This window comes from Pseudomonas syringae group sp. J254-4, from assembly GCF_032586855.1.
Classification (GTDB): domain Bacteria; phylum Pseudomonadota; class Gammaproteobacteria; order Pseudomonadales; family Pseudomonadaceae; genus Aquipseudomonas; species Aquipseudomonas amygdali.
The window spans coordinates 171,464-334,879 of sequence record NZ_JAWHOO010000004.1 but is presented as its reverse complement, the minus strand read 5'-3'; the positions used below and the strand labels follow the sequence as shown (position 1 = coordinate 334,879).

Annotated in this window: 130 protein-coding genes, 1 tRNA gene, 4 pseudogenes and 1 riboswitch (1 of these 136 running past the window's edge); of the genes and pseudogenes, 72 read left to right on the top strand and 63 right to left on the bottom strand. The window is 57.9% G+C overall.

The window, feature by feature from the left end; all coding sequences use genetic code 11:
• Positions 1-94 precede the first annotated feature (94 nt).
• The 8 genes from RYB09_RS08105 to RYB09_RS08070 form a co-directional block, all read right to left on the bottom strand.
• Positions 95-1,291, bottom strand: coding sequence for a PotD/PotF family extracellular solute-binding protein (locus RYB09_RS08105; RefSeq protein WP_122258632.1), 1,197 nt, complete (start codon positions 1,289-1,291; stop codon positions 95-97).
• Positions 1,288-2,295 carry a CobW family GTP-binding protein gene (locus tag RYB09_RS08100; RefSeq protein ID WP_058400829.1) on the bottom strand — a complete coding sequence of 336 codons (1,008 nt, stop codon included), beginning with the start codon at positions 2,293-2,295 and terminating at the stop codon, positions 1,288-1,290. The genes RYB09_RS08105 and RYB09_RS08100 overlap by 4 nt, the downstream gene beginning before the upstream one ends.
• A complete protein-coding gene (locus RYB09_RS08095; RefSeq protein WP_003431302.1) occupies positions 2,292-2,591 on the bottom strand; it encodes a hypothetical protein in 300 nt (99 codons plus the stop codon). Before RYB09_RS08095 ends, RYB09_RS08100 begins: the two co-directional genes overlap by 4 nt.
• Before the next feature lie 22 nt (positions 2,592-2,613).
• Positions 2,614-3,363, bottom strand: coding sequence for an SDR family NAD(P)-dependent oxidoreductase (locus RYB09_RS08090; RefSeq protein ID WP_316887847.1), 750 nt, complete (start codon positions 3,361-3,363; stop codon positions 2,614-2,616).
• 31 nt (positions 3,364-3,394) lie between these two features.
• Positions 3,395-4,156, bottom strand: a complete 762-nt coding sequence (locus RYB09_RS08085; RefSeq protein ID WP_058409583.1) for an SDR family NAD(P)-dependent oxidoreductase — start codon at positions 4,154-4,156, stop codon at positions 3,395-3,397.
• A 10-nt stretch (positions 4,157-4,166) separates the two neighbouring features.
• Complete coding sequence (locus tag RYB09_RS08080; RefSeq protein WP_058409584.1) at positions 4,167-5,507, bottom strand: MFS transporter; 1,341 nt, start codon at positions 5,505-5,507, stop codon at positions 4,167-4,169.
• 27 nt (positions 5,508-5,534) lie between these two features.
• Complete coding sequence (locus RYB09_RS08075) at positions 5,535-6,416, bottom strand: polysaccharide deacetylase family protein (RefSeq protein WP_004658231.1); 882 nt, start codon at positions 6,414-6,416, stop codon at positions 5,535-5,537.
• Between the two features lie 77 nt (positions 6,417-6,493).
• The gene (locus tag RYB09_RS08070; protein WP_316887844.1) at positions 6,494-7,867 is read right to left on the bottom strand and encodes an amidase; all 1,374 of its coding nucleotides are present in this window, start codon (positions 7,865-7,867) and stop codon (positions 6,494-6,496) included.
• A gap of 347 nt (positions 7,868-8,214) precedes the next feature.
• Here RYB09_RS08070 and RYB09_RS08065 point away from each other — a divergent pair, with 347 nt between their 5' ends.
• Positions 8,215-9,207 carry a GntR family transcriptional regulator gene (locus RYB09_RS08065; RefSeq protein WP_371217845.1) on the top strand — a complete coding sequence of 331 codons (993 nt, stop codon included), beginning with the start codon at positions 8,215-8,217 and terminating at the stop codon, positions 9,205-9,207.
• A 446-nt stretch (positions 9,208-9,653) separates the two neighbouring features.
• On the opposite strand, the gene RYB09_RS08060 is transcribed toward RYB09_RS08065, so the two are convergent.
• The 4 genes from RYB09_RS08060 to RYB09_RS08045 are packed head-to-tail and all read right to left on the bottom strand — an operon-like array spanning position 9,654 to position 13,986.
• Entirely contained in the window at positions 9,654-10,082 is a 429-nt protein-coding gene (locus RYB09_RS08060; protein WP_058400825.1) for a group I truncated hemoglobin, read from the bottom strand.
• A complete protein-coding gene (locus tag RYB09_RS08055; protein ID WP_058408047.1) occupies positions 10,082-10,957 on the bottom strand; it encodes a DUF3034 family protein in 876 nt (291 codons plus the stop codon). The genes RYB09_RS08060 and RYB09_RS08055 overlap by 1 nt, the downstream gene beginning before the upstream one ends.
• Positions 10,958-10,960: 3 nt before the next feature.
• Positions 10,961-13,315: an EAL domain-containing protein gene (locus RYB09_RS08050; protein WP_219170019.1), complete on the bottom strand. Its 2,355-nt coding sequence runs from the start codon at positions 13,313-13,315 to the stop codon at positions 10,961-10,963.
• Positions 13,312-13,986 carry a methylamine utilization protein gene (locus tag RYB09_RS08045; protein ID WP_219170021.1) on the bottom strand — a complete coding sequence of 225 codons (675 nt, stop codon included), beginning with the start codon at positions 13,984-13,986 and terminating at the stop codon, positions 13,312-13,314. Before RYB09_RS08045 ends, RYB09_RS08050 begins: the two co-directional genes overlap by 4 nt.
• A gap of 182 nt (positions 13,987-14,168) precedes the next feature.
• On the opposite strand from RYB09_RS08045, the gene lon reads away from it, so the two are divergent.
• The 4 genes from lon to cmoB all read left to right on the top strand — a co-directional run bounded on the left by lon (position 14,169) and on the right by cmoB (position 18,976).
• Positions 14,169-16,586, top strand: a complete 2,418-nt coding sequence (lon, locus tag RYB09_RS08040; protein ID WP_122258637.1) for an endopeptidase La — start codon at positions 14,169-14,171, stop codon at positions 16,584-16,586.
• A gap of 197 nt (positions 16,587-16,783) precedes the next feature.
• Positions 16,784-17,176, top strand: coding sequence for a protease inhibitor I42 family protein (locus RYB09_RS08035; RefSeq protein ID WP_002554900.1), 393 nt, complete (start codon positions 16,784-16,786; stop codon positions 17,174-17,176).
• Between the two features lie 100 nt (positions 17,177-17,276).
• A complete protein-coding gene (cmoA, locus tag RYB09_RS08030) occupies positions 17,277-18,020 on the top strand; it encodes a carboxy-S-adenosyl-L-methionine synthase CmoA (protein WP_122258638.1) in 744 nt (247 codons plus the stop codon).
• Positions 18,017-18,976, top strand: coding sequence for a tRNA 5-methoxyuridine(34)/uridine 5-oxyacetic acid(34) synthase CmoB (gene cmoB, locus RYB09_RS08025; RefSeq protein WP_122258639.1), 960 nt, complete (start codon positions 18,017-18,019; stop codon positions 18,974-18,976). Before cmoA ends, cmoB begins: the two co-directional genes overlap by 4 nt.
• Positions 18,977-18,984: 8 nt before the next feature.
• Here the strand turns inward: cmoB and pdxJ are convergent, their stop codons facing one another.
• From pdxJ to rpoE, 11 genes are all read right to left on the bottom strand, one after another.
• Entirely contained in the window at positions 18,985-19,725 is a 741-nt protein-coding gene (pdxJ, locus tag RYB09_RS08020) for a pyridoxine 5'-phosphate synthase (protein ID WP_005746594.1), read from the bottom strand.
• A 59-nt stretch (positions 19,726-19,784) separates the two neighbouring features.
• On the bottom strand, positions 19,785-20,468 hold the full coding sequence (recO, locus tag RYB09_RS08015; RefSeq protein ID WP_316887838.1) for a DNA repair protein RecO: 684 nt from the start codon (positions 20,466-20,468) through the stop codon (positions 19,785-19,787).
• A gap of 60 nt (positions 20,469-20,528) precedes the next feature.
• On the bottom strand, positions 20,529-21,431 hold the full coding sequence (gene era, locus RYB09_RS08010; protein ID WP_003363707.1) for a GTPase Era: 903 nt from the start codon (positions 21,429-21,431) through the stop codon (positions 20,529-20,531).
• The gene (gene rnc, locus RYB09_RS08005) at positions 21,424-22,113 is read right to left on the bottom strand and encodes a ribonuclease III (RefSeq protein WP_002554906.1); all 690 of its coding nucleotides are present in this window, start codon (positions 22,111-22,113) and stop codon (positions 21,424-21,426) included. Before rnc ends, era begins: the two co-directional genes overlap by 8 nt.
• The gene (locus RYB09_RS08000) at positions 22,110-22,487 is read right to left on the bottom strand and encodes a DUF4845 domain-containing protein (RefSeq protein ID WP_002554907.1); all 378 of its coding nucleotides are present in this window, start codon (positions 22,485-22,487) and stop codon (positions 22,110-22,112) included. Before RYB09_RS08000 ends, rnc begins: the two co-directional genes overlap by 4 nt.
• A gap of 116 nt (positions 22,488-22,603) precedes the next feature.
• A complete protein-coding gene (gene lepB, locus RYB09_RS07995) occupies positions 22,604-23,458 on the bottom strand; it encodes a signal peptidase I (RefSeq protein ID WP_002554908.1) in 855 nt (284 codons plus the stop codon).
• A 9-nt stretch (positions 23,459-23,467) separates the two neighbouring features.
• Positions 23,468-25,264 carry a translation elongation factor 4 gene (gene lepA / locus RYB09_RS07990; protein WP_058400820.1) on the bottom strand — a complete coding sequence of 599 codons (1,797 nt, stop codon included), beginning with the start codon at positions 25,262-25,264 and terminating at the stop codon, positions 23,468-23,470.
• 171 nt (positions 25,265-25,435) lie between these two features.
• Positions 25,436-26,860, bottom strand: coding sequence for a DegQ family serine endoprotease (locus tag RYB09_RS07985; protein WP_233424582.1), 1,425 nt, complete (start codon positions 26,858-26,860; stop codon positions 25,436-25,438).
• Between the two features lie 298 nt (positions 26,861-27,158).
• On the bottom strand, positions 27,159-28,118 hold the full coding sequence (locus RYB09_RS07980) for a MucB/RseB C-terminal domain-containing protein (RefSeq protein WP_058400818.1): 960 nt from the start codon (positions 28,116-28,118) through the stop codon (positions 27,159-27,161).
• Between the two features lie 8 nt (positions 28,119-28,126).
• Positions 28,127-28,717, bottom strand: a complete 591-nt coding sequence (locus RYB09_RS07975) for an anti sigma-E factor RseA C-terminal domain-containing protein (RefSeq protein WP_058400817.1) — start codon at positions 28,715-28,717, stop codon at positions 28,127-28,129.
• Positions 28,718-28,750: 33 nt separating this feature from the next.
• Complete coding sequence (gene rpoE / locus RYB09_RS07970) at positions 28,751-29,332, bottom strand: RNA polymerase sigma factor RpoE (protein ID WP_002554912.1); 582 nt, start codon at positions 29,330-29,332, stop codon at positions 28,751-28,753.
• Positions 29,333-29,829: 497 nt separating this feature from the next.
• On the opposite strand from rpoE, the gene nadB reads away from it, so the two are divergent.
• Positions 29,830-31,446, top strand: coding sequence for an L-aspartate oxidase (gene nadB / locus RYB09_RS07965; RefSeq protein ID WP_058408052.1), 1,617 nt, complete (start codon positions 29,830-29,832; stop codon positions 31,444-31,446).
• Here the strand turns inward: nadB and RYB09_RS07960 are convergent.
• Positions 31,415-31,879 (bottom strand): protein YgfX, encoded by a 465-nt coding sequence (locus tag RYB09_RS07960; protein ID WP_058408053.1) that lies wholly within the window; start codon positions 31,877-31,879, stop codon positions 31,415-31,417. The two genes, nadB and RYB09_RS07960, sit on opposite strands and share 32 nt — an antisense overlap.
• Positions 31,863-32,117 (bottom strand): succinate dehydrogenase assembly factor 2, encoded by a 255-nt coding sequence (locus RYB09_RS07955; protein ID WP_003378499.1) that lies wholly within the window; start codon positions 32,115-32,117, stop codon positions 31,863-31,865. The genes RYB09_RS07960 and RYB09_RS07955 overlap by 17 nt, the downstream gene beginning before the upstream one ends.
• A 153-nt stretch (positions 32,118-32,270) precedes the next feature.
• On the opposite strand from RYB09_RS07955, the gene RYB09_RS07950 reads away from it, so the two are divergent.
• Both RYB09_RS07950 and RYB09_RS07945 read left to right on the top strand, forming a co-directional pair.
• Positions 32,271-33,212: a YgfZ/GcvT domain-containing protein gene (locus RYB09_RS07950; protein ID WP_058408088.1), complete on the top strand. Its 942-nt coding sequence runs from the start codon at positions 32,271-32,273 to the stop codon at positions 33,210-33,212.
• Positions 33,213-33,326: 114 nt separating this feature from the next.
• The gene (locus RYB09_RS07945; protein WP_004658258.1) at positions 33,327-34,148 is read left to right on the top strand and encodes an HDOD domain-containing protein; all 822 of its coding nucleotides are present in this window, start codon (positions 33,327-33,329) and stop codon (positions 34,146-34,148) included.
• 2 nt (positions 34,149-34,150) lie between these two features.
• On the opposite strand, the gene RYB09_RS07940 is transcribed toward RYB09_RS07945, so the two are convergent.
• Both RYB09_RS07940 and RYB09_RS07935 read right to left on the bottom strand, forming a co-directional pair.
• Entirely contained in the window at positions 34,151-35,533 is a 1,383-nt protein-coding gene (locus RYB09_RS07940; RefSeq protein WP_058408054.1) for a sensor histidine kinase, read from the bottom strand.
• Entirely contained in the window at positions 35,526-36,197 is a 672-nt protein-coding gene (locus RYB09_RS07935; protein WP_002554918.1) for a response regulator, read from the bottom strand. The genes RYB09_RS07940 and RYB09_RS07935 overlap by 8 nt, the downstream gene beginning before the upstream one ends.
• A 480-nt stretch (positions 36,198-36,677) precedes the next feature.
• Between RYB09_RS07935 and RYB09_RS07930 the strand changes: the two genes are divergently transcribed.
• From RYB09_RS07930 to RYB09_RS07915, 4 genes are all read left to right on the top strand, one after another.
• A complete protein-coding gene (locus RYB09_RS07930) occupies positions 36,678-37,658 on the top strand; it encodes a Bug family tripartite tricarboxylate transporter substrate binding protein (RefSeq protein WP_058400814.1) in 981 nt (326 codons plus the stop codon).
• A 62-nt stretch (positions 37,659-37,720) separates the two neighbouring features.
• Entirely contained in the window at positions 37,721-38,179 is a 459-nt protein-coding gene (locus RYB09_RS07925; protein WP_058400813.1) for a tripartite tricarboxylate transporter TctB family protein, read from the top strand.
• Position 38,180: 1 nt separating this feature from the next.
• A complete protein-coding gene (locus tag RYB09_RS07920; RefSeq protein ID WP_058400812.1) occupies positions 38,181-39,695 on the top strand; it encodes a tripartite tricarboxylate transporter permease in 1,515 nt (504 codons plus the stop codon).
• Complete coding sequence (locus tag RYB09_RS07915) at positions 39,688-40,722, top strand: AbrB family transcriptional regulator (RefSeq protein ID WP_058400811.1); 1,035 nt, start codon at positions 39,688-39,690, stop codon at positions 40,720-40,722. The genes RYB09_RS07920 and RYB09_RS07915 overlap by 8 nt, the downstream gene beginning before the upstream one ends.
• Before the next feature lie 21 nt (positions 40,723-40,743).
• Here the strand turns inward: RYB09_RS07915 and ung are convergent, their stop codons facing one another.
• Complete coding sequence (ung, locus tag RYB09_RS07910; protein ID WP_058400810.1) at positions 40,744-41,436, bottom strand: uracil-DNA glycosylase; 693 nt, start codon at positions 41,434-41,436, stop codon at positions 40,744-40,746.
• A 195-nt stretch (positions 41,437-41,631) separates the two neighbouring features.
• Positions 41,632-42,123: a hypothetical protein gene (locus RYB09_RS07905; protein ID WP_002554925.1), complete on the bottom strand. Its 492-nt coding sequence runs from the start codon at positions 42,121-42,123 to the stop codon at positions 41,632-41,634.
• A gap of 395 nt (positions 42,124-42,518) precedes the next feature.
• A riboswitch (guanidine-I (ykkC/yxkD leader) is annotated at positions 42,519-42,621 on the top strand.
• 63 nt (positions 42,622-42,684) lie between these two features.
• On the opposite strand from RYB09_RS07905, the gene RYB09_RS07900 reads away from it, so the two are divergent.
• The 13 genes and pseudogenes from RYB09_RS07900 to RYB09_RS07840 all read left to right on the top strand — a co-directional run.
• Positions 42,685-43,752 carry a putative urea ABC transporter substrate-binding protein gene (locus tag RYB09_RS07900; RefSeq protein WP_058408055.1) on the top strand — a complete coding sequence of 356 codons (1,068 nt, stop codon included), beginning with the start codon at positions 42,685-42,687 and terminating at the stop codon, positions 43,750-43,752.
• Between the two features lie 27 nt (positions 43,753-43,779).
• Entirely contained in the window at positions 43,780-44,595 is an 816-nt protein-coding gene (locus RYB09_RS07895; protein ID WP_058408056.1) for an ABC transporter permease, read from the top strand.
• Complete coding sequence (locus RYB09_RS07890) at positions 44,592-45,374, top strand: ABC transporter ATP-binding protein (protein WP_058408057.1); 783 nt, start codon at positions 44,592-44,594, stop codon at positions 45,372-45,374. The genes RYB09_RS07895 and RYB09_RS07890 overlap by 4 nt, the downstream gene beginning before the upstream one ends.
• A complete protein-coding gene (locus RYB09_RS07885; protein WP_057401535.1) occupies positions 45,371-46,096 on the top strand; it encodes an urea amidolyase associated protein UAAP1 in 726 nt (241 codons plus the stop codon). The genes RYB09_RS07890 and RYB09_RS07885 overlap by 4 nt, the downstream gene beginning before the upstream one ends.
• A gap of 11 nt (positions 46,097-46,107) precedes the next feature.
• Positions 46,108-46,725: an urea amidolyase associated protein UAAP2 gene (locus RYB09_RS07880; protein ID WP_058408058.1), complete on the top strand. Its 618-nt coding sequence runs from the start codon at positions 46,108-46,110 to the stop codon at positions 46,723-46,725.
• Between the two features lie 109 nt (positions 46,726-46,834).
• Entirely contained in the window at positions 46,835-50,527 is a 3,693-nt protein-coding gene (gene uca / locus RYB09_RS07875) for an urea carboxylase (protein ID WP_316887828.1), read from the top strand.
• A 35-nt stretch (positions 50,528-50,562) separates the two neighbouring features.
• Positions 50,563-52,377 carry an allophanate hydrolase gene (gene atzF / locus RYB09_RS07870; protein WP_316887826.1) on the top strand — a complete coding sequence of 605 codons (1,815 nt, stop codon included), beginning with the start codon at positions 50,563-50,565 and terminating at the stop codon, positions 52,375-52,377.
• Between the two features lie 142 nt (positions 52,378-52,519).
• Entirely contained in the window at positions 52,520-55,834 is a 3,315-nt protein-coding gene (locus RYB09_RS07865) for a dermonecrotic toxin domain-containing protein (protein WP_316887824.1), read from the top strand.
• Between the two features lie 56 nt (positions 55,835-55,890).
• Positions 55,891-56,115 carry a cysteine-rich CWC family protein gene (locus tag RYB09_RS07860; protein WP_057402902.1) on the top strand — a complete coding sequence of 75 codons (225 nt, stop codon included), beginning with the start codon at positions 55,891-55,893 and terminating at the stop codon, positions 56,113-56,115.
• 35 nt (positions 56,116-56,150) lie between these two features.
• On the top strand, positions 56,151-56,843 hold the full coding sequence (locus RYB09_RS07855; protein WP_058400800.1) for a pseudouridine synthase: 693 nt from the start codon (positions 56,151-56,153) through the stop codon (positions 56,841-56,843).
• Positions 56,844-57,140: 297 nt separating this feature from the next.
• Positions 57,141-58,022 (top strand): alpha/beta hydrolase, encoded by an 882-nt coding sequence (locus tag RYB09_RS07850; protein ID WP_316887821.1) that lies wholly within the window; start codon positions 57,141-57,143, stop codon positions 58,020-58,022.
• Positions 58,023-58,179: 157 nt separating this feature from the next.
• Positions 58,180-58,253: transfer RNA gene (locus RYB09_RS07845), tRNA-Gly, on the top strand.
• A 241-nt stretch (positions 58,254-58,494) separates the two neighbouring features.
• Positions 58,495-58,737, top strand: a pseudogene (locus tag RYB09_RS07840) (Arm DNA-binding domain-containing protein); the annotation flags it as partial.
• Positions 58,738-59,111: 374 nt separating this feature from the next.
• Here RYB09_RS07840 and RYB09_RS07835 read toward each other — a convergent pair.
• Positions 59,112-59,774, bottom strand: coding sequence for a TetR/AcrR family transcriptional regulator (locus RYB09_RS07835; RefSeq protein WP_316887819.1), 663 nt, complete (start codon positions 59,772-59,774; stop codon positions 59,112-59,114).
• 124 nt (positions 59,775-59,898) lie between these two features.
• On the opposite strand from RYB09_RS07835, the gene RYB09_RS07830 reads away from it, so the two are divergent.
• On the top strand, positions 59,899-60,684 hold the full coding sequence (locus RYB09_RS07830; protein WP_058400797.1) for an SDR family NAD(P)-dependent oxidoreductase: 786 nt from the start codon (positions 59,899-59,901) through the stop codon (positions 60,682-60,684).
• A 56-nt stretch (positions 60,685-60,740) separates the two neighbouring features.
• Here RYB09_RS07830 and RYB09_RS07825 read toward each other — a convergent pair.
• Together RYB09_RS07825 and RYB09_RS07820 are read right to left on the bottom strand one after the other, a co-directional pair.
• Positions 60,741-61,006: pseudogene (locus RYB09_RS07825) on the bottom strand (IS3 family transposase); the annotation flags it as partial.
• 458 nt (positions 61,007-61,464) lie between these two features.
• Positions 61,465-65,184, bottom strand: a complete 3,720-nt coding sequence (locus tag RYB09_RS07820; protein ID WP_316887818.1) for a calcium-binding protein — start codon at positions 65,182-65,184, stop codon at positions 61,465-61,467.
• A 536-nt stretch (positions 65,185-65,720) separates the two neighbouring features.
• Between RYB09_RS07820 and RYB09_RS07815 the strand changes: the two genes are divergently transcribed.
• The 4 genes from RYB09_RS07815 (at position 65,721) to RYB09_RS07800 (ending at position 68,854) form a co-directional block, all read left to right on the top strand.
• Positions 65,721-66,014 (top strand): metal-sensing transcriptional repressor, encoded by a 294-nt coding sequence (locus RYB09_RS07815; protein WP_005735142.1) that lies wholly within the window; start codon positions 65,721-65,723, stop codon positions 66,012-66,014.
• A gap of 8 nt (positions 66,015-66,022) precedes the next feature.
• Complete coding sequence (locus RYB09_RS07810) at positions 66,023-66,901, top strand: nickel/cobalt efflux protein RcnA (RefSeq protein ID WP_316887815.1); 879 nt, start codon at positions 66,023-66,025, stop codon at positions 66,899-66,901.
• A 9-nt stretch (positions 66,902-66,910) separates the two neighbouring features.
• Positions 66,911-67,351 carry a YqaA family protein gene (locus RYB09_RS07805; RefSeq protein WP_058400795.1) on the top strand — a complete coding sequence of 147 codons (441 nt, stop codon included), beginning with the start codon at positions 66,911-66,913 and terminating at the stop codon, positions 67,349-67,351.
• Between the two features lie 150 nt (positions 67,352-67,501).
• Positions 67,502-68,854 (top strand): Fic family protein, encoded by a 1,353-nt coding sequence (locus RYB09_RS07800; protein WP_316887813.1) that lies wholly within the window; start codon positions 67,502-67,504, stop codon positions 68,852-68,854.
• On the opposite strand, the gene RYB09_RS07795 is transcribed toward RYB09_RS07800, so the two are convergent.
• From RYB09_RS07795 to RYB09_RS07780, 4 genes are all read right to left on the bottom strand, one after another.
• Positions 68,846-70,093: a polysaccharide lyase family 1 protein gene (locus RYB09_RS07795; protein ID WP_316887811.1), complete on the bottom strand. Its 1,248-nt coding sequence runs from the start codon at positions 70,091-70,093 to the stop codon at positions 68,846-68,848. The genes RYB09_RS07800 and RYB09_RS07795 overlap by 9 nt on opposite strands.
• Positions 70,094-70,216: 123 nt before the next feature.
• Entirely contained in the window at positions 70,217-70,663 is a 447-nt protein-coding gene (locus RYB09_RS07790; RefSeq protein ID WP_058400792.1) for a GNAT family N-acetyltransferase, read from the bottom strand.
• Positions 70,664-70,687: 24 nt separating this feature from the next.
• Complete coding sequence (yiaY, locus tag RYB09_RS07785) at positions 70,688-71,836, bottom strand: L-threonine dehydrogenase (RefSeq protein WP_058400791.1); 1,149 nt, start codon at positions 71,834-71,836, stop codon at positions 70,688-70,690.
• Between the two features lie 150 nt (positions 71,837-71,986).
• The gene (locus RYB09_RS07780) at positions 71,987-73,207 is read right to left on the bottom strand and encodes a class I SAM-dependent methyltransferase (protein WP_122258466.1); all 1,221 of its coding nucleotides are present in this window, start codon (positions 73,205-73,207) and stop codon (positions 71,987-71,989) included.
• 296 nt (positions 73,208-73,503) lie between these two features.
• On the opposite strand from RYB09_RS07780, the gene RYB09_RS07775 reads away from it, so the two are divergent.
• Together RYB09_RS07775 and RYB09_RS07770 are read left to right on the top strand one after the other, a co-directional pair.
• The gene (locus RYB09_RS07775; RefSeq protein ID WP_316887808.1) at positions 73,504-74,724 is read left to right on the top strand and encodes an alpha-xenorhabdolysin family binary toxin subunit A; all 1,221 of its coding nucleotides are present in this window, start codon (positions 73,504-73,506) and stop codon (positions 74,722-74,724) included.
• Complete coding sequence (locus tag RYB09_RS07770) at positions 74,721-75,737, top strand: alpha-xenorhabdolysin family binary toxin subunit B (protein WP_058400788.1); 1,017 nt, start codon at positions 74,721-74,723, stop codon at positions 75,735-75,737. The genes RYB09_RS07775 and RYB09_RS07770 overlap by 4 nt, the downstream gene beginning before the upstream one ends.
• Before the next feature lie 57 nt (positions 75,738-75,794).
• On the opposite strand, the gene RYB09_RS07765 is transcribed toward RYB09_RS07770, so the two are convergent.
• Positions 75,795-76,412 carry a TPM domain-containing protein gene (locus tag RYB09_RS07765; protein WP_058400787.1) on the bottom strand — a complete coding sequence of 206 codons (618 nt, stop codon included), beginning with the start codon at positions 76,410-76,412 and terminating at the stop codon, positions 75,795-75,797.
• 26 nt (positions 76,413-76,438) lie between these two features.
• A complete protein-coding gene (locus RYB09_RS07760; protein WP_058400786.1) occupies positions 76,439-77,131 on the bottom strand; it encodes a TPM domain-containing protein in 693 nt (230 codons plus the stop codon).
• Positions 77,132-77,451: 320 nt separating this feature from the next.
• Here RYB09_RS07760 and bglX point away from each other — a divergent pair, with 320 nt between their 5' ends.
• The 9 genes from bglX to RYB09_RS07715 all read left to right on the top strand — a co-directional run bounded on the left by bglX (position 77,452) and on the right by RYB09_RS07715 (position 92,035).
• A complete protein-coding gene (gene bglX, locus RYB09_RS07755) occupies positions 77,452-79,749 on the top strand; it encodes a beta-glucosidase BglX (protein WP_058400785.1) in 2,298 nt (765 codons plus the stop codon).
• A 69-nt stretch (positions 79,750-79,818) separates the two neighbouring features.
• Positions 79,819-81,576 carry an ATP-binding protein gene (locus tag RYB09_RS07750; protein WP_058400841.1) on the top strand — a complete coding sequence of 586 codons (1,758 nt, stop codon included), beginning with the start codon at positions 79,819-79,821 and terminating at the stop codon, positions 81,574-81,576.
• A 6-nt stretch (positions 81,577-81,582) separates the two neighbouring features.
• Positions 81,583-82,917 (top strand): sigma-54 dependent transcriptional regulator, encoded by a 1,335-nt coding sequence (locus RYB09_RS07745; RefSeq protein WP_316887805.1) that lies wholly within the window; start codon positions 81,583-81,585, stop codon positions 82,915-82,917.
• Between the two features lie 224 nt (positions 82,918-83,141).
• Positions 83,142-85,514 (top strand): PAS domain-containing protein, encoded by a 2,373-nt coding sequence (locus tag RYB09_RS07740; protein ID WP_316887803.1) that lies wholly within the window; start codon positions 83,142-83,144, stop codon positions 85,512-85,514.
• A 134-nt stretch (positions 85,515-85,648) separates the two neighbouring features.
• Entirely contained in the window at positions 85,649-87,343 is a 1,695-nt protein-coding gene (locus RYB09_RS07735) for a molecular chaperone HscC (RefSeq protein WP_316887800.1), read from the top strand.
• A 5-nt stretch (positions 87,344-87,348) separates the two neighbouring features.
• Complete coding sequence (locus RYB09_RS07730; RefSeq protein ID WP_058400840.1) at positions 87,349-88,992, top strand: J domain-containing protein; 1,644 nt, start codon at positions 87,349-87,351, stop codon at positions 88,990-88,992.
• Between the two features lie 173 nt (positions 88,993-89,165).
• Positions 89,166-90,491: an MFS transporter gene (locus RYB09_RS07725; protein WP_058400781.1), complete on the top strand. Its 1,326-nt coding sequence runs from the start codon at positions 89,166-89,168 to the stop codon at positions 90,489-90,491.
• A 424-nt stretch (positions 90,492-90,915) separates the two neighbouring features.
• The gene (locus RYB09_RS07720) at positions 90,916-91,272 is read left to right on the top strand and encodes a hypothetical protein (RefSeq protein WP_058400780.1); all 357 of its coding nucleotides are present in this window, start codon (positions 90,916-90,918) and stop codon (positions 91,270-91,272) included.
• A 139-nt stretch (positions 91,273-91,411) separates the two neighbouring features.
• Entirely contained in the window at positions 91,412-92,035 is a 624-nt protein-coding gene (locus tag RYB09_RS07715; RefSeq protein ID WP_004658879.1) for a flavin reductase family protein, read from the top strand.
• Here the strand turns inward: RYB09_RS07715 and RYB09_RS07710 are convergent, their stop codons facing one another.
• A complete protein-coding gene (locus RYB09_RS07710) occupies positions 92,036-92,275 on the bottom strand; it encodes a hypothetical protein (RefSeq protein WP_058400779.1) in 240 nt (79 codons plus the stop codon).
• Positions 92,276-92,440: 165 nt separating this feature from the next.
• Here RYB09_RS07710 and RYB09_RS07705 point away from each other — a divergent pair, with 165 nt between their 5' ends.
• A complete protein-coding gene (locus RYB09_RS07705) occupies positions 92,441-92,611 on the top strand; it encodes a hypothetical protein (RefSeq protein ID WP_004416346.1) in 171 nt (56 codons plus the stop codon).
• A gap of 127 nt (positions 92,612-92,738) precedes the next feature.
• Positions 92,739-94,235 (top strand): MDR family MFS transporter, encoded by a 1,497-nt coding sequence (locus tag RYB09_RS07700; protein ID WP_122258124.1) that lies wholly within the window; start codon positions 92,739-92,741, stop codon positions 94,233-94,235.
• A 14-nt stretch (positions 94,236-94,249) separates the two neighbouring features.
• Here the strand turns inward: RYB09_RS07700 and RYB09_RS07695 are convergent, their stop codons facing one another.
• Together RYB09_RS07695 and RYB09_RS07690 are read right to left on the bottom strand one after the other, a co-directional pair.
• The gene (locus RYB09_RS07695) at positions 94,250-95,380 is read right to left on the bottom strand and encodes a DUF3396 domain-containing protein (protein ID WP_058400777.1); all 1,131 of its coding nucleotides are present in this window, start codon (positions 95,378-95,380) and stop codon (positions 94,250-94,252) included.
• Between the two features lie 481 nt (positions 95,381-95,861).
• The gene (locus tag RYB09_RS07690; RefSeq protein ID WP_002554958.1) at positions 95,862-96,506 is read right to left on the bottom strand and encodes a TetR family transcriptional regulator; all 645 of its coding nucleotides are present in this window, start codon (positions 96,504-96,506) and stop codon (positions 95,862-95,864) included.
• Positions 96,507-96,761: 255 nt separating this feature from the next.
• Between RYB09_RS07690 and RYB09_RS07685 the strand changes: the two genes are divergently transcribed.
• The 3 genes from RYB09_RS07685 to RYB09_RS07675 are packed head-to-tail and all read left to right on the top strand — an operon-like array spanning position 96,762 to position 102,517.
• Entirely contained in the window at positions 96,762-97,922 is a 1,161-nt protein-coding gene (locus RYB09_RS07685) for an efflux RND transporter periplasmic adaptor subunit (RefSeq protein WP_058400775.1), read from the top strand.
• A 3-nt stretch (positions 97,923-97,925) separates the two neighbouring features.
• The gene (locus tag RYB09_RS07680; RefSeq protein ID WP_058400774.1) at positions 97,926-101,060 is read left to right on the top strand and encodes an efflux RND transporter permease subunit; all 3,135 of its coding nucleotides are present in this window, start codon (positions 97,926-97,928) and stop codon (positions 101,058-101,060) included.
• Positions 101,057-102,517: an AdeC/AdeK/OprM family multidrug efflux complex outer membrane factor gene (locus tag RYB09_RS07675; RefSeq protein WP_058400773.1), complete on the top strand. Its 1,461-nt coding sequence runs from the start codon at positions 101,057-101,059 to the stop codon at positions 102,515-102,517. The genes RYB09_RS07680 and RYB09_RS07675 overlap by 4 nt, the downstream gene beginning before the upstream one ends.
• A gap of 66 nt (positions 102,518-102,583) precedes the next feature.
• Here RYB09_RS07675 and RYB09_RS07670 read toward each other — a convergent pair whose 3' ends face one another.
• The 5 genes from RYB09_RS07670 to pcaR all read right to left on the bottom strand — a co-directional run bounded on the left by RYB09_RS07670 (position 102,584) and on the right by pcaR (position 107,910).
• The gene (locus tag RYB09_RS07670) at positions 102,584-103,885 is read right to left on the bottom strand and encodes an MFS family transporter (protein ID WP_058408078.1); all 1,302 of its coding nucleotides are present in this window, start codon (positions 103,883-103,885) and stop codon (positions 102,584-102,586) included.
• A gap of 142 nt (positions 103,886-104,027) precedes the next feature.
• A complete protein-coding gene (gene pcaF, locus RYB09_RS07665) occupies positions 104,028-105,233 on the bottom strand; it encodes a 3-oxoadipyl-CoA thiolase (RefSeq protein WP_316887794.1) in 1,206 nt (401 codons plus the stop codon).
• Complete coding sequence (locus RYB09_RS07660; RefSeq protein WP_170947368.1) at positions 105,230-106,012, bottom strand: CoA-transferase subunit beta; 783 nt, start codon at positions 106,010-106,012, stop codon at positions 105,230-105,232. Before RYB09_RS07660 ends, pcaF begins: the two co-directional genes overlap by 4 nt.
• Positions 106,009-106,866: a CoA transferase subunit A gene (locus RYB09_RS07655; protein WP_058400839.1), complete on the bottom strand. Its 858-nt coding sequence runs from the start codon at positions 106,864-106,866 to the stop codon at positions 106,009-106,011. Before RYB09_RS07655 ends, RYB09_RS07660 begins: the two co-directional genes overlap by 4 nt.
• A gap of 201 nt (positions 106,867-107,067) precedes the next feature.
• Positions 107,068-107,910: a pca regulon transcriptional regulator PcaR gene (gene pcaR, locus RYB09_RS07650; RefSeq protein ID WP_003363842.1), complete on the bottom strand. Its 843-nt coding sequence runs from the start codon at positions 107,908-107,910 to the stop codon at positions 107,068-107,070.
• A gap of 836 nt (positions 107,911-108,746) precedes the next feature.
• Here pcaR and RYB09_RS07645 point away from each other — a divergent pair.
• Complete coding sequence (locus tag RYB09_RS07645; protein ID WP_058400770.1) at positions 108,747-108,944, top strand: hypothetical protein; 198 nt, start codon at positions 108,747-108,749, stop codon at positions 108,942-108,944.
• A gap of 205 nt (positions 108,945-109,149) precedes the next feature.
• On the top strand, positions 109,150-110,622 hold the full coding sequence (locus tag RYB09_RS07640; protein ID WP_058400769.1) for an inorganic phosphate transporter: 1,473 nt from the start codon (positions 109,150-109,152) through the stop codon (positions 110,620-110,622).
• A 49-nt stretch (positions 110,623-110,671) separates the two neighbouring features.
• Here RYB09_RS07640 and RYB09_RS07635 read toward each other — a convergent pair whose 3' ends face one another.
• Together RYB09_RS07635 and purU are read right to left on the bottom strand one after the other, a co-directional pair.
• Complete coding sequence (locus tag RYB09_RS07635; RefSeq protein ID WP_122258126.1) at positions 110,672-110,872, bottom strand: hypothetical protein; 201 nt, start codon at positions 110,870-110,872, stop codon at positions 110,672-110,674.
• A 78-nt stretch (positions 110,873-110,950) separates the two neighbouring features.
• The gene (purU, locus tag RYB09_RS07630) at positions 110,951-111,802 is read right to left on the bottom strand and encodes a formyltetrahydrofolate deformylase (protein WP_003363851.1); all 852 of its coding nucleotides are present in this window, start codon (positions 111,800-111,802) and stop codon (positions 110,951-110,953) included.
• A 357-nt stretch (positions 111,803-112,159) separates the two neighbouring features.
• Between purU and mvaT the strand changes: the two genes are divergently transcribed.
• Positions 112,160-112,540 carry a histone-like nucleoid-structuring protein MvaT gene (gene mvaT / locus RYB09_RS07625; RefSeq protein ID WP_002554971.1) on the top strand — a complete coding sequence of 127 codons (381 nt, stop codon included), beginning with the start codon at positions 112,160-112,162 and terminating at the stop codon, positions 112,538-112,540.
• A gap of 70 nt (positions 112,541-112,610) precedes the next feature.
• Here the strand turns inward: mvaT and sbcB are convergent, their stop codons facing one another.
• Positions 112,611-114,041, bottom strand: a complete 1,431-nt coding sequence (sbcB, locus tag RYB09_RS07620) for an exodeoxyribonuclease I (protein WP_058400767.1) — start codon at positions 114,039-114,041, stop codon at positions 112,611-112,613.
• Positions 114,042-114,221: 180 nt separating this feature from the next.
• On the opposite strand from sbcB, the gene RYB09_RS07615 reads away from it, so the two are divergent.
• From RYB09_RS07615 to RYB09_RS07600, 4 genes are read left to right on the top strand one after another with little or no spacing between them, the layout of a single operon-like run.
• Positions 114,222-114,947, top strand: coding sequence for an RDD family protein (locus RYB09_RS07615; RefSeq protein ID WP_316887790.1), 726 nt, complete (start codon positions 114,222-114,224; stop codon positions 114,945-114,947).
• On the top strand, positions 114,944-115,924 hold the full coding sequence (locus RYB09_RS07610; RefSeq protein ID WP_316887788.1) for a stage II sporulation protein M: 981 nt from the start codon (positions 114,944-114,946) through the stop codon (positions 115,922-115,924). Before RYB09_RS07615 ends, RYB09_RS07610 begins: the two co-directional genes overlap by 4 nt.
• The gene (locus RYB09_RS07605; protein ID WP_316887786.1) at positions 115,911-117,500 is read left to right on the top strand and encodes a DUF4129 domain-containing protein; all 1,590 of its coding nucleotides are present in this window, start codon (positions 115,911-115,913) and stop codon (positions 117,498-117,500) included. The genes RYB09_RS07610 and RYB09_RS07605 overlap by 14 nt, the downstream gene beginning before the upstream one ends.
• Complete coding sequence (locus RYB09_RS07600) at positions 117,497-118,714, top strand: DUF4350 domain-containing protein (protein WP_219170119.1); 1,218 nt, start codon at positions 117,497-117,499, stop codon at positions 118,712-118,714. The genes RYB09_RS07605 and RYB09_RS07600 overlap by 4 nt, the downstream gene beginning before the upstream one ends.
• Positions 118,715-118,834: 120 nt before the next feature.
• On the opposite strand, the gene RYB09_RS07595 is transcribed toward RYB09_RS07600, so the two are convergent.
• From RYB09_RS07595 to RYB09_RS07585, 3 genes and pseudogenes are all read right to left on the bottom strand, one after another.
• A complete protein-coding gene (locus tag RYB09_RS07595) occupies positions 118,835-120,220 on the bottom strand; it encodes a GntP family permease (RefSeq protein ID WP_219170121.1) in 1,386 nt (461 codons plus the stop codon).
• 531 nt (positions 120,221-120,751) lie between these two features.
• Positions 120,752-120,886 (bottom strand): annotated as a pseudogene (locus tag RYB09_RS07590) (D-amino-acid oxidase); the annotation flags it as partial.
• Positions 120,874-121,518 (bottom strand): annotated as a pseudogene (locus RYB09_RS07585) (haloacid dehalogenase type II). The pseudogenes RYB09_RS07590 and RYB09_RS07585, both read right to left, overlap by 13 nt.
• A 424-nt stretch (positions 121,519-121,942) precedes the next feature.
• Between RYB09_RS07585 and RYB09_RS07580 the strand changes: the two are divergent.
• Both RYB09_RS07580 and RYB09_RS07575 read left to right on the top strand, forming a co-directional pair.
• Positions 121,943-123,001, top strand: coding sequence for an AAA family ATPase (locus RYB09_RS07580; RefSeq protein WP_122258131.1), 1,059 nt, complete (start codon positions 121,943-121,945; stop codon positions 122,999-123,001).
• A complete protein-coding gene (locus RYB09_RS07575) occupies positions 122,998-124,341 on the top strand; it encodes a DUF58 domain-containing protein (protein WP_316887783.1) in 1,344 nt (447 codons plus the stop codon). Before RYB09_RS07580 ends, RYB09_RS07575 begins: the two co-directional genes overlap by 4 nt.
• 28 nt (positions 124,342-124,369) lie before the next feature.
• Here the strand turns inward: RYB09_RS07575 and RYB09_RS07570 are convergent, their stop codons facing one another.
• Both RYB09_RS07570 and RYB09_RS07565 read right to left on the bottom strand, forming a co-directional pair.
• Positions 124,370-124,729: a PilZ domain-containing protein gene (locus RYB09_RS07570; protein ID WP_122258132.1), complete on the bottom strand. Its 360-nt coding sequence runs from the start codon at positions 124,727-124,729 to the stop codon at positions 124,370-124,372.
• Between the two features lie 193 nt (positions 124,730-124,922).
• Positions 124,923-125,318, bottom strand: a complete 396-nt coding sequence (locus RYB09_RS07565; protein ID WP_002554984.1) for a tetratricopeptide repeat protein — start codon at positions 125,316-125,318, stop codon at positions 124,923-124,925.
• Between the two features lie 176 nt (positions 125,319-125,494).
• On the opposite strand from RYB09_RS07565, the gene pyk reads away from it, so the two are divergent.
• Positions 125,495-126,946 (top strand): pyruvate kinase, encoded by a 1,452-nt coding sequence (pyk, locus tag RYB09_RS07560; protein ID WP_002554985.1) that lies wholly within the window; start codon positions 125,495-125,497, stop codon positions 126,944-126,946.
• A 121-nt stretch (positions 126,947-127,067) separates the two neighbouring features.
• On the opposite strand, the gene RYB09_RS07555 is transcribed toward pyk, so the two are convergent.
• On the bottom strand, positions 127,068-128,006 hold the full coding sequence (locus tag RYB09_RS07555) for an iron-sulfur-binding ferredoxin reductase (RefSeq protein WP_122258133.1): 939 nt from the start codon (positions 128,004-128,006) through the stop codon (positions 127,068-127,070).
• Positions 128,007-128,185: 179 nt separating this feature from the next.
• Here RYB09_RS07555 and RYB09_RS07550 point away from each other — a divergent pair, with 179 nt between their 5' ends.
• On the top strand, positions 128,186-129,709 hold the full coding sequence (locus RYB09_RS07550; RefSeq protein ID WP_058408086.1) for a fumarate hydratase: 1,524 nt from the start codon (positions 128,186-128,188) through the stop codon (positions 129,707-129,709).
• A gap of 88 nt (positions 129,710-129,797) precedes the next feature.
• On the opposite strand, the gene RYB09_RS07545 is transcribed toward RYB09_RS07550, so the two are convergent.
• Both RYB09_RS07545 and RYB09_RS07540 read right to left on the bottom strand, forming a co-directional pair.
• Entirely contained in the window at positions 129,798-130,082 is a 285-nt protein-coding gene (locus RYB09_RS07545; RefSeq protein ID WP_004666155.1) for a hypothetical protein, read from the bottom strand.
• Positions 130,083-130,237: 155 nt separating this feature from the next.
• The gene (locus RYB09_RS07540; protein ID WP_316887780.1) at positions 130,238-133,054 is read right to left on the bottom strand and encodes an RHS repeat-associated core domain-containing protein; all 2,817 of its coding nucleotides are present in this window, start codon (positions 133,052-133,054) and stop codon (positions 130,238-130,240) included.
• 262 nt (positions 133,055-133,316) lie between these two features.
• Between RYB09_RS07540 and RYB09_RS07535 the strand changes: the two genes are divergently transcribed.
• The 10 genes from RYB09_RS07535 (at position 133,317) to RYB09_RS07490 (ending at position 154,221) form a co-directional block, all read left to right on the top strand.
• Positions 133,317-136,259: a Tc toxin subunit A gene (locus RYB09_RS07535; protein ID WP_316887778.1), complete on the top strand. Its 2,943-nt coding sequence runs from the start codon at positions 133,317-133,319 to the stop codon at positions 136,257-136,259.
• 38 nt (positions 136,260-136,297) lie between these two features.
• The gene (locus tag RYB09_RS07530) at positions 136,298-141,136 is read left to right on the top strand and encodes a neuraminidase-like domain-containing protein (protein WP_316887776.1); all 4,839 of its coding nucleotides are present in this window, start codon (positions 136,298-136,300) and stop codon (positions 141,134-141,136) included.
• Between the two features lie 19 nt (positions 141,137-141,155).
• The gene (locus RYB09_RS07525) at positions 141,156-145,499 is read left to right on the top strand and encodes a SpvB/TcaC N-terminal domain-containing protein (RefSeq protein ID WP_316887774.1); all 4,344 of its coding nucleotides are present in this window, start codon (positions 141,156-141,158) and stop codon (positions 145,497-145,499) included.
• Positions 145,489-148,302, top strand: a complete 2,814-nt coding sequence (locus tag RYB09_RS07520; RefSeq protein WP_316887772.1) for an RHS repeat-associated core domain-containing protein — start codon at positions 145,489-145,491, stop codon at positions 148,300-148,302. The genes RYB09_RS07525 and RYB09_RS07520 overlap by 11 nt, the downstream gene beginning before the upstream one ends.
• Positions 148,303-148,436: 134 nt before the next feature.
• The gene (locus tag RYB09_RS07515) at positions 148,437-151,262 is read left to right on the top strand and encodes an RHS repeat-associated core domain-containing protein (RefSeq protein WP_316887770.1); all 2,826 of its coding nucleotides are present in this window, start codon (positions 148,437-148,439) and stop codon (positions 151,260-151,262) included.
• 213 nt (positions 151,263-151,475) lie between these two features.
• Positions 151,476-151,964: an Hcp family type VI secretion system effector gene (locus tag RYB09_RS07510; protein ID WP_230016764.1), complete on the top strand. Its 489-nt coding sequence runs from the start codon at positions 151,476-151,478 to the stop codon at positions 151,962-151,964.
• Between the two features lie 51 nt (positions 151,965-152,015).
• Positions 152,016-152,516, top strand: a complete 501-nt coding sequence (locus RYB09_RS07505; RefSeq protein WP_230016765.1) for a type VI secretion system amidase effector protein Tae4 — start codon at positions 152,016-152,018, stop codon at positions 152,514-152,516.
• The gene (locus tag RYB09_RS07500) at positions 152,516-152,950 is read left to right on the top strand and encodes a type VI secretion system amidase immunity protein Tai4 (RefSeq protein ID WP_005734679.1); all 435 of its coding nucleotides are present in this window, start codon (positions 152,516-152,518) and stop codon (positions 152,948-152,950) included. Before RYB09_RS07505 ends, RYB09_RS07500 begins: the two co-directional genes overlap by 1 nt.
• Before the next feature lie 28 nt (positions 152,951-152,978).
• Complete coding sequence (locus RYB09_RS07495) at positions 152,979-153,419, top strand: type VI secretion system amidase immunity protein Tai4 (RefSeq protein ID WP_230016766.1); 441 nt, start codon at positions 152,979-152,981, stop codon at positions 153,417-153,419.
• Between the two features lie 568 nt (positions 153,420-153,987).
• Entirely contained in the window at positions 153,988-154,221 is a 234-nt protein-coding gene (locus RYB09_RS07490) for a DUF6124 family protein (protein ID WP_316887766.1), read from the top strand.
• Between the two features lie 41 nt (positions 154,222-154,262).
• Here RYB09_RS07490 and RYB09_RS07485 read toward each other — a convergent pair whose 3' ends face one another.
• The 4 genes from RYB09_RS07485 to RYB09_RS07470 all read right to left on the bottom strand — a co-directional run bounded on the left by RYB09_RS07485 (position 154,263) and on the right by RYB09_RS07470 (position 157,526).
• Positions 154,263-155,420 (bottom strand): phospholipase D-like domain-containing protein, encoded by a 1,158-nt coding sequence (locus tag RYB09_RS07485; RefSeq protein ID WP_005734681.1) that lies wholly within the window; start codon positions 155,418-155,420, stop codon positions 154,263-154,265.
• 1 nt (position 155,421) lies between these two features.
• Positions 155,422-156,003 (bottom strand): YceI family protein, encoded by a 582-nt coding sequence (locus RYB09_RS07480; protein ID WP_011169403.1) that lies wholly within the window; start codon positions 156,001-156,003, stop codon positions 155,422-155,424.
• Between the two features lie 81 nt (positions 156,004-156,084).
• The gene (locus RYB09_RS07475; protein WP_002554994.1) at positions 156,085-156,423 is read right to left on the bottom strand and encodes a hypothetical protein; all 339 of its coding nucleotides are present in this window, start codon (positions 156,421-156,423) and stop codon (positions 156,085-156,087) included.
• Positions 156,420-157,526: a serine hydrolase gene (locus RYB09_RS07470; RefSeq protein ID WP_316887764.1), complete on the bottom strand. Its 1,107-nt coding sequence runs from the start codon at positions 157,524-157,526 to the stop codon at positions 156,420-156,422. Before RYB09_RS07470 ends, RYB09_RS07475 begins: the two co-directional genes overlap by 4 nt.
• Before the next feature lie 313 nt (positions 157,527-157,839).
• On the opposite strand from RYB09_RS07470, the gene olsB reads away from it, so the two are divergent.
• Together olsB and RYB09_RS07460 are read left to right on the top strand one after the other, a co-directional pair.
• Positions 157,840-158,595, top strand: a complete 756-nt coding sequence (gene olsB, locus RYB09_RS07465; RefSeq protein WP_005734685.1) for an L-ornithine N(alpha)-acyltransferase — start codon at positions 157,840-157,842, stop codon at positions 158,593-158,595.
• Positions 158,595-159,431, top strand: a complete 837-nt coding sequence (locus RYB09_RS07460) for a lysophospholipid acyltransferase family protein (RefSeq protein ID WP_316887760.1) — start codon at positions 158,595-158,597, stop codon at positions 159,429-159,431. The genes olsB and RYB09_RS07460 overlap by 1 nt, the downstream gene beginning before the upstream one ends.
• Here the strand turns inward: RYB09_RS07460 and RYB09_RS07455 are convergent.
• Positions 159,389-159,988 carry an ACP phosphodiesterase gene (locus RYB09_RS07455; protein WP_316887758.1) on the bottom strand — a complete coding sequence of 200 codons (600 nt, stop codon included), beginning with the start codon at positions 159,986-159,988 and terminating at the stop codon, positions 159,389-159,391. The two genes, RYB09_RS07460 and RYB09_RS07455, sit on opposite strands and share 43 nt — an antisense overlap.
• Before the next feature lie 164 nt (positions 159,989-160,152).
• Between RYB09_RS07455 and RYB09_RS07450 the strand changes: the two genes are divergently transcribed.
• From RYB09_RS07450 to RYB09_RS07440, 3 genes are read left to right on the top strand one after another with little or no spacing between them, the layout of a single operon-like run.
• Positions 160,153-160,467 carry an ArsR/SmtB family transcription factor gene (locus RYB09_RS07450; protein ID WP_002554999.1) on the top strand — a complete coding sequence of 105 codons (315 nt, stop codon included), beginning with the start codon at positions 160,153-160,155 and terminating at the stop codon, positions 160,465-160,467.
• Positions 160,468-160,495: 28 nt separating this feature from the next.
• Positions 160,496-161,662, top strand: a complete 1,167-nt coding sequence (locus RYB09_RS07445) for an MFS transporter (protein WP_316887755.1) — start codon at positions 160,496-160,498, stop codon at positions 161,660-161,662.
• A gap of 21 nt (positions 161,663-161,683) precedes the next feature.
• Complete coding sequence (locus RYB09_RS07440) at positions 161,684-162,733, top strand: alkene reductase (protein WP_002555001.1); 1,050 nt, start codon at positions 161,684-161,686, stop codon at positions 162,731-162,733.
• Positions 162,734-162,804: 71 nt separating this feature from the next.
• On the opposite strand, the gene RYB09_RS07435 is transcribed toward RYB09_RS07440, so the two are convergent.
• Positions 162,805-163,416 carry the 3' portion of a hypothetical protein gene (locus RYB09_RS07435; RefSeq protein WP_316887859.1) on the bottom strand. The gene runs 108 nt beyond the window's last position, so only the last 612 of its 720 coding nucleotides appear in the window; its start codon lies off the right edge, out of view — the gene reads right to left on this strand; its stop codon occupies positions 162,805-162,807.

Here is a 163,416-nt window from a genome sequence, read left to right as displayed (position 1 = left end):
CATTGGCACGATGGTGTTCTGACGATTATCGTTCCGCACGCTCCAGCGTGGGAATGCCGTTCTGGACGCTCTGCGTCAGCTCTTGAATGCGTGCCTAACGCGCTTTGGCGCTGCTTTTGCCACTGGCGCGCAGGATGTCGTTCCAGCGGCGGACCAGGTAGTTGTGTTCGTTCATGACCGAGTTCCACACCGCGATGTGGCCCATGCGTTCCTCGTAGGAACCGCCGTCGCGGATCTCTCCGGCGTCGATCAGTGGCAGGCCGTCGCTGCCGAGCAGTTGCTCGCGGGCAGGCAGACCGGCGTACCAGTAATCCCATTCGGCGGCGCTCAGATGATCACGACTGCGCGCCGGATTGCCGATGTAATACCCCTGCCGTGCCATTACTGCGCCCGGCCAACCGGACAGCCACCAGTTCAGGTAGGCGTAGGCTGCATCCAGCACCGGGCCTTTGGCGTGGCGTGATAACGACAGCCCGCCGAACCAGCCGCGATAACCCTCTTTGGGCACTGCAACACGGTACTTCACACCTGCGCGGTGCAACCTGACCAGGGTCGGTGACCAGAGGCTCTGAATGTCGATGGTCGGGCTGAGCATCAGTTCGGCGGCTTCTTCGTCGTCTGACCAGAACGCGCCAAAATGCCCTTGCTGCTGTTTACGCACCAGCACGTCGGCCAGCACGTCGATTTCTTCGATGCTCATGTTGCCGATGTCCTTGAACGCCGCCAGCCCCGCGCCCTGCACGGCCAATGCGGCATCCAGAGCGCCGATGGCAGCATCGCTCTGCAAGGCGATGCGCCCACCCCACACAGGGTCGAGCAGCCAGCCCCAGCTTTCGTCAGCAGGGCTCAGCCCATCCGGCAAACGCTCGGGGCGATAGGCAAAACTGTCGGCGTTGTGGGTCAGCGGCAACATGCTGATGCGCTCAGTCACCGTACTGCCCAGGCTGCCATCATGCTGCACGAACAAACGTTCACTGGGCACACTGCCGCTGCCCGGTTGGTCGGTGGGTCTCAGTCGCCCCTGTTTGGGCAGGTCATTGATTTCATGCCAAAGCGCGATGCGCCGCGTGTCGATGGGTTGAATGGCCCGCGCAGGCCAGACGAAATCAACGTTATGAAACCACTGATCGTAAAGGTCGTAGCTGTCGGGCTGCATGACCGCGATGCGTTGCGCGGTCTGCACGTCATGGATCTGATAGATCAGCTTGATGCCCAGCTCCTGCTCGGCCCGCTCACGCAAGGACTCCAGCAAGGTCACGGACGTACCCAGCACACGCAAGGTAATGGTCATGCCGCAGACTCGCTGAGTGACGGCGCGAAGCTGCTGGAAAACACCTCAAATGAACGGCGCAGCAACTCGGGATCAAGACCGCGCAGGATGAACACCAGCCGGGAAGTACGATCCTCTCCTGGCCAGGCTGCAAGATGCACCGGCGCATGCAGGCAATGCTGCACACCATGAATCACGATGGGAGCCTGGTTGTCGTTCACGTTAAGCAGTCCTTTGACACGGAGGATTCGTTCACCGTGGCATCTTAACAGCATCGACAGCCACACCCCGAAACCGACCCAGTCCAGAGGCCGCTCGAACGTCAGGCAACAGACTTGTGCATCCCCATGCCGCGCGGAGGTCGACGACACCCTGTGCAGTTGCCAGCGCGTCACTTCAGCGGCCGGTTCTTCGCTGCGTATGCCCTCACCCAGCAACAGTTGATCGCCACTGTGGATCTGCGCCGTATCCCGCAGCGGCGCAGAGAAATTCAGCGCTTGCAGATGCTGACGAAGCGCGTCCAGTGCGGGCTGATCGACCAGATCGGTCTTGCTCAACAACAGCCGGTCCGCCGCCGCGATCTGAGCCAGCCACTCCGGATGCAGACGCTCTTGCAGTGTCGCGTGGCAGGCGTCCACCAGCGTGACGATCAGGCCGATATGAAAACGCCCGCGCAGTTGCGGATCATTGCTCAGCGTGGTGAGAATCGGGGCCGGATCCGCCAGGCCGGTGGTCTCCAGAATCACCCGGCGAAACGCTGGAATCTCGCCACGATTACGCCGCTCCAGCAGGCCGAGCAACGCATCTTTCAGTTCCCCCCTGACGGTGCAGCAGACACAACCGCTGGGCAGCAGAACGGTATCCGGGGCAACCTCTTCAACCAGCAGATGATCGATACCGACATCGCCGAATTCGTTGATCAACAGCGCAGTTTCGCCCATGTCTTCATCGGCCAGCAGGCGTTTGAGCAACGTGGTCTTGCCGCTGCCGAGAAAGCCGGTAATCACATTGAGAGCAATGCTCATGAGGACCTCTGCAGGTGGTCGAGCAAACGGGAATCCAGCGGGTCGAGCGGGCGACCAATCAGTAACTCGGCTTTCTGCCAGAGCTGCTCCAGGCCGGTCGCCAGTTCCTGCTTGCCGGTAGCCCCCAGCAGAAGGTAGGAAACGCCCTGAAAGTCCTCGACCTTGAGACGAAACGGCGCCACGACCTTGTTGATCGCAGCAATACGCCGCAAACGCTCACGCCGCCGGGGCAGCTCGGCAGCCAGCGGGTCGCTCCAGTGCACGTCTTCGCCCAACAGCCCGCACAATCCACACATCAGGTGTTCTCCAGCAGTTTGCTCATGGCATGACGTCGCCTGAATTGGGGCCAAGCGTCTGGCCGACGAACAGGTTGCCACCCGGCTCGCTGGCCAGCAGCACAGCCACCGGCGCAACTTCCTCGGCCAGACCGAAACGTCCCAGCGGCAACTCGGCAGCCTTGGCGGTTTTCCACGCGCTGCTGATCCCGGCAACCAGCGGTGTTTCGATAGGACCGGGAGCGATGGCGTTGACCAGCACGTTGTCCTTGGCGACTTCCAGCGCCAGGGATTTGCTGAAACCGATCACCCCGGCCTTGGCGGCGGCGTAATGGGTCAGTTCGGCACCGCCCTTGATGCCCAGTTGCGAAGCAACATTGATAATGCGCCCCCAACGCTGGGCAATCATGTGCGGCAAGGCGCGCTGGCTGGCCACGAATACGCTGGTCAGGTCGACGCGCAGCATGTCGTTCCACATCTCGATGCTCAGGTCGACGCAACGTGCCTGGGTCAGCATGCCAGCGTTATTGACCAGAATGTCGATGCCGCCGAAATACTCGACGCAGGCATCGACACTGGCCTGCGCACCCTCGACGCTGCCGACGTCGGCCACGCACTCCTGCACCTGCGCGCCGAGCTGACGGCAGTGTTCGGCAACCTTGGCCAGATTGACCGGATCACGATCGCCCAGCACCAGGTGCGCACCTTCACTCGCGTAGGCAAGCGCGATGGCAGCACCAATGCCGCTGCCTGCACCGGTGATCACCGCACGTTTTTGTTTGAGCTGTTGCATGGGTCGGGTTCCTTGGTTGAGTTTGCGCGATCTATCCCGGCCAGCGCACGGTCAGGCCGCCATCGATCACGATGCTTTGCCCGGTCAGGTAACTGGCTTCGTCGCTGCACAGAAAACGTACCAGCGCAGCGACTTCGTCCGCTCGGCCGACTCTGCCCAGCGGGATTGCTTTGGCCGCCTGCGCCAGACCCTCAGGGCCCAGCGAGTTCTTGCTGTCCAGCGACTGTGGCGTTTCGATCAAACCGGGAATCACCGCATTGCAGCGGATGCCCTTGGGCGCCAGTTCCACCGCCAGCGAGCGACACAACCCTGGCACACCCGCCTTGGCGGCGGCGTAATGGGAATGGTCCTGCCAGCCGTAGACACCACCGGCAATCGAGGAGATCGCCACCAGCGAACCGCCCTCGTCCATATGCCGGGCGGCGGCGCGAAAAGTACGCATCACGCCGGTCAGGTCAACGTCGAGCATCTCGTCCCAGCGTTCGTCGGTCATTTCCAGCAAGGGCGCACGACGCAACAATCCGGCATTGGCCACTGCATAATCGATTCGGCCATAGGCCTTGATCGCAGCCGCAGCCAGATCGTCGACCGACTCGGTGCTGGTCACGTCCAGCGGCAGCATCAGGCATTCGCCACCCGCCGCCTCCACCAGCCTGCGGGTTTCATTCGGGTCATGCGGGTCAGCCGGATAGAAACCGCCTGCCACCGCAACACCGTGCCGGGCAAAAGCCACTGCCAGCGCCTGGCCGATGCCGCTGGCGGCACCGGTTACTACTGCAACTTTACGAATCATGTGTTGCTCCTCATTTCACGGTTTCAGGTCGCACATGCCTGGCCGCAAACATCAGTGCACCCGACAGGAAGCAAGGCAGCGCGCCGAAATACAGCGCCGAGGTCTGCCAGTCTCCGCCTGCACTCAATACCGACGTGGCACCGAAGCCTGCGACCACGGCACCGAGCGGGCCCATGGCGTGAATGATTGCGCCGCCCGTTGCACGAATGCTGGTCGGGAAGCTTTCGCTGATGAAGAACAAGGCCGCCGAGTAAGGGCCGATCAGAAAGAACAGGCCAAGGCTGTACAAGCCAACGACCGTCACCATGTTGCTCGGCCCGTAGAGCATGCCGGCGAACGCCAGACCACCCAGCATCCAGCCAAGACCGATCACGTTACGACGACCGATGCGGTCCCCCATCCAGCCGTGACACAGGTAACCGCAATAACCCACCAGGTTGGACAGCACCAGAATGATCAGCGAGTTCTCGAACGAGATGTGGTGAACGCTGACGATCACCGTTGTGCCCAGCACGCTGAACACCTGAATCGCCGCCCAGTTGAGCAGGATCGCAGCACCGATCACCAGCGTGGCGCGGCATGAAGAACCACGGAAGGCAGCACCGATCCCCGCTTTGCTGTGCTCGTCGTAATCGACCCCGTAGGTTTGCGCCACAGCCTGTGCCTGGCTCACGTCGCCCTTCTTGCGCAGTTGGGTGATGCGTTGATGGATCTGGAACTGCGGGCTCTCTTTGAGCTTGCGCGCCATGATCGCGATGACGATGGCCGGGATGGCCGCGAACACGAAGCAACCCTGCCAGCCAATGATCGGCAGCAGCACAGCGGTCAGCCCTGCTGCGATCAAAGCGCCGACCGGCCAGCCGCCCTGCACCAGGCTGTAGATGAAGCCACGGCGCTTGGCCAGACGCGGGTCGTCGGATGCCGCGTAGATTTCGCTCAGGTAGGTCGCGTTGACGGTTTCTTCGGCATAACCCAGACCGCCCAGCGAACGAATCAGGATCAGCGGCGATTTGCCCCATGATCCGCCGATGGCCGTGAGCGCCGAGCAGATCGCCGAACCGCTCACGGTGAAAATGATACCCACGCGCCGTCCCAGGCGATCTACCAGCGGACCGATGGCCAGTGCCACCACCGCGGTGCCGACCGCGACCCAGGTCGCGATTTCGGCCTGTTCGACCTCACTCCAGCTGAAATGCCGACCGATTTCCGGTAACAGCGTGCCAAACAGAATGAAGTCATATACCGCAAACACCCACGCGAAAAACGCAATCCATGTGGCGAACCGTACTTGCTCCGGAGTCAGTTGCTCAGGTTTCCAGCCGGTCAGGTCGAGCTTATTGTAAATGGACATGAGTGACGCCTCGGACAGGGCAATGAATCAGCGGGTACGGGGGTTACGACGCACGAAGTCGTCGGCAATCTCGTCGAAAGTGACGAACTTGACGCCTGCATGGCTTTGAATGTGCTCGATCAAGCGCTCCAGCATCAGCAGCACTTGCGGGCGACCAGACACGTCCGGGTGAATGGTCATGGTGAATACAGCGTGTTCGTGTTCGCGATAGACCCAGTCGAACTGGTCGCGCCACATTTCTTCCAGGTGCCGAGGGTTGACGAAACCGTGGCTGTTCGGTGCCTTCTTGATGAACATCATTGGCGGCAGATCGTCCAGGTACCAGTTGGCCGGAATTTCCACCAGATCGGTTTCTTCGCCACGTACCAGCGGCTTCATCCAGGTATCCGGATGCTGGCTGTAATCGATTTTGGTCCACTTGTCGCCCACCCGAACGTAGTAAGGGTGGAAGTCGTTGTGCATCAGGCTGTGGTCGTACTTGATGCCTTTTTTGAGCAGCAGCTCGTTGGTGACGTTGCTGAACTCCCACCATGGCGCGACATAGCCGGTCGGGCGTTTGCCGGTCATTTGCGTGATCAGTTCGATGGACTTGTCGAGGACGATCTCTTCCTGCTCCGGGGTCATCGCAATCGGGTTTTCATGGCTGTAACCATGCACACCGATTTCATGCCCGGCATCCGCCACGGCTTTCATCTGCTCGGGGAAGGTCTCCATGGAGTGCCCCGGAATGAACCAGGTGGTGCGCAGACCGTAACGCTCGAACAGCTTGAGCAGACGCGGAGCGCCGACTTCACCGGCGAACAGGCCGCGGGAAATGTCGTCCGGCGAATCCTCGCCGCCATAGGAGCCCAGCCAGCCCGCTACCGCATCCACATCCACACCAAACGCACACAGAATTTCTTTGGCCATCTTTGTTCTCCCACGGGTTAATCAGAACGGCTTCGCGATTTACCGCACGCGGGCCGGTTTCAAAATTCACAGGTTGTTCAAGGGGCTGCGATCAGTGCTTCCACGGCCAGCGCTGCGCGTAGCAACCGTGCGTCTTCCCCCGCCGGAGCGCTAAGCAACACTGCGGTGGGCAGGCCGGAGGCATCACTGCCGCTGGGCAGCGACACGCCGGGCATGTTCAGCAGGCTGCCCGGCATGGTCAGGCGCAGCGTGGCGAGGTTGGTTTGAACGAACAGGTCGTCGTCCTTCAGCAGCGGTGCGAGCGGCGGCGCCACATGAGCAACAGTTGGAGTAATCAGCAGCGCGCCATCGAGTTCGAGGGTCAATTGCTCCTGCAAACGTTCGCGCGCGGCGTACAGATTGACCAGCAGGCTGGCGGGCATATGCCGTGCGGCCTCCAGGCGCTTGCGCACTCTGGGGTCGAGCTGGCTGGCGGCGTCGCTGTCGAGCAACGCCTGATGCAGCGCGAACGCCTCGGCTGCACCAAGCCAGCCCTGTTGCTGGGTTAACAGCAACGTGGCCTGAAATGCCTGGCAAGGCTTGACCTCGATCAGCGCACCGCTTGCACGCAAGGCTTCAACAGCACGCAACAGGTTGTCGCGAACGGCCGGCGTGACGCGTTCGTCTTCCAGCACCGCCTGATCGAGCAGGAAACGTTGACCGGCCAGGCTGCGTGGTATCAACGATGAAGGTTTGCTGCGCGCACAGAGCAGATCGTCGATCACTAGAGCGTCGCGCACACTGCGGGTCAGTGGCCCGACGCTGTCCAACGTCAGCGCCAGCGGGAAAACGCCGTCGCGGCTATAGCGGCGGCTGGTGCTGCGAAACCCCACCAGACCGTTGAGCGCTGCCGGCACACGAATAGAACCGGCGGTATCGGTGCCCATGGCGATCGGTACGGTTCTGTTGGCGACGGCGACTGCCGAACCCGAAGACGAACCGCCAGGAATACGTGGCGAGCCGTCGCTGTTGGGGTTGATCGGCGTACCGAAATGCGGGTTCAGGCCCAGCCCTGAATAAGCGAATTCACTGAGATTGGTCTTGCCCAGGCTGACCATCCCGGACCGTGCCAGCAGCCCGACACTCGGCGCATCCAGCAGCGCGGGGGACAGGTTGTTGCGCACCGCGGCGCCGGCGGTTGTGACGCTGCCTGCCACGTCGAAAAGATCCTTCCAGGCGATGGGCACGCCGTCGAAGGGGCTCAATGGCTGCCCTTGCTGCCAGCGGGCCGCAGACGCTTCGGCTTCCCTGCGTGCCCGTTCGATACTCATGGAAATGAACACATGATCGGCGCGTGCCGCCTGTTGCAGCGCCTTGTCCAGAGCCTGCACAGGGTCACTGCGCCCTTGAGCAAAATCCTCGGCCAGTGCGCAGGCATCACCGGTAACGCTGTGACTCCCGGTATCGGTCATGGACATCACACCCTCAAAAATGTACTTATTAATAAAATGTACATTTAACAAAGGCAGGTTCCATGCCAATCTGCATGTCGCGACGCCCTGACCCGATCAAGCTGACGGCCCTTTCGCGCTGGAAACGCCGTACTAGAAACCTTTTTGCAAAGGCATCAATCAGTTGCGATAAGGCGTCGTGGGCGAACAGGATCGTCATAAAGAAATAATGTATCTTTTACAAAAGATACATTTTAGTGCAAAAAAGTAACGGTGGCCCCATGAGCGAGCATCAGGACGTGGCCCAGGGTGACAACGGCGCATCTGTGCGAGAATTGCCCGTCAACCGCCAGAAGTGTATGAAACCGATGTCAGAAGAGGACACGCGCACCGCGTCGCGTTACGCCACGATCCGTGAGGTGTTGCGTAACGCAATCGTCTCGGGTGCGGCTGCCAATGGACTGGTGCTGCTTGAAGCACCGTTGGCAGAACTGTTCGGCACCAGCCGGGTGCCGGTGCGCAAGGCGCTCAATCTGCTGCATGAAGAAGGCTTGATCAGCCGTTTCGATGGCCGGGGTTATCTGGTCAATCCTGACGCCGGGGAAGTCGAGCCGTTGCGGTTGAGCCTGAGCCACAAGCAGTTCGGGCTGGACAGCAGCGAAGAGCTGGTCGACACCCGCCCACTCGGCGAACGTATTCATGACGAGATCGGCGCGGCGCTGTCGGCCTGTATCGCCTTTGGTCATTATCGGCTGGATGAACAAAGCGCCGCGCAGCACTACGGCGTCAGCCGCGCGGTGGTTCGCGAGGCGCTGATGCGTTTGCGTGATCGCGGCCTGGTGGAAAAAGAGCCTTATTCACAGTGGCTGGCAGGGCCGCTGACGGCCCGGGAGATCACCGAAGACTACGAACTGCGCGCCTGCCTTGAGCCCGAAGCCCTGCGCCAGACCGCGCCGCAGCTGAGTCGCGAAACTCTGGAGGCCATGCTGGCCAGAGTCATTCAGGCGCAAAATGCCGAACAGTGCAGCCTGGAGGAAATAGAGCGCCTTGAGGACGACCTGCATCAGCAGTGTCTGGGCGGCCTGCAAAACCGCAAGATCGCTACTCTGATCAGTCAGGCGCAGAGCCCGATGATCATCAACCGGATTTTCTACCGGTTGCTGGAAATTGGCGCGGATGAAGCGATGCTGGCCGAGCACCGGCTGATCATTGAGTTATTGCTGCACGGTGCTTTCGACGCCGCGGCCTTGAACCTCAAGGAACACCTGCAACGCGCCCGGCAGCGCATGCTCCAGCGCCTGAAAGTGCTGTCGGTGCTGCCGGAGCAGGAAGTGCCGGGGTACCTGACGCGACTGAGCTGAGGCGGGGCTGGAAGATTCATTGCACACGCTCCAGTGGGAACGCTGTTCTGGATGCTCTGCGTCCAATCCTGAGCGCGCGGTGCGGCGACGATTTGTGACGCGGAGCGTCACCAACGGCATGCCAACGCGGAGCATTGGCACGATAGTGTTCTCGCGTAAGTGCTCTCCCTGAAGATTATCGTTCCGCACGCTCAGCGTGGGAACGCTGTTCTGGACGCTCTGCGTCCAATCCTGAGCGCGCGGCGCGGCGGCGATTTGTGACGCGGAGCGTCACCAACGGCATGCTAACGCGGAGCATTGGCACGATAGTGTTCTCGCGTAAGTGCTCTCCCTGAAGATTATCGTTCCGCACGCTCCAGCGTGGGAATGCCGTTCTGGACGCTCTGCGTCCGATCCTGGACGCGGAGCATTGGCACGATAGTCAGAGTGCATTTAAAGGCTACGAATTACTTGCCAACCACGTCGCCACGCATTGGCGCCAACCGGGCTATCAAACGGTTCTGGACCGGAACCGGAACGTTTTCGGTGTCCATCGCTGCGATCAGGTTTTCAACCAGCGCGTTGAAGTCGCTGGGGGTAAGGTTCTGGCCCTTGTGCGACTCGGCCATGCTGTCACCGGTGTAGCGGCACGGGCCGCCCGCTTCGACGCAGAACTGCTCGACCAGTTTGTCGCGCAGACGCACGATGTCGACTTTCTTGAAGTGCTCGACAATCCGGTCATCCTTGGCCACGTTCATGAGCATGCCTTCGACGATGCGCTGGATGCCGGCACGCTGGCCAAGGTCTCGATACAGACTGTCATCCTTGGGGGGCTGTTGCTGTTGGGCGCAACCGGCCAGTACCGTCAGCATCAGACAGATCAGCAAGCGTCTCATCAGAAACTCCCCTGCACAGACAGATAAGTGCCGTTCTGGTTATCCAGCGTGGCGATTTCGCCCAGACGGGCGTAGGCCAATACAACGGACAAGTGCTTGTTGGGGAAATAACCGAGAAACACATCTGCCCAGTCGCTTTCTCCAGCAAACGAAAGGTTATCCGGCTTTTCGCGATATTCGACGCCCAGCGCCCAGCGCGGATTGAACAGCACCGCTACCGAGCCCTCCTTGAGCAGACTGCGGCTGTCACGCCGGTCCCCGCCAAACCCGAGCAGGCCGGTTTCGTTGGCGCGGCTGTAACGCATGCCACCGTTGACCACGACGTTGTAGCCAAACGCCGCGCCCATGAACAGCCGACTGGCCGTCAGATACCCTTCGACATCCGAATCACGCTTGGCACCCACCAGACTCGGGATCAGGAAATCGTTCTGATGCTTGTACTGCACGCCCAGCGAAACCTGCGGCAGGCTTTCATAGATCAGGTCGCCGAACAGGCGCACTTTGACGCCGAACACGTCCTGACTGAGGTTGTCGTCCGGCAGACTGAGCCTGTGCTGCAGGTTGCTGATATCGAAACGTTGGTGAGCATAGGAAAACTCGACGCGGTTGCCATAGGCGACGGCGAGGCCTGCCACATCAAGGTTGTAGTCGGGCAGATTGACGTGCGTGGCGAAGGCTGTCGCGCCCCACTCGCCCTGCTCGCTGTAACCGGTGATCACTGCCCATGGAGTGATACCGCCACCGGCGCTGCCTTCAATGCTGGTCGCGCCGCCCGTGGCAATCAGCCGGCCGTTGTCGCCCAGCGCGAGCGTCGGGACAACCCCTGCCACGCCCGCCAACAGATAACCCAACAGTAATGATGTCTTGTAGGACATGGATTAATTCACCATAAGACTGGGTGATGCCTGATACGTAGCAATCCATGCCTCGAATGCTGACGCTGTCAGCGGCCGACTGATCAGGTAACCCTGGGCCGTATCGCAATGCCACCGCCGGAGCAGGTCCAGACTGTGTTGGTACTCGACACCCTCTGCCACCACCTTGAGTCCGAGGTTGTGGCTCATTTCAATGGTCGACCGCACGATCACCGCGTCTTCGCTGGTTTCATCCAGGTTGCGCACGAACGACTGGTCGATTTTCAACTCCTGCACCGGCAAACGCTTCAAGTGGGCCAGTGACGAGTAACCGGTGCCGAAGTCATCGACCGACAGGCTGATGCCGCAGTCGCGTAGACGGTGCAGGACCACCAGGGCTTTCTCCGGCTCGCTCATGACCGCGCTCTCGGTTATCTCGAATACCAGTTGTTCGGCAGGCACCGCGTATTGCTTGAGCAGTTTCATGACGTAGCCGGCCAGATCGTCGCCCAGCAGGTCGTCGGCGGAAATGTTGACCGATACCTGCAGCACCAGACCGCGCTGGCGCCATTCGGCCAGCTGACGCATTGCTTCTTCGATAACCCAGTTGGTCAGCAGGTTAATACTACCGGTGCGCTCGGCCAGGACGATGAATTCGGCTGGCGAAACATTGCCAAAGCGCGGGTGAGTCCAGCGCAGCAGGGCTTCCGCCTGACGAACATAGCCCTGACGGATATCCAGTTTGGGTTGGTAATGGAGCATCAGCTCGCCATTCTGCGGAGCCTTGCGCAGGTCGCGGATCAGACATATCTGACGCTGGTGAGCGAGGTCACGTCCGTCCTGGTAGATCTGCAGGCGACCGGGAATGAACGCTGCATCCTTGCGTGCAATCGCCGCACGGTTGACCAGTTCCTGAGCCGAATCACCGTGTTCCGGATAAACCGTGATGCCTATACAGCACTCAAGCATCAGATCATGGTTGTCGATACGTTGCGGCTCGCTGAGCAAACGCTGCACGGCATCGGCCATGCCCACCGCGCCGTCACTGGCAGTGTTGTCCAGCAACAGCAAGAACTCGTTGGCACTCAGCCGTGCCACCGTGTCGCCAGACCGCAAATTGCCCTGCAAACGCTGCCCCAACTGGCGTAACAGTTGCTCAACGCCTTCGGCACCCGCACTTTCGTTGATCGTGGCCAGGTTCTCGATGCCCAGGTACAGCAAGGCGACCGTGCGATTTGCCGCAATCAAACTGCCAAGACGTTCCATCACCAACGCTCGATTGGGCAGGCCGGTCAGGTTGTCGTGCAGAGCGTTGTGAGCCAACTGCCCTTCGCGCACGGCGATGCCCTGTTGCATGGTGTTGATCGCGTCGGCGAGCATGCCCAATTCGTCACTGCGCACCAGGGTTACCGGCGTTTTATAGTCGCCATCGCCAATACGTTTGGCCGCAATAGCCAGCTCCTGCACAGGCAGCGACACGCTGCGGGCCAGCGCCAGCGTACCAAGCAGCGACGCCAGCAATGCGATCATGGAAATCCAGAAAATCTTTTCATCCAGCGGCGCAAACGCTTGATAGGCCTTGTCCAGCGGGCTTTGCAGGAGCGCGATCACTTGTCCGCCGTCGCCATTGCTGCTTTTGGCAAGCATCAGCGTCTGGCTGAGGAAGTTAAGGTTCGCTTGCTCGGTCAGCAGCATCTGCCCTTCTGAAGAACTGCGCATCAGCTCGACCAGCCCCGCGTGCATGGCTGGCGGCTGGGTACTGATCAAATCACCGGACTGACCGTTTTCCACCGTGAGAAACGACACTTCCAGCCCACTGAGAGAACGCAGCTCTTCGGCAATGCCACTGTCGATGGTGAAGCCCATCACCACGCGGCCTATCGGCAGCGGCGCAAGCACGGTACTTTCCACCAGCAAATGAGGTATTCCGCCCCCCGGAATAATAAGCACTGACTGACCAGCACGCTTGGCGTTGCGCAGCGCCTGGTCATAGACAAACCTGGACCCCTCCGGCACTTCTTTCTCGGTACTGGCAACCACCACGCCATCCATGCCCAGCAGGAACATATCGCTGGCATTGATGCGTTTGCCATGATTGAGCAGTACCGATCGAATGGTCGATGAGTCGGCACTCGCTACAGCATCACGAAACCCGAAGTCGGCCGCCAGCAGTTGCACGGCATCACGCAGGCGCTTGCCACGCAGATCAATCAACCGCTCGAACACGCGGCTACCCACTTCCAGTTGCGCCTGAGCCTGGGTGCGCACCGCGTCGCCGGTCGCAACCTTGACCGCGAGAAAAACTGCGGCCACGACAATCAGCAACAGGGCAATCAGAACCCCGGCGATGCGCGCCTGAAAGCTGGCTTTAAATTTCATTCATGTGCGGCCTTGTGAAAAGCGTCGCCGAAACCACCGGGGGCCGGCTTGCCGGGTTTGTCCTCGGCTTTCACTTCGACCGCGAGGTTGAAACGCTGGGTGAGGCCCGATGCGGGCACATCGAATTCACCGCCCGATACAGGCTGCATGTCTTCAATTTGCGGATGCCAGAGCGTGGCAGCGTAGTGTCCGGCTGGCACCTGATCGAGTTTGAGCAGGCCATTGCTGTCCGTCACGCCGAACCAGGGTTCGTCCGTGACATAGATGTAGCCGACCATCCAGTCATGGATGTTGCAGCCCAGCACCACCACACCAGGCTTGTCGAACAACAGCGGTTCCGAGGGGGTGCCTTCGTAAAGTCGCAACTCGAAACGCTTGGCCGGGGAAAAGGAATAAACCTGATGGCGGATGTTGTCGCTGTTGGGAAACTTGACCTGCGTGCCGGTATGTATCGCCAGCACATGGGGTGCAAACTCCTGGTCGCGCTGGTCCATGGCAGCCTTGAGCACAGCGGGCGACGGATCAGCCGGGCCTTTGAGCGTCACTACTGCATCTGCGAGGGGCTTGCCCTGCTTGTCGAGTACCTGCGCGGTAAAGGTAGAAGCCGATGCATTCGCAGCCGATGCCATCCATAGTCCAGCCAGTAATGCCGAAATAAATACGTTGGTCATACCTGATTCAACCCATAACGGCAGCGCCGTAAATGAAATAAGCCAGCGCTGGCCAGCACGGACTGGACCAACAACTAATAAATGACGGTTTTGCACCCGCTTTACAGACTATCGACCAAGACTATTGAAACCTGAGGGCTGCTGCCCCATCTAAGAAGCATGTTCAACTTCTCAGGTGCCCCATGAGCGACCAGCAGACAGACTCGCCAGATTTGCCCGATGACGCAGACGAGCACAACGTGTCTCTGAGTTCCGACAGCACCTCGCTTGCCTTGCCCGGCCAGAACCTGCCCGACAAGGTTTACATCATCCCGATCCACAACCGTCCGTTCTTTCCGGCGCAGGTCTTGCCGGTTATCGTCAACGAAGAACCGTGGGCTGAGACGCTGGAACTGGTCAGCAAGTCCGAGCACCATTCGCTGGCGTTGTTCTTCATGGACACCCCTCAGGAAGACCCGCGCCACTTCAAGACCGATGCGCTTCCCGAATACGGCACTCTGGTCAAGGTTCACCACGCCAGCCGCGAAAATGGCCGGTTGCAGTTCGTGGCGCAGGGCTTGAGCCGTGTGCGCATTCGTACCTGGCTCAAGCATCACCGTCCGCCTTATCTGGTGGAAGTTGAATACCCGCAACAACCCAACGATCCGACCGACGAGGTAAAGGCTTACGGCATGGCCTTGATCAACGCGATCAAGGAGCTGCTGCCGCTCAACCCGCTGTACAGCGAAGAACTGAAGAATTACCTCAACCGTTTCAGCCCCAATGATCCTTCACCGCTCACCGACTTCGCCGCGGCCCTTACGTCAGCCACCGGCGTCGAGCTGCAAGAGGTACTCGACTGCGTGCCGATGCTCAGGCGCATGGAGAAAGTCCTGCCGATGCTGCGCAAGGAAGTCGAGGTCGCCCGCCTGCAGAAGGAAATTTCTGCCGAGGTCAATCGCAAGATCGGCGAGCATCAGCGTCAGTTCTTCCTCAAGGAGCAGCTCAAGGTTATTCAGCAGGAGCTGGGGCTGAGCAAGGACGACCGTAGTGCCGACATCGAACAGTTCGAACAGCGACTGGAAGGCAAGACCCTGCCACCGCAGGCGCGCAAGAAGTTCGACGAAGAAATAGGCAAGCTCAAGGTGCTGGAAACCGGCTCGCCGGAATACGCCGTGACGCGCAATTATCTGGACTGGACCAGTTCGTTGCCGTGGGGTGTCTACGGCGAAGACAAGCTGGACCTCAAGCACGCGCGTAAAGTGCTCGATCAACACCATGCCGGCCTGGATGACATCAAGGCGCGCATTCTCGAGTTTCTTGCGGTGGGTGCCTATAAAGGCGAGATCAGCGGCTCGATTGTCCTGCTGGTGGGTCCACCGGGGGTCGGCAAGACCAGCGTCGGGCGCTCGATTGCCGAGTCGCTGGGGCGACCGTTCTATCGCCTGAGCGTGGGCGGCATGCGCGACGAGGCCGAAATCAAGGGCCACCGCCGCACCTATATCGGCGCACAGCCAGGCAAGCTGGTGCAGGCGCTGAAGGATGTAGAAGTCATGAACCCGGTCATCATGCTCGATGAAATCGACAAGATGGGCCAGAGCTACCAGGGCGACCCGGCGTCTGCGCTGCTGGAAACCCTGGACCCGGAACAGAACGTCGAATTCCTCGATCACTACCTGGACCTGCGTCTGGACCTCTCCAAGGTTCTGTTCGTATGCACCGCCAACACTCTGGACTCAATTCCCGGCCCGCTCCTTGACCGCATGGAAGTGATCCGCCTGTCCGGCTATATCACTGAAGAGAAGCTTGCGATTGCAAAACGCCACCTGTGGCCCAAGCAACTGGAGAAAGCCGGTGTTGCCAAAAACAAGCTGAGCATCAGCGACAGCGCCCTGCGCGCCGTCATCGAAGGCTACGCTCGCGAAGCCGGTGTGCGGCATCTGGAAAAACAATTGGGCAAGCTGGTGCGTAAAGCGGTGGTCAAACTGCTGGATACGCCCGACTCGGTGATCAAGATCGGCCCGAAAGACCTTGAAGCGTCATTGGGCATGCCGGTGTTCCGCAGCGAACAGGTGCTGTCAGGCACCGGTGTGATCACAGGTCTGGCCTGGACCAGTATGGGCGGCGCTACGCTACCGATTGAAGCAACGCGCATTCACACCCTGAATCGCGGCTTCAAACTGACCGGGCAACTGGGCGATGTCATGAAAGAGTCGGCTGAAATTGCCTACAGCTATGTCAGCGCCAACCTGTCGAAGTTTGGCGGCGATGCGAAGTTCTTCGATGAAGCGTTCGTGCACGTACACGTCCCCGAAGGTGCAACCCCGAAAGATGGCCCTAGCGCGGGCGTTACCATGGCCAGCGCCTTGCTGTCCCTGGCGCGTAACCAGCCGCCGAAAAAAGGCGTGGCCATGACCGGCGAGCTGACCCTGACCGGGCACGTATTGCCTATCGGCGGGGTACGCGAGAAAGTCATTGCCGCACGGCGTCAGAAGATCCACGAACTGATCCTTCCGGAGCCTAACCGTGGCAACTTCGAAGAACTGCCGGACTATCTCAAGGAAGGCATCACCGTTCACTTCGCCAAGCGCTTTGCAGACGTGGTGAAGGTGTTGTTCTAAAGATTGATACTGCGCAGGTCCCACGCTGAACTGGCATGAGAGGTGTTCTATCGAGCGCCTCTCGTTCCGCACCCTCCGGCGTGGGAATGCAGTTCTGGACGCTCTGCGTCCTATCCAGGGCGCGACACCTGTTGTACTCCCCCACAAAACTCCGATCAGTTATCCTTGCGCCTCGTCTCGCAAAACCGGAACTTGCCATGACCCCTGCCCGTTTCCTTGCACCGTTGAGCCTTGCGCTGCTGACGGCCTGTGCGCAAACACCGAAAAACATCGTGTCCATCGAGGCTGAAAACGACTGCCCACTGACGCTCCAGAGCGGACAGACGCTGATCCTCACCCTGCCCAGCAACCCGACCACCGGCTTTCGCTGGCTGACCCAAAACCCGGCGCAGAACATCCTGCGCAGCCTTGGACCGGAGGTGTATGCCAACGCCGAGAGCAAAGAGATGGTCGGTAGCGGCGGGCAGTCAGTCTGGCGCTACAAGGCAACCGATGCAGGCACCGGGCGACTGGTGATGACCTATCAGCAGCCGTGGGCTCCAGAAGTGGCGCCGGAGCAGACCTTCGAATGCGCAATCACGGTGAACTGACCGTTTGCCCGCGGCTTGTCCGAAGGCACGCGCTGCACCATGCATCACGGCGACAACTTGGCTAGAATGCCCGCTTTTCAAAGCCTTCGCCGGAACCGCCGTGAGCAAAGAAACCGACCGCATTTTCGCCCAGCCACTGACCCAGGTGCCTGACTTCGCCTTCAACGAAGACGTCGTGCGGGTTTTCCCGGACATGATCAAACGCTCGGTACCCGGCTATCCGACGATTGTCGAAAACCTCGGAGTGCTTGCCGCGCAGTTCGCCCAGCCGGAAACCGTGCTCTACGACCTTGGCAGTTCGCTGGGTGCCGTGACTCAAGCCTTGCGCCGCCATGTACGCAGCGAAGGCTGTGAAGTCATTGCGATAGACAATTCCAGTGCGATGGTCGAACGCTGCCGTGAATACCTCAATGCGCAGAATTCCATGTTTCAGGAGCTGTTGCCGGTGCAGGTCATCGAGGGTGACATTCTGGCGCTGGAGTTCAAACCTGCCTCGGTGGTGGCGCTTAACTTCACCCTGCAATTCATCGCCCCAGAGCAGCGTCTGACATTGCTTGGTCGCATTCGTGACGCACTGGTGCCGGGTGGCGCGTTGATCCTTTCGGAGAAACTGCGTTTTGATGACGAACAGGAGCATGCGCTGCTGACGGATCTGCACATCGCTTTCAAGCGCGCCAACGGCTACAGCGATCTGGAAATTGCCCAGAAGCGCAGTGCCATCGAAAACGTGATGAAGCCCGACAGCCTGGAAGAACATCGCCAACGTCTGCTCGCCGCCGGTTTTTCCAAGGTGGTGCCCTGGTTTCAATGCCTTAACTTCACCTCGTTGATTGCCCTGCCATGATTGATCTCGCTCCTCTTGTCCGCCGTCTGGCGGGAACCCCTCTGGCTGATTGGGCAAACGGCTTGCAAGCCCAGCTCGATACGAAAATGGCCAAGGGGCATGGTGACTTGCAGCGCTGGCAAAGTGCGCTGGATGCGCTTCCGGACCTACAGCCCGAGCGAATCGATCTGCACGATAGCTTTACCCTGCAAGCCGAGTGCAACGGCGAAACCCGCACTGTGCTGCGCAAGGCATTATTAGGCCTGTCGCCGTGGCGCAAGGGGCCGTTCAATGTGTTCGGCGTACATATCGACACCGAATGGCGTTCTGACTGGAAGTGGTCACGGGTATCGCCGCATCTGGACCTGAAGGGCAAGCGCGTTCTGGATGTTGGTTGCGGCAACGGCTATTACCAGTGGCGCATGCTTGGTGCCGGGGCTGACAGCGTGATTGGTGTTGACCCCAACTGGCTGTTCTTCTGCCAGTTTCAGGCCATGCAGCGCTACCTGCCTGACCTGCCCGCCTGGCATCTACCCTTCGCACTTGAGGACTTGCCAGCCAACCTGGAAGGCTTCGATACGGTGTTTTCAATGGGCGTGCTGTATCACCGCAAATCGCCCATCGACCATTTGCTGGCGTTGAAAGACTGCCTGGTAAAAGGCGGCGAGCTGGTGATGGAAACGCTGGTAGTGCCGGGCGATGTTCATCAGGTGCTGGTGCCGGAAGACCGTTACGCACAGATGCGCAACGTCTGGTTCCTGCCGTCGGTCCCCGCGCTGGAGCTGTGGATGCGCCGCGCAGGCTTCACCGATGTGCGCTGCGTCGACGTCAGCCATACGACGATCGAGGAACAGCGCAGCACCGAATGGATGCGCTTTCAGTCACTGAGCGACTATCTGGACCCTGCCGATCACAGCAAGACCGTCGAAGGCTTGCCAGCGCCGATGCGCGCTGTGATTGTGGGGCGCAAGCCCTGAGGGATTAGTTATCTGGCCGCCGCCACGATCAACGCTTTCATCTCGGCCACTGCCGCCTTGAAGCCGACGAACAGAGCATGAGCCACCAGCGCGTGGCCGATGTTCAGTTCGTTGATGCCCTTGATCGCTGCGACCGCTTCGACGTTGTGATAATGCAGGCCGTGACCGGCATTGACGATCAGACCCTGGGCGAGACCAAACGCTACGCCGTCGGCGACCCGCTGCAGTTCTTCGGCGACTTCAGTCGGGGTCTGAGCATCGGCATAGCGCCCGGTGTGCAGTTCGATGGCTGGCGCTCCGACGCGCTTTGAAGCAGCGATCTGGCGCTCATCGGCGTCGATGAACAACGAGACCTCGCAGCCGATTTTCGCCAGCCGCTCGACCGCTGCCTTGATCCGCGCTTCTTGGCCCGCGACGTCCAGCCCGCCTTCGGTAGTCAGCTCCTGGCGTGTCTCCGGCACCAGGCAGATATGCGCAGGACGAATGCGCTCGGCAAATGCGAGCATTTCCTCGGTCACGCCCATCTCGAAATTCATGCGGGTCTGCAAGACATCCTTGAGCAGCAGGACGTCGCGCTCCTGAATATGCCGACGGTCTTCACGCAGGTGAACGGTGATGCCGTCGGCGCCTGCCTCTTCGGCGTCCAGTGCTGCCTTGACCGGGTCCGGGTAGCGCGTGCCACGGGCCTGACGCAAGGTGGCTACATGGTCGATGTTCACGCCGAGAAGGATGCGAGTGCTTTGGGTCACGGTTGTCTCCAGAAAAATGGGCGAGCTGGTCGAAGCAGGCTGTAGAGAATAAAGCCTGATCAAGGCTTGCGAAACAGTTCACGACTGACAAGTGGGCGGCCGCCCAGATGCACAGCCAGCGCCTGACGCATCAGACGCTTGGCAGCAGACAACGCACCGGGGACGCTCCAGTCCGCTTCGGACATGGCCAGCAATTCTGTGCCTTGAAACAGGCCGGGCTGAAGCAGATAAACACGCTCAAGCCCGGCATCCACTTGCAGGCGGTACATGCCATCAATGGCCAGCGGTTCGCCGTTGATGTCGGCGTCCATCGCGAAGCCATAGCCCAGGTCATCCAGCAACCGCCATTCGAACGAACGCAGCAACGGTTCCAGCGGACGGCCCAGTGCGAGGGCCAGCAATGTGGCGGCGTAATGTTCGAATACGGCTGGATGCGGATCTTCGGCAGGCAGCAGGCGAATCAGCAGTTCGTTGAGGTACATGCCGCTGAACAGCGCCTCGCCGGTCATCCAGGTAGCAACGCCTGCGCTTTCCATGCGCCCGACATTCTTGAGTTCGCCACGCCCTCGAAACTCGACTTCAAGGGGCACGAACGGACGCGCCAGCGAGCCTGCCTTGCCTTTGGCACTGCGCAGCACGGCACGTAGCCGCCCTTGGGGCGTGAGGAAATCGACCAGCGCGCTGTTTTCGCGATACGCACGGCTGTGGAGCACATAAGCAGGTTGGCCGGTGGGCGCGCTCATCAGGCTGGCTCGAAAGAGAAGTGTTCGCCCAACCGCAGAAGGGTCAGGCGAAAGGGCAGCTTAGAGGTCGCCGTAGCCGAGCGAGCGAAGGGCGCGCTCGTCATCGGACCAGCCACCTTTGACCTTGACCCACAGGTTAAGCATGACTTTGGAGTCGAACAGCAGCTCCATGTCGCGACGCGCATCACTGCCGATGCGCTTGATACGGTCGCCCTTGTCGCCAATGATGATTTTTTTCTGGCCGTCACGCTCGACAAGAATCAGCGCATGGATATGCAGGGTGCGGCCCTGCTGCTTGAACTCTTCGATCTCGACGGTGATCTGGTACGGAAGCTCGGCACCCAACTGACGCATGATCTTCTCGCGAACCAGCTCGGCAGCCAGAAAGCGGCTGCTGCGATCAGTGATCTGATCTTCCGGGAAGAAGTGGTCATTCTCGGGCAGGTGCGAGGCAATCAGGCTTTCCAGCGCTTCCAGGTTGTGCCCGTGCTGCGCGGAGATCGGCACGATGGACGCATTCGGCAGCTGGCCTTGCAGCCACTCCAGATGCGGCATCAGATCGCTCTTGTCTTCAATGCGATCGGTTTTGTTGATCGCCAGAATGACCGGGCCTTGCACGTACTGAACACGCTCCAGAACCATCTGGTCTTCGTCGGTCCAGCGGGTGCGATCCACGACGAAGATCACCACGTCGACGTCTTTCAACGCAGCCGAAGCAGTCTTGTTCATGTAGCGGTTGAGCGCTTTCTCGCCATTCTTGTGCATGCCGGGGGTGTCGACATAAATCGCCTGCACGGCACCCTCGGTCTTGATCCCGAGCATGTTGTGACGCGTGGTCTGCGGCTTGCGCGAGGTGATCGCCAGCTTTTGACCGAGAATATGGTTGAGCAGCGTGGACTTGCCTACGTTGGGACGGCCGACAATGGCAACATAGCCACAGCGTGTTGCGGTTGTATCATTCATGACCGTTCTCCACGCCCAGGGCAATAAGTGCAGCTGCTGCGGCTACCTGTTCGGCAATCCGGCGGCTGACACCCTGTCCTCGGCTTTTTTCATTCAATAGGTTGATCTCGCATTCGACGAAAAACGTCCGGCAATGCGGTTCACCCTGGATATCCACCACCTCGTAACGCGGCAGTTCACAGGCCCGCGACTGGAGAAATTCCTGCAGGCGGGTCTTGGGGTCCTTGTTGGTGTCTACCAGCGTCAGGCTGTCGAACTCGGTTGTCAGCCAGGCCAGAACGCGCTCGCGCGCAGCCTCCATGCCAGCGTCCAGGTAGATCGCCCCGATCAGCGCTTCAAGGGCGTCGGCGAGAATCGACTCGCGACGGAAACCACCGCTTTTCAGCTCGCCGGACCCCAGGCGAAGGTACTCGCCCAGATCGAAACCACGGGCCAGCAATGCAAGGGTTTCACCCTTCACCAGGCGCGCACGCAAGCGCGACAACTGGCCTTCGCGGGCCTGAGGGAAGCGTTCGAACAACGCCTCACCCGCCACGAAGTTGAGAATGGCATCACCGAGAAATTCCAGACGCTCGTTGTTGCGACCGGCAAAACTGCGATGGGTCAGGGCCAGGACCATCAGTTCCTGATCCTTGAAGGTATAGCCGAGCTGACGCTCAAGGCGGCTCAAGGATACGCTCACGGTTTACCCACACTGAATTGCTTGTCGAACTTCATCACCAGATCGATGTTCTGGAACCACGGTTCACGCTGCTCATAGTTCAAATGAGCTTTGAACGCATTGTTCTCCACCGTCACTTTCAACGCCTTGTTCAAATCTATATCCCGAATGCTGTTGACCTGCATGTTCTTACCGACATAACCGTAGAAATCGTCGACCGTGGTAATGTCCAGGGCCTGATTGGTGTCGACCGTTTCGATGATTTTCTTCATCGTCATGTAGTCGAGGTAATGCGGGACCAGCTTGAAGGCCGTGCTCGTCGCAAACGCGACAAGCGCCAGCACCAACAGCCATCCCACTAGCGAAAAACCTTTTTGAGAAGTAGAGAACGTCATGTTCGACTTCAACCTCGAGAGTTCACTGCCTGCCCGACCGGGTCGACTCAGGGTTCAGAGGCGTTTCCAGTCAGCCCAAATGACATACGGCGCTGCTCCAGGCAGCGCCGCATCGATTACTTGATCAACCCTACGCGTGCAAAATTAGGGAAGTGGCTCAGTTTCGGTTCCGGCCAGCTCATCCAGACGGCGAACGCCTTGCCTACGATGTTCTTGTCCGGGACCATGCCCAGTTCGTCTTTGGGAATATTGGGATCGTCCCAGTAACGGCTGTCGTTCGAGTTGTCGCGGTTGTCGCCCATCATGAAGTAGTGCGCAGCAGGCACTGTCCACTCACTGTCAGGCGGCGCGCGGTATCGGCTCATTTCCTGGCGGATCTGATGTTCGACTGCGCCCAGTTGTTCTTCGTACAGTTCTGCGCTGCCCAGTGTACCGGGCTCGGTGCCGATCAGTTTCTTGGCAACCAGCTCACCGTTGATGAACAACCGCTTGTCGCTGGTGTAGCGGATGCGATCACCCGGCAGACCGACGACACGCTTGATGTAGTTGACGCTTGGGTCGCTTGGGTAGCGGAACACCATCACATCACCACGCTGCGGATCACCGAGCTGGATGACCTTCTGATCCAGTACCGGCAGGCGGATGCCGTACGCGAACTTGTTGACCAGAATGAAATCACCCACATCCAGCGTCGGCTTCATGGAGCCCGAAGGAATCTGGAACGGCTCTACCAGAAACGAACGAAGCACCAGCACGATAAACAACACCGGAAAGAACGATTTGCCGTACTCGACCAGCAAAGGCTCTTTGTTCAAGCGCTCTACGACAGCAATGTCAGGCTCGCCGACGCTTCCCTGATAGTTCGAAATGGCAGCCCGGCGACGAGGCGCCAGGATGACCAGATCAATCAGTGCAAGCACGCCACAGACGAACACAGCGATGACCAACAACAGCGGAAAATTTAGTGACATAGGACCTGACTATTCCAACCTGAGCACTGCGAGGAAGGCTTCCTGTGGAATTTCCACGTTGCCGACCTGCTTCATGCGTTTTTTACCGGCCTTTTGCTTCTCCAGCAATTTACGCTTGCGGCTGACGTCGCCGCCGTAGCATTTGGCCAGTACGTTCTTTCTAAGCGCCTTGACGGTTGTCCGGGCCACGATCTGACCGCCAATGGCGGCCTGAATTGCCACGTCGAACATTTGTCGAGGGATCAGCTCTTTCATCTTCTCGGTCAACGCACGCCCTTTGTAATGAGCGTTGTCGCGGTGAACGATCAATGCCAGGGCATCGACCTTCTCGGCGTTGATCAGAACGTCGAGCTTGACCAGGTTGGCCGACTGGTAACGATCAAAATGATAATCCAGCGAAGCATAACCGCGGCTGACAGACTTGAGACGATCGAAGAAGTCCAGAACCACTTCGTTCATCGGCAAATCGTAGCTCACCTGAACCTGGGTGCCGAGGAACAGCATGTCGTGCTGCACGCCACGTTTTTCGATGCACAACGTAATGACGTTGCCCAGGTGCTCCTGCGGCACAAGAATATTTGCGCGAACGATAGGCTCGCGCATGTCTTCGATGGCCGACAGGTCAGGCAGTTTGGACGGGTTATCGACATAAATCGTTTCGCCGCTCTTCAGCAACAGCTCGAAGATTACGGTTGGCGCAGTGGTGATCAGGTCGAGATTGTATTCACGCTCAAGACGCTCCTGGATGATCTCCATGTGGAGCATGCCAAGGAAGCCACAACGGAAGCCAAAGCCCAGTGCATCGGAGCTTTCCGGCAGGTATTGCAGCGAAGAGTCATTCAGCGTCAGCTTTTGCAGGGCTTCACGGAAGTCTTCGAAATCGTCCGAGCTGACCGGGAACAGGCCGGCGTATACCTGAGGCTGGATACGCTTGAAGCCGGGCAGCACGTCTACATCGGGCGTGGTGCTCAGGGTCAGGGTGTCACCGACCGGCGCGCCATGAATGTCCTTGATACCGGCAATGATAAAGCCCACTTCGCCGGCTTTCAGATCAACGGTTGCCGTGTGCTTGGGGTTGAACACCCCAACGCTGTCGACCAGATGCAGCTTGCCGGTGGACTTGACGAGGATCTTGTCGCCTTTCTTGACGCGACCGTGGCGCACGCGCACCAGAGACACGACGCCCAGGTAGTTGTCGAACCAGGAGTCGATGATCAACGCTTGCAGCGGATCTTCAATGTTGCCGGTCGGTGCGGGAATGGTTGCTACCAGACGCTCGAGGACCTCGTCCACACCCATACCGCTCTTGGCGCTGCACGCCACGGCATCGGTGGCGTCGATACCGATGATCTTCTCGATCTCTTCCTTGACGCGGTCCGGATCGGCCTGCGGCAAGTCCATCTTGTTCAATACCGGCATGACCTCAAGGCCCTGCTCGATGGCGGTGTAGCAGTTGGCGACCGATTGAGCCTCGACGCCCTGCCCTGCATCGACCACCAGCAACGCACCTTCGCACGCAGCCAGAGAACGGCTGACTTCATAGGTGAAGTCGACGTGCCCCGGGGTGTCAATGAAGTTCAACTGGTAGGTGATACCGTCTTTGGCCTTGTAATACAGGGTAACGCTATGGGCCTTGATGGTGATCCCGCGCTCGCGCTCAAGATCCATGGAGTCGAGCACCTGGGCTTCCATTTCGCGCTCGGACAGGCCACCGCACATTTGAATGAAGCGGTCGGCCAGCGTCGACTTGCCATGGTCAATGTGGGCGATGATGGAGAAATTGCGGATATGACTCAAATCACTCACGGATCAACACTCAAAAAGGTTGCAGGCAGATTGCCCGCCGAAAAATAGCCGGGAATTGTACCTGAACTAAGCAAGAGGCGTCACGCTTACAGGCACCTGGATAGACGCAAGGGAAACAAACATGCACAAAAAAGGGTGGCCGTAGCCACCCTTCCCGGTCAAACCGCCCTGTTACTCGGACAGCTTGAAGGTGATGAAGGTCGCACGGCCCTGACGCAGAACGCGCATCGAAACAGAGCGATCCTTGGGCAGGCTTTTCGCCACCTCAGTGAACTGCTTACTGGACGTAATCGCCTGATTGTTCAGGTGAGTGATCACATCACCCGGCTGCAGGCCAATCAACGAAGCCGGACCACCTGTAACTTCCTTGATGGCCACACCGCCCTTGAGGTCCAGGGATTTCTTCTGCTCGGCAGTCAGTTCGATCACTGACACGCCCAGACGGTTACTGCTGCGTTCGGCACCTGTGCCAGCAACATCGCCCATTTCCTGGCCTTCGTCAGGCAGCGCGCCAACAGTGACCGTCAGTTTCTGACGTTTGCCGTCGCGAATCACTTCAAGTTCGGCCTTGCTGCCGTCCTTGAGGTTGCCTATCAAGTGCGGCAGGTCAGCCGACATGATGATTGGCTGGCCGTTGGCACTCAGAATTACGTCACCGACCTGCAGACCACCCTTGGCAGCCGGGCCATCTTCAAGCACCTGGGCAACCAGCGCACCGGCAGGCTTGTCCAGACCAAACGATTCGGCAAGGTCCTTGTTCACTTCCTGGATAACCACACCCAGCCAGCCACGGCTGACTTTACCGCTGGCCTTGAGCTGATTGGCCACGTCCATGGCGACGTCAATCGGAATCGCGAACGACAGCCCCATGAAACCACCGGAGCGGGTAAATATCTGCGAGTTGATCCCGACTACCTCACCGGCCATGTTGAACAGCGGGCCACCCGAATTACCCGGATTGATGGCAACGTCGGTCTGAATGAACGGCACATAGGTGTCGTTTGGCAGACTGCGGCCCTTGGCACTGACGATGCCTTTGGTCACGGAATGATCGAAGCCGAACGGCGAACCGATCGCCAGCACCCACTCACCCACCTTGAGCGTATTTGAGTTGCCCAGTTTAGCTGTAGGAAGGTCCTTGCCGTCGATTTTCAGGACCGCAACGTCGGTACGCGAGTCGGTGCCGACCAGCTTGGCTTTCAGCTCGCTGCGATCAGACAGGCGCACAAGAATCTCGTCGGCACCGTCGATCACATGATTGTTGGTCAGAATGTAGCCATCGGGAGAAATGATAAAGCCCGAGCCCAGTGACTGGGCCTCGCGCTGACGATCACCCTTGCCTGCTCCCGGCGGACGCGAACCTGGCGGCATGCTGCGCTCAAGAAACTCGCGGAGCATGGGCGGCAAGCCTTCCAGATCAGGCATCTGCTGATTGGCTATGGCGCGGTCCGGCAGCTTCTGGCGCGTACTGATATTCACCACTGCAGGCGAGGCCTGCTCGACCAGCCCGGTGAAGTCCGGCAGGTTCTCGGCTTGAACCGTAGCAACCTGGCCGAGCATCAGCACAGCGGCAATCAGTGAAAAGTAGGATTTCATGCGTGGTATCGACATATGGCTCCCGTTGGTAACGAGCAAAAAATTAAGCAGTACAAGCAACTGACTCAAAGACCTCAAGCAGCGATGCTCATCCCTGGATCAGCGACATGGCCTCTGGAAACGACAAAAGGCCAAAGCTGCGAGGCTGTGACCTATAGAAAAAAACCAGAGTTTTTGCAACGTGCAAACCTCACCAAACATTTCAGTACCTGCGCCCAGGCCAGGTTAAATGCGCCCTGGCGACTCTTGAAACCCAGGATGAAAATTTTTACATCCTGGAATTCGTGACTTCAAATGTTTATTTTTTGGCTGGAGATTCGTCGTTACGCATCGACAAGGCTATACGCTCGGCGGTACCCATCGGTATTTCTCCGACGACCGTCACCATCATGTCACCCTGCGGAGTTGTGAGGCGACGCGAAACAGCCACCGTCGGGCCTAACTGGGTGCGAATATCCGAGGAAGATCCGCCTTTCACCGCCTCGATGAACACCGAAAAACGCGCCAGACCGTCGCCATACATCAGATGGGTTACGGAGGATTGCGTGGAGGCGTCCTTGCGCACACCACTGCTGCTGACTTCGAAACCAGGCGGCAGCCAATCAGAATGCCAGGCCACAGAACTTATGGACGGCTCGGGCTTGGTTTTCACCACAGACACAGGTTTGCAGTCGGCGCTGGCCTTGAGCAACTGCTCGGACAGAACGCCGGCGGTATCGAGATCGGTAAACTGGAAACGTTCGAGCAACTGCCCCTTCTCGCTCAACAGAAGCGACTTGAGCACAAGACCGGTTTCGTTATCCAGGTGAAGTTCGAGGCCGTATCGATGCTGGTCCTTGGGGGACAGCGCAACGATAGTTGCCTGACGACCGGCCACTCTGGATTTTCCGACAATTTTTATGTCGTACCAGGCGGAAAGTCTTTTTACATCGAATGCGCGGGCAGATGAGTCGGCCGGATTGGCCACACCCGCTTCGAGCGTGCCGCTGACGCACTGTGTGAGTCCGTCAACACGCAGCACTTCCTGAGCAGAGCCATCAAGCTGCAACAAACGCTCCTGAACATGACCGTCCGCTATGCGGTGCCAGATTCGATGGGTAGAAAAACTACCATTGCGTTCGTATACAAAGGTGCCTTGATAGCTCTGCTGCTGATCAACCTTGGCAAGACGATTGATTGCGTCTTGCGCATCATCAGCCTGTACCGGGAGGGCAAGCCATCCACCAAGCAGTAATGGCAGTAGAGGGACGGCTCGCATGATCCTCCTTAACGGTTTTCCAGACTCGCAGCACGTGCGTAAGGCAGCGCGCTTTCAGTACCTTTCAACGCTGCTTCCTGGGCGTGCTGACGCAGATAGCCAGGCAAACGTTGATCACCTTGACCAGCACCCTGCAACACACCGTTGGCCATAGGACCAGGTGCCTGCTCGTTGCTTTCAGTGTAGCCAGCCAGTACGGCAGGGCCTTTCACTTGTGGAACGGTCAGGTTGGCAGGCTGTTGGGTCTGCTGTGCCAGTTGCGCGCCGGCAATCTCGTCATTGTTGTACATGCGGACACCGGCCAGAACGGCTACGGTAACCGATGCTGCAACAGCCAGACGACCCAGCGTGCGCCAAGGTCCGCGTGCTGCTTTGAGCGGGCTGACTTCATCGGCGATTGCGGCAGATACAGCAGCCGAAATATCCAGATGCGGGATCAGCAACTCTTTATGCATAGCTGCACGAGCGACTTGGTAACGCGACCAGGTAGCACGAGTATCGGCATCGTCAATGGCATTCAATACCCGACGTAATTCCAGTTCGTCCGCTTCGTTATCCAGTACCGCGGACAGCGATTCCTGCAGGGCTTCACGACTCATGGCGGGTTCCTCTCTTGGGCTATCGCCGCTGTCTCAGGATTCCTGCAACAACGGCTGCAGGGCTTTATCGATGGCTTCCCGAGCGCGGAAGATCCGAGAGCGCACGGTACCAACAGGACACTGCATGACGCTCGCAATGTCTTCATAACTCAGACCATCGAATTCACGTAAAGTTAGTGCCGTACGTAAATCTTCCGGGAGAAGCTGGATGGTCCGATGGACGGTGCCCTCGATCTCATCTCTCAACAATGCACGTTCCGGCGACTCGATGTCCTTGAGGCCATGATCGCCGTCGTAGAACTCCGCGTCTTCAGACCTTACATCGCTATCCGGTGGACGCCGACCTCGCGACACCAAATAGTTTTTCGCCGTGTTAATGGCGATGCGATACAGCCAGGTATAGAAAGCACTGTCACCGCGAAAGTTTCCGAGAGCACGGTAAGCCTTGATAAAGGCTTCCTGTGCAACGTCCTGAGCCTCATGGGTGTCGTGCACGAATCGCACGATCAACCCTAGAATTTTGTGCTGATACTTCAGCACCAACAGATCAAATGCTCGCGTATCGCCACGCTGTACGCGCTCGACAAGCTGCTGATCCTCTTCCTGGGTTAGCATGAACACTCCTCGTTAAGCATGAAGGAGTGTTGCAACTGACATTGTTCAGGCTCGCAAACATAGACTCGGGCTTTTCGCAAAAGTTCTCCCCCTTCAAGCAAGTTTCCTGCGGGCCATCGTAAAGCCTGCACGAAAAACGCAGCTCGACACGGTCGGCTGCGTGAATAGTCTTGTCGCCATTCTCGCAGTTGATGATCACTTATCTAACCCTGCGAAAACGACGCTGTTCCTGTGTAGGCAACCTGCTATTGAGCATGGATCCTGGCAAAAAGTTCCATTGACACAATCACAGGTGTGAGCCGCACACTGCACAAAGTTCTTTGAAATCAGTGCACTGGAGCATTTCCAGTAACAGATAACAGGGAAAACAATATGCATGACATCCGGGACTGGAGCACAATCCATACCCGCCGTGGTCTCACATTGCCATGTAGGCGTGGCTATTGTGCCGTTACCCCAATACTTATACTAGTGGTCGCCAAGGGCAGAATTCGCAGATGAGTCAACATTTTCAGCATGACGTACTGGTAATTGGCAGTGGCGCTGCCGGGCTGAGCCTGGCATTGACCCTCCCCGGCCACCTGAGCATCGCAGTGCTGAGCAAAGGCGATCTGGCCAATGGCTCGACATTCTGGGCCCAGGGCGGTGTGGCAGCGGTACTGGATGACACCGATACCGTGCAGTCTCATGTTGAAGACACGCTGAATGCCGGCGGCGGCCTTTGCAACGAAGAAGCGGTGCGTTTCACCGTCGAGCACAGCCGCGAGGCCATTCAGTGGCTGATTGATCAGGGCGTGCCTTTCACTCGGGGCGATGACGCAGATAGCGATGAAAGCGGCTTTGAATTCCACCTGACACGCGAAGGCGGCCACAGCCACAGGCGGATCATCCACGCCGCCGATGCGACAGGCGCAGCTATCTTTCGCACCCTGCTTGAACAGGCCCGTAAACGGCCGAATATCGAACTGCTCGAGCAGCGCGCCGCCATCGACCTGATCACCGAACGCCGTCTCGGGCTGGAGGGCCAGCGCTGCCTGGGCGCTTATGTACTCAATCGCACCAGCGGTGAAGTGGACACCTACGGCGCGCGCTTTACCATCCTCGCGTCAGGTGGCGCTGCCAAGGTCTACCTGTACACCAGCAACCCAGACGGTGCCTGCGGCGATGGCATCGCCATGGCCTGGCGTTCCGGTTGCCGAGTGGCAAACCTGGAATTCAACCAGTTTCACCCCACCTGCCTGTATCACCCCCAGGCCAAGAGCTTTCTGATCACCGAAGCACTTCGCGGTGAAGGCGCCTACCTCAAGCTGCCCAACGGCGAGCGCTTCATGCAACGGTTCGACGAACGGGCAGAACTGGCCCCTCGCGATATCGTGGCCCGCGCGATAGACCACGAAATGAAGCGACTGGGTATCGACTGTGTGTATCTGGACATCAGCCACAAACCGGAAGCCTTCATCAAAACGCACTTTCCAACCGTCTACGAGCGCTGCCTGGAGTTCTCCATCGACATCACTCGCCAGCCGATTCCGGTGGTCCCGGCGGCGCATTACACCTGTGGTGGTGTGATGGTAGACAGCAAGGGCCACACCGACGTGCCTGGCCTGTACGCCATCGGCGAGACCAGCTTCACCGGCCTGCACGGTGCCAACCGCATGGCCAGCAATTCACTGCTGGAGTGCTTCGTGTATGCCCGCTCGGCAGCGACAGACATCGAGCAGCAACTGGCCGACGTACAGATGCCCACCGACCTTCCGGCCTGGGACGCCAGCCAGGTCACTGATTCGGACGAAGACGTGATCATCGCGCACAACTGGGATGAACTGAGACGATTCATGTGGGACTACGTCGGCATTGTGCGTACCAACAAGCGCCTGCAACGCGCTCAGCACCGTGTACGTTTGTTGCTGGATGAGATCGACGAGTTCTACAGCAACTACAAGGTCAGCCGTGACCTGATCGAGTTGCGCAATCTGGCGCAGGTCGCGGAACTGATGATCTGCTCGGCCATGCAGCGCAAGGAAAGCCGTGGCCTGCATTACACACTGGACTATCCCGACATGTTGCCGGAGGCGCTGGACACTATTCTGGTACCGCCCAGTTACGTCGGCTGAACTTCAGGCGCACGCGCAGATGCCGGTGAATGTCCGGTGTCAGCGCATCAAGCGGGATACAGCAGCTTTTTATCGGGCGGCCCGGCCGGCCTGCGATAACCGTGCGAAAACGCAGAATCACGACCAACGGTAACGCAAGGCTGTCCGGACATAACTGCACGGGCTGCCAGCCGTCGCGTTGATTCCACAATTGCCAGCCTTGATGATCGCGCTTAAGCGCGGTGAAGGCTGCCGGATGACTGAGCAGAATCGAGCGCGGCAACGTCCAGGCAGCATGCATCAAGCAAAACAGCACACCCAGTGCCAACGCCCACGAAGCGATGTTCAGCCAGGACAGCGCGACCAGCGCCAGCAACTGAACGGCGAGATACGCCGTCAGCAGCAGGCGCGAGGCCTGCCAGTGACATTCAAATCGATCACTTGGGCTGGACACGATCCAGAATCATGCGAACCATACGTTGCAATTCAGCATCCTCTGACTCGGCGCGCTGCATGAACCAGCCGAACATGTCCTGATCTTCACAAGTGAGCAGACGGCGATACAGATCGCGGTCCACGTCATTCAAATGCGGATAGACCTCACGGACAAACGGCACCAGCAGCACGTCCAGTTCAAGCATGCCACGGCGGCTGTGCCAGTAAAGGCGGTTGAGTTCGACGTCTTCGACCATGGAGCGCTCCTCAAAGTAGGCGGCAAGTATACAGCCGTGAGCCGGGCACGCGAATCTTGCAATGGTCGCAGCAGTTTTCACGTACCCCGTATGCATAACCTCGACTCGGCACTATGATGTGCCCCCGGACTTTTTTCCCAATCTGCGATGACCATGACCCAAAAAGCTTTTTTCTGCACGCTATCCCATGAGGGCGTTCTCGCCGTTCGCGGCGTGGATGCCAGCAAGTTTCTTCAGGGTCAGCTGACGTGCAACCTCAATTATCTGAATGAAGACAAGTCCAGCCTCGGTGCCCGCTGCACGCAGAAGGGCCGGATGCAGTCGAGTTTTCGCATCGTTTTCGAAGGCGACGGTTGCCTGCTGGCGATGGCCAGCGAGCTGATCGAGCCGCAATTGCTGGACCTGCGTAAATACGCAGTGTTCTCCAAATCGAAACTGACTGACGAAAGCGCAGAATGGGTGCGCTTCGGCCTGCAGGATGGCGACAGCGCGCTGGTCGGCCTGGGCCTGAACCTGGCGCAGGAAACCGATGCGGTGGTGCGAGCCAATGAGCTCCTCGCAATCCGCGTCTCCCCGGGCCGGGCCGAGCTCTGGGTACGCGCCGGGCAGGCAGACAGCATCAAATCGCAGCTGGCTTCGCAGTTGAGCAAAGGCCCGCTCAATGACTGGTTGCTGGGTCAGATACGCGCCGGCATCGGCCAGGTATTTGGCCGCACCCGCGAGGAGTTCATCCCGCAGATGATCAACCTGCAGGCGGTCGGCGGTGTCAGCTTCAAGAAGGGCTGCTACACCGGCCAGGAAATCGTTGCGCGCATGCAATACCTGGGCAAACTCAAACGCAGGCTTTACCGCCTCACCCTGAGCAGCGAAGAAATCCCCGAGCCGGGTACGGCACTGTTTTCGCCGGTACACGCCAGCGCCGTGGGCAACGTGGTCATCGCCGCACAGTCCGGCCAGAATGTTGAACTGCTCGCCGTATTGCAGGGCGATGCGGCAGAAAATGGCCATATAAATCTTGGCTCGCCAGAAGGCGCAGCGCTGCAAATGAGTGATCTGCCCTACATACTGGACAGCAAACTCGAAACTCAGCGCTGAGCCAGACGAACACATTCAGGTTCCTAGTGTCTTTAGAGCGTTCCAGTGCACATGCTGGCGCTCTGCGGAGCGCGCGGAAAACTCTGGACACCCCCAACGGCTGCGAGATGCAACATGAGCAAGATGGCTGACGAGGTGCAGAGAAACTTGATCAAGGCCATCGACAGAGATGCCTTGTTTCTGCCTACCCTGCCGGAAGTAGCACTGAGAATTCGCCTTGCCGCCGAAGACACCGAAATCAGTATTTCGGCCCTGAGCAAGGTCATCGGTAGCGATACAGCCCTTTCCGCACGCCTGATAAAGGTCGCGAACAGCCCCCTGCTGCGCCCGAATTTCGAAGTCAGCGACGTCACCACCGCGGTTCGGCGCCTGGGCGTCAATTACACCTGCAACCTGGCCATCGGTCTGGTGGTCGAGCAGATGTTCCACGCCAAGTCTCCAGTCATCGAGCAGAAGATGCGCGATATCTGGAAGCAAAGCCTGCAGGTTGCCGGCATCAGCTACACCCTTTGTCAGAACTACACGAATCTCAAACCCGACCAGGCCACGCTTGCCGGGCTGATCCACTTGATCGGGATTCTGCCGATCCTGACGTATGCCGAAGACCACTACGAGCTGCTGGCTGATCCGATCAGCCTCAACCACGTGATCGACAGCATTCACCCGGTCATTGGCGAACGCCTGCTGCGCTCATGGGACTTTCCCGAGCCGCTGGCCTGCGTGCCGATTCAGTTCCAGAACTTCGCGCGCGTATCGAAAAGCCCGGACTACACAGATCTGGTGCAGATCGCCACAGTGCATATCCACAGGAACACCGACCACCCCTTCAGCCTCATCGAGATGGTCGACCTGCCTGCGTTCAGCCAACTGAGGCTTTCCAGAGCTGAAGGCATGCTGAGCGCCCAGATGGACGAAGCGAAGAGCATGCTTTACTAGGATCAGGGCGCACTGAAACTGACCCGAACCTTCAAACCCCGCTCGGCACCATCGTGCAAGGTGATTCTGGCCAGATGCGCACGGCAGATCTCCCCCACAATAGCCAGACCGAGCCCGGCACCGCTGCCCTGCTGACTGCGACGGTAGAAACGCTCGAAAACCCGCTCACGCTCATCTGCCGGAATACCGGGGCCATCATCCTCGACCTCCAGCACGCCCGGCGCATACACCCGTAAAACCACGTTGCCGCCCGGTGAAGTGTGAGCCAGCGCATTGTCGATCAGGTTGCTCAGCAGTTCGTTCAGCAACGTCGGCTCGCCACGCAGCCAGACCGGATCGTCAGCCTCCAGCGCCAGCGCAACGCCGCGTGAATGAGCCAACGGCGCCATGGCCATGCCCAGTTCTCTTGCCAACTGGCTGAGGTCCAGTTGTTGCGCACCACCTTCGGCAATGGCCCGCGCACCGTTTTCGATCCGCGCCAGCGACAGCAACTGATTGGCCAGATGCGTCAGCCGATCCGTGCCAAGCGCGGCTGATTCCAGCGTACTGCGCCAGTGTTGCGGGTCGCGCTCGCGCAGGCCCAGCTCGACCCGCGCCTTGAGCGCGGCCAGCGGTGTGCGCAGCTCATGGGCGGCATCGGCGATGAACTGCGCCTGGCGCTCGAACTGCAAGCGCAGCCGCTCGGTAAAGTGGTTCAGTGCCCCTACCAGCGGACGCAGTTCATGCTGCACCTCAACCATTGGCAATGAGCGCAGATCATCCGGCTGACGCTCTTCTACTGCGGTGCGCAAGCGTTCCAGCGGTCGCAGTGCCGCACTGACCGTGAACCAGACCAGCAGCAGTGCGCCCCCACCGAGCATGCCCAGACGCAGCAACGTGTCGGCCATCAGGCTGCGCGCCATGCCCTTGCGCGCCTCCTGGGTTTCGGCCACACGAATTTCAGCCGTGCCGTTCATGCCTGGATCAGTCACAGGCTTGAGCAGGCTGACCACACGTACATCCTGCCCTTGATAAATCCCGTTATAAAACTTCGCCAGCGCAGGGTAATCGTCGGTACGCAAAGTGCCCGGTGGCGGCGAAGGCAGATTTTCATAACCGGAAATCAGCTTCTGATGGATGTCATTGACCTGATAATAGATTCGTCCTTCGCTGTCGTAGGCAAAGGTATCCAGCGCCACATAGGGAATATCGGCGCTCAGCGTGCCATCACGCTGCGTCAGACCGGCAGCGATGGTCCGTGCTGAAGCCAGCAACGTGCGGTCGTAGGCGGTATCGGCCACTTCGCGGCCATTCCAGTAAGCGCTCATGCCGCTGGCCAGCATCAACACCACCAGCAGCAACGCCAGGTTCCACAACAGCCGCCAGCGCAGGCTGTCGTTAATCATCGCGGCTTTCAAGCAGATACCCCAGACCCCGAAAGGTCACGATGGCCACAGAATGCCCGTCGAGCTTCTTGCGCAGGCGATGGACGTAGATTTCGATGGCGTCAGGGCTGGCCTCCTCGTCGAGGCCGAAAACCTGCGCGGCCAGTTGCTCCTTGCTCATCACCCGACCTGGCCGGGCAATGAGCGCTTCCAGCACCGCCTGTTCGCGAGACGTCAGGGCCAGCAGTTCCTCGCCGAGCGTGAAACGCCGCGTGTCCAGGTCATAGGCCAGTACGCCGCAGCGCTGTTGCCGCTCGCCACCCAGCACACTGCGACGCAGCAATGCCTTGACCCTGGCCTCCAGTTCGGAGAGCTCGAAAGGCTTGGCCAGGTAATCGTCGGCCCCCAGGTTCAGGCCATGAACGCGATCCTTGACGTCGCTGCGCGCGGTCAGCATCAATACCGGAAGGTTTTTGCTGCGCGCCCGCAGACGCGCCAGCACTTCAAAGCCGTCCATACGCGGCAAGCCGACGTCGAGAATGGCGACGGCGTATTCCTCGCTGCTCAACGCCAGGTCGGCGGCAACGCCATCATGCAGTACATCAACGGTCAAACCCGCGCTTTTGAGCGCCTGCGCGACACTTTCAGCCAATTGCAGATGATCTTCCACAAGAAGAACACGCATCGCCGTCTCCTGATTGTCACTGTTGTTATCGATCCGAGCATCGAGGCTTGTGGCGGTGGAGTTTACAGGCAGGCCGCCGCCTGTGAAGGACAGAAACGATTCGCGGCCCTTCAATTGCGACATGAAAGGTAGCTGAAAGGTTTACGAAAGGTTCGTCATCTAGCATCGCCACACGACCCGTTAAAAGGGTACGTACAAAACAGGCGCCCGGATGCGTCTGGACAATAAAAACAATAAATCGCTAAACGGAGTCACGTCATGTCTACGCCAGCCCAGGCTTGCCCGTCCATTGAGCACAGCCCGTCGCGGATTTACCCGCACCCGTCGCGCCCCAGCTCCACCCTCCTGCAAAACATCAGCGTCCACCGCAGTACCGATGGCACTTGCGTGTCAGCGAACAGGCTTCGTGGTGCGCGAGACAAAAGCATCTGCTGAACAGCTTCTCTCTTCCAAAAACAAAAATATCTCTGGAGACTGCACATGAAATTCCCTCTGCGTCAGATAGCCGCCACCGCCGCCTGCATGCTGGTTGCCAGCCAATTGTTTGCTGCCGAGCCAAAACGTCCGGAATGCATTGCACCCGCCTCACCGGGTGGCGGATTCGACTTGACCTGCAAGCTGGTGCAAAGCGCGCTGATCAACGAAAAGATTCTGACCTCGCCCATGCGCGTGACCTACATGCCTGGGGGCGTCGGCGCAGTGGCCTACAACGCAGTTGTAGCTCAGCGCCCCGCAGATGCTGGCACGCTGGTCGCGTGGTCCAGCGGTTCGCTGCTCAATCTGGCGCAGGGCAAATTCGGCCGCTTCGATGAAAACGCAGTGCGCTGGCTCGCCGCCGTGGGCACAAGCTATGGCGCCATTGCAGTGAAGAGCGACTCGCCTTACAAGAACCTCGACGATCTGGTCAAAGCGCTCAAGGCCGACCCGAGCAAGGTAGTCATCGGCTCAGGCGGCACCGTAGGCAGCCAGGACTGGATGCAGACCGCGCTGATCGCCAAGGCTGCTGGCATCAACCCGCGCGCCTTGCGTTATGTCGCGCTGGAGGGCGGTGGGGAAATCGCTACTGCCCTGCTTGGCGGCCACATTCAGGTGGGCAGTACCGACATCTCCGACTCCATGCCACACATTCTGAGTGGCGACATGCGCCTGCTCGCCGTGTTCGCCGAGAAGCGCATCGACGAACCCGAAATGAAAGACATCCCCACCGCCAAGGAGCAGGGCTACGACATCGTCTGGCCAGTGGTGCGTGGCTTCTACCTCGGGCCGAAGGTCAGCGACGAAGACTACAACTGGTGGAAAGCCTCGTTCGACAAGATCCTGGCCTCTGAAGACTTCGCCAAACTGCGTGATCAGCGCGAGCTGTTCCCCTTCGCCATGACCGGCGCGGAGCTGGACACCTACGTCAAGAAGCAGGTTGCCGACTACAAACTGATGGCCAAGGAATTCGGCCTGATTCAGTAATTGAACTCAATTGACTGACGTTAAGTTGCGCCTGCATAGCGGGCGCGACTCAGGAGCTTCTCATGGTCATACAACGCATTTTTGCTGCCGTACTGCTACTGGCATGCGCAGGCCTGGCTCTAATGGCCTGGCCTTATCAAGCGCCTTTCTCCTATGAACCGGTCGGCCCACGCGCTTTTCCGCTGCTGATGCTCGGGCTGATGGGTGCCGCCCTGCTGTACCTGCTGATTCGGCCTACCCCCATTGTCCACACCGAGGAAGAACCGGCGCTGGACCGCGAAACCCTGGTCAAGATTGGCGCGTGCATCGTTCTACTGCTGATATTCGCCGGGCTGTTCGAACCGCTGGGCTTCATCCTCAGCAGCATCCTGATCGGCATTCCCATGGCCCGCCTGTATGGCGGACGCTGGCTCCCGAGCGTGGTGGTGGTGATTCTGATGAGCGTCGGCCTTTACCTGTTGTTCGACAAGGCCATGGACGTTCCCTTGCCTTTAGGCCTGCTCAGCGTTCTGGAGAACTGACATGGATACTTTCAGCTACCTGGGCCAAGGCTTCGGCGTCGCCCTAACCCCTTACAACCTGATCACCGCACTGTCCGGCACACTGATTGGTACCGTTGTCGGCCTGCTGCCAGGGCTTGGGCCTATCAACGGAGTGGCGCTGCTGATCCCCATTGCCTTTGCGTTGGGCCTGCCGCCCGAATCAGCACTGATTCTGCTGGCAGCCGTGTACCTGGGCTGTGAATACGGTGGGCGTATCAGTTCGATCCTGCTGAACATTCCGGGCGAAGCGTCCACCGTCATGACCACGCTGGACGGTTATCCAATGGCACGCCAGGGGCTGGCCGGCGTCGCGCTATCGCTGTCAGCATGGAGCTCGTTCATCGGTGCATTCATCGCCACCTGCGGCATGGTGCTGTTCGCGCCGTTGCTCGCCAAGTGGGCGATTGCCTTCGGTCCGGCGGAATATTTCGTACTGATGGTGTTCGCTATTGTCTGCTTGGGCGGGATGGCCGGTGACAGGCCGTTGAAGACGTTCATTGCCGCGCTGATCGGGCTGTTCCTGTCTGCGGTAGGTATCGATGCCAACAGCGGGGTATACCGTTTTACCGGCGACAACATTCATCTGACCGACGGCATTCAGTTCGTGGTGCTGGTCCTGGGTCTGTTTTCAATCAGTGAAATCCTGTTGCTGCTGGAGAAGACCCATCGCGGTCAGGAGGCGGTCAAGGCTACCGGGCGCATGATGTTCAACGTCAAGGAAGCCGCCGCTGTGTTTGTGGTGAATATTCGCTGCGGGCTGCTGGGATTCATCCTCGGCGTACTGCCGGGTGCCGGTGCGACGCTGGCCAGTGCGGTGGCTTATATGACGGAGAAACGCATCGCCGGCCCTGGCGGCAAGTTCGGCCAGGGCGACATGCGCGGCCTGGCCGCTCCCGAGACCGCCATCGGGGCAACCGCCTGCGGCGCGTTGGTGCCAATGCTGACGCTGGGTGTTCCGGGCTCGGGCACCACTGCGGTGATGATCGGCGCGTTGTCGCTGTACAACATCACCCCCGGTCCGATGCTGTTCCAACAACAACCGGACATCGTATGGGGCCTGATCGCTTCGTTGTTCATCGCCAACATCATGCTGGTGATCCTCAACATCCCGATGATCCGCATCTTCACGCGCATCCTCGCCGTGCCGAACTGGGCGCTGGTGCCGGTGATTGCAATCATTACCGGCATCGGTGTGTATGCAGTGCACGCCACCACGTTCGACCTGTTCCTGATGGTCGGTATCGGTATCTTCGGTTACATCCTGCGCAAGCTGGATTTCCCGCTGTCGCCGATTCTGCTCGGTTTCATCCTCGGTGGTCTGATGGAGCAGAACCTGCGTCGCGCCCTGTCGATCTCCAACGGCGAACTGGGGATTCTCTGGGCCAGCCCGATCACCCTCGGGGTCTGGGTGGTGACCGTGTTCATGCTGCTGTTCCCGCTGATCCGTATCTGGCGCAAGCGCGCAAAACTGCAGGCTGCCGTAACGCATGGCTGATTCGTCACTGCGTCAATGGTGGGCAACGCCGCTGGTTGGCCTGCTCGGCGGCTACCTCGCCAGTCAGGTTGGCTGGCCGCTGCCGTGGATGGTTGGCTCATTGCTGGCAATCATCCTGGTGCGCTGCCTGACACCCTGGCAACTGACGCAGATTCCGGGCGGTCGCAAATGCGGCCAACTGATCATCGGCATCGGCATCGGTCTGCATTTCACGCCAGTGGTCATCGAGCAGGTGCTGGCGCATTTCGGGCTGATTTTCATCGGTGCACTGGTCACCAGCCTGTCGTGTCTGGTTGGCGTCTGGCTGATGCTGCGTACCGGAGAAGATCGCCCTACCGCTTTCTTCTCCAGCATGCCGGGCGGCTCGGGCGAGATGGTCAACCTTGGCGCACGTAACGGTGCGACGCTCAGCAGCGTCGCTGCCGCGCAAAGTCTTCGGGTGCTGGCCGTGGTGTTATGCGTGCCGGCGATCTTCAAATACCTGCTGGGCGACGGCACGCCTTCACTGCATGCCACGGCGGTCGATTGGCGCTGGCTGGCATTCCTGCTGCCGGTCGGCGCAGCACTGGCCTGGCTGTGGCAGCGTCTCAAGCAACCCAACCCGTGGCTGTTCGGCCCTCTGTTGCTAAGTGCCGTAGTGAGCGTGGTCTGGGACCTGAAAATCGGCTTGCCCAACGGTGCCAGCCAGCTGGGTCAGCTACTGATCGGCAGCGGGCTGGGTTGTCATTTCAATCGGGCATTCTTTCGGCGTGCGCCATCGTTTCTGGCGCGTACGCTGTTGGGCACTGCGCTGACCATGTTGATTGCCGCACTGGCTGCGCTGGGGCTGAGCGCCCTCACCCACCTGGACCTGCGCTCGCTGACGCTGGGCATGATGCCCGGTGGCATTGCCGAAATGAGCCTGACCGCAGAAGTGCTGCAACTGTCGGTCCCCTTGGTGACGGCCATGCAGGTCATGCGCCTGCTGTTCGTGCTGTTTCTTGCCGAGCCGCTGTACAGGCGCTGGAACAAGCGGCTCGCTGACTGAGCTCAATCAGAAGCACTTTTATCAGAGAGCGGGCAGTCGCCAGTCGATTGGCTCGATGCCGTTTTGCTCAAGGTACTTGTTGGCCCGCCCGAAATGCCCGTTACCCAGGAAGCCTTTGTAGGCTGACAACGGCGAAGGATGGACGGAGGTCAGCACCAGATGCTTGGTCGCATCGACCAGCTTCTGCTTGCTTTGCGCATGAGCGCCCCACAGCAGGAACACCAGGTGCGGCTGATGCTCGCTGACCACTTGAATGATCCGGTCAGTGAAGTGCTGCCAGCCTTTTCCCGCATGCGAAGCTGCGTTAGCGCGCTCGACGGTAAGAGTCGTGTTAAGCAACAGCACGCCCTGATCAGCCCATGATTGCAGGCAGCCGTGATTGGGAATGTCGATATTCAGGTCGCGTTTGAGTTCTTTATAGATATTGACCAGTGACGGCGGCGTCGGCACGCCTGGCTGCACCGAGAAACACAGGCCGTGAGCCTGATTCGGACCGTGATACGGGTCCTGACCGAGGATCACCACTTTCACATTGTTGAGCGGCGTCGAATTCAGCGCATTGAAAATCAGCGGCCCAGGCGGATAGATCTCTTTACCCGCGGCATGCTCCTGGCGCAGAAACTCGCGCAACTGCGCCATATAGGGCTGCTCGAATTCATCGCGCAGCGCTTCCTTCCAGCTGGGCTCAAGCTTGATGCGGTCGTCGCTAGTCATGGTTACATCCGGTAAAAACAATGCGCGGACACTAGAAAAGCCCGGCAGCAAAGTCAATGCCGGTTGCGCTATGCGCCTGCAAGATCGGACACAGAGCGTGCAGAAAAAAGAAGTGCCGACGCGGAGCGTCGGTACGATAGTCAGTTCGCAGCAGCCAGTTCACAGCGCTGGCATGGTAGTGAGCGCAGGTTTCAGCTACCGATGCCCGCCCCGACCATCACCGCGCCCGCCTCGTCCATGATCACGGCCATCGCGTCCGCCTCGACCGCCATGGTCCTCCCAGCCGCGGTTGCCTCGGTCGCCGCGGAAGCCGTCATTGCGTCCGAAACCACCATTGCCTCGAAAGCCGTCATTACGCCCAAAACCGCCATTGCCGCGAAAGCCGTCGTTTCTCCAGCCATAACCCGGCGGGCGTCCCGGCTGGTAGTAGCGTGGCACTGGCGGCGGCGCGTAATAGCGCGGTGCCGGGGCGTAGTAGCGCGGTTGGGTGTAATAGCGTGGCTGAGGCGCTACATAGATGCGCTGCTCCTGATAGTAGGTGGAGCGGTAGCCATTGTCGTACGCGTAAGCGCCACCGACGACAGTCGTCGGCTGCGTGTACACATCGGATTCGTAGTAACCAGGGCCTGCGTAGCAACCGGCAAGGAAAAGGGTCAGCAACGTGATAAGCAAGGGTCTTCGATACATGGCGGCCTCCTGGACCGCGATTGGGCACGAATCAGCGACGCTGATCGGCGTCCGCCAAAGCGGTTGACGGACAGAAGTTCAGACACCGAAAAGGGAATCTAGTGCGTTGGCGCAGCGTGTAAACCCTACTAAAGATGATGGCCATCCTTGACTCAAGGGCTCTAAAGCCGGGGCGTGCAGACATGTTTCGACTTCCTGCAAAGATGCTACAAAACATTTCAAAGCACCATGCATCAACACAGTGCGGTTACGCACCAGCACAAGGCAGTTTCACTCGGGGCTGACCTGCGATGGTCCGGGCAGGCCTTGAAAAACAAAGGCCTTGGCGAGTTGGCACAAGTCTCGCTTGATGAATGGCGTGCAGGAGTCAACACAGGTTCGCGGCACCACAATTTGCAATAGCCGACTAGGGTTCCGGCTTGCCGACAGGCAAGTGGCTGGTCCGAGAGTTGGCGACCTCCAGTAGAGGTTACACGGCGGGACAAAAGCCCGGGAGACAGGGACACCAGTGGTGTCACGTTGCTCCTGGCCGCCTTTTTTCACTACTGGAGATTTCTCAACATGCAAAAGTCTCGTCTCTTCGGTCTGCTCACGGCAGGCCTGCTTGCTGCGTTGAGCCTCTCGGCGAATGCCGCCCAAAAAGATCACTTCAATGTCTGCTGGACCATCTACGCAGGCTGGATGCCGTGGGAATACGCTGGTAGCCAGGGCATCGTCGACAAGTGGGCGAAAAAATACGGCATCAAGATCGATGTCACCCAGCTCAATGACTACGTCGAATCCATCAACCAGTACACCGCTGGCCAGTTCGATGGCTGCACCATGACCAACATGGACGCACTGACCATTCCGGCTGCGGGCGGTGTGGAAAGCACGGCACTGATCGTCAGCGATTTCTCCAATGGCAACGACGGCATCGTGCTCAAGGGCGAGGGCAAAAAAGTCGCCGACCTGAAAGGCATGGACGTCAACCTGGTCGAGCTGTCGGTGTCTCACTACCTGCTGGCACGGGCGCTGGACAGCGTCAAGCTCAGCGAAAAAGACCTCAAGGTGGTCAACACCTCGGATGCCGATATCTCGGCAGCCTTCAATACCGATGATGTGCAGGCAGTTACCACCTGGAACCCGATGCTGTCGGACATCAAAGCCAAACCCGGCGTGACCGAAGTGTTCAACTCCAGTCAGATTCCTGGCGAGATCATGGACATGATGGTCGTCAACACTCAGACCCTTAAGGACAACCCGGCGCTGGGCAAAGCCCTGACCGGTGCCTGGTTTGAAGTGGTCACGCTGATGAACGCCAAAAACGCCCAGAGCAAGGCGGCGCTGGAGCATATGGCCAAGGCATCGGGCACCGATCTGGCCGGCTTCCAGGCACAACTGGACACCACCAAGCTGTTTGCCACGCCCAAGGAAGCCCTTGAGTTCGCGACCAGCAAACAGCTGCCGGACACCCAGCGCAAGGTGGCTGACTTCTCGTTCGCCCATGGTTTGCTCGGCGAAGGCGCACGCAATGCCGATGCCGTCGGCATGTCGTTCGCCAATGGCGTGAACCTCGGCGACAAGGCCAACGTCAAGCTGCACTTTGACCCCAGCTACGTGCAGATGGCCGTCGACGGCAAGCTGTAAATCACGCTCAGTAAAAAGGTCATTGCCATGCGTTTGATAAACCGCCATCCGGATCGTGCCGGTCGCCTGATTCTGGTGATCCTGCCGTTCGCCCTGTTGCTGTTCGCCTACTTCATGGGCTCGGCCACCCGGCTTGCGGAAAACCCCACTGATAAGCTGCTGCCCAGCGCGGTGCAGATGGCCGATGCGGTCAAACGCATGGCGTTTGTTGCCGATACCCGCAGCGGCGACTACCTGCTGTGGCAGGACACGGCATCGAGCCTGCAGCGTCTGGCCATCGGCCTGGGGATCAGCGCGCTGTTGGGCCTGTGTCTGGGCATCGCAGCGGGCATCCTGCCGTTGTGCGGCGCAACGCTGTCGCCCTTGCTGACGGTACTGTCGATGGTGCCGCCGCTGGCCATTCTGCCGATTCTGTTCATCGTGTTCGGCCTTGGCGAGTTGTCGAAGGTGATGCTGATCGTGATCGGTATCACACCGATTCTGGCCCGTGATCTGGAACAGCGTGCCCGGGAAATTCCGGTCGAGCTGCTGATCAAGGCGCAGACCCTCGGCGCCTCGACCTGGACACTGATCCTGCGGGTGGTCCTGCCGCAGTTGCTGCCGCGTCTGCTGATTGCCCTGCGGCTGGTGCTGGGTTCGGCGTGGCTGTTCCTGATCGCCGCCGAGGCCATCGCCTCTACTGACGGTCTGGGTTACCGGATCTTTCTGGTCCGCCGCTACCTGGCGATGGACGTGATTCTGCCGTATGTGGTGTGGATCACCCTGCTTGCCTGGCTGATGGACTGGGGCCTCAAAGCCCTGACCCGACGCGCCTTTCCCTGGTACGAAGGAGCGCGGACATGAGCTTTATCTGTGTGCGCAATGTCTGGCAACAATACGACGATCAGGTGGTGCTTGAAGGCCTGAATCTGGACGTGGCAGAAGGCGAGTTCTGCACGCTGGTCGGCGCATCGGGCTGTGGCAAATCGACTTTTCTGCGCCTGCTGCTGGGTCAGGAAACGCCGAGCCGTGGTCTGATCACGCTGGACGGCCAGGCCCTGCGCAATGAGCCGGACGCCAGCCGTGGCGTGGTGTTTCAGCGCTATTCAGTGTTCCCGCATCTGTCGGTGCTCGACAACGTGGCGCTGGGTCTGGAGCTGCCCCGCTCGGCGTGGCTGGGCCGACTGTTCGGCCAGGCAAAAAGCGAGGCGCGCGAGCACGCTGCGCAACTGCTCGGCAAGGTTGGCCTGGGGCATGCGCTGGATAAGCACCCCACGCAATTGTCCGGCGGCATGCAACAGCGTCTGGCCATTGCTCAGGCACTGATCATGAAACCCCGCGTGCTGCTGCTGGACGAGCCCTTCGGCGCGCTCGACCCCGGCATTCGCAAAGACATGCACCACTTGCTGCTGGACCTGTGGCGCGAAACGAAGCTGACCGTGTTCATGGTCACTCACGACCTGTCCGAAGGTTTCAACCTCGGCACCCGCCTGCTGGTGTTCGACAAGGTCCGCCACGACCCGCACGAACCCGGCGCGTATGGCGCGCGCATCACTTACGACATCCCCCTCAACAGCGAACGCCGCGCCGAACGCGCCGCCATCGATTCGCTGCTCAACGTTTCAGAGGAGCCCGTTCAATGACTGACTCAACCACGCTGTACCCGGTTTTCGCCGAAGAGATGCTGCCCGGTGGCGGCCATCGTTCGTTCATCCTCAAGCGCGGCGAACTGCTGCGCCTGACCGACCTGCACGGCAACGCCAACGTCAGCCTGACGCTGCTCAACGCTCACGAAAAAACCGAGCGGCTGAACCTGCCCGACAGCCTCAAATGCCAACACACCGCCAGGTTGAGCAACGGCCATTGCCTGTATTCGGACATGGGCCGTGTGCTGGCGGCCATCGTCACTGACACTTGCGGCTGGAGCGACAGCATTGGCGGTGTGCTCAACGCTCAGGAAGTCGCTGAAAAATACGGCCAGGGCCGCTATCAGGAATTGCGCAACGGCTTCTTTCGCAATGGCGTCGATAACCTGCTGGTCGAGCTGGGCAAATGGGGGCTGGGGCTGTCCGACCTGCTGATGACCCTCAACCTGTTCAGCCGTGTTGATGTCGATGAAGCAGGAGCGCTGCATTTCGCGCCGAACAACTCGAAAGCCGGGGACTACATCGAACTCTACGCACCAATGGACACGCTGGTGGTGCTGACCGCGCTGCAACACCCTATGGACCCAAACCCGGAATATGCCCCGCAACCGCTGAAGCTCAGCTGGATGAAAGCCGACGCCAGCGTTGCCGAGCACTGCCGCACCTCGCGCCCGGAAAACGAGCGCGGCTTCATCAACACCGACCGCCTGTTCGCCTGAGGAGCCCTGTCATGAATTCACACACTCACATTTGCTGCGACGCAACCATACCGGCAGGCGAGCCGTTCCTGGCCGAAGTCAAGGCCGGGCAGACCGTGCGCATACTCGATCTGCAAGGCAACCAGGCGGTCGATACGCTGTTTTTCAGCCTGAGCAACCCGCGTGAACGCTACGACGTACAACGCACCTTGCGCCGCCAGAACAGCGTGTACCTGACCACCGGCAGTGTGCTGTTTTCCAATCTCGGCCAACCGATGCTGACCATTGTCGATGACACCTGCGGACGCCACGACACGCTCGGTGGCGCATGCGCACAAGAGAGCAACACCGTGCGCTACGCCCTGGAAAAACGCTACATGCACAGCTGCCGCGACAACTACCTGCGCGCCTGCCTGCACGACGGGCGTCTGACCAAGGCCGACATCGGTCCGAACATCAATTTCTTCATGAACGTACCGGTGACAGCCGAAGGCGGCCTGACCTTCGAAGACGGTATTTCCGCACCCGGCAAGTACGTTGAACTGCGCGCTGAAATGGACGTGATCGTGCTGATTTCCAACTGTCCGCAGCTCAACAACCCCTGCAATGGCTACAACCCGACGCCTGCGCAGCTGTTGATTCGCGACTGACCCGGCACCTGCCCTCAGCAACGGACGACCGTTGCGTAGATTGATCAATAGCGGGACGGCCCGCTTCCCATCACGAAACCGAGCGCGACTGGGTTTCCGGGGTTATGCCATGTTCGACAAACTGCTGATCGCCAACCGTGGCGCCATTGCCTGCCGCATCCTGCGGACCCTGCGTACCTTGCAGGTCAAGGGCGTGGCGGTGTATTCCGAAGCCGACGCTGCCAGCCTGCACCTGATGCAGGCCGACGAAGCCCACAGCCTGGGCGAAGGTGGCGCAGCCGGAACCTATCTGGCGGTGGACAAGATCCTCGCTATTGCCAAAGCCAGCGGCGCCAAAGCCATTCATCCCGGCTACGGGTTCCTCTCCGAAAACGCCGCGTTCGCTCAAGCCTGCGAAGACGCCGGTATCGCCTTCGTCGGGCCAACGCCCGAGCAACTGCGCGTATTCGGCCTCAAGCACACTGCTCGCGCACTGGCCAGACAGCATGGCGTGCCCATGCTCGAAGGCACCGAACTGCTCGACAGCCTTGAATCAGCCATCGCGGCGGCCCGCACCATCGGCTATCCGGTCATGCTCAAGAGCACGGCAGGCGGTGGCGGGATCGGCATGCGAGTGTGCCGCAGCGCTGAAGAACTGGCCGACTCGTTCGAGGCGGTGAAGCGCCTTGGCCAGAACAATTTCAGCGACGCGGGTGTGTTCATCGAGAAATACATCCAGCGTGCCCGCCATCTGGAAGTGCAGGTGTTTGGTGACGGTCAGGGCGAGGTGCTGGCCCTGGGCGTGCGTGACTGCTCGGTGCAACGCCGCAACCAGAAAGTGCTGGAAGAAACCCCGGCCCCCAACCTGCCCGACGGCATGGCCGAGGAACTTTGCGCGGCAGCCATCAAACTCGCCAGAGCGGTCAATTACCGCAGCGCAGGCACCGTCGAATTCGTCTTCGACAGCGAGGATCAGCGCTTCTACTTTCTGGAAGTGAATACACGTCTGCAGGTCGAACACGGCGTCACCGAGCAGGTGTGGGGTGTCGATCTGGTCAGCTGGATGGTGCAACTGGCTGCCGGAGACCTGCCGCCGCTGGAGCAATTGCAAGCCGGCCTGAAACGGTCCGGCCATGCCATTCAGGCACGGCTGTATGCTGAAGATCCGGGCCGTGACTTCCAGCCCTGCCCCGGCCTGCTGACGGCGGTGAATTTTCCGCCTGCCGATGGCCATGCACTGCGCATCGACACCTGGGTTGAAGCGGGCTGCGAGATACCGCCGTACTTTGACCCGATGATCGCCAAGCTGATCAGTTGGGCGCCGACCCGCGAGCAGGCCAGCGCCGGGCTGATCGATGCGCTGAACGAGACGCGCCTTTACGGGGTCGAGACCAATCGCGACTACCTGCGCCAGATTATTGCCGACACGCCGTTCGCCAGCGGCCAGCCATGGACCCGCTGCCTGGAAGGTCTGGTGTATCACGCTGACACGTTCGAGGTGTTGAGCGGCGGCACGCAAACCAGCGTTCAGGATTATCCGGGACGACTGGGCTACTGGGCGGTCGGTGTACCGCCATCCGGTCCGATGGACAGCCGCGCGTTGCGCCAGGGCAATGGCCTGCTGGGCAATGCCGAAGGATGCGCTGCACTGGAAATCACCATGAGCGGGCCGTTGCTGCGCTTCAATACCGACGCAGTGATCGCTGTAACCGGTGCACATATCCCGATCACGCTCGATGGCGAACCCTGCGCAATGAACACCGCGCTGCTGGTGTGCACAGGCTCGACCCTTGCGCTGGGCACCATTGCCGGTGCTGGCGTACGCAGCTACCTGTGCGTGCGTGGCGGGCTGGACGTGCCGGATTATCTGGGCAGCAAAAGCACCTTTACCCTCGGTCAGTTCGGCGGGCATGGCGGGCGGGCGTTGCGTGCCGGTGATGTGCTGCACATTGCGCCGTTGCTGGATCGTAGCGCGGGCCAGCGGGTTGCCGATGACGCACTTGAAGCGCTGCCTGACATTCGCCGGATAAGGGTCATTTACGGCCCCCATGCTGCGCCGGAGTACTTCACTGAAGCATACATCGAGACGTTTTTTGCAACCGACTGGGAAGTGCATTTCAACTCCAGCCGTACCGGCGTGCGCCTGATCGGCCCGAAACCCGAATGGGTGCGCGCTGACGGTGGCGAGGCAGGTCTGCACCCGTCCAATATTCACGACAACCCCTATGCGATCGGAGCGGTGGATTTCACCGGCGATATGCCCGTGATCCTCGGCCCGGACGGACCGAGTCTGGGTGGGTTCGTGTGCCCGGTGACCATTATCGAAGCGGACTTGTGGCAGCTGGGGCAGTTGAAGGCCGGAGACAAGGTCCGTTTTTATCCGGTGAGTGTCGAGGCATGTCATGCAGCGATGAATTCAACGATGGACCCACGTGGGAGCGAGCTTGCTCGCGAAAGCTATATTCCACACACAGAAAACCCATCGACTGTACCGACCTCTTCGCGAGCAAGCTCGCTCCCACAAGGCACCGCAAACTCCTGTGGGTGCGAAGCTGTGCGCATAGAGGATTTGCCCTCCCCGGTCATTCTCGACATAGGTCAGGACGATAAACGCTTGGTCGCACGCCTGTCCGGCGATACCCACCTGCTGCTGGAAATCGGTGCGCCAGAGCTGGATCTGGTGCTGCGCCTGCGCGGCCATGCCTTGATGCTGGCGCTGGAGGCCAAGCAACTGGAGGGCGTGATTGACCTGACGCCAGGTATTCGTTCGCTGCAAGTCCATTACCGCCCCGAACAACTGCCGCTCCGGCAATTGCTCGACATCGTCGCCGGAGAGTGGGACGCAGTGTGCGCAGCGAAAGACCTGCAAGTGGCGTCGCGCATCGTCCATCTGCCGTTGTCCTGGGATGACCCGGCCTGTCAGCTGGCCATCGAGAAGTACATGACCACCGTGCGCAAGGACGCACCGTGGTGCCCGAGCAACCTGGAGTTCATCCGGCGCATCAACGACCTGCCCAATCTTGACGAGGTGCAGCGTACGGTGTTTGACGCCAGTTATCTGGTCATGGGGCTGGGCGATGTGTACCTCGGCGCACCGGTCGCCACGCCTCTGGACCCGCGTCATCGGTTAGTGACCACCAAGTACAACCCGGCGCGCACCTGGACCGCCGAGAATTCGGTCGGCATCGGTGGCGCCTACATGTGCGTGTACGGCATGGAAGGCCCCGGCGGCTATCAATTCGTCGGCCGCACGCTGCAGATGTGGAATCGCTACCGCGACGTTGCCGCCTTCGAGGGCAAACCGTGGCTGCTGCGCTTTTTCGACCAGATCCGCTTCTACCCGGTCAGCGCCGACGAATTGCTACGCATCCGTCGCGATTTCCCGCTGGGCCGCTTCGACCTGAACATCGAACACAGCACCTTGAACATGGCCGACTACCAGGCCTTTCTGAGCCGCGAAGCCGACGGCATTAAAGCATTCCGTGCTCAGCAACAGTCCGCGTTCAACGCCGAACGCGAACGCTGGATCGCCAACGGCCAGGCCGACTTCCAGAGCGATGAAGGCGTCGCCCCAAACACCCAAGAACTGCCTCTGCAAACAGGCCAGCAAGGCGTCGACAGCCATATCGCAGGCAATCTCTGGCAGGTCCAGGTGCAACCCGGCGAGCGTGTCGAAGCGGGCGATGTGCTGGTGATTCTGGAGTCCATGAAAATGGAAATCCCCCTGCTCGCGCCGGTCGCAGGAGTGGTGCAGGAAGTCCGGGTGCAACCCGGCTCTGCAGTACGCGCAGGGCAACGGGTGGTGGTGCTGGCAGCAGACTGAACCCATCAATTTTTCACTTTCAATGGAATCGCGTCATGAACGACACAGCACTGCCCAATGACCTGCGCCTGGATACCGTACGCACCGCTTACCTGTCCGGCCAGACTTCCCCACGCCAACTGATTCTGGCGCTACGGGAAAAAGCCGCAACGCTCAACGCGGATTATCACCTGTTCATTCACCTGCTCAGCCCGGCTGAACTGGAGCCTTATCTGGCCGCGCTGGAAAATCGCGATATTCATCGCCTGCCACTGTATGGCGTGCCCTTCGCGATCAAGGACAACATTGATCTGGCCGCCATTGCGACCACCGCTGCCTGCCCGGCGTACGCCTACACCCCAGAGCGCTCGGCGACCATCGTCGAGCAATTGATCGCGCTGGGGGCGGTGCCCATGGGCAAGACCAATCTGGACCAGTTCGCCACCGGCCTGAATGGCAGCCGCTCGCCCTATGGCGCCTGCCCTAACAGTGTCTTGAAAGAGTACCCGTCCGGCGGCTCAAGTTCCGGCTCGTCACTGGCCGTCGCGCTGGGGGTCAGTAGCTTTTCGCTGGGCACCGACACGGCGGGTTCGGGCCGTGTGCCCGCAGCGTTGAACAATCTGGTGGGGCTGAAAGCCAGCAAGGGGCTGATTTCCACCGCCGGTGTCGTACCTGCTTGCCGTACGCAGGATTGCGTGTCGATCTTTACTGCCACAGCAAGGGAAGCCAGCCAGTTGCTGGGGCTGGTTGCCACGCTTGATCCGCGCGATGAATACAGCCGACACAACCCGCAGTGGAATGACGTTTCGGCTTTCGGCGCACCTCGGCCGTTTCGCTTCGGCGTACCGCGTGCTGAAGATCTGGAATTCTTTGGTTGTACCGAAGGACCGAGGCTGTTCAGCGCGGCCATCGCCCATCTCACTGCGCTGGGCGGCAAAGCTGTCACGGTAGACCTGTCGCCGTTTCTCGAAGCTGCGCGGCTGCTGTATGAGGGCCCGTGGGTGGCAGAGCGCTACAGCGTAGCCGGACAATTAATGGAAGAGCATCCCGACGCGGTATTACCAGTGATTCGCGACGTGCTGGCCAAGGCACCCCAGGTCAGCGGGGTCGATACGTTTCGCGCGCAATACCGTTTGCAGGCGCTCAAGGCGATTTGCGATCGGGCGCTTGAAGGGCTGAACTGTGTGGTAACGCCGAGCATCGGCCGCCCGGTAACGTCAGCAGAGCTGGCTGCCGAGCCGGTGCTGCGCAATTCTGAGCTGGGCTATTACACGAACTTCGTCAACCTGCTCGACTACGCCGCCATCGCCGTGCCCAGCGCCTTCATGAGCAACGGCCTGCCGTGGGGCATTACGTTGTTCGGACGGGCATTCACCGATCAATACCTGCTTAGCCTGGCCGATGCTTTCCAGCGGCACACCGACCTGCCTTTGATCGGCGGTGAAGCGCCTCGATTGCCCGCGCCGAAGACCGCAGCAGGTAACGATATGGCCCGGTTGGTGGTCTGCGGCGCGCATCTGGACGGACTGGCGTTGAACTGGCAGCTCAAGCGACGCGGTGCCCGCTTGCTGGAGTCCACACACAGCTCAGCCGACTATAAGTTGTTCGCGCTGGCCGGTGGCCCGCCATTTCGTCCAGGCATGGTACGGGTGGCCGAAGACGGTGTGGCCATTGAGGTGGAAGTCTGGGAGTTGCCCAGTGTCGAGCTGGGTTCGTTTCTGACCGGCATTCCGGCACCGTTGGGCCTGGGTAAGGTGCAACTGGCCGATGGTCGCTGGGAGACCGGGTTTATCTGTGAAGCCTACGGCCTGACAGGTGCTCGCGACATCAGCCATCTCGGCGGCTGGCGTGCCCACTTGCAACAGATGTAAGCGAAAAGGCGGCATGCTCTGACATGCCGCCCTGTCTGAAACGGCTCTGTTGCCTAGAAGGCTCTGCCGCTACTACATAGTTATGTCATGTTCGGACGGCCTTGCCGACATAGTGCGCATCCACTCACTTCGACCAGCCGTCATGAACCACATCTGGAGTCCGCTTCGCCAGGACCCCCTCCTTCACGCCTCATCGTTTCTACTGGAACAGCCAAGCGTTCTGCTGCCAGAGTACAGCAACAGCCGACACGATACGCTCAATGCCTCGGCGCCCTTTGCCCTGCCTGCGCTCCAGCGTCCACCCCGTGAACAGCCACTGCCGCCGCTGGCCGAGAAGCACGATACGCAAGCGACGCGAAATACGACCACACGCATCGAGCGCACGCTCGACGCACTGCGCAAAAGCCCGGGCTTCGAGCTGATCGCCAACTCGGCCTTGCTCCTTGAAGCCTGCCAGCTGGATATGGACTTCCCGCCGACTCGAAAACACTATGTCCGCCAACAACTCATCATGCTGCTCGAACAAAAGACCGGCAAGACGCTGGACCCGGACACGCTGCGGATCACGTTCAGCACGCAGACCCTGCCCGCACTGAACGACGAGGGGCATGAGCGTTACAGCATTGACATGTCGCTGACCAACGTAGCACTGGCGGTCTTCGATCCGGAACAGTTCGTGGCGCTGTATCGCAGTGAAATCACCGACACGCCCTTGTCCGAGGAAGCCCCGTCACTGAGCGCAAGGCAGGTGCTCAAGTGGCTCAGCGAGACACCGCTGGATCGCGACTACAGCATGGCTCTGGAGGCTTTCAGGACACGGCACACAGTCACCTGCCGCACCTTGTCGCGGTTGGGTTTTCTGGATGCGCTGGCTCACCGGTTCTTCCACGGGCACATCAGCCGCGACGGCTATTTCCTGACGCTGGACGCCCTGGGGCTCAGCGATTTCCCTGCTGACGTAGCGACACTGGAACAGAGCGGTCGCGGTGAGAAATCCGAGGTTCGAATCTTGTCACTCAACGGCGAAACGGTACCGGGCATTTTTCAGGTCAGGTCGAAAACCACCTCCCACTGTTTCATTCACATACTGAGTGCCAAGGGCAACGTCATCGAATACATCAGCGATGATCCGGACCAGATGACCAACAGGCTGCTGGCGGCCCTGAATGCCTCAAAGCTCTATGGCTACGCCTTGCATGCGCTTGATCAGGACGCAGGCATCGTTGCCAGCGCGCCGCTGCTCGCAGAAGACGTTTTTACCGAACTGACCCAGGCATCATTCGCCGAGACACAGCTCAACAGCCAGAACATCGACCTGCTCAAGACGGTATCGCGCAGCCTCAAGCTGGCCGGGGCGGTAGACCTCTGGCAGACCAACCCTGCTCTTCTGGAACACATCCCCTCGGCCTCCAGAATGGCTGCGCAGGTCATGGAGACTTATCTGCTGGAACATCACGGTCTGACGCTCAACCCTGACCACGTGTTCATCGCCTATCAATCCGGTAACTCTATCAGCCCGCTGGGCGGAGCCCGCAATCCACCCACGCATGTTTACACGCCCGATGAAAAACCGATCAGCCTGAGCGAAGCGCTGGTGATCAACTACCGGGTCGATAATCCCCAGGGCTATATTGATCACGACGGTATTACAGAGGTCTTTCTCGACACCACCGGCCAAGGCGTACGCGTTCAGGGCCAGAGTTTGGCAATCACGCCGCAAGCACTCGAGGACTATATCAAGGCATTCGATTTTCTGACCTGGATGACCACACGTATTCAAGCGTTCTGGGGACAACAAAAAGAAGCCATCGAACAGGCACTCAGATCAGCCTTTATCCATCAGGCGCTGATCAGCCTGAAGCGCGGTAGCCTCAAACGCAGCGGTTTCGATCAAGTCGTTGAAGCGCTCGCCCCTTCTGCGCCAAATCACTGGCTGGTACTTGGCTTCTTCGTTCAGGGCTCGCTGCTCGACGGCATGGAATATCAATACACCGGGCTGTTGATACTTGAGCAACCCGGTAAACCGAAGGTGCTCTATCAGCCTGGGTATCCCGAAGCCTTTATCGAGTTTTCGGACGACGATGCACTTGAACGCTATCTGAACCTGAAGACCGCCCAACCGGACTGGCGTGAAGCCGTGATGCGCTACGTTCCCGTGCGCCATCACCAACGTCTGCACTACCTGTTCAAGCTATGGGCCGGCGTTCAGGCACCAGGCCCGCCCGTCTCCATACTGCGCCCGTGGACGGATGCGCTGTACAACCCTGACACTCGAAAAGCCCTGCACCACTCATTGTGTGAAAAAAAACTGGAGGGCTCGCCGTTCGATTATCTGCATCAACTCATGAAACAGAATTCGCTGGCTGATGCACAGGAGCAGATCGTGACCTGCGAACAGGTTTCGCTGGCGTACTGGACAGACCGTCTACACCATTTACAGCGTTTGCTGGTGCCCATGTCTCTGTTGCTGACACCGGCGTTTTTAGCGTCGCTGGCAGCGGATGTCGGCCTTACTGCACTGAGCGTTGCCTCCGCGAATTTGCCGGGCAGTCGTTACGCAGAAAAGAATCAGGCGCTGCTGGCAACATTATCGCTGGGCTTGTTACAGCTTGGGCCGCAGACACCGAGACTACTGCGCACACTGACCAAAATCGTCAAACCTGCCGCTCATACAGCGGGGGCGTCTTTAGCGTTGTCCGGTGGCTCACGAGGCTCCAGCCGTTTAGGCGCGCGGCCATTAAAACCGCGCCAGACACGACTGGAAAAATTCTTTCATACCGACGCCCTTCTAAAACGCTGGACCATCACCAGCATAGTGTCGCCCGGTTTGTTGCCGGTGCATGCCTGGAAGCTGGGCCGTCGTTTCCTGCTCTGGACGTCGGACAGAGGTCAGGCGCGGACACTGGTGGTCAGCACCCACGGGTACTACACGCCTTGGGCTACGACAGTGAAGATCCCCAACGGCACGGAGATCCGCACCTATGCGCCGCATGGTTATGAATTGGTCGACCCCAAATTGCACCGTATCGTCAACAAGAATGCCCGGCCGTTTGCCATCTCCAATACAAAGGAAAATATCCTGATGTATTCAGTAGCCGCGCATGAGCCATTGTTGATGACTGACAAGATACTCGCGGGCACGTCGCTGCCTGGCAGGCTTAAGAACTACAGCCTGTCCAAGTTCCAGACAACCAGTTACGAAACCTATGACGATATTGCACGGGTGGTAGGCAACTCGAACGCATCGCCCCTCAAGGGCTGGTTACCGCCAACGCCAATGGATGTACTGACGGTACGCAACCGCTTCGGCAAGGCGCCCCCTTCGTTGAGCGACCTGTTCAACAGTCTGTCGACACAGGGCATTCATTACGACAGGGTGTTGCTGGTGCACTGCCGATGCGCAGCAATATCTGCACTGTTGCGCCGCGCACCGGTTTATCATCCCCCTGCAACATAGCCAATTGGCAGAAGCGCCTGAATCAACTGCCACGATCATCGAGCAAGACAATCGCCATGAACGACACCCGCCTTTGCCCTCTGTGCGGTTTCAGCAACCAGTGCAGCCTGGCTGACCCGCGTACGGCAGACCAGGCCTGCTGGTGCTTTTCGGAAAGCATCGACCCTGCTTTGCTTGAAGCCTTGCCTGCGGACATTCGCGACAAGGCGTGTCTGTGTCCGCGTTGCGCCGGAATCCAGGAGGCCGCATCCGGCCAGCCTGCCGACCGGATCAACGAGTAAGATGCGCCCCCCATCCCCTGTCAGCCACTATCGCCATGCGTCTTGACCGCTTCCTCAGTAACCTGCCAAGCCTCAATCGCAAAAGCGTGCGCCTGGCGCTGGCCAGCGGGCGGGTGCAGGTAGACGGGCAAACAACCAGCGACCCGCACCACGAAGTCCGTGAGTTCAGTTGCGTAGCGCTCGACGGGGAAATACTGCAAGCCGGCAAAACTGCCCGCTATTTCATGCTGCACAAACCTGAAGGCTGCGTCAGCGCGACAGTTGATACACAGCACCCGACAGTCCTCGACTTGCTGGACGAGCCTGACAGACACGAGCTGCATATCGCCGGGCGGCTGGACTTCAACACCACTGGCCTGATGCTGATTACCAACGATGGTCAATGGTCACGACGCCTCACCCAGCCGCAGACAAAAATGCCCAAAGTGTATTACGTCGAGACCGAACAACCGATCGACGAACGCTACGCGGCCACATTCGCTGCTGGAATGTATTTTTCATTTGAGAACATCACCACGCAACCGGCGCAATTAACCCTGCTGGGGCCACGTAGCGCACGCCTGACTATTGTCGAAGGTCGCTATCACCAGGTGAAACGGATGTTCGGTCACTTCGATAACAAAGTGCTGCGCCTGCACCGGGAGAATATTGGCGAGCTGGCGCTGGACTCAGCCTTGGCACCCGGCAGCTACCGCGCGTTGCACGCTACGGAAATCAGCCTGTTCTGAAAAGTCACAACCGTTTGGCGGATTACGCAAACAAGGTACGAATGACACTTGCGGGTTAACGGATCGACTGCTTGACTGGGATTGTCAGTCCTTATGCGACTGATGAGTCAATCCATTATTCCAAGAAACACTTTGTCGTATCGAGCCGCTGGCTCGCGACACATTGCCCGCCAATAACAATACCTGTCGAACAGCTTATCGGATCGACATGGGCCTTTAATCGGCTATCGCCTGCCTGTCACGAAACTCGTGCAACGTCATGTGCACGCTTACCTGTTTACGCCAGGAGTTACACCTATGTCGCCAGAAAAAGCAGTGCTGGACATACAAGGACAGTTTCGGGTTTATACCGAGTTCTATCACACCGATGCCGCCGCAAAGACCATCATTCTGGTCAACGGCTCACTGGCCACCACCGCGTCATTTGCTCAGACCGTCCGCAACCTTTACCCCACATTCAACGTGGTGCTGTATGACCAGCCTTACTCGGGCAGGTCCAAGCCACACAACGTGCACGGCGCACCGCTGACCCGGGAAGAGGAAGGCCAGCTGTTGCTGGAACTGATCGACCATTTCAACGCCGAGCACGTTCTGTCCTTCTCCTGGGGCGGCGCAGCTACGCTGGTTGCGCTGGCGCATCAACCAAGACGCATCGAAAGCGCGGTCATCAGCTCGTTCTCACCGGTTATCAACGGTGCCATGCGCGAGTACCTGGACAAAGGCCTCGACTACCTCGGCGCACATAGCCGTTACGACATGGGGCATCTGATCAACAACACTATCGGCAAACACCTGCCGTCGCTGTTCAAGCGCGTCAACTATCGCCACGTCAGCAGCCTGGACGGTCATGAATATGACCAGATGCACTATCACTTCAGTCAGGTACTCGAGCTTGACTCGGACAATTACCTGACAGCAGGAAAGCGCATCAAGGCCCCGGTACTGTTCATCAATGGCGCCTGGGACGAGTACACCTCCGCGAACGACGCCGCGCAGTTCTCCCGATACCTGCAGAACTGCAGCTTCAGCACCATTGAAGCCACAGGCCACTTTCTGGACATGGAACACAAGGCCGCCTGCCGCGACTCGAAACAGGCGCTCATGAACTTCCTGCAACCGGCAAAAGCGTCATCCAGCGTCTACAACCGGGTTCAGGGCCACCATGCTTTCGCCTTCTGAAACACGTGAACGCCTCTCCGTCAGCCCACACGCATGTGCAGCTGGCGGGGGGTGTGCGAGGGTGTGATCAGGAGGGAAATCGCTGCGCGGTGAAATTAGCGCTTCAAATCAAGGCAGGGTTCTGGTACAAAGTCAGCCGCTCAGAGCAGGTACCAGAGCGGGTATAGTTTAGTGGTAAAACGAAAGCTTCCCAAGCTTTAGTTGAGGGTTCGATTCCCTCTACCCGCTCCATTTCAACTTTCCACTGACGTCCACCCAGCGCCAAGGAACGTTGTAAGTGATTGATCTGGTTCTGAATTACCCCTCTTCTTCAGTCCAATGACGTCCAGCGAAATCCACTGACTACCGGTACAAATCGGTACGTTTTGCGGTACAAAATGCGGTGAACACCCGTTCCGCATTGTTGCTGGAAGACCAGGCCACCTGAGAACAAAACATCGCATCCAACTCGCAACACCAGGAGTTGGCACGCATGCTCACAGATATGGTCGTCCGGCAAGCCAAGGCTTCCGACAAGCCCTACACCCTCGCAGACTTCGATGGTTTGTTCCTCTACGTTTCCCCTGTTGGCGGCAAAGCCTGGCACTTCCGCTACACTTGGGTTGGACAACGTGCCCGGATTTCGCTTGGCAGCTATCCCGAACTCTCTCTGCGCGAGGCTCGCGAATTTCGTGACCAGGCCCGTGCCCTCGTCGCCTACGACGTTAGCCTGCGCGACTATCAGGCGGAAGCCGAGCTTGACGCTTACCTCTGCAAGCACGACAAGTTGCAAACCGCAGTCGAGCAAGCTCGATTAAGCGGTGATAACTCATGCTTCGCCCCATCCGCGATATTCACCGAAGAGATAGACGTACAGCCGGCGCCTAGCACGGCAGCGTGGCCTCCAGTTCTCGGTCCCCCTGTGCCCCGTCGACCCATGAGTGGACGGAAGCATCGACACGAAGACCCTTGGCAAAAATTATGTGACACCCAAGCTGCTGGGGAGCGAGCAACACCGGCATATCTTCGCACCGGCTTGATTGAGCTTCTGTGCTGCCTCTGCAACTACCAATCGCCACAGGACCATCGCTGGAGTTTGAGAAAAGCCATTCAGCAGCGGGCACCACGCATCAAGGTCAGCACGGCGCGCTCGACATCATGCTGAAAGCCGTAGCGCAGCCCCTCTAACTCCGGAAGCGCAATCACCTGTGCCGCGACATCGATCGGATTGCTGAGCGGCCACAACCCGATGATCAGCGGTAGCGCGTATTTGATCACCTCCTCGAACGCATCTACCGATATCTCTGGCAAGCGCGCATGGAAGGCCTGCGCAGCCTGATGCCGCAACGCCAACAAGTTGCGCTTGAATTCGACCATGCGCTCGAACGACAACTTGCGCTCCAAAATGGACGGCATGATGCTTGTCAGCCGGCACAGCAAAGGACGCGCGCCCAACGTCTGCGCAAATACCGCTGCAATGTCCTCGACAGTTGCCTCGGCTTTGCCGTCCCGTGCCAGTGCTACTCCAAGTTCGGCCTGCCAGCCGGAGTATTCCTCTACGAGCACGTCTATCAGTACGGCTTCGCTGCTTTCGAAGTAGCGATAGACGTTGGACTTTGTCATTTGCGCCTGGCGCGCCAGCTCATTGATTCCCAGATCAAGCGCGCCCGGACTGTCATCCAGCATCGCGCGAGCAGTGGCCAGAAGATGGCGGCGGCGCTCCTCTTTTTGCTCAACCGAACGTGCGCGGACATATGGCGTGAACGAATTCATACGAAAAACTCTACCTCGCTTGATAAAAGACCGATGGTCTTTTAAATTAAAGACCATCGGTCTGCAATTTTGCCTGAAAGCCAGGATCCAGGCCACATCGTCCACCACGCACAGAGCTATCACCATGCCAAGCAACAACACAGACTGGGTCCTGATCACCGGCGCTTCCAGCGGTTTCGGCGAAGAATTTGCTAAGCAGTACGCAGCTAAGGGTCATCCGTTGATTCTCGTCGCGCGTCGGTTGGAGCGCCTGCAGGCTCTGGCAACTACGCTGCGCCACAAGCACGGAGTGGAAATCATCACCGAACAAGTTGACCTGTCAGAAGTAGCCGCCATCGCGGCCTTGCATTCCAGCCTCCGTGACCGGGGCATTGAGGTGGAAATCCTCATCAACAACGCCGGCCACGGGCTACAAGGCACCTTCCTGGACACTTCGGTGCAGAGCACCCTGGATATGGTGCAGCTGGATATCGCCAGCCTCACCGTCATGACCCGACTGTTCGGCGCCGACATGCGCCAGCGCGGTCACGGCAGGATCCTGCTGGTTGCCAGTCTACTGGCGCTCTGGGGTGTGGAGGACATGGCTGTTTATGGTGCATCCAAGGCATACGTTCTGCGCTTGGGAGATGCGCTGCACCGTGAATTCAAGCGCTATGGCGTCACCGTCACCTCGCTGTGCCCAGGTATGTCCAACACAGGATTCGCTCAGGCTGCGCAGCAAAAGATCACCCTCGGATTGAAGCTAGCGATGATGCAGCCAGCTCCGGTAGTACGTGCGGGCATCCGCGCACTCCACAAGGGTCGTATAAGCATTGTTCCCGGGTTGGGTAACAAGATCAGCGCGGCAATTATCTGGGCCACCCCGCGCTGGCTGCACCAACGCTTCTTTGCGCGCGTCATGAACGGTTGAAAGGGTGGTTGATCACTGACGATGCCACTTAGGTTTGCGACGACGAATCTGCAGTGCTGTTCGCGGTACAACCGCTCCATCCGTTTGTAGTTCACGAGGCGTCCTTCCTGTCGCAATTTAAGAGAAAGCATCGCTTCGCTACAGCGACGATGGCGATGCGCTAACGCAAGGATGCGTCCGCGCATTTCGACGTTGCGGTCTTCGCGCGGGCAATAACACAGCGCGTGTCGCTCATACCGATCGCAGCCAAAGCATGACGCTCGCTAGCACCACGCCCGATCCACTCGCGCATCAGCGTACGACACGCCGGTGCGCTCACCAATTTTTCGCAGCGCATCCCTGGTTCGTCCGCGCAGGTGATTCAATGCATTGTTAGCCGTCGATGGATGTCGTCAGCGTTCAGTGGACCTAGTTGGCTTGTCTAGACCGGAGCCTAGGTACATAATGCGGTCTAATATCGCCGCCCATACGAGATAAATTCCTTTAATTACAATGGATTGGAAGCGGCGCACTGTTCCCTCTACCCGCTCCATTTCCCTCCTAACACGTTAATTCTCCTCAAGTCTCAGAATGGCACGCAGCGTGATAATTCGCTGACCGGCAACTTTCTGCAGCATCAGCCGAACTCGCCTGAAGCCACGTTGAAGACGCTGTTGCCCGGCTAAAGCAAATACCGGGCACCAGGGACACATTCGATATTGATTATGAACGCGTAATTGCCATCGAATGGCCCTCCTGTTGTGATCAAAATAAGGCAGCGACGAGCGCTGCCTCATTTGTTCATGAAAACAAATCCTGACTGCCCGACAGACCGATGAGCTGCATATCAGCTGTCTGGATCTGTTCGATGGTGTTGTAACCTGCAAACCAACTCTCGAGGCGCACACCTTCTTGAGGTGCCTGCCCTGCAGTGAAGCTTGAACGGTGCAGATAGAGGTCATCACCGATGCGATCAGCCAACAATTCATTGCTGTTTATGTATGACAAAATCAATTTGTCACTGCCGCTAACGCCACTGTCCTGGATCGTCACCAGGGTTGAAGTATTGATGGTGTAGGTATCGCCCCCCTCACCACCATCGGCAAAACCGCTGGCGCGCAATACGAGTCGGTCATCACCCTGACCTCCTGACAAAAGAAAGCCCACACCTGTACCGGTCAACAAGTCGTTGCCTTCACCACCATCAGCCATGCCTTGTGCCACTGTGATAGTGTCAACTCCGGCCTCACCGTAGGCTTGACTGCCCTCGTCACTGGCTGCCGTGACGAGGGTGTCGTTACCACTGCCTCCGTACAAAATGTCTGCCTGCGGCCCATTGGTCGAGCTATCCAGCGTGAAGGGGCCGATCGATGAAATCAGCCCGCCATAGAGGAAATCGTTGCCGTCTCCGCCATCGACGACGTCGTTGCCCAATCCGCCCTCCAGGTAATTGGCGCCAGTGTCGCCTATCAGAACATCGTCATAGTGACTGCCCAACACGCGTTCGATGTTGAGCAATACATCACCCTCGGCATCTCCACCTTGATTCACTTGAGTCTGCAAGTTGATCGAGACGCCTGCTGCGCTTGTGATGTACCAGACGCTGTCTTGACCTTCGCGGCCATCAATTGCATCTGCCCCGGCACCGCCAATGAAAGTGTCCGTGAGACGAGAGCCTGAGAGCGTGTCGTTAAAGTTGCTGCCTCGAAAAAGCTCAATGTTGGCGTAGGTATGACCAGCAGCTTCCCCTATGTTGGTCCCATTGATCAGGTCGATAGTCACCGCGCTGCTGGACTGTTCATAAGTAACCAAATCCTGGCCACCCGCGCCATCCTGCATCATGGAGGAACTACCACCATAGAAAATATCGTTGAAATTCGATCCCCTGATCGCTTCGATACCGGTGTAGGTATCACCAGCCGCGATACCGGAATACACGCCGGTCTTGAGGTTAAAGGTCACCGCTTCTTTGCTGTCGAGATAGCCCGCTGTGTCGTATCCGGCACCGCCGATGAACTGGTCCGCACCCGCGCCACCGTACAGGGTGTCGTTACCTGAGCCACCGGTGATGATGTTGTTGATGTCATTGCCATATCCGGTGAAGGCACCGGTGCCGACGTAGGTCAGGCGCTCGACGTTGGCCGCCAGCACAGTGCCGCCGGAGTAGACAACCGACACGCGGACTTCATCGTCCCCGCCACCGTCCTGTTCGATGATGGTGGGGGTGTACCCCATGTTGATATTGTAGATATCGTCGCCAGCACCACCTTCCAGCCGTACTCCTGTGGCGATGGTGTACGGGCCCGCGGTGAGGACATCGTTGAAGGCGGAACCTATGACGGTTTCGATGCCCGTCAACGTGCTGCCTTCCGCCTCTCCACCTGTTCCGGCTGTGCCCGTTCCGAGGCGAACATTGATGTTCACCCCAACAGTCGAACCCGAGTAGTCGACAGTGTCGACCCCGGCACCACCATCGAAATCCATGCCGCTACCATCGCCAATGAAGGTGTCGTTGAAATTCGAGCCTCTGATCACCTCGATATCGCTGTAGGTATCACCTGCCGCGATACCCGAGTTCACGCCGGTCTTGAGGTTGATGGTCACGGCTTCCTTGCTGTCGAGATAACCCGCACCGTCATAACCGGCACCGCCGACGAATCGATCCGCACCCGCGCCACCGTACAGGGTGTCGTTACCCGAGCCGCCGGTAATGACGTTATCGCTATCATTGCCATATCCGCTGAAGGCACCGGTGCCGACGTAGGTCAGGCGCTCGACGTTGGCCGCCAGCACAGTGCCGCCGGAGTAGACAACCGACACGCGGACTTCATCGTCCCCGCCACCGTCCTGTTCGATGATGGTGGGGGTGTACCCCATGTTGATATTGTAGATATCGTCGCCAGCACCACCTTCCAGCCGTACTCCTGTGGCGATGGTGTACGGGCCCGCGGTGAGGACATCGTTGAAGGCGGAACCTATGACGTTTTCGATACCCGTCAACGTGCTGCCTTCGGCCTCTCCACCTGTTCCGGCTGTGCCCGTTCCGAGGCGAACATTGATGTTCACCCCAACAGTCGAACCCGAGTAGTCGACAGTGTCGACCCCGGCACCACCATCGAAATCCATGCCGCTACCATCGCCAATGAAGGTGTCGTTGAAATTTGAGCCTCTGATCACCTCGATATCGCTGTATGTATCACCTGCCGCGATACCCGAGTTCACTCCGGTCTTGAGGTTGATGGTCACGGCTTCCTTGCTGTCGAGATAACCCGCACCGTCATAACCGGCACCGCCGACGAATCGATCCGCACCCGCGCCACCGTACAGGGTGTCGTTACCCGAGCCGCCGGTAATGACGTTGTCGCTATCGTTGCCGTATCCGGTGAAGGCGCCAGTGCCGACGTAGGTCAGACGCTCGACATTGGCGGCCAGGAAGGTGCTGTTAGGGTTGATTACCGATACGCGGACTTCATCGTTGCCACCACCAGCCTGCTCAATGATGGTGGGGGTGAATCCCATGTTGATATTGTAGATATCGTCGCCGGCACCACCTTCCAGCCGTACCCCTGTGGCGATGGTGTACGGGCCGGCGGTGAAGACGTCGTTGAAGGCGGAACCTATGACGGTTTCGATGCCAGTCAACGTGCTGCCTTCCGCCTCTCCACCTGTTCCGGCAGTGCCCGTTCCGGTACGAACATTGATGTTCACCCCAACAGTCGAACCCGAGTAGTCGACAGTGTCGACCCCGGCACCACCGTCGAAATCCATGCCGCTACCGTCGCCAATGAAGGTGTCGTTGAAATTCGAGCCTCTGATCACCTCGATATCGCTGTAGGTATCACCTGCCGCGATACCCGAGTTAACGCCGGTCTTGAGGTTAATGCTTACGGCTTCTTTACTGTCGAGATAACCCGCACCGTCATAACCGGCACCGCCGATGAACCGGTCCGCGCCCGCCCCACCGTACAGGGTGTCGTTACCCGAGCCGCCGGTAATGACGTTGTCGCTATCGTTGCCGTATCCGGTGAAGGCGCCAGTGCCGACGTAGGTCAGACGCTCGACATTTGCGGCCAGGAAGGTGCTGTTAGGGTTGATTACCGATACGCGGACTTCATCGTTGCCGCCACCGGCCTGCTCGATGATGGTGGGGGTGTACCCCATGTTGATGTTGTAGATATCGTCGCCAGCACCACCTTCAAGCCGTACCGCAGTGGCTATGGTGTACGGGCCGGCGTTGAAGACGTCGTTGTAGGCGGAACCTATGACGGTTTCGATACCATTGAGCGTGTCCCCTTCTGCGTCACCACCGCGTCCAACAAGTCCAGCTCCCAGGCGCAAATCTATGCTGATACCTTCATTGGATGCCGAGTAATCAACCGTATCTGATCCCGCACCGCCATCAATTTTGTCCGCGCCAGCAGAGCCCTTGATCACATCGTTGCCGCCCAGGGCGTTGATCTCATCATCCCCAGAGGTGCCGGTTAATGTATCTGCGCCAGCTGTGCCATTAATAACTGCCATTTTCTTCTTCCTTGAATTGAGGATGTGTTGGGACCGGGACTCATGAAAGTCAGTGTTGGCTTACAACAATGAGGCAAGAATCTCTTGCAACCGCTTTCGGCTGCTGCCAGTGAAGCTTTAGCGAAAATCTTGTCCAGTAATACGAAGAGTACAAGCAGGTGTCAATTTCATTCGTGAGGTTGTCCACTCAAAAGTCGGTAAAAATCCGCCTACACTGCTTGATGATCGGGTCGATACTGACATTGCAAAAAACAACCCGCCAAAGCGCACAGGATTGCCAGCAGCCTTTCCTCGCAGGCTGATCCTTCATGAGCCATGACAACATGCACAGGCAAAATATAGTCAACGCCGATGAAACACCGGTGCAGATGCCGGTGAAAAGAGATTAGCGAACTGGTTTTGACGTACTTTTCGCCTACCCAGAAAGCATTGAAAACCGACATGCCGTAAATCACACCATCGGCAACACCTTTGACCTTATCCTCCCTGGGGGGATAAGGTACCAGCCTGGATCATTCACCCAACAGGCTCGAGCAATGAGTGAGCACGACCACCCACACGACCATACGCACCAGTCACACGAGGCGATCATCAAACGTCTCAAGCGTGCAGACGGCCACTTGCGAAGCATCATCACCATGATCGAAGACGGCCGCGAATGCGTGGACATTGCTCAACAGCTTCATGCCGTCGAGAAAGCGATATGTCAGGCGAAACGCACGCTGATCCAGGATCATATCGATCACTGCCTTGAAAACACCATGGGGGCTCTTGCCAAAGGCGAGCGAGCGCCACTTGAAGCCTTCAAGCAAATCACTAAATACCTGTAAGGCCTCACATGCCCGACTTTGCCGATTTATTGCAGCGAGGCGGTGCCAACGCTTGGCTGTACTTCCCCAGCGCCGTCCTTTTAGGGGCATTGCACGGCTTGGAGCCGGGGCACTCCAAAACCATGATGGCGGCATTTATCGTGGCCATTCGGGGATCGGTGAAGCAGGCTGTCATGCTCGCGCTGGCGGCAACGCTATCCCATACCGCTGTTGTCTGGTTGGTCGCTATCGGCGGCATGTATCTGGGTCAGGGCCTGGATGCCGACACGACCGAGCCCTACTTTCAGCTTGCGTCCTCAGCACTGATCATCGCCATCGCGCTGTGGATGTTGTGGCGCACATGGCGTGGCGAGCAGCTGTTTAAATTCGAAGAAGAAAACGGTGCCCACAGCGATCACCACGACCACGAAATACACCACCAAAGCCATGACCATGACCTGCAACACCAGCACGGCCATAGCCATGATCACGGCAATCCGCAAAGATTCACGCTGGCTGCCGAGGGCTATCAGGATGCTCATGAGAAGGCCCATGCCGAAGACATTCGCAAGCGGTTCACCCACCGAGAGGTCAGCAACGGTCAGATTCTGATGTTCGGTTTGACCGGCGGGCTCATCCCTTGCCCAGCCGCAATCACTGTTTTGCTGCTGTGCCTGCAAGTGAAGCAAGTCACGCTGGGGGCCGCGATGGTGCTTTGTTTCAGCATTGGTTTGGCAATCACTTTGGTGACTGTCGGAGCCGCTGCCGCTATCGGCGCTCGCAAAGCATCAAGCCGTTTTCCCTGGCTCAATGCAGCTGCCCGACGAGCTCCGTATCTTTCCAGCGTGTTGATCATTTGCGTCGGCGTGTACGTGGGTGTCCACGGCTGGAACGGATTGTATTCGTGAGATGACATCGTGTTCGAGCTGACCAGCTATCTGGGCCTCTTTGCCGTGGCATTTGGTGCCGCAACGCTTCTGCCGCTGCAGTCTGAAGCAATGCTGGCCGGTATGCTCCTTTCGGAACGCTACGCGACGACTCTTCTTTTGGTGACGGCAACGACGGGCAATGTTCTGGGGTCGGTCGTGAACTGGTATCTAGGGCGCTCGATTGAACGCTTTCGGCACAAGCGCTGGTTCCCCATCAGCGAGCGACACCTCGACAAAGCGCAAATTATTTACAGGCACCATGGACGCTGGGCATTGCTGCTCAGTTGGGTGCCCATCATCGGTGACCCGATCACCATGATCGCCGGTGTCATGCGTGAGCCGCTTTGGAGCTTTCTGCTGGTTGTCACTTTTGCAAAAGCTTTACGCTATTTGACGCTGACAGCGATCACGCTGGGGTGGGCGGTATAGAGGTGATCGGCGGTGGCGGCTCGAATAGTGGGTAGACACTCCAGATAGAGTGCCCGGTTTCGCTTTGATACTTATTTCAATTTTGCAAAAAATTGAAATAAAACCCCAACCTCCGTACTCTCCATCTCAAATTCCTGGAAATTTGAAATCATGGTCAAGTCGCCGCCTGCGCTCATCCAGAATCCGTTCGCCATGATTATCAGCGATCACGCCGATCAGGCAGACGCCTACCTTGAGCTTGCGCAGCCCTTCGATGCGCAGGGACGTTATCTGCATTTCGATAAACTGCGTTTCAGATTTCCTAAATCGCTGGATGCAGCTCTGGCCTGGTCGGTCGTCAGGCAAGCCAGAAATCGCCAGCTAGTCACGGCCATATCTCTGGGTGAACCATCTCGGCCCTGCGGCTTTCTCTATACGCCTGCAATGCAAATGGCTGTCTCTGCCGGTGACCAGAATACGACCACAGCGGCGCTGGAATGGATGTGCTCCAGAATTGGAGAGTCCAGGCAACTGACGTACCTGCTTAACGATCTGGTCGAAGACGAGGCGATCAGCAGCAGCCAGCTTGAGGGGGCTGCAACGACTACCAAAGCAGCAAAGGAGTTGCTGAAAAGAAAGCGTAGCGCCCGGACTCCCGACGAAAAAATGATCATCGGTAATTTCCGGATGATGCAACATGCGTGGGAATGCCGGGACCAGGAACTGTCGCTTGAGCTGATAACCGACCTGCATCAGGTGGGTGTCGAAGGGATAGAAGACGAGCGTTATTGTCCAGGCGAATTACGGTCAGTGGATGACGTTGTTGTCGAGGATGGAAACGGAAACATTGTTCATCAGCCACCGCCCGCTCAAGGCATTCAGAAACGGCTTCTGTCGGTTATTGCGTGGGCGAATAGCGAGCACTCGGACCTGGACAGTCCAACCTACATTCATCCGCTGATAAAAGCAGTCATCCTCCATTTCGTGATTGGTTATGAGCACCCATTTCACGATGGCAACGGTCGAGTCGCCAGGTCGTTATTTTATTGGTACCTGTTCAAATGTAGTTTTGGCGGATTCAGGTATATCGCCATCAGCACGCTTCTGAAAATCGCTCCGATCAAGTATGGAAAAAGCTACCTGTACACCGAAACGGATGACATGGACCTGACGTACTTCATCGACTATCAGTGCCAGGTCATTGCGCGGGCCATCAAAGAGTTTATGAGAAATCACGAAGCGAACGTGGCTGCAATTGATCGCTTCAACGCGTTCCTTTACGAGTCGGGGCTGTACACGAAGCTGTCCGACAAACAACGAATCATCTTCAACGTGGCCAACTCATCAGACATAAAGTCTTTCACCGTGACCGATGTCAAAAACAAGCTGGGGTGTGCTTACAATACAGCGGCAACTGTACTGAATGGTTTGGTGGACCTGAAACTGTTTCACAAAATGAAGACCGGCAGTGAGTCGGTTTATTCGATGATCGATACGACTCAACTATTGAAATCATCATCGTAAACCAACACCTACCTTCCCCACGCCTGCGTCTTCCGGTACGCGCGCCCTGGCCTCTTGCGCCGAAACCGGCACCACCAGAAACTGCCGATAATCCCCGAAAGCCTCCAGCACAGATGTGTCCTGAGGACGATAGTCATCGCCACTCATCTGTTGCTGATTCGCCACACACGCTCTTCCAATAACACTCATACATACATCGTTTGCGCCAGCTGGACCCGGACCAAACAAAGCAAACGCGGTACCCGGCTGATCCGTGTCGTTGAACAGTGGATGAGCTACGTTTTCAAAATCATTCCCTTCCACCAGCAACTGTGAGGATGAAGTCCGCGACATGATTGCGCCCTGGTAGGTCATGCGCTGAAAAACGTTATTGACCAGTTGAGCGCGGACTTGCGCATTATTCATGCCTCCGGAATGCGGCGCTCTTCCCGAGGAGTCGTGTATGTAGTTTTTCGACAGCGTCAGCGTGTCCTGACTGCCGAGGAACAGCCAGACCCAGTAATGATGACCATCGCAGGTCGACGAGTAAGGCGTGCGACCGTCGAATTCATTGCTGGAAATGGTGACGTGTGAAGCAGTGCCCCAGCCTGTCACGATCATTTGTCTGCCGATACGCGCGAAGGTGTTGTGGTCAATCCACACGCCATCGGCTTTGTTCAGAGTGAGCGCATCTCCGCCCCATACGACACTCGGGTTGATGTCTGAAAGCGTCAGGTTACGGACAATCACGTTATGCGCGCCGTCACCGATGAACAGCCCCGCACCTTGGATACCGGCCTTTTTGCCCACGCCTATCAGGGTCTTGTTCGATCCGACTTTCAGTGGCTTCAGCCCTGCATTGTCGTAGGTCACCATGACCGGTGGCCTGGATTGGCAGAAGTTGTTGGGACCATTGAGAGCAAGCTGCTCGCCGCCATGCGGACACTGCTTGACCATGCAGCCCGGTTCGGTGGTTTCGGCGCTGCCTTTGGCAACGAGACTCCCGCGAAAGTCGAACAGGTGCTCCAGCACAATGACCCGCGGGGTTTCATCGGTACAGGCACCGCGCGAGTCGTAAGACGCGCACAGTGCAGACCGAAGCTGGTCAAGCGTTGAAGGGTGTACTGCCGCGGCGGCTCCGCCACCCGTAACCCCTTTGGCAAAACCTTCCGGCAAGTCCGCTGCCTCCAGGTATTGCGCACCCGACAGCATCAGGAACAAAGCAGAAACGCATTGCAAAAGAGCACCCAAAAGCCTCATTTGTTGAACTTCCAGTCCTATTCGCGAAGGGTCGCGAAAACAGTCTGAATGCTAAACGCAGAGCGGCCTGCCTTACTCGTATTCTGTAGCCTTGGTCAGGCTCTGTTCAGCCGCGAGCATCCCTCACGAAAACGCGAGCTCCATTCTGATACTGTCGATTCCAGGACCATGCCCGTCCACTTCGACAGAGGTCACGACAAACCCCAGATTCAAGTAGAAGCCCTGAACGTGCTGGCTGGTATCGATGTGGGAACGGGTAACGCCCGGTAATGACCTTACGACATCAAGTCTCGCCTGGGTCAGAAACCTCCCCAGGCCTCTACCGTGTTGCTCACCGTGGACCATGCCCCATGTAAGCTCGGCCACTGACGGGTCTGACAGCACGAGGTATCCCCCGCAAGCCAGAACATCGCCATCACGCTCAACAACGAAGTACTGACCCAACGGTGCCATCAGGAAGCTGGCAAATTGCTTGCGCTCCGCAGGATCAAAGTAACGCGGTACGTTGCTGTCGAAAATATCCAGACAGATATTCCGGGCCGAGAGTGTGTAGGGTAAGAGCGTTGCCATTTTTAGCCTGTCTGTTGCGGTTAATCACATTGCCTGACGAAATATCTCCTGAATCTGCTCAAGATCGGCACGACGCGGATTGGTCAGACCGCACGCATCTTTCAGGGCATTGCTGGCCAGGATCGGGAAATCCTCTTCCTTGACGCCAAGCACCGCCAGCCCCGCCGGGATTTCCACGGCAGCCGACAGTGCACGAATGGCCTCGATTGCCGCCTGAGCACCTTCTTGCGGAGAAAGACCACGAATATTGCAGCCCATCGCATGCGCAACATCAGTCAGGCGCGCAGCGCTGACGCTCGCGTTGAAACGCTGAACGTGAGGCAGCAATACGGCGTTGCACACACCGTGCGGCAAATCATAGAAGCCGCCCAGTTGATGCGCCATGGCGTGTACATAGCCCAATGATGCGTTGTTAAACGCCATGCCGGCCAGAAACTGTGCGTAGGCCATGTTCTCGCGCGCAGTAATGTTCGCTCCATTGGTGAAGGCGTCGCGCAGATTGTTGGCAATCAGTGCCATGGCCTGCAACGCGCAGGCATCCGTGATCGGAGTGGCAGCCGTCGAGACATAGGCCTCTATCGCGTGAGTCAAGGCATCCATACCGGTGGCGGCGGTCAGTGACTTGGGCATGGCAATCATCATGTTCGGGTCGTTTACGGATAACAGTGGCGTCACGTTACGGTCAATGATGGCCATTTTTACGTGGCGCGCTTCGTCGGTGATGATGCAGAAGCGGGTCATTTCGCTGGCGGTTCCGGCGGTGGTGTTGATCGCAATCAGCGGCAACTGGGGTTTTGCCGAACGGTCGACGCCTTCATAATCACTGATATGCCCACAGTTACTGGCGCACAGGGCAATTCCCTTGGCGCAGTCATGAGGTGAACCGCCGCCCAGAGAAATCACGAAATCGCACTGGCGTTCCCGCAGCAAGGCCAGACCGTTCTCGACGTTGGCGATGGTCGGATTGGGTCTGGCACCGTCATACACCACCGAGTCAATGCCCTGCTCCACCAACAGCCCCGCGACCTGACTGGCCACCCCGGCCTTGGCCAGCCCTGCGTCGGTCACGATCAACGCCTTGAGAAATCCGTATTTGCGAATGGCGAGCATGGCTTCATCAATGCAGCCAGTGCCGATGATGTTCACTGCGGGGATGAAAAAGGTGCTGATCATGACGGACCCTCGTGGGTAGCTCGGATGCTTGGGTGATAGCTCAAGCATCCGCCGTGTGCGAGGTACAACCATTGACCTGGCGCAACGAAGCAGCCCGATAGCAGACCGTTGGTCGAAGATTCTTCGGTCTACGTGTGCAGGGTGGCTATTTCAGCCGATGAAGCCGTCCGCCCTCAGCAGCGTTTCAAGGCACTGCTCGCTGATGCCGTAAAACGTCTTCAGTTCCTGAATACGCGCGATCAACAGGCCAGGGTTGACCGGTTCGGCACGCTTGACCGCCAGGATCATCTTGTTCTTGTTGGTGTGCTCCAGAGAGATGAACTCAAAGACCTTGGTCTCGTAACCGCACGCTTCCAGCAACAAGGCCCGCAGGCTGTCAGTGACCATTTCTGCCTGCTGGCCCATATGCAGGCCGTATTGCAACATCGGTTTCAGCAAGGCCGGGCTCTGGATCTGCAGGCGAATCTGTTTGTGGCAGCACGGCGAGCACATGATGATCGAGGCGCCGGAGCGAATCCCCATGTGAATGGCGTAGTCGGTTGCGATGTCACAGGCATGCAGCGCGATCATCACATCCAGCGCGCTGGGCGCGACAGTACGCACATCGCCGTGCTGGAACGTCAGGCCGGGGTGTTCAAGACCCGCCGCAGCGTTGTTGCACAAGGTGACCATGTCCTCACGCAGCTCGACACCGGTCACCTGGCCTTGCGCCTGCAAGGTATTGCACAGGTAGTCATGGATCGCGAAGGTCAGGTAGCCCTTGCCTGAGCCGAAGTCTGCCACCTTGATCGGTTGATCGAGCTTGAGTGGCGATGAACTCAAGGCATGGGAAAACACTTCGATGAACTTGTTGATCTGCTTCCACTTACGCGACATGGCCGGGATCAGCTCATGCTGCCGATTGGTCACACCCAAGTCGGCCAGGAACGGGCGGCTCAGCTCCAGATAGCGTTTTTTCTCACGATCATGCCCGGCCGAAGGAGCTTCACGCTCCTGCTGAGCCTTGCTTTTGAACAGCGTGCTCTTGCCCTTCTTGCTGAATTCCAGCTGCACCTCGTCGGTCAGCGACAGCAGGTGCGCGTTCTTGAACGATTCAGGTATCAGGCTGGCAATAACGCCCACAGCTTCTGCAAGCGGGAAATTCTTGGTGATATCGCGGGTCTTGTAGCGATACACGAAGGTAAGGCACGGCTGTTCCTTGACGGTCAGCGGCTTGATGATGACCCGCTGCAATTCGGCCTCGCTGCCCACGTATTTGGCCAGCACCAGCTTGATCAACGAGTTCTGTGAAAGGCTGGTGTCCAGCAGGCCAAGAAACTGCGCGCGGTGATCGGGCGCAGTGCTGGATGACGTGGGGGTAATGACTGACATTGAAAATGTGCCTCAAGCGTCCCGGCCGGGACTCGAAAAATCAGACCGGCATTTTAGGCGCGTCGGCGCGTCAAGGGCACCCCTATTTTTCAAAGACTACACACACTGTTTGCACGGCCCTACACACCAAAGAGAAACACACACAAACCGTAAAACAATCCCTGCCGAAAATCACGGGCCATTACTTGTAGCGCGCAAAAACACCTTTATAGTCGCCATCACTGATGACAGACGATCAGATCTCACTCCTGGAGCTTTTTGCTCTAACAGAATAACTTGTACAAGGAACGTGCAGTATGTTGAGTCAAGCAGCACTCTTGGAAAACGAAGATATCGCACGGGTTACTTTAAAACCCGTAGAGTACTTGAGCCTCATATTCGATGATGAAAAAAACGGAGGCCGGAGCGCGGCACTTATTCTGACCAAGGAAGACATCCTCAGTCTTAAGCGTTACGAGCGTCACGCCCTGAATATTCCCACCTCGCTTACTCGTGTCGAACAGCAATTGGGTTTTACAAGAAGTTACATTCCCGGGCTTGAGCCCAAAGATATGCTGGTGACTTACCAGGCAATCAATAATCATGGCAAGAGCTGGCTCAGTATCGAGGATGGCATCAAACGCAGCGGGTTCGCCATTGAATTGTTTGCCACCCAATTCTCGAGACAGGGCGAACAGATCATCAACCACATCGAAAAAATGGATTTTGCCAGACAACTGGACCTGACCGTTGCCGATTTAAACATCGAGGAGGTCCGTAACACTGCGCCGGTACCACTCGGCGAAACCGATCAGAGGGTGTGTATCACGCTGGCAGAGTTTCTGAAGAAAACGGCGTCACAAATAAAAAACCATCAGCACGCTGCGCAAACCCTGGCGGACCACATCGATACGTTCAGCACCGTCCTCAGCGTCCAGCTCATTCCCGGCATCAATGACAAGGTGAAACTGGCAAATTGTTCTGATCTGGACCAGCAGATCCAGGATCTGGAAAAAGATATCGAACAACTGACGACGGAAATCGAGCAGAAAAACAACGAGTATAAAACCGCCCTTTATAATATTGCCTGGGGTCTTTTCGGCGGGCCCATCGGGGTCGCTATCACGGGGGGCATTTTTGGCGCCCAAGCGGAGGAAATCCGAAAAGAAAAAAATCGAATGGTGGATTCCAAGAACCAGAAAGTTCAAAAACTCGAAGAAAAATCTCCTTTGGCAGCCGCCGTGCGCAGCCTGCAAATACTGTTTGAAGACATGAATATTCGCATGATGGACGCTCACCAGAGCGCCACCCATTTGAAAGACCTCTGGACCATGCTGGCGGCGTATATCGACCGTTCTGCCGGTGAACTTTCAGCGATCACGACTGATCAGGCGCTGATGATTTTCGCTATGCAGTTTCACGGCGTAGTCACACCTTGGCGGGAAATAAGAGGCATGGCGAATCAGCTACTCAAGATATTTGATAGTGCACTGGATCAGTTTCAACGCGAACAGCAATCCGGCAAGAGAGGACAATGATCATGAGCACTGAAACCCTGAGTGAGCCGTTGGTCCTCACCCCTCCCGACAATGAAGTCATGACAGCCGCCCGCCAGAATATTCTTGCGCAGGTGAGCAGTTTGAAGCTGAACTTTCTGCCGGCCATGAAAGAAAAAATGCTGCCGCTTCAAGACGCATTGATTAGCGCAGACAAGGCCTATCGCCAGGAACTGGCCAATATCACCGTGCAGTTGAATACTGTAAACCTGAAACCGATCGATCAGAAACAACAACTGATTGAGGCCGACGCAACGCTCAGCGACAAACAGAAACAACAAGCGATCAACCTGCTGAACGGGCAGCGCATTCGGCAGGTATCGAATATCACAGCTGCGGTACGCCGCAGCGCGGCGGCCATTGCCGAGCACAGCGATAATATGGCGCAGATCAACCTGACGCTGGAAAGCAATCGTTTGCTGGAAACACTCCAGCAACAGATCGACAGCATCACCCAACGATCAGCCACGTTAGAAAGCGCAATGGCTTTAATCGCTGAAGACCGACGCCTGCTTGACGCAACGATCAGTACGCTTGAAAAGTACAACATTGCCGACCTGTTCAAGGAACTACTGCCTACCCCGGAGGAGCTACAGCTCATCATCACACCATCGCCAGAACTTGCGCTGGTCTCCGCAGGGATTGCCAGACTCGAAAAACTACTCGACAAGATCAGCAGCGCCCTGACTTATCTTGATCTTACTCGAGAGCGCGACAGGCTAAGGTCGCGCTATAACGCCCTGCTCGACGACTCCCGCCTGTCTACCCAGGAAACAAACGTAATCAAGGAAAAACTCGACGAGTTGACAGGGCTCGCTGACGTCGCTCAGAGCAAAGCACTTTGGGTACAAGAAGCGAAAAAGGTTTATCAATCGCTCTATCATTTTCTGGATCAGATAACATCGCCAAGTGATGCTTCGGCGTTGATCAGCCAGCATGTCGAACAACTGAAGACCTACATAAAATCGTTTTATGACGTAAAACGTATCGTCTGACCCGCACGACTTTCAAGCAAGGCAGATGTCGATAAAATCGACATCTGCCTTTTGCCGTTACCCCAACACCACCAGCCGATTCGGCAGCTCATTCCTGCCGTGCGTCACTGGAACGTGATCGGCAAGCAACTCGCCACAGGCATGGATACAGCCGAGAAACCCCTGCAAGGTCTGCCCGTCTCTGACCTGCTGGGTAAACACGTCGACCATCGCCTTCCAGGTATCGTCATGCAGACGACTGGCAATGCCATGGTCAACCAGAATTTCGACATACCGTTCGGCCTCGCTGACAAAAACCAGAATGCCGGTTCCGTCATGGGTCTTGTGCAGGTTTTGTTCAAGAAACTGCCGACGTGCCAGATTTCCGGCTCTCCAGCGCCGAACCGAAAGCGGCACCAGCAAGGCCGACACGTTCGACATGCGGCAGACCAGCGCCACAACAATGAACGTACTCATTTGCGCCAGCATCAGTTCGTCCGCGCTCAACCACTGAACGCAGTAATTGACCGTGCCCGGCAGCAGCAGGCCGATCAACCCGGCCCAGATCAGCGGCATGTACGCATAGTCGTCGGCACGAGCAGCCAGTACCGTAACCAGTTCGGCATCGGTGCGCTGCTCGACGCGATCAATCGCTTCGGCGACCTGCCGCTGTTCATCTCTGTTCAATAACGCCATGCTTCCCTCATTGACCAATCGATCGGCTACCAGTTGCCCGAAGCCCCGCCACCGCCAAAGCGACCGCCATTGCGGTCAGCGGCCCTGTCACGTGCGGGCCGGGCAACGGCACCGCGTTTGATACTGATGATCACGATGCCCAGCACGATAAGGGTCAGAACAATCGCGATCAGCCAGACCTGATCGTCATTGGTCTGCTCTTCATATTCGGACATCTGTCTCGTCGGTTCGGGATAATCCGGTATCTGACCGCCCAAAGCCGCAATAACCGCCCGTGTACCGCGCTCGATGCCGACCGAAAAACGATTGTCGTCAAACTCGGGCGTCATCAACATATCCATGATCAAGGAGGCCTGGGCGTCATTGAGACGATCCTTCAGGGCTGTACCGACTTCCATGAATACCTTGCGCTTGTCACGGTAAACCACCAGCAGAACGCTGTCGTCTTCGCCATGCGGCCCAAGGCTCCAGGCATCGCCGAGTCGGGCACCGAACTCTTCGATGCTCGTACCCTGCAGATCGGCCAGGGTGACCACTACCACGCGCTCACCGGTGGCCTGCTCATGGGCACGCAGAAGTCTGGCCAGACGAACCGTGGTCTGGCTGTCGAGCATTTGTGCAGCATCGACCACACTGCCGGTCATTGGCGGAAAAACCAGCGCGGTTGGCTCCGCCTCGGCACGCAACCCACCTCCCAATAGCATCACCACGTACAACATCCATTGTGAAACAGACTTCAAAATCAGACCTCCGGTGCTTTTTTGAATCTATTGAAACGACACGCCTTAGCCAAAACACAAGTTCCCCGGCATAATCCATCGCCAACGCCTGATGCGGTCAATAGCTGATCGAACAGGGTTTGTACAAAAATCAATCAAACCACCATTTTCGTACACACCTTGGGGGGACTTCGTACAGTGAAGCGGATGGCAACTATCCTTGCGCCCTGTACGAACCATAACGCCAAAGGTCCATAACCCAAAAACTGGCTGTCGGATATTAAACGCGAGTTGCTGACAAAAGCCTTGAGAAATCATTCATGAATAAGCTGTGTTTATTAGGTTTGCTGGTCGGGATGGCCAGTCAGTCGGTGATGGCCCAAAGCGCCGCCGCCACGGACAATACAACGCTTCAAGCCAAGAATGCCTTCATCGGCAAACTCATGAAACAAATGACCCTGGACGAAAAGATCGGCCAGTTGCGTTTGATCAGCATCAGCGCCGACATGCCACAGCCGCAAATTCTCAAGGAAATTGCTGCCGGAAGAATCGGCGGCACGTTCAACTCCGTTACCCGTTCGGAAAATCGTCCGCTGCAGGAAGCTGCTGTCGCCAAAAGCCGTCTGAAAATTCCGATGTTTTTTGCCTACGACGTGGTTCACGGTCATCGTACGATTTTCCCGATCAGCCTGGGCATGGCCGCCAGCTGGGACATGGACGCCGTCGCACTGATGGGCCGGGTTTCGGCTAAAGAGGCAAGTGCTGACAGTATCGACATGACATTCGCGCCCATGGTCGATATTTCCCGCGATCCACGCTGGGGCCGCAGCTCCGAAGGCTTTGGCGAGGACACCTACCTGGTGTCACGCATTTCCGATGTGATGGTCCGGTCTTTCCAGGGCAAGAACATCGCAGCCAATGACAGCATCATGGCTGCCGTCAAACATTTCGCTCTGTATGGCGCGGTCGAAGGCGGACGCGACTACAACACCGTGGACATGAGCATGACGCGCATGTATCAGGACTACCTGCCGCCCTACAAGGCTGGCATCGATGCAGGGGCTGGCGGCGTAATGGTTGCGCTCAACTCGATCAATGGTGTCCCGTCGACCGCCAACAAATGGCTGATGCAGGATCTGCTGCGCAAGGACTGGGGCTTCAAGGGCGTGACCATCAGCGACCATGGCGCGATCAAGGAACTGATCGACCACGGCGTGGCCAAGGACTTTCGCGAGGCCGCCAAGCTGGCGATCAAGGCTGGCGTCGATCTGAGCATGAACGACGTGGCCTATGGCGAGCAGTTGCCCGGGCTGGTCAAGGACGGCGAGGTTTCCATGAAGGAAATCGACAGCGCCGTGCGTGAGGTACTTGGGGCAAAATACGACATGGGCCTGTTCGCCGCTCCTTACGGCCGAATCGGCGTCGCTGCCGATGACCCGGCAGACACCTATTCCGACGACCGCCTGCACCGTGCCGAGGCTCGCGATGTTGCGCGCAAGACACTGGTGCTGCTGAAGAACCAGAACGACACGCTGCCGTTGAAGAAACAAGGCACCATCGCGGTTATTGGTGGATTGGCTCAAAGCCACCTCGACATGCTCGGCAGCTGGTCGGCAGCGGGCCGTCCCAACCAGTCGGTCACTGTCTATGAAGGGCTGGCCAACGCGGTCGGCGACAAGGCCAAACTGGTTTACGCCCGTGGTGCCAACGTCAGTGACAACGAGCACATCCTCAACTATCTGAACTTCATCGAGAAGGAAGTCGAGGTCGACCCGCGTCCCGCGCAGGAAATGATCGACGAAGCGGTCAAGGTCGCCGAGCAGGCTGATGTGATTGTTGCCGTGGTAGGCGAGTCGCGCGGTATGTCCCATGAGTCGGCCAGCCGCAGCAGCCTGAACATTCCGGGCAAGCAGCGTGACCTGATCAAGGCACTCAAGGCCACGGGTAAACCACTGGTGCTGGTGTTGATGAATGGCCGTCCGCTGGTACTGGTCGACGAGCAGGAACAGGCCGATGCCATGCTCGAAACCTGGTTCCCGGGCACCGAAGGTGGCAACGCGGTGGCGGATGTACTGTTCGGCGACTACAACCCGTCGGGTAAGCTGGCCATGTCGTTCCCGCGCTCGATCGGTCAACTGCCGGTCTACTATGCACACTTGAATACCGGCCGTCCGTATCATGAAGACAAGCCGGGCAACTATACCTCGCACTATTTCGAGGAGCCCAATGGCCCGCTGTTCCCGTTCGGTTACGGTCTGAGCTATACGCAGTTCGACGTCTCGGACATCAAGCTGTCTGACGCCAGCATGACGCGCAAAGGCAAGCTCACTGCCAGCGTAACCGTGAAAAACACCGGCAAGGTTGCAGGCGCGACCGTGGTGCAGTTGTATCTGCATGATGTGGCTGCCTCGATCAGTCGCCCGGTGAAAGAACTGAAGAACTTCGAAAAAGTGATGCTTGAGCCTGGCGAGGAAAAAGTCGTTAACTTCACGCTCAGTGAAAACGACCTCAAGTTCTACAATAGCGAGCTCAAGTACGCTGCGGAACCTGGTGAATTCAAGGTCATGATCGGCCTGGACTCGCAGACCGTGAAAGAAGCGACCTTCAATCTGTTGTAACGCTCGTCCATGGCGCGTTCGCAGGCATTGATCTGCAAACGCGCCAGCGGAGTCCGATCAGGCCGCAACATGACGCTCAAGCATCGTTACTGGCGCGTTACCCTGTACATGCTGCTGATTATGGCCGGTGCGGTGCTGTGCGCCGGGCTTGCGATGCATCAGGCCCAGCGTCACGCGCTATCAGAAGATGCGGTGCGTGCCGAAGGGCAATTGGCACTGTATGCCAATACCCTGCATACCCTGATCGAACGTTATCGCGCCCTGCCCTCTGTTCTGGCACTGGACCCGGAGATTCGTGCAGCGCTGAGCGGTCCGGTATCCGCCGACGTGCAGAACGCACTCAATCTCAAGCTGGAAAAAATCAACAACACGGCGCATTCATCGACGCTTGAGTTGCTCGACCTGCACGGTCTGGCGATCAGCGCGAGCAATTGGCGCGCACCCAACAGCTATGTCGGCCACAACTACGGCTTTCGCCCCTACTTTCTGCAAACACGGGCTCAGGGTACCGGGCGCTTTTACGCGGTCGGTGTGACCACCGGAATCCCTGGGTACTTCTTGTCCAGTGCGGTGGTGAACGATACGGGTGCCTTCATCGGTGCGATGATCGTGAAGCTGGAGTTTCCAGACCTTGAGCAGGAGTGGGGCCAAGGTGACGACCTGCTATTGGTCAGCGACGAAAAAGGCATCGTTTTCATTGCCAATCAATCGGGCTGGCGCTATCGCGAGCTGCTGCCTATTTCTGTAGAGGACCGTGCCGACCTGCTGCGCACGCGCCAATACGACAAGAAAGTACTGTCCCCGCTGCGCAGTCGGGTCATCGAAAGCTTTGGCGAAAACAGTCATTTAAGCCGTGTCGAAGGCCCGGATGGCACCACGGATTATCTTTGGCAGTCGCTGCCGCTGCCCGATGAAAACTGGACCTTGCACCTATTGCGCAAGCCACCCACGTCCAGCGAGGACATTCGCAACGCGGGCCTCGCCGCAGCGGGCATCTGGCTGGCACTGGTATTTCTGGCTCTGTTTCTCTATCAGCGCTGGCGACTGGCGCGATTACGGGAGCGCAACCGGGACGAACTGGAGCGTCTGGTACAGGAACGCACCCGTGATCTGCAAACCGCGCAGGACGGTCTGGTCCAGTCGGCCAAACTGGCGGCGCTGGGGCAGATGTCGGCAGCGCTGGCCCACGAAATCAACCAGCCGCTGACAGCCCAGCGCATGCAACTGGCAACCGTACGGCTGCTGCTGGATCAGGGCCGAATCGATGAAGCCTGCAAAGCGCTGATTCCGGTCGATCAACAATTGACACGTATGGCCGCCTTGACCAGCCATCTGAAGACCTTTGCCCGCAAGAGCCCCAGCGGTTTGCGCGAGAGGCTGGACCTGGCCACGGTAGTCGATCAGGCCTTGCTGTTGCTCGATCCGCGCCTGCGCGAGGAGCACATCGACTGCGTGCTGCATCTGTCACGTCCCGCGTGGGTGCGTGGCGATGCCATACGTCTGGAGCAGGTGCTGATAAACCTGCTGCGCAATGCACTGGACGCCATGCGCGAGCGCCCGTCCAGGCGCCTTGAAGTGCGTATCGACGCCATCGACAAGCAATGGCGGCTCAGCGTCAAAGACAACGGAACGGGGATCGCCGAGGAAAACCTGGCCAGTATTTTCGATCCGTTTTTCACCACCAAACCTGTGGGCGATGGTCTGGGCCTTGGCTTGGCCGTGTCGTACGCCATCATTCACGAACTGGGCGGGCAACTTACGGCGCAAAACCATGCCGAAGGTGCTGTGTTCTGGTTCAGCCTGCCCAATGACTTTCTGGAGGCCTGACCCGACATGTTGAACGCGGTCATCGTGGTAGACGACGAGGCACCCATTCGGCAAGCCGTCGAGCAATGGCTGACGCTGTCGGGGTTTGAGGTGCAAGTCTTCGCCCGTGCCGAGGAGTGCCTGGCACAAATGCCGGAACATTTCCCCGGTGTGGTGCTGACCGACGTACGCATGCCGGGCATGAGCGGTCTGGAACTGCTGAGCCGAATGCAAGGCATGGACCCGGACCTGCCGGTCATCCTCCTCACCGGCCATGGCGATGTGCCAATGGCTGTAGAGGCGATGCGCGAAGGTGCCTATGATTTTCTGGAAAAGCCCTTCAGCCCCGAAACGCTGATCAGCAACCTGCGGCGCGCGCTGGAGAAGCGCCAACTGGTGCTGGAAAACCGCCGCCTGCATGAACAGGCAGATGCAAGAATCCGACTGGACGCCACGCTGCTCGGCGTGTCGCCCAGCCTGCAGATCTTGCGCCGCCAGGTGCTTGAGCTCGCGCAACTGCCGGTCAATGTAATCATTCGGGGGGAAACCGGCAGTGGCAAGGAATTGGTCGCTCGCTGCCTGCACGATTTCGGTCCACGCGCCGGCAAACCTTTTGTCGCGCTCAATTGCGCGGCCATCCCCGAGCATCTGTTCGAAGCCGAGTTGTTCGGGCACGAAAGCGGCGCGTTTACCGGTGCACAGGGCAAACGTATCGGCAGACTGGAATATGCCGACGGCGGCACCGTGTTTCTTGACGAAATCGAGAGCATGCCCATGGCGCAACAGGTCAAGCTGCTACGCGTTCTGCAAGACAAGCGCCTTGAACGGCTGGGTTCGAATCAGAGTATCGATGTCAACTTGCGGATCATTGCTGCGACCAAACCGGACCTGCTTGAAGAGGCCCGCGCCGGGCGCTTCCGTGAAGATCTGGCCTATCGCCTGAACGTTGCCGAACTGCGTCTGCCGCCGTTGCGCGAACGCCTTGAAGACATCGCGCAACTGTTCAGCCACTTCACCCGAGCCGCCGCCGAACGCATGGGCCGTGAAGTTCCAGCACTCAGCGCCACGCGCCTGACCCAGTTGCTCAGCCATGACTGGCCCGGCAACGTACGCGAGCTGGCCAATGCGGCCGAGCGGCAGGCGCTGGGCCTCGAACTCACCCCGACGCAGCCCGATATTCAATTGCAGGGGCACTCTCTGGCAGCACGCCAGGAAGCCTTCGAGGCACAATGCCTGCGCGCTTCGCTGACCCGTCATAAAGGTGATATCAAGGCTGTGCTCAACGAGCTGCAACTGCCGCGAAGGACGCTGAACGAGAAAATGCAGCGTCATGCTCTGGTACGGGAAATGTTCCTGAACTGATAGCTGCGCACATCCTGTATGGCTTCTTCTGGCGATAACCGAACATTTCCCGCGCTGCCGGGTCTGCATACTGTCCCGGCTATGTAAGGCCGTGATGGCTGGATAGTTTTAAGGCATAATGACATCATTCCCGCCTGGCTATTCAAGCTCACATTGGCAGTCCGAAAGTTGGGGCATTTTCTACCGTGAATACTCCCCTCGACCTCCCACTGGGAGGCGGCGATATGGGCCGGCTCATCCGAGAGACAGACTGGTCGACGTCTGCGCTGGGACCGAAGCAAGCATGGCCAGCAGCGCTACTGTCATCAATGAACCTGATGCTCAGTTGCCCCGATAGCATGTATCTGCTTTGGGGGCCGGACTTTGTCCTGTTTTTCAATGACGCCTATGCCCAGGTTTTGCCCGTTGCAGCAGAGCAGGCTCAAGGACAACCCATTGCCTCGGTGTGGGGCGATGCCTGGGAGGCCGTGCGCCCGCTGGCCGAGCAGGCGCTTGGTGGACAAAGCCGCCGGTCTGACAATATTGAGCGCACCATCGTCCGCAACGGCAAGCCCGAGCAGACCTGGTGGTCGCTTTCCTATTCGCCGCTCTACGGCGATAGCGGCCTGATCGAGGGCGTGTTCTGCCGGGTCAATGAAACCACTTCCCAAGTCATTGCCCAGGCCCGACAAAATGAAAACGAAGCGTTTACCGAGCGTGTTCTGTCGAGCATCAATGATTGCATCAAGGTGCTGGACCTCGATTCGCGCCTGACCTTCATGAGCGAAGGCGGTCAGCGGATCATGGAAGTCAGCGATTTCAACGCGATTCGCGGCTGCCCCTGGCCTGACTTCTGGCAGGACCAGGGCAATCTGGACGCCATCGCTGCTGTCGAAGCGGCCCGCGCGGGTCAGAACGCCAGTTTCATGGGCTCGGCGCAAACCATGGCGGGCACTGTCAAATGGTGGCATGTGCAAGTCAGCCCGATCTTCGGCAAGGACGGCAAGCCGGAGAAAATTCTGTGCGTGTCCCGCGACATGACCCAGCTCCGAGACGCTGAACAAGCGCTGATGTCTCTCAACGAAACGCTTGAGCAGCGTGTGATCGAGCGCACCCGTGACCGTGACCGCATCTGGCGCCTGTCGACTGACCTGATGCTGGTGGCGCAATTCGACGGGATCATCTGCGCGGTCAATCCGGCCTGGACTCAGGCTCTCGGCTGGTCGGAAGAACAACTGCTCGACAGCCAGTTCCTGGGGCTGGTACATCCTGAAGACGTAGAGAGTACGCTGGCCGCCATGAGCGGGCTGGAAAACGGCCAGACCATTCCTCACTTCAAGAATCGCTATCGTCATCTGGACGGTTCGTACCGGACCATCTCGTGGACTGCCGTGCCGGACCAGCAATACATTCATGCCGTCGGCCGTGACATTCAGGCCGAGGAAGAGGCCAATGCAGCGTTGCGTCTGTCCCAGGAGGCCCTGCATCAAGCGCAGAAACTGGAGGCTATCGGCCAACTCACCGGCGGTGTGGCGCACGACTTCAATAACCTGTTGACGGTGATCCGCTCCTGCAGCGACCTGTTGAAGGCACCTAACCTTGAAGAGCATCGCCGTGTGAAGTACGTCGAGGCCATTTCCAGTACGGTAGACCGGGCGGCTCGTCTGACCGGTCAGTTGCTGGCCTTCGCCCGCCGTCAGGCCTTGCAGCCGGAAGTGTTCGATGTCTGCAAGAGTGTGGCGCGTATTGGCGAGATGATGGATACGCTCACCGGCGCACGCATTCAGGTGAGCATCGACCTGCCTGCCGAGCCGTGCTTTATCTTCGCCGATGGCAGCCAGTTCGACACTGCGCTGGTCAATATGGTGGTCAACGCACGCGATGCAATGTCGGGCGCGGGCCGACTCAGCATAAGCGTTGAATGCGCTGCCTGCCCCACTGCCGATCAGCCTGCCTCACTCAGCGATGGCGATTATGTGAAGGTGTCGCTGACCGATACCGGCGCGGGTATCGCCAAGGAAAAACTGGGCATGATCTTTGAACCTTTCTACACCACCAAAAGCGTGGGACAGGGTACAGGGCTGGGGTTGTCGCAGGTATTCGGCTTTGCCAAACAATCGGGCGGCGAAGTGCTGGTTGAAAGCGAACTGGGCAGAGGCAGCTGCTTCACGCTATGTCTGCCGAGTGCAAAAAATCACGAAGTCGTCGCGCAAGACAAGCATTGCGCGCCTGCCGCTTTGCCCGGTCTTTGCGTTTTGATGGTCGAGGACAATCAGGACATCGGCACGTTTACCCGACCGATGCTTGAGCAGCTTGGTTTTCAGGTGCTTTGGGTCAAGAGTGCCACCGAGGCGCTGCATGAGTTGTCCGGTAACCCGGAAAACTTTCATGTGGTGTTTTCGGATATCGCGATGCCCGGCATGAGCGGGCTGGAACTGTACGCTGAAATCGAAGCTCGTTATCCCTGGATGCCGGTCGTCCTCACCTCCGGCTACAGCACTGAATTTGCAACGATCGCTCAGGACGAAACACACCGCTTCGACCTGTTGCAAAAACCCTACTCCAGAGTAGATCTGGCAGCGATCCTGCACAGGGCGGTGAGTCGCACTGGAGAATAATAATGCTGCAAAGGCATCCTGACGCGGGGTGCCAGCAGGCATTCCCGACGCATAAAACCAAGACAACACCGGTGGCCTTGATTCAGAATCACGCAAAACATTGCAACAATCCTTGAGCAGGGAGCATTTTTGAGATGATCGTCGGTATTGACCTGGGCACCACCAACAGCCTGGTGGCTGTCTGGCGCGACGGCAGCAGCGAGCTGGTTACCAATGCGTTGGGAGAAACACTGACTCCAAGTGTGGTCGGGCTGGACGACGAGGGGCAGATTCTGGTCGGCAAGGCGGCGCGCGAACGTCTGCAAACTCACCCGGACAAAACCACGGCGCTGTTCAAGCGTTACATGGGCAGCGCTCAGGAGATTCGCCTGGGATCTGCCACCTATCGCCCGGAAGAGTTGTCTTCACTGGTGCTCAAGAGTCTTAAAGCCGACGTCGAGCGCGCGTTCGGCGAGCCTGTCACCGAGGCGGTGATCAGCGTTCCGGCATACTTCAGTGACGCTCAGCGTAAAGCGACGCGCATTGCCGGGGAGCTGGCCGGCCTCAAGGTCGAGAAGCTCATCAACGAGCCGACAGCAGCAGCCCTGGCCTACGGACTTCATCAGAAGGAAGGCGAAACCTCGTTTCTGGTCTTCGACCTGGGCGGCGGCACGTTCGACATCTCGATCCTCGAACTCTTCGACGGCGTGATGGAGGTGCGTGCCAGTGCAGGCGACAACTTCCTGGGGGGTGAAGATTTCGACCGCCTGCTGGTCGAGCACTTTCTGACCCTGCACCGAGATGAGCAGGACTTCCCCGGCAAGGAACTGGTAACGCCCTCGCTACGACGTGAAGCCGAGCGCGTGCGCAAGGCGCTGGGCCAGGAAAACGGTGTCGATTTCGTGCTGCGCCATGCCGACCGCGAATGGCGCAAGACAATCACGCAAGAGCAGATGAATGATCTGTTTGCGCCTCTGCTGGCCCGCCTGCGCGCGCCCATCGAGCGAGCCTTGCGCGATGCGAAAATTCGCGTCGCAGATCTGGACGAAATCCTGCTGGTGGGCGGCACTACACGTATGCCGCTAATCCGCAAACTGGCCGCCGGGATGTTCGGGCGTTTTCCGGCCATCACGCTCAACCCGGATGAGGTCGTCGCGCAGGGTGCTGCGATTCAGGCAGCACTCAAGCAGCGCGATGCGGCGCTGGAAGAAGTCGTTTTGACCGACGTGTGCCCCTACACCCTGGGTATCGAAACCACACAATACGTGTTCAACGGCTATCAGTCCGGGCATTACCTTCCGATCATCGAGCGCAACAGCGTGGTGCCGGTCAGCCGGGTGCGTACCGTGAACACGGTTGCCGACAACCAGGAGCACGTTCTGCTGCGGATCTTTCAAGGTGAAAGCCGCCTGGTCAAAGACAACATCGCGCTGGGCGAACTGAATATTCCCGTGCCGAAAGCCAAGGCCGGCGAGGTCGAACTTGACGTGCGTTTCACATACGACAACAACGGCCTGCTGGAGGCCGATGTGCGGATCCAGATGACCGGCGAAAATCACAAGCTGGTTATCGAGAACAACCCCGGAGTCATGACACCCGCCGAAATCCGTGAACGACTCAAGGTGCTGGAAGCGCTCAAGGTTCATCCTCGCGAACAACAGGTCAACACTCACCTGACAGCACGTCTGGAACGGCTCTATCAGGAGTATCTGGGCGAGGCACGTGAAACTATCGGAGTCTGGGCTGCACAATTCCAGCGCGTGCTGGAAACCCAGGATGACCGGCAGATCAATGAACTGCGCAAACAGCTCGAACAGGAAGCAGACCGTTTCGAACGAGGTGAATGGTGACGGCAATGGATTGCTGGAGCGTACTGGATCTGGGCCATGATGCCGACGAGCGCAGCATCAAGCGCCAATACGCCAGGCTGTTGAAAACCACACGTCCCGACGACGACCCGGTTGCCTTTCAGGCGCTGCGCGATGCTTACGAGCAGGCGCTGAACTGGGCAAGAAATCGTGTGGAAGACGACGATGAGGGCAGTGACGTCTGGGCAGTTGCTGGTCAGCCCCCCGAATCGCTGCCCCTTGATGAGCCTGCGCTGGTAGTCCGACCGGACCATCGACAGGTACACCCGGCATTCGACATGGCCGAGCCTCCTGCCCGCCCGGCAGTAGAGTTGAGCTGGTATGAGCAAGCCAGTCAGACCACACCGGAAAACCTGCACTCACAACGTCAGATAGCCCAGGATCAAGGCTGCGATGAGCTCTTCCAGCAACATCTGGCCCGGCGTTGCCTGCTGGACCCGGAGGACAATCAGGCGCTGATCAAGGCCGCCGTCGAACAACTGCATTGGCTGACACCCTGGCAAAAAGTACAGCTCAGGACTCATCAGGCGCATCGGCTGACTCAGGCACTGCTGGACAGCTCGCTTGAGTCATTTCATGCCATGCTCGAAAACAACGAGGAACGTGCCTTTCTCGATGCGCTCAAGGCACTCCGGCAGCAGCCATGGCTGACATCATTTGATCGCCAGGAGCAACTTGAACAGTGGACCATGACACTGCTGCTCAACAACCATGACTGGTCCCCTGCCCTGTTCGAACGCTTGAGCAGCCTTTTTGCCTGGGATCAGAAACATGACGTGTATGCAGGGCCGCTTTCCCTGTGGATGAATCTGGTCCAGCGTTGTGAAAAGAAGGCATTCGTCGCACACCAGCAGAAACTGCTCGAAGCCTCACAAGACAGTCCCGAGGCCATGGCTGCGCGTCTTCTTCTGCAACCACCACCCCTGGATGAAAGGCTGCGACTGGCAAGGCACGGTAATCAAGAGCTGTGGCAAGCCTGCGAAAAACTGGCGTCCGACCTGACTCACCGGTTCCCGGATGCCATGCAAGAGTTCCCGGACGCCGACGTACAATCCTGGCGTAAATTGCCTGAGCAGGTGTCATCCAATCTCAATCTCAGGGCCTATTTTTTCGGCGTATTGACGATCTTCACGACGGCATCACTGGACCCTTCCGGCAGCAACGTCACCTGGTACGAAATAGCTGGCCTTGCGCTGACCGCGCCGGTTTTCCTCCTGCCTGTCATCCATATATTCATGTCGTTCTGGCGCCCTTTCGCTGAGCGTATCAAGCCGGTGGATATGCGCTGGAGTGCGCGCTTGCTGCCCGATTACCTGAGCTGGCCCGGTTATCAGGCGCTGGCGCTGCGCCACGGTATTCCGATCGTCACGCTAGGCTACGTCTGTGTACAGAAAGGGCCCGTACTGGCAGCGCTGTATGGCGCAGTCCTGCTGCTATGGATCGTGCTGTCGCCGTACCGGATTTCAGGTTTTCAGGACGCCATTTCCGTCAGGACCGGAGGCTGGGATAGCGTAAAAGCCTTCTGCGTCAGAAATACCTTCAAGGCAATCATGATCGTTCTGGGTCTGATGCTCGCGTTCGTCGTGGGCGTGATTGTGTTCGGCCCTGCACGCGGCCACTACCTCGCTTGAGTACCCATCGGCAAGAATCCGCCTACCTCAATCGGGCAGATAAGCGGATTCTTGCTCATCAAAGTCTCTCAACCGCTCTAGAACAGGCTCTCATGGTGTGGCACAGCTCCTGCTATGTCACAGGCAGGGCATCCAATGCCTCCTTCCAAAAATAATGAAAAACAAGGAACACCATGGAAACTTCCAATCCCGCCTCCCGTGGGTCGGCTGCTACTGCTGCTGGCCAAAAAACCACTTCCAGCCGTTTGAAATCCATTTTCAGCGGCTCGGTCGGCAACATGGTCGAGTGGTACGACTGGTACGTCTACGCCGCTTTCTCGCTGTACTTCGCCAAAGCGTTCTTCCCCAAGGGCGACACCACCGCACAACTGCTCAACACCGCCGCGATTTTTGCCGTGGGCTTTCTGATGCGGCCTATCGGTGGCTGGCTGATGGGGCTTTACGCTGACTACAAGGGGCGCAAGGCTGCGCTGATGGCATCGGTACTGCTGATGTGTTTCGGCTCGCTGATCATTGCCCTGACCCCGGGCTATGAGAGCATCGGCGTCGGTGCCCCGATCCTGCTGGTGTTCGCCCGACTGCTGCAGGGCCTGTCTGTCGGGGGTGAATATGGCACCTCGGCCACCTACCTCAGCGAAATGGCCAGCAAGGAACGTCGCGGCTTCTTTTCCAGCTTCCAGTACGTCACGCTGATTTCCGGCCAACTCATCGCGCTGGGCGTGTTGATCGTGCTGCAGCAGACGCTGACCACCGAGCAGCTGTATGCCTGGGGCTGGCGTATCCCGTTTGTCATCGGTGCCCTGTGTGCAGTGGTTGCGCTGTTTCTGCGCCGTGGCATGGAAGAAACCGAGTCGTTCACCCGCAAGAAAAAGGAAAAGTCCAAGGAAAACCTGATGCGCACATTGATGCGTCATCCCAAGGAACTGATGACCGTAGTCGGCCTGACAATGGGCGGGACCCTGGCTTTCTATACCTACACCACGTACATGCAGAAGTACCTGGTCAACACCGTCGGCATGAGCATCACCGACTCGACCTCGATATCAGCCGCGACGCTGTTTCTGTTCATGCTGTTGCAGCCGGTGATTGGCGCCCTGTCCGACAAGGTCGGGCGGCGTCCGATCCTGATTGCGTTTGGCGTACTGGGAACGCTGTGTACCGTACCGATCCTGACCACGCTGCATACCATTCAGACCTGGTGGGGCGCGTTCTTCCTGATCATGGCGGCGCTGATCATCGTCAGCGGTTACACCTCGATCAACGCAGTGGTCAAGGCCGAGCTGTTTCCGACCGAGATCCGTGCGCTGGGTGTCGGCCTGCCGTATGCACTGACAGTGTCGATTTTCGGCGGTACTGCGGAATACATCGCACTGTGGTTCAAGAGCATCGGCATGGAAACCGGCTACTACTGGTACGTAACCGCGTGCATCGCCTGTTCGCTGCTGGTGTATGTCTTCATGAAAGACACGCGCAAACATTCGCGGATCGAGACAGATTGATCACTCTTCGTTAACACGCCTGAGCGGCATGCCCACGCCTGAGTTGGCGTGCCGTTTCCACGCCGGTGTGAGAAACACAATATCGGTTACATCGATACAACCTTCATCATCGCCCCCTGAAACGACATGAGCACTTGCTACAAAGTGTTTCAATACAGTGCACACTTTCGAGACCAATCAGCGATAAGACATTGAAAAAATTACACTTCCATTTTGTCAAGTGGCTTTATTACAAGATTTTTCAAAATATGCACCTCGATAACGCAACATCGCCTGCAAGGCCCGAAATCAGAGCATCACAGCCAACTATCATTTTCAGCGATGGTCGCTAGCAATCCGATTAACTTCTTAATAATCCGCTGGCGCGTAGCATTGCCTCCATACCGGGATGACAACTCACCCGACACTCATTGGAGACATCATCATGAAAACCACTAAATTGATCTTCGGCCTGGCTTTCTCTGTTCTGGCTTCCAGCGCCTTTGCACTTCCAGTCACAACTGTTCAAAACGATATGTCCCGCTCGACCATCGTTGCTGAAGGCGGCACCAAACACACTAATGTCGGTTCAATTCGTGTCGCTGCTGACGGCGCAGACCGTGTCGGTGCGAATCGTCAGGCTGCCGATGGTGCAGACCACGTCGGTGCCAATCGCCTGGCCGCTGATGGCGCGGACCGTGTCGGTGCAAACCGTCAGGCCGCCGATGGTGCAGACCACGTCGGTGCCAACCGTCTGGCCGCTGATGGTGCAGACCGCGTAGGTGCCAATCGTCTGGGTTGATAGCCCACGCAACGCCCCAAGCCCGGCCGATGTCGGGCTTCTTCATGTCTGGCCCAGGCGGAAATACACGCTGCTCTGGCATCCTCTGCAAATGCGCAGCACTATGTCCGCATCCTACAGAGCCCATCAGGAATCGAGCATGTCAGACGCTATTCACTCCTACGAGCCATCCAAGGGTCACGGCCTGCCGCATGACCCGTTCAACGCGATTGTAGGGCCACGCCCGATCGGCTGGATTTCATCGCAGGATGCCAACGGCAAATTGAATCTCGCACCCTACAGTTTCTTCAATGCGTTCAACTATGTGCCCCCCATCATTGGGTTCTGCAGCGTTGGTCGCAAGGACAGTCTCAATAACATCGAGCAGACCGGTGAGTTTGTCTGGAATCTTGCGACCCGCTCGCTGGCTGAAGCCATGAACCAGAGCTGTGCCCCGGTAGCGCCGGATGTCAGCGAGTTCGAGCTGGCCAACCTCACGCCACTGGCCTCCCATATCGTTTCGGTCCCACGTGTGCTGGAGACGCCGGTGTCGTTCGAATGCAAAGTCACCCAGATCATTCAATTGCAACGCGCCGACAAGGAGCTGGTGCCCAGTTGGCTGATTCTGGGCGAAGTGGTGGCCGTACACATCGAGAAATCCCTGCTCAAGGACGGTGTTTATGACACCGCGGCCGCTGAGCCGATCCTGCGTGGCGGCGGTCCTGCAGATTACTTCCAGCTGGGGCCGGAAGCGCTGTTCAAGATGTTCCGTCCAGGCGCCTGATCAGGAATCGCCCCATACCGGCTCGCCCTCGGCATCAATGTCGATCAGCCGCTGCAGTTCCTGTGCAGCGGCCAGGTCGGCGTCATCGGCAGTCTTGAACTTCTGGTCCGGCAGCAGCGCATGAAAGCGCGGCGCTCCGCCGGCACCCAACCCCTTGATGGCAATTGCCGCGTTGTACCCCTGCTCGGAAGGCATGACTGCCGACACCACTTCAAACCCGTTGTATTCCTTGCGTGCCATGCGTCTGGACCCTGCTCATAAATCAAAGCGCGAATTCTAGCGCGTCTTCCAGCGCATTCGTCACGCAGCAAGCGCAGATGATGACTACCGACGCAAACTTCAACCGTGTCCTACACTTTAATCAGTTCTTTCAAACTGCTCTGTAGCCGAGGTAAGGAGTGCGTCATGAAAGCAATAACAAGAAAATGCATGGTTGTCGCAGGAGCTCTGGCGGTATTGGCCGTGTACAGCGCCGGTGCCTATCGTAACGAACTGGCGCGCCAGGCCCCCTATGTCTCCAGCTGTACGTTTGGCCATTGCGTGCCAACCGATGCCACCTTCAGCGCCTTGCGATGACGCTTGCGGAGCATGAATTGCGTCATCGTTCAGCAAAGGCAGCTATCGATTAGCAAGCTATCGGATTAGACTGGCCAGACTCTCCCGCCACACTTGCGGCGGGTCAACACTGCCATCAGGTTTTGCCTTGACCAGTCTTACTCAAACGCCTCCGGCCATTCGCAGCATTCTGTTTGCGTTGATGATGGCGGTATTGCTCAGCGCGCTGGATCAGACCATCGTTGCCGTTTCGATGCCTGCCATTTCCGCCCAGTTCAGGGACATCGATCTGCTGGCGTGGGTCATTTCCGCGTATATGGTTTCCCTGACCGTTGCAGTGCCGATCTACGGCAAGCTGGGCGATCTATACGGGCGGCGTAAACTGATGCTGTTCGGCCTGGGGCTTTTCACCCTCGCCTCTTTGTTCTGTGGCATGGCGCAGAGCATGGAACAACTGGTGCTGGCGCGCGTCCTTCAAGGCATCGGTGCAGGCGGCATGGTTTCGGTAAGCCAGGCAATCATCGCCGACATTGTTCCGCCTCGTGAGCGGGGCCGCTATCAGGGTTACTTCAGCAGCATGTACGCCCTGGCCAGCGTTGCGGGCCCGGTGTTGGGCGGTTTGATGACCGAATACCTGTCATGGCGCTGGGTGTTCCTGATCAATCTGCCCTTGGGGGCCGCCGCGCTGATCGTCGCATATCGAACCCTGGTCGGCCTGCCGGTGCCACAGCGCAAACCGATTATCGACTACCTGGGGACGGTGCTGATGATCATCGGCCTGACCGCGCTGCTGCTGGGAATTACCGAAATTGGTCAGGGGCATGGTCTGGGCGATTTCGAGGTTCAGCTGTTACTGGGCACCGCCCTGCTGACGCTGGGCATTTTCGTCTGGTACGAACGCCGCACCGCCGAGCCCCTGTTGCCCATGCACCTGTTCACCAATAAAAGTGCCGTGCTTTGCTGGTGCACGGTGTTCTTTACCAGCTTTCAGGCTATTTCCCTGATTGTCCTGATGCCGTTGCGTTACCAGACCGTCACCGGTGGCGGAGCAGACAGCGCCGCCCTACACTTGCTTCCGCTGGCGATCGGCATGCCGATGGGTGCCTATTTCGCCGGGCGACGCACCGCGCATACCGGGCGCTACAAGCCGCTTATCCTGACCGGTGCGCTGCTGATGCCCATCGCGATTCTGGGCATGGCCTTCACGCCTCCCCAATCGCTGATAGCGATGAGCCTGTTCATGGTCCTGACCGGCATCGCCACCGGCATGCAGTTCCCCACTTCATTGGTCGGTACCCAAAACTCGGTTCAACCAAGGGATATGGGCGTGGCCACCAGCACAACCAATCTGTTCCGCTCGCTGGGTGGTGCAGTAGGCGTAGCGTTGATGTCGGCGCTGCTGCTGGCTATGTTGCAGCATACCGGTGTCGGTCTGCCCGGCTCGGGAGCGCTGGGTGGCGAAGGCAGCTCCGGTAATGTCCTGCTCGACAGCCTTAATGCAGCAACCGGACCGGCTCTGGAAACACTGCGAGCCGAACTGGCGCTGACCTTCAGAAACCTGCTGATCACCAGTGCGGCCATTTCGCTGCTCGGCCTTGCCGCAGCCGTAGCAATGCCCAATACGCTATTGCGAGGCCGCGATTAGCTCGACGCGCTGACTCAGGACGACATCCCGGCCCAGAACCACTGGGTTTTCTTGCTTTTTATATGGGTGAACGCCGGCATGAGTTCACCTTCGTCGAAATGTCGACGAGAGCCAAACTGTGCGCTGCTGAACCAGCAGCCAGATCGAGGGCATGCCTGCCCCGCATCAACCGGCGGCAGCGGTTTTTCATCAAATCGCGCATACCATTGCGCGGTGGTTTCCTCGGTAAAGCCGATACCGGGAGCAAGGTAGGGATGAAGGTTGCCGGTGTCCTGCAGGCGAACCGGTTTGATCATACGGTTGACCGTCACATAAGGTTGCGGCGGCAGGCCTCGACCACCCAATTCAGGCACCGCACCCGCCCGAATGATCAACCCGTTGCGATAGCTATGAAACACGATGTCGCTGTGCGCGCTCATCTCGCCCCGCAATCTGTCGCTCCCTCCCAGCTGCCTGACAAACCCTTCGCCCAGCACCGTATACCAGCTGACGCCCTTTATACGGTCCAGCAAACGCAGGCTTTCAATGTGCGGACCGGGATCGACCATCAACCCGATGTAGTCCTGAGCCAGTCGATACTCCCAGGGTAAATACTGGTGCCCATCGCAAGGCAATACACAGGCGAGCCCGCCAAAACCATGCTCGGCCTGCACTTCGCTGCTTAGATAGCGGATCCAGGCTTCATAGTTCTTCAAACCGTCAGGCTCGGTCAGGCAGGACCAGGGCAAGACCATTTTCAGGCAAGAGCGATCGTTGTCGGCTTGCCCCTGCGGGGTGTTCATGACAAACAGGCTGTACATGGCGACCTCGGCCTGGGTCGCACTGGCGATAGACCAGATGAACTGCTCGTCCGGGAGGCTCTCGACAACCTGACGCCGGGTCGACGCAAAACCCGATGCGCTCAAGCGACGCATGCGCTTGAACAGTTGCCATTTGAGTTTCGGCTTGAACGCCTCATAGAAGCGCGAAAAGCAGGCTTCGACCCGACGCTTCATCTCCAGCGTGTGACCATTGCGGAAATACAGTGTAGTGATCAACCCAAGCCGAATGACGGGTGTCCCCAATTCAGAATCCATGGCAACCCGTTCGGATTGCTGCGCGACTCCGGCCAGCAGCCTCACAGCATCAGTTGTAGTGTCCGACATGCTCTGCCCTCCCCTTGATCGAGAGAGCCAGATTTACGCTCATGCCTGCATGCCCTTTGCATGTTTCGATCACGTCCGACGCAGACCTGCGATTACGCAAGCCACGACCCTGCCCACGCGCGTACATTTCAGCGGATCTGGCGTTGATTTCAGGGCACATGGGCGCAAGATTCGGCAAAAACATGCAACCTTCCTCTCTTCTGATCTTTCCGGAGCCGAAGAGTGAAGGGAGTTTTCCCGCGGGGCAATACTCGGAAATTACTTTGGGAAATCAGCTACATGTATCAGGAAATGTCCTACCCACTTCCTACAATATTTTGTCGGATCAATACCCGGTCGGCAGCAATCGGTGAGTGCAATAGATCAGGACGGGTAAACAGTCGGTAAACACACTGTATAAAAAATACGAATTGGAGTTAGGCTTTGTATGAAAGATAACGGCCCGACTGAACCGGCATGCTCCAAGGCCTGTCATCTTCAGTCAGGAAGCCTTGCTGATTCTTAGCGTAGGGCTGAAGCGCAGCATGTCCAGACACACATCAACCAGTTGCTCGGCCTCTGCCGGCAATGAAAAGCTGTCTGGAACCAGCAGCCATTGATAAATGATGCCATTGACGTAAGAAAACAGGGCGACTGCGGCCCGGGCCGTATCGAGATCTTTGGGAAGTTGCCCCTGGCGCACGGCATTGTTCAGCCCCAGGGTGATCCGGTCGTGGCACTGTATGGCGTTGTCCTGACGCTGACGACGAAAATCACACATCTCGTCAGTAAACTCGCACTTGTGAAACAGGATTTCATTGATGCGACGGGTTTTCGGGTCCAGTGCGAGCTCATGAAACAAATGAATCAAAAGATTTCTCATACAGCCCAGCGGGTCTTCTTCCTCTTCGCTCTGACTGGCCTGCGCCATTTCATCGAGCGGTTCCTGAAGACTGTCGAGCATGGCCTGTACCAGATCGGCCTTATTATTGAAGTGCCAGTAAATGGCTCCTCGCGTCACACCAGCAAGGGTTGCGATGTCAGCCAGCGTGGTGCGGGCGACGCCTCGCTCATAAAAAGCCTGCTCGGCAGCCTCCAGAATCTGGCTGCGAGTGATCTGAGCTTCCTCTTTGGTGCGACGAACCATGGCAATAAAACCTCAAAAAATTTACCTCAGGCATGCGTCTGGCGGCAGACCTGGAGATATGACCGGGCGGCATTTGTCTCGCCTTGTCCCGAATTGGCTGTCGGCACTGTGAATAGTGGCCGAATGCGCACAGCGGGTGTTTACAAACAGCCGCGAATGTAAGTATATTCCTTAGCATGCTACTTATCTAGCCGAAATATTTTTTTACACTTCAACGTACTGTTGAGATAACAGGCTCCTGCCCCGAGGATCTTCATGCAATTCAAGCCAGCTGTTACCGTTCTGGTCACTGCCGTCGCCCTGGCAACCCTGCTCAGTGGCTGTAGCAAGAAGGAACAGGCGGCCCCGCCTGCGCAAACCCCTCAGGTCGGCGTCGTTACCCTCAAAGCACAGCCCTATACCCTGACCACCGAGCTGCCAGGCCGGACCACCGCATTCCGCGTCGCCGAGGTACGCCCTCAGGTCAACGGCATCATTCTCAAACGTCTGTTTACCGAAGGTGGCGACGTCAAAGCCGGTCAGCAGCTTTATCAGATTGACCCGGCTGTCTATGAGGCCAATGCCAACAGCGCCAAGGCGACTCTGCAGTCCGCCAAGTCGATGTCTGATCGCTACAAGCAACTGGTCAGCGAGCAAGCGGTAAGCCGTCAGGAATACGACACCGCCCAGGCATCCACGCAGGAAGCTCAGGCCGCCTTGCAGACCGCCCAGATCAATCTGCGCTACACCAAGGTGCTGGCACCTATTTCCGGTCGTATCGGCCGCTCCGCAGTGACCGAAGGCGCACTGGTGAGCAGTGCACAGACCGATGCGATGGCAACCATCCAGCAGCTCGATCCGATCTACGTGGACGTGGTTCAGTCGTCTGCCGACATGCTCAAACTGCGCAATGACCTGGAAAGCGGCAAGCTGCAGAAAGCTGGCGATAACGCGGCCAAGGTCAAGCTGACGCTGGAAGACAACAGTGTCTACGGCCAGGAAGGCAAGCTGGAATTCTCCGAAGTATCGGTTGACCAGACCACAGGCTCGGTAACCTTGCGCGCCGTGTTCCCGAACCCGGAACATCGCCTGCTGCCTGGCATGTTCGTCCACGCTCAATTGCAGGCTGGCGTCAGTGCGAAAGCCATTCTGGCGCCGCAGCAAGGCGTGACCCGCGACCTGAAAGGCACGCCGACCGCCATGATCGTCAACCAGGACAACAAGGTTGAAATGCGTACGCTGGTGGCCAACCGCACCGTGGGCAGCGACTGGCTGATCGAAGACGGCTTGAAAGAAGGTGATCGGGTCATTACCGAAGGCTTGCAGTACGTCAAACCAGGCGCCGAAGTGAAAGTCGCCGAAGCGACCAACGTCAAAGGAGCAAACCCGGCACCTGCCCCGGCCACTGATAAAGCCGCAGGCAGCAAAGGGGAGTAACCCATGTCGAAATTCTTTATTGATCGACCCATTTTTGCCTGGGTTATTGCCCTCGTGATCATGCTGGTCGGTGCGCTGTCGATTTCCAGCCTGCCGATCAACCAGTACCCGAGCATCGCACCACCAGCCATCGGTATTCAGGTTACCTATCCGGGCGCTTCTGCCCAGACGGTGCAGGACACTGTGGTGCAGGTGATCGAGCAACAGCTCAACGGTATCGACAACCTGCGTTATGTGAGCTCGGAAAGTAACTCCGACGGCAGCATGACTATTACCGCGACCTTCAATCAGGGCACCAACCCCGATACGGCGCAGGTTCAGGTGCAGAACAAGCTCAACCTCGCGACCCCGCTGTTGCCACAGGAAGTGCAGCAACAGGGTATCCGCGTGACCAAGGCAGTGAAGAACTTCCTGATGGTGATCGGCCTGGTGTCCGAAGACGGCAGCATGGGCAAGGAAGACCTGGCCAACTACATCGTGTCGAACATGCAGGACCCGATTTCCCGGACCTCCGGTGTGGGTGACTTCCAGGTCTTCGGTTCGCAGTACGCCATGCGTATCTGGCTGGACCCGGCCAAGCTGAACAACTTCCAGCTGACTCCGGTGGACGTGAAAAACGCGATCACTGCGCAGAATGTTCAGGTATCGTCCGGCCAGTTGGGTGGCCTGCCGTCCATCAGCGGCCAGCAACTGAACGCCACGATCATCGGCAAGACGCGTCTGCAGACCGCCGAGCAGTTCGGCAACATCTTCCTCAAGGTCAACACCGACGGCTCGCAGGTTCGCCTCAAGGACGTCGCGACTGTTGGCCTGGGCGCAGAGAACTACAGCACCGACTCGCAGTTCGACGGTAAACCGGCATCGGGTCTGGCGATCAAACTCGCGACCGGCGCCAACGCACTGGATACCGCCAAGGCTATCCGTGCGACCGTTTCGTCGCTGGAGCCGTTCTTCCCGCCAGGCATGAAAGTCGTGTACCCGTATGACACCACGCCAGTGGTCAGCGAATCGATCAACGGTGTGGTTCACACCCTGATCGAAGCGATCGTGCTGGTGTTCCTGGTGATGTACCTGTTCCTGCAAAACTTCCGCGCCACGGTCATCACGACCATGACCGTACCGGTGGTATTGCTGGGCACGTTCGGCATCCTCGCGGCATTCGGCTTCACCATCAACACCCTGACCATGTTCGGTATGGTGCTGGCCATCGGCTTGCTGGTGGACGATGCGATTGTGGTGGTGGAAAACGTCGAGCGGGTGATGGAGGAGGAAAAGCTCTCCCCGCGCGACGCCACGATCAAATCCATGACCCAGATCCAGGGTGCGCTGGTCGGTATTGCGCTGGTGCTGTCGGCGGTTCTGCTGCCCATGGCGTTCTTCGGCGGCTCTACCGGGGTGATCTACAAGCAATTCTCGATCACTATCGTCTCGGCCATGGCCCTGTCGGTGGTTGTCGCCCTGATCTTCACCCCGGCGCTGTGCGCCACCATGCTCAAGCCTATCGATGAGAAGACCCACGGCCAGCCAAAACGTGGTTTCTTCGGCTGGTTCAACCGCACCTTCGACCGCAGCGTTCTGAGCTACGAACGTGGCGTCGGCAACATGCTCAAGCACAAATGGCCGGCCTATCTGGGCTATATCCTGATCTGCGCAGGCATGGTCTGGATGTTCATGCGTATCCCGGCCGCGTTCCTTCCGGAAGAAGATCAGGGCGTCATCTTTGCCCAGATTCAGACCCCGGCAGGCTCCTCGACCGAGCGTACGCAGGAAGTCATCGACAACATGCGTGAATACCTGCTGACCAAGGAAAGCGGCGCAGTGAAGTCGGTGTTCTCGGTAAACGGCTTCAACTTTGCGGGCCGCGGCCAAAGCTCGGCGATTGCGTTCGTCATGCTCAAGCCGTGGGAAGAACGGGATTCCAACAACAGCGTCTTCGAGCTGGCCAAGCGCGCTCAGGGCTATTTCTTCAGCCTGCGCGACGCAATGGTGTTCGCGGTCGTTCCACCGTCTGTTCTCGAGCTGGGTAACGCCACAGGTTTCGACGTTTACCTGCAGGATCAGGGCGGCGTGGGTCACGACAAACTGATGGAAGCGCGTAACCAGTTCCTCGGTATGGCGGCGCAGAGCAAGGTTCTCGCAGGCGTGCGTCCGAACGGGCTGAACGACGAGCCACAATACCAGTTGATCATCGACGACGAACGCGCCAGTGCGCTGGGCATTACCCTGTCGGACATCAACAACACACTGTCCATCGCGTTGGGTGGCAGCTACGTCAATGACTTCATCGACCGTGGCCGTGTGAAGAAGGTGTACATCCAGGGCGATGCGGGTGCCCGTATGACGCCTGAAGACCTCAAGAAGTGGTACGTGCGCAACAGCTCGGGTGAAATGGTGCCGTTCTCGGCCTTCGCCAGCGGCAAATGGACCTACGGCTCACCGAAACTGTCGCGCTACAACGGCGTGGCAGCAGAGGAAGTGCTCGGTACTCCTGCCCCGGGTTACAGCAGCGGCGAGGCGATGGCCGAGGTAGAAGCCCTGGCCAAGAAACTGCCGCAAGGTATCGGCATTTCGTGGACCGGTCTGTCCTACGAGGAACGTTTGTCCGGCTCGCAGGCCCCTGCCCTCTACGCGCTGTCGTTGCTGGTGGTGTTCCTGTGTCTGGCGGCGCTGTATGAAAGCTGGTCGATTCCGATCGCGGTCATCCTCGTGGTGCCGCTGGGGGTTATCGGTGCACTGATGGCGACCAGCCTGCGCGGCCTGTCCAACGACGTGTTCTTCCAGGTGGGCTTGCTGGTGACGGTGGGTCTGGCGGCGAAGAACGCCATTCTGATCGTCGAGTTCGCCAAAGAGCTGCACGAGCAGGGCAAGAGCCTGGTCGACTCGGCAATCGAGGCGTGCCGTATGCGTCTGCGCCCGATTATCATGACGTCCATGGCGTTTATCCTCGGCGTTGTGCCGCTGGCAATCTCCACGGGCGCAGGTTCAGGTAGTCAACATTCGATCGGTACTGGTGTAATTGGCGGTATGATCACGGCCGTTATCCTGGCGATCTTCTGGGTGCCCCTGTTCTTTGTCTCGGTTTCAGGGCTCTTCAAGAGCAAGAAGAAACATATTTCACACGATGAGGCTGGCCAATGAGCAAGTCATTGATCTCTCTTGCAGTTACCGCGTTCATTCTCGGCGGCTGCTCTTTGATCCCCGAGTACAAGCAGCCGGAAGCACCGGTCGCCGCACAATATCCGCAAGGGCCAGCGTACTCGCCGGTCGAAGGCGCCAAAATGGCCGCTGCGGAGCAAGGCTGGCGGCACTTCTTCAATGATCCGGCGCTGCAACAGCTGATTCAGACTGCACTGCTCAACAACCGCGACCTGAGGGTCGCGGCCCTGAACATTGACGCCTACCGTGCCCAGTACCGTATTCAGCGCTCGGACCTGTTCCCTGCTGTTTCGGCGACAGGTAGCGGTACTCGTCAACGCGTGCCAGCCGAACAGTCGCAGACCGGTCAAGCAGGCATCACCAGCAGCTATTCGGCAACGCTGGGTGTCAGCTCGTACGAGCTGGACCTCTTTGGCCGGGTGCGCAGCCTTAGCGAGCAGGCGCTGGAAACCTACTTCTCCAGCGAAGAAGCGCGTCGCAGCACCCAGATCAGTCTGGTGGCCAGCGTCGCCAATGCCTACATGACCTGGCAGGCCGACAAGGAACTGCTCAAGCTGACGCAGGACACCCTCAAGACCTACGAAGAAAGCTATCGCCTGACCTCGCGCAGTAATGAAGTCGGTGTTTCCTCGGCCCTGGACCTGAGCCAGTCACGCACCGCCGTCGAAAGCGCGCGTGCCAAACTGGCTCAGTACGAGCGTCTGGTTGCACAGGATCAGAACAGTCTGGTGCTGCTGCTCGGCACCGGGCTGCCCGACAACCTGCCGGCCAGCCACTTGCTGGATTCCGACATGCTGACCGAAATGCCGGCTGGCCTGCCGTCCGACCTGCTGCAGCGTCGTCCGGACATTCTGGAGGCCGAGCATACGCTCAAGGCAGCCAACGCCAACATTGGCGCAGCACGCGCAGCGTTCTTCCCGAGCATCAGCCTGACGGCCAGTGCCGGGACCAGCAGCACTGAGCTGTCCGGCCTGTTCAAGGGAGGCTCGGGAACCTGGCTGTTCCAGCCGAGCATCAATATCCCGATCTTCAACGCCGGCAACCTGCGCGCCAGCCTGGACTACTCGAAGATCCAGAAAGAAATCAGCGTCGCCAACTACGAGAAGGCGATTCAAACCGCCTTCCAGGAGGTGTCTGACGGCCTGGCTTCGCGCAAGACCTACGACGAGCAGCTCCAGGCGCAACGTGACTTCGTCGCGGCCAACCAGGACTACTATCGTCTGGCCGAGCGTCGCTACCGGATCGGTATCGACAGCAACCTGACCTTCCTCGACGCCCAGCGCTCGTTGTTCAGTGCGCAACAAACGCTGATCACCGATCGCCTGTCGCAGCTGACCAGCGAGGTCAACCTGTACAAGGCCCTCGGCGGCGGCTGGTACGAAAGGACCGGGCAGACCGAAACCATCTCCAAAGAGAAGCCTTCGGTTCAACTGTTCTGATTTAAAGCGGCACACAAAAAAACCACCTGATCAGGTGGTTTTTTTGTGGCCGAAACAAACCTGCGATCAATGGTCCTGATGCAGGTACTTGGGTTCTTTGGGCAAACGCAGACTGAACAGGAACGCTACCGCCATCATCGCCGTCACGTACCAGTAAAAGCTGTTTTCCATTCCGGCACTCTTGAGTTTCAGTGCAACCCACTCAGCCGAGCCGCCGAACATTGCGTTGGCCACTGCATAAGCAAGCCCGACGCCCAGTGCGCGAACCTGGGGAGGAAACATCTCGGCTTTGACCAGCCCGCTGATCGAGGTGTAGAAACTGACGATCGCCAGCGCCAGGGTAATCAGCACAAAGGCTATGAACGGGTTGGTGGTGGTCTTGAGCGTCATCAGGATCGGCACCGTACACAGCGTACCCAGGGCACCGAACAAGAGCATCGAATTGCGACGGCCGATACGGTCCGCAAGCATGCCGAAGAAAGGCTGCATGCACATGTACAGAAACAGCGCGCCGGTCATGATGTAACTAGCGGTCTTGGCTTCCATGCCTCCGGTGTTGACCAGGTATTTCTGCATGTAGGTCGTGAAGGTGTAGAAAATCAGTGAGCCACCGGCGGTGTAACCCAGCACGGTGATGAAGGCCGCTGCGTGATGCTTGAACAGTGCGGCAATACTGCCTGCATCCTTGTCCTGACGGCTTTCGGCGGTAGTGGTTTCATTGAGTGTGCGACGCAGCAGCAAGGCAATGACAGCAGCGGCCGCACCGATCACGAACGGGATACGCCAGCCGTAGTCACGCAGCTCTTCGGTGGTCAGAAACTGCTGGAGGATGACCACTGTCAACACGGCAAGCAACTGGCCGCCGATCAGGGTGACGTACTGGAACGAGGCATAAAAACCGCGCTGCCCGCGTAAGGCCACTTCACTCATGTACGTGGCCGTGGTGCCGTATTCACCGCCCACCGACAGGCCTTGAAGCAGGCGCGCCATGAGCAGCAAGGCCGGTGCCCAGGCACCGATCGAAGCGTAGGTTGGCAAGCAAGCGATGATCAGCGATCCCGCGCACATCATGGTGACCGAAATCAGCATGGAGTTCTTGCGGCCATGCTTGTCCGCCACACGGCCAAACAACCAGCCACCAATCGGGCGCATCAGAAAACCAGCAGCAAACACGCCTGCGGTGTTGAGCAACTGTACCGTCGGATCATCGGAAGGAAAAAAGGCAGGCGCGAAATAGATCGCGCAGAAGGCGTAGATATAAAAGTCGAACCATTCGACCAGGTTGCCCGATGACGCCCCGACAATCGCGAAGATTCTTTTGCTTCGCTCCTCGCCGGTGTAATGCGGTGCTTTTGAAGTTGTAGTCATTATTTTCCCCACGCGGATTTGTCCATAAGCAACAATCTGTAACATCCTACTCACCCAAGCACAACAACCCGAACCAGCGGATTGCCTTTTCGTGGAGGCAATCCGCTGAGTCGGGTCATTGAACCGTGGGTTATGTCGGGGGTTATGGGCGTTCTATCGCCAGGGCAAGGCCCTGCCCTACGCCGACGCACATGGTTGCCAGACCTTTGCGTCCCCCGGTTTTTTCCAGGTGGTGCAACGCAGTCAGCACCAGCCGCGCGCCGCTCATGCCCAGTGGATGGCCGAGCGCAATGGCCCCGCCGTTGGGGTTGACCTGCGGTGCGTCGTCCGCAAGGCCCAGCTCGCGCAGAACTGCCAGACCCTGGCTGGCGAAGGCTTCGTTGAGCTCGATGACGTCGAAATCAGTCACCGCAAGACCCAACCGTTCGACCAGCTTGCGTACCGCAGGCACCGGGCCGATGCCCATCACCCGAGGCGCAACCGCCGCGCTGGCCATACCCAGTACACGGGCACGGGGCGTCAGGCCGTGCTTTCTGACAGCTTCGGCCGAAGCCAGAATCAATGCAGCAGCCCCGTCGTTGACCCCGGAGGCATTACCTGCGGTGACAGTTTTGTCCGCGCCGTTGACTGGCTTGAGTTTGCTCAGGGTTTCCAGGCTGGTATCGCTGCGCGGATGCTCGTCCTTGTCGACGATGGTTTCGCCTTTTTTGTGCGCAACTCGTACCGGCACGATCTCTTCCTCGAAAAAGCCCGCAGCCTGGGCAACGGCAGTGCGCTGCTGGCTGCGCAGGGCGAAAGCGTCCTGATCGGCTCGAGAAATCCTGAAGTCGGTTGCAACGTTGTCGCCTGTCTCGGGCATTGAGTCCACGCCGTACTGCGCTTTCATCGCCGGGTTGATGAAGCGCCAGCCGATGGTGGTGTCTTCCAGCTTCATGTTGCGCGAGAACGCTGCATCAGCCTTGCCCATCACGAACGGCGCACGGGACATCGACTCAACGCCACCGGCAATCGCCAGTTCGATTTCGCCGGAAGCGATGGCACGGAACGCGGTGCCGATGGCGTCCATCCCGGAAGCACACAGGCGATTGAGGGTCACCCCCGGCACGCTTTCCGGCAGCCCCGCCAACAGCGCAGCCATGCGCGCAACGTTGCGGTTGTCCTCACCGGCCTGGTTGGCACAGCCGAAGAATACTTCGTCGATCTCTTCCCAGTTGACCGATGGGTTGCGCTCCATCAGTGCCTTGATCGGCACCGCGGCCAGGTCGTCGGCACGCACCGAAGACAGCCCGCCGCCAAAGCGACCGATGGGTGTGCGAATCGCATCGCAAATAAATACTTCACGCATCACGCTTCTCCTGCAACCTGACCATGAGCGGCGGCAGTCCGGGCTTCCAGATCACGCAGCGCCGTCAGCTCGACCTCGGTAGGCTCTTCGGAAACGACCACTGTGTCGGCAAAGCGGATCTCCCAGCCCGTGGCAGCGATCACCTGCTCGCGAGTCACGCCAGGGTGCAGCGTGGTCACAACGAACTCGTTGGTGTCAGCTTCCGGCTCCATGATGCACAGGTCGGTAATGATCCCCACCGGGCCTGCACCGGGCAGCCCCAGGCGCTTGCGCGAATCGCCGCCCTCGCCATGGCCGACTGAGGTAATGAAGTCCAGCTTGTTGACGAACGAACGCGCCGACTGCTTGAGAATGATCAGCACTGACTTGGCCGAACCGGCGATTTCCGGCGCGCCACCGGCACCCGGCAGGCGCACCTTGGGATGATGATAATCACCGACAACGGTGGTGTTGATGTTGCCGAAGCGGTCCACCTGCGCTGCGCCGAGAAAGCCGACGTCGACGCGCCCACCCTGCAGCCAGTAACGAAAGATTTCGCTGGTGGACACCACCGTGTCGGCGGTTTCCGCCAACTCGCCATCGCCAATCGACAGCGGTAACACGGTAGGTTTGGCACCAATCGGGCCGGACTCGTAGATCAACACCACGTCGGGCGCTGATGTCAGACGCGCCAGGTTCGCAGCCTTGGAGGGCAGACCGATGCCAACGAAGCATACCGAGCCATTACGCAGACGACGGGCTGCGGCAACGGTCATCATTTCACTGGTGGAGTAGGTCATTATTTGGCCTCCGAAGCGCGAGCCAGCTTGCTCTGGAATTCACTGAAATCTGCGGTGCCGTGGATGTATTCATCGATCCACGCGGTGAAGGTGTCACGGTCCCGGGCAATCGGGTCCCAAGCCTGGTAGAACGGGTTGTCACGCTCGTAATAGCCATGCGCATAAGACGGGTGAGCACCACCGGGCACCAGACACACGGCGCTCAATGCCCAGGTCGGCAGTACGCAGGAATTCATCGGCGCTTTCAGGTCATCGACAATTTCTTCCACCGTCACAATGCAACGCTTCGCAGCCAGCGCGGCCTCTTTCTGCGCGCCGAGAATTCCCCAGAGCAGCACGTTGCCTTTGCGGTCGGCTTTCTGTGCATGGATAACAGTCACGTCCGGGCGTACCGATGGCACCGCCGCCAGCACCTCACCGGTAAACGGGCAGGTCACCGTCTTGATCAGCGGGTTGACCTTGGGCAGGTCGGACCCGGCGTAGGCGCGCAGCACCGCGAACGGCAGGCCCGACGCACCAGCCACGTAGGCGTTGGCGAGGTCGGCATGGCTGTGCTCTTCAATTTCCATCGCGCGCGGCCATTGCTTTTCAACGGCATCACGCAGGCGGTGCAGAGAACCGACACCGGGGTTGCCGCCCCACGAAAAAATCAGACGCTTCGCACAACCGGCACCGATCAACTGGTCGTAGATCAGGTCAGGCGTCATGCGCACGAGGGTCAGGTCTTTTTTACCCTGACGGATAATTTCATGACCAGCGGCGGTAGGGATCAGATGCGTGAAGCCTTCCAGCGCAACGATGTCGCCATCGTTGACCAGTTGCTTCACCGCATCGCGTAGAGAAAGAATGTCTGCCATGAGGTGCTCCGAACCCAACATCACGTTCAATAAACAGCGCGAAGACCTGCGCCGGAATGAAAATGAGGTTATGCCTGAGCAGGCGGGCAAACAATCCGATAATCGACTAACCGTTCGGTAACCGAACAAATTCAGCGAACTAACAGTCGCTTCACGAGCTCGGATAACCAGGCTCGTTTAACCATACGCAAGCAAACAAGGTCAGGTAAACAGCTGCGTACTGAGGTCGCGACTGGCATCGAGCATGATCGGCAAAAAGCGCTGTTCCAGCTCGCTACGTGCCACACGGCCGGCGCTGGTACTGACATTCAGCGCCGCCAGCACCTGGCCCGACGCATCATAGACCGGCACGGCAATCGAGCGCAGCCCCTGCTCCAGTTCCTGATCGACAATACACCAGCCTTGTTGACGAACCAGTTGCAGACATTCCAGCAGCGCTTCCGGCGTGCGAATGGTACGACTGGTCTTGGGCTGCAGATCGACATGATCAAGGTATTCATGCAACGACACATCATCCAGCGCGGCCAGCAGAATTCGGCCCATGGACGTGCAATATGCCGGAAGGCGACCGCCCACCGACAGGTCGACCGAGATCAATCGCTGCGTGGTCGCCGAGCGCGCTATATAAAGGATGTCGTCCCCTTCAAGCGTGGCCATGTTGCAAGCCTCGTGCAACTGATCGCTCATACGGTCCAGATAAGGCTGCGAAGAAGTCGCCAGAGGCGTAGATGACAGATAGGCGTGGCCCAGGGTCAGCACTTTGGGCAGCAGCGAGTACGTACGACCATCGGTGGTCGCGTAACCCAGCTTGATCAACGTATGCAGACAGCGACGCACTGCAGCCCGGGGAATTTCCGTCCGGTGGCTGATCTGGGCAATGGTCAGGTGCCGCTTGCGCTCCTGAAATGCATGAATAACGGCAAGCCCGCGCGCCAGCGAAGTCATGAAATCCGGGTCACCGGTCAGCGCCTGAATGCGCTTTGCGGGTGACGCCACGATGGGCGGTGCCAATGAGGCAAAAGATTTACGCAGTTCATCGTTCATTGACACACCCTCTGTAACTCCCTTTCAGGCCCTGTGGAGCGCAGGTTTCAGGTCTATTGGAAGCAGTGAAGACAGCCTCTGCTTGTGCGATTATCGAACAGGTGGCCGATAATCGCAATTGACCCGCCGTAAATATACTTATACCTTTACCTCTGCCACGAAGTGACTTCTTGGAAATTACTGGTCAGGTACCCACTGAGAAGTCCAAGGCAGCGGCCTTGCTTACCAAGCAAGGCCGTTTTCATTGCGGCAGCGCCTGCTGCGCATGAACACGCCCCGCCTGCTGAACCCCGCATCACAACTCCAGACATCGTGCATATAAAACTCTCTGAATTTCATCGTCAGGGTTTTGTCACCAGGTGTGTAAAATTTGTTTTATAAAAGTTCCGTCATATAAATGGCTCACTAAAACTTCGGAACAATCGTACAAAAAAACCAGACCTGTGAACTTATTCAACCTCTGTTGTTGACGTAACAGAACTTCTTGGAGATAGTATCCATCAGTGGGTCGGCAACACCCTCGCAAACGATTGATCCGTTCACCCGATTTCTGCCTCGATTATCCCGTCGAAGCGCTGTCACGGTGCACCATCGCCGCGCGATCAAAGGGAAGCCTGCCAGCGCAAGCCTTGCGCTCGAAATCACACACATGTCGCTACGACAGCTGTTTCTCTGGTGTACGTAGCCGCAGGCAATAACAGGATGTTCCGCAACCTCTTCGGGCAATGGCCCGAGCAGGTCTCTGACTGTATCTGGTATACAGTCCGAATGGCGTGAACATACTTGCATTGTTTTGCGTCATCACCAGAACTCAATCGACTCGATCAGGTATTACAGTGACTAAAGATGAACTGCGCGCGGAACTTGAGCGCCAGGAACAACGTTACAAGGATGTCTACGGCGGTGAAATCACCACCTACGCCGCGCAACCGGAACCGGAACGCAAGCCTTGGCGCAAAAGAGCCAGCCTGCTGGATCAGGCGTTCAAGCAAGAATTGCAAAAAATGGAAGAAGGCCTGAAAGAAGAGCAGTGACATCGCGGGTCTCATGATCCCCGACTGCTCATCTCTGCCTTCCAGCCCCCGGAACTAACCGCCTTACAGCCTCATTGAGCATTCAACGGGGCGGCGCTCATGCGTCTTTTTTTTGGTTTGAGGCGACACCTCGCAGTGACGACAAGTCGTTCGGTATTTTTTCTGTCATAATCGCGCCCCCTTCAGACCCGGTCAGAAAACCTACATGATCGATTTATTCAGCGGGCTTGATGCCTGGGTGCTTGTGAGCCTTTTGCTCGCCCTGGCTTTTGTCCTCACCTTCGAGTTCATCAACGGCTTTCATGACACCGCCAACGCGGTGGCGACAGTCATTTATACCAAAGCCATGCCGCCTCATCTGGCCGTGTTCTTCTCTGGTGTATTCAACTTCCTCGGCGTGCTGCTGGGCGGTGTGGGCGTTGCTTACGCCATCGTCCATCTGCTGCCGGTCGAACTGCTCATCAACGTCAACACCGGACATGGCCTGGCCATGGTGTTCTCGCTGCTGGCGGCGGCCATTACCTGGAACCTCGGTACCTGGTACTTCGGTATCCCGGCCTCCAGTTCGCACACCCTGATCGGTTCGATACTCGGTGTCGGTCTGGCCAATGCACTGATCAACGGCATCCCGTTGGCCGACGGCGTCAACTGGCAGAAAGCGATCGACATTGGTGCTTCGCTGGTGTTCTCGCCGCTGGCCGGCTTCATCGTTGCAGGCCTGGTGCTGGTTGCGCTGAAATGGTGGCGCCCGCAGTCGAAGATGCATAAAACCCCGGACCAGCGTCGCAAGCTGGACGACAAAAAGCACCCGCCATTCTGGAACCGTCTGGTGCTGGTCATTTCCGCAATGGCGGTCAGCTTCGTACATGGTTCGAACGACGGCCAGAAAGGCATCGGCCTGATCATGCTGGTGTTGATCGGCATCGTGCCCAGCCAGTTTGTACTGGACCTGACCAGCACGACCTACCAGATCGAACGTACCCGCGATGCGACCCAGCATCTGAGCCAGTTTTATCAACGCAACAGCAGCACGCTGGGCGAATATCTGGCCATGGGCAAAGCTGAAAAAGGCGACTTGCCGTCCAGCTCTGCCTGTAATCCGAAGCAGACCGAACCCACCATCGACGCGTTGCTCGACCGCCTCAAAGGCGTGTCCGACTACCACTCGCTGGCCCCTGAAAGCCGTATCGAAGTGCGCCGCTATCTCTTGTGCCTGGACGACACGGCCCGCAAGGTCGGCAAACTTCCAGACCTGTCAGCGCGTGAAAAGTCCGATCTGGAGAAACTTCGCAAAGACCTGACCACCACCACAGAATACGCACCGTTCTGGGTAATTCTGGCAGTCGCACTGGCACTGGGTATCGGCACCATGGTTGGCTGGAAACGCGTGGTACTGACGATCGGCGAGAAGATCGGCAAGCAAGGCATGACTTACGCACAGGGCATGTCGGCGCAAATCACTACCGCCTGCGCCATCGGCATGGCCAACGTGTTCAGTCTTCCGGTATCTACCACCCACATCCTGTCATCAGGTGTTGCCGGGACCATGGTCGCCAACAAGAGCGGCCTGCAAGGCGGAACCGTTCGCACCATCCTGCTGGCCTGGGTGCTGACCCTGCCTGCAACGGTAGCGTTGTCCGCAGCGCTGTTCTGGCTGGCCTCCAAGGCACTGTCCTGATTCAGAGCCCCTCAGGCGGTGCAGCCTTGCACTGCCTGAAGGGCTTGATTCACCCCTCCCCCTTCGCTCCTTTCTCGACAAGCCTTTCATCGGGCACTTCCGATTGCTGCAATTCACGCCATAGCGCTGCCGCACCGTCGAAATCGGCACCGTTTTCCGGAGTCAGGGCGGCGGGGTCATAGCGACTGAGACAGCCCTCGCCAAGTGTGGCGGGAGCGGTGGATGTGGCTTTATCGAGAGGATCGGTCATTGGCTGTCACCTTGAGCGTTGCACCATTGCCGACGAGCCAGGTCGGGAGCGCGACAGGCGCACTCCCGAAAAGATAGATCAGTCGAAGACGACTGTCTTGTTGTCGTGTACCAGAACACGGTCTTCCAGATGAGCGCGCAGGCCGCGGGCCAATACCATCTTTTCCACGTCGCGACCGAAGCGCACCATGTTTTCGATGCTGTCGCGATGGCTGACGCGCACCACATCCTGTTCGATGATCGGGCCGGCATCGAGCTCTTCGGTCACATAGTGGCAGGTTGCGCCAATCAACTTGACGCCACGCAAAGACGCCTGATGATAAGGCTTGGCACCGACGAAGGATGGCAGGAAGCTGTGGTGAATGTTGATCACCTGATGGGCATATTCACGGCACAGTTGTGGCGGCAGAATTTGCATGTAACGCGCAAGAACCACAACGTCAGCCTGATGATGCCCGACCAGACGCGAGACTTCGGCAAATGCAGGCTCCTTGTCTTTCGGGTCTACCGGGACATGGTAATAAGGGATGTCATGCCACTCGACCATGCTGCGCAGGTCCTGGTGGTTTGAAATCACACAGGCTATGTCGCAGTCGAGTTCGTCGCTGTGCCAGCGGTGCAGCAGGTCGGCCAGACAGTGCGATTCGCGGCTTGCCATGAGCACGACGCGCTTCTTCTGCGCCGAGTCGGTGATGCGCCAGTCCATCGAAAACTCTTCCGCGATCGGCGTGAACGCTTCACGGAACCCGTCCAGGTCAAAAGGCAGGGTGTCGGCGCGTATTTCGTGACGCATGAAAAACCAGCCGCTGAGATTGTCCGAATGATGACTCGCTTCGGTGATCCAGCCGTTATGGGACGCCAGAAAGTTACTGACTTTGGCAACGATGCCTACACGGTCCGGGCAAGCAATCACCAGACGAAAAGTGCGCATTGGGGGAAACTCCAGAACTTCGCAAAGCCGCTATTCTAGCGGCTGCGCAGCAAAACTGCAGTATCTTTGCTGCCTGAATGTGCAGGCCGAAAAGGACACCGCCCAGGCAAAAGATTGCACCGTGCCACTATCGACTTTTACCCCCCGCGACGCTTAACAAGACCTATATAAAGGAGGGCTTTATAGCGAGGATCTTTTGAAGGTGGCTCGGCGCCTGCCTAGTTCAGACGTCTGTAGGACGCGTGTATATTGCTAAATAATTCAAATAAAACTTTTATTTAATGTTTACTTGCTGATTTACAGTGACTATTATTGCCCCACTGTATCCCTGCAACCTACACAACATAAGGTCTCCTCATGTCCCTGATCAACGAATACCGCGCCACAGAAGAAGCCATCAAAGAACTGCAAGCCCGTTTGAAGAACCTGTCGCAAGACGACAAACTGCAAACCGAGCTGGAATTCGAAGGCAAGCTGCGTACGCTGATGGGCGAATATCAAAAGTCGCTGCGTGACATCATTGCCCTGCTGGATCCGGATGCCAAGGTAAACAAAGCCCCCCGTGGTGGCGCTGTTAAACCTGCCGGTACCAAACGCGCCCGTAAGGTCAAGCAATACAAGAACCCGCACAACGGTGAAGTCATCGAAACCAAAGGTGGCAACCACAAGACATTGAAAGAGTGGAAAGCCAAGTGGGGCAGTGACGACGTCGAAAGCTGGGCCACTCTGCTGGGCTAAGCTTAAAACGGTCGCGCTTCATTGCGATTGCAAAAACGCCAGCCTGCTGGCGTTTTTTATTGTCCGTTATTTATACACCCAGACGTTTACTCAGCGCCTGCGCGTAATCCTGCCACTGGCGCAACACCTCCAACTGCTCTGGCGCGGCACTAAGAGAGCATTCAGCCAGCGCAGTCGCAAAGTCCTTCAGGGTGTTGGGTGCGCCCCGTTCCGGGTCGCTCAGACGCTGCTGACAGAAGTCTTGCCAACGTTGTTGCTCTTCACTGCTCAAGGTGTCAGGAAAGTTACGAGCCCGGTACCTGAATAACAATTCAGGCAATCGGGCGTCATCAAAAGGCCACGCGTCACGCGCCAGTTGTTCGGGCTCGGCTTGCCGAACTTGCTCGCACAGTCGACGATCACGATCACCGATAAAACCGTCATATAACTGCTGTTCTGGATCCTCACTTGCGGCAAAATCTTCCTTGCCATAAAGGACTCGCAGTTTATCCTGCCAAACTTCCGGGCTTTCACTCAATTGCGTTGCACGTGCCTGGTAGCCCGTCATATCCAATTGCAGCCGCTGCTGATCTTCGCTGCGCAGCACCCCCAGGGGGGCGATCACCGGGCAACGGTTTATATGCAGTAATTTGAGCGGCACCGGCAATTCGCCTTCCCCCAGCGCGTCATGCCGGGTATATAAACGCTGCTTGAGTACTTCAGCGTCGTCTTGCAACAACGGTGAAGGGTCAAGGTGCAGGTCACAGACGATCAGGGCGTTGCGGTTATGCGGGTGCCATGCCAGCGGCAGTACCACGCCAAGGTAACTGCGTGCCGCAGAAAAACGTCCCGATATATGTACCAGTGGCTGCATCAGACGAACCTGCTCCTGGACTTTCTGTTTACTGCGCAGTGTAAACAGATAGTCATAAAGCTTCGGCTGTTTTTCACGAATCAGGCGCGCCAGGGCAATAGTTGCACGCACGTCGGATAACGCATCATGCGCCTGTCCGTGATCAATGCCGTTGGCAGCAGTCAGTCGTTCCAGCTTGAGTGTGACCCGGCCGTCCTGTTCGGGCCAGACAATGCCATCGGGGCGCAATGCATAGGCTGCGCGCACGACATCGATAAGATCCCAGCGGCTGTTACCGCCCTGCCACTCGCGTGCATAAGGGTCGAAGAAGTTGCGATAAAAACTGTAACGCGTGACTTCGTCGTCGAAACGCAGTGTGTTGTACCCCGCACCACAGGTACCTGGCGCAGAAAGTTCGGCATGTACGCGAGTCATGAAATCCGCCTCGCACAAGCCTTTTTCTGCCAGCGTGGCCGGCGTGATTCCGGTGATCACACAGGCAGCGGGATGGGGCAGAATGTCGTCACTTAGCTGGCAATGCAGATTGACCGGCGACGCGATTTCATTGAGTTCGGTATCGGTGCGGATTCCGGCCATCTGCAACGCACGATCATTGCGCGGGTTGATGCCGGTGGTTTCGTAGTCGTACCAGAAAATGCTGGAAGTCACGGGCTGATCCTGCACAAAAGACCCGCGAAGTGTAGGGCGTGACAGGTATCATTGCCTAATCGGGTAATATCCGGCGTACCGGGAAATGTTTTCTTACAGCCCGCGTCTTGAATGGTCGGTTGCTTAGCTCCGCTGCGATAGCTAGCATCAGTTTTCGTTTTCAGGCGCGTCCTCCCGACAATGTCATCTCCTCCCGCTTCGCCAAGGAATGCAGCGCTGCCCACGCCACTGGACACCCGCATTGAAATCGAGACGCCGGAAGGCATCGATATGGTTCTTCGCCCTGCCGGACTGGTTTCCCGCGCATTGGCGTTCGGTATCGACTTCGCGATTCGCGCAACCCTCATCGGCGTGTTCTTTTTACTCTTGCAGTGGTTTGACAAGCTCGGCATGGGCATGGCCGCCATCGTGTTTTTTCTGATCAACTGGTGGTACATGGTGCTGTTTGAAGTGCTGAGTCAAGGGCGTACTCCCGGAAAGCGGATACTAGGCTTGCGGGTGGTGCACGATGACGGCACGCCGATAGACTGGTCCGCGTCGTTGATACGCAACCTGCTGCGTTTCGTCGACATGCTCCCGCTGGGCTACGGGCTGGGTGCAATCAGTTGCCTGAGCCATCCATTATTCAAAAGGCTGGGTGATCTCGCAGCCGGGACGCTGGTCATCTATAGCGACCAGCCGATAACGCGCCCCACCCTGCCAGAGGCAGAACCGGTGATTGTGCCGTTCGCCCTGCATCTGGATGAACAGCGGGCAGTGCTCAGTCTGGCGGAACGACAAGGTGAACTGTCCATTGCCCGCACCCGGGAGCTGGCGGCAATTCTTGCAGAACCCTTGCACATCCCCGCTGATAAAGCGGTCGCTCATGTAAACGGCATCGCCCGCAACCTGCTGGGGCATAAATGAAGCAGAGCCTGTTTGAAACCCGCCATAAAGATGAGTGGCAACGCTTTGGTCAGCGCCTTGATGCGCTGGAAAACGGCAAGGCCGATGCCAATGCCTGCGAAACATTCCCCGGTGATTATCGACGCGTCTGCCACCACCTGGCGCTGGCACAGGAGCGTGGCTACAGCAGCCACCTGGTCGACCCCTTGCATCAACTGGCCATGCGTGGCCACCAACAGCTTTACCGACACCGCAGTGCGATGGGCGCTCGTCTGCTGGGCTTTGTTCTCGGAGGCTTTCCACGACTGGTGCGCGCCGAGTGGCGTTTCGTCCTGGTCGCCAGCCTGTTGTTCTTCGGCAGCCTGATCGGTATGGGGCTGCTGGTCTACGGTTTTCCGCAGCTGATCTACAGCATCGTCAGCCCTGAGCAACTGGCCGACATGCAGAGCATGTATGACCCATCGGCCAACCGGATCGGACAACCCGCCGAAAGAGCCTCCGACGCGGACTGGATGATGTTCGGCTACTACATCATGAACAATATCGGCATTGCCTTTCAAACCTACGCCAGCGGTTTGCTGTTCGGGCTGGGCAGCCTGTTTTTTCTGCTGTTCAATGGATTGATGACAGGCGCAATTGCCGGTCATCTGACCGACATCGGCTTCGGGCAGACATTCTGGACATTCGTCATCGGTCACGGTGCTTTCGAGCTGACCGCCATCGCCCTGGCCGGGGCGGCGGGTCTGAAACTGGGATGGGCTTTGCTGGCCCCTGGAAGGCTGACGCGCAGTACCGCGCTGCGTGTTGCGGCCAAGTCCAGTGTGCAACTGATCGGCGGGGTCATCCTGTTTCTGCTGATTGCGGCATTCATCGAGGCTTACTGGTCATCGATGACCTGGCCCGGACCGCTGCTCAAGTACCTTGCAGGTGCCGCCCTATGGCTGCTGGTCGCTGCGTATCTAACCCTGGCAGGACGTACAGCTCATGCGCCTGACTGAGTCAAACGTCGCCATACGCCCTCGATCCCCTTGGGAAGCCATCGACCTGGGCGTGCTGCTCGCGGGTCGTCACCGCGGTCTGCTGATGAGCAGTTGGGCAATCGTCACCCTGCCCGTTTTCTGCCTGCTCAGCGCACTGCTATGGGACTATCCCACGGCCGCCATTCTGCTGTTCTGGTGGCTCAAGCCTGCGTTCGAACGCTTGCCGCTGCTCATCCTGTCGCAGTCACTGTTCGGGGCAACGCCTACCCTCGGGCAAGCCCTCAAGGCGTGGCCCGCGACCTTGAAAAGCCAGCTGTTGCCAAGCCTGTTGTGGCGAAGACTCTGCCTGAGTCGCAGCTTTCAGTTGCCGGTGCAGCAACTGGAGCATCTGGCAGGCACGGAACGCGACCTGCGTATCAGCCTGCTCAGCCAGAAAGACCTGCGCGCCGCTCGGCTGCTGACCATCGTCGGCGCACACCTGGAATACTCATTGTGGATAGGTCTGCTGATCCTGCTTTACGCGTTTATTCCGCAGCAGATCCAGATCGACTGGCACTGGATGAGTCTGCTCGACGTTGAAAACCAGTGGCTGTGGATCGACTACCTGACCAACCTCTTCTATGCACTGGCGCTGGTACTCTGGGAACCCATCTACGTTGCGTGCGGCTTCACCCTGTACCTCAATCGCCGAACGGTTCTTGAGGCGTGGGATATAGAGCTGGTTTTCAGACGCCTGCGTCAGCGCCTGATCGGCAGCGCCTATGTAGTGTTGATCGGTGTCGGACTGGTGCTTTCGACGGCACCGGCCACGGTCTGGGCCGAACAACAGAGCTACAGCTGCCCGCTGCCCGATACCAGCGCGACAGAACCGCCTCTCTCACTCGCAGCACCGGACACGCCGCGCCTGACCCGCCAGACACTGACCAGCGAAGCGGCACGTAGCGAAATACACAGCATCCTGCAACAGCCGCCCTTCAAGAACCCCAAAACCGAGACAGGCTGGCGCTTCCCTGAAAAACAGAAAAGCCAGTCTGTGATTCGGGACACGCACGACCAGGGCTGGCTGCTTACCTGGCTCAATCGGCTTCTTAGGGCCGCGAGCGCCATGGCCAGCCTGATTGAGGTGCTGCTGTGGGGCGTGGTTATCGGCCTGACCGGGCTGGTGCTCTGGTATTACAGAGACTGGTTCAAGACCTTTGCAAGCCGGGTGCCCGGCAGAACAAAAACCACACGCCCGGCTCCACGGCAGCTATTGGGCCTGCAAGTGAATGCCGAAAGCCTGCCTGACGATGTCGCGGGCCGGGCCGAGCAGCTCTGGAACAGCCAGCCTCGTGAAGCCCTGAGCCTGTTGTACCGCGCACTGCTCAGTCGCTTGCTGAGCGACTATCGATTGCCGTTGAAAAGTGCCGATACCGAAGCTCAGGTACTGGCGCATATCGCTGCGCTGAACAAGCCGTTGCTCAGTGAATTCAGTCATGACCTGACCATGCACTGGCAAAACCTCGCCTACGGGCATCGACTGCCACCGGTGCATGCCCGGCAGCAGCTTTGCGATGGCTGGCGTCGCCTGTTCAATCCGGCGGTGCAGGCATGAGCCGCCGCACCGGAATACTGATCGGGCTACTGGCCCTTTTACTGCTGACAGGCGCAGGGCTTTACCTCAGCCGTCACCTGGAGCGCTACGAGAAAACCGTGGATCAGGGCCCCTCGCCACAGGCAAAGGCCAATCCCTGGCTTGCGGCCGAACACTTCCTGCGTGGCCTCTCCATCACGGTAAACACCACTGAGACACTGGCCGGACTTCCCGACCCGAGTCAGAGTACCCAGACGCTGCTATTGCTCAATGACCGGGAAGACATGACACCTGCGCAAACCGAACGGCTGCTGAACTGGGCCGAAGCGGGCGGGCACCTGCTGGTAGTGGCCGAGCAACTCTGGAATGAGAAAAAAGGTCGCAGCGGCGATCTGTTGCTGGACAGGTTGCAGGTTCATCAATACCTCACTACGGACATCAATGCGCAGGAACAACAGCTGAACGACGCTCAGCCGCCACTGCCCATCCCGTTGATGACGCCCTCCCCCAAACGCAAAAAAGAGCCCTGGCCGGAATTGACCCGCTTGTATCTGGAAAACGAAAGTGCCCCGGCATACATGAGCTTCGATCCTGCGTTCCATCTGGAAGACCCGCAAGACCATGCACAGTCGTGGGCCAACAGCGCTGATGCCACACACCTGCTGCAAATAAACCGTGGTAACGGATTGATCACGATTGTTACTGACGCCAACCTGTGGAAAACCCGCTCGATCGGCAACTATGACAATGCCTGGCTGCTCTGGTATCTGACCCAAGGCAGTGAAGTGACCCTGGTGCTGCAAACCGAACACGACAACCTGCTGACCCTGCTGCTGCGCAACTACCCTCAGGCACTGCTGATGCTGGCATTGCTGATTGGCCTGGGCCTTTGGCACATCGGCCTGCGCGAAGGCCCGATGCGTCTGCCCGCCCCACTTGCACGCCGCCAACTGACCGAGCACCTGCGCGCCAGCGCCGAATTCCTTCGCAGGCGCAGCGGGCAACAGACGCTGATAAAGAGCCTGCAACAAGACATCCTGCGCCGCGCCCGCCAGCTTCATCCAGGTTTCGAGCGGCTGGCCATTGCCGAACAATGGCAGGTGCTTTCGCGCCTGACGCGACAGCCCACCAGCGCCATCAGCGACGCCCTGCGCCCTCGCCCGCCGCAACGCGTCTCACACAGCGAATTCACCCGTCAGGTAGCCCACCTGCAAACGCTCAGGAATGCCCTGTGATCTGGCACTGGCGAATCGTTGGATATCTGCGATATTGAAATCAAACCTTTAGAAGCTCATGGGTACGTAGTGTTGGATACCTCATTTGGGTAGGCTTCGGCGCTGCGAATGAGTCCCGACTCAAGTTACTGTAATAATTGCATTCAAGATCAACACCACAACCAATCCGACCACCGCCACAATGGATTGAACCACCGAGATAGTCTTCGTCGCTTCTCCCATTGTCATGCCAAAGGACTCCTTTACCATCCAGAAGCCTGCATGGTTCGCATAATTGAAAAACAGCGAACCGCAGCCGATTGATAATGCCAGCAAGGGCAAGTTAAGGGTGGGATCAGCACCCGCAAGTGGTGCCAGCAAGCCTGCAGCCCCTACGATGCCCACAGTTGCGGAGCCAGTGGAGACCGAGAGTAACATCGCAATCAGCCAACCCAGGATTAACGGAGGGAAGGCAGACTGCTGGGTCAGGTGCACGATAGCATCGCCTACCTTGGCACTGGTTAGCATCTCCTGAAATGCCCCGCCTCCTGCGATGATCATGATGATGGAGGCAATAGGCTTGAGGCTTTTACCCAGCGAATCGCGCACCTTTTCGGCGTCGCCACCGCGCGCCAGTACCAGACTTGCGCCGGCGAAAAGCACGCCTAAGAGCATGGATATCAGAGGGTTGCCCACGAAACTGGCCATTTGCAGCATCGCATTACCCTTGGGTAGCACCATCTCGGCGACGGCATTGATCAGCATCAGGATCGCCGGTAGCAAGGCTGCCAGTACGCCGAGCAAAACGCCGGGACGGGGTTGATTGTCGGTTTTTTCGGCCAGAGTGAACTGATCAAGTAATGCCTGATCAGGCCTGGTGCTCATGCGCTTCGAAATGAACGCGCCGTAAAGTGGACCGCCCAAAATCATTGCTGGAATAGCCGCGAGAAAACCGTAGAGCATTGTGGGCCCCACTGAGGTTTTGAGTGCGGCGATGGCCGTCAATGGGCCAGGGTGCGGCGGTACCATGCCATGCATGGCCGCGAGCGCCGAAATCACTGGAACACCCACATACACATACGCCGAGCCTTTGAAGCGAGCCTGGCTTTCCAGCTTTCGCGCCACACTGAATATCAGCGGCAGCATAATTACCAAACCCACCTCGAAAAACATGGGTATGCCCACTACAAACGCAACCATCATCATTGCCCAAGGTATCAGGCGATCCGGGGTGCGCTTGAGGATGACCTCGGCCAGCTGCTCCGTGACGCCAGCATCAGCCAGGATTTTGCCTAGCATCGCGCCAAGCGCGATTACAATCCCAACGGCCCCTAGTGTCTTTCCGGCACCGGCGATCAAGTGAGCGACAATGCTTTCTGGCTGCATTTGGGTGGCAAAACCCACACCAACAGAAACTACCATCAGGGCCAAAAGCGGGTGCATCTTGAGGCGCGACACGATCAGTGCCACCAACACCACGACGCTTACAAGCGCGGTCATTAGAAGCTGTATATCTATGCTAGTCATGAAAATATCTCAGTTGGGCTGGCGCTGAGGCTGCACTCAGCATTTGAAAAACCGGTTCGAGACGTAACGCTCGACGGAGCACGCAAAAAACCAGACAGCGTATGGGTGCCTTCACGTGCAACACCCGTTTCAGGAAAGGCAAACACTTCGCAACCTGCTGCCATGTCACTGCTGTCAGGTAGTTCAGTCAGGAGGTCAACATGGAAATAGGCATGAGAGCGACGCCACTCTAGCGGGGTGCCGGCGTAGTCACGGGCCAGGGTGCCAGTGATTGGTTGCAATCTGCTGGGCCAACTGGTCATGAAGATGTTGATACAGCGGCAAACGGGCATCGTTGGACAGAGCATTCATTGACCTATTCGCCTTGTTATATAGTCATATATATGAATCGCAGCAAAGTATTTCCCCAATGACAAAAACTTGTCAAGACTGATCTTCTTTCATAAGCAAGATCGGGTCGTAACTGCAGACAGAGGGCAGATGCAAGCTGTGTTCAGGGACGCCAGCTAATCTGCGGAGCAATGCAGTCGATCAGAAGTCCGCCACTTTACTCCAGGCTGATTTCCGGAATCGGCCCGGGTGATACGGTCGCGGATCAACGATCGGGGGTGCGACGCTGACAATATCGGCAATCAAGTGACCCGCGCCGGGGCTTAAAGACCGACCAATCCTGGCAATCCGCCAATGTCCGGGATCTGGTGGTAGCCGAAGGCGACATCCGCCGGCTGCTAATGGCCGCGGGCGACGAAGGCTTTGTGCTTGATTTTCATGTCATGGGCCGACATCAAGTCATAACGGAAGCTTGAAGATACGTGCAGCACATCCTCAGGCGCGCAGCCAAGGCTATCGAGCATGAACTCAAACGCTGCCAGGCGCGGTTTATAGGCTTGAGCCTATTGGGCGGTGAACACTTTGTGGAACGGCGCTCCGAGCTTGTTGACGTTGGACATGATTTGTTCGTCCATGGCGTTAGAGAAAATTACCAGTGGAATCTTGTCGGCGATTTTTGCCAGGCCCGCCGGTACATCCGGGTGCGGCCCCCAGGTCGGCACCGCGTCGTAGTAGGTCTGGCCTTCATCGCGGTATTCGATGCCCCATCGCTTGCATGTTCGCGCCAGCGCGGTTTTGAGAATTTCATCGTAAGGCCGCCAGTCGCCCATGACCTGGTCCAGACGATACGCAGCGAAATCCTTGATGAATTGCTCCAGGCGCTCGGGGCCGATGCGATCGGCGAACAGCTCGCGCGTCAGGGCCGCCGTCTTGAAGTTGGTCAAGGTGTCGTAGCAGTCTAAGGTGATGTACTTGGGACGAAGAAAGCACTGCTTTTGTCGAGCATTGGGAGGATTTGAGCACCAAGTTGCTAAGAGCCAATTTTGAGCGACGCTACTCCTGAATAAAGCCGGAGGGGCACTGCCTGTGAGTGCCCGATCCTGGTCGATTGCTGTCTTTACGTAACAGGCACGCAAACGCACCTGCCTTTCAGACAGAAAAGGCATCCTTGCGTAGATATCTATCTTTAGTGCAGACGGCAGCTATGTCAGTGCAATTGAATGGCATGCACCAATACGCCGCATGCCTTGAGCGGTTACCATGGAAATAATGCTCGGCAAGAGAAGAAACACTCAGTCGCTGCGCACAAAAATTACGAAAAAGCCAAATCAGGTAAGTAATTGATTTATGGACGATAAATCTAATATAACAGTTAGTAACGCTCCAGAAATCGTGAGCGAGCAAACGCCCGAAACATCAGGCAGCACCAAGCCATTTATCGAACCCGCCACCGAACCGGCCAGCCCGGCAAACGCTGCAAGCAATCAGTTGCAGCAGCGACAACGCGCCAGCCAGCTGGCTCAGGCGTTGCGTAACGAGCTGCAAAAGGCTGTGATTGGCCAAAACACAGTGATCGAGGACGTGCTGACCGCCCTGATCGGCGGCGGGCATGTGCTGCTGGAAGGCGTACCGGGGCTGGGCAAGACATTGCTGGTAAGGGCGCTTGCCAGTTGCATCGGCTGTGAGTTCGCGCGCATTCAATTTACGCCGGACCTGATGCCCAGCGATGTCACCGGCCATGCTGTGTACGACATGCAGACCGAGCAGTTCAAGCTGCGCAAGGGGCCGCTGTTTACCAACCTGCTGTTGGCCGACGAAATAAACCGGGCACCGGCCAAGACGCAGGCCGCGTTGCTCGAAGCCATGCAGGAGCGGCAAGTAACCCTCGAAGGTCGGGCGCTGCCCATCCCGCAGCCGTTCATGGTGCTGGCAACCCAGAACCCTATCGAACAGGAAGGCACTTACCCACTGCCGGAAGCCGAACTGGATCGTTTCATGCTCAAGCTGCGCATGGGCTATCCCGAAGCGCTGGAAGAGCTGAACATGGTGCGCCAGGTCACCCGCTCGACCCGTGCCGACATGCTGGATGTGCGGCCGCTGCGGGTCATCATGCAGGCTCGGGAGGTTCAGGCACTGCAACGCATTGCCAGCGAGCTGCCCATTGATGAGCAGGTGCTGGACTACGCCGTGCGCGTGGCGCGCAGTACGCGCACCTGGCCAGGTCTTAGCCAGGGCGCAGGGCCGCGCGCTTCAATTGCACTGGTGCGTGGCGGGCGGGCCAGAGCATTGTTGCGCGGCGGTGAGTTCGTTACTCCGGACGATATCAAGGGCTGCGCGCTGGCTGTGTTGCGACATAGGGTCAGGCTATCACCGGAGCTGGACATCGAGGGCCTTTCAGTGGATCAGGTGCTTCGGCAGATCCTTGACCAGGTCTCGGCACCGCGCCTGTGAATCAGGTTCTGAAACCGTCGGTTCCGATGCTGCGCTGGCTCGGTGGGTTCATGTGCGTTGCGTTGCTGACAGGAACGCTCCATGCGCTGGGCATCGAGTATCCGGCAAAAATCGACGAGCTTTATCGGGCAGCGTTGCTGGCTTTCGCGGGCATCAGCCTGCTCGATGCATTCTGGCTGCTCAGGCGTCCCTCGCCACGCGTGCAGCGCGAGCTTGCGGGTAGCCTGGCGCTGGACCGCTGGAACGAGGCGCGGCTCGACCTGCAACACAACGGCACCAAGCCAGTCACCATGCAGGTGTTCGATCATGTGCCGCATGGCCTGGAACATGAAAACCTGCCGCGGTCCATCATCTTGCCTGCACGCGGCAAAGGCAGCATCGGTTACCGTCTGCGCCCCTCAAGCCGTGGCCATTTCACCTTCGAGCAGTGCGAAATCAGTCTGCCAGGGCCTTTGGGCCTGTGGACGGCACGCCGCTATCTTCCGGTACACAGCACGACCCGTGTCTACCCGGACTTCGCCCGGCTTTACGGTGGGCAACTGCTGGCGGTGGACAACTGGCTGAGCCAACTGGGGGTGCGCCAGTTGCAACGTCGCGGGGCGGGAATGGAATTCAATCAGTTGCGCGAGTTTCGTGAAGGCGACAGCTTGCGCCAGATAGACTGGAAAGCTACCGCCCGCCAGCGCTCCCCCATTGCTCGCGAGTATCAGGACGAGCGGGATCAACAGATCGTTTTCATGCTCGATTGCGGACGTCGAATGCGCAGCCAGGACGGTGATTTGTCTCACTTCGATCACGCGCTGAATGCCTGCCTGCTATTGAGTTATGTCGCACTGCGTCAGGGTGACTCGGTTGGCCTTGCGACGTTTGCGGGTGAGCAGGACCGCTATCTGGCACCCGTAAAAGGGCCGGGGCAGCTCAACCTGTTGCTCAACTCGGTCTATGACCTGCAGACCACCCGGCGACCTGCTGACTACAGCGCCGCCGTTCGCCAATTGATGGTGCGCCATAAAAGACATTCACTGGTGGTACTGATCACCAACCTGCGCGATGAAGACGATGAGGAGCTGGTGGCTGCTGCAAGACAGCTAGGCAAGCAGCATCGCGTGCTGATTGCCAGCCTCAGGGAGGAAGTGCTCGACAGTCTGCGTCAGGCCCCCGTACAAACCTATGATCAAGCGCTGGATTATTGCGGGACCCTGAATTTCCTCAACGCTCGCGCTTCGCTGCACGACCGCTTGAGTGCTCAAGGCATCGCAATAATGGATGCTCGACCAAGGGAATTGGGGCCGCAGCTGGTCAGCCGTTATCTGAGCTGGAAAAAGGCAGGTACGCTATAAGCGAAACCTTGCGAGTCAGCCAGCTGACTCAGGCTGAGGCTTCATAAAAGGGGTAGAAACAGAAATACTCCCGCAAGAGCTGGACGAACGCCAGGTATTCTGTCGAGACCTGAGACAACTCGAAACCGGAGTCGTAGCTGCCTGGCGTCTCGTCTTCGTGGCTCCAGAGGCACTTGGCGCTAAGATCTATTGATTGCCCGACAGTGCCATTCGGCATTTTCAGACACAGATCAAATCTGGCCCCTACCAGAACGGGCAATTCGCTGATCAGCATCAGCCCTTCCCCGGAAACATTCCCCAGACACCCTATCAGCTTGCCAGTATGACGATTAAAGACCTGCAGGTAATCCTGCAATTGGTGCCGTTCTATTTTCCGCTCTTTATACATGGCAGGCTGCCTTCCAAGACCACTGTTGCGATCACTTAACACCGTTCGCTGGCTGCGGACTTCAAAAACGAGGCACTGCACGATAACCGCCTCGGCCTAGAGCTCTGCAGCTCGTCCACTATGTGATCACAGCCTAGCTCAGAATTTTTCAAAATCCACCCGAACACGGCACCTGCCATTCAAATGAGGGTAACTATTTTGACACAGGAGCGTTTCGAACAGGTGCCGGGATCGGCCTGGCAGGCTGAGCCTTGGGGTAGAGGCCGGTTTGTGCAAGCGTATCGAGCCTGGCCCGTGCACGGAACGCATATTCGCTCTCTGGATACTGAGTCATCAGAAATTGATAGGTCTGAGCAGCATCGACATACAGTTTCTGCCGCTCCAGGCACTGGCCACGCAGCATCGACACTTCCGGCTGAACATAACGGCGCGAACGGCTTTGACGCTCCACCTTGGAAAGATCCAGCATGACCCGGTCACAATCACCTTCCTGATAGGCACGGTAAGCGTGATCGAGGTTGGAATTCATCGCCCAGCGGGTGCAACCGCTGAGCGCAGTCAGTAATACAACAATCGTTACAATACGCATGGGACTCTCCTGTTCTCTGCCCTGTATCGGCGTCACAGCCTGTTTCTTCAAGTAAATCGCACACCGACCGTCAGCCGATTGCCCTCCCTGACAGCAACACGGTAGTGCAAAGGAACAATGACTAAAGACCCAGACAGGAGTAGCCTCTCGCTGCGCTTCAATTAAGGAGTTTGTGCATGACCGTTCGCCGCACCAAAATCGTCGCCACACTTGGCCCTGCCAGCAACTCGCCGGAAGTCATCGAACAACTGATCCTTTCGGGTCTGGACGTTGCTCGTCTGAACTTCTCTCACGGTACTCCGGATGAGCACAAGGCACGCGCCAAACTGATCCGCGAAATCGCCGCCAGACACGGGCGCTTCGTCGCTCTGCTGGGCGACCTGCAGGGTCCTAAAATCCGTATCGCAAAGTTCACCGACAAGCGAATCGAGCTGAAGGTCGGTGACAAGTTCACCTTCTCCACCGCTCATCCGCTGACCAGTGGCAACCAGCAAATCGTGGGTATCGACTACCCGGATCTGGTCAAGGATTGCGGCGTAGGCGACGAGCTGCTGCTCGACGACGGTCGCGTAGTCATGCGCGTCGACACCCAGACGGCTGACGAACTGCATTGCACCGTGCTGATCGGCGGTCCGCTGTCCGATCACAAGGGCATCAACCGTCGCGGCGGTGGCCTGACGGCTCCGGCACTGACCGAGAAAGACAAGCAGGACATCAAGCTCGCTGCCGAAATGGACCTGGACTACCTGGCCGTTTCCTTCCCGCGCGATGCCGCCGACATGGAATACGCTCGCCAGTTGCGCGACGAATCCGGCGGTACAGCCTGGCTGGTCGCCAAGATCGAACGCGCCGAAGCCGTTGCCAACGACGAAGTGCTCGATGAGCTGATTCGCGCCAGTGACGCTGTCATGGTTGCGCGTGGCGACCTGGGCGTTGAAATCGGTGATGCCGAGCTGGTTGGCGTACAGAAACGCATCATTCTGCACGCACGTCGCCACAACAAGGCGGTGATCGTCGCCACGCAGATGATGGAGTCGATGATCTCAAGCCCGATGCCGACGCGTGCCGAAGTGTCCGACGTGGCCAACGCCGTGCTCGACTACACCGACGCCGTCATGCTGTCGGCGGAAAGTGCTGCGGGCTCCTACCCGATCGAAGCGGTTCAGGCGATGGCGCGTATCTGCATCGGCGCTGAAAAGCACCCGACCGGCAAAACGTCCAGCCACCGTATCGGCCACTCGTTCACCCGTTGTGACGAAAGCATCGCGCTGGCGGCCATGTACACCGCCAACCACTTCCCGGGTGTGAAGGCGATCATCGCACTGACCGAAAGCGGCTATACCCCGCTGATCATGTCGCGCATCCGCTCCTCGGTGCCGATCTACGCGTTCTCCCCGCACCGTGGTACTCAAGCGCGTGCAGCGATGTTCCGTGGCGTCTACACCGTGCCGTTCGACCCGGCAGCCCTGCCACCGGGTCAGGTCAGCCAGGCCGCAGTCGACGAACTGCTCAAGCGTGGTCTGGTCGAGCAAGGTGACTGGGTCATCCTCACCAAGGGTGACAGCTACCACACCATCGGTGGCACCAACGGCATGAAGATTCTGCATGTCGGCGACCCATTGGTCTGATAGCAGAACGCTGCAAGCCAAGGCCCCGTCTCGCAAGAGTCGGGGCCTTTTTGCATTGTGTATGCCTGACGAATCTTTCGTGATTAATCGTGACGAACGAGAGCTATGACTAACATGCACCTTATTCCCGCGCCACAAACACATCCGCCAGCAATTGATTACGCGGCAGCCCTGCCAGATACAAGCGCTTGGCAAATACCTCCACGCTGTCGGCACTGCCACACAACAACGCCATCGCATGCCGCGACAACAGGCGCAGTTCGGCCAGGGTCGTCTCCAGCGTCTGCACGGTAATCAGTTGAACAAGCAACTGTGGATAACGCTCAGCCAGGGCTTGCAGCTCATTGGCCAGATAGTGCTGCTGGCTGTCATGGGCCAAATGAATCAGGCGGATGGTGCCCTGATGCTCCTGACGCAACGCCTCACGCAATACGCCCCATAGCGGGCCGAGCCCGGTACCGGCAGCCAGCAAGAGCAGAGGTTTTTCCTGCCAGTCAGGGTCATAGCGCAGGGCCCCGCCGCGCAGTTCGCCGAGCCTCAACGTGTCACCGACCCGCAGCTGTCGGGCGACGTTGCAGAAGGCACCGGGCTGGTGGCAGTCGATATGAAATTCCAGAAACGGGTCCTCGCCCGGAAGGCTCGCCAGCGAATAAGGCCGGGCAACACCGCTGTCAGTCCACAACACCTGGTGTTGCCCGGCGCTATAGCGCAGAGGTCGCGCGGGTTCCAGACGCAAACGCAGCACGGTCGGGCAGAGCCAGTCGCAGCCCATTACTGTCGCAGGCAGGCCGTCACGCTGCGGGTCAAACACCTCGACAGCCAGGTCACCGACCACTCGGCACTGGCAGGCGAGCCGCCAACCCTGCTGGCGCTTTTCAGCGGGCAAGGCATCGGGCAAAGCGTCATCAGGCTCGCCTTTGACACAGCGCACCAGGCACGCATGGCAACTGCCGGCACGACAGCTATAGGGAACCGGCACACCGGCATGGTTCAGGGCGTCGAGCAGATTGCTGGCCGATGGCACCGACCAGCTACGCTCACCAACATGCAATTGAGGCATTCAGGCGGCCTGTGCAGAAAATAACGGCGATTGTACAGACTGGCCTGTCGGGCGGGTTATACTGCCGCGCCTTTTTGCGCCCGCTACGGCTAACCTGACAGCTCTGGTTCAAGCCGCAGTTCCAGACTGCCGCCGATAGCGTAATTGAATGTTCCCGTCCTTACAGAGGAGCGCGCCGCATGACCGTGATCAAGCAAGACGACCTGATTCAGAGCGTTGCAGACGCACTGCAGTTCATTTCCTACTACCACCCCGTGGATTTCATCCAGGCCATGCACGAGGCGTATCTGCGTGAAGAGTCGCCTGCCGCTCGCGACTCCATCGCCCAGATCCTGATCAACTCGCGCATGTGCGCGACCGGTCATCGCCCGATCTGCCAGGACACCGGCATCGTCACCGTTTTCGTACGCGTGGGTATGGATGTTCGCTGGGATGGCGCCACCATGGGCCTGGACGACATGATCAACGAAGGCGTGCGTCGCGCTTACAACCTGCCTGAAAACGTGCTGCGTGCATCGATCCTCGCCGACCCGGCAGGCGCTCGCAAAAACACCAAGGACAACACCCCGGCTGTTATCCACTACTCCATCGTTCCGGGTAATACCGTGGAAGTGGACGTCGCGGCGAAAGGCGGCGGTTCGGAAAACAAATCGAAGATGGCGATGCTCAACCCGTCCGATTCGATCGTCGACTGGGTCCTGAAAACCGTTCCGACCATGGGCGCAGGCTGGTGCCCACCGGGCATGCTCGGCATCGGCATCGGCGGCACCGCGGAAAAGGCCGCGGTCATGGCCAAGGAAGTGTTGATGGAGTCCATCGACATTCATGAGCTGAAGGCCCGTGGCCCGCAGAACCGCATCGAAGAGATGCGTCTGGAACTGTTCGAAAAGGTCAACCAGCTGGGCATCGGCGCTCAGGGCCTGGGCGGTCTGACCACCGTGCTCGACGTCAAGATCATGGATTACCCGACCCATGCTGCGTCGCTGCCGGTGTGCATGATCCCTAACTGCGCGGCCACCCGCCACGCGCACTTCGTACTCGACGGCAGCGGCCCTGCCTCGCTGGAAGCGCCGTCGCTGGACGCCTACCCGGAAATCGTCTGGGAAGCTGGCCCATCGGCCCGCCGAGTCAACCTCGACACCCTGACCCCGGAAGAAGTGCAAAGCTGGAAGCCGGGCGAAACCGTGCTGCTCAACGGCAAGATGCTTACCGGCCGCGACGCCGCGCACAAGCGCATGGTCGAAATGCTCAACAAGGGCGAAACCCTGCCGGTCGACCTCAAGGGTCGTTTCATCTACTACGTCGGCCCGGTTGATCCGGTACGCGAAGAAGTCGTTGGCCCGGCAGGCCCGACCACGGCCACGCGGATGGATAAGTTCACCCGCCAGATCCTCGACCAGACCGGCCTGCTGGGCATGATCGGCAAATCCGAACGCGGCCCGACCGCCATCGACGCAATCCGCGACCACAAAGCCGTGTACCTGATGGCCGTCGGCGGCGCTGCGTACTTGGTGGCTCAGGCGATCAAGAAATCCCGAGTCGTGGCCTTCGCCGAACTGGGCATGGAAGCGATCTACGAGTTCGAGGTCAAAGACATGCCGGTGACCGTTGCGGTGGACAGCACGGGTGAATCCGTACACATCACCGGCCCGCAGATCTGGCAGAAGAAGATCAGCGACAGTCTGGCGGTGGAAGTGCAGTAAGTAACGATGGCAGCAAGCCCGGAAAACAGGTCGGGCTTGCTGCATTAGCTTCGGAGTGCAGCGCCTTACCCCACGCGATCACCCACAACTAAATCGAATAAAGACGCACTGGAATGGCATTTTTTTTGAAAAAAGCTACAGTTGAAGGATCCGACCTTGCTGTGTCCAGTTCAGAGAACTTCTCGAACTTCAAAAACTTCATATCTCGCCATTTTACGGGCGCATGCGACTGCCACTCGATATAGTTGGAGGACCCAGAGATTGGCACGGTAATTTCCTGGCCACTCATGTTTTCGTTGAGCGCTTCCCATGTATCTGCACGCATATCACGTATCAGCGGAAATACATTACAGGCTGAGGCAAGGTTATTCATGCTCGCACTCATCATCTTCATCCATGAAGGTTTGGTAAACACCTTGTTTCCGGCAGAAAAAAATCAGCGATAGTCTGGCGGTCGTAGTACAGCAAGAAAGCCTTTAGCCGCCCCCATGCCAGCCTCCCATAGCACGGGTAGCCAGTCACCTCATATCAGAACAACTTTCCCCAGCGTCTGAGACTGCTTTTTACCGTCGATTCCGCAAGCATAATACTTAACATCGCCAAGCTGTCTGCATTGTTCATCAACAAGTTGGTCCGCACTGCGGGGTCGCTCAAACGCTCGATTTTCATGTCCTGCATGCTCTTGACCTCGAAGAGTCTCAGGGCCCTCTCGGTACTCAATACATTCTTTCCTATCATCCGCTCGACACTTCTGAACATGTGGGCGTTCTTACGCCCGTAAGAATACTCCATCGCTGAATTAAGCCCGCCTTCAAGGTGCTGTATGTAGCTGTCCTCACTGATCGCTGCCGCTTTTTCGTCCCGGAGACCCGCTGCCAGATACCCGAAATCAAGAATTTTGTTATTGAGAACTGTGTGAGAAACTTCATGCCCAAGCGTGATTGATGTACCCGCAACGTGGACGTTTAAAAGATCCTCGACCATGAAAATGCGTTTATGCTGATCCTCAAGATCAATAAATGCATCCGTCCCCGAATAGTTTTTCATTATGGCTATCTGATTGTAATGCCCCCCACCTTCATTGTAGTCTTTCAGCATGCAAGCCGTTGTGCTGTATGTTTCAGCCAATTCGCCACGCCTCTCCTTGGCGCCGTCCCCCAACACGTAACTCATCAATAGCTCAGGCAGTTGCGCTATCGCCGGTGCTGCGAGGGTTTTTGAACTTTCACTCCATGCAGAGTAAGCGAGTTTGAACGCGCGGTTCAAATGATCAGGTTCAGTTTTTGGAAGCTTCGATATTTCGCTTCTACCTCGCGCGAGGATGCCGGTGTCAAATAATACATCACGCTCTACACTGTCTCTCCGCCCACGATATTCCCCGATCAGTCCATAAGGATCTGTGTAAGCTGTCGGATTATTCCGAACCATTGCATAAAAATTCAACCCATCCACATCCCCCGCCGGGTCCGGATTGATCCAGCGTTGCAACCACGGCGCGTAATACCTGAACCCATAATAATAAAGCCCGCTGGCATCGCGTTCCTTGCCCGAGTACCGAACTGTTTTGTACTTGGCTTCTACCGCACTGCGAGCCGCCCACCAGGCCGTACTGCCGAACGGATAATAACTTTCCTGGCTGATAAGACCGCCTTGATGATCCAGTTCCAGCGTGCTCGATCCCAAGTGATCACCCAGGCTGTAACGAACCTGATTATTTGCGATGCCGTCCGGTTTACCGGCTTCCCAGTGCAACACCCGCACGCTGTTGCGACCGGCCTGAACCGTAACGACATGAAGGATTTCGCCATCGGCTGTGGTGCGAATTTCCAGTCCCGGCAGGTAACGCACTTCGTTAGTCAGCGTGCGACCTGATGCCTGCGCAGTGCTGATTTTTCGGCAGCGTTGACCCTGGCCGTCATAGACATAGCGCTCGTCATCATTCGGCCCGTCCCTGCGTTGCACAGTGGTGATGTGCTGCAACTGATTACGCACATCCCAGCCCATGGCCTGCCCGCGCACCAGTTGCAGCAGGTTGCCGTTGGCGTCAAAGTTTGTGGCGAAATCCACGTCATCGTCATCTTCGGGAAGGCTGCGATTACTGTCGGGGGCGACGTGCATGTTGCGGGTGAAGTTCTGCGCGCCTTCGTGACGCATTTGCAGCAGATTGCCCGCAGCATCGTAGCTGTAACGCTGTTTGTAATTGCTGACCTGACAAGGATCAAGCGTCGGAATAGATTGCAGACCGGGCAACGCCGGACCATGACTAACACCGTTTCTAACCTCACGACCAGTGGCTTCGATCAACTGGTACAACGCGTCGTAACGGTAACGGTTGATCGGTTCGACAAGCTGGTTGTCGCAATATTGATCGGGCTGAGAAGTATCGTTGATGAGCAAAACATTGCCCACCGGGTCATAGCTGTAATTCAGCCTTTGCAACACAGAGCCATCAGCAGATACCGCGCTGAGTTGAGTCAGCCGACCGTCCTGTTGATCATAGGAATAATGACTGACGACGCCATTACCGGCCGTCTCCTGCTCTACCTGACTGAACGCGTCGTAGCGAATTGCACTGACCAGCGTTTGCGGCTGTTCGGTATTGGCCAGGGTCAGTTCAACAGCGTGCAGTTGCCCTGCCAAATCGTGACTGAAACGATGGAAATTATCGTTGGCATCAGTCTGCACCAACACTTCGCCCTGCGCGTTGAAAGCCCAGCGTGTCTGCAAACCGACGGGCTCCAGCAGTGCATCACGATCAGGCTCGGCAAGTGGCCAGTCCGGGCTGTCAGGCGACTGCAGAAAATACCGTTTCTCACTCAAAACTCCACCCGACAGACCATAGTCCGCAAGCAAGCACGAGCCTGCCGTATCGTCATGGCGAATCAGCTGATTACATTGATTATGCTCAGCGACGTCCGCAGCTCCATAGCCCAGGCACTCGACAACATGTCCTTGCTCTGTAACTGATAAAGGACGCAGCGAGTGGTCGTATTCGATGCATCGTAGCGTGCCTCGCCCGTCCCGGCTTTCAAGCAACTGCCCCGCATCGCCAATCAGGTTCATTCGCCAACCCGAATCGACGCTTTCGTTCAGCAAAACCGCTCCAGACAGACTAAACCTGACCACCAGATTTGCCGGGATACCGGCTTCGATTTCCGAACGACTGAACAAACGGGGATCACGACCCACAACCGGTCGCCCTGACCAGTCAAAGCGCTGGTGCGTCACCCGCGCGTCAAGAAGCTGCCCGGCCACACTTCTACAGAACTGCACGTTACGCACAGCCAGCGCACGTGGGTCAATGATCGCCAGTATTGGCGTATTGCTATGCACAATCGAGTTCATCGCTTTCATCCATGAATGTTTGATAACCCAGCTATTCGCTATAGCACAACAACGATCAGCACCGTTTGTGCACCCATGGAAATAGCGAAATTGATTATCGAAAGCCGGCTTGTTACCAAAAGGCATAAGCAAACGAATCGCAGATAACGCATTGCTTTTTATGGATATTCAACCCTTCTCGCGCAATAGCTGTCATTTGTATCAGGTAGACGACGACCGCCTTTTGAACAACGCTTGAGCCATGATTAATGAGGCGCCGAACATGACAAAACCTCCCCTTTCCTTGCTGAACAATCTAGCCAAAACCGATGCGGTCGCCCACGAGCGGACGGACGGCAAGTTGTCTTTCACTGACGCTCTCGCGACGCTGAACATTCAATCGGTCTTCGATATCGTGCGGCGCTCCAAGTCAGCCTTTGTCCGTGATATCTCGCGAATCAGCGACGCCAATGCGGCGCTTGCTTATGAAAATGCCCGCTGTTATGCGACGCAGATCGTACGGCTTTATCGCAACCAACTGGTGTCGTCTGGCCGTACGCAGAAACTGACACGGCGCTCGGGCGTACGCTCGTTGGTAGAGATCGGTCCTAGTTTCCCCAATCTGTTCAAGGAGAACTGGGATCTGTTTTGCAAAGTGGGAGCAATAGAGGCCAAGGACTCGCCCGTTGCATACCTGACATCCTTGTATCGTTTTGCGCTGGAAGAACTGGAAGGCAGCTCTGTCGATTCCAGCCGAATCAAGCTTGATGAACGACGCCCAGACCTAAAAGACCTGATTGTCGATCAGCAAAGCACGTTCACGCCGGTTCCTACGCTGCAGATAGTCAACCAGGTGTTGGGCAAAGCTATAGAGGCTTACGTGGACACCGTGGCGGAGGACAAGGACAAGTCTCTTTACCAACTGGTCGCTGAAAAACAGCATCCGTTCATGTTCCCTTACAACTTTCACTTTCAACAGATAACGCTGGGGCTGGCAGGCAAAAAGCCGACGCTGGGCGAGCTGAGTTATCACATCAGCCTTGAGGTTCCGACGACTTCAACGCCGACTGATGACTTTGGAAAAGTGCAGCAATCCAGCGCCGTCGCACAGGCCCTGATGAGCGGTTTAGGCCCTGAACAACAGGCAATCGCGCTTGAACCTGCAGTGGCAGCCGAGCCGGAGGCGATCAACCGTTTCTTCAACACAAAATACAACATTGTTTACGTGGACGGCGCCAGCAATCAGCTCAATACCCTCGATATCTTCATGGCAAAAACGGATCTCGACAGTGACGCAGTAGAAGCCCTTCTTGCCACAGGCAGTCACACCCCTTACCGCTCAGCCAATATCCAGTCGGCCGGGCAAACCGTCGACGCAACGCCGTCACCCGATGAAAGCCCGGCTGCAATCGGGACTCGATTCGGTGCTGAATACGTCAATGGCCCAGCCGTCGAGCCAGCAATGGGGCTGCTCAAGGAAGCCGATGGTGTCGTACGCCTGACCAACACCAGCGTGGACCGCTTCGACCGCCTGCAACGCATGATTCGTTTGCAACGCTGGATGAACATTCCTTTTACAACGCTGGATACGTTGATCATCGCGGTCATTCGTTCGGAAGGTGATGCGAACTCTCCGGGAGTCCTGACTGCAAACACACTGCGCGCGCTGGGCGTCTACCGGTACTTGAGCAAACATTACAACCTCACGCCCGAAGAGTTTGCCAGTTTTTTTCATTGCATGGCTGGTGAGGCAAGCGATGGTCGCTTGCCTCTGTTCGACCGGGTATTCAACAACCCGATCCTGTTCGACACCCCGTTGGTTTTGAACGGATCACCCCTTTATCTGGATAACGAGAGTAGCGAGCATATCAAGGCTCGCGCGCAGTTAAGCGCCGCCCTGCATTTATCCAGTACGCAGGAAGGCTTGTGGCTGCTGGTCGTTGATACTCGCGATCTGCTTGAAGGCACAAGTACCGATTTCAAACTCAAATTGAGTATGGTTTCTTCGCTGTATCGCCAGACCCGTATTGCTTCGATGTTCGGCCTGACAGTCCAGGATAGCCGGGCACTGATCGACCTGCTGGGCGGTGAACCTTACCGGGCAAACATTGTGAAAGGCAGACTGGGAAGCGCTCCTGCCGAGACAGACAGCGATGCCGAACCCGACGTGCTCGATATCCTGATGCAACTGGACTGGGCCGTTACCTGGCTCAAGGCTTATGGTCAGAACGTTGCCACACTGCGCCGTCAATTGGGCGTGGATATGACCGAACCAGCGACATCGCAGGAGCTGGCCGGTCAGCTCGAACAATTGACCGACGACGCTCTTGCAGTTGCACTGACTGACCAACAACTTGCGTCACTGAACCTTCCAACCTATGACGACGAGGGCTCGGTGATCGAATGGTGGGCTGTAATAGCGCCGCTGATCGACTCACACGGGCTGGTAGTAGCCCAACCGTTGGATGAAGAGCCTGCTGTCAGTATCCGTCAGGCAATCCTTACACAACTCACCTCTATTAGACTTGGCGATTCGCTGAAGAGCGAACTTGCCGCAAAACTTGAAGTGTTCGTCTTCAACGGCTACCTGACCCAGCATCGCCTGATGGAAGGTCTGATGCAAACCGTCGCGGGTTTGCCACTTGATCGTTGCGAACCGGTACTGCGCTGGTCAGGCAGTAGCGTGGACGTGTTTCTCGGCTCGCTCATGGAGGGCACCGAAGTAAAGCTGACGGAACTGATGCGCCATGCAGAAGTTAATCAGCAGTTAGGACTGAGTGCCCAGGCACTGCGCACGTTTCTGATCAACCCGCACTGGTTGCATACAGGTTTTGACAGCCCGCTTCCTCTCTCTTTGAGCAGCCTGTACCTGCTGGACCGCTATCGCAACTGGCGTGACCAGAGTGGTCACCCGGAAGACGCTTTGCTCGATTATTTCAAACAAGCGAATGGCGGTTCAAAGGACAAGGCGCACTGTGCTGCGCTGCTGGCAGCACTCACACACTGGACATCGTCCGAAGTGCTGGCGGCGACTGTATTACTCACTGCTTCAGATGAAATCGCGTCTTCCATGCACGAGGTGGACTGGCTGAACCGAATGCACAGCGCCAGTGAACTCACAGGGCTCTCGGCTGGACAATTACTGTTGGCCACGGACCTGACAGTGACCAGTCCTGCCACGCAGTGGAAGTCCACAGGCGAAGCCGTTATATCCGGCAACCGTTGATCTGCACTTAACCTGTTCAATGCCATGGAGGCCTGATCATGTCCAATACCGTGGAAAGCCGGATCAACGAATCCTTTCGTGATGCGCTGGTGGCTTATTACCTGAGTGAAGTTGTACCCAACTCTCCACTGCTCAGTCGCCTGGGCCTGGACCAGCGTTTGAAAACGGCCAATGACCTGTATGAGTTTTTCCTGCTCGACAATCAGGTCGGCAATGAGGTCCAGACCAGCCATGTCGCATCAGCAATCAGCAGCCTGCAACAACTCATCAATGGCACCTTGCTGGGCATGGAGCCGGGCTACGACACCCTGCTGCCTACCGAGGCACGGTTTGTCGAATGGCGCGACCGCAGCAGTCAATACCCGATCTGGGCCGCCAATATGCAATTGGCGCTGTACCCGGAAATCTATATTTCTCCGGCACTACGGCTGAAAAAGTCCAGCTACTTCGCGCAACTTGAAAACGACATCAATCAAAACAGGATCAATATTGACACCACCCAGGAAGCAGTGAAGTCCTACCTTGCCAGTTTTGAAGAGGTCGCCAACCTGACCATTATCAATGGTTACATCGACAGTGACCGATTTGCAGAAGGCAAATATTACTTTATCGGCAAATCGCGAGCCGAGAATATTTACTACTGGCGCACCGTAGACATGAATGAGCGCGCCTACAAAGAAGGGACTGAAGGGCCGAAATACGATAATCCCACGCCAGGCGCCTGGTCGGACTGGAACCGGGCCGAGATCGGTATCAATGCCAATACACTGGAAAGAACCATCCGCCCGGTATATTTCAACAATCGACTGTTTGTGGCTTGGGTGGACTTGATTCATGTTACCGAGGAGGTGGAAGTTACGCTGCCTGTCGGCACGATAGCACCCGATACAAATGGCGGCTTCCCTGTCAATCCACCGCTGTCCATAGCACCTGTCACTGTGATCACACCGAACGTGCGGCTGGTACTCAATATTTCCTACAAGAAATATGACGATTCCTGGAGCGCGCCGCAAATCTATATGGACGTGACCACACCCAATGCATTCACCCGTGCAGATAAGCCAGTCAATCTGGAAAGAGACCTGAACACTATTGCTATTTACGATGTCTCTGCATCACCGGAGTCGTTATTTATCGCCATGTATGCGGGAGAGACGCTGGTTGAGGGTGATGCTGACGGATCGAGTTCAACCTACACGTTCCTTCACACCGCATTTATCGACAAAAATTTCAATAAGAGGCAAGCGTTCCCCGTGGACAATCATGTTGAAGCGATGGCCTATGATGATGACCCAGAACTTCAGCAACCAAGAGTGCGAAAAACGTGCTGGGCATTTGCACTTAAAAATAAGGAGAATTTTCAGTTTACCTGGAGAGTGGTAATAACGGTACTGAAGGTTAAAACACAATCCGCCCATGCCGACGACCCCGCTTGGAACTACAACAACCTGCAAAAAAAAATAGGTGAAATGCAATTAATTGCCGCCCCGGTCGTTGACGAAAAAAGCTCGACTATCACAATAACGACACATATCACATCCGATATAGACGCCACTCACGCCCCCAGCTTACACATGCGAATTACTTACTGGCTCCTGGACAAATATGTACTCCTCGACCTATATGCAAAACCCTACGACGAACATCATTGGGCGCTCTTGGACGACTCAATATTTTCCACAAGCCTGATTATAGCCACTGAAGCCCTTGGCATATTCAGCCTATCAGATGTCAATGGGGCCGCTGCCCCAGAACTTAAAAATTTTCTATCAAACCATGACTTTAATAACTTTCTCTTTTACGCCCCTGCATCGAACTCCGCCCCCATCAGCCTTAGCGGAGGTTATATAAATGCAGCCATTGCAGAAGAGCTAAACAAAACAGCGTCACCTAGAAGTGGCTCTGCCGTTTTTTCAGGAACAGCCATTGTGGCAGGGCCGCTTGTTACACTCGAAGGTACTCGAGAGCAAAAAGTCATTCACCGGCAAGCCGTCAGATACCCTTCCAGCATGAGCAGCCCCTATTCCAACAACCAACTCGATCTTGAAATCGGTTCCCCTACCGAGCGTGTAAGTGCGCCCGCGCTTTATACTGTCACTCTTCCATTCGACAAAACCACGTTGCTGCCCTACCTGAAAGACACAGCTTTCGTTCCAGAAAAAAAGAATTTCTACATTACGCACGGTGTGGCCGTATTGGACGCCACATCAGGCGACACTATCGGTAATGCACTTAAATCCACAGAAATCGAACTTGCCTTCGCAGCCAGTGACGGGACAGATCCCATAGCGCCAAAAATCAGCAAGCGCGTCGATCAGCTTTTAGGCATCGCGGAATACATTGATTTCTCGAGCTCAAGCATCCTGTTCAGCGACGACTCGACCGATAAACGTGACCCTATCCGCATGAACACCCTGTTCGCCCGCGAGCTGATCAACAAGGCCAACATCGCACTTGAAGCGTTATTGTCCTGGGACACCCAACAGTTGCAGGAGCCGCCTATCGATGAGGACAACATCCCTGACCTGATGGACTTCAAAGGTGCCAACGGTCTGTACTTCTGGGAACTGTTTCTGCACCTGCCGTTCATGATTTCTCATCGACTCAATCTGGAACAGCGCTTCTCCGATGCAGAACGCTGGCTCGGTTTCATCTTCGATCCGGGTCGCAAGAAGATCGGCAATGCACCTGCTTACTGGAACGTGCGGCCATTGGTGGAAGAGCCAGACCCGGATTACTTTCTGCGCTCGCCCATTGACCCGGATGGCATCGCCGCCAGCGATCCGGTGCGCTACCAGAAAGCGGTGTATTTCCATTACATCAAGAACCTGATTGACCGGGGCGACATGGCCTACCGGCAACTGACCCCCGACAGCCTCGGCGAGGCCAAGCTCTGGTACGTGCGTATTCTCGATCTGCTGGGGCCGCGCCCGGATATGAAACTGACCAGCCAGTGGACGCCCATTGCACTGGGCGATCTTGCAGCATCTACAAGCCCGGGGCTACGAGCTTTCGAGCAGCAGTTCGTCAAGCAGGAACAACAGGTACGTACCAGCGCCACCGCCAAAGACGGCAAGGCAACGGTCAAATTCAGCCCGCCTCCCCTTCGCCTGAGCACCTTCGGCAGCGACCCGACACTGGCCGAAGAGGACAACGAACATTTTATCCTTCCGATCAATTCAGAACTGGTCAAATACTGGGACATGCTTGAGACGCGTCTGTACAACCTGCGCCACAACCTGACCCTGGACGGCAAGCCTTTGTCGTTACCGCTGTTTGCAGCGCCACTGGACCCACGGGCCTTGCTCGCAGCCTATGCCAGTGGCGCAACCGAAGGCGGTGCGGGCAGCCTGCTGGCGCAGGAAACGCCGCACTATCGCTACCCGGTCATGTTTGCCAAAGCCAGCGCCGCCGTCGAGACCTTGACCCAGTTCGGCTTCACGCTGCTGTCGGTCATCGAGCGTAAGGAACAAGGGCAGCTTATGGAGCTGCAACAGCAGCAAGTCTGGGAGTTCGCCCAGTACGCTATCGATCTGCAGCTCGAAGCACAGAAAATCGAAGTTCAGACACGCAAGGCACTGGAAGCCAGCAAGGCGGTGGTTGATGCAAGAACCCGTTTTTACGCGCAACTGGCGGAAGAGAACGTCAGCCCCGGCGAAGTCGCAGCGGCCAGCGCGCAGCTTGCGGCAAGGGTTGCCGAAGGTGTCGGATCAACCGCTAATGCTGCAGCATCGGCCCTTAAGGTAGTGCCCAACCACGCAGGTTTTCATGCCGGGGCTACAGGCGGCATGGCTGTCGGCGCTGCGGCGGGTGGAGCTGTCGGCGGTTTTCGTCTGGAAGGTGTGCCGGAGATGGTCGCCATTGCCGCGCAAGCAAGGGCCACACTTTCTGCATCCATCGGCTACGCGCTTGAGCGTACGGAGGGCTTCCGTCGTCGTCTTCAGGAATGGGAACACGCACGGGATCAGGCACTGCTTGAGTCCGAACAGATCACTCTGCAACTCGCCGTTCACGACGCCCAGACCCGCGCCACAGCGTTACAGTTGCGTCAGGCTGAGGATGCTAAAAAGCAGGCCGAGACCGTCTATGCATTTCTCAACAAGCGCTTCACCAACAGCCAGCTGTATCAATGGCTCAATGGGCAGTTCTCGACCTTCTACTACCAGGCCTATGACGCCACGTTCTCACTGTGCCTGGCGACGCAAGCCTGCTGGCAGTATGAAATTGCCGACTACTCGGCCTCCTTCATCCAGCCCGCGGCCTGGAAGGATGCCTGGCGGGGCCTGACTGCTGGCGAGGCCCTGAAACTGAATCTGCTACGCATGGATGCCGCTTACGTGACCCGCAACGAACGCAAAATGGAGATCGTCAAGACGGTTTCGGTACACCAGCTGCCGATAACCGAGGGGGATGATGCCGGGATGAATCACGGCTGGGATGCAGTGGTCAAACGCCTGGCGGAAAAAGGGATTGCCGAGTTCGAAATCACTCGAGCCATGCTTGACGAGGATTACCCGGACCACTACCTGCGCCGCATCAAACGTATCAGCGTTTCGTTGCCGGTCACGGTCGGGCCGTATCAAGATATCCGCGCCACGCTGACCCAGTCGTACAGCGCAGTACAGATGGACGCTCAGGCTGACGGGGTGCTCAAGGAAAACATGCGCGCCAGCCAGCAGATCGCCTTGTCCACCGGCGTGGACGATGACGGACTGTTCGTTTTCAACTTTGACGATGAGCGCTATCTGCCATTTGAGGGCACCGGTGCGATCTCTCGCTGGGCCCTGAGCTTTTCCAACCCCGCATCGCAGCGCGACATGATCGACTCGATCACTGACATCATCGTGCACATGCGCTACACGGCGAAAAGTCGTTAACCGACAGGGAGCAAGGGCCATGGAAGCTCAATCGCAATCGCAGAATCAATCGCCGCCGTCCCTGCAACCGACTGTTGCCACTCCGTCATTACCCAAAGGCGGTGGCGCGATTCAAAGCATCGGCAAGGGCTGGGGATCCGTGGGTACCAGTGGCGCGGCGTCACTGGAAATCGCTCTGCCTATCAGCCTTGGACGCGGCTACGCGCCAGCCCTGTCGCTGAGTTATCAAAGCACCTCTGGTAACGGCGTGTTCGGGCTTGGCTGGAACCTGAACATCGGTAAAGTCGCGCGTCGTGCCAGCAAGGGCGTACCGGGCTACAACGACGATGATCTTATTTTCGGCCCCGGAGGCGATGTCTGCCTGCCGGAACGCGACGACAGCGGCGCGCTTGTCTCGACTCAGGTCAGCAGCTACAACGGTCATGATTTGACGGCGACTTATCAGGTGGTGCGTTACTTCAACAGAGTCGAAGGGGCCTTTGCGCGCATTGAGCATTGGCGCGTGGACAACACAGATCCCGGCTTCTGGCTGATTCACGACGCCGACGGCAGCCTGAACCTCTATGGCAGGAAGACCTCGTCGCGTATTGCCGACCCGGCAGACATGAACCGGGTTGCCGAATGGTTGCTGGATGAAAGCATGAATGCCGTCGGCGAGCACATCCTCTATGAATACAAGCCCGAAGACCATCAGGGCCTGCCAGAGAATCACCCGAGAAACTTCCGCGCCCAGCGCTACCTGAGCAGGGTTCGCTACGGCAATGCCAAGGCACATCCTGTGCTTTACCTGTGGGAAGAAGGTTCGCTGGATAGTTTGCTGTGGCACTTCGACCTGATATTCGACTATGACCAGCGCGAGACCCGCAGTGACCCGCCCCCCGAATATGACGAGCAATTTACCTGGCCCGTGCGCAGTGATCCGCATTCAAGTTTCGCCTATGGTTTTGAGCTGGGTAATCTGCGCCTGTGTCGGCAGGTTCTGATGTTCCATCACTTCCCGAACGAGCTCGGAGAAGCACCGCTGCTGAACCGACGGCTGCTGCTGGAGCACCTTCAGACAGCGCTCGGCTACAGCCTGCTGAGCGCGGCGCATTCAGAAGCCTGGGATGGCACTGACTGGCGGCGAGTCGATCAACAACCCCCTGTGCAGTTTCAATACACCGACTTCACTCTTGAGTGGGGCATCTATACGCCGCTGGAGCCCATGGCCGGCCTGAATGACGGCCAGCAATACCAGTTGGTTGACCTCTACGGCGACGGCTTGCCCGGCATTCTGTATCGAGACGACAAGGCATGGCTATATCGCGAACCGATCCGTGATACCGCTGGCGCAGCGGACGCCGTTGCCTACGGAGCCTGTGAATTGCTACCCCGCATACCGACGGCTGATTCAGCCACACCGGTTCGTCAGACCCTCACAGATCTGACTGGCGACGGGCGGCTGGACTGGGTAATCGCCCAGCCGGGAATGGCCGGATTATTCACGCTCAACCCTGACCGAAGCTGGTCGAACTACGCAACGTTCTCGGCTTTTCCTGCAGAGTTTTTCCACCCGCAAGGCCAGATGGCGGATCTGGTCGGCGACGGGCTGTCCGATCTGGCCCTGATCGGCCCACGCAGCGTTCGCCTGTATGCCAACCGTCGAGCCGATGGGTTCGCCGCAGCAATGGACATTCCTCACGACGAGGATCGCCTGCCATTGCTCAGCGACAGTCCCACTGAACTGGTAGCGTTCAGCGACCTGCTGGGCACAGGGCAACAACACCTGATCCGGATCCGGCACAACGAAATCCGCGTCTGGCCGAACCTGGGGCGTGGCCAATTCGGCAAAGGGCAGCTCTTCGCCAGCCTGCCTTACACCTACGAAAGCTTCGATTCCAGCAGGGTACGGCTGGCCGACCTGGATGGCTCAGGTGCCAGTGACGTGCTGTACCTGCAAACCGATTGCTTTCAGGTCTTCATGAACCAGGGCGGGAACGGCCTGGCTGCGGCCTTCGATCAGCTGTGGCCGGAGGGTGTGCGTTATGACCGGCTCTGCCAGTTCAGTGCGGTCGACCTGCTGGGCCTGGGTTTCTCTAGCCTGATACTCACCGTACCGCACATGACGCCCCGGCACTGGAGCCTTTATTACGCGGCCGACCGGGCAGGCACGGTCCGCAAACCTTATTTGCTGAAGGCCTCGGACAACAACCTCGGTGCTGCCGGAGAAGTCAGCTATCGCAGTTCGGCGCAGGAATGGCTGGACGAAAAAAACGAGCTGCGGGCCGCTGGCAGCGTTGCTGTCTCGGAATTGCCGTTCCCGGTTCATGTGGTTGTCAGGCAAACCATGCAGGACAATGTCACTGGCAATACGCTCACCCAGCTGTTCCGCTATCGGCAGGGTTTCTATGACCCTCGGGAACGTGAATTTCGCGGCTTCGGCCTGCTCCTGCAGACCGACACCGAAACGGCGTCGCAGAATCAGGAGGATTTTACCGCTCCGGTATTGAACAAGACCTGGTTCCACACAGGACGCTACCCTGCCAGACCCTGCACCGACTATGACCGCAGCGACCTCGCTGCTCGCTTGCCCGGCGAGCATGTGTTGTCCCGACTCGACCCAACAACCGGAACCGATTTGCCCGTCACAGACGCAGATGACGCGACCTTGCAGGAAATGGCACGAGCGCTGAGCGGCTCTGTACTGCGCAACGAAGTCCTCGGGCTCGATGCCAGTCAAAAAACCACAGTGCTGTACTCGACCCGATCAAACCGCTATCTGGTTCGCCAACTGCAAGCACTGAGCACGCATCGACCCTACGCGTCGATGCTGCCGCTCAGTCTGGAAGTCATCACCTATCGTTACGAGGCCGACGAACTGGACGATCCGATGTGCGAACACAGCCTGAATCTGGCGTGGGACCGCTACGGTTCGACGCTCCACTCAGCAAGCTTCAACTGTGCGCGGCGCAAGAAACCGGGGGACGCACCACCCTTTGCGGACCCTCACCAGCAACAATGGTGGGAAGCATCACACGACGAGGCCCAGCAACAGTTTTACGTGAATGAAATGCGCGCCGAAGCCATTCACCTGGACAGCCCGCAGAGCTGGCGTCTGGGGCTGCCTTACCGCACACGCGGCGATGCCATGCTCATTCCGGCAAGCGCCTTGACGCCTGCGCAGATCAGCTACGAGCAATTCGTCGATCCGTCCGGTCCATTCGCAGCGTTGCCACGTACGCTCACCAGCCTGTCAGTGCAACGCTATATCGGTTGCAGCGATGGCGAGGCGACCTTTGAGGCGCTGGCTGACGCCGTTGAAACGGCTGAACTGGATGATCACGCACTGAGCGCCTACGAGCGAGTCATGGACAGCGCCACTCTGGCCAAAAAACTCGTCGAGATCGGCTATCAGCAAATGCCGAGTTTTCTGCCGACGGACAGCTTGAACCTGTGGTCGGTAAAACGCGGCTTTGCCATTTACGCCGGTCCAGAGCACTTCTTTCACCCCACTACGTTCAGGCCTACACGCAGTCATGGCTGGAGTCTCGTCGAATACGACGCCTACGATCTGTTCGCAACTCGCATCACCGACCCGGCAGGCTGCGTCACCACTGCTGAATATGATTATCGTGTGCTGCAACCAAGACGAATCATCGACCCCAATCAAAACAGTCGGGAAGCCGATTACGACGCCTTCGGCAGGGTATGGACAACCAGCTTTTACGGCACGGAACTGGGTGAGGCGGTCGGCTTTCCTCCACTCAATCGCACCGTACATTACTGGGCTTCGGCCAGCGAGATAGCGCTGCAACCCGAATACGCTCTGGACAGACAAGCCAGCGCGCTCTATTACGATGGCAATACGGCGCTGGGGCTGGTTCACATCCCGCTGGCAACCGCTGCCTTGGTTGCAGACCGCTACCCGGAAGATAAGGACGCACAAATCCGCATCAGCATGGCGTCGATAGACGGCTTCGGTCGCACCCTGCAAACCCGCCAAAAAGTGGAAGACGGCGACGCCTATTCTGTCGATAACTGGGGCAATCTCGAACTGGTCGACGGTCAACCGAAAATTGTCCATGCATCGCCGCGCTGGCGTGTCAGTGAACGGGTGGAATACAACAATAAAGGCCTGGCAGTGCGGGTTTACCGGCCATATTTCGCCAACAGTCATCGGTATGTGAACGACGCATCGATACGCTCACAAAACATCGTCGACAAACAGTTCTACGACCCGCTGGGGCGTCCGACCATCACCATTACCGCCAAAGGCTGGATGCGCCGGCAGACCTATCGTGTCTGGTACACCATCAGTGAGGACGAAAACGATACGGCCGAGGAAGTGCTGGCAGCAAGAAAGGCGGCCGGGCATGGTCAGTAGCGCGGTAAATGCACGTACGCCGGAATTGATCGTTTCCGAGGTTCGTGGGCTGGTCGTGCGCCAAGTCCTTTTACATCGAGCCGAAGCCACGCAAGCGGCAGCAATCAGAGTTACCAGGCAGCGTTTCGACCCGGCATGCAGGATGATTGCCGCCACTGATCCACGCCTCGCCAACGCCAACCGGAGCACTGTCTACAGCCTTGGCGGCAACGCGTTGGCCACCGAGAGTGTCGATGCCGGCTGGCGACTGATGTTATTCGGCGAGGCGGGCCAGGTTTTGGGCGGCTGGGACGGTCGTGGCACCGAGCGGCAGCTCGAGTACGACCAGCTGCTACGCCCGACGAGGATCATCGAACAGCATCGGTGCGTGGAGCGGTTCACCTACGGCCAGGCAGATGCAGCGGCACACAACCAATGCAATCAATTGATTCGCCATGACGATACGGCGGGCTCGCGCTTGCTGCAGGATTACAGCCTGAATGGCTCGGTACTCAGCGATATACGACATTTCCTGCTCGTCGCCGAAGGACCGGACTGGCTACCGGCCGAGCGTGATCGCGATGCGCTGCTGGAGCCGGTCGGACTACAGACCCGTTGGGCGTTCAACGCACAGGGCGAAGCGCTTGCGCAGACCGACGCCAAGGGTAATACCCAACTCTCCGCTTATAACGTAGCCGGACAGTCGAACAGCACAGATCTGATGCTGAACGGCAGCACGCACTCGCAGACACTGGCCAGTGCCATTCACTACAACGCCTTCAATCAGGTTGAACAGGAAACAGCAGGCAATGGCGTCGCCAGCCTTTATTCCTATGATCAGCAGGACGGCAGGCTGACCGGGCTGAGCGCGACCTCTGCTGACGGCACGTTGCTGCAGCAACTCGATTACAGCTATGACCCGGTGGGCAATATCCTGCTCGTCACCGATGCGTCCCAACCAGACCGGTATTGCGACAACCAGCTTATCGAACCGATCAGCCGTTACCGTTACGACACGTTGTACCAGTTGATCGAAGCCACAGGCCGGGAGGTCAGAAACGGGGCAAGCCATGGTCCGGCGCTGCCCGGTTTACAACCCGTTTCGACGCTTAATCCCTGTCAGGTCAGCAACTACAAACAGCGTTACAGCTACGATGCAGCGGGCAATCTGCTGCAAATGCGTCACGAAGGCGCGCACAACTTCACTCGTATCATGCACGTCGCACCGGACAGCAATCGCAGCCTGCCCGACGATGACGGGGACGTGGATTTCGCCACGCGCTTTGACGCCAACGGCAACCTGCTGCAACTGGTGCGCGGGCAGGCCATGGGCTGGGATGTGCGTAATCAGTTGCAGCACATCACCACTGTGCAACGTAGGGACGGGCCGAATGATGACGAGCGCTATGTCTATGACGGCCAGGGTCTACGCTGCCGAAAAATCAGCACTGCGCAGGCATCAGGTCGCACGCTGACTGACGAAGTGCGTTACCTGCCGGGACTGGAAATTCGCACAACGGCTGATGGCGAAACCCTCCATGTCATCACCGCTAAGGCGGGTCGTAACAGCGTGCGGGTATTGCACTGGGAAGCCGGTAAACCGGACGGCATTGCGAACGATCAGGTGCGTTACAGCCTGGGTGATCACTTGGGATCGAGCACGCTGGAGCTTGATCAGCAAGGCGGTCTGATCAGCCAGGAAAGTTATTATCCGTTCGGCAGTACGGCCTGGTGGGCGGCTCGCAGTGCGGTAGAAGCCAAGTACAAAACAGTTCGGTACTCGGGCAAGGAACGCGATGCCAGCGGGCTTTATTATTATGGGTTCAGGTATTACGCGCCGTGGTTGCAACGCTGGATAAACCCGGACCCGGCGGGGGATGTGGATGTGTTGAATCTGTTTTGCTTTTTAAGAAACACGCCCACTACGTTGGTAGATCGAACAGGCTTGAGCCCTTTCAACTTCTCTGAAGTACTTAATAAATCAAAGGAACAGGGTGATCCTGTTCAGGCGAGGGGTCTCGCAGACATTACTCGTTTTAACCCTGTTTTTGGCGGCACACTCGCGGTGGCCTTGTCATCCAGTCAAAAAAGTCTCGCGTTCGCTCGTCAAAAAACAAACCAGATCCTGTCTCCATTTGCGGACCTTCAAGAAAGGGAGACGGTACTCGGGCACTTTAGAATCCCGGCCGAGGCCAACCCTGATACGGACTCGAAAATACTCTACATGCTGAGTTCAAGTATTGGAAAGCTGACGTCGTTCATTCAACAGTATGACGGTACAAAAATCGTCGGGGTTGGCGGGTCTCGAAACAGTAAAGCGGTGGCATGGCAATATCCTGAGGACGCAGAGCATCATTTATTCATTAGAGACAGTGTTGTACATGAACATCCTCACATGGTCGCCTGGAACATTATTCATGAGGCATCCCACATGCACCTGCTTACGCAAGATAGTTGGTACATGAATGTACCGGGCACGACCGATGAAGGCACCTCAGGCGCGCAATCTTACAGCGGCCGTCTTGATATTCTGGCTACCGTACAAAGGCTTCAGAAGCGCTATGAAGGTTTTGTCTGGGACGGGCCGGACGCTGTAGACGTTAATCGTAGCGCTTTTGAAGAAAACCCTTTAGCACGTGCGCAAGCCATTTTGAATAACGCTGACTCCATCTCTCTGCTGGTCTCGGTTATCAATCAGCAGTTCAATGGGCCTATGGCCAGGCTCACAGCACGTAACGCGAGCCCTTCAGCAATTTCCGCATTGGATCTTGCGTCCCATGCGGAACAAAAACATGCGACTCAACGACGTTTTTCAATTGGATGATGCCGCCAGTCTCACACTCTCCAGGAAAGGGTAAAGTTGTGATTCGCCAAAAATTTTATCGAATGGAATAGCGACACACGCTGCATGGAAAGCCTCTCTTGGCTAACGCCAGGCCCATAAAAGGACGTTTCGTCATGAACAGAGCTATGCATGCCCACACACCAACGCTGGCAGTGACTGACCCACGGTCGCTCACCGTGCGTGGCATCGCCTTTCTACGACAGGATTCAAGCCAACCCGCCGATGAGCGCGTGACCCATCAGACATACGATGTGGCGGGACGTATCATCGCTCAGCGAGACCCACGCCCGAGCAGCGATGCGTTGCCCACTATCAGCACACTACATTCGCTTTCCGGCCTTTCTTTGCTGACCAACAGCGTCGATGCTGGCCGGCAGCTTGTCCTGGCGGGCGAAGCAGGTCAAAGACTGGCGAGCTGGGACGGCCGTGGCAGTGAGCGAAATATTGAGTACGACGTTATGTTGCGTCCCTTGGCCATCATTGAACAAGGTCGGATCGTCGAGCGCTTTAGTTATGGCAACATGGACGTAACGTTCGGGCATAACCAATGCAATCAACTCGTCCGACATGACGATACGGCAGGCACACGTTTTTTCCCGGACTACGCATTGCAGGGGGCGTTGCTGACCGAGGCGCGGCAATTCCTTTTGTCGCTCGACGTGCCGGACTGGCCGGTCGCCGAAGCCGAGCGCGATGCCTTGCTTGAGCCGGCTCCGTTGCAAAGTCGGTGGAGATTCAATGCACTGGGCGAAGCCATCGAGCAGGCCGATGCCATGGGTAACCGACAGGTGTTCGGCCAGACCGTCGCCGGGCAATCGAAGACCCTGGGCCTGACGCAGGCGGGCATTTCCCAGCCGCAGGCATTGCTTGCGGATACCCGTTACAACGCGCTCAATCAGGTCGAACAGGAAACAGCGGGCAATGGCGTAGTCAGCCTTTACTCCTATGATCAGCAGGACGGCCGGCTGACCGGGCTAAGCGCGATCTCTGCTGACGGCACGCTGCTGCAGCAACTCGATTACAGCTATGACCCGGTGGGCAATATCCTGCTCGTCAACGATACTTCTCAACCAGACCGGTATTGCAACAACCAGCTTATCGAACCGATCAGCCATTACCGTTACGACACGCTGTATCAGTTGATTGAAGCCACTGGCCGGGAGGTCAGAAACGGCGCCAGTCATGGCCCTGAAATGCCCGGCCTGCAACCTTTGCCCACCATTGATCCCTGCCAGGTCAGCAACTACAAACAGCGTTACAGCTACGACGCTGCGGGCAATCTGCTGCAAATGCGCCACGAGGGCGCACACAACTTCACCCGCAACATGCACGTTGCTCCCGACAGCAATCGCAGCCTGCCAGATGATGACGGGGAAGTGGATTTCGTCACGAGCTTTGACGCCAACGGCAATCTGCTGCAGTTGGTGCGCGGGCAGGCCATGCGCTGGGATGTGCGTAATCAACTTGCCCTGGTCACCCTGCTGCAGCGTAAAAGCGCACCGAATGATGAAGAGCGCTATGTCTATGACGGCCAGGGTCAGCGCTGCCGCAAGATCACGCGTGCGCAGGCATCGGGGCGTACCCTCGTCAACGAAGTGCGCTACGTGCCGGGACTGGAAATTCGCACCACAGCCGATGGCGAAATCCTTAATGTCGTCACGGCTCAGTCGGGTCGTAACCGCGTGCAGGTGTTGCACTGGGAGGCTGGAAAACCGGGCACTATTGCGAACGATCAGGTGCGTTACAGCCTGAGTGATCATCTGGGCTCGAGCACGCTGGAGCTTGATCAGCAAGGCGGCCTGATCAGCCAGGAAAGTTATTACCCCTTTGGCGGTACGGCCTGGTGGGCGGCGCGCAGTGCAGTGGAAGCCAAGTACAAAACCGTGCGGTATTCAGGCAAGGAGCGCGATGCCAGCGGGCTTTATTATTACGGGTACAGGTATTACGCGCCGTGGTTGCAGCGGTGGATAAGTCCGGATATATCCGGCGAGGATACTGACCTTAATCTGTATAAAATGCTAAAAAACAATCCTCTTAATCATGTTGACCTGAAAGGTAACGTAGCCATACCCCTTAACGCACATTTTTACTGGGAAGGTGGCGATATTCCAATACCACACCTGCAGAACATGCTGCTTTTTAAAGAAATAAATCCCGACTACCAAGTCAATGTGTGGACATCCAAGGTAAAGCACCTGCTAACCCCATTGGCTGTAATGAGTGAAAGCAACGACCCTGCCGAACGCCATCTGGCATTGGCGCATGGCGATTCGCTAATACAGCGCAATCCTGAAAAGCTATTCAGCTCACTGGGCCAAGCCTACCCAAACGCACAGAAACTCGAAGCGATTTATAGCCGCGAGACAAATGGACCTTATAAGAATTACGCTGCAGCCAGCGATGTAATAGAGCTGGCCTCAACTTACATGGAGGGCGGCCTGTACATGGACGCGGATGTCGCGGTCGGACAGCCGCTCGGGAGCCTCGATGCACCCCATGGATTTCTTGTACACATTGAAAACGGATTGACGTCTAACGCCATACTCGCCTCTGCCCCCCGAGGCAAAATTGCTGGCGAAATAATGGACACCATTGTTGACCTTTACACAAGAAGCCCTGGAATGATGGATGACAATGAAAATTACGGGTGGGAAAAGAAACGCAGTACCCCGGGCGAAGGACTATTCAGCCGACTGAAGTTAACCATGCACATGACCGGCCCCTCATTGATCCGTAACTTCCTTCCTGCAACAGCGGAAGAAAATAAAGCATACGCCGTACCTCATGATAAGTTTTTCTACCGTGAGACACCTTACACAAATAATACGCAACTGGAACAACGATCACTGTCCGCGATTTTTTTTCGAAACCTTAGGCACGGACTAAATGGTGAAGGCCGCTGGGCAAATGTTCGCCCGGGCAGAAAAACCTCAATATAATAAAACTTGAAACGTGATACTACACAATGCGTTGAGCAAGGCAATGAAGCCAAGGCATTTTAATCTGTACTATATTTCCCACAAAAATTAGAGACATTTCAGTCAACACCAAAGGGATGCTGATCCCACATTCGATAAAAATAAAGATTACGCTGCTGAAACATATGGATACCTGTATGCAACGTAAACCGATCAAACGTGGAGATTTGAAACATGGCATTTGATGCGTACATCAAAATCGAAGGCATTCCAGGCGAAGCGCTGGATGACCGCTACAAGGACTGTATCGAGATCACCGGGTATGGCTTCGGCATGCATCAAAGTACTTCCGCCACGGCGAGTTCTTCCGGTGGTGCATCGTCCGGAAGGACTTCCTTGAGTGATTTCTCGTTCACCAAATCACTGGACAAATCGAGCTGCAAGCTCATTGAAACCTTGTGCGCAGGCAGACACCTGAAAGAAGTTGTTTTGTCACTGCATCGTGCAGGCGGAGAAAAGGTCAAATACTTTGAAGTGCTGCTGGAAGAAGTCATCATTTCCAACTACACCCAGCATGCCAATGATGGCATACCCAGTGAAACGGTCAGTTTAAATTACGGAAAAATAAAAACCACCTACACACAGCAAAAAAGATCGGATGGTGCCGGTGGAGGAAATGTTTCGGGGGGCTGGAACCGTATTAACAACAAGGTCTATTCCTGATTTTTTTGAACGCTCATGCATTGAACCTTACAGAACGATCAGGGAAAGACTATGGCACGGCCATTTTTTACTGCCGCCTGGGCGGCTTCGCAACATATTTATGATCCGGTGGCACCGGAAAAACGAGTGGCAGAGGTGATTGGAGGGTTTGTGGCGCAGAATATAAATAATCCTGATCCTTCGACAAAGTGGAGGAACACCTGTGCTGTGCGATTAAGTTACATCCTGAACTACTCAGGATTGAAAATACCTAAGATAGCTAAACAGACAGTCTCTGGCGCAGATCAGCATCAGTACTTTTTCCGTGTATCGAACCTGAAAAGCTTTTTGGAAACGCACTGGGGCAAGCCTGAGGTCGTCAAATACCCGCCCTCTGACGGCGGAGCGCTTGCAAGAAAAAAAGGAGTTATATTATTTGAAATATCGGGTTGGACAGACGCAAAAGGCCATGCAACGTTATTTGACGGTGACATTTGCTATGACCATTGCTACTTTAACGAGCCCGACGTTAACTACCGTACGGATATGGCAAATTTCTGGAGCTTAGTTTAATGAAGCTCATTGTCACAGCCATCACAGTCTGTCTCGCACTCTTGGCAACCGAGAGCTTCGCACATACAAAATCCTCATCACCAGAGGGCATGCACCGAAGCTATGAACAAAACTTCAAGGATCTGGTCCTTGCTACCTGTATAGCAAACGCTTACGCCTCTGACGTAAAGGTCGGAATTGATGCTGGAAGTAGCGTCACCGCCATTGAGGACTGGGCAAATTACGACTGGGAAGTAGGACCCGATGAAATTCGAGCGCTCGTGAGCAAGTATCTGGCCAGAGATTATACGAACCCCTTAACCGAGTCCGAGATAAAGGGTGTGAAATTTGACCTTTTAAAGTGCTTGGACCTTTACCACAGCAAGGAGCTGAATGCCTTGACAAAAAAAACTGTCGTAAATCCAACACACACCTACATGCAGGACTACAAATAACATCCATATTCACAGGGAGGTTCGTAGAATGAAATCATGTCTTACGGCCCTAACAGCATCTCTGGTCTTAACAACATCCAACAGCTTCGCCTACACCCCCACCTCATCGCCTGAAGGAATGTACAGAACCTTTGAAAAAAACTACAAGGACATGGCCCTCGCCACCTGCATAACCACCGCTTATAAATATGATGTGAACGTCGGCATTGACGCAGGCAGTAGTGTCAGCGCGATGCGTGACTGGACCTACTATGACATGGAAAAAAGCCCCCTTGCGGTCAAGGCATTGGTTGAAAAACACCTCGCCAGAGACTACACAAACCCTTTGGCCGAATCCCAGATAAAGGGAATAAAATTCGACCTGCTGAAATGCCTGGACATGTATCACAGCAAGGAACTGGACGCGTTGACGAAAAAGGTCGTGACTCACCCGAATCAGACCTACATGCAGAATATCAAAAAGCCTTAACTACTCTCTTCATGCAACAAGCCTGTCCGGCAAACGCTGCACAGGCTATTTTCATTGCAAGCACTCTACTCCGCACATTATCTGTAGGGCGGAGACACATCATACTGACTCAATGTAATCCGATAGCTTTTTAACGTCTCCCCTCGGTGATGTATTGCTTGCTGAAATACTGATAAACAGCGCCAGTCACTTCCCCGCCTATACGGCGAACATCCTCAGAAAACCTTTTTCGATAACTCTTGTAAGAATTAACCGCAGGACACCTCCCTTCCATTTGAAGGAAATTTCCGAGAAAATCCCGGCCTCTTGCGCTTGGCTGTTCAGGTCTCTAGCCTTCATCGGTCGCTGCCCAATCAGCGATCAGGTTTGGTAGACCTGCTTTTGCTGGCGCAATGTGCCACCTCTGCGAGGCGATCCTTCTCGTCTCGTCTTTATGGTGGCCGTGCGCATGGCGTCTTCGGATGCACCGGGTGCCAGCAGCCGGTCTACCAACTTGCACACGGCCGCCACCTTATCGTTTGGTAGCGATTAGTGACGGCTCCCCCCAAGTTCTGCTGGAGTTGCAAACATGCCCCATAAAATCTTCCCCGACCCGCCCACCGCCCTGTTCACCGTCAACGCATCCGTCAGCCAGGAAGAAGCGCTCAACTACGCTTCGGATCTGCTGCGCTGCATCATCACGACGGCCTATGAGTCCGGCGACAGCACTCAGGGCACCAGCCGTGATCTGGCGTTTTCAGTATTGCACATGGCCGAGATGGCCAAAGCCATGGTTGACCGCTCACTGGAATGCATCGTTTGACCAGATGACAACCCGGGGCCACGCTCGGCCCCGCGTACACCTCAATTACGCTGATCCAGCAGGTTCACCACCAACCGGTCGATCCAGCCCCACAAGCGCTGTTTGACGCGTCGCCACAGTGGTCTGGCCTTCCAGTCTGCCAGTGTGGTTTCGGCGCTCAGGGCGAAGTCTTTTTCGAAACTGGCGACCACATCGCGGGTCAGCCCTGGGTCGAGGGCTTCGAGGTTGGCTTCAAGGTTGAAGCGCAGGTTCCAGTGGTCGAAGTTGCACGAGCCGATGCTCACCCAGTCGTCGATCAGGACCATTTTCAAGTGCAGAAAACACGGCTGGTATTCGAAGACCTTGACCCCGGCCCGCAGCAAGCGCGGGTAGTAACGGTGACCGGCGTAGCGTACGGACGGGTGATCGGTGCGTGGCCCGGTCAGCAGCAAACGTACATCGACGCCGCGCGAGGCTGCCCTGCGCAAGGCGCGGCGAACTTTCCAGGTGGGCAGAAAGTAAGGGGTTGCCAGCCAGATGCGCTTTTGCCCGGTGTTCAGCGTGCGCACCAGCGATTGCAGAATGTCGCGGTGCTGGCGAGAGTCGGCGTACGCCACACGGCCAAGGCCTTCACCGGCTACCGGGGCGGTGGGCAGATGATCCAGACCGAAGTTTTCTTTCGGGCGCCAGGCGAAACGTCGGGCATTGGCGTGAAACTGCCGGTTGAACAACGCTTGCCAGTCAAGAACCAGCGGCCCGGTGATTTCCACCATCACTTCGTGCCATTGGCTGACATCCTTGTCTGGCTCCCAGAATTCATCGGTTACACCCGTACCGCCGACCACCGCCAGCGTCTTGTCGACTACCAGCAATTTGCGATGGTCGCGGTAGAAGTTGCGCACGCCGCGTCGCCAGTGAATAGGGTTGTAGAAACGCAGAATCACACCGGCATCGGTCAGTTGCTTGCGCAGGCCGGCGTCGAAGGCTTTAGAACCGAAGTCGTCGAACAGGCAGCGCACGATCACACCACGCCTGCCCGCCTCGACCAGCGCCCGCACGATGGCATCGGCGCAGGCCCCGGCTTCGACCAGGTACAGCTCCAGGTCAACCTGCTGCTCGGCCCTGTCAATGGCTGCAATCATGCGCGGGAAGAACGCAGGACCGTCAATCAGCAATTGAAAGCGGTTGTTTTCACGCCACGGGAAAATCGCACCGTTCATATCAACGCGCCGTGAAGATCAGGACAGCCCCGACCGGGACTGACAGACTGACCGCCGACAAGCCTGCCGCGTTGCGCAGGGCATTGAAGTCCGAAACCATATCGAAGTCCTGAGCATGAATCACCAGCGGTTCGAGCGTCACAACCTGAAAGCGGCGCTCGTCGAGGCGCGTCGCCAACAGTTCGGCGTTATAGCTGTGACTCTTGCCGCGCAGGCTGACGGTCAGTGGTAAACGCAATTCCAGTTGCGCGCCGGGGGCAAGATTATTGATCGGGCGCATGTCGAGCTGGGCATTGATCTGCGCAACGGGAAACTTGTGTACCTGAAACACCTGCTCCCGCAGGCGCTCGTCACGCAGGGGAATACCGGTGCTAATGGACTCCGTTTCGACTTCCACCTCAGCCAGCCCTTTGGGGTCGACCTTGCCATGCAGCACGAGGAAGCGATGCACTTCGGCAATATCGGCATTCTTGGTTGACGTGAACGAGAGCCGCGACGACTCGTTATCCAGATACCAGTTCGCATGGGCAGGTAACGCCACTGCGGCCAGCATGACCAGCAGCAGGCGATTCATAGTGAGCATGCAGACTCCAGACGTGCAATTGAGGGCCACCTTATCCGCCTGTCTGACCTCTGGCAAACCACGACGTTCGGCAGTAATCCATCAAGGCTCGGATGGCAACAGTCGGCAGCCTTGTCGCTCACCCTGCCACGACGCACTGCTGGTTCGCCCAAGGCCGTTGGCAATGACCTTTTTCTGGCTGCTGTCGTCGATCAGCGTGCCAGGCACGTACTGTTTGACGTAGCCCAGGCAATACGCCTCGGGGTTGTTCATGACGTACCTGCACGAGCAGTATTCCTTGGCGGTGTAGGCACTGATGATGGTGGGGAATGCCTGCAGGTTCACGCGGTACTGCCAGGCAAGTACCGCGAGCGCAGCAAGGATCAGCAACAGCAGGCTGCTGAAAGGTCGACGCAGGATGAACATTCGGCGACTGCTCATTGCACGCCCTCCTTGCCAAAGGCTGCCTGTATGCGCTTGAGCATCTGATTGTGGTCGTAACTACCGTCGCGGTCATCGGCATAGCGCACGATCACCAGTTTCCGGTCAGGGATCACGTACAGCGCCTGCCCCCAATGGCCCAGTGCGGCAAAGGTATCAGGGGGCGCATCCGGCCACGGCCCCCTGCCGCCATCGGCAGTTCGATTGAGCCACCATTGGCCGCCAGGGACTTCGACGTTGGCATCTATCTGCTCGCCTGCAAACGGCGTCAGCACGAAGTTCATCCATTCCTTGTTGAGCAACTGCCGAGCCTGCCATTGCCCGCCGCGCTGCATCAGCAAGCCGATGCGTGCCAGGTCGCGGGCGGTCATGTAGGCATAGGACGACCCTACAAATGTACCCACGCCATCGGTTTCCCAAACGGCACTGCGAATGCCAAGCGGGTCAAACAGTGCGGTCCACGGATAATCCGCATACGCCTGTGGCCCGACGATATTTTTCAACGCAGCAGCCAGAACCGTGCTGTCGCCGCTGGAATACAGGTACGCCTTGCCGGGGGATTTGGCTGCGCGGTGCTCGGCGGTGAAGCGCGCCATGTCGTCACGCCCACGGGTGTAGAGCATGGCGACTACGGAAGAGTTAAGCGGTGCATATTCGTAATCTTCCTGCCAATTCAGCCCCGAAGCCCAGTGCATCAGGTCTTTGATGGCGATATCGGGGTGCGCCTTGAACGGCGCGTAGAACTTCGCCACTGGATCATTGAGTTGAAAGCGCCCGTCGTTAAACGCCACGCCCAGCACTGTCGCCATCACGCTCTTGCTGATCGACCAGGTCAGGTGCGGGGTTTGCGCGGTGGTCACACCGCCGTAGCGCTCATACACAACTTCGCCATCACGAATCACCAGCAGCGCATCGGTGCGAATGCCCTTGCGTGTGGCGTCGTCACGGGGCGGGAAGGCGTAGGCCTCGAGTTCTTCGATTGCCGCAGATCGCGGCGCAGGCTGAGATGACCATTGCTCTGTCGGCCATGTTTGAGCAACGACGCCCTGGGCACTGAAGCCCAGGATCAAAACCAGACACAGGCGGACAAATCTACGCGGCATGACAGAGCCTCTACAGAGTAATCCGCATACCGTATCAGGGCTTCGTGACAGTCAGCCATTACCCCGGGACAGGACGCAGAGCGTCCAGAACGGCATACCCACGCGGAGCATGGGCACGATAGTGGTCCTTCGTACGCCGCTCGCTCCTCGCGCTCCACCAGCGTGGAAATGCCCACAGCGTTGCCCGTCACACAACCATCACCAAAGCTTCACAGGCATGACACGCCATCTCCCTAGCCTGCAAGTACGGCAAAGCGCCTGGACAAATCAGTCAACCAGCCAAACTCTGCATGGCTGGCTCATGGAGATTCGTATGACCCAGATCGCCCGCATTCGTGACAACACTTCTGAACGTCGTCTTCAGGCCGAGCGCCTGATTGGAGCGAGCGCCTTGCAGGAAGCACAGGCGTTGCGTTTCAGTGTGTTCAGCGAAGAGTTCAACGCCCGTCTCAACGGTGCTGAACAAGGCCTGGATATCGACGATTACGATGTTCACTGCTCGCACATTGGTGTGCGTGACCTGAACACCGGGCGTCTGGTTGCCACTACCCGGCTGCTCGACCACAAGGCCGCCAGCACGTTGGGGCGTTTCTACAGTGAAGAAGAATTCAGCCTGCACGGCCTGGTTCATCTGCAGGGTCCGATTCTTGAGCTGGGCCGTACCTGCGTAGACCCGGCCTACCGCAACGGCGGCACCATCGCGGTGTTGTGGAGCGAGCTGGCCGAGGTGCTGAACGAAGGCGGCTACAGCTACCTGATGGGCTGCGCGAGCATCCCGATGCACGACGGCGGCATTCAGGCGCACGCGATCATGCAACGCCTGCGCGAACGCTACCTGTGCAACGAGCACTTGCGCGCCGAGCCGAAAAACCCGCTGCCAACGCTCGATATTCCGAGCAATGTGATCTGCGAGATGCCGCCACTGCTCAAGGCTTACATGCGCCTGGGCGCCAAGATCTGCGGCGAACCGTGCTGGGACGAAGATTTCCAGGTGGCCGACGTGTTCATCCTGCTCAAGCGCGACGATCTGTGCCCGCGTTACGCCCGACACTTCAAGGCGGCCGTGTGATGAGCCGGGCACGCGGCTATGCCCGCGTAGTCCGGGTGCTGCTGGTCGTGGCGCTCGGCTTGACGATTGCCGGAACGTTCGCGGTTCTGGAACGCGCCAGAGTCGGTGGGTCGATGGAGCGCAGGCAGCGCTGGAGCCGTTGGTTCATGGCGCGCCTGACCAATGCCCTGCCGTTTCGCGTCACCGTGACAGGTCAGTTGCCAACCCAGCCAATGCTGTGGGTCAGCAACCATGTGTCGTGGACCGACATTGCCCTGCTGGGCATGCTGGCACCGCTGTCGTTTCTGTCGAAGGCCGAAGTCCGGACCTGGCCGGTAGCAGGCTGGCTGGCGCTGAAGGCCGGCACGCTGTTCATTCGTCGCGGGTCGGGCGACAGCCGTCTGATTCAAAAGCAGATGTGCAATCACCTGCAACAAGGCAACGCACTGCTGATCTTCCCCGAAGGCACCACCACCGATGGCAGAAGCCTGCGCACCTTCCACGGCCGTCTGCTGTCCAGTGCCATTGAAGCCGGCGTGCCGATCCAGCCAGTGGCCATCGGTTACTCGCGTGACGGCAAACCGGACCCGATTGCCCCGTTCATTGGCGACGACGATTTGCTGTCCCATCTGCGCCGACTGTTTGCCAATGAGCAGAGCGATGTGCACATTCACCTGCTGACCCCGATTCCGACGGCGGATCAGGAACGCGCTGCACTGGCGTTCAAGGCTCAGCAAGCCGTTCAGGTGGCGCTGTTCGGTGAACCTGTCACGGGTGAGTCAGTGCTCGGTAAACAAGTACCCGGCGAGCCTGCTCAGCCGAGCGAAGTGGCTTCGCGTTCGGCCAGGGCAGCCTGAGCAAAACTCTCCAATAGCGGATAGAACTCGGCGAAATCCGCACTCAAGGGCTGGTACAGCGCCTGCAGTTCCTGCATGCCGCCGGCCAGCCCTTCGGGTTTTGACAGGCGTCGGGATATCCCGCTCAGCACCTGCCCCAGCACGTCGAAATCCCGATACGAACCCAGCCAGTCCTGCGCGGCCATGCGCGGCGCGATCAATGCGAGCCGCTCGGGCAATTGCGGCTCGGCGGCCAGCGTGCCATAGACTTTGCCAGTGAATACGTCCAGCGGCAGATCGGCATAGCGATGCCAGTCGCGAGCCAGACAATGATCGAAAAAGACGTCGAGCATAATGCCTGCATAGCGTCGCCGCTGGGATGGAAAGCGGGCAATGGAAGCCTTGATCAGCGGGTGGCTGTCAGTGAAAGCGTCAATGCTGCGATGCAGCCGAATGGCCGCTTCAAGCTCTGCAGGAAAACGTCCCGACAGCGGACCTTTGACGAAGTCGCCATACAGGCTGCCAAGCAATTGAGCAGGCCGATGCCCGCCGAGATGAAGATGTGCCAGATAGTTCATGCCTGCAAGCCTACGCCGCTTTCAAGGCCGAGGTCTATATATCGATATAACCCGATATAGCGATTTTGCCAGTCCTAAGCACAAAATCATATTTGTATATCGCGAAATACAGATATAAGGTTCGCCCTATCGCGATATATCGCTACACCGCCTGTGAGAACGACATGCCTATCGACCTCGACGACATAATAAAAGCCCTGGCCCATCCGGTCCGCCGAGAAATCCTGACCTGGTTGAAGGACCCCCGCGCGAGCTTTCCTGCTCAGCAATACTCGATTGAACACGGCGTGTGCGCCGGACAGATCGATCAGCGTGCAGGATTGTCCCAATCCACTGTCTCGGCCCATCTGGCGACCTTGCAACGCGCTGGCCTGATCAGCAGCAAGAAGGTTGGCCAATGGCATTTCTTCAGACGCAACGAAGAAGTCATACAGGCATTCGTTCAGGCGCTGGTTGAAGAGCTGAACAACCCGACCTGATTTTCCAACGTTTACCAGGAGCTGCCCCGTGCCTCTTTCGCTACTTATTCTGGCCCTGAGCGCCTTTGCCATCGGCACCACCGAATTCGTCATCATGGGCCTGCTGCCCGATGTGGCGGCTGACCTTGGTGTATCTATCCCCGGCGCAGGCTGGCTGGTCACCGGCTATGCGCTGGGCGTGGCCGTCGGCGCGCCGTTCATGGCCATGGCCACGGCAAAACTGCCGCGCAAGGCTGCGCTGGTCACGCTGATGGGCATTTTTATCATCGGCAACCTGCTCTGCGCACTGGCCAGTGACTACAACGTATTGATGTTCGCCCGCGTGGTTACAGCGCTGTGTCATGGTGCGTTCTTCGGCATCGGCTCAGTGGTTGCCGCAGGGCTGGTGCCTGCCAATCGCCGCGCTTCGGCGGTAGCGTTGATGTTCACCGGTCTGACCCTGGCCAATGTACTGGGCGTGCCTTTGGGTACTGCATTGGGTCAATACGCAGGCTGGCGCTCGACCTTCTGGGCGGTAACAGTCATCGGCGTGATTGCGCTGATCGGCCTGATCCGCTTTCTGCCGACCAACCGCAATGAAGAAAAACTCGACATGCGCGCCGAACTGGCCGCACTGAAAGATGCCGGTATCTGGCTGTCGCTGACCATGACCGCGCTGTTTTCAGCGTCCATGTTCACCCTGTTCACCTACATTGCCCCGCTGCTCGGCGAAGTCACCGGCGTATCGCCCAAGGGCGTGACCTGGACCCTGCTATTGATCGGCCTGGGCCTGACCGCAGGTAACGTGATTGGCGGCAAGATGGCCGACCGCCGCGTGTCATCCACGCTGATTGCCGTGTTTGTTTCGATGGCGGTGATCTCAACCGCTCTCAGCTGGACCAGCGCCGCGTTGATCCCGACTGAAATCACCCTGTTCCTCTGGGCGGTCGCTGCCTTTGCCGCCGTACCCGCCTTGCAGATCAACGTGGTGACCTTCGGCAAAGCCGCGCCCAATCTGGTTTCAACCCTGAACATCGGCGCTTTCAATGTTGGCAACGCGCTCGGTGCCTGGGTCGGTGGCAGCGTCATCGCCCACGGCCTGGGCCTGACCAGCGTACCGTTGGCCGCAGCCATGCTGGCTGTGCTCGCGCTGCTGATCACGCTGATTACTTTCCGTCAGACCGGCAACCCCGATCTGGCACCTGCTACACACTGATCAATCACGAGGATTCGACACATGACGACTATCTTTGACCCGATCACCATTGGCGATCTGCAACTGCCAAACCGCATCATCATGGCGCCACTGACGCGCTGCCGCGCCGACGAAGGCCGCGTGCCCAATGCATTGATGTCCGAGTATTACGTGCAACGTGCTTCTGCAGGCCTGATCCTGACTGAAGCCACATCGGTCACGCCGATGGGTGTTGGTTACCCGGACACACCCGGCATCTGGTCCAACGATCAAGTACGTGGCTGGAGCAACATCACCAAGGCCGTACATACCGCTGGTGGCCGCATCGTGCTGCAACTGTGGCACGTTGGCCGCATCTCCCACCCGGCGTACCTGAACGGCGAAACTCCGGTGGCCCCTAGCGCTATCGCAGCTGAAGGCCACGTCAGCCTGATGCGCCCGATCACCCCGCTGCCGACCCCGCGCGCGCTTGAACTGGCGGAAATCGGTGACATCGTCGAGGCCTATCGCGTCGGTGCGGAAAACGCCAAGGCTGCGGGCTTCGACGGCGTGGAAGTACACGGTGCCAACGGCTACCTGCTGGAACAATTCCTGCTGACCGGCTCCAACCAGCGCACTGACGAGTACGGCGGTTCGGTAGAAAACCGTGCCCGTCTGCTGCTGGAAGTGACTGATGCGGTCATTGAGGTGTGGGGCGCTGGTCGCGTGGGCGTACACCTTTCGCCTCGCTTCGACATGCACGACATGAGCGATGCTAACCGCACTGAAACCTTCAGCTACGTGGCCAAAGAGCTTGGCAAGCGCGGTATCGCGTTCATCTGTGCCCGTGAGCGTGACGCCGAAGACAGCCTCGGCCCGCAGTTGAAGAAGGATTTCGGCGGCGTCTACATCGCCAATGAAAAATTCACCAAGGACACCGCAAATACCTGGCTGGCAGAAGGCAAGGCCGACGCTATCGCATTTGGTGTGCCCTATATCGCCAACCCGGACCTGCCTGAACGCCTGGCCAGCGATGCACCTCTGAATGAAGCGCATCCCGAAACGTTCTACGGCAAAGGGCCGGTCGGCTATATCGACTACCCACGACTGTAACACGGCGCTGCAACAGCAAAAAACCCTGACTCGCAAGAGCCAGGGTTTTTTATCGCCCGTACTTATTGCTGTTACAGCTTAGCCTCAGGCCCGACTGTACCTAGCACATTGCCTTCGGCATCAGTGATCGTGCCGTCCGTTAACTTCCAGCGACCGTCGGGGTAGTTGACAGAGCCATCTGCCATGACCCAGGTCCCGTCCTTGTGTTGAACATCGCCGCCGGGGTGCTCGACCGAGCCGTCGGCATGCACGGTGGTGCCATCCAGGTGTTGAACAGTGCCATCCGTGTGCTTCAAGGACTGGCCATCTGCCGCCGCAACACTTCCATTCGGATAGCTGACCGTACCATCCGGGTTGAAGACACTGTTGAGCGGGTGGATCAGTTGTAAAACACCGGTGCCCGTGTTGATGATTGCCAGCAGCTTGTCCAGGCGCGAAGGTGCCTCAGGGGCCGGCGGTAACTTTCGCGCAACGGGTGGTTTGATAACCGGTTTAACAGGCGGTTTTACAGGTGGCCTCACTGGCTTTTTCACCTTGATCGAGGGTTTCACAGGCGGTCTCACGGGCGGTCTCACCGGACCTGTCACCTTGACCGGAGGTTTTACAGGTGGCTTTACAGGCGGTTTGAACTTCACCGGTGGCTTGGCCCGCTGGAGTAGCAAATCCTCTGGATAACCCGGTAC

Bases quoted from the DNA above. Each gene is read 5' to 3' on its own strand.
- RYB09_RS07770 (WP_058400788.1), top strand. From the start codon at position 74,721: ATGATCATGAGCACTGAAACCCTGAGTGAGCCGTTGGTCCTCACCCCT.
- RYB09_RS07525 (WP_316887774.1), top strand. From the start codon at position 141,156: ATGGAAGCTCAATCGCAATCGCAGAATCAATCGCCGCCGTCCCTGCAA.
- RYB09_RS07795 (WP_316887811.1), bottom strand. From the start codon at position 70,093: ATGAGGCTTTTGGGTGCTCTTTTGCAATGCGTTTCTGCTTTGTTCCTG.
- RYB09_RS07880 (WP_058408058.1), top strand. From the start codon at position 46,108: ATGAATTCACACACTCACATTTGCTGCGACGCAACCATACCGGCAGGC.
- RYB09_RS07540 (WP_316887780.1), bottom strand. From the start codon at position 133,054: ATGAACTCGATTGTGCATAGCAATACGCCAATACTGGCGATCATTGAC.
- RYB09_RS07675 (WP_058400773.1), top strand. From the start codon at position 101,057: ATGAGCAAGTCATTGATCTCTCTTGCAGTTACCGCGTTCATTCTCGGC.
- olsB (WP_005734685.1), top strand. From the start codon at position 157,840: ATGACCCAGATCGCCCGCATTCGTGACAACACTTCTGAACGTCGTCTT.
- RYB09_RS07955 (WP_003378499.1), bottom strand. From the start codon at position 32,117: ATGGTCGAAGACGTCGAACTCAACCGCCTTTACTGGCACAGCCGCCGT.
- pcaR (WP_003363842.1), bottom strand. From the start codon at position 107,910: ATGAACGATGAACTGCGTAAATCTTTTGCCTCATTGGCACCGCCCATC.
- RYB09_RS07920 (WP_058400812.1), top strand. From the start codon at position 38,181: ATGGATACTTTCAGCTACCTGGGCCAAGGCTTCGGCGTCGCCCTAACC.
- RYB09_RS07470 (WP_316887764.1), bottom strand. From the start codon at position 157,526: ATGCCGCGTAGATTTGTCCGCCTGTGTCTGGTTTTGATCCTGGGCTTC.
- RYB09_RS07635 (WP_122258126.1), bottom strand. From the start codon at position 110,872: ATGACCGATCCTCTCGATAAAGCCACATCCACCGCTCCCGCCACACTT.
- RYB09_RS08100 (WP_058400829.1), bottom strand. From the start codon at position 2,295: ATGAGCATTGCTCTCAATGTGATTACCGGCTTTCTCGGCAGCGGCAAG.
- RYB09_RS07735 (WP_316887800.1), top strand. From the start codon at position 85,649: ATGATCGTCGGTATTGACCTGGGCACCACCAACAGCCTGGTGGCTGTC.
- RYB09_RS07515 (WP_316887770.1), top strand. From the start codon at position 148,437: ATGAACAGAGCTATGCATGCCCACACACCAACGCTGGCAGTGACTGAC.
- RYB09_RS07535 (WP_316887778.1), top strand. From the start codon at position 133,317: ATGACAAAACCTCCCCTTTCCTTGCTGAACAATCTAGCCAAAACCGAT.
- RYB09_RS08050 (WP_219170019.1), bottom strand. From the start codon at position 13,315: ATGAAATTTAAAGCCAGCTTTCAGGCGCGCATCGCCGGGGTTCTGATT.
- RYB09_RS07475 (WP_002554994.1), bottom strand. From the start codon at position 156,423: ATGAGCAGTCGCCGAATGTTCATCCTGCGTCGACCTTTCAGCAGCCTG.
- RYB09_RS07715 (WP_004658879.1), top strand. From the start codon at position 91,412: ATGTCAGACGCTATTCACTCCTACGAGCCATCCAAGGGTCACGGCCTG.
- RYB09_RS07780 (WP_122258466.1), bottom strand. From the start codon at position 73,207: ATGTCAGTCATTACCCCCACGTCATCCAGCACTGCGCCCGATCACCGC.
- RYB09_RS07695 (WP_058400777.1), bottom strand. From the start codon at position 95,380: ATGTCGGACACTACAACTGATGCTGTGAGGCTGCTGGCCGGAGTCGCG.
- RYB09_RS07860 (WP_057402902.1), top strand. From the start codon at position 55,891: ATGAACGACACCCGCCTTTGCCCTCTGTGCGGTTTCAGCAACCAGTGC.
- RYB09_RS08000 (WP_002554907.1), bottom strand. From the start codon at position 22,487: ATGACGTTCTCTACTTCTCAAAAAGGTTTTTCGCTAGTGGGATGGCTG.
- RYB09_RS07760 (WP_058400786.1), bottom strand. From the start codon at position 77,131: ATGTTGTACGTGGTGATGCTATTGGGAGGTGGGTTGCGTGCCGAGGCG.
- lepB (WP_002554908.1), bottom strand. From the start codon at position 23,458: ATGTCACTAAATTTTCCGCTGTTGTTGGTCATCGCTGTGTTCGTCTGT.
- RYB09_RS07500 (WP_005734679.1), top strand. From the start codon at position 152,516: ATGAAGCTCATTGTCACAGCCATCACAGTCTGTCTCGCACTCTTGGCA.
- RYB09_RS07950 (WP_058408088.1), top strand. From the start codon at position 32,271: ATGACCCAAAAAGCTTTTTTCTGCACGCTATCCCATGAGGGCGTTCTC.
- RYB09_RS07885 (WP_057401535.1), top strand. From the start codon at position 45,371: ATGACTGACTCAACCACGCTGTACCCGGTTTTCGCCGAAGAGATGCTG.
- RYB09_RS08080 (WP_058409584.1), bottom strand. From the start codon at position 5,507: ATGTCCATTTACAATAAGCTCGACCTGACCGGCTGGAAACCTGAGCAA.
- RYB09_RS07600 (WP_219170119.1), top strand. From the start codon at position 117,497: ATGAGCCGCCGCACCGGAATACTGATCGGGCTACTGGCCCTTTTACTG.
- RYB09_RS07895 (WP_058408056.1), top strand. From the start codon at position 43,780: ATGCGTTTGATAAACCGCCATCCGGATCGTGCCGGTCGCCTGATTCTG.
- uca (WP_316887828.1), top strand. From the start codon at position 46,835: ATGTTCGACAAACTGCTGATCGCCAACCGTGGCGCCATTGCCTGCCGC.
- RYB09_RS07710 (WP_058400779.1), bottom strand. From the start codon at position 92,275: ATGGCACGCAAGGAATACAACGGGTTTGAAGTGGTGTCGGCAGTCATG.
- RYB09_RS07570 (WP_122258132.1), bottom strand. From the start codon at position 124,729: ATGTATAAAGAGCGGAAAATAGAACGGCACCAATTGCAGGATTACCTG.
- RYB09_RS08055 (WP_058408047.1), bottom strand. From the start codon at position 10,957: ATGTCCTACAAGACATCATTACTGTTGGGTTATCTGTTGGCGGGCGTG.
- RYB09_RS08060 (WP_058400825.1), bottom strand. From the start codon at position 10,082: ATGAGACGCTTGCTGATCTGTCTGATGCTGACGGTACTGGCCGGTTGC.
- RYB09_RS07545 (WP_004666155.1), bottom strand. From the start codon at position 130,082: ATGAATAACCTTGCCTCAGCCTGTAATGTATTTCCGCTGATACGTGAT.
- RYB09_RS07905 (WP_002554925.1), bottom strand. From the start codon at position 42,123: ATGTATCGAAGACCCTTGCTTATCACGTTGCTGACCCTTTTCCTTGCC.
- RYB09_RS07530 (WP_316887776.1), top strand. From the start codon at position 136,298: ATGTCCAATACCGTGGAAAGCCGGATCAACGAATCCTTTCGTGATGCG.
- RYB09_RS07520 (WP_316887772.1), top strand. From the start codon at position 145,489: ATGGTCAGTAGCGCGGTAAATGCACGTACGCCGGAATTGATCGTTTCC.
- RYB09_RS08065 (WP_371217845.1), top strand. From the start codon at position 8,215: ATGTCAGAAGAGGACACGCGCACCGCGTCGCGTTACGCCACGATCCGT.
- RYB09_RS07440 (WP_002555001.1), top strand. From the start codon at position 161,684: ATGACGACTATCTTTGACCCGATCACCATTGGCGATCTGCAACTGCCA.
- RYB09_RS07830 (WP_058400797.1), top strand. From the start codon at position 59,899: ATGCCAAGCAACAACACAGACTGGGTCCTGATCACCGGCGCTTCCAGC.
- lon (WP_122258637.1), top strand. From the start codon at position 14,169: ATGAGCGACCAGCAGACAGACTCGCCAGATTTGCCCGATGACGCAGAC.
- RYB09_RS07610 (WP_316887788.1), top strand. From the start codon at position 114,944: ATGAAGCAGAGCCTGTTTGAAACCCGCCATAAAGATGAGTGGCAACGC.
- RYB09_RS07705 (WP_004416346.1), top strand. From the start codon at position 92,441: ATGAAAGCAATAACAAGAAAATGCATGGTTGTCGCAGGAGCTCTGGCG.
- RYB09_RS07490 (WP_316887766.1), top strand. From the start codon at position 153,988: ATGCCCCATAAAATCTTCCCCGACCCGCCCACCGCCCTGTTCACCGTC.
- RYB09_RS07890 (WP_058408057.1), top strand. From the start codon at position 44,592: ATGAGCTTTATCTGTGTGCGCAATGTCTGGCAACAATACGACGATCAG.
- RYB09_RS07505 (WP_230016765.1), top strand. From the start codon at position 152,016: ATGGCACGGCCATTTTTTACTGCCGCCTGGGCGGCTTCGCAACATATT.
- RYB09_RS07455 (WP_316887758.1), bottom strand. From the start codon at position 159,988: ATGAACTATCTGGCACATCTTCATCTCGGCGGGCATCGGCCTGCTCAA.
- RYB09_RS08085 (WP_058409583.1), bottom strand. From the start codon at position 4,156: ATGATTCGTAAAGTTGCAGTAGTAACCGGTGCCGCCAGCGGCATCGGC.
- RYB09_RS07450 (WP_002554999.1), top strand. From the start codon at position 160,153: ATGCCTATCGACCTCGACGACATAATAAAAGCCCTGGCCCATCCGGTC.
- RYB09_RS07855 (WP_058400800.1), top strand. From the start codon at position 56,151: ATGCGTCTTGACCGCTTCCTCAGTAACCTGCCAAGCCTCAATCGCAAA.
- RYB09_RS07980 (WP_058400818.1), bottom strand. From the start codon at position 28,118: ATGCGAGCCGTCCCTCTACTGCCATTACTGCTTGGTGGATGGCTTGCC.
- RYB09_RS08075 (WP_004658231.1), bottom strand. From the start codon at position 6,416: ATGGCCAAAGAAATTCTGTGTGCGTTTGGTGTGGATGTGGATGCGGTA.
- RYB09_RS07820 (WP_316887818.1), bottom strand. From the start codon at position 65,184: ATGGCAGTTATTAATGGCACAGCTGGCGCAGATACATTAACCGGCACC.
- RYB09_RS07680 (WP_058400774.1), top strand. From the start codon at position 97,926: ATGTCGAAATTCTTTATTGATCGACCCATTTTTGCCTGGGTTATTGCC.
- rpoE (WP_002554912.1), bottom strand. From the start codon at position 29,332: ATGCTAACCCAGGAAGAGGATCAGCAGCTTGTCGAGCGCGTACAGCGT.
- RYB09_RS07900 (WP_058408055.1), top strand. From the start codon at position 42,685: ATGCAAAAGTCTCGTCTCTTCGGTCTGCTCACGGCAGGCCTGCTTGCT.
- mvaT (WP_002554971.1), top strand. From the start codon at position 112,160: ATGTCCCTGATCAACGAATACCGCGCCACAGAAGAAGCCATCAAAGAA.
- RYB09_RS07725 (WP_058400781.1), top strand. From the start codon at position 89,166: ATGGAAACTTCCAATCCCGCCTCCCGTGGGTCGGCTGCTACTGCTGCT.
- RYB09_RS07730 (WP_058400840.1), top strand. From the start codon at position 87,349: ATGGATTGCTGGAGCGTACTGGATCTGGGCCATGATGCCGACGAGCGC.
- bglX (WP_058400785.1), top strand. From the start codon at position 77,452: ATGAATAAGCTGTGTTTATTAGGTTTGCTGGTCGGGATGGCCAGTCAG.
- RYB09_RS07615 (WP_316887790.1), top strand. From the start codon at position 114,222: ATGTCATCTCCTCCCGCTTCGCCAAGGAATGCAGCGCTGCCCACGCCA.
- RYB09_RS08070 (WP_316887844.1), bottom strand. From the start codon at position 7,867: ATGACCGATACCGGGAGTCACAGCGTTACCGGTGATGCCTGCGCACTG.
- RYB09_RS07800 (WP_316887813.1), top strand. From the start codon at position 67,502: ATGGTCAAGTCGCCGCCTGCGCTCATCCAGAATCCGTTCGCCATGATT.
- RYB09_RS08045 (WP_219170021.1), bottom strand. From the start codon at position 13,986: ATGACCAACGTATTTATTTCGGCATTACTGGCTGGACTATGGATGGCA.
- RYB09_RS08095 (WP_003431302.1), bottom strand. From the start codon at position 2,591: ATGTGTGGATTGTGCGGGCTGTTGGGCGAAGACGTGCACTGGAGCGAC.
- RYB09_RS07930 (WP_058400814.1), top strand. From the start codon at position 36,678: ATGAAATTCCCTCTGCGTCAGATAGCCGCCACCGCCGCCTGCATGCTG.
- RYB09_RS07485 (WP_005734681.1), bottom strand. From the start codon at position 155,420: ATGAACGGTGCGATTTTCCCGTGGCGTGAAAACAACCGCTTTCAATTG.
- ung (WP_058400810.1), bottom strand. From the start codon at position 41,436: ATGACTAGCGACGACCGCATCAAGCTTGAGCCCAGCTGGAAGGAAGCG.
- RYB09_RS07850 (WP_316887821.1), top strand. From the start codon at position 57,141: ATGTCGCCAGAAAAAGCAGTGCTGGACATACAAGGACAGTTTCGGGTT.
- nadB (WP_058408052.1), top strand. From the start codon at position 29,830: ATGAGTCAACATTTTCAGCATGACGTACTGGTAATTGGCAGTGGCGCT.
- RYB09_RS07985 (WP_233424582.1), bottom strand. From the start codon at position 26,860: ATGAAATCCTACTTTTCACTGATTGCCGCTGTGCTGATGCTCGGCCAG.
- RYB09_RS07810 (WP_316887815.1), top strand. From the start codon at position 66,023: ATGCCCGACTTTGCCGATTTATTGCAGCGAGGCGGTGCCAACGCTTGG.
- RYB09_RS07550 (WP_058408086.1), top strand. From the start codon at position 128,186: ATGACCGTGATCAAGCAAGACGACCTGATTCAGAGCGTTGCAGACGCA.
- RYB09_RS07460 (WP_316887760.1), top strand. From the start codon at position 158,595: ATGAGCCGGGCACGCGGCTATGCCCGCGTAGTCCGGGTGCTGCTGGTC.
- RYB09_RS07495 (WP_230016766.1), top strand. From the start codon at position 152,979: ATGAAATCATGTCTTACGGCCCTAACAGCATCTCTGGTCTTAACAACA.
- pyk (WP_002554985.1), top strand. From the start codon at position 125,495: ATGACCGTTCGCCGCACCAAAATCGTCGCCACACTTGGCCCTGCCAGC.
- recO (WP_316887838.1), bottom strand. From the start codon at position 20,468: ATGAGCGCGCCCACCGGCCAACCTGCTTATGTGCTCCACAGCCGTGCG.
- RYB09_RS07815 (WP_005735142.1), top strand. From the start codon at position 65,721: ATGAGTGAGCACGACCACCCACACGACCATACGCACCAGTCACACGAG.
- RYB09_RS07790 (WP_058400792.1), bottom strand. From the start codon at position 70,663: ATGGCAACGCTCTTACCCTACACACTCTCGGCCCGGAATATCTGTCTG.
- RYB09_RS08090 (WP_316887847.1), bottom strand. From the start codon at position 3,363: ATGCAACAGCTCAAACAAAAACGTGCGGTGATCACCGGTGCAGGCAGC.
- RYB09_RS08105 (WP_122258632.1), bottom strand. From the start codon at position 1,291: ATGACCATTACCTTGCGTGTGCTGGGTACGTCCGTGACCTTGCTGGAG.
- purU (WP_003363851.1), bottom strand. From the start codon at position 111,802: ATGCGCACTTTTCGTCTGGTGATTGCTTGCCCGGACCGTGTAGGCATC.
- RYB09_RS07940 (WP_058408054.1), bottom strand. From the start codon at position 35,533: ATGATTAACGACAGCCTGCGCTGGCGGCTGTTGTGGAACCTGGCGTTG.
- RYB09_RS07740 (WP_316887803.1), top strand. From the start codon at position 83,142: ATGGGCCGGCTCATCCGAGAGACAGACTGGTCGACGTCTGCGCTGGGA.
- RYB09_RS07745 (WP_316887805.1), top strand. From the start codon at position 81,583: ATGTTGAACGCGGTCATCGTGGTAGACGACGAGGCACCCATTCGGCAA.
- RYB09_RS07480 (WP_011169403.1), bottom strand. From the start codon at position 156,003: ATGCTCACTATGAATCGCCTGCTGCTGGTCATGCTGGCCGCAGTGGCG.
- RYB09_RS07935 (WP_002554918.1), bottom strand. From the start codon at position 36,197: ATGCGTGTTCTTCTTGTGGAAGATCATCTGCAATTGGCTGAAAGTGTC.
- RYB09_RS07690 (WP_002554958.1), bottom strand. From the start codon at position 96,506: ATGGTTCGTCGCACCAAAGAGGAAGCTCAGATCACTCGCAGCCAGATT.
- RYB09_RS07670 (WP_058408078.1), bottom strand. From the start codon at position 103,885: ATGACTACAACTTCAAAAGCACCGCATTACACCGGCGAGGAGCGAAGC.
- atzF (WP_316887826.1), top strand. From the start codon at position 50,563: ATGAACGACACAGCACTGCCCAATGACCTGCGCCTGGATACCGTACGC.
- cmoB (WP_122258639.1), top strand. From the start codon at position 18,017: ATGATTGATCTCGCTCCTCTTGTCCGCCGTCTGGCGGGAACCCCTCTG.
- yiaY (WP_058400791.1), bottom strand. From the start codon at position 71,836: ATGATCAGCACCTTTTTCATCCCCGCAGTGAACATCATCGGCACTGGC.
- RYB09_RS07865 (WP_316887824.1), top strand. From the start codon at position 52,520: ATGAACCACATCTGGAGTCCGCTTCGCCAGGACCCCCTCCTTCACGCC.
- RYB09_RS07595 (WP_219170121.1), bottom strand. From the start codon at position 120,220: ATGACTAGCATAGATATACAGCTTCTAATGACCGCGCTTGTAAGCGTC.
- RYB09_RS07775 (WP_316887808.1), top strand. From the start codon at position 73,504: ATGTTGAGTCAAGCAGCACTCTTGGAAAACGAAGATATCGCACGGGTT.
- RYB09_RS07765 (WP_058400787.1), bottom strand. From the start codon at position 76,412: ATGGCGTTATTGAACAGAGATGAACAGCGGCAGGTCGCCGAAGCGATT.
- era (WP_003363707.1), bottom strand. From the start codon at position 21,431: ATGAATGATACAACCGCAACACGCTGTGGCTATGTTGCCATTGTCGGC.
- RYB09_RS07915 (WP_058400811.1), top strand. From the start codon at position 39,688: ATGGCTGATTCGTCACTGCGTCAATGGTGGGCAACGCCGCTGGTTGGC.
- RYB09_RS08035 (WP_002554900.1), top strand. From the start codon at position 16,784: ATGACCCCTGCCCGTTTCCTTGCACCGTTGAGCCTTGCGCTGCTGACG.
- RYB09_RS07750 (WP_058400841.1), top strand. From the start codon at position 79,819: ATGACGCTCAAGCATCGTTACTGGCGCGTTACCCTGTACATGCTGCTG.
- RYB09_RS07565 (WP_002554984.1), bottom strand. From the start codon at position 125,318: ATGCGTATTGTAACGATTGTTGTATTACTGACTGCGCTCAGCGGTTGC.
- RYB09_RS07605 (WP_316887786.1), top strand. From the start codon at position 115,911: ATGCGCCTGACTGAGTCAAACGTCGCCATACGCCCTCGATCCCCTTGG.
- RYB09_RS07640 (WP_058400769.1), top strand. From the start codon at position 109,150: ATGATCGATTTATTCAGCGGGCTTGATGCCTGGGTGCTTGTGAGCCTT.
- RYB09_RS07720 (WP_058400780.1), top strand. From the start codon at position 90,916: ATGAAAACCACTAAATTGATCTTCGGCCTGGCTTTCTCTGTTCTGGCT.
- RYB09_RS07925 (WP_058400813.1), top strand. From the start codon at position 37,721: ATGGTCATACAACGCATTTTTGCTGCCGTACTGCTACTGGCATGCGCA.
- RYB09_RS07975 (WP_058400817.1), bottom strand. From the start codon at position 28,717: ATGAGTCGTGAAGCCCTGCAGGAATCGCTGTCCGCGGTACTGGATAAC.
- RYB09_RS07835 (WP_316887819.1), bottom strand. From the start codon at position 59,774: ATGAATTCGTTCACGCCATATGTCCGCGCACGTTCGGTTGAGCAAAAA.
- RYB09_RS07685 (WP_058400775.1), top strand. From the start codon at position 96,762: ATGCAATTCAAGCCAGCTGTTACCGTTCTGGTCACTGCCGTCGCCCTG.
- RYB09_RS07655 (WP_058400839.1), bottom strand. From the start codon at position 106,866: ATGGCAGACATTCTTTCTCTACGCGATGCGGTGAAGCAACTGGTCAAC.
- RYB09_RS07945 (WP_004658258.1), top strand. From the start codon at position 33,327: ATGAGCAAGATGGCTGACGAGGTGCAGAGAAACTTGATCAAGGCCATC.
- RYB09_RS07555 (WP_122258133.1), bottom strand. From the start codon at position 128,006: ATGCCTCAATTGCATGTTGGTGAGCGTAGCTGGTCGGTGCCATCGGCC.
- RYB09_RS07510 (WP_230016764.1), top strand. From the start codon at position 151,476: ATGGCATTTGATGCGTACATCAAAATCGAAGGCATTCCAGGCGAAGCG.